This window comes from Thermoproteota archaeon, from assembly GCA_003352285.1.
Classification (GTDB): Archaea; Thermoproteota; Nitrososphaeria; order Nitrososphaerales; family Nitrosopumilaceae; genus PXYB01.
Genome location: QQVN01000003.1, coordinates 57,672 through 288,357, shown reverse-complemented (window position 1 = coordinate 288,357; position 230,686 = coordinate 57,672). Strand labels below are relative to the sequence as shown.

264 protein-coding genes, 4 tRNA genes, 1 other RNA gene and 1 pseudogene (1 of these 270 running past the window's edge) are annotated in these 230,686 nt (G+C 35.3%); 130 read left to right on the top strand and 140 right to left on the bottom strand.

The window, feature by feature from the left end:
• From DWQ18_03255 to DWQ18_03245, 3 genes are all read right to left on the bottom strand, one after another.
• Positions 1 to 680, bottom strand: the beginning of a protein-coding gene (locus DWQ18_03255; GenBank protein ID RDJ33940.1) for an NAD-dependent epimerase/dehydratase family protein. 697 nt of this gene lie to the left of the window's left edge; 680 of the gene's 1,377 nt are visible here — the first part of the coding sequence; the start codon lies at positions 678 to 680; the stop codon falls past the left edge of the window.
• Between the two features lie 2 nt (positions 681 to 682).
• Complete coding sequence (locus DWQ18_03250) at positions 683 to 883, bottom strand: hypothetical protein (protein ID RDJ33939.1); 201 nt, start codon at positions 881 to 883, stop codon at positions 683 to 685.
• Between the two features lie 117 nt (positions 884 to 1,000).
• Positions 1,001 to 1,351 carry a hypothetical protein gene (locus DWQ18_03245; GenBank protein RDJ33938.1) on the bottom strand — a complete coding sequence of 117 codons (351 nt, stop codon included), beginning with the start codon at positions 1,349 to 1,351 and terminating at the stop codon, positions 1,001 to 1,003.
• Between the two features lie 360 nt (positions 1,352 to 1,711).
• Here DWQ18_03245 and DWQ18_03240 point away from each other — a divergent pair, with 360 nt between their 5' ends.
• The 3 genes from DWQ18_03240 to DWQ18_03230 are packed head-to-tail and all read left to right on the top strand — an operon-like array spanning position 1,712 to position 3,665.
• A complete protein-coding gene (locus tag DWQ18_03240) occupies positions 1,712 to 2,608 on the top strand; it encodes a transcription factor TFIIB (GenBank protein ID RDJ33937.1) in 897 nt (298 codons plus the stop codon).
• Positions 2,605 to 2,889: a hypothetical protein gene (locus DWQ18_03235; protein RDJ33936.1), complete on the top strand. Its 285-nt coding sequence runs from the start codon at positions 2,605 to 2,607 to the stop codon at positions 2,887 to 2,889. The genes DWQ18_03240 and DWQ18_03235 overlap by 4 nt, the downstream gene beginning before the upstream one ends.
• Positions 2,890 to 2,915: 26 nt before the next feature.
• Positions 2,916 to 3,665, top strand: a complete 750-nt coding sequence (locus DWQ18_03230) for a 2OG-Fe(II) oxygenase (protein RDJ33935.1) — start codon at positions 2,916 to 2,918, stop codon at positions 3,663 to 3,665.
• Positions 3,666 to 3,672: 7 nt separating this feature from the next.
• Here the strand turns inward: DWQ18_03230 and DWQ18_03225 are convergent, their stop codons facing one another.
• Entirely contained in the window at positions 3,673 to 4,050 is a 378-nt protein-coding gene (locus tag DWQ18_03225; GenBank protein RDJ33934.1) for a hypothetical protein, read from the bottom strand.
• Entirely contained in the window at positions 4,051 to 4,236 is a 186-nt protein-coding gene (locus tag DWQ18_03220; protein ID RDJ33933.1) for a hypothetical protein, read from the bottom strand.
• A gap of 271 nt (positions 4,237 to 4,507) precedes the next feature.
• Here DWQ18_03220 and DWQ18_03215 point away from each other — a divergent pair, with 271 nt between their 5' ends.
• Positions 4,508 to 5,869: a deoxyribodipyrimidine photo-lyase gene (locus DWQ18_03215; GenBank protein RDJ33932.1), complete on the top strand. Its 1,362-nt coding sequence runs from the start codon at positions 4,508 to 4,510 to the stop codon at positions 5,867 to 5,869.
• 30 nt (positions 5,870 to 5,899) lie between these two features.
• Here DWQ18_03215 and DWQ18_03210 read toward each other — a convergent pair whose 3' ends face one another.
• Positions 5,900 to 6,565 carry a hypothetical protein gene (locus tag DWQ18_03210; GenBank protein RDJ34335.1) on the bottom strand — a complete coding sequence of 222 codons (666 nt, stop codon included), beginning with the start codon at positions 6,563 to 6,565 and terminating at the stop codon, positions 5,900 to 5,902.
• A 213-nt stretch (positions 6,566 to 6,778) separates the two neighbouring features.
• Between DWQ18_03210 and DWQ18_03205 the strand changes: the two genes are divergently transcribed.
• Positions 6,779 to 7,216, top strand: coding sequence for a hypothetical protein (locus DWQ18_03205; GenBank protein RDJ34334.1), 438 nt, complete (start codon positions 6,779 to 6,781; stop codon positions 7,214 to 7,216).
• 162 nt (positions 7,217 to 7,378) lie between these two features.
• Here DWQ18_03205 and DWQ18_03200 read toward each other — a convergent pair whose 3' ends face one another.
• The 4 genes from DWQ18_03200 to DWQ18_03185 all read right to left on the bottom strand — a co-directional run bounded on the left by DWQ18_03200 (position 7,379) and on the right by DWQ18_03185 (position 11,214).
• Positions 7,379 to 8,050 (bottom strand): hypothetical protein, encoded by a 672-nt coding sequence (locus DWQ18_03200; protein ID RDJ33931.1) that lies wholly within the window; start codon positions 8,048 to 8,050, stop codon positions 7,379 to 7,381.
• 675 nt (positions 8,051 to 8,725) lie between these two features.
• Positions 8,726 to 9,043 (bottom strand): hypothetical protein, encoded by a 318-nt coding sequence (locus DWQ18_03195; GenBank protein RDJ34333.1) that lies wholly within the window; start codon positions 9,041 to 9,043, stop codon positions 8,726 to 8,728.
• A gap of 142 nt (positions 9,044 to 9,185) precedes the next feature.
• Positions 9,186 to 10,034 (bottom strand): hypothetical protein, encoded by an 849-nt coding sequence (locus DWQ18_03190; GenBank protein ID RDJ33930.1) that lies wholly within the window; start codon positions 10,032 to 10,034, stop codon positions 9,186 to 9,188.
• A 145-nt stretch (positions 10,035 to 10,179) separates the two neighbouring features.
• A complete protein-coding gene (locus tag DWQ18_03185; protein RDJ33929.1) occupies positions 10,180 to 11,214 on the bottom strand; it encodes a hypothetical protein in 1,035 nt (344 codons plus the stop codon).
• Between the two features lie 224 nt (positions 11,215 to 11,438).
• On the opposite strand from DWQ18_03185, the gene DWQ18_03180 reads away from it, so the two are divergent.
• Entirely contained in the window at positions 11,439 to 12,389 is a 951-nt protein-coding gene (locus DWQ18_03180) for a hypothetical protein (GenBank protein ID RDJ33928.1), read from the top strand.
• A gap of 6 nt (positions 12,390 to 12,395) precedes the next feature.
• On the opposite strand, the gene DWQ18_03175 is transcribed toward DWQ18_03180, so the two are convergent.
• Both DWQ18_03175 and DWQ18_03170 read right to left on the bottom strand, forming a co-directional pair.
• Positions 12,396 to 14,030, bottom strand: coding sequence for a fibronectin type III domain-containing protein (locus tag DWQ18_03175; GenBank protein RDJ34332.1), 1,635 nt, complete (start codon positions 14,028 to 14,030; stop codon positions 12,396 to 12,398).
• A gap of 343 nt (positions 14,031 to 14,373) precedes the next feature.
• A complete protein-coding gene (locus DWQ18_03170; GenBank protein ID RDJ33927.1) occupies positions 14,374 to 16,011 on the bottom strand; it encodes a thermosome subunit in 1,638 nt (545 codons plus the stop codon).
• A gap of 135 nt (positions 16,012 to 16,146) precedes the next feature.
• On the opposite strand from DWQ18_03170, the gene DWQ18_03165 reads away from it, so the two are divergent.
• Both DWQ18_03165 and DWQ18_03160 read left to right on the top strand, forming a co-directional pair.
• Positions 16,147 to 16,641, top strand: a complete 495-nt coding sequence (locus DWQ18_03165) for an Hsp20/alpha crystallin family protein (GenBank protein RDJ33926.1) — start codon at positions 16,147 to 16,149, stop codon at positions 16,639 to 16,641.
• 167 nt (positions 16,642 to 16,808) lie between these two features.
• A complete protein-coding gene (locus DWQ18_03160) occupies positions 16,809 to 17,012 on the top strand; it encodes a hypothetical protein (GenBank protein RDJ33925.1) in 204 nt (67 codons plus the stop codon).
• Between the two features lie 60 nt (positions 17,013 to 17,072).
• Here DWQ18_03160 and DWQ18_03155 read toward each other — a convergent pair whose 3' ends face one another.
• Positions 17,073 to 18,050 carry a dienelactone hydrolase family protein gene (locus DWQ18_03155; GenBank protein RDJ33924.1) on the bottom strand — a complete coding sequence of 326 codons (978 nt, stop codon included), beginning with the start codon at positions 18,048 to 18,050 and terminating at the stop codon, positions 17,073 to 17,075.
• Positions 18,051 to 18,206: 156 nt separating this feature from the next.
• On the opposite strand from DWQ18_03155, the gene DWQ18_03150 reads away from it, so the two are divergent.
• Both DWQ18_03150 and DWQ18_03145 read left to right on the top strand, forming a co-directional pair.
• Positions 18,207 to 18,431: a hypothetical protein gene (locus DWQ18_03150; protein ID RDJ33923.1), complete on the top strand. Its 225-nt coding sequence runs from the start codon at positions 18,207 to 18,209 to the stop codon at positions 18,429 to 18,431.
• 102 nt (positions 18,432 to 18,533) lie between these two features.
• Positions 18,534 to 18,917 carry a hypothetical protein gene (locus DWQ18_03145; protein RDJ33922.1) on the top strand — a complete coding sequence of 128 codons (384 nt, stop codon included), beginning with the start codon at positions 18,534 to 18,536 and terminating at the stop codon, positions 18,915 to 18,917.
• Between the two features lie 18 nt (positions 18,918 to 18,935).
• Here DWQ18_03145 and DWQ18_03140 read toward each other — a convergent pair whose 3' ends face one another.
• Positions 18,936 to 19,217 carry a hypothetical protein gene (locus tag DWQ18_03140; GenBank protein ID RDJ33921.1) on the bottom strand — a complete coding sequence of 94 codons (282 nt, stop codon included), beginning with the start codon at positions 19,215 to 19,217 and terminating at the stop codon, positions 18,936 to 18,938.
• A gap of 242 nt (positions 19,218 to 19,459) precedes the next feature.
• A complete protein-coding gene (locus DWQ18_03135; protein ID RDJ34331.1) occupies positions 19,460 to 19,705 on the bottom strand; it encodes a hypothetical protein in 246 nt (81 codons plus the stop codon).
• Positions 19,706 to 20,166: 461 nt separating this feature from the next.
• Between DWQ18_03135 and DWQ18_03130 the strand changes: the two genes are divergently transcribed.
• The 4 genes from DWQ18_03130 to DWQ18_03115 all read left to right on the top strand — a co-directional run bounded on the left by DWQ18_03130 (position 20,167) and on the right by DWQ18_03115 (position 23,560).
• Positions 20,167 to 20,604 carry a hypothetical protein gene (locus DWQ18_03130; protein ID RDJ33920.1) on the top strand — a complete coding sequence of 146 codons (438 nt, stop codon included), beginning with the start codon at positions 20,167 to 20,169 and terminating at the stop codon, positions 20,602 to 20,604.
• Between the two features lie 14 nt (positions 20,605 to 20,618).
• Positions 20,619 to 22,019: an NAD-dependent succinate-semialdehyde dehydrogenase gene (locus DWQ18_03125; GenBank protein RDJ33919.1), complete on the top strand. Its 1,401-nt coding sequence runs from the start codon at positions 20,619 to 20,621 to the stop codon at positions 22,017 to 22,019.
• A 113-nt stretch (positions 22,020 to 22,132) separates the two neighbouring features.
• Positions 22,133 to 23,281 (top strand): glycosyltransferase family 2 protein, encoded by a 1,149-nt coding sequence (locus tag DWQ18_03120; GenBank protein RDJ33918.1) that lies wholly within the window; start codon positions 22,133 to 22,135, stop codon positions 23,279 to 23,281.
• 33 nt (positions 23,282 to 23,314) lie between these two features.
• Positions 23,315 to 23,560: a hypothetical protein gene (locus DWQ18_03115; protein ID RDJ33917.1), complete on the top strand. Its 246-nt coding sequence runs from the start codon at positions 23,315 to 23,317 to the stop codon at positions 23,558 to 23,560.
• On the opposite strand, the gene DWQ18_03110 is transcribed toward DWQ18_03115, so the two are convergent.
• The 3 genes from DWQ18_03110 to DWQ18_03100 form a co-directional block, all read right to left on the bottom strand.
• Positions 23,555 to 23,869: a hypothetical protein gene (locus DWQ18_03110; GenBank protein RDJ33916.1), complete on the bottom strand. Its 315-nt coding sequence runs from the start codon at positions 23,867 to 23,869 to the stop codon at positions 23,555 to 23,557. The genes DWQ18_03115 and DWQ18_03110 overlap by 6 nt on opposite strands.
• 78 nt (positions 23,870 to 23,947) lie before the next feature.
• On the bottom strand, positions 23,948 to 25,861 hold the full coding sequence (gene acs, locus DWQ18_03105) for an acetate--CoA ligase (protein ID RDJ33915.1): 1,914 nt from the start codon (positions 25,859 to 25,861) through the stop codon (positions 23,948 to 23,950).
• A 56-nt stretch (positions 25,862 to 25,917) separates the two neighbouring features.
• Positions 25,918 to 26,760 carry a hypothetical protein gene (locus DWQ18_03100; GenBank protein ID RDJ33914.1) on the bottom strand — a complete coding sequence of 281 codons (843 nt, stop codon included), beginning with the start codon at positions 26,758 to 26,760 and terminating at the stop codon, positions 25,918 to 25,920.
• Positions 26,761 to 26,885: 125 nt separating this feature from the next.
• Here DWQ18_03100 and DWQ18_03095 point away from each other — a divergent pair, with 125 nt between their 5' ends.
• From DWQ18_03095 to DWQ18_03075, 5 genes are read left to right on the top strand one after another with little or no spacing between them, the layout of a single operon-like run.
• Positions 26,886 to 27,167 (top strand): hypothetical protein, encoded by a 282-nt coding sequence (locus tag DWQ18_03095; GenBank protein ID RDJ33913.1) that lies wholly within the window; start codon positions 26,886 to 26,888, stop codon positions 27,165 to 27,167.
• A gap of 31 nt (positions 27,168 to 27,198) precedes the next feature.
• Positions 27,199 to 28,815: a thymidylate synthase gene (locus DWQ18_03090; protein RDJ33912.1), complete on the top strand. Its 1,617-nt coding sequence runs from the start codon at positions 27,199 to 27,201 to the stop codon at positions 28,813 to 28,815.
• A gap of 21 nt (positions 28,816 to 28,836) precedes the next feature.
• On the top strand, positions 28,837 to 29,229 hold the full coding sequence (msrB, locus tag DWQ18_03085; protein ID RDJ33911.1) for a peptide-methionine (R)-S-oxide reductase: 393 nt from the start codon (positions 28,837 to 28,839) through the stop codon (positions 29,227 to 29,229).
• 55 nt (positions 29,230 to 29,284) lie between these two features.
• Positions 29,285 to 30,295: a homoserine dehydrogenase gene (locus DWQ18_03080; GenBank protein RDJ33910.1), complete on the top strand. Its 1,011-nt coding sequence runs from the start codon at positions 29,285 to 29,287 to the stop codon at positions 30,293 to 30,295.
• On the top strand, positions 30,292 to 30,771 hold the full coding sequence (locus DWQ18_03075; protein RDJ33909.1) for an RNA-binding protein: 480 nt from the start codon (positions 30,292 to 30,294) through the stop codon (positions 30,769 to 30,771). The genes DWQ18_03080 and DWQ18_03075 overlap by 4 nt, the downstream gene beginning before the upstream one ends.
• Here DWQ18_03075 and DWQ18_03070 read toward each other — a convergent pair.
• The gene (locus tag DWQ18_03070) at positions 30,768 to 31,352 is read right to left on the bottom strand and encodes a proteasome subunit beta (GenBank protein ID RDJ34330.1); all 585 of its coding nucleotides are present in this window, start codon (positions 31,350 to 31,352) and stop codon (positions 30,768 to 30,770) included. The two genes, DWQ18_03075 and DWQ18_03070, sit on opposite strands and share 4 nt — an antisense overlap.
• Positions 31,353 to 31,472: 120 nt before the next feature.
• Here DWQ18_03070 and DWQ18_03065 point away from each other — a divergent pair, with 120 nt between their 5' ends.
• Positions 31,473 to 31,889 carry a DoxX family protein gene (locus tag DWQ18_03065; GenBank protein RDJ33908.1) on the top strand — a complete coding sequence of 139 codons (417 nt, stop codon included), beginning with the start codon at positions 31,473 to 31,475 and terminating at the stop codon, positions 31,887 to 31,889.
• Here the strand turns inward: DWQ18_03065 and DWQ18_03060 are convergent.
• From DWQ18_03060 to DWQ18_03025, 8 genes are all read right to left on the bottom strand, one after another.
• Positions 31,886 to 33,241: a M20/M25/M40 family metallo-hydrolase gene (locus DWQ18_03060; protein ID RDJ33907.1), complete on the bottom strand. Its 1,356-nt coding sequence runs from the start codon at positions 33,239 to 33,241 to the stop codon at positions 31,886 to 31,888. The genes DWQ18_03065 and DWQ18_03060 overlap by 4 nt on opposite strands.
• 5 nt (positions 33,242 to 33,246) lie before the next feature.
• On the bottom strand, positions 33,247 to 34,110 hold the full coding sequence (locus DWQ18_03055) for an NAD(P)H-hydrate dehydratase (GenBank protein RDJ33906.1): 864 nt from the start codon (positions 34,108 to 34,110) through the stop codon (positions 33,247 to 33,249).
• Between the two features lie 40 nt (positions 34,111 to 34,150).
• On the bottom strand, positions 34,151 to 34,690 hold the full coding sequence (locus DWQ18_03050) for a hypothetical protein (protein RDJ33905.1): 540 nt from the start codon (positions 34,688 to 34,690) through the stop codon (positions 34,151 to 34,153).
• Between the two features lie 84 nt (positions 34,691 to 34,774).
• Positions 34,775 to 35,578 carry a tRNA (adenine-N1)-methyltransferase gene (locus DWQ18_03045; protein ID RDJ33904.1) on the bottom strand — a complete coding sequence of 268 codons (804 nt, stop codon included), beginning with the start codon at positions 35,576 to 35,578 and terminating at the stop codon, positions 34,775 to 34,777.
• Between the two features lie 43 nt (positions 35,579 to 35,621).
• Positions 35,622 to 36,134, bottom strand: a complete 513-nt coding sequence (locus DWQ18_03040) for a response regulator (GenBank protein ID RDJ33903.1) — start codon at positions 36,132 to 36,134, stop codon at positions 35,622 to 35,624.
• A 43-nt stretch (positions 36,135 to 36,177) separates the two neighbouring features.
• Complete coding sequence (locus DWQ18_03035) at positions 36,178 to 36,561, bottom strand: response regulator (GenBank protein RDJ33902.1); 384 nt, start codon at positions 36,559 to 36,561, stop codon at positions 36,178 to 36,180.
• A gap of 231 nt (positions 36,562 to 36,792) precedes the next feature.
• Positions 36,793 to 38,679: an arginine--tRNA ligase gene (gene argS / locus DWQ18_03030; GenBank protein RDJ34329.1), complete on the bottom strand. Its 1,887-nt coding sequence runs from the start codon at positions 38,677 to 38,679 to the stop codon at positions 36,793 to 36,795.
• A 5-nt stretch (positions 38,680 to 38,684) separates the two neighbouring features.
• Complete coding sequence (locus tag DWQ18_03025; protein ID RDJ33901.1) at positions 38,685 to 39,377, bottom strand: phosphoglycolate phosphatase; 693 nt, start codon at positions 39,375 to 39,377, stop codon at positions 38,685 to 38,687.
• Positions 39,378 to 39,453: 76 nt separating this feature from the next.
• Between DWQ18_03025 and DWQ18_03020 the strand changes: the two genes are divergently transcribed.
• From DWQ18_03020 to DWQ18_03005, 4 genes are all read left to right on the top strand, one after another.
• Positions 39,454 to 39,675 (top strand): DUF504 domain-containing protein, encoded by a 222-nt coding sequence (locus tag DWQ18_03020; GenBank protein ID RDJ33900.1) that lies wholly within the window; start codon positions 39,454 to 39,456, stop codon positions 39,673 to 39,675.
• The gene (locus DWQ18_03015) at positions 39,675 to 40,775 is read left to right on the top strand and encodes a GTP-binding protein (GenBank protein RDJ33899.1); all 1,101 of its coding nucleotides are present in this window, start codon (positions 39,675 to 39,677) and stop codon (positions 40,773 to 40,775) included. The genes DWQ18_03020 and DWQ18_03015 overlap by 1 nt, the downstream gene beginning before the upstream one ends.
• Before the next feature lie 5 nt (positions 40,776 to 40,780).
• Entirely contained in the window at positions 40,781 to 40,996 is a 216-nt protein-coding gene (locus tag DWQ18_03010) for a hypothetical protein (protein ID RDJ33898.1), read from the top strand.
• 117 nt (positions 40,997 to 41,113) lie between these two features.
• Positions 41,114 to 41,350, top strand: a complete 237-nt coding sequence (locus tag DWQ18_03005; protein ID RDJ33897.1) for a hypothetical protein — start codon at positions 41,114 to 41,116, stop codon at positions 41,348 to 41,350.
• Positions 41,351 to 41,423: 73 nt separating this feature from the next.
• Here the strand turns inward: DWQ18_03005 and DWQ18_03000 are convergent, their stop codons facing one another.
• Both DWQ18_03000 and DWQ18_02995 read right to left on the bottom strand, forming a co-directional pair.
• A complete protein-coding gene (locus DWQ18_03000; protein RDJ33896.1) occupies positions 41,424 to 41,708 on the bottom strand; it encodes a hypothetical protein in 285 nt (94 codons plus the stop codon).
• Positions 41,709 to 41,745: 37 nt separating this feature from the next.
• The gene (locus DWQ18_02995) at positions 41,746 to 43,230 is read right to left on the bottom strand and encodes a collagen-like protein (protein RDJ33895.1); all 1,485 of its coding nucleotides are present in this window, start codon (positions 43,228 to 43,230) and stop codon (positions 41,746 to 41,748) included.
• A gap of 121 nt (positions 43,231 to 43,351) precedes the next feature.
• Here DWQ18_02995 and DWQ18_02990 point away from each other — a divergent pair, with 121 nt between their 5' ends.
• Positions 43,352 to 44,473: a tetratricopeptide repeat protein gene (locus DWQ18_02990; protein RDJ33894.1), complete on the top strand. Its 1,122-nt coding sequence runs from the start codon at positions 43,352 to 43,354 to the stop codon at positions 44,471 to 44,473.
• Here the strand turns inward: DWQ18_02990 and DWQ18_02985 are convergent, their stop codons facing one another.
• The gene (locus tag DWQ18_02985) at positions 44,474 to 45,286 is read right to left on the bottom strand and encodes a sulfurtransferase (protein ID RDJ33893.1); all 813 of its coding nucleotides are present in this window, start codon (positions 45,284 to 45,286) and stop codon (positions 44,474 to 44,476) included.
• Positions 45,274 to 47,082 (bottom strand): nitrite/sulfite reductase, encoded by a 1,809-nt coding sequence (locus DWQ18_02980; GenBank protein ID RDJ33892.1) that lies wholly within the window; start codon positions 47,080 to 47,082, stop codon positions 45,274 to 45,276. The genes DWQ18_02985 and DWQ18_02980 overlap by 13 nt, the downstream gene beginning before the upstream one ends.
• Before the next feature lie 186 nt (positions 47,083 to 47,268).
• Between DWQ18_02980 and DWQ18_02975 the strand changes: the two genes are divergently transcribed.
• From DWQ18_02975 to DWQ18_02955, 5 genes are all read left to right on the top strand, one after another.
• The gene (locus tag DWQ18_02975; protein ID RDJ33891.1) at positions 47,269 to 48,087 is read left to right on the top strand and encodes a thiazole biosynthesis protein; all 819 of its coding nucleotides are present in this window, start codon (positions 47,269 to 47,271) and stop codon (positions 48,085 to 48,087) included.
• Positions 48,088 to 48,102: 15 nt separating this feature from the next.
• Positions 48,103 to 48,870 carry a hypothetical protein gene (locus tag DWQ18_02970; protein RDJ33890.1) on the top strand — a complete coding sequence of 256 codons (768 nt, stop codon included), beginning with the start codon at positions 48,103 to 48,105 and terminating at the stop codon, positions 48,868 to 48,870.
• Positions 48,871 to 48,903: 33 nt separating this feature from the next.
• Entirely contained in the window at positions 48,904 to 49,893 is a 990-nt protein-coding gene (trxB, locus tag DWQ18_02965) for a thioredoxin-disulfide reductase (protein RDJ33889.1), read from the top strand.
• Between the two features lie 85 nt (positions 49,894 to 49,978).
• Positions 49,979 to 51,433 (top strand): sensor histidine kinase, encoded by a 1,455-nt coding sequence (locus tag DWQ18_02960; protein RDJ33888.1) that lies wholly within the window; start codon positions 49,979 to 49,981, stop codon positions 51,431 to 51,433.
• A 70-nt stretch (positions 51,434 to 51,503) separates the two neighbouring features.
• Positions 51,504 to 51,884 carry a response regulator gene (locus DWQ18_02955; protein RDJ33887.1) on the top strand — a complete coding sequence of 127 codons (381 nt, stop codon included), beginning with the start codon at positions 51,504 to 51,506 and terminating at the stop codon, positions 51,882 to 51,884.
• 1 nt (position 51,885) lies between these two features.
• On the opposite strand, the gene DWQ18_02950 is transcribed toward DWQ18_02955, so the two are convergent.
• The 5 genes from DWQ18_02950 to serB form a co-directional block, all read right to left on the bottom strand.
• On the bottom strand, positions 51,886 to 52,887 hold the full coding sequence (locus DWQ18_02950) for a cysteine synthase family protein (GenBank protein RDJ33886.1): 1,002 nt from the start codon (positions 52,885 to 52,887) through the stop codon (positions 51,886 to 51,888).
• 3 nt (positions 52,888 to 52,890) lie between these two features.
• Entirely contained in the window at positions 52,891 to 53,124 is a 234-nt protein-coding gene (locus tag DWQ18_02945) for a sulfurtransferase TusA family protein (GenBank protein ID RDJ33885.1), read from the bottom strand.
• Positions 53,125 to 53,193: 69 nt separating this feature from the next.
• A complete protein-coding gene (locus DWQ18_02940; protein ID RDJ33884.1) occupies positions 53,194 to 54,111 on the bottom strand; it encodes a PHP domain-containing protein in 918 nt (305 codons plus the stop codon).
• Positions 54,112 to 54,164: 53 nt separating this feature from the next.
• On the bottom strand, positions 54,165 to 54,893 hold the full coding sequence (cofE, locus tag DWQ18_02935; protein ID RDJ33883.1) for a coenzyme F420-0:L-glutamate ligase: 729 nt from the start codon (positions 54,891 to 54,893) through the stop codon (positions 54,165 to 54,167).
• 34 nt (positions 54,894 to 54,927) lie between these two features.
• A complete protein-coding gene (serB, locus tag DWQ18_02930; GenBank protein RDJ33882.1) occupies positions 54,928 to 55,578 on the bottom strand; it encodes a phosphoserine phosphatase SerB in 651 nt (216 codons plus the stop codon).
• 103 nt (positions 55,579 to 55,681) lie between these two features.
• On the opposite strand from serB, the gene DWQ18_02925 reads away from it, so the two are divergent.
• The 3 genes from DWQ18_02925 to DWQ18_02915 are packed head-to-tail and all read left to right on the top strand — an operon-like array spanning position 55,682 to position 58,815.
• Complete coding sequence (locus DWQ18_02925; protein ID RDJ34328.1) at positions 55,682 to 55,969, top strand: hypothetical protein; 288 nt, start codon at positions 55,682 to 55,684, stop codon at positions 55,967 to 55,969.
• A 58-nt stretch (positions 55,970 to 56,027) separates the two neighbouring features.
• A complete protein-coding gene (locus tag DWQ18_02920; protein RDJ33881.1) occupies positions 56,028 to 57,467 on the top strand; it encodes a proline--tRNA ligase in 1,440 nt (479 codons plus the stop codon).
• Between the two features lie 37 nt (positions 57,468 to 57,504).
• On the top strand, positions 57,505 to 58,815 hold the full coding sequence (locus DWQ18_02915) for an ergothioneine biosynthesis protein EgtB (protein RDJ33880.1): 1,311 nt from the start codon (positions 57,505 to 57,507) through the stop codon (positions 58,813 to 58,815).
• On the opposite strand, the gene egtD is transcribed toward DWQ18_02915, so the two are convergent.
• Positions 58,812 to 59,840, bottom strand: coding sequence for an L-histidine N(alpha)-methyltransferase (egtD, locus tag DWQ18_02910; protein RDJ33879.1), 1,029 nt, complete (start codon positions 59,838 to 59,840; stop codon positions 58,812 to 58,814). The two genes, DWQ18_02915 and egtD, sit on opposite strands and share 4 nt — an antisense overlap.
• Before the next feature lie 88 nt (positions 59,841 to 59,928).
• Between egtD and DWQ18_02905 the strand changes: the two genes are divergently transcribed.
• A complete protein-coding gene (locus tag DWQ18_02905) occupies positions 59,929 to 60,891 on the top strand; it encodes an ABC transporter ATP-binding protein (GenBank protein RDJ34327.1) in 963 nt (320 codons plus the stop codon).
• On the opposite strand, the gene DWQ18_02900 is transcribed toward DWQ18_02905, so the two are convergent.
• A complete protein-coding gene (locus DWQ18_02900) occupies positions 60,888 to 64,412 on the bottom strand; it encodes a chromosome segregation protein SMC (GenBank protein ID RDJ33878.1) in 3,525 nt (1,174 codons plus the stop codon). The two genes, DWQ18_02905 and DWQ18_02900, sit on opposite strands and share 4 nt — an antisense overlap.
• Before the next feature lie 133 nt (positions 64,413 to 64,545).
• Here DWQ18_02900 and DWQ18_02895 point away from each other — a divergent pair, with 133 nt between their 5' ends.
• Positions 64,546 to 65,286, top strand: coding sequence for a carbon-nitrogen hydrolase family protein (locus DWQ18_02895; protein RDJ33877.1), 741 nt, complete (start codon positions 64,546 to 64,548; stop codon positions 65,284 to 65,286).
• Here DWQ18_02895 and DWQ18_02890 read toward each other — a convergent pair.
• Positions 65,279 to 66,379, bottom strand: coding sequence for a myo-inositol-1-phosphate synthase (locus DWQ18_02890; protein ID RDJ33876.1), 1,101 nt, complete (start codon positions 66,377 to 66,379; stop codon positions 65,279 to 65,281). The two genes, DWQ18_02895 and DWQ18_02890, sit on opposite strands and share 8 nt — an antisense overlap.
• Before the next feature lie 112 nt (positions 66,380 to 66,491).
• On the opposite strand from DWQ18_02890, the gene DWQ18_02885 reads away from it, so the two are divergent.
• Positions 66,492 to 67,430: a deoxyhypusine synthase gene (locus DWQ18_02885; GenBank protein ID RDJ33875.1), complete on the top strand. Its 939-nt coding sequence runs from the start codon at positions 66,492 to 66,494 to the stop codon at positions 67,428 to 67,430.
• 4 nt (positions 67,431 to 67,434) lie between these two features.
• Here DWQ18_02885 and DWQ18_02880 read toward each other — a convergent pair whose 3' ends face one another.
• From DWQ18_02880 to DWQ18_02865, 4 genes are read right to left on the bottom strand one after another with little or no spacing between them, the layout of a single operon-like run.
• Positions 67,435 to 68,235, bottom strand: a complete 801-nt coding sequence (locus tag DWQ18_02880) for an amidohydrolase (GenBank protein RDJ33874.1) — start codon at positions 68,233 to 68,235, stop codon at positions 67,435 to 67,437.
• Complete coding sequence (locus DWQ18_02875; protein RDJ33873.1) at positions 68,232 to 68,885, bottom strand: GNAT family N-acetyltransferase; 654 nt, start codon at positions 68,883 to 68,885, stop codon at positions 68,232 to 68,234. The genes DWQ18_02880 and DWQ18_02875 overlap by 4 nt, the downstream gene beginning before the upstream one ends.
• 49 nt (positions 68,886 to 68,934) lie before the next feature.
• Positions 68,935 to 69,330 carry a hypothetical protein gene (locus DWQ18_02870; protein RDJ33872.1) on the bottom strand — a complete coding sequence of 132 codons (396 nt, stop codon included), beginning with the start codon at positions 69,328 to 69,330 and terminating at the stop codon, positions 68,935 to 68,937.
• Positions 69,331 to 69,375: 45 nt separating this feature from the next.
• Entirely contained in the window at positions 69,376 to 69,864 is a 489-nt protein-coding gene (locus DWQ18_02865) for a hypothetical protein (GenBank protein ID RDJ33871.1), read from the bottom strand.
• Between the two features lie 290 nt (positions 69,865 to 70,154).
• Between DWQ18_02865 and DWQ18_02860 the strand changes: the two genes are divergently transcribed.
• Entirely contained in the window at positions 70,155 to 70,871 is a 717-nt protein-coding gene (locus DWQ18_02860) for a proteasome assembly chaperone family protein (GenBank protein ID RDJ33870.1), read from the top strand.
• Positions 70,872 to 70,915: 44 nt separating this feature from the next.
• Positions 70,916 to 71,536, top strand: a complete 621-nt coding sequence (locus DWQ18_02855; protein ID RDJ33869.1) for a lysine transporter LysE — start codon at positions 70,916 to 70,918, stop codon at positions 71,534 to 71,536.
• Here DWQ18_02855 and DWQ18_02850 read toward each other — a convergent pair.
• Genes DWQ18_02850 through DWQ18_02840 form a run of 3 tightly spaced genes read right to left on the bottom strand, consistent with a single transcriptional unit; the run spans position 71,533 to position 72,563 of the window.
• Positions 71,533 to 71,775, bottom strand: coding sequence for a hypothetical protein (locus tag DWQ18_02850; GenBank protein ID RDJ33868.1), 243 nt, complete (start codon positions 71,773 to 71,775; stop codon positions 71,533 to 71,535). The two genes, DWQ18_02855 and DWQ18_02850, sit on opposite strands and share 4 nt — an antisense overlap.
• Complete coding sequence (locus DWQ18_02845) at positions 71,753 to 72,280, bottom strand: DNA-binding protein (GenBank protein RDJ33867.1); 528 nt, start codon at positions 72,278 to 72,280, stop codon at positions 71,753 to 71,755. The genes DWQ18_02850 and DWQ18_02845 overlap by 23 nt, the downstream gene beginning before the upstream one ends.
• Positions 72,281 to 72,314: 34 nt before the next feature.
• Complete coding sequence (locus tag DWQ18_02840) at positions 72,315 to 72,563, bottom strand: hypothetical protein (GenBank protein RDJ34326.1); 249 nt, start codon at positions 72,561 to 72,563, stop codon at positions 72,315 to 72,317.
• 76 nt (positions 72,564 to 72,639) lie between these two features.
• Here DWQ18_02840 and DWQ18_02835 point away from each other — a divergent pair, with 76 nt between their 5' ends.
• Entirely contained in the window at positions 72,640 to 73,734 is a 1,095-nt protein-coding gene (locus DWQ18_02835; protein ID RDJ33866.1) for a DNA polymerase IV, read from the top strand.
• On the opposite strand, the gene artG is transcribed toward DWQ18_02835, so the two are convergent.
• The 3 genes from artG to DWQ18_02820 form a co-directional block, all read right to left on the bottom strand.
• The gene (artG, locus tag DWQ18_02830) at positions 73,725 to 74,654 is read right to left on the bottom strand and encodes a thaumarchaeosortase (protein RDJ33865.1); all 930 of its coding nucleotides are present in this window, start codon (positions 74,652 to 74,654) and stop codon (positions 73,725 to 73,727) included. The two genes, DWQ18_02835 and artG, sit on opposite strands and share 10 nt — an antisense overlap.
• A 57-nt stretch (positions 74,655 to 74,711) precedes the next feature.
• Positions 74,712 to 75,497, bottom strand: coding sequence for a hypothetical protein (locus DWQ18_02825; protein ID RDJ34325.1), 786 nt, complete (start codon positions 75,495 to 75,497; stop codon positions 74,712 to 74,714).
• Between the two features lie 64 nt (positions 75,498 to 75,561).
• Complete coding sequence (locus DWQ18_02820) at positions 75,562 to 76,719, bottom strand: hypothetical protein (GenBank protein RDJ33864.1); 1,158 nt, start codon at positions 76,717 to 76,719, stop codon at positions 75,562 to 75,564.
• An 85-nt stretch (positions 76,720 to 76,804) separates the two neighbouring features.
• On the opposite strand from DWQ18_02820, the gene DWQ18_02815 reads away from it, so the two are divergent.
• Positions 76,805 to 77,743 (top strand): cobalamin-binding protein, encoded by a 939-nt coding sequence (locus DWQ18_02815; protein ID RDJ33863.1) that lies wholly within the window; start codon positions 76,805 to 76,807, stop codon positions 77,741 to 77,743.
• A gap of 300 nt (positions 77,744 to 78,043) precedes the next feature.
• On the opposite strand, the gene DWQ18_02810 is transcribed toward DWQ18_02815, so the two are convergent.
• The 3 genes from DWQ18_02810 to DWQ18_02800 are packed head-to-tail and all read right to left on the bottom strand — an operon-like array spanning position 78,044 to position 79,438.
• Complete coding sequence (locus DWQ18_02810; protein RDJ33862.1) at positions 78,044 to 78,526, bottom strand: hypothetical protein; 483 nt, start codon at positions 78,524 to 78,526, stop codon at positions 78,044 to 78,046.
• Position 78,527: 1 nt separating this feature from the next.
• A complete protein-coding gene (locus DWQ18_02805) occupies positions 78,528 to 79,199 on the bottom strand; it encodes a DsbA family protein (protein ID RDJ33861.1) in 672 nt (223 codons plus the stop codon).
• A 53-nt stretch (positions 79,200 to 79,252) separates the two neighbouring features.
• Positions 79,253 to 79,438 (bottom strand): hypothetical protein, encoded by a 186-nt coding sequence (locus tag DWQ18_02800; GenBank protein RDJ33860.1) that lies wholly within the window; start codon positions 79,436 to 79,438, stop codon positions 79,253 to 79,255.
• Positions 79,439 to 79,488: 50 nt separating this feature from the next.
• Between DWQ18_02800 and DWQ18_02795 the strand changes: the two genes are divergently transcribed.
• The gene (locus DWQ18_02795; GenBank protein ID RDJ33859.1) at positions 79,489 to 79,788 is read left to right on the top strand and encodes a hypothetical protein; all 300 of its coding nucleotides are present in this window, start codon (positions 79,489 to 79,491) and stop codon (positions 79,786 to 79,788) included.
• Here DWQ18_02795 and DWQ18_02790 read toward each other — a convergent pair.
• Complete coding sequence (locus DWQ18_02790; GenBank protein ID RDJ33858.1) at positions 79,783 to 80,148, bottom strand: C2H2-type zinc finger protein; 366 nt, start codon at positions 80,146 to 80,148, stop codon at positions 79,783 to 79,785. The two genes, DWQ18_02795 and DWQ18_02790, sit on opposite strands and share 6 nt — an antisense overlap.
• 339 nt (positions 80,149 to 80,487) lie before the next feature.
• On the opposite strand from DWQ18_02790, the gene DWQ18_02785 reads away from it, so the two are divergent.
• From DWQ18_02785 to DWQ18_02775, 3 genes are read left to right on the top strand one after another with little or no spacing between them, the layout of a single operon-like run.
• Complete coding sequence (locus tag DWQ18_02785) at positions 80,488 to 80,874, top strand: hypothetical protein (protein RDJ33857.1); 387 nt, start codon at positions 80,488 to 80,490, stop codon at positions 80,872 to 80,874.
• 48 nt (positions 80,875 to 80,922) lie between these two features.
• A complete protein-coding gene (locus tag DWQ18_02780) occupies positions 80,923 to 81,810 on the top strand; it encodes an NAD(P)-dependent oxidoreductase (protein ID RDJ33856.1) in 888 nt (295 codons plus the stop codon).
• A gap of 27 nt (positions 81,811 to 81,837) precedes the next feature.
• On the top strand, positions 81,838 to 82,599 hold the full coding sequence (locus DWQ18_02775) for an SDR family NAD(P)-dependent oxidoreductase (GenBank protein RDJ33855.1): 762 nt from the start codon (positions 81,838 to 81,840) through the stop codon (positions 82,597 to 82,599).
• On the opposite strand, the gene DWQ18_02770 is transcribed toward DWQ18_02775, so the two are convergent.
• Positions 82,596 to 83,162, bottom strand: a complete 567-nt coding sequence (locus DWQ18_02770) for a DUF99 family protein (GenBank protein RDJ33854.1) — start codon at positions 83,160 to 83,162, stop codon at positions 82,596 to 82,598. The two genes, DWQ18_02775 and DWQ18_02770, sit on opposite strands and share 4 nt — an antisense overlap.
• Positions 83,163 to 83,324: 162 nt before the next feature.
• Here DWQ18_02770 and DWQ18_02765 point away from each other — a divergent pair, with 162 nt between their 5' ends.
• Both DWQ18_02765 and DWQ18_02760 read left to right on the top strand, forming a co-directional pair.
• Complete coding sequence (locus DWQ18_02765) at positions 83,325 to 83,531, top strand: hypothetical protein (GenBank protein RDJ33853.1); 207 nt, start codon at positions 83,325 to 83,327, stop codon at positions 83,529 to 83,531.
• A gap of 25 nt (positions 83,532 to 83,556) precedes the next feature.
• The gene (locus DWQ18_02760; protein ID RDJ33852.1) at positions 83,557 to 84,048 is read left to right on the top strand and encodes a tetratricopeptide repeat protein; all 492 of its coding nucleotides are present in this window, start codon (positions 83,557 to 83,559) and stop codon (positions 84,046 to 84,048) included.
• On the opposite strand, the gene DWQ18_02755 is transcribed toward DWQ18_02760, so the two are convergent.
• Positions 84,043 to 84,444, bottom strand: a complete 402-nt coding sequence (locus DWQ18_02755; protein RDJ33851.1) for a hypothetical protein — start codon at positions 84,442 to 84,444, stop codon at positions 84,043 to 84,045. The two genes, DWQ18_02760 and DWQ18_02755, sit on opposite strands and share 6 nt — an antisense overlap.
• 17 nt (positions 84,445 to 84,461) lie before the next feature.
• Between DWQ18_02755 and DWQ18_02750 the strand changes: the two genes are divergently transcribed.
• The gene (locus DWQ18_02750) at positions 84,462 to 85,733 is read left to right on the top strand and encodes an NAD(P)/FAD-dependent oxidoreductase (GenBank protein RDJ34324.1); all 1,272 of its coding nucleotides are present in this window, start codon (positions 84,462 to 84,464) and stop codon (positions 85,731 to 85,733) included.
• A 142-nt stretch (positions 85,734 to 85,875) separates the two neighbouring features.
• The gene (locus DWQ18_02745; protein RDJ33850.1) at positions 85,876 to 86,250 is read left to right on the top strand and encodes a response regulator; all 375 of its coding nucleotides are present in this window, start codon (positions 85,876 to 85,878) and stop codon (positions 86,248 to 86,250) included.
• A 5-nt stretch (positions 86,251 to 86,255) separates the two neighbouring features.
• On the opposite strand, the gene DWQ18_02740 is transcribed toward DWQ18_02745, so the two are convergent.
• Positions 86,256 to 89,189, bottom strand: coding sequence for a hypothetical protein (locus tag DWQ18_02740; GenBank protein RDJ33849.1), 2,934 nt, complete (start codon positions 89,187 to 89,189; stop codon positions 86,256 to 86,258).
• Positions 89,190 to 89,340: 151 nt separating this feature from the next.
• The gene (locus DWQ18_02735) at positions 89,341 to 89,559 is read right to left on the bottom strand and encodes a hypothetical protein (GenBank protein RDJ33848.1); all 219 of its coding nucleotides are present in this window, start codon (positions 89,557 to 89,559) and stop codon (positions 89,341 to 89,343) included.
• Between the two features lie 111 nt (positions 89,560 to 89,670).
• Here DWQ18_02735 and DWQ18_02730 point away from each other — a divergent pair, with 111 nt between their 5' ends.
• Positions 89,671 to 90,291 (top strand): class I SAM-dependent methyltransferase, encoded by a 621-nt coding sequence (locus tag DWQ18_02730; protein RDJ34323.1) that lies wholly within the window; start codon positions 89,671 to 89,673, stop codon positions 90,289 to 90,291.
• Positions 90,292 to 90,293: 2 nt separating this feature from the next.
• Here the strand turns inward: DWQ18_02730 and DWQ18_02725 are convergent, their stop codons facing one another.
• On the bottom strand, positions 90,294 to 92,777 hold the full coding sequence (locus DWQ18_02725; protein RDJ33847.1) for an ABC transporter substrate-binding protein: 2,484 nt from the start codon (positions 92,775 to 92,777) through the stop codon (positions 90,294 to 90,296).
• A 101-nt stretch (positions 92,778 to 92,878) separates the two neighbouring features.
• Here DWQ18_02725 and DWQ18_02720 point away from each other — a divergent pair, with 101 nt between their 5' ends.
• Positions 92,879 to 93,511, top strand: a complete 633-nt coding sequence (locus tag DWQ18_02720) for a hypothetical protein (GenBank protein RDJ33846.1) — start codon at positions 92,879 to 92,881, stop codon at positions 93,509 to 93,511.
• Here DWQ18_02720 and DWQ18_02715 read toward each other — a convergent pair.
• The gene (locus tag DWQ18_02715; GenBank protein RDJ33845.1) at positions 93,501 to 95,243 is read right to left on the bottom strand and encodes a DUF2070 family protein; all 1,743 of its coding nucleotides are present in this window, start codon (positions 95,241 to 95,243) and stop codon (positions 93,501 to 93,503) included. The two genes, DWQ18_02720 and DWQ18_02715, sit on opposite strands and share 11 nt — an antisense overlap.
• Before the next feature lie 6 nt (positions 95,244 to 95,249).
• On the bottom strand, positions 95,250 to 95,417 hold the full coding sequence (locus DWQ18_02710) for a preprotein translocase subunit Sec61beta (protein ID RDJ33844.1): 168 nt from the start codon (positions 95,415 to 95,417) through the stop codon (positions 95,250 to 95,252).
• Between the two features lie 324 nt (positions 95,418 to 95,741).
• On the opposite strand from DWQ18_02710, the gene DWQ18_02705 reads away from it, so the two are divergent.
• From DWQ18_02705 to DWQ18_02685, 5 genes are all read left to right on the top strand, one after another.
• A complete protein-coding gene (locus DWQ18_02705) occupies positions 95,742 to 97,916 on the top strand; it encodes a M20/M25/M40 family metallo-hydrolase (GenBank protein RDJ34322.1) in 2,175 nt (724 codons plus the stop codon).
• A 92-nt stretch (positions 97,917 to 98,008) separates the two neighbouring features.
• Entirely contained in the window at positions 98,009 to 99,655 is a 1,647-nt protein-coding gene (gene corA, locus DWQ18_02700; protein ID RDJ33843.1) for a magnesium and cobalt transport protein CorA, read from the top strand.
• 3 nt (positions 99,656 to 99,658) lie between these two features.
• Positions 99,659 to 100,456: an ion transporter gene (locus tag DWQ18_02695; protein RDJ33842.1), complete on the top strand. Its 798-nt coding sequence runs from the start codon at positions 99,659 to 99,661 to the stop codon at positions 100,454 to 100,456.
• A 2-nt stretch (positions 100,457 to 100,458) separates the two neighbouring features.
• Entirely contained in the window at positions 100,459 to 102,090 is a 1,632-nt protein-coding gene (locus DWQ18_02690) for a gamma-glutamyltransferase family protein (protein ID RDJ33841.1), read from the top strand.
• Positions 102,087 to 102,860, top strand: coding sequence for an N-formylglutamate amidohydrolase (locus DWQ18_02685; protein RDJ33840.1), 774 nt, complete (start codon positions 102,087 to 102,089; stop codon positions 102,858 to 102,860). The genes DWQ18_02690 and DWQ18_02685 overlap by 4 nt, the downstream gene beginning before the upstream one ends.
• On the opposite strand, the gene DWQ18_02680 is transcribed toward DWQ18_02685, so the two are convergent.
• The gene (locus tag DWQ18_02680) at positions 102,857 to 103,177 is read right to left on the bottom strand and encodes a hypothetical protein (protein RDJ33839.1); all 321 of its coding nucleotides are present in this window, start codon (positions 103,175 to 103,177) and stop codon (positions 102,857 to 102,859) included. The two genes, DWQ18_02685 and DWQ18_02680, sit on opposite strands and share 4 nt — an antisense overlap.
• A 98-nt stretch (positions 103,178 to 103,275) precedes the next feature.
• Between DWQ18_02680 and DWQ18_02675 the strand changes: the two genes are divergently transcribed.
• Positions 103,276 to 103,584 carry a stress response translation initiation inhibitor YciH gene (locus tag DWQ18_02675; protein ID RDJ33838.1) on the top strand — a complete coding sequence of 103 codons (309 nt, stop codon included), beginning with the start codon at positions 103,276 to 103,278 and terminating at the stop codon, positions 103,582 to 103,584.
• A gap of 7 nt (positions 103,585 to 103,591) precedes the next feature.
• Positions 103,592 to 104,584 carry a CPBP family intramembrane metalloprotease gene (locus DWQ18_02670; protein ID RDJ33837.1) on the top strand — a complete coding sequence of 331 codons (993 nt, stop codon included), beginning with the start codon at positions 103,592 to 103,594 and terminating at the stop codon, positions 104,582 to 104,584.
• Here the strand turns inward: DWQ18_02670 and tfb are convergent.
• The 3 genes from tfb to DWQ18_02655 all read right to left on the bottom strand — a co-directional run bounded on the left by tfb (position 104,573) and on the right by DWQ18_02655 (position 107,112).
• Positions 104,573 to 105,484, bottom strand: a complete 912-nt coding sequence (gene tfb / locus DWQ18_02665; GenBank protein RDJ33836.1) for a transcription initiation factor IIB — start codon at positions 105,482 to 105,484, stop codon at positions 104,573 to 104,575. The two genes, DWQ18_02670 and tfb, sit on opposite strands and share 12 nt — an antisense overlap.
• A 76-nt stretch (positions 105,485 to 105,560) precedes the next feature.
• Complete coding sequence (cofC, locus tag DWQ18_02660; GenBank protein ID RDJ33835.1) at positions 105,561 to 106,190, bottom strand: 2-phospho-L-lactate guanylyltransferase; 630 nt, start codon at positions 106,188 to 106,190, stop codon at positions 105,561 to 105,563.
• A gap of 1 nt (position 106,191) precedes the next feature.
• On the bottom strand, positions 106,192 to 107,112 hold the full coding sequence (locus DWQ18_02655) for a 2-phospho-L-lactate transferase (GenBank protein ID RDJ33834.1): 921 nt from the start codon (positions 107,110 to 107,112) through the stop codon (positions 106,192 to 106,194).
• A 122-nt stretch (positions 107,113 to 107,234) separates the two neighbouring features.
• Here DWQ18_02655 and DWQ18_02650 point away from each other — a divergent pair, with 122 nt between their 5' ends.
• On the top strand, positions 107,235 to 108,500 hold the full coding sequence (locus tag DWQ18_02650) for a hypothetical protein (GenBank protein RDJ33833.1): 1,266 nt from the start codon (positions 107,235 to 107,237) through the stop codon (positions 108,498 to 108,500).
• Positions 108,501 to 108,713: 213 nt separating this feature from the next.
• On the opposite strand, the gene rnpB is transcribed toward DWQ18_02650, so the two are convergent.
• The 4 genes from rnpB to DWQ18_02630 all read right to left on the bottom strand — a co-directional run bounded on the left by rnpB (position 108,714) and on the right by DWQ18_02630 (position 113,499).
• An RNA gene (gene rnpB, locus DWQ18_02645) (RNase P RNA component) lies at positions 108,714 to 108,992 on the bottom strand.
• Positions 108,993 to 109,026: 34 nt separating this feature from the next.
• Positions 109,027 to 109,530, bottom strand: a complete 504-nt coding sequence (locus tag DWQ18_02640) for a DUF367 family protein (protein RDJ33832.1) — start codon at positions 109,528 to 109,530, stop codon at positions 109,027 to 109,029.
• 31 nt (positions 109,531 to 109,561) lie between these two features.
• Entirely contained in the window at positions 109,562 to 112,876 is a 3,315-nt protein-coding gene (locus tag DWQ18_02635) for a hypothetical protein (GenBank protein RDJ33831.1), read from the bottom strand.
• A gap of 546 nt (positions 112,877 to 113,422) precedes the next feature.
• Positions 113,423 to 113,499, bottom strand: a tRNA-Pro gene (locus tag DWQ18_02630).
• 79 nt (positions 113,500 to 113,578) lie between these two features.
• On the opposite strand from DWQ18_02630, the gene DWQ18_02625 reads away from it, so the two are divergent.
• Positions 113,579 to 114,475 (top strand): type II methionyl aminopeptidase, encoded by an 897-nt coding sequence (locus tag DWQ18_02625; protein RDJ33830.1) that lies wholly within the window; start codon positions 113,579 to 113,581, stop codon positions 114,473 to 114,475.
• Here DWQ18_02625 and DWQ18_02620 read toward each other — a convergent pair.
• Positions 114,462 to 114,644, bottom strand: a complete 183-nt coding sequence (locus DWQ18_02620; GenBank protein RDJ33829.1) for a hypothetical protein — start codon at positions 114,642 to 114,644, stop codon at positions 114,462 to 114,464. The genes DWQ18_02625 and DWQ18_02620 overlap by 14 nt on opposite strands.
• Entirely contained in the window at positions 114,641 to 115,690 is a 1,050-nt protein-coding gene (locus tag DWQ18_02615; GenBank protein RDJ34321.1) for a DUF1512 domain-containing protein, read from the bottom strand. The genes DWQ18_02620 and DWQ18_02615 overlap by 4 nt, the downstream gene beginning before the upstream one ends.
• A gap of 221 nt (positions 115,691 to 115,911) precedes the next feature.
• On the opposite strand from DWQ18_02615, the gene DWQ18_02610 reads away from it, so the two are divergent.
• Entirely contained in the window at positions 115,912 to 116,472 is a 561-nt protein-coding gene (locus DWQ18_02610; protein RDJ33828.1) for a TATA box-binding protein, read from the top strand.
• A 78-nt stretch (positions 116,473 to 116,550) separates the two neighbouring features.
• The gene (locus tag DWQ18_02605; protein ID RDJ33827.1) at positions 116,551 to 117,252 is read left to right on the top strand and encodes a hypothetical protein; all 702 of its coding nucleotides are present in this window, start codon (positions 116,551 to 116,553) and stop codon (positions 117,250 to 117,252) included.
• Here the strand turns inward: DWQ18_02605 and DWQ18_02600 are convergent, their stop codons facing one another.
• Both DWQ18_02600 and DWQ18_02595 read right to left on the bottom strand, forming a co-directional pair.
• Entirely contained in the window at positions 117,253 to 117,579 is a 327-nt protein-coding gene (locus tag DWQ18_02600) for a tRNA-binding protein (GenBank protein RDJ33826.1), read from the bottom strand.
• Positions 117,580 to 117,617: 38 nt separating this feature from the next.
• Positions 117,618 to 117,815 (bottom strand): hypothetical protein, encoded by a 198-nt coding sequence (locus DWQ18_02595; protein ID RDJ33825.1) that lies wholly within the window; start codon positions 117,813 to 117,815, stop codon positions 117,618 to 117,620.
• Positions 117,816 to 117,974: 159 nt separating this feature from the next.
• Here DWQ18_02595 and DWQ18_02590 point away from each other — a divergent pair, with 159 nt between their 5' ends.
• The 6 genes from DWQ18_02590 to DWQ18_02565 all read left to right on the top strand — a co-directional run bounded on the left by DWQ18_02590 (position 117,975) and on the right by DWQ18_02565 (position 124,623).
• Positions 117,975 to 118,388, top strand: a complete 414-nt coding sequence (locus DWQ18_02590) for an SRPBCC family protein (GenBank protein ID RDJ33824.1) — start codon at positions 117,975 to 117,977, stop codon at positions 118,386 to 118,388.
• Between the two features lie 2 nt (positions 118,389 to 118,390).
• Entirely contained in the window at positions 118,391 to 119,596 is a 1,206-nt protein-coding gene (locus tag DWQ18_02585) for a glycosyltransferase (GenBank protein ID RDJ33823.1), read from the top strand.
• 62 nt (positions 119,597 to 119,658) lie between these two features.
• Positions 119,659 to 120,807 carry a PDZ domain-containing protein gene (locus DWQ18_02580; GenBank protein ID RDJ33822.1) on the top strand — a complete coding sequence of 383 codons (1,149 nt, stop codon included), beginning with the start codon at positions 119,659 to 119,661 and terminating at the stop codon, positions 120,805 to 120,807.
• 37 nt (positions 120,808 to 120,844) lie between these two features.
• Entirely contained in the window at positions 120,845 to 122,011 is a 1,167-nt protein-coding gene (locus DWQ18_02575; protein ID RDJ34320.1) for a 7,8-didemethyl-8-hydroxy-5-deazariboflavin synthase subunit CofG, read from the top strand.
• Positions 122,008 to 123,261, top strand: coding sequence for a 7,8-didemethyl-8-hydroxy-5-deazariboflavin synthase subunit CofH (cofH, locus tag DWQ18_02570; protein RDJ33821.1), 1,254 nt, complete (start codon positions 122,008 to 122,010; stop codon positions 123,259 to 123,261). Before DWQ18_02575 ends, cofH begins: the two co-directional genes overlap by 4 nt.
• A complete protein-coding gene (locus tag DWQ18_02565) occupies positions 123,262 to 124,623 on the top strand; it encodes a TldD/PmbA family protein (protein RDJ33820.1) in 1,362 nt (453 codons plus the stop codon).
• Positions 124,624 to 124,627: 4 nt separating this feature from the next.
• Here DWQ18_02565 and DWQ18_02560 read toward each other — a convergent pair whose 3' ends face one another.
• Positions 124,628 to 125,575: a sodium:calcium antiporter gene (locus DWQ18_02560; GenBank protein RDJ33819.1), complete on the bottom strand. Its 948-nt coding sequence runs from the start codon at positions 125,573 to 125,575 to the stop codon at positions 124,628 to 124,630.
• A gap of 145 nt (positions 125,576 to 125,720) precedes the next feature.
• Here DWQ18_02560 and DWQ18_02555 point away from each other — a divergent pair, with 145 nt between their 5' ends.
• From DWQ18_02555 to DWQ18_02510, 10 genes are all read left to right on the top strand, one after another.
• A complete protein-coding gene (locus tag DWQ18_02555; protein RDJ33818.1) occupies positions 125,721 to 126,068 on the top strand; it encodes a hypothetical protein in 348 nt (115 codons plus the stop codon).
• A gap of 48 nt (positions 126,069 to 126,116) precedes the next feature.
• Entirely contained in the window at positions 126,117 to 126,866 is a 750-nt protein-coding gene (locus DWQ18_02550; GenBank protein ID RDJ33817.1) for a hypothetical protein, read from the top strand.
• Positions 126,867 to 126,945: 79 nt separating this feature from the next.
• The gene (locus DWQ18_02545) at positions 126,946 to 127,674 is read left to right on the top strand and encodes a proteasome assembly chaperone family protein (protein RDJ33816.1); all 729 of its coding nucleotides are present in this window, start codon (positions 126,946 to 126,948) and stop codon (positions 127,672 to 127,674) included.
• 52 nt (positions 127,675 to 127,726) lie between these two features.
• The gene (locus DWQ18_02540) at positions 127,727 to 128,749 is read left to right on the top strand and encodes a phosphoribosylformylglycinamidine cyclo-ligase (protein RDJ33815.1); all 1,023 of its coding nucleotides are present in this window, start codon (positions 127,727 to 127,729) and stop codon (positions 128,747 to 128,749) included.
• A gap of 77 nt (positions 128,750 to 128,826) precedes the next feature.
• Positions 128,827 to 130,086 (top strand): cation:proton antiporter, encoded by a 1,260-nt coding sequence (locus DWQ18_02535; GenBank protein ID RDJ33814.1) that lies wholly within the window; start codon positions 128,827 to 128,829, stop codon positions 130,084 to 130,086.
• A gap of 74 nt (positions 130,087 to 130,160) precedes the next feature.
• Positions 130,161 to 130,613, top strand: a complete 453-nt coding sequence (locus tag DWQ18_02530; GenBank protein RDJ33813.1) for a hypothetical protein — start codon at positions 130,161 to 130,163, stop codon at positions 130,611 to 130,613.
• 48 nt (positions 130,614 to 130,661) lie between these two features.
• Positions 130,662 to 132,245: a tRNA uridine(34) 5-carboxymethylaminomethyl modification radical SAM/GNAT enzyme Elp3 gene (locus DWQ18_02525; GenBank protein RDJ33812.1), complete on the top strand. Its 1,584-nt coding sequence runs from the start codon at positions 130,662 to 130,664 to the stop codon at positions 132,243 to 132,245.
• 6 nt (positions 132,246 to 132,251) lie between these two features.
• Positions 132,252 to 133,841: a lysine--tRNA ligase gene (gene lysS / locus DWQ18_02520; GenBank protein RDJ33811.1), complete on the top strand. Its 1,590-nt coding sequence runs from the start codon at positions 132,252 to 132,254 to the stop codon at positions 133,839 to 133,841.
• A 2-nt stretch (positions 133,842 to 133,843) separates the two neighbouring features.
• The gene (locus DWQ18_02515) at positions 133,844 to 134,044 is read left to right on the top strand and encodes a hypothetical protein (protein ID RDJ33810.1); all 201 of its coding nucleotides are present in this window, start codon (positions 133,844 to 133,846) and stop codon (positions 134,042 to 134,044) included.
• Positions 134,045 to 134,073: 29 nt separating this feature from the next.
• A complete protein-coding gene (locus DWQ18_02510) occupies positions 134,074 to 134,919 on the top strand; it encodes a DNA repair protein (GenBank protein ID RDJ33809.1) in 846 nt (281 codons plus the stop codon).
• Here the strand turns inward: DWQ18_02510 and DWQ18_02505 are convergent, their stop codons facing one another.
• The 5 genes from DWQ18_02505 to DWQ18_02485 all read right to left on the bottom strand — a co-directional run bounded on the left by DWQ18_02505 (position 134,920) and on the right by DWQ18_02485 (position 138,590).
• Positions 134,920 to 135,360: a pyridoxamine 5'-phosphate oxidase family protein gene (locus tag DWQ18_02505; protein ID RDJ33808.1), complete on the bottom strand. Its 441-nt coding sequence runs from the start codon at positions 135,358 to 135,360 to the stop codon at positions 134,920 to 134,922. It abuts the gene before it with no gap.
• Positions 135,361 to 135,399: 39 nt separating this feature from the next.
• Positions 135,400 to 135,951 carry a hypothetical protein gene (locus DWQ18_02500; GenBank protein ID RDJ33807.1) on the bottom strand — a complete coding sequence of 184 codons (552 nt, stop codon included), beginning with the start codon at positions 135,949 to 135,951 and terminating at the stop codon, positions 135,400 to 135,402.
• A gap of 398 nt (positions 135,952 to 136,349) precedes the next feature.
• The gene (locus DWQ18_02495; protein RDJ33806.1) at positions 136,350 to 136,658 is read right to left on the bottom strand and encodes a hypothetical protein; all 309 of its coding nucleotides are present in this window, start codon (positions 136,656 to 136,658) and stop codon (positions 136,350 to 136,352) included.
• Positions 136,659 to 136,869: 211 nt separating this feature from the next.
• The gene (locus tag DWQ18_02490) at positions 136,870 to 137,823 is read right to left on the bottom strand and encodes a DMT family transporter (GenBank protein RDJ33805.1); all 954 of its coding nucleotides are present in this window, start codon (positions 137,821 to 137,823) and stop codon (positions 136,870 to 136,872) included.
• A 158-nt stretch (positions 137,824 to 137,981) separates the two neighbouring features.
• Positions 137,982 to 138,590: a transcriptional regulator gene (locus DWQ18_02485; protein ID RDJ33804.1), complete on the bottom strand. Its 609-nt coding sequence runs from the start codon at positions 138,588 to 138,590 to the stop codon at positions 137,982 to 137,984.
• 92 nt (positions 138,591 to 138,682) lie between these two features.
• Between DWQ18_02485 and DWQ18_02480 the strand changes: the two genes are divergently transcribed.
• Both DWQ18_02480 and DWQ18_02475 read left to right on the top strand, forming a co-directional pair.
• Positions 138,683 to 139,084 carry a response regulator gene (locus DWQ18_02480; GenBank protein ID RDJ33803.1) on the top strand — a complete coding sequence of 134 codons (402 nt, stop codon included), beginning with the start codon at positions 138,683 to 138,685 and terminating at the stop codon, positions 139,082 to 139,084.
• Positions 139,081 to 139,584: a HEAT repeat domain-containing protein gene (locus tag DWQ18_02475; protein RDJ33802.1), complete on the top strand. Its 504-nt coding sequence runs from the start codon at positions 139,081 to 139,083 to the stop codon at positions 139,582 to 139,584. The genes DWQ18_02480 and DWQ18_02475 overlap by 4 nt, the downstream gene beginning before the upstream one ends.
• Here the strand turns inward: DWQ18_02475 and DWQ18_02470 are convergent.
• The 7 genes from DWQ18_02470 to DWQ18_02440 form a co-directional block, all read right to left on the bottom strand.
• Positions 139,581 to 140,357: a histidine kinase gene (locus DWQ18_02470; GenBank protein RDJ33801.1), complete on the bottom strand. Its 777-nt coding sequence runs from the start codon at positions 140,355 to 140,357 to the stop codon at positions 139,581 to 139,583. The genes DWQ18_02475 and DWQ18_02470 overlap by 4 nt on opposite strands.
• 201 nt (positions 140,358 to 140,558) lie before the next feature.
• Positions 140,559 to 140,762, bottom strand: a complete 204-nt coding sequence (locus tag DWQ18_02465; protein RDJ33800.1) for a hypothetical protein — start codon at positions 140,760 to 140,762, stop codon at positions 140,559 to 140,561.
• Between the two features lie 35 nt (positions 140,763 to 140,797).
• On the bottom strand, positions 140,798 to 141,748 hold the full coding sequence (locus tag DWQ18_02460; GenBank protein ID RDJ34319.1) for a 4Fe-4S cluster-binding domain-containing protein: 951 nt from the start codon (positions 141,746 to 141,748) through the stop codon (positions 140,798 to 140,800).
• A gap of 21 nt (positions 141,749 to 141,769) precedes the next feature.
• Positions 141,770 to 141,955, bottom strand: a complete 186-nt coding sequence (locus tag DWQ18_02455) for a DUF1059 domain-containing protein (GenBank protein ID RDJ33799.1) — start codon at positions 141,953 to 141,955, stop codon at positions 141,770 to 141,772.
• Between the two features lie 293 nt (positions 141,956 to 142,248).
• On the bottom strand, positions 142,249 to 143,016 hold the full coding sequence (locus tag DWQ18_02450; protein ID RDJ34318.1) for a class I SAM-dependent methyltransferase: 768 nt from the start codon (positions 143,014 to 143,016) through the stop codon (positions 142,249 to 142,251).
• A 153-nt stretch (positions 143,017 to 143,169) separates the two neighbouring features.
• Positions 143,170 to 143,793, bottom strand: coding sequence for a hypothetical protein (locus tag DWQ18_02445; GenBank protein RDJ33798.1), 624 nt, complete (start codon positions 143,791 to 143,793; stop codon positions 143,170 to 143,172).
• A 93-nt stretch (positions 143,794 to 143,886) separates the two neighbouring features.
• The gene (locus tag DWQ18_02440) at positions 143,887 to 144,321 is read right to left on the bottom strand and encodes a response regulator (protein RDJ33797.1); all 435 of its coding nucleotides are present in this window, start codon (positions 144,319 to 144,321) and stop codon (positions 143,887 to 143,889) included.
• A 139-nt stretch (positions 144,322 to 144,460) separates the two neighbouring features.
• Here DWQ18_02440 and DWQ18_02435 point away from each other — a divergent pair, with 139 nt between their 5' ends.
• The gene (locus DWQ18_02435) at positions 144,461 to 144,721 is read left to right on the top strand and encodes a hypothetical protein (protein RDJ33796.1); all 261 of its coding nucleotides are present in this window, start codon (positions 144,461 to 144,463) and stop codon (positions 144,719 to 144,721) included.
• Between the two features lie 5 nt (positions 144,722 to 144,726).
• On the opposite strand, the gene DWQ18_02430 is transcribed toward DWQ18_02435, so the two are convergent.
• Positions 144,727 to 145,113, bottom strand: a complete 387-nt coding sequence (locus tag DWQ18_02430; GenBank protein ID RDJ33795.1) for a response regulator — start codon at positions 145,111 to 145,113, stop codon at positions 144,727 to 144,729.
• Between the two features lie 548 nt (positions 145,114 to 145,661).
• Between DWQ18_02430 and DWQ18_02425 the strand changes: the two genes are divergently transcribed.
• Positions 145,662 to 146,612 carry a nitroreductase gene (locus DWQ18_02425; GenBank protein ID RDJ33794.1) on the top strand — a complete coding sequence of 317 codons (951 nt, stop codon included), beginning with the start codon at positions 145,662 to 145,664 and terminating at the stop codon, positions 146,610 to 146,612.
• A 43-nt stretch (positions 146,613 to 146,655) separates the two neighbouring features.
• Entirely contained in the window at positions 146,656 to 147,459 is an 804-nt protein-coding gene (locus tag DWQ18_02420) for a transcriptional regulator (protein RDJ33793.1), read from the top strand.
• Here DWQ18_02420 and DWQ18_02415 read toward each other — a convergent pair.
• A tRNA-Arg gene (locus DWQ18_02415) sits at positions 147,460 to 147,534 on the bottom strand.
• Positions 147,535 to 147,584: 50 nt separating this feature from the next.
• Positions 147,585 to 148,289: an aquaporin gene (locus DWQ18_02410; GenBank protein RDJ33792.1), complete on the bottom strand. Its 705-nt coding sequence runs from the start codon at positions 148,287 to 148,289 to the stop codon at positions 147,585 to 147,587.
• A 97-nt stretch (positions 148,290 to 148,386) separates the two neighbouring features.
• On the opposite strand from DWQ18_02410, the gene DWQ18_02405 reads away from it, so the two are divergent.
• On the top strand, positions 148,387 to 148,845 hold the full coding sequence (locus DWQ18_02405) for a thioredoxin-dependent thiol peroxidase (protein RDJ33791.1): 459 nt from the start codon (positions 148,387 to 148,389) through the stop codon (positions 148,843 to 148,845).
• 259 nt (positions 148,846 to 149,104) lie between these two features.
• Here DWQ18_02405 and DWQ18_02400 read toward each other — a convergent pair.
• The 3 genes and pseudogenes from DWQ18_02400 to DWQ18_02390 all read right to left on the bottom strand — a co-directional run bounded on the left by DWQ18_02400 (position 149,105) and on the right by DWQ18_02390 (position 150,776).
• Positions 149,105 to 149,752 (bottom strand): annotated as a pseudogene (locus DWQ18_02400) (trans-sialidase).
• Between the two features lie 143 nt (positions 149,753 to 149,895).
• Entirely contained in the window at positions 149,896 to 150,087 is a 192-nt protein-coding gene (locus DWQ18_02395; GenBank protein RDJ33790.1) for a hypothetical protein, read from the bottom strand.
• A gap of 71 nt (positions 150,088 to 150,158) precedes the next feature.
• Entirely contained in the window at positions 150,159 to 150,776 is a 618-nt protein-coding gene (locus DWQ18_02390) for a trans-sialidase (protein RDJ33789.1), read from the bottom strand.
• Between the two features lie 95 nt (positions 150,777 to 150,871).
• Here DWQ18_02390 and DWQ18_02385 point away from each other — a divergent pair, with 95 nt between their 5' ends.
• Positions 150,872 to 151,249, top strand: a complete 378-nt coding sequence (locus DWQ18_02385; GenBank protein RDJ34317.1) for a hypothetical protein — start codon at positions 150,872 to 150,874, stop codon at positions 151,247 to 151,249.
• Between the two features lie 2 nt (positions 151,250 to 151,251).
• Here the strand turns inward: DWQ18_02385 and DWQ18_02380 are convergent, their stop codons facing one another.
• Positions 151,252 to 151,482, bottom strand: coding sequence for a hypothetical protein (locus DWQ18_02380; protein ID RDJ33788.1), 231 nt, complete (start codon positions 151,480 to 151,482; stop codon positions 151,252 to 151,254).
• A 115-nt stretch (positions 151,483 to 151,597) separates the two neighbouring features.
• Here DWQ18_02380 and DWQ18_02375 point away from each other — a divergent pair, with 115 nt between their 5' ends.
• The gene (locus tag DWQ18_02375; protein RDJ33787.1) at positions 151,598 to 153,040 is read left to right on the top strand and encodes a menaquinone biosynthesis decarboxylase; all 1,443 of its coding nucleotides are present in this window, start codon (positions 151,598 to 151,600) and stop codon (positions 153,038 to 153,040) included.
• On the opposite strand, the gene mqnC is transcribed toward DWQ18_02375, so the two are convergent.
• Entirely contained in the window at positions 153,037 to 154,155 is a 1,119-nt protein-coding gene (gene mqnC, locus DWQ18_02370) for a dehypoxanthine futalosine cyclase (GenBank protein RDJ33786.1), read from the bottom strand. The genes DWQ18_02375 and mqnC overlap by 4 nt on opposite strands.
• Positions 154,156 to 154,313: 158 nt before the next feature.
• On the opposite strand from mqnC, the gene DWQ18_02365 reads away from it, so the two are divergent.
• The 6 genes from DWQ18_02365 to aroA all read left to right on the top strand — a co-directional run bounded on the left by DWQ18_02365 (position 154,314) and on the right by aroA (position 159,911).
• Positions 154,314 to 155,096, top strand: a complete 783-nt coding sequence (locus DWQ18_02365) for a fructose-bisphosphate aldolase (GenBank protein ID RDJ33785.1) — start codon at positions 154,314 to 154,316, stop codon at positions 155,094 to 155,096.
• On the top strand, positions 155,089 to 156,144 hold the full coding sequence (locus DWQ18_02360; protein ID RDJ33784.1) for a 3-dehydroquinate synthase: 1,056 nt from the start codon (positions 155,089 to 155,091) through the stop codon (positions 156,142 to 156,144). Before DWQ18_02365 ends, DWQ18_02360 begins: the two co-directional genes overlap by 8 nt.
• Before the next feature lie 3 nt (positions 156,145 to 156,147).
• Positions 156,148 to 156,813 (top strand): type I 3-dehydroquinate dehydratase, encoded by a 666-nt coding sequence (gene aroD / locus DWQ18_02355; protein RDJ33783.1) that lies wholly within the window; start codon positions 156,148 to 156,150, stop codon positions 156,811 to 156,813.
• A gap of 173 nt (positions 156,814 to 156,986) precedes the next feature.
• Positions 156,987 to 157,805: a shikimate dehydrogenase gene (gene aroE / locus DWQ18_02350; GenBank protein RDJ33782.1), complete on the top strand. Its 819-nt coding sequence runs from the start codon at positions 156,987 to 156,989 to the stop codon at positions 157,803 to 157,805.
• Positions 157,805 to 158,659, top strand: coding sequence for a shikimate kinase (locus tag DWQ18_02345; GenBank protein ID RDJ33781.1), 855 nt, complete (start codon positions 157,805 to 157,807; stop codon positions 158,657 to 158,659). Before aroE ends, DWQ18_02345 begins: the two co-directional genes overlap by 1 nt.
• On the top strand, positions 158,649 to 159,911 hold the full coding sequence (gene aroA, locus DWQ18_02340) for a 3-phosphoshikimate 1-carboxyvinyltransferase (GenBank protein RDJ33780.1): 1,263 nt from the start codon (positions 158,649 to 158,651) through the stop codon (positions 159,909 to 159,911). The genes DWQ18_02345 and aroA overlap by 11 nt, the downstream gene beginning before the upstream one ends.
• Before the next feature lie 7 nt (positions 159,912 to 159,918).
• On the opposite strand, the gene DWQ18_02335 is transcribed toward aroA, so the two are convergent.
• Positions 159,919 to 160,296, bottom strand: a complete 378-nt coding sequence (locus DWQ18_02335; GenBank protein ID RDJ33779.1) for a response regulator — start codon at positions 160,294 to 160,296, stop codon at positions 159,919 to 159,921.
• Between the two features lie 32 nt (positions 160,297 to 160,328).
• Between DWQ18_02335 and DWQ18_02330 the strand changes: the two genes are divergently transcribed.
• Positions 160,329 to 160,589: a hypothetical protein gene (locus DWQ18_02330; protein ID RDJ33778.1), complete on the top strand. Its 261-nt coding sequence runs from the start codon at positions 160,329 to 160,331 to the stop codon at positions 160,587 to 160,589.
• 5 nt (positions 160,590 to 160,594) lie between these two features.
• Here DWQ18_02330 and DWQ18_02325 read toward each other — a convergent pair whose 3' ends face one another.
• A complete protein-coding gene (locus DWQ18_02325; protein RDJ33777.1) occupies positions 160,595 to 162,220 on the bottom strand; it encodes a CBS domain-containing protein in 1,626 nt (541 codons plus the stop codon).
• Positions 162,221 to 162,324: 104 nt separating this feature from the next.
• Here DWQ18_02325 and DWQ18_02320 point away from each other — a divergent pair, with 104 nt between their 5' ends.
• The 4 genes from DWQ18_02320 to DWQ18_02305 are packed head-to-tail and all read left to right on the top strand — an operon-like array spanning position 162,325 to position 166,054.
• Positions 162,325 to 163,419 (top strand): chorismate synthase, encoded by a 1,095-nt coding sequence (locus DWQ18_02320; protein RDJ33776.1) that lies wholly within the window; start codon positions 162,325 to 162,327, stop codon positions 163,417 to 163,419.
• Between the two features lie 33 nt (positions 163,420 to 163,452).
• Entirely contained in the window at positions 163,453 to 164,793 is a 1,341-nt protein-coding gene (locus DWQ18_02315; GenBank protein RDJ33775.1) for an aminotransferase class I/II-fold pyridoxal phosphate-dependent enzyme, read from the top strand.
• Entirely contained in the window at positions 164,790 to 165,647 is an 858-nt protein-coding gene (locus tag DWQ18_02310) for a prephenate dehydrogenase/arogenate dehydrogenase family protein (GenBank protein RDJ33774.1), read from the top strand. The genes DWQ18_02315 and DWQ18_02310 overlap by 4 nt, the downstream gene beginning before the upstream one ends.
• 2 nt (positions 165,648 to 165,649) lie before the next feature.
• A complete protein-coding gene (locus tag DWQ18_02305; protein RDJ33773.1) occupies positions 165,650 to 166,054 on the top strand; it encodes an NUDIX domain-containing protein in 405 nt (134 codons plus the stop codon).
• Here DWQ18_02305 and DWQ18_02300 read toward each other — a convergent pair.
• Positions 166,037 to 167,365 carry a phosphomethylpyrimidine synthase ThiC gene (locus DWQ18_02300; protein RDJ33772.1) on the bottom strand — a complete coding sequence of 443 codons (1,329 nt, stop codon included), beginning with the start codon at positions 167,363 to 167,365 and terminating at the stop codon, positions 166,037 to 166,039. The two genes, DWQ18_02305 and DWQ18_02300, sit on opposite strands and share 18 nt — an antisense overlap.
• 193 nt (positions 167,366 to 167,558) lie before the next feature.
• Here DWQ18_02300 and DWQ18_02295 point away from each other — a divergent pair, with 193 nt between their 5' ends.
• The 4 genes from DWQ18_02295 (at position 167,559) to DWQ18_02280 (ending at position 170,287) form a co-directional block, all read left to right on the top strand.
• On the top strand, positions 167,559 to 167,747 hold the full coding sequence (locus DWQ18_02295) for a hypothetical protein (protein RDJ34316.1): 189 nt from the start codon (positions 167,559 to 167,561) through the stop codon (positions 167,745 to 167,747).
• A 34-nt stretch (positions 167,748 to 167,781) separates the two neighbouring features.
• Positions 167,782 to 169,080: a bifunctional hydroxymethylpyrimidine kinase/phosphomethylpyrimidine kinase gene (gene thiD / locus DWQ18_02290; protein ID RDJ33771.1), complete on the top strand. Its 1,299-nt coding sequence runs from the start codon at positions 167,782 to 167,784 to the stop codon at positions 169,078 to 169,080.
• Between the two features lie 63 nt (positions 169,081 to 169,143).
• The gene (locus tag DWQ18_02285; protein ID RDJ33770.1) at positions 169,144 to 169,845 is read left to right on the top strand and encodes a nucleotidyltransferase family protein; all 702 of its coding nucleotides are present in this window, start codon (positions 169,144 to 169,146) and stop codon (positions 169,843 to 169,845) included.
• A 4-nt stretch (positions 169,846 to 169,849) separates the two neighbouring features.
• Complete coding sequence (locus DWQ18_02280) at positions 169,850 to 170,287, top strand: GNAT family N-acetyltransferase (GenBank protein RDJ33769.1); 438 nt, start codon at positions 169,850 to 169,852, stop codon at positions 170,285 to 170,287.
• Here DWQ18_02280 and DWQ18_02275 read toward each other — a convergent pair.
• Both DWQ18_02275 and DWQ18_02270 read right to left on the bottom strand, forming a co-directional pair.
• Positions 170,284 to 170,721, bottom strand: a complete 438-nt coding sequence (locus DWQ18_02275) for a hypothetical protein (protein RDJ33768.1) — start codon at positions 170,719 to 170,721, stop codon at positions 170,284 to 170,286. The two genes, DWQ18_02280 and DWQ18_02275, sit on opposite strands and share 4 nt — an antisense overlap.
• 41 nt (positions 170,722 to 170,762) lie before the next feature.
• Positions 170,763 to 171,779, bottom strand: coding sequence for a DUF4921 family protein (locus DWQ18_02270; GenBank protein RDJ33767.1), 1,017 nt, complete (start codon positions 171,777 to 171,779; stop codon positions 170,763 to 170,765).
• A gap of 138 nt (positions 171,780 to 171,917) precedes the next feature.
• Between DWQ18_02270 and apgM the strand changes: the two genes are divergently transcribed.
• Positions 171,918 to 173,183, top strand: coding sequence for a 2,3-bisphosphoglycerate-independent phosphoglycerate mutase (gene apgM, locus DWQ18_02265; GenBank protein ID RDJ33766.1), 1,266 nt, complete (start codon positions 171,918 to 171,920; stop codon positions 173,181 to 173,183).
• On the opposite strand, the gene DWQ18_02260 is transcribed toward apgM, so the two are convergent.
• Entirely contained in the window at positions 173,167 to 173,727 is a 561-nt protein-coding gene (locus DWQ18_02260; protein RDJ33765.1) for a DUF309 domain-containing protein, read from the bottom strand. The genes apgM and DWQ18_02260 overlap by 17 nt on opposite strands.
• 80 nt (positions 173,728 to 173,807) lie before the next feature.
• Between DWQ18_02260 and DWQ18_02255 the strand changes: the two genes are divergently transcribed.
• A complete protein-coding gene (locus tag DWQ18_02255) occupies positions 173,808 to 174,200 on the top strand; it encodes a hypothetical protein (GenBank protein ID RDJ34315.1) in 393 nt (130 codons plus the stop codon).
• A complete protein-coding gene (locus DWQ18_02250) occupies positions 174,200 to 174,385 on the top strand; it encodes a 30S ribosomal protein S27ae (GenBank protein RDJ33764.1) in 186 nt (61 codons plus the stop codon). The genes DWQ18_02255 and DWQ18_02250 overlap by 1 nt, the downstream gene beginning before the upstream one ends.
• Here DWQ18_02250 and DWQ18_02245 read toward each other — a convergent pair.
• The 6 genes from DWQ18_02245 to DWQ18_02220 all read right to left on the bottom strand — a co-directional run bounded on the left by DWQ18_02245 (position 174,379) and on the right by DWQ18_02220 (position 179,786).
• Complete coding sequence (locus tag DWQ18_02245) at positions 174,379 to 175,086, bottom strand: hypothetical protein (GenBank protein ID RDJ33763.1); 708 nt, start codon at positions 175,084 to 175,086, stop codon at positions 174,379 to 174,381. The two genes, DWQ18_02250 and DWQ18_02245, sit on opposite strands and share 7 nt — an antisense overlap.
• A gap of 179 nt (positions 175,087 to 175,265) precedes the next feature.
• Positions 175,266 to 176,423, bottom strand: coding sequence for a pseudouridine synthase (locus DWQ18_02240; protein RDJ33762.1), 1,158 nt, complete (start codon positions 176,421 to 176,423; stop codon positions 175,266 to 175,268).
• A gap of 38 nt (positions 176,424 to 176,461) precedes the next feature.
• The gene (locus DWQ18_02235; GenBank protein RDJ33761.1) at positions 176,462 to 177,787 is read right to left on the bottom strand and encodes a signal recognition particle protein; all 1,326 of its coding nucleotides are present in this window, start codon (positions 177,785 to 177,787) and stop codon (positions 176,462 to 176,464) included.
• A gap of 123 nt (positions 177,788 to 177,910) precedes the next feature.
• A complete protein-coding gene (locus DWQ18_02230) occupies positions 177,911 to 178,609 on the bottom strand; it encodes a diphthine--ammonia ligase (GenBank protein ID RDJ33760.1) in 699 nt (232 codons plus the stop codon).
• Between the two features lie 120 nt (positions 178,610 to 178,729).
• Entirely contained in the window at positions 178,730 to 179,140 is a 411-nt protein-coding gene (locus DWQ18_02225) for a translation initiation factor IF-5A (protein RDJ33759.1), read from the bottom strand.
• A gap of 34 nt (positions 179,141 to 179,174) precedes the next feature.
• A complete protein-coding gene (locus DWQ18_02220) occupies positions 179,175 to 179,786 on the bottom strand; it encodes a hypothetical protein (protein RDJ33758.1) in 612 nt (203 codons plus the stop codon).
• 131 nt (positions 179,787 to 179,917) lie between these two features.
• Here DWQ18_02220 and DWQ18_02215 point away from each other — a divergent pair.
• Together DWQ18_02215 and DWQ18_02210 are read left to right on the top strand one after the other, a co-directional pair.
• A tRNA-Tyr gene (locus DWQ18_02215) sits at positions 179,918 to 180,041 on the top strand.
• Between the two features lie 50 nt (positions 180,042 to 180,091).
• Positions 180,092 to 180,592 (top strand): winged helix-turn-helix transcriptional regulator, encoded by a 501-nt coding sequence (locus DWQ18_02210; protein ID RDJ33757.1) that lies wholly within the window; start codon positions 180,092 to 180,094, stop codon positions 180,590 to 180,592.
• Here the strand turns inward: DWQ18_02210 and DWQ18_02205 are convergent, their stop codons facing one another.
• Both DWQ18_02205 and DWQ18_02200 read right to left on the bottom strand, forming a co-directional pair.
• On the bottom strand, positions 180,593 to 181,333 hold the full coding sequence (locus tag DWQ18_02205; GenBank protein ID RDJ33756.1) for a response regulator: 741 nt from the start codon (positions 181,331 to 181,333) through the stop codon (positions 180,593 to 180,595).
• Between the two features lie 58 nt (positions 181,334 to 181,391).
• Complete coding sequence (locus DWQ18_02200) at positions 181,392 to 182,468, bottom strand: zinc-binding alcohol dehydrogenase (GenBank protein ID RDJ33755.1); 1,077 nt, start codon at positions 182,466 to 182,468, stop codon at positions 181,392 to 181,394.
• A 95-nt stretch (positions 182,469 to 182,563) separates the two neighbouring features.
• Here DWQ18_02200 and DWQ18_02195 point away from each other — a divergent pair, with 95 nt between their 5' ends.
• The 11 genes from DWQ18_02195 (at position 182,564) to DWQ18_02145 (ending at position 189,444) form a co-directional block, all read left to right on the top strand.
• Complete coding sequence (locus DWQ18_02195; GenBank protein ID RDJ33754.1) at positions 182,564 to 183,241, top strand: chromosome segregation protein ScpA; 678 nt, start codon at positions 182,564 to 182,566, stop codon at positions 183,239 to 183,241.
• A gap of 53 nt (positions 183,242 to 183,294) precedes the next feature.
• A complete protein-coding gene (locus DWQ18_02190) occupies positions 183,295 to 183,864 on the top strand; it encodes an SMC-Scp complex subunit ScpB (GenBank protein ID RDJ33753.1) in 570 nt (189 codons plus the stop codon).
• A gap of 78 nt (positions 183,865 to 183,942) precedes the next feature.
• Positions 183,943 to 184,323 carry a 30S ribosomal protein S8e gene (locus DWQ18_02185; protein ID RDJ33752.1) on the top strand — a complete coding sequence of 127 codons (381 nt, stop codon included), beginning with the start codon at positions 183,943 to 183,945 and terminating at the stop codon, positions 184,321 to 184,323.
• A gap of 4 nt (positions 184,324 to 184,327) precedes the next feature.
• Positions 184,328 to 184,627, top strand: a complete 300-nt coding sequence (locus tag DWQ18_02180) for a hypothetical protein (protein RDJ33751.1) — start codon at positions 184,328 to 184,330, stop codon at positions 184,625 to 184,627.
• A 74-nt stretch (positions 184,628 to 184,701) separates the two neighbouring features.
• A complete protein-coding gene (locus tag DWQ18_02175) occupies positions 184,702 to 184,968 on the top strand; it encodes a hypothetical protein (protein ID RDJ33750.1) in 267 nt (88 codons plus the stop codon).
• A complete protein-coding gene (locus DWQ18_02170; GenBank protein RDJ33749.1) occupies positions 184,965 to 185,921 on the top strand; it encodes a transcription factor IIB in 957 nt (318 codons plus the stop codon). Before DWQ18_02175 ends, DWQ18_02170 begins: the two co-directional genes overlap by 4 nt.
• A 95-nt stretch (positions 185,922 to 186,016) precedes the next feature.
• Entirely contained in the window at positions 186,017 to 186,796 is a 780-nt protein-coding gene (sufC, locus tag DWQ18_02165) for a Fe-S cluster assembly ATPase SufC (GenBank protein RDJ33748.1), read from the top strand.
• Between the two features lie 82 nt (positions 186,797 to 186,878).
• Positions 186,879 to 187,556, top strand: a complete 678-nt coding sequence (locus tag DWQ18_02160) for a chlorite dismutase (protein RDJ33747.1) — start codon at positions 186,879 to 186,881, stop codon at positions 187,554 to 187,556.
• Entirely contained in the window at positions 187,557 to 188,102 is a 546-nt protein-coding gene (locus tag DWQ18_02155; protein RDJ33746.1) for a DUF1802 family protein, read from the top strand. It abuts the gene before it with no gap.
• Positions 188,099 to 189,097 (top strand): aldo/keto reductase, encoded by a 999-nt coding sequence (locus tag DWQ18_02150; protein RDJ33745.1) that lies wholly within the window; start codon positions 188,099 to 188,101, stop codon positions 189,095 to 189,097. Before DWQ18_02155 ends, DWQ18_02150 begins: the two co-directional genes overlap by 4 nt.
• Positions 189,098 to 189,105: 8 nt before the next feature.
• Positions 189,106 to 189,444, top strand: a complete 339-nt coding sequence (locus DWQ18_02145; GenBank protein RDJ34314.1) for a hypothetical protein — start codon at positions 189,106 to 189,108, stop codon at positions 189,442 to 189,444.
• 1 nt (position 189,445) lies between these two features.
• On the opposite strand, the gene DWQ18_02140 is transcribed toward DWQ18_02145, so the two are convergent.
• Positions 189,446 to 190,456, bottom strand: coding sequence for an Lrp/AsnC family transcriptional regulator (locus tag DWQ18_02140; protein ID RDJ33744.1), 1,011 nt, complete (start codon positions 190,454 to 190,456; stop codon positions 189,446 to 189,448).
• Positions 190,457 to 190,564: 108 nt separating this feature from the next.
• Here DWQ18_02140 and DWQ18_02135 point away from each other — a divergent pair, with 108 nt between their 5' ends.
• Genes DWQ18_02135 through DWQ18_02105 form a run of 7 tightly spaced genes read left to right on the top strand, consistent with a single transcriptional unit; the run spans position 190,565 to position 196,607 of the window.
• Positions 190,565 to 191,218, top strand: a complete 654-nt coding sequence (locus DWQ18_02135; GenBank protein RDJ33743.1) for a bifunctional precorrin-2 dehydrogenase/sirohydrochlorin ferrochelatase — start codon at positions 190,565 to 190,567, stop codon at positions 191,216 to 191,218.
• The gene (gene hemA, locus DWQ18_02130; protein ID RDJ33742.1) at positions 191,215 to 192,474 is read left to right on the top strand and encodes a glutamyl-tRNA reductase; all 1,260 of its coding nucleotides are present in this window, start codon (positions 191,215 to 191,217) and stop codon (positions 192,472 to 192,474) included. Before DWQ18_02135 ends, hemA begins: the two co-directional genes overlap by 4 nt.
• A gap of 35 nt (positions 192,475 to 192,509) precedes the next feature.
• Complete coding sequence (locus DWQ18_02125) at positions 192,510 to 193,289, top strand: DUF432 domain-containing protein (protein ID RDJ33741.1); 780 nt, start codon at positions 192,510 to 192,512, stop codon at positions 193,287 to 193,289.
• Between the two features lie 2 nt (positions 193,290 to 193,291).
• Complete coding sequence (locus DWQ18_02120; protein RDJ33740.1) at positions 193,292 to 194,104, top strand: mechanosensitive ion channel family protein; 813 nt, start codon at positions 193,292 to 193,294, stop codon at positions 194,102 to 194,104.
• Between the two features lie 47 nt (positions 194,105 to 194,151).
• The gene (locus DWQ18_02115) at positions 194,152 to 195,279 is read left to right on the top strand and encodes a hypothetical protein (GenBank protein RDJ33739.1); all 1,128 of its coding nucleotides are present in this window, start codon (positions 194,152 to 194,154) and stop codon (positions 195,277 to 195,279) included.
• Positions 195,280 to 195,315: 36 nt separating this feature from the next.
• Positions 195,316 to 196,299 carry a porphobilinogen synthase gene (locus tag DWQ18_02110; protein RDJ33738.1) on the top strand — a complete coding sequence of 328 codons (984 nt, stop codon included), beginning with the start codon at positions 195,316 to 195,318 and terminating at the stop codon, positions 196,297 to 196,299.
• A complete protein-coding gene (locus DWQ18_02105; GenBank protein RDJ33737.1) occupies positions 196,296 to 196,607 on the top strand; it encodes a hypothetical protein in 312 nt (103 codons plus the stop codon). Before DWQ18_02110 ends, DWQ18_02105 begins: the two co-directional genes overlap by 4 nt.
• 309 nt (positions 196,608 to 196,916) lie before the next feature.
• On the opposite strand, the gene DWQ18_02100 is transcribed toward DWQ18_02105, so the two are convergent.
• Together DWQ18_02100 and DWQ18_02095 are read right to left on the bottom strand one after the other, a co-directional pair.
• Complete coding sequence (locus tag DWQ18_02100; GenBank protein RDJ33736.1) at positions 196,917 to 197,537, bottom strand: HD domain-containing protein; 621 nt, start codon at positions 197,535 to 197,537, stop codon at positions 196,917 to 196,919.
• 1 nt (position 197,538) lies between these two features.
• Complete coding sequence (locus tag DWQ18_02095; GenBank protein ID RDJ33735.1) at positions 197,539 to 198,159, bottom strand: hypothetical protein; 621 nt, start codon at positions 198,157 to 198,159, stop codon at positions 197,539 to 197,541.
• 55 nt (positions 198,160 to 198,214) lie between these two features.
• Here DWQ18_02095 and DWQ18_02090 point away from each other — a divergent pair, with 55 nt between their 5' ends.
• Complete coding sequence (locus DWQ18_02090; GenBank protein ID RDJ33734.1) at positions 198,215 to 198,466, top strand: hypothetical protein; 252 nt, start codon at positions 198,215 to 198,217, stop codon at positions 198,464 to 198,466.
• Positions 198,467 to 198,509: 43 nt separating this feature from the next.
• On the opposite strand, the gene DWQ18_02085 is transcribed toward DWQ18_02090, so the two are convergent.
• Positions 198,510 to 198,613: transfer RNA gene (locus DWQ18_02085), tRNA-Leu, on the bottom strand.
• Between the two features lie 151 nt (positions 198,614 to 198,764).
• Between DWQ18_02085 and DWQ18_02080 the strand changes: the two genes are divergently transcribed.
• Positions 198,765 to 199,067, top strand: coding sequence for a DNA-binding protein (locus DWQ18_02080; GenBank protein RDJ33733.1), 303 nt, complete (start codon positions 198,765 to 198,767; stop codon positions 199,065 to 199,067).
• Here DWQ18_02080 and DWQ18_02075 read toward each other — a convergent pair.
• From DWQ18_02075 to DWQ18_02065, 3 genes are read right to left on the bottom strand one after another with little or no spacing between them, the layout of a single operon-like run.
• A complete protein-coding gene (locus tag DWQ18_02075; protein ID RDJ33732.1) occupies positions 199,064 to 199,672 on the bottom strand; it encodes a hypothetical protein in 609 nt (202 codons plus the stop codon). The two genes, DWQ18_02080 and DWQ18_02075, sit on opposite strands and share 4 nt — an antisense overlap.
• Before the next feature lie 2 nt (positions 199,673 to 199,674).
• Entirely contained in the window at positions 199,675 to 200,457 is a 783-nt protein-coding gene (locus tag DWQ18_02070) for a proteasome assembly chaperone family protein (protein ID RDJ33731.1), read from the bottom strand.
• Between the two features lie 53 nt (positions 200,458 to 200,510).
• Positions 200,511 to 201,479, bottom strand: a complete 969-nt coding sequence (locus tag DWQ18_02065; protein RDJ33730.1) for an ATPase V — start codon at positions 201,477 to 201,479, stop codon at positions 200,511 to 200,513.
• A 136-nt stretch (positions 201,480 to 201,615) separates the two neighbouring features.
• Between DWQ18_02065 and DWQ18_02060 the strand changes: the two genes are divergently transcribed.
• Positions 201,616 to 201,927, top strand: a complete 312-nt coding sequence (locus tag DWQ18_02060) for a hypothetical protein (GenBank protein RDJ34313.1) — start codon at positions 201,616 to 201,618, stop codon at positions 201,925 to 201,927.
• On the opposite strand, the gene DWQ18_02055 is transcribed toward DWQ18_02060, so the two are convergent.
• Positions 201,909 to 202,580, bottom strand: coding sequence for a PAP2 family protein (locus DWQ18_02055; GenBank protein ID RDJ33729.1), 672 nt, complete (start codon positions 202,578 to 202,580; stop codon positions 201,909 to 201,911). The genes DWQ18_02060 and DWQ18_02055 overlap by 19 nt on opposite strands.
• 122 nt (positions 202,581 to 202,702) lie before the next feature.
• Between DWQ18_02055 and pgk the strand changes: the two genes are divergently transcribed.
• Complete coding sequence (gene pgk / locus DWQ18_02050; protein RDJ33728.1) at positions 202,703 to 203,959, top strand: phosphoglycerate kinase; 1,257 nt, start codon at positions 202,703 to 202,705, stop codon at positions 203,957 to 203,959.
• Here pgk and DWQ18_02045 read toward each other — a convergent pair.
• The 21 genes from DWQ18_02045 to DWQ18_01945 all read right to left on the bottom strand — a co-directional run bounded on the left by DWQ18_02045 (position 203,952) and on the right by DWQ18_01945 (position 224,946).
• Positions 203,952 to 204,299 (bottom strand): hypothetical protein, encoded by a 348-nt coding sequence (locus DWQ18_02045; protein ID RDJ33727.1) that lies wholly within the window; start codon positions 204,297 to 204,299, stop codon positions 203,952 to 203,954. The two genes, pgk and DWQ18_02045, sit on opposite strands and share 8 nt — an antisense overlap.
• 1 nt (position 204,300) lies before the next feature.
• Positions 204,301 to 204,741: an iron-sulfur cluster assembly scaffold protein gene (locus DWQ18_02040; protein RDJ33726.1), complete on the bottom strand. Its 441-nt coding sequence runs from the start codon at positions 204,739 to 204,741 to the stop codon at positions 204,301 to 204,303.
• Positions 204,738 to 205,979 (bottom strand): cysteine desulfurase, encoded by a 1,242-nt coding sequence (locus tag DWQ18_02035; GenBank protein ID RDJ33725.1) that lies wholly within the window; start codon positions 205,977 to 205,979, stop codon positions 204,738 to 204,740. Before DWQ18_02035 ends, DWQ18_02040 begins: the two co-directional genes overlap by 4 nt.
• 2 nt (positions 205,980 to 205,981) lie before the next feature.
• The gene (locus tag DWQ18_02030; protein RDJ34312.1) at positions 205,982 to 206,290 is read right to left on the bottom strand and encodes a non-heme iron oxygenase ferredoxin subunit; all 309 of its coding nucleotides are present in this window, start codon (positions 206,288 to 206,290) and stop codon (positions 205,982 to 205,984) included.
• Between the two features lie 5 nt (positions 206,291 to 206,295).
• Positions 206,296 to 207,696, bottom strand: coding sequence for a Fe-S cluster assembly protein SufD (gene sufD / locus DWQ18_02025; GenBank protein RDJ33724.1), 1,401 nt, complete (start codon positions 207,694 to 207,696; stop codon positions 206,296 to 206,298).
• 24 nt (positions 207,697 to 207,720) lie between these two features.
• Positions 207,721 to 209,121: a Fe-S cluster assembly protein SufB gene (sufB, locus tag DWQ18_02020; protein RDJ33723.1), complete on the bottom strand. Its 1,401-nt coding sequence runs from the start codon at positions 209,119 to 209,121 to the stop codon at positions 207,721 to 207,723.
• A 109-nt stretch (positions 209,122 to 209,230) separates the two neighbouring features.
• Positions 209,231 to 210,031 (bottom strand): uroporphyrinogen-III synthase, encoded by an 801-nt coding sequence (locus DWQ18_02015; protein RDJ33722.1) that lies wholly within the window; start codon positions 210,029 to 210,031, stop codon positions 209,231 to 209,233.
• Positions 210,028 to 210,771 (bottom strand): uroporphyrinogen-III C-methyltransferase, encoded by a 744-nt coding sequence (cobA, locus tag DWQ18_02010; protein ID RDJ33721.1) that lies wholly within the window; start codon positions 210,769 to 210,771, stop codon positions 210,028 to 210,030. Before cobA ends, DWQ18_02015 begins: the two co-directional genes overlap by 4 nt.
• On the bottom strand, positions 210,768 to 211,703 hold the full coding sequence (locus DWQ18_02005) for a hydroxymethylbilane synthase (protein RDJ33720.1): 936 nt from the start codon (positions 211,701 to 211,703) through the stop codon (positions 210,768 to 210,770). The genes cobA and DWQ18_02005 overlap by 4 nt, the downstream gene beginning before the upstream one ends.
• Positions 211,700 to 212,977, bottom strand: a complete 1,278-nt coding sequence (gene hemL, locus DWQ18_02000) for a glutamate-1-semialdehyde-2,1-aminomutase (GenBank protein ID RDJ33719.1) — start codon at positions 212,975 to 212,977, stop codon at positions 211,700 to 211,702. The genes DWQ18_02005 and hemL overlap by 4 nt, the downstream gene beginning before the upstream one ends.
• 37 nt (positions 212,978 to 213,014) lie before the next feature.
• Positions 213,015 to 213,695, bottom strand: a complete 681-nt coding sequence (locus DWQ18_01995; GenBank protein RDJ33718.1) for a hypothetical protein — start codon at positions 213,693 to 213,695, stop codon at positions 213,015 to 213,017.
• Positions 213,696 to 213,697: 2 nt separating this feature from the next.
• A complete protein-coding gene (locus tag DWQ18_01990) occupies positions 213,698 to 214,126 on the bottom strand; it encodes an arsenate reductase ArsC (protein RDJ33717.1) in 429 nt (142 codons plus the stop codon).
• Complete coding sequence (locus DWQ18_01985; GenBank protein RDJ33716.1) at positions 214,092 to 214,397, bottom strand: hypothetical protein; 306 nt, start codon at positions 214,395 to 214,397, stop codon at positions 214,092 to 214,094. The genes DWQ18_01990 and DWQ18_01985 overlap by 35 nt, the downstream gene beginning before the upstream one ends.
• On the bottom strand, positions 214,394 to 215,491 hold the full coding sequence (locus DWQ18_01980) for a sodium-dependent bicarbonate transport family permease (GenBank protein ID RDJ33715.1): 1,098 nt from the start codon (positions 215,489 to 215,491) through the stop codon (positions 214,394 to 214,396). The genes DWQ18_01985 and DWQ18_01980 overlap by 4 nt, the downstream gene beginning before the upstream one ends.
• Before the next feature lie 45 nt (positions 215,492 to 215,536).
• Positions 215,537 to 216,529, bottom strand: a complete 993-nt coding sequence (locus DWQ18_01975; GenBank protein RDJ33714.1) for an anion permease — start codon at positions 216,527 to 216,529, stop codon at positions 215,537 to 215,539.
• A gap of 7 nt (positions 216,530 to 216,536) precedes the next feature.
• Complete coding sequence (locus DWQ18_01970; protein RDJ33713.1) at positions 216,537 to 217,169, bottom strand: DUF47 family protein; 633 nt, start codon at positions 217,167 to 217,169, stop codon at positions 216,537 to 216,539.
• A gap of 90 nt (positions 217,170 to 217,259) precedes the next feature.
• The gene (locus tag DWQ18_01965; GenBank protein ID RDJ33712.1) at positions 217,260 to 222,083 is read right to left on the bottom strand and encodes an HYR domain-containing protein; all 4,824 of its coding nucleotides are present in this window, start codon (positions 222,081 to 222,083) and stop codon (positions 217,260 to 217,262) included.
• Between the two features lie 76 nt (positions 222,084 to 222,159).
• A complete protein-coding gene (locus DWQ18_01960) occupies positions 222,160 to 222,936 on the bottom strand; it encodes an ABC transporter (protein RDJ33711.1) in 777 nt (258 codons plus the stop codon).
• Positions 222,933 to 223,928 (bottom strand): ATP-binding cassette domain-containing protein, encoded by a 996-nt coding sequence (locus tag DWQ18_01955; protein ID RDJ33710.1) that lies wholly within the window; start codon positions 223,926 to 223,928, stop codon positions 222,933 to 222,935. The genes DWQ18_01960 and DWQ18_01955 overlap by 4 nt, the downstream gene beginning before the upstream one ends.
• Before the next feature lie 228 nt (positions 223,929 to 224,156).
• The gene (locus DWQ18_01950; GenBank protein ID RDJ33709.1) at positions 224,157 to 224,450 is read right to left on the bottom strand and encodes a hypothetical protein; all 294 of its coding nucleotides are present in this window, start codon (positions 224,448 to 224,450) and stop codon (positions 224,157 to 224,159) included.
• A 43-nt stretch (positions 224,451 to 224,493) separates the two neighbouring features.
• A complete protein-coding gene (locus DWQ18_01945) occupies positions 224,494 to 224,946 on the bottom strand; it encodes a hypothetical protein (protein RDJ34311.1) in 453 nt (150 codons plus the stop codon).
• 87 nt (positions 224,947 to 225,033) lie between these two features.
• Between DWQ18_01945 and DWQ18_01940 the strand changes: the two genes are divergently transcribed.
• Positions 225,034 to 225,354 (top strand): hypothetical protein, encoded by a 321-nt coding sequence (locus tag DWQ18_01940; GenBank protein ID RDJ34310.1) that lies wholly within the window; start codon positions 225,034 to 225,036, stop codon positions 225,352 to 225,354.
• 155 nt (positions 225,355 to 225,509) lie between these two features.
• On the top strand, positions 225,510 to 226,136 hold the full coding sequence (locus DWQ18_01935; protein ID RDJ34309.1) for a flagellin: 627 nt from the start codon (positions 225,510 to 225,512) through the stop codon (positions 226,134 to 226,136).
• 10 nt (positions 226,137 to 226,146) lie between these two features.
• Here the strand turns inward: DWQ18_01935 and DWQ18_01930 are convergent, their stop codons facing one another.
• Positions 226,147 to 226,791, bottom strand: coding sequence for a hypothetical protein (locus tag DWQ18_01930; GenBank protein RDJ33708.1), 645 nt, complete (start codon positions 226,789 to 226,791; stop codon positions 226,147 to 226,149).
• A gap of 77 nt (positions 226,792 to 226,868) precedes the next feature.
• Here DWQ18_01930 and DWQ18_01925 point away from each other — a divergent pair, with 77 nt between their 5' ends.
• The gene (locus DWQ18_01925) at positions 226,869 to 227,342 is read left to right on the top strand and encodes a hypothetical protein (GenBank protein ID RDJ33707.1); all 474 of its coding nucleotides are present in this window, start codon (positions 226,869 to 226,871) and stop codon (positions 227,340 to 227,342) included.
• Here the strand turns inward: DWQ18_01925 and DWQ18_01920 are convergent.
• From DWQ18_01920 to DWQ18_01910, 3 genes are all read right to left on the bottom strand, one after another.
• Complete coding sequence (locus tag DWQ18_01920; GenBank protein ID RDJ33706.1) at positions 227,336 to 227,695, bottom strand: hypothetical protein; 360 nt, start codon at positions 227,693 to 227,695, stop codon at positions 227,336 to 227,338. The genes DWQ18_01925 and DWQ18_01920 overlap by 7 nt on opposite strands.
• Before the next feature lie 50 nt (positions 227,696 to 227,745).
• On the bottom strand, positions 227,746 to 229,179 hold the full coding sequence (locus DWQ18_01915; protein ID RDJ34308.1) for a peptidase: 1,434 nt from the start codon (positions 229,177 to 229,179) through the stop codon (positions 227,746 to 227,748).
• 515 nt (positions 229,180 to 229,694) lie between these two features.
• Positions 229,695 to 230,576 carry a hypothetical protein gene (locus DWQ18_01910; protein RDJ33705.1) on the bottom strand — a complete coding sequence of 294 codons (882 nt, stop codon included), beginning with the start codon at positions 230,574 to 230,576 and terminating at the stop codon, positions 229,695 to 229,697.
• Positions 230,577 to 230,686 lie beyond the last annotated feature (110 nt).

Here is a 230,686-nt window from a genome sequence, read left to right as displayed (position 1 = left end):
TATGTCATCAAGTCAGGTCCACCAATCTCGTAAATCTTTCCTGCAGTTTCAGGATGCTCCATACATCCAACTAAGTAGGATACCACATCATCTACTGCAATTGGCTGTGCAAGTGATTTTACCCATTTTGGGCAGACCATTATTCGAAGTCGTTCGACTAAATATCGCAGCATTGCATATGAGCCTCCACCGGCCCCAATAATCAAAGACGCCCTAAGCTCAGTTACAGGAATGCTTCCAGATGCTAAAATTTCCCCTACTTCTTTTCTACTTCGCATGTGAGGGGACAAATCAAGACTGTCATTTACAAGTCCACCAAGATAAATTATTCTTTTTACTCCTGCACGAGTTGCAGCTTTTAGAAAGTTTTGTGCTTGAGTTTTTTCACGTTTGATAAAATCCATCCAATCAGATTTGCTTCCCTCCATTGAATGAAGCAGATAAAATGCAACTTCAATTCCTTGCATAGCACTTGTTAGAGAATCAATATCAAAGACATCTGCCTGTACATACTTTACATTTTTTTCATCAGAAAGTTTTCTTCTAGACATTCCCTTGACGGTATAATTATTTTCAGAAAGAGATTTGATGAGTCGGGCACCAATAAATCCAGTTGCCCCAGTAACAAGAATGTTGTAAGGCTTTGTTTGCATGTGTTGCTGGGTAGACTGTAGCTCCATTTTTATCTCATCGCATCAAGTTTTGCAATCTTTGTTTTCCTAGCCTTTAGTCCTAGACCAGCAGTTATTCCACCGATTACTAACCAAAGTACTCCTCCGGTTTGGAATGCAGATATTAGATTGGGATCAAATGCTCCTGCAGCAAAAAAGCCTGCGCCAAGTCCCAAGAGTGCAGTTCCAGAGCCAATTAGCATCTTGTCCATCTAAATTTGCCCCCCATGTTTAGTCAGAGGATTTTTTTGGATGTGTTTTTGTTTCATGGATGAAATTTTGCGTTTATTTTATATAAACTAGTGCCAATAAATGTATCTAGTGCCTAACTAATTAGGAATAAAATCGGAGATATTTGTCTTTGAAACATTCAATCCAGGAATTGTTTTATCAATGAATGATGCAACAAGCCCCAATGAGGATTTTACTCCATCAGTCTTTTCAGGATCTGTCCTAGGGTACAAGCGTACAGTGGTCTTTTGCTCATTGGTTGAAATCTCAATTAGAAAATCCTGGTGCTTTTCATCAATAACAACAGTTGGAAGAAGCATCTTTCGCTTTTCATTATCAATATACATCTCTGTAATTTTTATCAAACATGGTTCTTTTTGCATTATGGGGTTAAATTTTTCAAATAGTTCTTCTAGGTTAATTTTTTTATCAAATACTACATGAGGCAATACTTTTCACAACCTTTCATAAAGAATCTGGGTACTTCATAGTTTTAAAATAATTTGTTAGGAATTCATGCTGCCAACAAAGTAATGAAACTAAAAAAATCAGGAAGAAAAAATCATCAAGAATTATTATTTTGGCACTAGTGAAAAAATTGATTCTGTTTTAAATAAATGAAAGAGCATTATGGAAGTATGAGCACGTCACATGTTTTCGCACAAAAATACGATGATGAGGATCATGTTGTTGTTAACAGATCTGTAAAAATCTGTATCAATTGTGGATATGACGAGGTGGACAAAACAGAATTTAGTTTGTCGTGTGAAAACTGTGGAACGACTATGTTTTTTGAGTGAGGCAAAAAAATGATTCACAAAGAAGACTGTGGCAGATTAGAATTAATTACAGATTACGGTACAGGCGAAGTCAACTGTAAAAACTGTGGCTCTGTCATTAATGAAAAGCCTATGGAAGTAATTTCTAGTTTTAAAACAAATGATGATGGAGTTGAAATAAATCAAACCGGTCCACCCACAAGTATTAAATTTGCAGATATGGGACTTTCTACATTAATTGGGAGTGTAAATAAAGACTCTACTGGAAAATTTCTTAATGGAGAGAATAAAAGAATATTTCACAGACTAAGAATTTGGGACAAACGCTCAGTCAGTAAATCACATAACGCATCATACTCTAAGGCATTTACTCTTTTAGATTCACTCAAGACAAAATTATCACTCCCAGAGTCTGTTGTCCAGAAATCTGCCCTCATGTATCGAAAGAGTGTTACAAAAAAGATACTTGTTGGAAGATCTACTGCAGAGATTCTTTGCTCGTTGGTATATTTGGCCTGCAGATTAAGCAATACTCCTCGCTCTATTCAGGATATTTCTGAAGCCGCAAATATCAAGAAGAAGTCATTGCAGAGAATATACAGAATGCTACTAAGGGAGCTTGACATCAAACCAGAGACTTTTAGTCCAACTGACTTTGTCAACAAAATATCCTATCAGGTAAACGCATCAGAGCAATCAAGAAGACTTGCAATAGACATCCTAGCAGAGTCAATGAAATTAGGAATGTGTGAAGGCAAAAACCCAGTTGGACTGGCCTCAGCTTCGGTGTACTTGGCTACTGCAAAATATGCAGAATCAGTATCCCAAACAGATATTTCAAATGCATCTGGAATAAGTGCAGTAACAATTAGAGAGAGAGCTAAATTACTAAAACAAGTCGCAGATAAAATGGAGGCAAGGAATTGACAGATATAATTTGGGGAAATGTTGTAAAAATTTTGTCAGACAATACTTTTGAGCTAAATGTGACCCATCAAAAAGACTCTAACAAAGAAGGTTACCCGGAAATTCAGATAGTAGAAATTGACAAGACAGATATTGTAAGTATTCCTGTTGAATCAGATCAGAGATCCGTTGCCACTTTAGAACAAAATCTGATGAACCAATTTGTAAAATGTGAAATAAAAGAAAAGAAAGACAATTTACTTGTTGCAGATGTGTCACATTCCGGACAAGGCGGATACTAGAATTGTGGAATCCCATAATTCAATCGATGGATGATGAAGACTCAGAAAGAGCATTATGCCTAGTGAAAGAAGGGAAAACTCCTGCATTGATTCTAAAAAATTTTTATTCAAAAGAATTGTGTGATATCGTTTCAACTAGAGTTTTAGATCATTTTTCAAAAAAGAAATTTTATAATAGTAAAATCGGGGTATCGTTGGTTTCTTTACGTAATGATAAAGAAGAATACTTTAGGAGAGCAGATTCTATTCGGAATTTAATTCAAAGTATTTTTGAAGGCATTGAAGATCCTAGAAAAAAAATCCATGAAGAAATAAAAAAAATTGGCAAAATCAACAGCATAGACATTGCAAAGGAAAATGATTCAAAATATGCATGTGGGATAATTAGGACTCATAACAATGAATCAAATTCATCCCTACATAGAGACAATGTAAGTTTTGAGGCACCGGGATTTGATGTATGCAGTCTTGAAAATCAAATATCATTTGTTTTACCGTTTCAGTCATCAGATAAAGGAGGAGAATTACAAGTATTTCATCAAAAGTGGGAAAAAACAGATGAAAGGTTCAGAAAAATAGATTTTGGATACTATGATAGAGTCATAAAACCAAATACGGGATCAGTCAAAATCAAACCAATCAAAGGAGATTTGATAATTATCAACCCAAATTTCTATCATAGAATACAGCCAGTATCAGGTAAAAAAACACGAATTACTTTGAACATGTTTGGTGGATTTTTACCGGGAAAAAATGAAATTTTAACTTGGTCATAAATTATTTTTAAAATGCTTTACCAAGTTCTTTGAGTTTTTTCAAATCTGTGATTTCAATGTCTTTGCTGAGTGTAACAATTCTTGCAAGCTTTGGATTTGCCTTTTCCCCTAATCTTAAGACCAAATCACCCTTGTATTTTATATCCAAAGTAACCTTTTCTTCACGTAGTTTTTTTGCAAGGCTTTTTGCTTCGCTTAATTGCTTTATTACACCGGGCTTTCCCGAGACCTTAATCGGGATATCAAGAATATCAATTGTTCTGATATTTTTTGAAGATGAAAAATTAATCGCAGGTTGATCATCACACTGAATTTTGAGATCACCCTTTGATAGAGATATCAAAAAATTGGCTTGGAGATTAGATTTTGTCATTTTCTCCTTCACCTACTTTGTTGTAATAGTTAGCTTCCCTTTGAGAGAAACTGTTCCTGTTGGGACATGTTTGCCTCCGCGCTCTACCTTACCTGACATCTCAAGATCATCAAATACGTAGGTGATAGCGGCATGTTTCTCAGTTAGTTTGTCAAAAACTTCTGCTAGCAAATTTGCCCACTCTTGTTCTTCTGCCATGGTTTCAAAAAGAATTTTTCAATATTTAAGAAAAGGAATGAACATAGACTAGTGCTAATTTGGCACTAGATGTAATATTGGTCACCAGTATATATGCAATGAAAAATGCACAGATGTATGCAAAAACAAAAAGAACCAATAAGTGGAAAGAAACTCTTTGGAGTAATTGCAGCAGTTATGATTGGAACTCTAATTGCTGGCCTAGTGTTATTTACAAATTTTTTGTAGGTACACGGTAATTTTTTTTATTTCAAAAACCCAGGAATATAAAATGAAAAATTTTAAAAAAACACTTTTTCTTTTTAGAAGGGATCTTAGACTGGATGATAATACAGCTCTTTTGGCAGCATGCAAAGAATCAGATTCCGTATTACCATGTTTTATCTTTGATACAAAAATTTTGAAGAACTTTAAAAAATCAAGGTTCAGATTAAGATTTTTGATAGAGTCGTTAATTGATTTAGATGCTCAGTTAAAGAAGAAAAGAACTCAACTGCATATTTTTGAGGGAACATATCCACAGATCATTCAAAAATTACTCAAAGAAAATGACATTGATGCAGTATTTGTGAATTCAGATTATACTAAATCAAGTAAAAAAAGAGACAGCATAGTCAATGGCATTTGCAAGAAAACAAATGTCAAGTTTAATTCCTTAGCTGATTTGACAATACAGAATTTTGAACATATTAGAACTGCACAAGGAACGCCCTACAAAGTTTTTACTCAGTTTTTTAGAAAAGCAAATTTACTCCAAGTAAGAAAGCCTCAAAAATTCACACATAAGAATTTCATTTCCAAAAAGTCAGAATTATCATTGGAAGAAATTTCACAAAAGCATCCTAAGACAGATTCTCCTATAAAGGGCGGAACATATGAAGGAAGAAAAATTCTAAAAAACATGTCAAAATTCAAAAATTATGGTAAAGATAGAAACTATCCGTATCTGGATGCCACAACACACCTATCTGCTCATAACAAATTTGGAACAATTTCCATAAGGGAGATTTATCATAAAATTGCAGATGAGTTAGGAAAGGATCATACATTAATCAGTGAGTTATTCTGGAGGGATTTTTTCATTAGTATAATGTATTATTATCCTTACACATTTGGCTCATCATTTAGGAAAAAGTATTCAAAAATTCCATGGAGTACCAATAAGAAGAGTTTTGAAAAATGGGCTAATGGTATGACTGGGTTTCCAATTGTTGATGCAGGAATGAGAGAGTTGAATGCAACTGGATACATGCACAATCGAGTTAGAATGATTGTTGCGTCATTTTTAACAAAGGATCTTCACATTAATTGGAAGTGGGGGGAAAGATACTTTGCAGAAAAGCTCATCGATTACGACCCATCAGTAAATGTTGGAAATTGGCAATGGGCAGCGTCAACCGGATGTGATTCCCAACCATGGTTTCGAATTTTCAATCCATGGATGCAACAAAAAAAATTCGATCCAGATTGCAAGTACATCAAAAAATGGATTCCAGAACTTGAGGATATTTCTGAAAAAGACATTCATAATTGGGACAAATCAGAGATAAAAAATTCATATCCATTACCGATGCTTGATCATAGAGAAGAATCAGAACATACAAAACAAGTATTCAAAAAACTTTCCAATTAATCAAAGTCTAAATTATAAAATTCTTTGAATTTAGCTAATTCTTTTTTTTACAAGATACAGTGCCGGAATAAACAAAATTATCGGAATAGGAATCAACAGGGACAGGTAATCTTCAAAGAAATATTTTGTCTCAAACCAACCCATTGGCAATACGGTAAAAAAATCAACGGCTGAAAAATCCTCTATAGTTCCAACAGCTAGTGCATATTTGCCCTTCATCCCCTGCGTATCATAGACTATTAGATAGTATTTTCCATCCTGTGGAATTGTAATGTTAATTTCTTGACGTTCCCAATATGTTGCTTGGCCAAATGGCTCATAGAATTCATTTGCAGGTATTGGTCCCTCGTACTTTGAAACCAATCCTGCATTTTGAATTATTTTAACAATGTCATCAGAGTCGGGAATTTCTGTGGCACTGATCAAAGCAAGATTTGGTTTGTAATTCTCATATTGTTTAAGATTTGGAATTACTATGCTTGAATAAAACGACTCGCCACTTTTTGCTTCAAACGTATAGAATTTTTTCTGATTAGCATTTAGAGTCTCAAAAATTACCCAGGATATCTTATGATCTGATATGAATAGTGCGTTTTCTAATGTAGTATTTTGATCAGTAGAAGGAATCGGTTTGTGAGAATATGCAGGTTGGAGGGCAAAACCAAACAAAACTATGAGTAAAACAAGAATCTTCATGTTCATACTGTAAAATTGTATTTTTAGTTAATATATGAAAAAGAAATGAATCAAAGTTGGCACTAGTTACTTGTTTTATCACTATTGATATACTAGAACGGAGTTGTTTATTCATGAGCCTGATAACAATTCAAAGATGCAAAGAATGTGGAAAAAGTTTTGAAGATTGGTCCTGTGATTACTGTTACTCTAGGAGAGTTTTGGAGGATTAGATTGCAAATTTTAGTTCAGAAAGATGTTGATTCTCTGATAAACAGTACAAAGATACCAGTACGACTATCCTGTATAATGCCAAATGGATTTCCTTGTGTACTTTCATTATGGTTTATTTGTGTAGACGGCAAGTTGTGTTGTGCTACACAAGAATCAGCAAAGATTGTCAAATATTTGAAAAATAATAGCTCATGTGCATTTGAGATTGCTGCTGATACTCCTCCATACAGAGGAATTAGAGGATACGGAGTAGCAAAAATTAGGAGTGATATTGGAGTCGAAATTTTGAATAAATTAATTGATAGATACTTGGAGAATAAAGAATCAAAGTTGGCAAAATTTTTGAGAAAAAACGCTGAGAATGAAGTAGCAATAGAGATTACCCCAAAGAGAATTTTCTCCTATGATTATTCAAAAAGAATGAGGGATTCTAAATGAGAGATGAGGGTTGTCCTACATGCGGATCAAGGGATTTTGGGATGCTAGATATGAAAAGACAGGATGATTCTAGCAAATGGAAGATGCAATGTTATAATTGTAAGAAATTTTGGTATGAAACAAAATCCATATCATAAAAAGTGAAAAGATGAGAGAGGTATCTCATACATTGATGACGTCTCTCATTTTCTGATATTGCTTGGTTGCCTCATACACTATTTTGTTGTATGTCTCTTTGGCAGTTTTGAGTGCTGATTCATATTCTAATTCAGCTTGTTTTTCAAGACCTTTGTCTCCCAATGCATCTCTAATTGCAGAATCATAAGCAGACTTGGCAGATTCTATTGCTTTTTGTAATTGCTCATGGGCAGTATCCACGGTTAATTTTAGTTGTTTTCGTGCATCTGCAAGGCTAATTTTAGGGACGGTAGAAATCTTTTCCAGAGTCAATTGAGCATTTTGAATTTTTTCGTCTCTAATCTGTTTTGCAATTGCTACGGATTTTTTGTATTCAATCATTGCTAGCTCTATGTCTTGCTCATTAGAGTTGGGATTGTTTTTAATTTCATTAAGGATTGATTTGGCTTTTTGTATTTCATTTGCAAATTCTGCTTCTGCTTCTAGTCGTATTTGGTCAATTGAACTTTGCTCTTCGGAGTAGGCATTCTCAGGCAGGATGGTCATGCCCCCTACCATCAGGGACATAATCATACCAAACAAAACAGGTATAGATTTTTTATGATTTGGTTTGGTAAGTTTTCTATATCCATCAAATTTTTTTAAAAAAGAATCTGATGAACCAGAGATGTTTTGATATACGGTCGTGTCGTACATTGTAATTCACCGATTGCGCATATGGATAAAAAATTATTAAAAAATTATTTTGATGTTGCGGTATGCTTAGATGTATTATGATTTCGTTATAATTAATTCATCGTGCCTGATTGAATTGTTATAAATCAATGTTGTGGAAATTTGTATGTCAGAAATAATTCTAGACTAGCACATGAATTGATTAGGTTACTAGTTCAGATGTTATTTTTGTTTAAAATATTTCAATTTCTATTTCAATTTCTATTTAAATCACGAATTATAAAATTTTCAACGTACTGAAGATGGTTTCTTGAAAAATCGAAACCAATTCTATTCAACACGTTTTGCTTTGTTTACACACAATTACTGTGGTTTTCTTCAGACCAAGATCCTTTACCACAACGTCCACATTGCAGTGTTATTGATTTGTTACATATACCACATGTCAACATGACATGTTTTAGGCCTGAACAAAGTACGCATTTATTGTAAAGTTTTTGCCCTTCTTTTACTGGTATGCTTTCAACCAGAGTTTCTTTATGCTGGGGTTGCCTTGATTTAAAGAGTAGTTGGCTCATGGTACTATTACGTGAAGAAAATATTAGTGCATACCGTGCAACTTGTGGTATGCCTTAATTGACTAAATGATGCCTAAAAAATACTAAAATTAGGCATGAAAAAAAGAAAATTCCAGAATTATACTAATTCTCTAACTAGTTCTATAATTTTTTGAGAATCTAATTCTGGCTCTACAGACAAAAGAATGAAGTTCTCATCATGAGGGATTGTTATAATGTTGACTCTGTCACGATATGATACTATAGCATGTATGCTGCCCAAGGTATTTGTGAATTCTTTTCGCATTGTTAGATCAAGTGCAATTTCCATAAACAAAACATTTCTCTTTTCTTCGTCTTTTTCGTATGGAATCACTTTCTCGCTTATCCCTCCACTGATTATTCTTCCTTTGTTGTTTATCAAGGCTGCAAAACGTACTCCAGGTATTTGTAGAATTTTTTCACAACCGTTTTGATATTTTGAGATTTGTTGTACCTTTATCAAATGTTATCAAGGTAACGTAATGAAAATATTATTTGATGATGTCGTAGTAAATGTGGCATGCCTTGAAAAAAAATAAAAATAAAAAAGAAAAGAACTAGTGTTTAATTGCTAGTGTCATTTGTTGAAGTTTTGTCTCACTAACTAGCTCATCAATTCCAGCTAATACTCCTCTGATGATATCATCATCAAAGTTAAAGATTGGGCTGCGCTTTTTGTCATGATCATCTCTAAAAGTGATCTGAATCATGCGATCATCAGTATTTTCTTTTGATCTTTTCATGATAATCTTTGCACTCTCAATTTTTGTTGCTGGAATTTTTAGTCCTTGTTCAATTGAAGTCTTGAGTATAATACAACTGTTACCAGAGTTATATTCAAGAAACAACTTGCAATCACGGATAGGAGACTTCCATTCAGAATATCCCTCTACATATTCACATGGGTATTCTTTAAGATTTGTTTGATCCTTTGTGTGAGTATTTTCTAGGTATTTTACTTGATCTTTTACAAAAGACCACAGATTGTCTTCAAACTTCTTTGCAGTGTATAGTTTTGTTACAGTAGTTGCAATCCCCACTAAAGGAATCACAAACAATGGTGCAGAAGTTACCAAGTTTTTACCCCACTCCCCTGTTCCAACTTTTATCTCAAAGTTATTTGGTTGGCCAGATATGGTGATATCTGTACTTCTTCTTGAACCTGAAACGGTTCGGATTAATCCAGATTTTCTGGCCTGGATGAGGTAGGTGTGGCTTTCGCCGGAGACATCACGGGAAAATGCCACTTCAAACTTGTTTTCTGTGAGGTAATTCTCTATTCGTGTTGCTATTCTTTCGATGTTTGCGTTTTTGCCGATGAATTTTTCTGTTTTAGGCATATTAGACAGTGTATAATCAGGAATTATTTGGAATTTGATAACAACTTGTGGCATGCCTTTAGGCACTCCACAATTGTTACGCTATCAATAAATAAAAATTTCACATAAAACAACCATCCGAGCATAACTGGTATAACATGCTGTATAGGTACCCTCGAACCAAAGCGGTATAACCAGTATTGCTCTAATTATATTTTAAAAAATAAAAAAATCACTCAGTTAAGACAACTGAGTAACTTACAGTGAATGGTGTTGTCTTTGTTGTATGAACAGCTAACGCATTACCTGAGAAAATCCAAGTTCCTGCTGATTTCTTTGGATCAACAAAGATCATACCATAAATTGTCTTTCCATCTGGAGACCAAGTTGTTGGAGGATGAATTTCGCCTTCCTTAATTGGTCCAATCAATGAGATCAATTGAATCGGCTCAGATGCATCATATGTTAATGTTCCACGATACGCCTTATCACTTGGTGGAAGTATCATTGCTAGTTGATGATTTTCATGTCCAAGTCCAGGATCTTTTTCAGAAGAAATGGTTCCTCTAAAGGCCTTTACATTGTCAACAACATTTTCTGTATATGTAACAGAATAGGTTACAGTGAAGGGCTCCTTTTTCATGGTATGTACTGCAAGTGCATTTCCAGCAAATTGCCATACACCAGATGCTCGTTGGTCATCAACAAACGTCATTCCATATTTTGTAGTTCCATCAGTAGACCAAATTGGCTGACCTCTATCCTTTCCAGTCTTTAATGGCCCATGTAGGGCAACTAGTTGAACGGGTTCAGATGCAGTGTATGTTAGATGCCCACGATATACTTTATCGCTTGGAGGGAGAATTATTGCTAACTGATGATTTTCATGTCCAAGTCCAGGATCTTTGGAAGATTTCATAGTACCAGTAACAGTTTTTGTAAGAGATACTGTCTTTTCTGACATTTTTGCTTCTTTCATTACTTCTGCCTTGTTATCTTTGGTAGGAGGTACTGTAGTAGCTTTAGACTCTTCTTTTGCTTTTTGCACTGTTTTGGTTTCTTCTTTCTTTTCAGATTTTTTTACAACTGGTGCTTTAGGATCAGAGCATAATCGGTCACCGCAAACTTTTTTTGAGTTTATTACGGTGGATTCATTTCCTTTGGATTTTACAGCATCAGCTGTTTGATACATTCCTAATGGAGTAGCCACTGTGCCGGTGAGTAAAATTACTGTAGCAAAAATTGCTAATAGAATGGTTCTAGTCATCTTTTATCAGAATATTTCGTTCCATGCACGTGTGAGACGATCAACAACAACATTGAATGTTTTGATTGATTCGTTTTGAATTCTTGTTATAGTCATTAGAAAGCCACTGTCAGATGAATATTAGTCTATGACGGGCAGTTTGTGGCGTGCTATTTTTTTTCAAGGTTTCTTTTCGTTAAAAAAGATAAAATAATATTCTCAGATAGTTGTCACGTCTCTGAGCATTGACAAGACCAACATTAAAGAAAAATGATTACTTTTTCGTAGGTTTGATTTTTTGTGTGATCTCTTTGTCACTATTTGTAAATGACTCTTTTGCCCAATCAGAAGATGATAATTCAGAAGATCCAAAAATCTACAAAGTTGGAACATACATACTAAATGTTGGAAAAATTGATCTGCAAACGGGCACATATGATTTGGATTTTTATCTATGGATTAGTTCAGATGATGAAAACTTTGTAGAGTCACCACCAAAGATCGAATTCATGAATGGTAAAGCAACTGTAGACCCAATTAAGATTGAACCAAATTATTATGAAGTAAGAATAAAAGGAAATTTTCAAAAAAATATGAATTTTAAAAATTATCCATTTGAGCAGTTGCAATTAACTATTGAAATTGAGGGAATCAAAGAAATCGACAAATTACAATTTGTCGTAGATGATGCTGAGACTGGAATAGATGGGCTAGTCAACATTCCAGGCTGGAATCTAAAAGGAAGTCAAGCCCATGTTACTGAGCATGAATATTCTGATAACACAACTTTTTCAAGATATGTCTTTGCATTAGACATTGAGAGATTTCCCCTATCATCATTTTTGAAGACCATATTTCCGGTTCTAATAATTACAACAATTGCCATGCTAGCATTTTGGATGAGTCCGACAAACTTTACTGCAAGAATTGGACTTGGGGCATCAACTCTCTTAGCTGCAGTTGCTGCACATCTAAATGCTGCAGGTCAACTTCCACCCATAGGATATCTCACACTGATGGATAAAATCATGATAATTGCATATTCGCTCTTTTTGAATAATTTACTATCAATGGTTATTCAGATGCGTTACATTGATCACAAAAAGGAAAAAGAAGCAGAGAGAATTAATTCAAAGATGAGAAAGATGATGCCAATAATAATTATAATTATTTTCTTTGCGTTGTTCTTTGCTTAATGTAGATTATTTTATCTTGATGATTTTATTGTTAATCAAGTATTCAATTGATTGAACGTATTCCTTGTCAGAAATCTTTCCTTCAGCCCACAGTAAAGCATTATTTTTTATCCAAGAAGGCAATTGCAGATTAGATTGAGGAGCAGATGGTACGACAGAAACTGCAGTTGATTCTAGTCCTTCACCGTTTGCATTAATTGCTGAAACTTTAAAGTTGTAACTTACACTGTTTACTAGTCCAGTTACAACGGCACTTGTCGAGACATCAGACTTTGGAATTGTTGTAAATGTGTTAGATCCAGTCTTGAATTGAATAATGTTGTAACCAGTTATTGGCGAACCATTATCAAAAGGCTTGTTCCAAGTTAAAGTAACTTGTTTATCTCCAGGGGTTGCCTTGAGATTTAAAACCTGACTTGGTGTCTTTGATACATCAGGTTTTGGCATTGGTGTTGCATAAACAGTACTAGAATCAGGTCCAATTCCTTCAGAGTTGACAGCTACAATTCTAAATCCATATGGGATTCCATTTGTAAGACCATCAATTGTTGCAGTAGTTGCTTTTCCCAATATCTCATGTGTGACAAAAGTGCTTACACCTGGCCTGTATTCACGTACACGATAGCTGCTAATAGAATCCAAAACAGAAGATGAGACTGACCAGTTTAGAGTTACCATTCCATCCCCAGGAGTAGCCTTGAGATTTGTTATTGCAATAGGAACACGGGTATTTGGGGATGCAGATACCTTATTGGAGTCTTTACTTTGGCCTATTGCATTTATTGCAACCACTTTGAATTCATAGGTTACATCGTTTCTTAATCCTGTAATGGTGACTTTGGTAGAATCACCTAGGTTTGGATAAGTTGTAAATGTGTTAGAGCCTTTTTCGTTGGCTATTACCTTATAGCTTGTAATTGGTGAGCCGTTATCAGAGGGCTCTATCCATGACAATAATACTTGACCATTACTTGGCACAGCAACAAGACCCCTTACTTGGTTTGGTGCAGAAGCAGTTACAGATTCAGACGGGGTTGCAGAGTCAACGTTTGAATCAGGACCAGTTCCAATATTGTTTAATGCATTTATTCTAAAAGCATATGGAACACCATTTGATAAACCAGTGATTTGTGTAGATGTTGCTACACCATCAATTTTTTTAGTTTTGAATGCATCGGTACCAACTTGCCAATATGTTACAGTGTATCCTATGATTGGCGAGCCATTACTGTTAGGAGTGGTCCATGACAAATTGACTTTACCATTTCCCCTTGTTGCCTGAAGATTTGTTACTGCATCGGGAACATCAGTTGCAGGTGCAGAAGCTGTAGGGGTGACAGATACAATATTTGAATCAAGACTTGTACCTGCAGAGTTGATTGCGTAAACTTTAAAGCTGTATGATACATTATTTTTTAAACCAGTTACAGTAACTGATGCAGTATTACTCAAATTTGGAAATGTCGTAAAGGTATCAGAACCCGTAACCCATTGAATTACTTTGTAGCTTGTAATTGGAGAGCCATTGTTATCTGGTGCCGACCATACAAGATGCACTGAGCCATTACCTGGAACTGCTGCAAGATTTGTAATTGGATCCGGTGCTGATGATTGAGCGTATACTGGATTATTTAGTATCATAAAGGACAGTGAAAATAATATGATAAGTGTAAAGAGAGTTTTTTGCATTGTTTATGAAACCTGTTTTTCTATTTAGTATTTTCTAATGATTGATATCATTAGTATTCAAACTCGTCATCTAATAATATCCATGATAATCCTGCAACATATGTCCAATTAGTCTTTGAACCAATAGTTGAAAGAGGGTTTTTGGCCTCACTTTCAACTAGGTTTTGTCCTATGGAGTCGTTATGTTTTAGCACTGTTAGTGGCATGATATCTATACACGTTTGAATTATTAGTATATGACGGGCAACTTGTGGTATGCTATTTGAGAAAAAATAAGAAAAAAAGGATATGAAAATTACATATCCATTCCTGGCATTCCACCCATTCCAGGAGGTCCTCCCGGTGGTGGAGAACTATGGGATTTTGATGCTGCAATAACATCATCTATTCGCAGAATCATGCAGGCTGCCTCTGTAGCCGCATTGATTACTTGTTCTTTTACGGCTAGGGGCTCAAAGATGTTTTCAGATTCAAGATCGGCAACTTTGGTGTTGATTACATCTATACCAAACGAAGCCTTTCCTTTGGAACTTCTTGCTCTCAGTTGAACCTGAGTGTCAAGTGGGTCCATTCCTGCATTTTCAGCCAAGACTAGAGGAATAGTCTCGATTCCTTCTGCAAATCTTTGTGCTGCCAATTGAGGTCGTCCATCAAGGGAGTTGGTCCATTCTCGAAGTTTGTTTGCAACATGTGCTTCTGCGGCACCACCTCCAACTAGAACATATGGGTATTCTACGACGTCTTTTACTGACATTAGAGCATCGTGAATTGAACGCTCAACTTCGTCGACTACTCTTTGTGAACCACCTCTTGCAAGGATGGTCACAGCTTTTGGATTTTTGCATCCTTCAATGAATACCCATTTGTCTGATTCAACTTGTCTTTCATCAACAAGATTTGCATGGCCAAGATCTTTTTCTGAAAGTTCATTGATGTTTGTAACAACTCTTGCACCGGTTGCTTTTGCAAGTTTTGTCATGTCACTTTCTTTGATTCTTCTAACGGCCATAATTCCTGCTTTTGCAAGATAGTATTGTGCCATATCATCAATTCCTTTTTGACACAAGACTATGTTTGCCCCAGAATTAGAAACCTTGTCAACTAAGTTTTTGAGCATTCTATTTTCTTCATCAATAAAGTTTTGAATTTGCTCTGGGGAGTTGATGTTAATCTTTGCATCAAACTCGGTTTTTTCTATCTCTAGTGGAGAGTTAATGAGTGCAATCTTTGCATTTTCAACTCTTTTTGGCATTCCACCATGAACTACTTCTTTGTCAAGAATTATCCCGTGAACAAGTTTAGTGTTTCTGATGGAGGAGCCACCTTTCTTTTCCACTTTGATGTTGTCAATGTCTACTTTGTATCCATCACTTTGTTTTTCAGCTACGGAAAGTACAGAATCAACTATAATGTCTGCAAGTGTATCTGCATCATTGGATACTAGCTTTGATGACAAAGTTGTTGTTGCTACTTTTTTCAAAAATTTCTTATCTTGTGGATCTACCTTTATGCCAATTTCTTTTAACATCTGAATTGCTTTCTCAGATGCTTTTTTGAACCCATCAACTACAATAGTTGGATGTACATTTTTTGCTATTAGTTCTTCTGCTTTTTCTAATAGTGCACCGGCCAACACAACAGTTGAAGTTGTACCGTCACCGACTTCGGTGTCAGTTGCTTTACTTGTCTCAACCATTATCTTTGCGGCAGGATGCTGTACATCAATCTCTTTGAGAATTGTTGCACCATCGTTTGTAATGGTAACATCTCCAAGTGAGTCTACTAGCATCTTGTCCATTCCTCTTGGACCAAGACTGGTTCTAACTATTTCAGAAATTAGCTTGGCAGCTTGGATGTTATTTTTTTGGGCATCATTACCTTTTGTTTGAGTTGTTCCTTCTTTTAGAAGGATAACTTGTGGTTGTGATGTCATTATTCCATCAAGTGCGCATTATGTGTAATCCAATATTTTAAGATTTGTAATATATGAGACATTATGTAATTAATCAATTGAAACACACAAATTCTTAAATAATGTCATAGATATTACATATCCGGTGAACAACATATGTGGTTTGATGACCAATTCGAAAAGACATTTCGAAGATTGTCGAATCGCTTTTTTACCGCCGATGACGTCTTCGAAGGACCAGCAGACCGTATTCAGACATTCGGTCCATATTACTATGGCTATCAGATGACCATTGGTCCTGATGGCAAACCCCGAATTAACGAATGGGGAAACGTTAGACCAACAACTGCAATTGCAGATTCTAGCGTAAGAGAGCCATTTGTTGATGAGATATTAAATGAAAAAGAACGCAAGCTGAAACTCACGACTGAGATGCCGGGAATTGAAAAGTCAGACATCAAGGTCAATGTAGTGGATAATGCGGTCTCAATTTCAGCAGAACACGGAGACAGAAGATACAGCACTACAGTTCCACTAAAGTACGAAGTGGATGAGAATTCTGCAAAAGCAGTTTACAAAAACGGAATTCTTGAAGTAGAACTGACCCTTGCCGAAGAGAAACCAAAAGGCAAGATGGTCTCAGTGGAGTAGGAGGTGAAGTCAAGTGAAGGATTTATCATCACTAACAGAACAACCTATCTCCCACATCAAGGAATCAATAAAGTCGGTCAAGACGTCGCTAGAAAAGTTTTCGCATACACCGACAAAAATTAGCAAGTGGAGAATCGGTAGAAGAAATTTCCCATAGGTGAAAAGAAATGCCAGACGAGCTATGTCGGAACTGTGGAAATGAGTTACAAGTTGAATCTTGGTGCTCAGAATGCAGACAGCCAATACAACAGCTTTGTGGAAACTGCAACTATGCAACACTAGAGAGGATTCACGCAGACTGTGCTCTAGGATTTGAGCAGTTTTCAAAAGACATTACACAGGGACATGTTACTAGTCTGAGCACAAGGTGATTCGAGAGAAAAATCCCGTGTGGAGTTGTCCTTTTCCTCCACACTTTTTTTATTAAAAAATTACAATTTGAGATTTGACTCTAAAAATTCCAAAGTCTTATCCCATGCATCGTCTGCTTCTTCAGGAGCATATCGCTCACCTGTAGGATTAGCAAATGCATGATCCACGTTTGGATAAATGTAGATGTCATTTGGCACTTCCAGTGAATCAAGTGCAGATTCAAACTCATTTACCACACTTGGTGGAATTCCTTGGTCTAATTCTCCAAAGATTCCAAGCACTGGTGCAGATAACACAGACAAAGAATCAGAATCAGTAACTAGTCTACCATAATAGATTACAGTGGCATCAACTTCTGGATTCTCCAATGCAAGGTTTAGTGACTGTGCACCACCAAAGCACCAACCAATAGAACCAATCATTTGAGCATCATTTGATGTCTTAAGATACTCTACTGCAGAATTCATGTTCATGATTGCCTTTTCTTGGTCAAACGCACTTACCTGAGCCATTGCAGTTTGAGCATTGGTAGCTACACTTCCATCAAAGAGGTCAACTGCTAAAACCACATATCCATATGATGCAAGTTTTTCTGCAGTATCTTTGATGTTTTCATTTAGGCCCCACCATTCATGAATTAGAATTACTCCAGGAAATGATTCAGATGAAGTTGGTTTTGCAAGGAATCCAGAGTATTCATCATAGTTTACCATACTGGTTGTAACTTTGTATTCTCCGTATTTTGTCTCATCAGAATTTTGAATTGCATCTGGGACTACATCAGGTAATGAATGAGCACCCCAACCACGCTCTAACAATATTACTACACTAGAAGGTTTTACACATGCAGGGCTACCATTAGATAGTTTGAAGATTAATTCTAATCCCTCAGTGCAAGTAATGCTTGATGGTAACACTCCATCTTGAATTTGTTTCATTGGCGGTGGAAAGTATGCAATTGATTGAGAATAGGATAGTGGGACGGCACTAAAAATTATTGAAAGTGCAATAACTAGAACAAGACTCTTCATAATGATAATTCTTTAACAGAGTATTTTATTTTATGTGCTAAAAAATGTCGATTTTGCCATGTCTCATAGGAAAATTATCAATTCAAGCCCTACAAGCAGTAGCAGATTTGTGCGAAATGATCAACATAGGATTAATCTCAAAATTTACCAATAGGAGACTTGATGGAGACATCAAAAAAGACCATGATTGGAGTAATACTAGGAGTAGCAGTTATTGTAGCTGTGGCATCATTGATGGCACTCCCATTTTCCGAAGAAGAGTCAGGAGTTCAAAAGATTGCCGAAGAGAATATCAAAAAGTATCAAGAATCAGAAGACATGATGCTCAAATTGATAGAAGAAGAAAAAGAGGAATTATCATACAAACTAGGCGGAAAATTACCATAGAGTTTCAGAGTAAAAACTTGAGAGAAATTTGAGAAAATAATAAACGAATTTTAATTATCTTTGAGTTGCATTTTATCTTTAACGTAAATGATACCTAAATTAATGTCCCAGAAACTTGATTATGAAACAAAATTAGGAAGAGTTTTGGCATTAGACGAGAATATCAGGTATGCGGCAGTGTGCGACATGGAAGGAAAGGTATTGACGTCAAAATCAAAAGGCAACTCTGAACTTTATTTGTCACCAGAAGAAACCCAAGAAACACTACTGCATGCAGCAAAGGCATGGAAATCAAGAATGCGTCACTATGACAAGATTGGAAAAGGATTGTACACATTAGCAGTTTATGAAAAGCTTCGAAGAGTAACAATTCCACTCTCAAGTGGAAACTTGCTGCTAGTCACAATTGACAACAAAGGAGGTCAAAAACAGATCATTGATAGAATTCTCAATGAAGTCAACTATGCAGATTACACAGTCGGGTAATCTGTTTTTATTTTTTGACTACTCACCAGAATCAAAGTATATTGAATAGTCACCGGTATTTTTGAAGATTCTAATGTCCCCACTCTTTAGAGTTTGATGCTCTCGTCTAAAGAAAATTTCACACATTTTTGCAAAAGGTAATTTCTGTACTTCCTCAACTGTTAGTTTCCCCTGTTTAATCAAATCTCTAAAGAATCCTTTTCTATCTAGATCACGAATATAATTTTCAACATCAGGAAGATCATCGGAATTTTTTGTTCGGATGATCAAGTGATAAGTGTCATCGACAGGTGCATCCATACAGTAACCGTTTTCTTCTTTTATTTAATGAGTTTCTTAATTCTCAAAGTAGACAATTTTTAAAAAGTTTCACATACTGATGAATCATTAGAAAGATCTATATCCTATCATCAAAAATTGGGCGATATGGACTTTACAAAGTATCTTAATTGCCCAAAATGCAAGGAGTCAGGACTATACTGCAAAGAGCACAAAGAAGAAGTAGAAAAGATGCTTGCAGGTTCAGTTACAAGTTAGATATTTTAGCTCTTTCCAATCTGATCTAAAATTTGAGACCACTTCATGTTTTCACCCTTTGCTTGAGCGATAGCATTTTTGTATAAAATATCAAAGGCCCATGTGAATATCTCCTTCCATATCTCTTTGAGGGTTTCCTCCTCAGTCCAGATGACGCTGGTCTTTACAGCATTCATTGCAAAAATATGTCTTGCATCCTTTGTTGGATCATTTTGCCATTTTGTGATTATTCGGTCACAAAACTCTAGAATTTCATCTTTTGATAATGCAAGTTTACCGTCATCATATTTTTCAGAATCATCCTCAGATGGAGCTTCTTTGGTGGGTTTTCTGGCAACCTCTTCATTCTCAATTTTTTCAAAGGTCTCTTTTTCTTCAACGCTAGAAGTAATTTCCTCAACTGGCTCCTCTAGTGGTTCAGGTTCGGAAAGAGGTTCTTGTATAGAGTCTGGATTTGGATTAGATTCTGCTGCAGGAATTTCAGAGCTGGATAATCCCCTTGTTAATTCTGCAAGTTTTTTTCGTTTTTCAGCTAATAGCCTAAACTCTTCATCAATATCTTCAATGTTGGAATCATTATTCATGCCCATTCCCCATTTTGTATAGTATTCTTTATCTTATCAATGAATCGGATGAGTAAAACAGATTTGTTCCAATTTCGTCTTGCAAGTTTGGACACCACCTTAAATATTATCTTGAGGTATTAGATATCTTGGTAACAGACAAACCAACATCAAAACCAAAAGAGGATAAAATCTCAATCTGTGATGTAATGAAAAGTAGCACTTCAGAGATTATTCAGAAGGCAGAGTCTCAAGTTCCATTATACATTCAGATGTATTCAGATTATTACAGAGAATATCTTCATTCACTTGATAATGTTTTTGGGACATGCTATATCTCTGAAAAAGAGTTCTTTGATAATCTAAATTTAGATAAAAATGTGTTAAAGATGTTTAGTGAGGCAAACAAAACTTTCACAAACTTGATGACAGCTCAGATCGATGTGTATGGTAACTTATTCAAGAACCATCTCCAGGTTAGATTAGACACAATACGAACTTGGGATAGCTTCATGAAAATGATGATGGAAAACTATGCCAAGATGTTAGCAGAGTTTAACAAGACTAATATGACTAAATCAAAGTAGTACAAATTCCCACAATGAGTCAAGCGCAAAACGTTACTACAATTAATCCAGCCACTGGAGAAGAACTAGCAACATATGAAACAATTTCAAAGGATCAAGTTACACATATCATTAAAAAATCAAAAGATGCTTTTCGAGAATGGAAGAAGGACTGGAAGAGAAGAACGGAAATCTTACAGATAGTCTCCCAGGAATTAAGAAAGCAATCTAACAAGCTAGCTGAAGTTGCTACAAAGGAAATGGGAAAGCCAATCAAAGAATCACGTTCTGAATTAATAAAATGTTCTTGGGCAATGGAGTTTTACGCAGATAATGGTCAGGTCTTTCTTAATGATGAAGTCCTAAACACAGATGCGCGAAAAAGTATCATTGCATTTGAGCCATTAGGAGTAATTGGCAGCATCATGCCATGGAACTTTCCTTATTGGCAAGCTCTTAGATTTGCAGCACCTTCACTTGCTGCAGGAAATACAATTGTCCTAAAGCCAGCTAGTGCAACATTACAGTGTGGTATAGAAATAGAAAACATTCTTGCTGAAGCTGGTGTACCATCAGGAGTATTTCAGACTGCAGTTGGAAATTCGTCAGTTGCAGGACACATATTGGATTCAGATGTTTCAGGTATTACATTTACCGGTAGTACTGAAGTTGGAATCAAAGTAGGTCAGAAAGCAGCTGGAGGATTAAAGAAATGTGTTCTTGAGCTTGGAGGAAGTGATCCTTTCATAGTTTGTAGTGATGCAGATGTGGACAAAGCAGCAGAAGGTGCAGTAAAGGGACGTTTCATTAACTGTGGCCAAAGCTGTGTTGCATCCAAAAGATTCTTTGTTGCAAAAAATGTTGCAGACAGTTTCATTGAAAAGTTTGTAAAAAATACTGAAAAGCTAAAGGTCGGGGACCCATTATCTGAAGACACAGATATCGGGCCACTGGTTAACAAAGGAGGTCTTGAAACAATAGATGAGCAAGTTGATGATGCAAGAAAACATAACGCACAAATTTTGACTGGTGGAGAAAGAATTGGAGATAAAGGATTCTTCTACAAGCCAACAATTGTTGGTGGAGTTACAAAAGAGATGAAGGTAGGATACGAGGAAACCTTTGGACCAGTTGCCGCAATCACAGTAGTGGAAGATGAAAGAAATGCAATCAAGTATGCTAATGATACATGCTTTGGATTAGGTGCAAGTCTTTGGACACAGGATCTTGTAAAGGCAGACAAGTATTCTAGATTAATTGAATCAGGAATGGTCTCAGTTAACAACGTTCTAGTCTCTGATCCACGAATTCCATTTGGAGGAGTAAAAAAGAGCGGTTTTGGACGAGAGCTGTCAAGATATGGAATGCTAGAGTTTGTCAACATGAAATCAATTAGATATTATGACCAGCTAGTTAGGACTCATTTTGTAGAGTAAATTACTCAGATCAGATAAAATCACGCATAAATTGTTTGAAAATTGCAACCTTTTGCATCATATCGATAAATTAACAGTTTAAATTCTATTCAAAATCTCATCAAAATAACAGGATGGCTCAGGAAACGCAAGTATCAATCATTATTCCAACTTATAATGAATCGCAAAACATTAAACAAATTCTAAAGTCCATTGGCGAGCATATCCCAAAAAATGTGCTAACTGAAGCAATCGTAGTTGATGATAATTCACCGGATGGTACTGGTAAAATTGTCGAGGACTATTGGAAGTCAATTAAGGGTTTTACAAATTATACAATAAATGTGATTCATAGAAAAGCAAAAGAAGGATTAAGCTCTGCAGTCTTAAACGGAATCCAGCAAGCGAGAGGAGAAACCATCGTAGTAATGGATAGTGATTTTTCTCACCCACCAAGCTTGATTCCAAAAATGATAGAATCAATAAAATCACAATATGATTTAGTTGTCGCATCACGATACACCAAAGGTGGCAGAATTCAAGGTTGGTCAATCAAAAGAAAGCTTATGAGCAAAATTGCAACAAAGATTGCAAAATCAGGACTTGGAGTTGATGCACAAGATCCAATGTCAGGATTCTTTGCATTTAGAAAAAACATCATTAACGGATTAAAATTTGATACAAAAGGTTACAAAATGCTCTTAGAAATTTTGGTTAAACGAAGAGGAGTAAAAATTCATGAAATTCCTTACACGTTTATTGATAGAGAATTTGGCTCAAGCAAGCTTGGTACATCTACAATTTTGAATTATCTTCGTGATGTTTGGAAGCTATACCGATTTGGAAAACCAGAAAGAGTCAATGAAAAGAGAGCATCAGTAAAATTCCTCTCAAAAGCTGCGAGGTTTTTCACTGTTGGAGCATCAGGACTTGCAGTAAACTTTATCGCATCACTCTTGTTTGCAAGTGGCCCATCAGAGCTTTGGTATCTTCATGCAAACATGATTGGAATTGCATTATCCATGACATCAAACTTTGTTCTTAACAAAGCATGGACATTTGGAGATAGGGACTTTGGAATAAAGAGAACATTAACGCAATATGGCAAGTTTGTTGCATTTAGCTCATTTGGTGCACTAGTTCAGCTTGGAATGGTGTTTTATCTTGTAGACAGTAATGGATTATCATATCCAATTGCACTGATATTAGCTGTAATTACTGCTGCATTTAGCAACTTTATTCTAAATAAGAGATGGACCTTTAGAGAAAAAGTCTGGGCTTAATTACTTAAATCAAATTATTCCAAATTACATCTAATGGATATTGGGGATTATTTTGTCAACCCAGATGCAGACGGTAAAGAGTGGATAAAGCACAAGATTATGGGATTAAAGTGGGAATTACGAAGAAGTATAGAAGAAGTAGAGTTTTTGGCAGAAAAGTACCAGATGAAGAAAAAATACGATGCCCCAGAAGAGGAATTATCAAAAATTCATTCAGAGTTAAGACAAGCGATTAAAAAATCTAGAGAGTTGGCATTTGAGATAAGAAATTTCTCATAGTCTTTGTTTTGTTGTCTCACAGTATGGGCATTTTAGGCCATTTGTCTTTCTTCCACATTCATCACAATTGAGGGTAAATACATCAAACTTGCCAGTTCTAGAAATTTTATAGAATATGCCAAGGCCTATTACTGAAAATACTCCCAATAAAATGAAATTCATAGGTGCAGCATGATCAATGCTTTGAATAGAAGTACTGCATTCTATCGAACAGTACTCTTTTTCATACGATAATGATTTCCACCCAAATGCTGTTCCAGGTATGAAAATCATTCCGGTAACCAATAAGAGGACCAAAATGACTTTCATATTTTCTAGTAACCCCTAAAAGTTTAACATGATGTTTGTGCAGAACGAACAGCTCTAAAAATTCTCAGAGATCAGAAATTAATTTTTGTTAATTGATTTTTGAAGCTCATCAAATGCTGATTGAACTTCATTTACTGCGGCCCCATCCTCAAGGGTACTTACATCGCCGATCTTCTCCTTACTAGCTATTGCCTTTAGTAATCTACGCATGATTTTCCCACTGCGAGTCTTTGGTAATTTTGAAACAAAGTAAATCTGCTCAGGAGTAGCAATAGGCCCTACTCCATTTCGAATCTCAGATACTATCTCTTTTCTCAATGTATCGTGTGATTTTGAAATTCCTTCTTTTAGGACAACAAATGCAATGATTACCTCACCCTTTATTGTATCTGGAATTCCACATACGGCAGATTCAGCTACATCATGGTGTGCAACTATGCTGCTCTCAAGCTCAGCAGTACCAATTCTATGTCCTGCAACTTTGAGGACGTCATCTGCTCGTCCAAGCAACCAAAAGTATCCATCCTCATCTTTTATCGCATAATCCCCAGGATAGTAACAGTTTTTGTATTTTGACCAATAGACTGTTTGATATTTTGTATCATCACCCCAAAGAGTCAGTAGCATTCCAGGCCAAGGTTTGCGAATTATCAAGTATCCTTTTGTGTTTGGTTTTACATCGTTGCCTTCTTCATTAACAACTGCAATGTCAACTCCTGGAATTGGTAAGGTTCCAGAACCAGGTTTTAGCGGAATAGTTTCTAGACCAGGCAACGGAGAGATAAGCATACCGCCAGTTTCAGTTTGCCACCATGTATCAATGATTGGACATTTTTGCTTTCCAATAGTTTTGTAGTACCACTTCCAAACTTCAGGATTAATTGGCTCACCTACAGTTCCAAGTAATCTCAAAGAAGAAAGATCAAAAGAATTTGGGATGTCATCTCCAAATTTCATAAACATTCTCAATGCAGTAGGAGTGGTGTAAAATATTGTAACTTTGTATTTTTGTAGAATCTCCCACATTCGTGATGGAGATGGATAATCAGGTGCACCCTCATAGATTACTTGAGTTGCCCCATGTAACAAGGGACCATATGCAACATAGCTGTGTCCTGTAACCCATCCAATATCAGCAGTACAGAAAAAGACATCAGAGTCTTTGATGTCAAATGCCCACCCAAATGTAGAGTGAATGTGAGTAAGATACCCCCCAGTTCCATGCAGAACTCCCTTGGGTTTTCCAGTAGTGCCAGAAGTGTATAGAATAAACAGAGGATGAGTGCTGTCTAGTTTTTCAGCAGGACAGTCGGCTGATGAGGACTCTAACAGATCACTCCATAGTAAATCTCTAGGATTTTTTTGGATGGGAGTTTTTGTTCTCTCTAAAACGATGACATTTTGAACAGAGTCATTATTTGTAATTGCCTCATCAACTACAGATTTTAGCTCAACAACAGAGCCTCTTCTAAAACCACCATCAGCAGTAATTACAATCTTTGATTTAGAGTCCTCAATTCTGTCTGCAAGAGACGTTGCAGAAAACCCAGAAAAGACTACAGTGTGAGTTGCCCCAATTCTTGCACATGCAAGCATGGATATTGGTAATTCAGGCACCATTGGCAAGTAAATTGTGACTCTATCACCTTTTTTGACGCCAAGTGATTTTAGGGCATTTGCAAATTTTTGAACCGTAATCCACATCTCCTCATAGGTGATATTTCTTGAAGTTCCATCTTCGCCCTCCCAAAAAATTGCAGTCTTTTTGGATTTGGTCTTTTGATGAACGTCTAACGCATTGTACGATGCATTAATTTTTCCTCCAACAAACCATTTTGCAAATGGAGGATTCCAGTCAAGTGTAACATCCCAGTCTTCAAACCAATCCAGTTTCTTTGCCTGTTCTGCCCAAAAAGAAGTAAAATCAAATTCGGCTCGTTTACGTGTTTGAGTGTCGTTATTTCCAAGACCAATGTTAAATGTCTCAGCCATGAAATCGATTATAGAATAAACTATCTAAATGTTAAAAAAAATAGTTTAAAAAAAAACTATTGTGCTTCCATTCTAGCAAGCCAGTCGTCTTGGGGTGCTTTTGGTTGAGATGTGATTGGTGTCACCTGTTGGGGTGGTTGTGGTATTTGTGGTGCACGCTCAGCTTCTTTTGGTGTATCTGAGGGTGCAGTTGTTGGTTCATGTGTTGGTGCTTCAGGAAGCTTTGACTCTATGTTGGAGCTATCATCAAGATATGAGACGGCTGAATCTTGCAAATGTTGCTTTGGAGATTCTAATGTTTGTTGAACCTCCATTTCAAGATCATTGATTCTTCTTTGAACATTTGAAATTTCTGCGTTCTCATGAGTTATGTGTTCGATTAGATCAGTAGTTTCGCGCTTTACTGATTCAAACACAGATTCAGAAATTTCGTTGCTCTTGTATTGCACTTTAGCATCGAAGACCAGCATCTTTACTGCCTTCATTTGCTCATCTAACTCTGCAAGTCTTGCTTCTAGTTTAGCTGTGATTTCGTGTTCTGTCTCACCCAATGTGAAAAGTTTTGCCTTGTACTTTTCATGAATGACTTCGGCATCATCCTTCATTTCATCGTTTTGTGAAACAATTTCCATCAGAGCTTTGAGGCGACGCAGTGTTAGACCTTTTTCGCGCAATAGTCTTTGTGAATCGAGTCTCCATTTTGGTATGAAAATAACAACATTGCCTTGTGCAACCAATTGTTCATAAGGAATTTGCTGGAGCCCTTGTGAACCACAGTCTACGCCAACTGTCTGAATGCTTCCATCAATGTCAGTTATTGTTCCGATTACCTTTCCCATGGAGGTACCGTACATGTCTTTGACTTGTTTACCGATTATCTCGATATCGTCATTGCTCATGCGCAAAACTCTAGTTGTACATATAACCAAGACTGTGTTAGTAAGGTTTCTAGTTTTAGTAAGAATAATTTAACTAAATCAAAATTTCTGCAAGATATTAAAATCCTTGATGTTTTAGATGAACCATGATAGATAGAAATGGACTAGTCCAGATTCTGGATTTTGTTGCAAATCGGTGGAAAGAGATTTCCAAAGATGCAGACAACAAAGCTATGCAGACATTACCAAGCAAGTTTTGGATGAACTCAGTTGGCGGAAAAGCTGGCGAGGGAAGATGGGTAACTATGCTAATGTATACTGAAAGCGAAGAAGATGCAAATGCATTCAAAGAAGTATTACTAAGATGGCAATCAAAAGGAATGCAAAGCACAAAAGCACCAGATCTGATCCAGATAGGAAAGAAATAGAAATTAATAATTAGATTACTCTCAAGTCGTATTGTCTGAGTTTTCTGATAAAGAAAAAAAGATCCTAGCTGATCATTTCTCAAACACGGACGATTCTGTTTTTGCAATAATTACCCCAAGACAAGTTGATCGCGGTGCACTAATGTCAAGGTATAGTAGAACGGACAAAAACATGCGACGTGTCTTTCTTGATGAGTTTTTAAAAAATGAAAACAGAGGAGAGGAATTTTACAATAGAGTACTAATTGAGTATGGAGACGATTCAGTTGCAGAGCTTGGTGAGGCACAGATTGCAATTGAAGGTCTATCAAATATTGCAGTTAAAAAAATTGAAGATAGAAGAATCGGTTTGTCATACTTGGAAAAATCTTCACGATATGTAACATGGAATAAAAAAGTAAATGGAGAATACAGATTTTATCGAGATCCAGATTTAATGAAAACAAAATTTGCTGATGATTACATTGATGCATGTAATTTTTCATTTGATGTGTATTCCAAAAGTATTGAGCCAATGATAAAATACGTTAGAGAAAAATTTCCAATTGAGAAATACACATTCAAAGATTCCAATGATGGAAAAGAAAAATTATTTTCAAAATTAAAAAACGAACAAGACATAAAATCTGCAAATATGATTTACAATGGCTCTACAAAAGCTAAAGCACTTGACATACTTAGAGGACTGCTGCCAGCATCAACACTAACAAATGTTGGAATTACTGGAAACGGACGAGCATTTGAATATCTATTGACAATTCTTTATAGCTCAAATCTCAAAGAAGAGCAAGATTTAGCCTCAAAAATCAAGGTAGAATTGGATACTACAATCAAATCTTTTGTCAGACGCTCAAATGACAAGTATGGTAAGGCACTGCAAGATTATCTAAATGACATAAAGAAATTAGCAAAGAAAAATGCAAATGAGTTAGCTAGAAAAAATATCTCAACAAAATCAATTACAAAACTTGTAGAGTATGAATCAGAGACTGGTGCAATGAATAAAATCATCTCTGCATCATTATACGAGCAATCACCAAGTTTGACATACAAAACAATACTTGATGCAGTAAAGAAGATGCCCATCACAAAAAAGAAAAAGATCATAGAATATTTAGCAAAATTAAGAAAAAATAGGCGTCATAGACCATCTAGAGCATTTGAGATGACAAACTATACGTTTGATCTGATAAACAATTTTGGAATGTTCAGAGATTTTCACAGGCATCGTGCATTAACTCTTGAAAGACAACTCTTGACTACAGATCACGGATTTGTCACACCAAAAGAGATTTCAATTCTAAACATGGAAAGAGAATACAAAGAATGCATGGATAAAACAAAAAATGTTTTTAATAAAATCAGAATAAAGCATCCAGAACAAGCTCAGTACGTGGTAAATTTTGCATATAACTATCCATACTTTATGAGATTAAATCTTAGAGAGGCAACTCATCTAATAGAACTAAGAACGGTTCCACAAGGACATGTAGATTATAGAAAGGTAGCTCAAGACATGTTCAAACAAATTAACAAAGCTCATCCAACACTTTCTAATATAATTAAATTTGCAGACATGAATGAATACGAATTAGAAAGATTTGAATCAGAAAAAAGAACAGAAGAAAAACGAAAAAACATTAAATAAAATTATTAACAAATTACAAACATGACCGTAAAGATCCCACCAAAAGATCTCAAAGAAAAACTCACACCAGAACAATATGATGTATGTGTAAACAAAGGAACAGAGCCACCATTTACTGGCAAATATTTTGATTGTAAAGATAAAGGAATGTACAGATGCATTTGTTGTGGGGAAAAACTATTTGATTCTGATACCAAATTTGATTCAGGAACTGGATGGCCAAGTTTTTGGAAACCAGTATCTGATGAGAATATCGAGTATATTTCAGATACATCTTATGGAATGGTACGTACTGAAGTAAATTGTAAGAAATGTGGGGCTCATTTAGGACATGTATTTGATGATGGTCCCAATCCAACAAATCTTCGATATTGTATCAACTCTGCATCCTTGGATTTAGAGAAAAAAGATTAATCAGAACAATGATGCGTTGTTAATCTTAATTAATGCGATATAATTTTGTGACATAATGCGAATAATTTTGTGTGGATTTGGAGTAGTGGGGCAGAGCTTAGCGAAATTATTTGAATCACGTGCAGATGATCTTTACGCAAAATATGGATTAAAACCAAGAATTGTTGGAGTATTTGATAGTAAAGGAAGTGCAGTGGATTCTGCAGGATTAAATTTGAGTAAGCTTGTCGAAACAAAAAAGAAATTTGGAACAGTAAAAAATTATGGTAAAACAAAAAACAATCTTTCTGGATTAGATCTGATTTCAAGCTTAGATGCAGATGTAATGATTGAGACTACTGCAAGTAATTACAAAGATGCAGAACCGGGTATGTCCCACATAATTTCTGCAATGAAGCATAAAATGCACGTAATATCTGTCAATAAAGGACCTTTAGCACTCGCATTTCCTTCACTCTTAGAGCTTGCAACATTTAATCAAGTATCACTAAAGTTTAGTGGAACCGTAGGTGGTGGCACACCAATTCTAGATTATGCAAAAAATAGTCTCAGGGGTGAAAGAATTACATCATTTGCAGGAATCTTAAACGGAACTACAAATTACATTTTGACAAACATGGCAAATGGAATGTCATTTGATACCGCATTAAAAGACGCAAAATCAAAGGGGTACGTAGAAGCAGATGAGTCCTTGGATTTGGATGGATTAGATGCAGCAGCAAAACTTGTGATACTGGCAAATTGGATAATGGGAATGAAGGTAACATTACCAGATGTAAATAGGACAGGAATTCGCAACGTGACAACGCAAGACATCAAAAATGCAGAGAAAAAGAACTGCGCTGTAAAATTGATTGCATCATGTGATAATGATTTGAAAGTAGCCCCAATTGAGATATCAACAGATGATCCTTTGTGCGTGAATGGAACTCTAAACGCAATAGCATTTACCTCTGAGCATTCTGGAACACAGACAATCATTGGAAAAGGAGCAGGAGGAATCGAGACTGCTAGTTCTATCTTAAGGGACCTGATAGACATTAGAAAAGAGATTGTAAAGGCTTGAAGTCAAACCTAGTATCCAAAAGTGAAACAAATGATATCCTGACAGATATCAGAGAGAAATGGAACATAGACATTCCAAAATCAAAAAACCTTCGAGTTTATGAAATTCAGGATGATGCACATCTAATTTCAGGTGAAGGATTTGTAGCACTAAAGATAGGTAATGAGTATCTACCATTCCTATCAGAGACGTCAATTTTAGAAAAATTCCCACATGTGATGGTCGATATGGGGGCAGTCAAGTTCATGTGTAATGGAGCAAACGTCATGCGACCAGGGATTAGAAGTTACAGTGAATTTCAAAAAGATAGAATTGTTTGCGTGATAGAAGAATCACAGCACAAGTTTCTTGCAGTAGGAAAAGCTCTAGTAGACAGCGCAGAAATGGAATCAATGAAGAAAGGAGAAGTTGTAAAAAACATTCATTACATCTCTGACAAGTACTGGGAAATTGGAAAAACTGCGATAAAAAACTAGTTTGCTTTATGTTGAATCTCTTTTGAGCCTTCTGCGTTAATTACCAAGACGTCAATTCCATCACCGCTAAATGAATCACGCATTGTTGCGGAACGAACTGCTTTAACAGCTAGATCAACTGCTTCTTGCTCTGACATGTTTTCTTTAAATTGTGGGTCCAAAACACCGAGTGCCATCTCTGCACCAGTACCAACTGCGGCATATTCATCTGGCAATACTGAACCTAATGGATCAAGAGTATAGATGATTGGTTTATCCACAACACCACCAACGATTACTTGTGTCAATAATGGAAAGAATCTTCTCTCATACATCATATTTGACATCATCTTTGCAATAGAGTTTGGAGGAACGTCTCGTTTCAGTTCCATCTTGCGAATCTTTGCTAATGCAGATATTTGTAATGATAAAATTTGCATGTCAGCAACCAATCCTGCACATGCTGCCCCAACTTTTGGAGTAATTTGGAATGTCTTCTTTGTAGTTTTGCTGACTAGAAAGTTACCATAAGCGATCCTTCTCTCGCTAGCAAAAACGACACCAGAATCATAAGTAATTCCAACGGCAGTAGCGCCTGGCATGTACATGTATGACATGACACAAGTGATTTTGGAGCATAATAAAGGGTTTTCTACATTTTTTTAGAATTTCCAAAATAATAGTAGTAATGGTTTATAGATTGTAAACTCGTTAGCAGATTAATGACAGATGCAGCATTTCGTGAAAACAAGCTTGCAGATATTGCCTTCATGGGCCTCAGATCTGCAATTGGAGTGATCTTCATCGCTCATGGAATGATGAAATTCAATCCGGGTTTTGCCGGATTCTTAGGAAACATGGGATTGCCAGCAGAGATGCAAATTCCAATTGCACTAGCTGAAGTGGTTCCAGGAATACTATTGATTATCGGAGTGCTATCTAGAATTTCTGCAGGCATGCTATCAATTATCATGATGGGTGCAATATTTCACGTCAAAGGAGCAAAGAGCTTAACTGGAGACGGAGGATTTGAATTGGATTTGATCCTATTAGCATCATGTCTTGTAATTATTGTAGCAGGACCTGGAAGAGTATCACTTGCAAACATTATCAAAAAAATTCCAAGACCAATCCATTAATTTTTTCCAAAATTTTCCATTATGTGGCAAATGCATTTGGTAGTCTTTTTTAACAAATCAATTCTTGTAAATTCATTTGGCGAATGAATTCTTGCAAACATGTAGGTACTACCTATGGATATACAAGGTGCCTTTAACACATTTACAAAAGAGTACATAGGTCCCGTTCCAGCATTTGACACATTTAGAATGGATTTACCATAAGATTTGTTTGCTGCATCAATCACTTGACTGACAAAAGGATCTGATGAGCTCGTACGTGCAGCTGCCTCTCCATGATATACCTTAACAGAAATGTCTGAGAATCCTTTTGCTTTCAAGTGAGATTTTAATCGTTGAGTTTGTTTCTTGGGATTCATCTTTGGAACAAGTCGAAAATCAATCTTTACCATTGCCTCACCTGGCAGTACAGTTTTTGCCCCATTCCCAGTATAACCGGATATGAATCCCGCCACATTACAGGTAGGATCACCAACAAGAGCCTTTTTTGCTTCAAGTCCGGATTTGTTTCCCAGAAATGACTTTATTCCAAATTCCTTCTTAAAGGAATTTTCATCAAATGGTTCAGAATTTATCAATTTGATGTCATTCTTTGAAAGTGGTTCAACCTCTTTGTACCAATCTTTGATGAGAATTTTTCCATTAGAATCACGCAAAGAGTGTACTGCTTCAATTAATCTCCAAGCTGGATTTTTTATTAAAACCGCCAAGCTAGAATGAGCATCTCTAATTGATTCCTTAACTGAAAGTTCTACATACAAGAGTCCTTTCATGCCTAGTCCGACAATTGGCCTATCTTTTGAGTCAACATAACCAAATTCCCAGATTACACCATCACAAGAAAACTTCTTTTTGAATTTTTTTAGATATGCATCAATGTTTGCGCTTCCAGTTTCTTCCTCCCCTTCAATTAGGAATTTAATATTACAAGGTACATCACCAGTTTTTTTTAAAAATGCATCAACTGCCTTAATTCGGGTGATTAATTCACCTTTATCGTCAGATGAGCCACGACCAAAAATTTTGTTGCCTATTTTTTTACCACTAAATGGAGGATGTTCCCACAAATCAAATGGCTCTGCAGGCTGGACATCATAATGATTGTAAAACAGTAGTGTTTTTTTTGGATTTTTTTTGGATTTAATTTCGCCAAACACAACTGGTGCTATTTCCTTTCCAAGACGTAATAACTCAGATTTTATGCCATGTTTTTCAAGTATTTTTTTGCATAATTTTGCACATTCTTCTATTCCTTCATTTTTTGCAGAAACACTTGGTTGGCGAATTAGTTTCTGTAAATCAGATATCAATGAATTCATTCCAGAATCAACTTGTTGTAAAATTGGTTTCATGTTCTTCACTTTATTCGATCAAATGGTTTCATTGCTTGAGGCAATACATCAATTAGGTCCATGGATGTCATGTGTAGTCCAACTTTTCGCTGAACAATCTTTCCTGCCTGCCCATTGATGTAGGTAGCAGCAACAGCAGACTCTAAAGAATTTCTGTTCTTTGATAGCATTCCTGCTACTAAACCAGATAATACATCACCGGTTCCGCCAACTGTCATTGCGGGAGTCTTTTTTGGATTTAGGTATGTGTTCTTGCCATCGGAAATTACATCAGTAGAGCCCTTTAGAAGGATGGTTACTGAAAATTCCTTTGCAAATTTTTCCACCATGTTTATTCTTTGTTTTAGATTAGATGGCGGAGAATCTCCAAAGAGTCGTTTGAATTCACCTACATGCGGAGTCACTACGGAATTTGTATTTGGAATTAATGGAAGAACATCACTAACTAAAGCACTGGCATCAAGAGACAATCTTACATCGGAGTCGATAAGTGACTTTACTAAAATTTTGAGTGCCTCATTGTCTTGAACAGATAAGCCCATTCCAATTGTAGCAGAATCCAAACTCTTTGGAATTTGACCTAGTAGTTTTCTTACAGCACCGCGAGTTAATTTTTGATCAACTAATGGTATTACAATGAGATTTGGAGATATTGCTCGGGTTGATTGAACATTAACTTTTGGAATTGCTGTGTAAACTAGATCAGTGCCACAACGTAATGCAGCAAGTGAAGACAGTATTGGAGCACCATGATAGATGTAACTTCCCCCAACGACTAGTACTGTTCCATTATCACCTTTCCTAGAGTTAGAATTTCTAGCAGGGATGAATTTTTTTACAGTAGCTGCCTGGATGTTTTTTGAGACCAATAGTATTTTGAATATACAGTATACGGATAAATCTTGTTTTTTACTTGTTTTCAGCCTTGATTAATTGATCAATGGTTGTCAATACTTCAAGGGATTTCTTTTCAACTTGGTCTGCTAACCAGTCTCTTTCAATTTTGAGCTCTTTTTCAGCATCATTGAGTTTTTTGATGGTTTCTTGTAATTCTAAGTTTAATTCATCTGAGCGTTTTTTTTGCTCCAAAACGAGTCTGTTGGAGATTTCAAGTTGGAAAACTTTTTCATTTAAAGCATTAGTTAGGTTTTCCAAGACCTTTTCTTTTTCTAATTCCGCTTTTTCTTTTTGTTCCAACTCCTTAATCTTGTCATTGAGAATTTGAGACATATCCTCTAAGAGTCGCTCTCTTTGAACTTCTTTTATTTTAGATAATTCATCAGAGAAATCAATTCTTTCCAGATCACGAGCTGTAATCAAGCTTGGTCTTGGAATTTGTTGGGATTTCTTGTCTAATTCTTCCTTTGTTTTTGCAAGTGATTTTATCTTACGATCAATCTGAGTCAATAAACCAGAAGAACCAATACGAGAATCTTTTTGTTCAGACAATTCGGATTGATATAGAATACCTATAAAATTCTATTAGGATTAGTTTGTCTGAATCGTACAGACATGATGTAACTCCAAGAAAGATTACTTTTTGCTAGTCTTTCGCACCTTTCTGCCAAAAAATGCCTTTCTTGCATAACATAGGTATGTTGTGTGACCAATTCCTTGAAATGAATGTCTTGTTTTTCCTTCGCGTGCATCAATGGTACGCAAAATATGTTCACTTGATTCAATATCTGTAAATTCGTTTTCTACTAATGACATTGTAAGCTTTTCAAGTTGATTCATGGTTGGACAGATGCAAAAGACAGCACCACTACCCTTTAGCATCTTTCTTACTTGTGGGATAACAGTCCAAGGATCTCCAAGGTCAACTAGTGCAAGGTCAGCATCAATAACAGGAACTTTTTTGGTTGCCTTCAAATCTAGTTTATTCATAGTAACATACTTTGACATGCCAGCCTTTACGATATTTTTCTCTGCAATTTTCATAAAGGATTCGTCTACATCATAGGTATAGACATGCCCACGGGGTTTTACTATACTTGCAGCATATGTAGTGAGAGCACCACTTCCAGTTCCAATTTCAATAACCTTTTGACCATCTTTTAGACCTGAACGAGCGGCAATGTATCCTAGGTCCTTGGGATACACGATTTGTGTGCCATGCTGAAATTTCATAATAAGATCATGCGTGGTAGGCTCAAGAAGGTAGACGTACTTGTCTTTGTTTGTGACTAGTCGTTCACCGTATTCTTTACCAATTGCATCTGCATGCTTTATGACTCCAATGTGAGTATGAAGTTGTTCATTTTTTGAAATTTTTGCCAGCCATTTTTTGGAGGGATTATAATAAAATAAAACCAAAGACTTTTGTTTAATCTTCATATTTTTTTGCCACTATTTTTTAGATAAGAACCTACTGATTGTGCTAAAACGTTCTACCTTTCTGGAGTTTTTGTAAGGCAGTCAAATAATCACGAATTTGAGCATGAGTTGGATTTAGGTCCTTTAGGTTTTTCACATCAACGTTAAGCTTTGCAAGTTCGTCGTAGATTTCTTTATCCTCAATAGTATCAACAAGAGCTTGTAATCCAAATGGTTTTTGCAGAAGCTCAACTATCTGTTTGAGATTCTTTATAGAATCAACCAAAGTTTCTTGAACATAAGCTGATGCAAATATTATTCGTTGATTTGGATGAGATGATAGTATGTATTGTGCCACTTCCAATCCGTTCTTCTCAGGCATTTGATAGTCCAAAATTACTACATCAAATGGGGTTTGGTCCTCATCATCAGAAGACAACTTGCTAGATTCTTTTTTGTAAAAATCAATTGCGATTTGACCGTCCTCTGCAATAATTACATTATGCCCATTATCTTCTAAAATTGTCTTATACTGTACCAGTAAGTCGGGTTCGTCTTCAGCGATGAGAATTTTCATTGTTACTTTACTAAATTAGTCAAGAATATTAGGATTTTTCTAATTATATTGTTTCTAGTAACATTTCGCCTTTGCTCACTCTATCGATAGTAGTAACTACACTATCAATTTCATAGGGCTTGTACAGAATCGCAGATGCATTTAGTTCTTTTAGTTTCTTTTCAGTATCAGATGTCAAATCTGCAGTTACCATGATCACTTTTGCTTGAGGATCAAATTCACGGATATTTCGTAATCCATAAAATCCATCATAATCTGGCATCATCACATCAAGCAAAACAACTTCAGGTTTTAGCTCTTTGTAAAGAGCGACAGCGTCTTTTCCACTGAATCCTTTTCCCAATACTTGAATGTCCTTTATGCTAAGATATTCACAAAAAACTTCCACTGTGTCCAGGTCATCATCGACAACAATTACTTTTGTCAAGTTGAATCACGCTCCGTCTCAAGTTTTGACCAACACAAATCATGGTACCATTTTCTATCAAAAAACGTTACACCTTCTTTTAGTTCTAAGGAATCATTACAAAATGAGCATCTCTTAACAGATGAATTTCTTTGCACCATCAGCTGGCCAATGTCCACCATTTTATAACAAAATAAATTTCCAATTTCAAATATTATCTACTAGTTTGTTCAATCTGGACAGATTGGACACTTACATTTTTTGGGTAACAGGCATTCCCAAAAGACCCAATGCGTTTGATATTGTGTTCCTAAATGATTCCACCAGACAAAGTCTTTGATTTACTATTCCTGAATCTGGAGAATCAAGGACTTTGATGTTTTCATAAAAGCCATTAAAGGTTACAGCCAAGTCGTAGCAATAACGAGCTATTACCTTAGGTGAAAAGTTTTTGGCAGCATCACGAACTTGAATATCATACATTCCAATTTTCTTTACAAGTTCAATCTCATATTGGCTAGAAAGATCATCAAAAGAGACATCAAAGTCTGGGGCCATACCGGACTTTTCTAAAATTCTTACAGCACGGGCATTTGCATACTGGATGTATGGTGCAGTGTCGCCTTCAAGACTAAGGGATTTTGTAAGATCAAAAGTTATGATTTTATCAAGATCCTGCTTAATCATCTCATACCGCAGTGTTCCTATGGCAATGCTTTTAGAGATTTCATCAAGTTTTTTCTCATCAAGATCAGGATTTCGCTTTTTTGTTTCTTCAAATGTTTTGCCCTGGAGTAATTCCAATACAGAATCAGCACTAACATACAGACCCTTTCGGCCTGACATCTGTGTTTGTTTTCCTTGGGTATCAATTCCCAAGATTTTTGCAGTATCAGAGCTTAATGTCACCGATTCATAACCCAGATGAACATATGCATCAGGATTTGATTTGAATTGTGACATTAGTGATGTAATTATGTTCTGTAATCTGGATTGTCGTGAATCAATTACTGTAATTACTTTATCTCCAGCAAAGCTCGGTTTTTGATTATTATTTTTAGAAAGAGTAGTTTGCCATAAGACTTTATCATTTGGCTGGGGTACAGGATATTTCTCATAGTAAAATGGATCATCAAGCAAGCCCAATTTCCATGCAGCATAGGGAATATCTTTTGCAATGTATGTGGCAGTACCATTACTTCTTACTATTACTTTGTCTTCTTCCTTACCATCACCACGGATAACCCAACAATCTTTGTTTTTTCCATCGTTTTCATATTCAATTAGTTTTAGTTCTTGTAATTTTTCAAATATTTTTTTCCATAAACCTGAACGAATTATTTGTGATTCAAAATTTAGACAATCATAGTACACATCCATATTCCAACATGTTTCAAGCTGACATGCGAGAACCTTTTTTGTCACAGAATCAGCAAAGCTAGCAGTATCAGATACACCCTCTTCAATCTCTTTTAGTATGTTTTTTCTTTCTTCCTCTAGTTTTGGATCATTTTGATATTTTTCTGTAGTTTTTACATATACTTCATCCCCACAATAATGATCAAATTTCTGCCCAGATGGAGGTTCAATTGGAAATCCTAATTTGGTAAACCCAAGAACAATATCTGCAACCTGTAGACCAGAGTCATCAACATAATTAAGAACACTTACGGAATAATTTGCTTTTTTGAGAATCCTAGAAACACAATCGCCTATGATTATATTTCTAACATGTCCAATGTGAAGTGCTTTGTTTGGATTAACGCTTGTATGTTCAACAACTATCCGTTGCTTCTTTCCGATGTCAATATACCCATAATCAGGAGTGGTTGAATTTTTTAAAACTAATTTACAAAGTTGCTCTGGTTTTATTAAAAAATTAACAAAACCAGATGGATGAGGCTCAACTTTTGATATATAATTTCCCGGAGAATTATTGTATTCTTGAGAGATAGCTTGAGATATTTCAAATGGTTTTCTTTTCAACTCCTTTGCTAGCAAGAAAGACACATTGGATGAAATGTCTCCAAAGCCGGGCTTTGCAGGCTCTACACTAAATGAAACATTTGGAAATCCAAGTTTTTTTAAAATCACTCCAAGATTGGATTCAATTTCTTCAAGGATTTTCCTCATAGACATCATTATCACTCCGTAAATGTTGGCGCTAGTTTATCCAATGCCTCAATAACACCATCACCTGCATTCCCAGACACCGTTATTGATGCTTTTGATTTAACATGTTCAGAAGAATTTCCCAATGCTATACTTGTGTGTGCAAGATCAAATAACGGTATATCGGTTTCGCTATCACCAATTGCAATTACATCATTACGTTTAATGCCCAAATCTTTCATAACCCTCTCAAATCCGGTAGCCTTGTTTATCCCATGTGAATTAATATGAAATGCATATTGGCTGTCGGATAATATTACATCACACTTATTTTCTGCAAGAATTTTTTTAGCAGATTCTATATCAAATGTTCTTTGAAGTACTACTTCAGTTAATCGTGGAAAAACTGGTTTTTCAACTACATTTTCAATTTTTGACTGAATTAATGACAATGCATCTTTGCATATTTTGATATCACCTAACAATATGTGCTTATTTGAGCCAGTTGTGATGCACCCGCCATTTTCTCCTACAGCAATGTTAGTCGTCCCACCAAATACTGATAAAAGATATGCTTCTACTGAGGAACGACCAGATACAAAGATCACATTATGACCTTGATTCTTTAGGTGCCTAAGTGCATTTAGTGCCTCCAAATGGATTATTCCACCTCCATTTTCAGTAATAGTTCCGTCAATGTCTACTGCAAAAGTTTTTCGAGTCATAGGATGACTAAAATTAAAGAAGATAATATTTGCTACGTAAAGAAATATTCAAAACTAAAAAAAAGATATGTTTAACATGACAAAAAAAGGAATTCTTGATGAAGTTTTTAGTAAAGCTAGGTTTTCAGATGAACCTTCCATTTACAAAGTGATTTACAGAGATTACAATCAGGATATAGAGATGAATTTAGATGATTTTGTTTTAGAATCAAATAATTTTCAATCAATTCCTGCATCAAGGATAAAAGCAGTGATTCGAAAATCCAAAATAGTATTTCAAAGGAGGTCAAACAACTAATGGGAATTCCAGAGAAGATCAAAGCCATACAAGATGAGATGGCAAAGACTCAGATCAACAAGGCTACTGAACATCACTTGGGATTATTACGTGCAAAAATTGCAAAGCTAAAACGAGAGCAAGAAGAAGGTAAATCAAAAAAAGGTTCAACCACTGATGGGTTTGATGTAAGAAGAGCTGGTGATGCGACAGTTGTGTTTATCGGATTACCAAGTGTTGGAAAATCAACCCTACTGAATCGAATTACTGGTGCAAAATCTGCGGTAGGTGCATTTCAATTCACAACATTAACAGTAGTTCCAGGAATGATGGAATACAAGGGTGCACGCATACAAGTACTTGATTTACCTGGAATTATTAAAGGAGCATCAAGTGGGAAGGGTTTAGGAAAAAGAATTTTGTCAGTAGCAAGAAATGCTGATTTGGTTCTTTTGGTTTTAGATGTATTTCAACCATATCATGAAGATGTGCTTGTAAACGAATTGGGCAATATAGGAATCAGACTTAATCAAGACCCCCCAAATATTGTTGTAGAAAAAACTCACACCGGAGGCATAGCAGTTGCACAACAGATTAAACTCACAAAAATGTCTGAGAAACTTCTAAAGGACATATTGAATGTCTATGGAATGACCAGTGCAAGAGTAGTCATTAGGGAAGATATTACATCAGAGCAGTTAATTGATTTTATTTCTGGCAGTAAAACATATTCCAAGGCCCTAACAATCATTAACAAAATTGACCTAGTAGATGAGACATTTCTTAAGGAATTAAGAACTAAAATTAAATCAGACTTTATTGAGGTTTCAGCAGATTCCAACGTTAACATTGATTTGTTAAAAGAAAGAATTTATGAAAAACTCCGTTTCATTAGAATTTACATGAGACCAAAAGGTGGAGAAACAGACTTTAAAGAACCTTTAATCACAAGAGACGGTTCCACGATTGGAGATATTTGTGATAAACTTCATCGTAACATGAGAAAAGACTTTCGTTATGCAATGGTATGGGGAAAAAGTGTAAAGTTTGGTGGTCAACGTGTTGGAATAACACATGTTTTACAAGATGAAGATGTTTTAACAATTATCAAATCACGGTAATTTTTTTGAAAAAAAGTAATCAAGATAAGAAAAATGAAGATAAGATGGATCAGAGTTTTGAACAACGTTGGTGTAAGTTTTGCATCGATACAACACGACAAGAACTGATTTTTCTACCTGAAATGGCAACTTACAAACGTAAAAGACGTTTCAAATGTACAATTTGCGGACATACAAGTTGGTTACCAGGTCGTCGTCCATCAGCTGAAAGTGTTTATTGATCATTTTACGATCAAAAAAATTTGTTTTTCAAAAAAATTTCGTTGATAAATTGTTATCATTTTGTGTAATTTTCTTCATTTTAACTATAGAAAAGTAATGAAAATGTCGAATTCTCAATGGCTACAAAAAGAAAAGCAGCTCCAAAAAGACGAGCAGCTCCAAAAAGAAAAGCAGCTAGTAAAAGAAAAACCGCAGCAAAGAAAGGCGGCGCTAAGAGACGAAAGTCAACTGGTGGCAAAAAGAAAGCTGCTCCAAAAAGGAGAACCGCAGCAAAGAAAGGCGGCGCTAAGAGACGAAAGTCAACTGGTGGCAAAAAGAAAGCTGCTCCAAAAAGAAAAGCAAGACGACGATAATTTCGTCAAAAAATTAACAATCGTCAATTAAGTTGACGATTTGTTTACCTTTTTCTAAATTCATAATTGTTTTTTAACTAAACATCTGACCAGGCGGATTCGATTGTTTTCCTTTGACAGAAGTTTTTTCTACAGAGAATTTTCTTTCAGATGGAATTATAGATAGTTTCACTGAGGTGTTAATCGCATAGTGTGGCGTTCCATCAGGATTTGTAAAATTAGTTGCTTTCCCAACTCTGTCAAGATCTACTTTGACTTTAACAATGGTTCCATCTTCAAGCTTAAATGATACAAATTCATTTTCGAGTCTTGAGTAATCAAGCATCTTAAATTCAATTTTTTCTTTGTTTTCACTCATGATTTGTAAAAAGCGTTTTGATATTTTAAGATGACCACTAGTACAGGTAGCTCATCAGTTTGATTTGTTCCTCAGTAGTAATAATATTCTTGTTTGTTAGAATTTCTAATAGTTCTTTGAATAATGCTTTTTGTTCAGAAGACATACCACCTGAGGGGCCTTTCTCTCCCGGTGGACCGGGTGGACCCCTAGGACCTGCCTGACCAACTGGACCTTGTTCACCACGTGGACCTTGTTCACCTGCAGGACCAATTGGACCTAATGGACCGCGTTCACCTTGTGGACCTTGAATTCCTTGTGGACCTTGTGGACCTTTCTCACCGGGTGCACCTTGTGGACCTCGTTCACCTTGTGGACCTTGTGGACCTTGTGGACCCTTGTCACCGGGTGGACCAGGTGGACCATGTGGACCTTTTTCTCCCTGTTGTCCTTGTGGACCTTTCTCTCCTTTCTCGCCTTGTGGACCAGGAACACCTGTTAGACCTTTCTCACCAGAGGGACCTTGTGGACCTTGTGGACCCTTGTCACCAGCTACACCCTGTGGACCTTCAGGACCGGGTTCACCTAATGGACCTGGTGGACCTTGTGGACCTTTTTCTCCAATTGGACCATCAGGACCTCTAGGTCCTTTCTCACCAGGTGGACCTTGAATTCCTTTTTCACCAGATGGACCTTGTGGACCTGTCTCTCCTTTACCACCTTGCGGTCCGCGTTCACCGGTTAGGCCTTTCTCACCAGAGGGACCTTGTGGACCCTTGTCACCTTTCTCTCCAATTGGACCACGTGGACCTGTTGGACCGCGTTCACCGGCAGGTCCTGTTGGACCTTTCTCACCTTGTGGACCAGGAGGGCCGGTTGGACCCTTGTCACCTCTATCTCCTTTATCACCAGTAATTCCTTTTGGACCGATTGGACCCTTGTCACCCTGTGGACCAGATGGACCTGTAGAGCCTCGTTCACCTGGAGGACCGGTTGGACCCTTGTCACCCTGTGGACCAGGTGGACCAGATGGACCCTTGTCACCCTGTGGACCAGGTGGACCAGATGGACCTTTTCCACCAGGTAAACCGCGTTGATTAGAAACAGTCTTGTCACTTGAAAAACTAAATGAATCAGAAAGTGTCTTTTCTGAAAAACTAGAACGTGTAGGTTTTGGAGATGGAGGGGATGGCTTTGGTTCGGGTTTTGGCTCATCAGTTGTTTTCTTTGAATCACTTTTGCCAACTTTAACCTCAAAGACTGTGTGCAGTGAGGAGAATTGGTCCATTATGACAACCCAAACGGATTCAGAATCAAGTACAGATTGCGGAATGGGTTTTGATGATGTTCCTAATGTTTCAGTAAATTGACCATCCTTTACTCGCAAATGGTAGTTATCTTTCCAGAGAGTAGGGAAATTTTTAGCACGAATACTTTCTTCAGAAGGTTTTGAATCAGTTAATGAGATAGTTACTTCAAATACTCCAGATTGCCTAAATGGTGCAGAACCATGAATTTCTAATTTATCGTTAGATCTAGACACTATCGATGATGTAAATATGAAGTATTTCTGTATTTTCAAACAGGATTTGAGTATTCTAAGGCTAAATTTTGTAAAAACCCATGTAATGGTATTTAACTAGAAAAATGGCTTCTAGTCTCGAATGAAAAAGCCTTTTTCAAAAAAATCCAAGCCAGAGCTGCCAGATAAGAACGAGATATCAAACAAGGAAGAGACCAGCCTCACAGATTCTGACTATCAACGACGCAAATTATTCAAAAAAGGCATCAATCTAATGGCAGATGAAAAGTTAGAGGAGGCATCACTAGCATTTGAGCAGGCTTTACGCTTTGATCCCAATCATGTTGAAACATTACTAAAATTAGGATATGCCAGATTCCATTTAGATGATCATGCCGAAGCATTAAGGGTCTATGATCGAATTTTAGATATCGATGTAACAAATGCAGAAGCATGGAATCTAAAAGCTTTGGTTCATTATGAACAAAAGAATTATTCAAAAGCTTTGAACAGTGTTGAAAAAGCTATTGAGTCAGATCCAACTTATGGTATGGCATGGTACAACAAAGCATGTTTTCTGTCATTGTTGTCACAAATACCGGAATCAATTGATGCACTAAAGCGTTCAATAGAAATTGATGTAAAGAATGCAAGAAAAGCAGTCAAAGATAAAGACTTTACAAATGTCAGAGTTGAGGAAGGATTTAGAAGAATAATTGAAGTTGTAGTTTTAGAATCAATTAGACAAGGATACCATACAATTGGTTCAATAGTTTGGACGACATTTCTTAACAAAGCAGACGCAGAAGAATCATTAAGAAAATTATTAGAAAAAGGATTAATTGTAAAAAATGAAAAACGAGAAGGATTACACAAAATACCAATGTATGATTTAGCGCCAGAAATTGCCAGTAAAGTTGGAACAGAAAAGAAAAGTTTGCTTGGAATTAAAAGAAAGAAGCTGCCAGGTGCTGTGCAAAATCTCAAAGAACTTAGTCAGGCAATTCAACAAGTAAAGGCATCAATTGAAGAAGAAGATGTAGACAAAACGCTAGAAATTTTTGATTCGTTTATTAACACAGATAAATGCGGACAGCAAATGATTGAACAATTCTTTGAAGAGCATAGAGAAATTCGTCTCTGGAAAATTAGACTAAAAGATCATGGAGTCGATTACATCAAAGATAACAAAACAAAAATGCTAACAATGTTTGATAATATTGAAGTATCAGTTACAAAGCAACTCAGAAATGAGATTGCCTAATTACTCGGCTGAAAGATCCCAGTAATTTGCATATTCTTGTTTTGAAATAGGTTTTTCCAAACTCTTCCATTCTTTAAAAGAGCGAACATACAATTTTACATTTGGCATATCTACTGATTTGAGAGCATAATACGCCAAACCAGATAAAGTGCCAACACTACCACAGTAAGTAATAATCTCAGAATTCGGAGTAACTCCTCGATTTTCAAGTAATCTTTTCATTTCATCTTTTGGACGGAGGATTTTTTCCTTTGTCGCAAGCGTTCTGTAAGGGAGATTAATTGCTCCTGGAATATGCTGTTCTAGATAATTTAGTCGCTCACGATTATCCAATAGTGTTACATCAGATTTTTCTTTGGATTTCTCCAAATAGTCAGCTGTTGCCATGATGTCTGGACGCAGTGATAATTTGTGTGATTTTGATGATATAGATGGAATTTGAGAGTCATTTTCAAGACCAAGGGATTTCCATTGGCCATATGTGACATCTAAAAGTGAAACCTCATTGTGTCCGATATACTCCAACGTCCAAGCAACACGAGATGCAAGTGCGCCAAATGTATCATCATACACCACAACTGGAGTCTCATCATCAATGCCCATGTTTTGAAATAGTTTTAAAACGCGTTCAGGAGAATCATCAGATAATAAATTCGCAAGAGGAAGATTTACCGATGATGGAATATGATTTTGTTTATAGTCTTCTTCTCGTCTTACGTCAATTACTCTTACACTTTTATCACGAATCTCAGATCGTAACGAATCAGAATCAATTGTAATTCGAGTGTTTTTTTGTTGACTCAAGCAGCACATTCACCTTTACCGGTTCTGGTGTGATAGCTCTCACCACTTCCGTAATCAGAGTAAAAGTCTGCATCCTCATTCTTTGGAGGAGGAGCAATAAGAGAAGATAATGCATTTTTGATATCATTTACAGATTTTATCTCAGATGATTCATTGCCTGATACCACACGGTGTATCCACGACTTTAAAGTTTCATTATCCTTTTTGTTTTTCTTGAAGATCTCAATAATCTTTAAGATTACAGGAATAACTCGTTTTGCAGGAACACGAAGACAGTTAACGCCAAGCATTGTTTCACCATCAGAACGACCACCAAGAGACATCTGATAATTTGGATACATATCTTTTCCAACTCGTCCTCCGCCACCAAAAAATCCGATAGTTGCAATCCCATGTTGCCCACATGAATTAGGGCATCCACTTATCTTAATCGTAGAGTCACGTAGATCATCATCTTCATCGAATTTTAGTTCCAAGAATTTACGTTGAATCTCTTTTGCAAGCCTATGGGAATTAGTCAATGCCAAATTACACGAGGTTGTACCTGAACATCCAATTGGGGCAGCCATGGTTAGACCACCGGAATTTGCCAATCCTACTTCAAGTAATTTCGAGTACAATCGAGGAAGATCATCTTCACGCACATAACGAAATGCAATGTTTTGATTAAATCCTGCACGTCCCATTCCTTCTGAGGAAAAGTTTCTACAGACATCAGCAATTGCATGAAGTTGATTTGCGGTAATATCACCAGCTTCGAGTGTGAGAAATACGGTTCGGAATCCATCTTGTTTCTGTTTGATGGTATTTGTTTTGTACCACCTAGCATATCCATCAGAGTTTGTAGCTCCAGATTCATCACTGACTCGTATAGGAGATTTGATTTCATTTGGAGTTGTATCCACATCAAGATCAACAATAACTGATTGAGTGGCACGAACAATAGCTCTTTCTTTTAGAACAAGATTTTGAAAGTTTTCCCAACCCATGTCATTAACAAGGTAACGCATTCTATTTCTTGCAAGATTTTTCCTATCTCCTAGTCTATCAAAAATTCGAATAACAGCAATCGAAGTGTAGAGTAAATCATCTTCAGGGGTAAAGTCTTCTAATTGATGACCAACAAAGGATCTATTACCAAGACCACCACCTAGGAAAATTTTAAAGCCACGCTGCTTTGTCCCATCAATTTCTCTAATTTGTGGAATTAATCCCACATCTACCATTCGTACCATTCCATGTTCTTCACAGCAAGTAAAATTGAATTTGAATTTACGAGGAAGATTTTGATTCATGGGATTTCGGAGTAAAAATTTTGCAGTTGCTAGTGCATATGGTGTTGCATCAAACTCTTCTGAAGAACAAACGCCAGAAAGTGGACTGCACATTACATTTCTTACAGAGTTACCACATGCTTCTCTAGATGTTAATCCGACTTCTGCTAACCCACGCATAATTTCAGATACATCCTCTAAAACAACCCAATGTAGCTGAATGTTTTCACGAGTGGAAAAATGTGCACTTCCAATAGAGAACGCCTCACTAAGTTCTGCAATTTTATCGAGTTGATTTGGATAAACTTCTCCTGCAGGAAGTTTTATTCGAACCATGGCATAATCGCTAGTCATTCTAGTACCATATGCACCATGTTGTAATCTGAAGCGTCTGAAACTATCTTCATCATATTTTCCCTGTCTGAATAATTTTACAGTTTTTGCAAAATTATCAGCTTCTTCCATTCTAGCCCAGTTAATTTTAGGTAAGTTTGACTCGGGTCTAGATTGCTTTAGATTAGATACCGTCAATACTATGACAACTTCTTTGAGTTTGGATATAAATTTTTGAAACGAGGAATTTTAGCCTAAATGAGTTCAAATATGTACTTTATTTGCCTACAACTAGTCGTCAGAAGGAGTTGCATCTTAGTAGGACCTAATTTTTTTCAAAAATCTTTGCGAAAGTATTAATGTGTTTGACTAAAGTAAATTTTCATGCAAGAAGCTGCTAGTGCTCAAAAAGATGAAAAGATCTTTACCGATGTTCGCGAAGTAGACATCACCAGAGCAATAGCAGCTGAGTTTAATTCAGTTTTTATGGACAGGGCAGAGTCTGATGTAATAATTATTGGTGCAGGACCTGCAGGATTAACAGCAAGTAGAGAATTATCAAACATGGGTTTCAAAGTTTTAGTGATTGAGCAAAATAACTATCTTGGAGGAGGTTACTGGTTAGGAGGATACATGATGAACCCAGTCACGGTCAGAGAACCTGCGCAAAAAGTTTGGGACGAATTAGGAGTGCCATACAAAAAAGTTGGAGAAGGATTGTATCTGACACCGGGTCCACATGCAGTATCTAAATTAATTGCAGGAGCATGTGATGCAGGTGTAAAGTTTTTGAATCTTACAAAATTTGATGATCTTGTTTTAAAAGATGGTCGAGTAGCTGGAATTGTTGTTAATTGGATGCCAGTATCTGCACTGCCAAGAAACATCACATGTGTTGATCCTGTAGCACTTGAAGCAAAAATGATAATTGATGCATCAGGTCATGACTCTGTGGCAGTAAAGCGTCTAGTTGACAGAGGGTTAGTAGAATGGAAAGGAATGAATCCCATGTATGTTGCAGAAGGAGAAGATGCAGTAGTAAGAAAGACTGGTGAAATATTTCCAGGGCTGGTTATTGCAGGAATGTCAGTTACTGAAACTCATGGACTAGCAAGAATGGGACCAACATTTGGTTCAATGTTGTTTTCAGGTAAAAGAGCAGCAGAGATAACTGCAGCAAAGATAAAAGAATTAGGAACATAATCAATAAAATTCAGATTGAAGATATCACAAGTTTTTCTTTATGATGAGCCTTCTGTTCCTGAGATTAACATAAAACACGTTTCAGATTTCATCAGGGAAATATTTGGTATTGATGTAAAAATTCAGAAAAACATTCTAAGTTTTGGGGATGACAGTATTGCAGAAAGGATTGCTTCGTGTAGGGTTTTTAATCCAAGAAGGCCTTTTGAAAGGCATTATCCAACTCAGGAAGAAATAGAGTTTGAGGTAAGAAACGAATCAGATTCGGCAACTACAGAAAACATAATCATGTATGATGGATTTGAGTTTCAGAATATTATTTCAGAATTAATTCCTAAAGAAGAGCAGACCTTTGAAAACCTACACATTGCGTTTACAAATAAGCTAATGTGTACTTATGATTACAATGACTATAGATATCATGGAAGAGCCTTGATTGGTTCGAATCCATCAATTATCTCAACAACGGGAATTATTGAAGCACCTGCAAAACCTAGAGAGTATTACATGGAATTAATTTCCAACATGACACAAGGATTAAACTTGGAATCAGTAAAGAGAAAATATTCTGGAAGATATCTAGAATATCACGATAAGCGTCTTGATAAAATTGTAGAAGGGTATGTTTTGCAAGCAATGTTTTACTATATCACAGGCGAGGCATTTTGTGATTCACTTGAATGTAGATTACACAACGCCCATTGGCAAAAAGACCTCCTATATTCACAATTAGAAGTAGGAAGACTTTGTGAGAAGCATCAAAGAGTCCTAGAAAATTTGTGAATGACTTAAATTAATGAAAAAGTTCGTTGAAACATGATGTCAGATTCTTCTGGTTCCACAGTTTTAGAACGAAAAGAGGATTCCCCAAAGATGCCTGACAAAAAAAAGACAAAGTTTGATGTAATAATTATCGGTGCAGGTCCTGCAGGATACACTGCAGGAATATATTGTTCTCGTGCAAGACACGACACTTTAATTCTCTCAGGAATTTTACCTGGAGGACAACTAGTCAACACTACGGATGTAGAGAATTATCCAGGATTTGAAAATGGAATCATGGGACCAGATTTAATGATCACAATGAGAAAACAGACTGAACGAATGGGAACTACAATCATAGATGATGAAGTGGTTAATGTTGATTTCAAACACAAACCATTCAAGGTTTTAACAGCAACTGAGGAGTATGAAGCTAAAGCAGTAATAATTGCCACAGGGGCAAGTCCAAGAAAATTAGGAGTAACAGGTGAGCAATCATTTTCTGGGAAGGGAGTATCATACTGTGCAACATGTGATGGCCCATTTTTTAGAAATCAAGAGATAGTAGTTGTAGGAGGAGGCGACTCTGCAATGGAAGAAGCGACATTTCTAACAAAATTTGCTACCAAAGTACACATCATTCACAGAAGAGAGGAATTGCGTGCAAGTAAAGTAATGCAAGAGAGAGCATTTGATAATGAAAAAATCAAATTTCATTTTAATTCAGAGATAGAAGAGATCAAGGGAGACCAGAAAGTTCAGCAAGTAACTCTAAAAAATTCCAAAAATAATGAAAATAAAACAATAACTGCAGGAGCAGTCTTTGTAGCAATAGGCCATGATCCTAACACAAAATTATTTACAAATCAAATCGATTTAGATAAACAGGGTTACATTATTTTAAAAAATAGAACAGAGACAAACATCCCAGGAGTCTTTGCTGCTGGAGATGTTCATGATCACAGATATCGACAAGCGATTACGGCTGCAGGTTATGGATGCATGGCAGCAATTGATGTCGATAGATATCTTGGTGAAGAGTAAGCAAAAATTCAGTAATTCAGCGCAGTGTGTTCAGAAAGAACAAACATCTACAGATACCATTTTTTGTTATTTTGTAATCTAAGGTTTGCTAGCAAATAACACAAAAACTAGTTTTAAAATTGGAGGGATGATAGGAATCATGATTTTACTACTAGGCATTGCAATTATGTTTGGAATTTATCAGATGTCAAAAATAAGTCAGGACATAGTTACTATTGCAGAAAGTTATTCACCATTGCAAGACACGTTATCAAACATCAGAAATCAAAAAGCAAATCAAGACTCTAACATAGAAAAAATTTTCATGTATACATTAAATGGTAATGAAGAATTAGCCAATGAAGCTAAAGAAGAGTTTTGGTTTAGTAGTGGAGTAATAGATTCAGAATTCTCCAAAGCAAAAAAAATTATTCAAGCAGGTCAGAAAACCGCAGATACGTTTGAATCAAATCTAAATTTTCAAGTTTTAGATGAACGAATTGGGGAGATAAAAAATGATCACATATTATATGATATTGAAGCTGGAAATACCTTATCAAAAATCACTAGCTTAAATTCTCAAGAGATAGAATCAGCAAGAGTAAATTTGATCAGTCAAGGTCAGAATATTCAAAAAAATTTAGAGGTCATGTCCGATGAAATTTCATTTTATGTAGATAATACAACTGTGCAGATTTCACAAAATGAATCTGATGCATTATTTGGTCAAGTAATCATAATTACAATAGTAGGAGCGATTGCTGGAACATTGGTCTTACTTCTAAGCAGAATCAATAGTGATTTGAAAAAGGAAGTTGAATTAAAAACACTGGAACTGAAAAATGCAAATGAAAAACTCCAAAAACTTGACAGAATGAAAGACGAGTTTATTGGAATTGCATCACATGAATTAAAGAGTCCTATTCAACCAATTTTTGGATTTGCAGAGCTTGCAAGATCCGGCGATATTGATCAAAATGAAGCATGGGATGGAGTTACTGAGCTTGCAAAAAAACTTCAGGATCTAGCTAACGATGTTTTAGATGTTAGCAGATTAGAAAGCAATCGATTAATCCTACATTTAGAAAAGCTTAGAATAAATGACATAATTTTAGGAGTCACAAAAGGATTCAAACTTAATCAAAATGAAATTGAAATTAAAGAAAAATTAGATGAGAATATCGAGATAAGCTTGGATAGAGTCAGAATTGAGCAGGTTCTTAGAAATTTGCTCAACAATGCTATGAAATTCACTTCAAAAGGCACCATTGAAATAACATCACATGTCAATCAGGAAAAAGATGAATTACAGGTTCTAGTTTCAGATTCAGGAAAAGGAATACCCCAAGATATTTTGCCTAACATTTTTGAAAAATTTGTGACAAAAAACCTAGATTCAGAAAATCAAAGTGGAACAGGATTAGGATTATTTTTGTGTAAAGGAATTATTGAAGCTCATGGTGGTAAAATTTCTGCAAGAAATAAAAAAGATCAAGGTGCAGAATTTGAAATCACCATACCCATAAAACAAGAAATCAAGCAGGAAATAATTCCAAACTAATGAATTCGATTGTCTGTCTGAACTAAACACACTCTAATTAATTTGCATTTTTCATACGAGACAAGTAGAATTGAACATATTAGTTGCTGAGGATAACATGTTTACTGCACAACAGTACAACAAAATACTTGAAAAAAATGGCCACAATGTTACCTTGGCAAGAGATGGGGAAGAATGTATTCAAAAATTCCAACAAAAATTAAGTGAATTTGATTCAATTGAAAATCCTCCATTTGATGCAATATTATTAGATAATAATATGCCAAAGAAAAATGGAGCAGAAGTTGCCAAAGAGATTTTAGAAAAAACACCCCAGCAAAGAATAATCTTTGCATCTGCATATGATATTGATGCTTTACTAAAAGTACCAGAGAACCTCAAACAATCACTAGAAGTGCTTCAAAAACCATTTTCACTTACTAGTATGCTAGATAAACTAGAAAAGAACTAAATCACATATAGACAATATCAGAAAGATGTTTTGCCTGAGTCAGGTTTTTATCAAATTCATCTTCTGACATTATATTCTGCTGAGCGTAGATGCTCTTGAATTTTCTGCCATCATCAGCAAATATACCAACGACGCATGCATTATCATCTATAGAGTATTTTTTCATCGAAGCATATACTGCTGCAGATGACGGGCTGATAAGGAGTTTATCTTTAAGGAAGACCTCTTTTACAACTGCAAAGGCTTCAGCATTTGTCACGGATATCCAGTCATCCACCACATTTTCACGTTTTAGAAACAAGTCAGGCTTTGCAGATTCTTCAAAATTTCGCCATCCTTGTATCAGGTGATTTTGTTGCGGCTGACAGCCAATTATCTTCACGTTAGGGTTTTTTTCTTTAAGAAAAGTCCCAATACCGGTTATCGTTCCACCGGTTCCAACACCAGTGAAAAAATGAGTTACCTTACCTGCAGTTTGTTTCCAAATTTCAGGACCGGTTCCTTTGTAATGTCCCATAAAATTTGCTTCATTAGCATACTGGTTTGGAGAATAATATGTGTCAGGTCTTGATGATGCAATAGATGTTGCTAATGCAATGCTTTGATCAGTTCCTGCTCCAACCTTTGGGCATAGATCATCACTTGTCTCATAGACTTTAGCACCCAAAGATCTTATGATGTCTTTAGTTTCATTGCTAGCTTTTTCAGGAATTACAATTTCGGTTTTGTATCCAAGTAAATTTGCTATTCCAGTCAAGGCAATGCCAGTATTTCCAGAAGTAGGTTCAATGATTATACTCTGACCTCGTTTTAGAATTCCTTTTTCTTCTCCATCTTTTATCATCCAATACGCAGCTCGGTCTTTTACAGAACCAAAGGGATTATGACCTTCAAGTTTTGCAAAATAATCTTTATTTTCAGATGAGAGAGATTCTAATTTCACAAGAGGAGTGTTGCCAACTCTACTGAGTACTTCTTCATCAGATACTGTTTTTGTGGCCAATTATTATTTCACTTTCTTAATGGAGAATTCAATTACATTATCGTTTTTTTTCATACTTAATAGTTGATGACCATTTCTTGTAACCCATCTGGAAATATCGTCTTCTGCTGCAGGATCGTCAGCCAAAACTGTAAGAGTCTGACCTACTTGCATTTTTTCAATTTCAATTTTTGTTCTAAACACAGGTTCTGGACAAAACAAACCAGTGGCATCTAATTTTTTTTCTGATTCTGACATGTTAATTATACAGCATTAATCACGTTTTGTCATATTAAAATCTATTCGAGTTTAGCTTGTCCTACTTCATTAAAATGCCATCTTCAACATTGAACCAATGTTTCTATCCTTCATGGGAAAAGGATCATAATCTTGGAAATTTATTTTACGAGATATTCTCTTCATTGCAAAAATTGCAAATTTGTAAAATAAAATCCACAGGTAGCTATTAGGATTACGCTCAAATAATTCTAGCAGCAATGAAAAAATTTTTTTTGATTTTGGATAAAACTGTGTCATATAGTCATGAATGAATTCAGTAGAGTTATCAATTTTGTACCGCAAGTGATCAATTGTTTCTTTAGCAGTAGCATAACCAGTTTGTTGAATAGATATTTTCTTATGTTTCATAGCAGATAAAATTGAATCTAGGTTATTCTCAGATTCAATCACATTTACACACCTACCCAAAGTTGAAAGGACGTGTGAATCACTCCCTGCAACTCCTGTAATGTTGTGCTCTTGTGCAAAAATAGTGGCCTTGGTATTTGCTAAAACATCAACATTATTACTATTGAATACTTCAATCAAATCACAATTTTGTGCTTTATCCCGAAGCGCATCTAAAAGACTAAACGGATGTGGAGCAGAAGATATAGCATCTTGTTTTTTTATTTCATCTAAAATTTCTTCAAAGGATAAACCAGCTTTAATTGGTTCAGATATTCCATATGCGATTATATGAGAACCATCGTTGGTAGAAATTTCTTCAGCAGGGTAAATTTGAATATTTTTGAATTTTTCATGATCGTTTTTGTAATTTAGTAATTCCCTGTATCCATCCAATGTATTATGATTAGTTACAAAGAGAGAGTCAAGACCTAGCTGATATGATTTTTCAATTTGTTCTTGTATGGTAATGTTACAATCATACGGTGCATCAAGTTTACCAACATGAAAATTTGAGAATTCATTATGGCAATGAAGTTCGGTCCTTAATTGCTCCAAGACAGTCTGTTTAAAAAAAATCAGTACATATATGTTATAATCTTTGTCTGAACTTAACGGAACAAATCCTCATTCTCTTTACGAATTAACCCAGAAGAGTTTCCATCGGTTTGTTCATACTTTAAATCCCGTATTATTGCAAAAGGGCAATTTTGGGTTTTACCTCTAACTAATTCTGCGGCACTGCATAATTCATCAGCAATTGCAATTGCAGTAACACGTAAAGTTTTTCCAAATGAATCTTTTTTTCCTGCATAATCAATTATTGGATCAAGGCCAGATACACCAATTGCACAATCAGTCTGTCCCATTCTAAAAGGCCTACCAAATGTATCAGATATTATTATTCCAATATTTTTTCCTGTGGCAGAGAGTACTTCACCACGTAGCTTTCTTGCAGACTCGTCAGGATTCTTTGGTAATAAAGCTGCAAATCCTTTCTCAATATTGCTCTCATCTACGCCAGCATTTGCACAGACATAACCCAAGTTTGTCTCTACAATCAAAATTCCATTTTCCATGCGTATAATGCGCTTTGATTCAGATAGTATGATTTGAACTAATTTAGGATCTTTATCATAAGAAGAGGCAATTCCTACAGCAAGAAGAGATGGAATTACAGAGTTAAGATGAATAAGACGTCCTTCCATTTTAGAAATAATTTTTTGTGACACAATCAAGATATCCCCATCCTCTATAGCAGGCTTGAAATTTTTTATTAAATTAACAAGATTTTCATTTTCTTCTATCTCATGTTTGATTTTTATCGGTATTACTTGCATGATCTGTAGAATAGTTCAGGGTATAAAATGTGATTTATGCTAATGTCGGGGTTTCTAATTTCATATTGTAGTGCTTGTTGATAATATCAAGAATCTTGGAAAGATCCTTTTCTTCAAGAGTGGTTGTTGCAAGGTCCTTAACTTTATCCTGAGCTCTAAATGCTATACCCAATCCACAGATATCAAACAGTTTGATATCATTGGCACCATCCACAACTACAACAATATCGTCTTTTTTTTCATTCCATTCACTAATTTTAATTCTAGCGGATTTGGCTTTATCAGAATCAACATGAATCTTGACACCATCAAGTTTTCCGTCTTTGAAAATCAATTCGTTTGAATAAACATGATCAAGGCCCAATTCTTCTTTTAATCTATCAGTCATTATTGTAAAACCGCCAGACACTGCCATAATCTTCCAACCAGCAGACTTGAGAATCCTACAAGCCTCTTTTGCACCAGTCATTATTGGTAAAGAATTTGCAACGGATTCACATGTCTCATAACTTAATCCACGTAATGCTTCAACTCTAGTCTTAAGACCTTCTTCCCAGTTAATAGCTCCTTGAATTCCTTTTTTGGTGATTTCCCAAATTTCGTCTTCTTTGTTTAATTTTTCTGCGAGAATCGGTAAGTATTCAGCATCAAAGAGTACGCCTTCAACATCGAAAATTGCCAACAATTGTTTTCTGATTTCATCTCAAAAAATTAATTATATTAAAGTTTAAATTCAATTTTGGATCGGGACCGCTAGTAATAAATCGAACATAATTATGGTATTTTTCATGGACGAACTTGAACACAAATACGAAGTTGAAGTAAAATCAACTGAGAAAAGACAAAAGATTCCAGATGACGTAAAAGCAGAATTGAAGGAATCTGGAATGATGGACGATAAAGGAAAACTAAAGTTAAAAGGAGTTAGTCCAAAAATGCTCAAACGAATGAAACAAGAATATGTCGACTGCCCAATTTTAGGTGACGGTACACATTTCATACAATGTTTTGTTTGTTCAAATTTCCAGAGCAGAGTTATGGGCAATGTTCTCTGTAAAGGGGACCCTCTGAAATAACCAAAGTCATAACTATCCACGAAAGGCTCATTAGTGAAAATTCTCAACAAAAACCAGCTTGAGTAAGGAAGTAGGCATAACTGCCAAAAAAAATGACGATTTCAGTGAATGGTATACACAAGTAGTACTGAAAGCACATCTTGCAGATTACGCACCAGTTAAAGGATTAATCGTACTTAGACCAGATGGTTATGCCATTTGGGAATCATTAAAAAAAACTTTTGATGAAAAATTCTCAAAGCGAGATATTCGTAATGGATTTCTACCAGTATTAATTCCGGAATCACTTTTAGGAAAAGAAAAAAAACATTTTTCCGGATTTAACCCAGAAGTTTTTTGGGTAACCCACTCGGGTGAAAATGAGATTGGAGACAGACTAGCATTACGTCCAACTTCAGAAACATTGGCCTACTCGTTGTACTCCAAATGGATAAAAAGTTGGAGAGATCTTCCTTTGAAGATAAACTTCTGGAATACTGCACTTCGTGCAGAGATTAAAGCTACCAAACCTTTTCTTAGAACATCAGAATTCTTATGGCAAGAAGGGCATACAGTTCACACAACACAGCAAGAAGCTGAAAAAGAAGTGCTTGCAATTCTTGAAATTTATAAAAAAACTGTAGAAGAAGAGTTAGCTATTCCAGTAATAACAGGTGTTAAGAGTGAAAAAGAAAAATTTGTTGGAGCAGTGTATACGACAACGATGGAATCAATGATGCCTGATGGCAAAGCACTCCAAATGGGAACATCGCATTTTCTAGGACAGAATTTTTCTATACCATTTGATGTCAAATTTGCCGATAAAGATAATGTGGAACATAACGCATGGCAGACATCATGGGGAGTATCATGGAGACTAATTGGAGCAATGATAATGACACATGGTGATGATAAAGGATTAGTTTTACCACCAAAGGTTGCTCCAATACAAATTGTAATTGTTCCAATTTATTATTCAGATGAGGATGAGAGCAAAGTTATGACCAAAGCCACAGAAATAAAAGAAAAGTTAGAAGTAAAAAATCTCAGAATTCACGTAGATAATAGAAAAGAGATCACACCAGGATACAAGTTTCATGATTGGGAATTAAAAGGCATACCACTCAGAATAGAAATAGGTCCAAAAGATATTGAAAAGAATAAAGTTGTTATTGCAAAACGTCACAATAAAGAAAAACTAGATGTTGAATTTTCTGCTATTGACTCAATTCCAGCAATTTTAGATAATATTCAAGATGCTATGCTCCAAGAAGGAAGAAAAATTCTAGAATCCATGATAAAGACAATTTCAGAATACGATGAGCTAAAAAACAATATTGAGAAAGGAGGTTTCTTCAAGGCACCTTGGTGTGGAAAAAAGTCATGTGAAGAGAAAATCAAAGATGAAACAGGGGCAGATATCAGAGTGATTCCTTTTGATTCTGAAGATTCTACAAAAAAATGTATTTTTTGTCACGAACAAAGCGTGATGATGCCATTATTTGCCAGAGGATATTAACCCAAAATATATAGTCTGAAATGGTTTTTTGAAAATCATGACGGCAGTATCAGAAGAGTCAGAACAGATTTCAATATTAGATGAGTTTATCGAAACAAGAAATAGGACATTAAATCTTGTAAAAAATTTAGAAAAAGATGACTATGTAGTGCAGACTGCGCCATACATGAGTCCTCCAAAGTGGCACTTGGGACACGTTAGTTGGTTGTATGAAGTGATCTTAAGCAAAATTACTGATAACTATGAGTTTTATTCAAAAAAATTTTCAGAGTATCTCAATTCGTATTACCAACAATTTGGAAAGCCACATGATAAAGACAAAAGAGGTATTATTTCCAGACCCACCGTAGATGAAATAATTCAGTATTATCATATTATTAACAAACGCGTTTCGGATTTTCTTGAAAAAAATCCGGCAGACGATAAAATCAAAAATTTGTTTATTATGGGTCTGAACCACGAATGTCAACATCAAGAATTATTGGTATATGATTTACAACATCTACTTGCAGATGCATATCAACCAATTCAAAAAAACATACCGAAAAGTTCTACTCATGTCACAAAAGAGTCCATCAAAATTGATGGGGGATTATACACTATGGGATATTCAGGTCATGAGTTCTGTTATGATATTGAATTACCCGAACATCAGGTGTACCTTAATGATTTTAAAATTGATTCAGTACCAGTATCCAATGGAGATTATCTCAAATTCATAGAAGATGGCGGGTATCAAAATTTCAAATTATGGTTATCTGATGGTTGGGAAAAAGTAAAAGAGAATAATTGGACAGCCCCAATGTACTGGCTACACGAGGATGGAGAGTGGAAGACTCATGATTTTTTGGGAAAACGAAAAATTAATCCAAACGAACCTGTATGTCATGTAAGTTTCTATGAAGCTGATGCCTATTGCAGATGGGCAGGAAAGAGACTCCCAACTGAAGCAGAATGGGAAAAAGCAGCTTGTTGGGATGAGAAAAAACAAAGAAAAACACTATTTCCATGGGGGAATGAAAAGCCAACAGAAGATCACGCAAATTTGCTAGAGTCATACATATGGAATACTACAGAAATTGGTTCATTTGCATTAGGGAAAAGTCACTATGGATGCTATCAGATGATAGGTGATGTTTGGGAATGGACATCATCAGAATTTATAGGATATCCAGGATTCAAATCAGGATTTGATGAATATAATGATAAGTGGTTTACAAATCAAAAAGTTCTCAGAGGAGGATCTTTTGGTACACCAAAGATGTCAATCAGATCTAGTTACAGGAATTTTTTCAGATTAGATGAAAGATGGTTGTTTTCAGGATTTAGATGCGCTCAAGATATTTAGAAAATCTTTGATGCAAGAATCATAGAATAATTTTGGTAAGGATCTTGCCATATTTTTTTAATTTCAAAATTTGTTTCATCCATCATGTTTTCAATTTGAGATACAGTGTATTTGTGAGAGTGTTCAGTGTGAATTAACTCATCTTTAACAAAATCTATACTCAAATTTGCTTTAGGAATATTTACAGATTGTACTTCTTTTGAGCGAAGATACATTTCAATTCGATTTTCTTTCTCATTGAACTCAGCCTTGTGATAAAACTTGTCAATATCAAAATTTGCATCAAGTTCATTGTTAATTCTTTGTAAAACATTGAGGTTGAATTGTGCAGTAACCCCACGTGAATCATTATACGCATCTTCAAGTATTTTTTTATCCTTGACAAGATCAATACCAGCTAAAAACAAATCGGATTGCTTCATTGTAGAATTTACGTCATGAAGAAATCTTATACTATCATCATATTCAAAATTTCCAAAACTAGAACCCAAGAATGCAACTAGATTTGGAGTATTATCAAATGATTTGATAAACTTTAGGCCACCCTCGTATGTGTCAATTACTCCAGTAATGTGTAAATTTTCATATGATTCCAATAAAGATTGAGAACCTTCTTTGAGAATATCAGATATGTCTATTGGAAAATATTCTACACGCTCTTGTAAATCATGCAAAATGTCCAACAATAGTTTTGTTTTGGTGGATGAGCCACTACCTAATTCAACTAACCTATAGGATTTATCTAAAAACTGAGGTAGTTCATTTTTAAGAAATTTTAAGATTGAAATCTCGGTTCGGGTTAAATAGTACTCCGGTAGGTGGCAAATTTGTTCAAAGAGGCGCGAGCCGGTTTGATCATAGAAGAATTTTGGATGAATAAATTTGGAATTTTGGGTTAAACTGTATGAAATCTCTTCAGCAAATGTTTTTTCTGTTTTTGATGTATTTGGCTTAAAATAATGTAATCTAGGATTGACCTCATGTAGGTTGTATCCTAATTCTTGTAATATTGTTTTTGAGTGCAAGTATTCAAAGTGAATTTTTTTGTAAATAAATGCCTTATCCTAAATTTTGTACAATTTCTTGATATACTGCAAAAATATACACATGGTATTGAGTTACATATTACAAGTTGAAAATTTAAAAAAATATTTTACCAAAAAGAGTATTTTTATTTCAAAGTCATCTACGGTACACGCAGTAGATAACGTTTCATTTGAAGTAAAAAAAGGAGAAGTCTTTGTGCTAGCAGGAGAATCAGGTTCCGGAAAAACAACAATTGCAAAATTAATTCTTAAATCAATTCAACCAGATGAAGGAAATGTCATCTTACAATCACAGAAAATCACTGATGAGCAAAAAAGTATCAATGAAATACGAATGCAATGTCAAATGATCCATCAGGACCCATATGACTCAATAAATCCGAGAATGAAAATTTTAGATATCATATCAGAACCATTAGAGATACATAATTTTGGAACCAAAAAAGAGATTGAAGCAAGGGTGCTACAAGTTTTAAAAGAAGTCAGATTGGAACCTGCTGAAAATATTGTCAATAAATATCCCCATATGTTATCAGGTGGGCAAAGACAAAGAATTGTTTTAGCAAGGGCTTTGGCATTAAAGCCCAAGATTTTGATTGCAGATGAACCTGTATCTATGTTGGATGTTTCCATCAGAGCAGAAATGTTAGAGCTAATGGAGGAACTCAAGAAAAAATATGAGATTACATTTATCTACATTACACATGATTTAGCAACGGCAAAATATTTTGGAGATACAATTGCAATTTTGTATTTGGGGCAAATTGTTGAGCAAGGTCCAATCAAAGAAGTTCTTTTGAATCCAAAACATCCGTACACTCAAGCATTAATTGATGCAATATCAGAACCAGATCCAGAAAACCTTCACAAAGAGAAAAAAATTCGCATCAATGAACCAGTTGCGAATGTTGAGCAATATCACGGATGCAGATTTCGTTCAAGATGCCCCTATGCAATCGAAAAATGCAAGGATGAACCAAAATTAGAATCAAAATTTGGTCGCAAAGTCGCCTGTTTTGTTGAAATCTAGGTTTTAGCCATTGATGGCAATCGTTTGTCTTTGTAAGTTACCACTTGAGAAACACCATTCTTTGGATAAACACCATAGATTAGTTGAGCCTTTTGTACAACAGAGTCTTTCAAAGACACCATAATGAATTGACTTTCTTTGGAACGCTCTTCTAAAATTTTAGAGAGTCTTTCTGAGTTTGGAGCATCAAGATGTGCATCAACTTCATCAAAGAGATAGAACGGAGAAGGCTTTAGTTTTTGTAATGCCAAAACAAATACAATTGCAGCAAGTGTTTTTTCACCACCACTGATTGATGTTGATTCACGTTTTGGCTTATTGGGGAATTGGATAAGGTAAGAAATTCCAGAATTAAATATGTCATCCTCATTTTGTAATTCTAACCAAGCATTTCCTCCAGTCATTTTTGTAAATATGTGACGTATTTCCTTATCCACCTTATCAAAGGCATCAAGGAAGGTTTGTCTTTTGTCTTTTTCAATTTCTTCAATGAATTTTACAATGGAGTTACGTTCTTGTTCTAAGGAATTCTTTCTAGTAGACATTGAACGGTATCCATCAGATACTTCAATGTATGTTTCAGGTGCTTTTGCATTTAATGCTGTTAATGATCTTTGTTCCGAAGACAATGCTATGAGTAGAGGTTCTACATCAAATGTTGAGATACTCTCATCAAAACCAAATGTCTCTAATAATTTATTGAGTTTGGTTTCACTTTCGGTTAGGTCACGTAGATCACGAGATAGAGAATCAGTTTGTCGTTCATATGAGTTGATGTCTTTTGTCAATGAACGGTCACGATCGTTTAGTTCTTTTAATTTATCATCATATTCTTTTAGTTGAGATACAGACGTTCCAGAAGTAGAAATTAATTCTTGTTCTTTTTCTCTTAGTTTGATTAAGGATTCATTTTTTGCAACTTTCTCTTGTTCAAGATTTGCAATTCGTGATGTTAAATCTTGTTTTTCAGATTCCAATGTTAAAATTTCATCGTTAAGGTTACGTATTGTGCTCTCTTCTTTTGATTCTTGAGCATTAAGGGATGCAAGCTTTGATGATTTTTCTCTAAATTCAGCCATTATGCTAGTCATTTTTGAATCAAGAGATGCTTTTCTCTCATTTAGTCTGGAAAGCTCATTTGCAATCCTTGTTTGCTCGCCTTCAGCATAGTTCTCCTGAACCATCTCAATGCGCTCCTCCAAAGAGGATACATAGGACTCTTTTTGGACGATCTCTGTTTTCAGGCTTGATTTTTTCTGTTCCAAATCAGCGTTTCTTGTGCCTAATTGCACACTCATTTGGGAGGTACCATTTAGTTTCCAGATTAAGTCATTCAAACTTTGTTTTGTTGTAGCCAAACCGGTTTCAGATGTGGAAAGTCGCTCCCTATGATTTTCTATAGTATCATCAAGTTTTTTCAATGAGGTCTTCTTTTTCTGGATGTATCGTTTGAGAAGACTGATTGAGCTAAGTAGGCCATCAACAGAAGTACTCATGGAAATAATTTTTGTGAGTTTGGAAATTTTTGAATTAATATCAACAATTACTGCACTTGATTTTGACTCAAAGAATTCACCTTCTACCGTAACAGCTTTGTAACCGGCCTTTGATATTCGGTATGCAGAGGATCTAGAGTCAGTCAAAATAACATTACCAAACAAAAATGTCTTTAATGCAGAATATTGAGAGTCACATTTCACATAATCAGATAATATTCCAATGATTCCTTTGTCTTGGGGTAAATCAAGTTTAAAGTTTGGAATTGCATCTAGTGGAATAATTTTTAACTTTGGTAGTTTTTTATCACGTGCTACTTCCGCAAGGCTAAGAAGAGTTGCAAAGTCTTTTACAACTATAGCTTTAATCCAATCAGTACCGGCAGCTAAGACTGCACGCTCATATTGTTTATCCCAAGTAATCATTTCGTATACAAGACCCTCAATGCCCAACTTGTCAGATTCTTCTTTTAATTTTGCAATTGAGTAATCTTCATGCATTACACTTTTGACAACTTTGATCTTTGCTTCATATTGTGCTGCAGCATTACTTGACTTGTCTAAGATTAATGATAAATCTTCAATATCTTTTTCAAATTTTTCTCGTTTTGATATTAATTGAGATATTCGAGATTTTAGTTCGGTAATTGATGCTTGATGATTTGCTTGTACTGATTCTAATTTGTTTTTTAGTCCAGAAAGTTTTTGTGATTCAACTTCATAAGTTGCTTTTTTGTTATTATTTGTTACAATTTTGTTATCAATATCCTGAATTTCAGATTCTACTTGGGATAGGGCAAGCTTTGCAGAGTTTAGTTTTTCCCTAAGATCTTTAATTTTTCTATCTACTTCAACTTTTTTTGCAGTAACATGAGATTGTTCTTGGAGAACTTTGTTTCGTTGCGCATCAAGCTGAAGTATGTCAGCCTCGAGTTTTTGCTTTTCAGTGTTAGTTTGGCTAATAGAATCAGATAGTTCATTGGTTTCGGTCTTAATAGAATCCTGTTTTTGGTGAATTTCTTGGATTTCCTGCTTTATCTCAGGAATATGAGAATCGATTTGCTGAATTCGTTTTTGGGCAGTAACTATTCCGCTATTTGTCTCCTCAAACTGCTGCATTGCGTCACTTAGTTCAGTATCAATTGTGGCTTTGGCCTGATTGTATGCATTAACTTCATCCATGAATTTTAGTTTCTTCTCATCAAGTTCTTGAATCTCTTTTCGAATAATTTCCCGCTCTTCAGATAGTTTAGTTACTTCGGCAGAAATCTCATTAAATGATTTTTCTTTGGTTAGTTTTTCAGATTTGACTGTTCTCATTTTGTTTGCAGCCGATATTGCGTTTAGTCGATTCAGCTCTCGCTCTAGAAAATCATAACGCATTTTGAGATTTCTTTCTTCTTCAAGCTCGTCAATTCGTTTTTTAATTTCATCCATTCTGGCAAGAGCAATTTCGAGACGTCTGTCTGCTTCTTCTAGTTGTTTTTGAGATTCTGCTTTCTTTTCATCAAAATATGACAAACCGATTAAGTTTTCAATGGCTTGTCTTTTTTCTTCTGGGGTAAATTCAGATATTCTTGTTACGGTTCCTTGTTGGACTGCGTTTAATTGGTTTAATCCAGCATTTGCGACATCTAAAAGATCTAAAATTTGAGTTCTGTTTGTTTTTTTCTTATTTAGATAATAATTATTTTCACCTTTATCATCCATCTCTCTTGTGATTTCGACATTATCAGAATCTACGGGTATTTTGCGATCAGTGTTATCAAAGTGAACACTTGCTCGTGCCATTTTTGGTCCACGTCGATTTCCTTCAATATCATGCATTAAAGATCTTAATTTGTCAACTCGCATTGTTTTAGGACGATTTTCACCCATTGCAAAAATTATTGCATCTAGGATGTTGCTCTTACCTGATCCGTTTGGTCCAGAGATCGATACTAGTCCAGGCTGAAAATCTACAATAGTGTTTTTAAAACCAAATGATTTGAATCCAAAGATCTCTACTTTTTTGATATGAACCAATGACTATTTTTTCCATTTTGGTTGGATAATCGATTGTTAACAAGTTTAGTTGACCATGATGAGAATTATTGTAGGGTTCGCAATTCCATCGTAATGAGCGTGCCTACTTATTACAGAATTAGACTAGAATATCATGGTAAAATTAGGAATAATTCAGACTGGTCAGATTTCTTCCAATTCAGCAGGAATTTGTAAAATAGTACAGATCCTTTTACGGTTGGGAAAGAAAGAGACTGATATTGTATGCCTTCCTGAACAGTGGTTAAAAAATAACAACATTAATGATTTTGAGAAGGAATTTTTAGAATTTCAAAGGATCGCAAAAGATTACTCTATGACTATTATTCCTGGAGCGTTTTATGAAAAAATTAAAAACAAACTCATCATCTCTGCACCAGTAATCGATCCTAAAGGGGAGATTATTGGAAAACAAGAAAAAATTCACCCTTTTGATTATGAAAGACGTCTGATAAGACCCGGAGATAGAGCAAAAATTTTCAAAACCAGTTGTAAGTTTGGCATTGTAATCTGCTACGACATGGTGTTTCCTAAGGTAGTAAACTCATTGGCAAGAAAGGGCGCAGAAGTTATCTTCTCACCAAGCAGGATTGTTAAAAGAGGAATAACTCCTTGGCATCTTTATGTTCAGACTAGGGCTTTGGAGAATCGAATTCCAATCGTTGCGGCTAATGTTTTGAACCAAAAATTTGGCGGAAAGAGTATAATTGTAGATCTTCATGAAAAGTCACAAGTATACTTACCAAAGAACAAAATTTTGAATAAACCAAATTCATCAGTTACTCAGGAGTTTACTCTCTCAAAACATAAGAAAAGCAGAGCATCAAGATTTTCTGATGAAAATAAGTTTAGTTAGATTTTCCTGAAACAAATTCTTCGCATGAAGCCTTTGCTTGTGGATCAGTCATTTGTTTTGGAGGATGTTTCATCAAATATGCGCTGGCAGGATAGATAGGACCGCCAATACCTCTGTCAAGTGCAATCTTTGCTAAACGGATGGCATCAATGACAATACCTGCAGAGTTTGCCTTGTCATCAACCTCAAGCCTAACTTCCATGTTATATGGAATATTTGCCCATTGCCTTCCTTCAATTCTCATAAACATGAGTTTGGTATTTCCTAAGAAGGGTATAAAATCAGAAGGTCCAACGTAAATTTGGTCATCGTCTAATCTTTCATCTAATTGACTTTGGACACTTTCAGTTTTAGAAATCTTTTTGCTGACAAGTCGGTCTTGTTCTTTCATATTCAAAAAGTCAGTATTTCCTCCAACATTGATTTGATATGTCTTCTCAATCTTAGTTCCACGATCATTACACAATCTAGCAAGAGTTCGATGAACTATTGTTGCACCTACTTGCCCTTTAATATCATCACCAATTACTGGAATTCCTTTTTCTGCAAATTTTTTACCCCAAGTTTCATCTGAACAAATGAAAGAGGGTATACAATTAACAAATGCAGTGCCAGTATCAAGGCACATCTGTGCCCAAAACTGTGTAACTTTATCTGATCCTACAGGAAGATATGAGACAAGAATTTCTGCCCCAGATTCTTTAATTTGTTTTTTTATCTCTTCTGCCAGTTGTTCATCTGTTTTGTTACTCTTAATTGGTTTAATTCTATTTTCAACCCATAATCCTACACCATCTAAGATTGGACTCTCAAAGACCTTGGCATTTGTTTTTGGCATATTCTCTTTTGGAATCCAGGTAACCATGTTTGGATATTCGTAAATTGCTTCATTGATTGTTTTTCCAATTTTATTTTCTCCAACATCAAATCCAACTACAAATTCAATATCATGAATTCCATAACCTGCTAATTTTTCATGAATAATTCCTATTACTTGCTGAGAGGGGTTTTGTCTATAGTATTCAATTCCTTGTATTAAACCCGAAAAACAATTTCCAATTCCCACAAGACCTACTTTGATCTTTTCAACCATTCGCAGTTTGTGTTATCAGACAAGGTTTAAAGTTTTCCTAAAAGGGTTCATGAATTAATCAAGTCATATTATTCCAAGACAGAATTTTATACTCGGGACAAAATTTTCTATTATGATTGAACCAGGTAATCCAGTCAAGGACATAGAAATTAAATCAGACTCGGACATTCTACAAATCTTTGATGAATTATCAAAGTCAGGAGGTTTTGAATCGACGAATCTTTCTATGGGTTTGGAAATTTTAACTTCAATGATTTCAGATAAAAAATGCCTAAAGTTTGTTTCATTTGTAGGGGCTATTGTATCTACAGGATTACGAGGCATAATCAAAGATATGCTCAAAAACAAATGGTTTGATGTTGCAATTACAACGTGTGGGGCACTTGATCATGATATTGCCAGGCATTATTCTAACTACAAAGAAGGATCATTTACTATGGACGATAATGAATTAGCAAATCAGAATATTCACAGATTAGGAAATGTGTTGGTTCCAATGGAGAGTTATGGTCCACTTATAGAAGAAAAAATGCAAAAATTTCTGGAAGAAGAATACAAGTCAGGAGTAAAGGAAATGTCCACTGCAGACATTACAAGAATGATTGGTAAACATTTGGGTGAGGATTCATTTTTGCATTGGGCATACAAGAATAACATCCCAGTTGTTGTTCCCGGAATTATGGATGGAGCAGTCGGCAGTCAAATTTGGTTATTTTCTCAAAAACATTCAGATTTTAAATTAAATCTTGTTGCAGATGCAGATTTACTATCAGGATTAATCTTCAAGGCAGAAAAATCTGGCTCACTCATGCTAGGAGGGGGGATTTCTAAACACCATACATTGTGGTGGAATCAGTATAGAGAAGGATTAGACTATGCACTATACATTACAACGGCACAAGAATTTGATGGTAGTTTAAGTGGAGCGCTAGTCAGAGAAGCGATTTCATGGGGAAAGGTTACGCAAAAAGCTATGCAATCTACATTACATGCAGAAGTAACAACCATTCTTCCGTTCTTATATGCGGCATTGCTTGCGAAATTAAAATAAATTTCTAAGATATTCTAAATAGATCCTTTGCATTTTGATACATCAAAAGATCTCTATACTCTCTTTTGATCTTTAATTTTGCGACAAAATTAAGATATGAATCCATTGTGCTAATTGGCCAGTCAGTTCCATACATCAAATATTTTGGTTCGCCAGCATAGTTGATTAGCTCTGCCACCTTTTCTTTCATCATCTTTTCAAAATAGTGATCAAAATCGCCCACTACAAGTCCAGATATGTCTGCATACACATTCTTGTTTTTGTAAATGACTTCTTGTGCATCTTGAATCCAAGGATTTCCAAGATGGCATAACACAATCTTAACGTCAGGATGTTCTACTGCAACATCATCTAAGTTGAGAGGTCTGGAATATCGAAGTTTACCTGTTGGAGAGTAAGTATCACCAGTATGAATCATTACTGGAATGTCGAATTCTTGACATGCGTCATAGACTCGGTTATATCGTTCATCGTAAGGATAATAGTGTTCATATCCTGCGTAAATCTTTAGTCCTTTTATCAAGCCATCCTTAATCCATTGTTTGTATAGTTGGAATTCTTCATCAGTGTGATTATCAACCGTAACTCCAGCTACCACTCCTAGATTATCATATTTTTTTATTGCATCAATAATTTGTTTAGTTGAAGGTCGTTCAGAATTAACCTTGTAAGATGATAGAATGAGTGCATAATCTACATTGTTACTTGCCATCTCAATTTGCAACATGTTTAGTCGTTCTTCTAATGAAGGAACATTTTGTAGAAGTTCATACTGATTTACGTGAACGTGGCAGTCTATAATCATGATTTTTCCTTAAAGTGTGGGTTTTTCCATTCAATAAAAGTTGCATAGTTTAATGATCTGGGATCTTTCATGTAATTTGGGAGAATTTTGATAAATTTAAAACCGTTTCGCAATTGAAAACACAAGACAGGTTCTTTGATTTCGTGTTTTTTGACCTTCTTTACATATTCTTCAGGAGAGAATTGTTTTGCATAGTCACAGTAATTGAAGAGTCTTCCACCAGCAATTATTCTTCGTAGATTTAGTTTTATTGCAAGATCTTTTCTTGCATTGTAAATCTTTGTAGCAATACCCAGTCGTCGGTAATCAGGATGTGTTGATACATCTGCACCATATAATGAATCTCCTTTGGGATCGTGATTTTCAAATATGCTTGTCCCGCAAGCTTCTTTCCAAGTATGTTCTTTGTATTCTGGCTCTAGTGTGATAATCAAACTACTGCAAGAGCCCACAATATTTCCTTTATACTCTGCACAGAACTGTCCTTCTGGAAAAACTTTGAGATGAGCAGCTAGCTGATCAGGTTTCCAATAAACACCTTCAGCTGCCATTGTAGGGAAAGAAGCCTTTTGAAGTTCTACAATTTTTGGAATGTCATCGTGAGTGACAGTTCGAACAATTACTTGGGCACGTGAATGAGAATCGGTCATTAACAGTTATTGCAAATATAGTAAATAACATAGATTTATTCTATTCGAATCATTTTACGGTTTTAATGTGAATATCGTCAAATAACTCCTCGGCCTTCTTTATGATGACCTTATCGTCAGCATCAGGCTCAGCAGATATCAAAACGATATCATCACGATCTGGCACGCTAATTATGAGTTGATTTGTGCGACGAGAAGCAATGTAATCAATAGGGCCTAGAATTTTGTCTAATTCTTTTCTCATCTCAAAATCCAAACGCATTTGCATGTATACCATTCGAAGTTGTTTTTCATTGACAAGAGGTTTTACACCTTTCTTAAAGCCACCAGCCACACGTTGACCTAGTTTGTTTATGACACCGACATGACGAACTTTATCTAATTTTAAAAGTTCAGTACAAGCTTTTTCGAGTTCTTTTACTTGTTTTTCTGTCAACAAAATTATTCACCATTAATGTGGTCAGGGGTCTTATAATCATATTTAGTGCAATCAAAATTCTTCATAGTTCTTTTTTGGCCTATGATTTATTATCACTACATCTTCAGCAAATTTTTGATTTGGGACTAAAATTCTCTCTCCTTTATCTGTGAGTGCAACAGTATGTGTCAGATGAATTTCTATTATCACACCCTTATCGTCCTTAATTCGTAAAACATCACCCACGTCAATTTCTTTATTAAAAAATAAGCTAAGACCGGCTGCGATGTTTTTTAGCTGATGTTGTAAGGCAATACCAAAGACAACCATTCCTACACCAATAGAAGTAATAATTTCAAGTGCGAATCCAAATATGCCATAGTTAATTCCAAGAAATACTAATTCAGATAAACCAATTCCCAAACCAGCAAGACCCAAAAGCTTACCAGAGCCTTTTAGTTTTTTAAATTTAATCTTGATAATTTGTTTTACAAGTATAAACACAGCGGCAGCGATAATAATTGAAATGATTCCATATGTCAATGCAATCTCTGTAGCCATATTTTTTAAAAAAATAAACCACTATTGAATCTTGAGAGAAAATATACTAGAGTAATTTGTCATGCTAAATAAGAAAAAGGCATACCACAGTATGATGTGTAATCATAATAATTTGCATCTCATCTTATCATCAGAGGTGTCAAAATGTCAAAAAAACAAAGAAAATCACAATCAAATCCACCACCAAATAATTAATAGAATTTAATTTTATTTTTCTTTTTTCTAAAATTATAATGCTAATGCACACAATAAGGAATAAACCTATTATTCTATGTTAAGTTAAACCAACTATGAATCAGCCTAGGTTTAAGATTAAGGAGTTAAGACCCATTAGTGTAAAGGATGGTTTTTTAGTAGATGGGTTCCCCTCGGCAGGATTTGCTAGTGCTATAGCTTCTGAATCATTAATCAATACTACAGGTTTTGAAGTTGCAGCTATAATAGATTCAGATACTTTTCCTCCAGTGAGTTTGATCAAAGATGGAGAGCCTAATTACCCAACACGTATTTTTGTACAAAACGAGCTAAATGTAGCAGTTTTTTCATCATATCTAACATTACATGAATCACTCCACAAGCAGATGGCCAGATTCATGCTTTCGTGGGCAAAGAAGCATGGAATAAAGTACATCATAACTAGCATTGGAGTACGTGCACCAAATCAATCAGAACAAATTATTGCTGCAGGCAGTACTAAGGAGGCAAGAAAAAAGATTCAGGAAGTAGGAATTCATGTTTTACAGCATGGAACAATACCAGGTATTCCAGGATCTTTGCTTAATCAAGGAATGATAAATGGACAAAATGTCATTGCAGTGCTCTTCAATTCAATGGAACAAGGACCAGATTTCAAGTCTAGTGCGCAGTTGTGTATGGCAATTTCAAAACTAGTCCCTGGAGCATCATGCGATATTTCAACTCTGAACAAAGAGGCAGAAAGAGCAGAGAAAATAATTAAAGAAACAGACACTGAGGCTAAAAATCTTAAAGAAGGAATTTATCAATAATTCTCGTTTTTATTGTTCTCCCCTAACAGTAGTTTGAATAAAAATTGAATGAGATAATTGCATTTGCTGTTACCGTTATAATCATTTCATCATCTGGAGTTATGTCACCAGGTCCATTGTTTGCTGCTAATGTTACCTATGGCATAAGACAGGGCGCAAAAGCAGGATTAAAGGTGGCATATGGCCATACAATAATAGAATTTCCACTGATTTTGTTATTGGGATTTGGAGTAATTTCGTTAGATAAGTTTCCAGAATTTAGGATAATTATATCAGTAGTTGGAGCACTAGCATTATTTGTATTTGCAGCATTACAAATTAAATCAATTTTCAAAGAAAAATTTCAATTAAAATCAGAATCAAGACACGGTCCTTTTCTTGCAGGCATGTTGTTTACCGGATTAAATCCATTTTTTATTATTTGGTGGTTCACCATTGGCCTAAAACTAATCACAGATTCCATTGAGATTTGGTCTTTTGCAGGATTAGCAATAATGTTTGGTCTACACATTTGGATGGATTATGTATGGTTGATGTCAGTAGCGCTAGTATCAAAAAAAGGTTCTGGGTTATTATCAAATAGAAATTATAAAATTTTCATGATAGGAATTAGTGGTCTGCTGATTTATTTTGGAATTACATTTTTGCAAGATGTTTTGTATTAACCGCAATCCATAATTTCAATCTCAGGCTCACATTTTTCATTAAAGTTTATGACCCTATCCAGAATGATTTCACAAGTTACGGGATCAAAGTTTTTTTCAAGGTCAGACAGATTACCGAGTATGGATGCATGTTGGTATACACACGAGTCTGAAATGTAAAATGCCAGTAAAATTCCCATTATAGGGAGCAATCCAAATAACAAATAGAATTTCTTCTTACTTTTTGATTGTGATATCAATTTCGATAGTAGACACATTACGCTGCTTGCCATCTTGTGATGTAAGAGAATCAGATGCAATCCTAACATCACTAACAACATATCCTACAGTATCCATTCGCTTGACAATCATTTGGGATACATCTACTGCCTGAGTAATTCGTTTCCCTCTTGCCTTAATCGTGACTGTTGGTTGTGCAGCTAATTGTGTGAGTGTTGCGGTAACATAAGTCATGATTGGTTTTACTCCAACAAAGATTACATTTCTTTCAAGATTAGAACCACCGCCAGGATTTTCCCCGTCATCTTCTTCTGCTTTAACTTCTCGAGGTTGAGTTTCGGGTTCTTTTGTGGGCTCAGGTTCACTTTGTGAAATTAATTCAGGCTCAGGTGCAGATTCCGGGGTTTCGATTGATTCAGAAATAGATTCTTTTGGAATTTCTTCAGATTCAGTTTTAGGGTTTTGCGATTTTTGAAACTCGGATAAAATTTCTTCTGCATCATTAGGTTTTTTTTGTTCGCTCATTATGTTGCCTAATCAAAGACTGATTCGCTTTTATTTAATTTTTGAGGTTTTGTTTTTCTATGTAGTCTTGAAATATTTTCTCAATTTCATCACTATTTGATATTGTTTTTACATTTTCTACTAATTCCTTTTCTTCAACTTCATAACAATTCAAAACATCTTGACTGTCTTTGTAGACAAGTAAGATTTTTTCATCAAATAAGCAATGATATAATTTCTCACGCTCCATTAATTCAGGTTTTATCTTAATACCATCAGGACCAACAGACAAGGGGGAATCCATACTTTGAATCATATTTCTTGCTATTTAGATGAATCTTCCCGATATCATAATATGTATTTTGTAACTATGTTAGGTGATGGATTACAGAGTGATTTTTCACATTGATTTTGATTATTTTTATGCTCAGTGTGAAGAAGTAAGATCACCTGAATTAAAAACAAAACCAGTTTGTGTCTGTGTATTTTCTGATAGAGGGGAAGATAGTGGTGCAATAGCTACTGCTAATTATACTGCAAGAAAGTACGGCGTAAAATCAGGATTACCAATTAAATTTGCTAAAAGAAAATTGGAAGAAAGAAAAGATGCGGTGTTTCTTCCAACAGATTTTGATTTCTATTCAGACATATCACAAAAAGCTATGAACATCATGGAAGAATTTGCAGATATTTTTGAGTATGTCGGCAGAGATGAAGCATACTTGGATGTAACAAAAAAAACAGAAGGAGATTACAATCGTGCAGGACATCTGGCCCAACAATTAAAAAATTCTATCAGAGACAATGTAAAACTCACATGCTCGGTTGGGATATCTCCAAACAAGCTTGTTTCAAAAATTGCATCCGATTACAAAAAACCAGACGGACTAACGATTGTTACTCCTGAAAAAGTAGACAGTTTTTTAGAGCCTTTAAAAATTAGGGACATTCCAGGGATTGGCAAAAAAACAGAAGAGCGATTTACTCAGATGAATTTCAAAACAATTGGAGATTTAAGAAGATTAGATGTATTTACTCTAAACAAAGAATTTGGAAGAAAGACAGGAACTTACATCTATAACGCAGTTAGAGGAATAGATTCGGAGCCAGTTTCAGAGAGAGAACCTAGTATTCAATACAGTAAGATTTCTACTCTCAAGGAGGATTCCAAGGATTTGAAATTTTTGAGTGAGAATTTAAAGCAAATTTGTTCTGAATTGCATCAAGTCGTTTTAAAGAAAAATAGAATGTTCAAATCAGTTGGAATTCAATTTGTAAATTCAGATTTATCAAATAAAACTAAATCACGCATGTTAAGAAATCCCACAACTAGTCTAGATGAATTAGAGAAAACTGCTGAACAATTACTAAAAGAAGCACTAGATGATCAAGTAAAAACAATACGTCGATTAGGAGTTAAAGTGTCAGAGCTTTCAGAATTAAAAGGACAAAGAAGCATAGATAATTATTTTTGATTTGAATTAGCTTCTAGCTTTTTTATTCTTCTTGTTTCTATTGTCATTACAATCATTAAAAAGATAAACAGCCAAGGAAGGAACATTATTTCTCCTGCAACAGAATGAAACTCTTCCCATCGTTCAGGATCAGCAGTAACTTTCAATGCATAATAAGATAATGCAAAGATTCTGATTACATTAACAGTAATTGTGCCAAGGATTCCCACTCCAAAGTATATAGCTTTACGATTTCTAGGAATGTTCATCTTTAGTAGGAATGCCATCATTACAAGTGAGTAAATGATGATGCTATGAACACCAGCAGATGGCCAAAAGACTTGAAGTGCAAATGGTCCATGATCACCCCTTAGAAACATCAGATTGTCTCTAGCGGTTGCCACACCGAGATCAAACAAGCTGATAAGCCAGACGTTAAGATTGACTAGATGAGGTACGAAATATTGCAGTGGTCCAAGTGTATCATATGGGAAGAATGCATCTAATGATAAAATTATAGCACTCCCACCAAGAAAGATTGGGCCTGCAGGACTTAATCGAATCCATCTAGTTCCAAAATAAATTGAAAGTGAGGCAATGACAAAGGCAGTCATTATTATGAAATCCCACATCCATGTCCATGAATAGATTAATTGAACAGAGTAGGTTTCAGCAGCATCTTCAATTGTTGTCCTAAAGCCATTTTCAAGCAATATCAGATATGCAATTACAAGAATTGCAAGTGGAATAGTTGCGATGAGTCGATTCTTGGAAATTCCCACTTTGAGTCCGAATAATTCAGCAACAACAAACGCTAGTGCAAAAAGAAATCCTCCTCGTCCTTGATTCCAGCTTAGACTAAAAGAGTCAGGATAAAATGCTAAGGCAAATAATATCGGGCTGGAAATAATTCCAATTCCAATAATTAGATTCCTTTGCATCAATTATGCACTTGAAATGGTACATAAATAATAACTGGTAAAATTTTGGAATTTTAGTTAGAATTTAAGAACACTGTGTCTTTTTGCAACAAGAATAATTACAGTTATCAATGAAAACACCATTATCATCGAAGCAAATGCTCCAAATTCAGGAACTACAGAAGTTCCAGTAACAGTTACTGTTTGTGAAGATGCTTTTAGGGAATTGATTGTTAAAGTAGAAACATCATTCTCAGTCACCTGAACAAAATCAGATGTTATTTGCCCATCAACAGATACAGAATAAGTACCACTGATCAGTTTGTGGGGTAAGATCAAGGTCAATGTATGATCATCACTTTGAGTTTGACCTCGCAATTCAAAAGTTATTGATTTAGTGTTTTCATCAATGATTGCCTTATCCACTAGTCTATTGAACTGGTATTTGACATCAGCCTTTGTCATGCCATCACCAACACTTGCACCAACGTTTGGTAATGTCTGGAATCCTAGCTCGACATGTACTATACCAGTCATCCAAGGATGCACAATGCAGAAGTATGGATAATCGCCGATTTCGGTAAATCTATGAGTGAATGCTTTTGAAGGAGGAAACAAGCCACTGTCAAAAATATCATCAGGGATGGAATCAGAGCCAGAGGTTACAGTGTGTGCAGCAGAATCACCATTCTTCCACTTGACAGAATCACCTACAACAATGGTAATTTCACCATTAGTACTTCCATCCTTTTCAGTTTGCCAAAAGAAAGGCGCTGATGGACTAGCAGCTCCAGTTGGGATGTTAATATCATAAGTAGTCTGAGCAAAGACAGCTACCGGAGTGACAAAAAGTAAAGTTACAATTGCGAGAAGATAATATTTCAATAAATATGGACATCAATTACAAGTAAATAACTTTTCGATGTCTCTAGAAAAAATCAGAAAGAGTTTTTTGTTTAAGCAGTTTAGTAATATGACCCCTAAGCAACCATTCATTTTTACTAATACTCATTTTTGTACAAGCCATAGAAACACTACTATCAAAAGTATCAGATACAGTAGGAGTCTGTTTCATAGCAGCACGTATGCCTTCGCGAACTTGCCAAACTCCTACAGGGATTGCATACTCGGGTCTAATTTCACGTAATACAAGCACTCCGCTCTGAATTTTATTTTTTGAGAGATATTCAGTAACTGCTAGTTTGGCTGCAAAGTAAGCACCTGCGATAGCTGGCGGATGGTCAATTCCTCTGGCATCCTCGTAATCAGAACCAAAACCTAACAAACCATTTGAGTACCAAGCCTCAATCATTTCAAACATCCACCGATGTGGGAAAAGAATAACAGAGAACAGGTTTCCAAGATGCTCAAAAGAAAATACTTTGTGTGAATCAATTACTGGACAGTCTAAAACTTCTTCCATCAATGACTTTGAAATAATATCATCAGTAGCAGTTATACTCCATCTTGTTGGAACGAGTTTTCGCTTTTGCCCCATCATTCCAATGCTAAAGCACTTTTGAATTTTGGAAATCTCTATGCCACTGTTGTATAGTTTTAGAACAGCATCTTGAGCTTTGAGATCCTTATCATAGTATACCCTCTCAATATTTTTTTCAGAGGATGATGAAGAAAATTTAGCAGATTTTATCTCACCGATTGGACCAAACGGGGCACTCTCACCATCAATGGAAGTAATAGGAGTAGTTGACTTGAAAAAATCAATATCTGAATCAATGGGTCTTGATGCCATTGCCACCTCTTGCAGGTTTTCTATATATCTCCCAGAGGGTTCTGAAACTGCAACTTTTTGAATCCCACGTACCAAATTTAGTCTAAAATTTACTATCTCTTCGAGGCTTTTTCCAAGCCATTTTTCTGGAGAATCTAAGAGTGACGTATCCCCGTGTGTTGGAGGAACCATTGGACCTACGTGAACTTTGGGATAGTTATATGAGCCAACAAATACAGATGGTGGACTAGACCCACTAACTGAATCAGATGAAAACAAATTTCCATATTTTGATAGATGTTCTCTCCATTTAGCCTCAATTGCCTTTCTAATATCTTGAGAATTTTGCAATATGTGTGAATCATCCTATTAGAGTATTAAGTTGTCTTGAAAAAACAGTTGACCGATAATCAACAAAGATGTTTAAAGTTGTGATTTTATCAAGAAAGTATTGACACAAAGAATTATTTCATTTCTTCCTAGTGCAACCGAATTATTATTTGAATTAGGAGCACAAGATATGCTTTATGGTGTAACGCATGAATGCCTATATCCAGAAGATGCAAAGAAAAAGCCTCGAATCATTACTTCTGTGATAGACCCAGAAAAATTAGATAGTAAGGAAATTGACGTCATGACATCAAAGTTACTCAAGGAAGGAAAAGATATTTTCAAACTAAACAAAGAGAATTTAAAAAATGCAGATCCAAATCTGATAGTCACACAAACTACATGCGAGGTTTGTGCTGCTCACACAAATCTTGTGCAACAAGCAGTTGAAAGTTTAGAAAAAAAGCCACAGATACATTCGATGGACCCACATAATTTATCAGAGATTTTACAAAGTGTTAAAGATCTTGCGGAAATTATTGGTGTGCAGAATAAGGGACAAGAAATTTGTAAATCTTTAGAACAAAGACTAGAAAAAATTCAAAATACACACCATGAAAAAAGGCACAAAGTTTTAGCGATTGAATGGATTGAACCATTTTTTACAGCTGGGCATTGGGTACCACAAATGATAGAATATGCAGGAGGGATAAACATGATAAGTAAAATCGGAGAGCATTCAAGACGAATGGATCTTGATGAGATCATAAATGCAGATCCTGATATGATTATTCTAATGCCATGTGGTTTTGATACAAAAAGAACTATTGAAGAATACAATAAATTTTTGAGTAAAAACCAAAGATGGAATAATCTTCGAGCAGTAAAGGATCAAAAAGTCTTTGCAGTGGATGCAAATTCATGTTTTAGTAAACCAAGCATAAGAACGATAACAGGGGTAGAAATTCTAGCAAAGATCATACATCCAGAGAAATTTGCAGGCATAGTACTACCTGAAAACTCTCACGCAAATATCAAAGAATTCTAGAAATATTATCGATCCTGAGAGTCATCTAATTCATCGGCCTCTGATGTTTTTTTGGTAGGTCTTGTAGGCACGTAAATCACAGTCAACATGAAGAGGTTTTTTCCGTGAGTGATACGTAATTAGGTTACAAAAGTTTGCCTTTTTGGTAATTTCTAATAGATTTGATCAATTGTATTCGTAGCTTGTGTGAATGCTACATGCATGTTCTGATATGCTCATTATGATTTGTATATTTATTCAACGGGATTGTCTCGTCAAAGCTTTCGTCCTATCTCGGTGTTTGTAAGGACGAGACAAATCCTAATTATCTGAATTTATTTTGCATTCAACTTTTAATGATCGTATAGTAGTAAAGTAGCTCAGAACCAATATGCCAATGGCTGCCATTCGGATTGGAATTTCATAAGTAATTAAAAATGAAGAGGCCACGCTTCCAATGCTACCAAATGTAGAGACTATTGCAAAACCTACGGGTCCACACCCACATGCACCAGCAGCAGCTCCCACTATCAATCCAAATACTCCACCACCAAGTTTTTTCTTAGAATGTCTTAGAAAATTAATTCTATAGACATTCATTGGTAACACTAATGCAGCAAGTCCAGACAGTATTACAATTAAGGAAAATCCCAATTCAGTATCCTTTGGGACATGTCCGACGACATATGGCTCTAAAAATAAATACTCTGAGAGGATCAACAACGGAATTAAGAGACCTACAAAAATTATTCCTCCAAGAAGAATGTATTTTGGATTCGAAAACACAAGAGAAAATGTATTCAACTTAGATCATGGAATCAAATACATTTTGGAACACAGAGTATGGCTGTGCGCCAACAATTTTTTGTTGTTGACCGTTAGGTGCTACAATAACAAAAGTGGGAGTTCCAGTTGCACCCTGTTTTTGAGATTCTGCAATGTTTGTTTGAACTCTTTTTTGGTATTTCCCTGAATCAAGGCAGCTGTTAAACAGTTCCATGTCTAATCCCAAGCTAAACGCAAATGCTCTCAATCTTTCTTTATTAGCCCAACCATCATCAATTTCTTGCTGTGACGTATAGAGTAAATCATGATACTCCCAATATGCCCCTTGATCATCTGCACAATAACTAGCCTGTGCTGCTACAGGGGAGTCTCTACCCAAAAATGCCAAATCGACAAAGATTAGTTTAGCTTTTCCAGTGTCGATATAGTTTTCAAATATTGCAGGTTTGGTATTGTGAAACCAATTCTTGCATTGATGGCACTGATAATCACCAAATTCGATTATTGTAATTGGAGCATCAAGGTTTCCTGCAATAGGAGATCCCATAGATGTTAAAACCGTACCATATGATCGTGACATGTCAAGATTTACGGTTTCAGGCGCAGAGCCAAGTGATGCAGAAGCTGCAATTATAACGATAATTACTGCTGCTGCAATACCACCCAAAATGGGAGCTTTCTTTTTCAACATTGATTGGGATTTAGATACGACTTAAAAAACTTCTTCCAAATTATTCTCAAAACTTAGTTATTTTTCTTGAAAAACCCAAGTAGTTTGTTTATGACTGTGTCAATAGGACAGGCATCACACGTAGTGGAACCTGAATGTCTTTGCAAATGTTTCTCAAATTCACTTCTTGAATCAAAGACAAGATCACATTTAGAACAATAAACTTTGTTTACGTTTGTTCTTTTTTTGAAATCAGTCATGATAGGGATTTCACGTTTGTCCTTATAAAGATCCTGTTGAATATTACGATATGCAATATCGTTTTTTAGATAAAATCATCACCGGGATTTTTGTTTGCATGTTTACTGCCGTGTGGTTTTTTACTGCAAAATATTATCAACGACCAAAGCAGTACTCAATTATAGTTAAAGACAAGAGAGGCAACCAAATAAATCTAAAAGAGATTAGAAGTAGCTTTCAAACTCAAGAGGTTGCATATAGTTTTCTAAGAGAGTATGAGAAATCATTTCCAAATTACAACTTTGCCATAGAATATTTCATGCCAAAAATGAAGAGTAAAGCAATGATACAAATTTTAAAAAAATTATAGATAATGGATTTTTTTGTGATTGTTATACTCTACTTCATACTGTGATAGGAATCCGCAATGAGGGCAAGAAAACATTTGGGCAGGAGGAGGAGGATTTCTTTCTATGATTTTACCCGAGACAGACTTGACTGAGATAATGTCACCAGTTGAAATTACAGCAAAATTTCTTCCTTCCCCAATAGAGTCTAAGAATTCTTTAATTGATGAGATTACCAGATTTTTATCAATTATCTCATCATCAATTGGAGATAACACAAATTCATGTATTTTTAATGCAGGTATAGCGGCAACTTGATCTGAGACATATACTAAAAGTTCATGCTTTATTGATTCAATATCTTTGCAGTCTATTGTAAGCATGAAGAGATGAGAAAATATCGTTATTTTAGTCTAGTCAAAAAATTAGAATGTGAGTCAAACAACATCTCTACCGCAACTTGGACACTTCAAATGTAATGTCTTCATTGCATAGTCATGTTCTTCTTTGACATCAACACATTTCTTGACTGCCTCTCGGCAAGAATGACAATAAGTGATTGCCATAACAAGATAGTCCAGATCAGAGATAAAGAATCATGTATGTATCAAAAATACAACATAGTTTCAAATTTTTGCTATATTACAAGGGCATTTAGTTTAACAAAAGGCAAAACGGATTATGACATGATTATTCATCTAGTGTAAAATCAACCATGAATTATGAGAGATTCAGAGACATTTGGCGTAGAGAAAGGATTTGGTCAGAAAGTAGTCGACTGGTTAAATGAGCAATCACAAGAAAATGATCTTAAATTTGAAGCAAGATTATATGGATATGATTTAGATACTGACAATTTTGGTTCTTTTGAAATGTTTTCATGGATTGGAAATGTTCAATCGGCAAGAAAATTGATTATCAAAGCTAGTAAAAGATTCAAAGTTAAAGTTATCGAGGGGGGATACAAGACAAAGGAAAAAATCTTTCATATGAAAAAATCAGATTACGGAATGGTAAGAAGGGGAGACAAAGTGATAGGACATATTGAATTTGAGTCTTCTAGATTTGGAAAAGATAATTGGAAGATTAAAGCAGAAGAGAGAAGATAATTTCCAATCAAATAACTAAAATACGTTTTATGCAGCTGAAACTCATTAATGAAAATAGGCCTCATAGGAACTGGTATGCTAGGAAATGCTGTAGGACTGCACCTCTTAGATTCAGATTTCAAACTAGTCGCATACAATAGAACGAAAAATAGAACAGATGAATTAGCTAGTCATGGGGCAGAAGTAGTTGACTCACCAAAGGAGGTTGCAGAAAAATCAGATTTTGTTATCACCTGTGTCAAAGATGCAGATGCAGTAAAAGAAGTATCATTTGGGGAGAATGGAATCATTCATGGAATACATTCAAACCTGACTATTGCAGATATGAGTACAATCAACCCCATATCCTCAAGAGAGATATCCTCAGAGTATAAAAAAAATGGAATCGAGATGCTAGACATTCCAGTAATGGGAGGACCAAATGTGGCAATTAATGGAAAGTTGGTTTTAATGGCATCCGGAGATTCAAAAACATTTGAAAAACATAAGAAGATTTTAGAAACTATTGCACACAAAGTTTTCTATCTTGGAGAAAATGGTACTGCCCATACAGTAAAGCTGACAATGAATTTACAAATTGCCATGCTTGCATTATCAATCTCTGAAGGCATAACTTTAGCAAGGGGAGCATCCATAGATCCAAAAATTTTTTTGGACATACTCAATGAGACCTACTTTAAAACCGGAATGAGTGAAAACAAAGGTTACAAAATGATCCAAGATGAGTTTACCCCTACATTCACACTTGAAAATCTAAAGAAAGACCTCAAGACGATAAATGAGACTGCAAGATCTTATGGAATTTCCCTGCCGATGACAACCAGTGCCGAACAGGTGTATCAGCAAGCGCTTAACAAGGGATTTGGAGATCTGGATTATACCGGAATTCTTGCATACCTAAAATCCAGTACGAATTCCGAGAATATACAAAATTAATTTAAGACAAGACACATTACCAATATCATGAGATTACAAGATAAAATTGCAATTATCACCGGTGCCTCAAGTGATATTGGTGCTAGTATTGCCAAAAGATTTGTTGATGAAGGAGCTCAAGTTGTTCTTTTAGGAAGAAACCTGGATTCCTTGGAAAAAGTTAGACAGTCAACTGGGAAACCAGATTCAGCAGTGCCAATGACTTGTGATATTACTGATGAGGCTCAAGTAAACCAAACAGTAAATCAGGTTATGGACAAATATGGAAAAATCGACATTTTAGTTAATGGTGCCGGGGCAATCAACGATCCTGTTCATTTTCATGACATGCAATCAGGAGACATTAGGAACCTCATTCATGTTAATATGCTTGGAGTATTCTTTCCATCCAAAGCTGTTTTGGGTAAAATGTACGAAGTAAAGAAAGGGGCAATAATCAACATAGGTTCAGTCTCTGCAGAAAGGGCAGTCCCAAGAGTGCACCTTGCAGCATATTCATCTACAAAGGCAGCAATCAACATGTTCACAAAATCAATTGCCATAGAATATGCTAGAAGAAACATTCGTTGTAACTGTATCAATCCTGGAATCATTAACTCTGGAATGATAAAGCCATACCTTGATGATCCAGGGGCAAGAAAAGTCTTAGAAGAAAGATTACCGTTAAACAGAATTGGTGAACCAATTGATGTTGCTAACACAGCGTTATTCTTGGCATCTGATGAAGCAAATTGGATTACAGGTTCAATAATTGATGTAGACGGTGGAAAGTCAGCATCAGAAGGTTAATCAAGCAAAATAGTTCTTGCAAGAAGTTGAGCCACTCTTATTGGTTCAGGTATTGAACCTTGAGGAGTCAATTCATTTAATAATTTTTGTACATCAGAAAGAGTGCAACCCTCATTTCTAATGTATACATCAAAATTTGTATCTAATTTAATTCTGGTTCTTTCTTCAAGTTTTTTGTATTCATCAATCTTTGATTGTGCATCATTGAAATGATACTTTAACGCATCTTCAATCCCAGAAGAATCATTATAGGTTATTGCAATGATAGGAATTTGTAATTTTTTGTATAATTTTTGTATGTCAATTATATTGTATAGAGAGATTATAACTCCAGAAATCAAAACATAACTGACATCAGGTCTGTTTAGTTTTTCATACATGCGTAAAATTTCATCTGTTGCATCATCCCCAGAAAGGGTTGTTTTTCCAATAACAAATCCGTCAATGATGAGATCACGTCTCATCACGACGCCAGCCAGAATGGATTTTTTTGAATGTTGAGTAAAACTTTCTGCAATGGCTAGTCCGCGTATACCTTTTTTCTCAAGATGCAGATGTCTCATTTTTTTTCTTCCTCAAAAATGATCTATAGCTTAATGCTGAAATCGATATTATTAGTCCAGCAATAGCAGCCCAAGTGGCAAAAGGGATAAGATCAGACTCGTTCATCCTAATAATATCCAAGAAATTAAACATCTAAATACATTTGAAAATCTACAAAAAACATGCCTGAGATAATCTGTAAAGACTGTGGAAAACGCCTATTTCATGAAAATGAGACCACTTTAAAGATAGAAGAAGCAATCCATAAGAAATTCTGTAGGAAAAAAGAGGGAGAGACTCAAAGCTACATGCATAGGGATTATCAACACATGGATACCTTTGACCCAGAAAGAACCAATGATGCAAAAGGTAAACCAATTTTAAAATAACTTTCATTCGAAATTATTTTCGTTAATGAACCAAATAGAAGAATTACATAATTTAGGACAGAGAAGCTTCAATTTAGGAAATACAAAAGAAGCACTTGTACATTATAATAGAATTTTAGATATCGACCCAAATGATGTCAAGGCCCAATTAAAAATTGGTAACATATTAGGCAAGCATGGAAAATATACTGAAGCAATTGAACATTACGATAAGGTATTAGAAATAAACGGTTATGATGCACTTGCTCTAATCAATAAAGGACTTGCGTTACATTATCTAGAAAGATATGATGATGCAATAAAATGCTATAAAATAATTTTAGACAAAAATCCAGATAGTGCAATTGCATCATACAATTTAGCATCAAGCCTCGTAAAACAAAACAAAATTAATGAAGGATTAGAACATTTAAAGAAAGCAATAAAGATAGATTTTTCATACAAAGTAAAAGCAAGTAGAGATATTGATTTTCAAGAAATCAAAACAAGAAATGAATTTAAAAAAATAGTTCTATGAGAACTTAGCATGTTTCCATATATATTCAAATTTATTTCGACATTCATCACACGACATGATATGATCATAGAATTTTTTTGAGATAGATGCATAATCGAAAGTAGCCTTTTCATCAACAGGGGAATCAGAATTTTTTTCTTGAATTTTTTTGGAGTGAGGAAATTCATCTTGAATTTGTTTAATGATTTTTTGATGTTCGGTTTCAGAGTTTTGATGCATCATAGTAATGACATTGTTCCCATAACTCCCAATAACCTTACCAGAGTTTGTAGTTATTTCAAATGATTCATCCACACCTGGAGAATCACCAGGTTGAAAGATCAGGCTAAAATTCGAGATGAGGAAAATTTTCAGACGATCATAGTTTTCCTGTGAAAAATTCTCAAAGGTACTCATGAAATAGGATGGAATTCATGCCTAAAAAACCCTCAAAATTATTATTTTGGTTTAAAATCAACTTCAAAGTGACAAAAGAGTTTCATTATGATGTTGTAGTCGTCGGTGCAGGTCCAGCGGGTTCATCATCTGCATACATGGCTTCAAAGAATTCATGTAAAGTTGCACTATTAGAAAAAGAAGATGTGGTTTCCCAATCGGTGAGAACTAGTGGAGTCACATGGATTAAAGATATGGACTCTTTTGGAGTTCCAGAAGATTGCTATAATCCAATAAAGAATTTTTCATTCTGTTCTCCAAACAATGTTGTTACTATTTCAGATGATACTCCAAGGGCTGCAGTCTTAGACGTTAGAAAGACATATCGCTGGTTAGTAGAACAGGCCCAAAGTGAAGGAACTGAATTATTTACAAAAACAAATGTGATTGATGCAATAAAGGATTCAGATGGAAGAATTATCGGGGTGAGAGCATCGTCTCCAGATGGAGATGTTGTGTTTTATGGAAAGGTGTTCATTGATGCAAGCGGGTTTGGAACAGTTGTTGCGAAGTCCCTAGGATACACAACAAAATGGAAGCGATTTGGGGTAGGGGCAGAATACGAAGTAAATGCAGAGAAGGTAGTCCAAGACACATGGTGGTTGATGGTAGGTCAGGAATATTCTCCTGCAGGTTATGCATGGATTTTTCCTGTTGGTGGAAAAAAAGTCAGGATAGGAGTAGGCATTGGAAAACCAGAATCTGCGGTGGACCCGACAGAAAGATTGAATGAAATAATTGAAAAAAAATTAGGTCCAATCAAAGAACTAGGCAAGATAGACAAGATAGAATTCCATTACGGCTTAATTCCTAATGATGGATTAACCCGTAAGACTGTTTATGATAATTTGATTTTAGTTGGAGATTCTGCAGGTCAAGCAAATCCACTGGTACTTGAAGGAATTAGATATGCGATTAGATTTGGTCGAGTAGCTGGACAAGTAGCAGCAAAAGCAATAGGATCAAACGATACATCGGAAAAAAATTTGCGAGAATATGAAGAGGTTTGGAAAGAAGCCATCCAGTCAAAGATTACATCAGCTGGAAAGGTCCAAGCAAGGTGGATTGGATTATCAGATAAAGAGTGGGATAAAGAATTAGACATCATCAAGGAATTGTCTGCCGAAGAATTTTTGGACTTTATTAAAGCAGATTTTGGCCTCTCAAATGTTGTAAGGCTTGCCACACACCATCCAAAGATTGCCGTAAGACAGCTTTTCAACATGGTAAAAGATGTGGTCAAAAGATGAAAAATTCAAGGATTTATCCTTGAATTTCATGAAAACATGGACCGGATAAGCCCAGTATTGCTAAAACAATATGACATATACCAATTCGTTTGTTTGAGATAAACATCCAAGCATAATATTGTAATACTATGTTACTGGTATTATGCTTATTTTAATAGCAGATGATAATTCGTTTACTAGAAAAATTTATGCAGATGCTTTTTCAAAAAGGGGTCATACGGTTACCACAACAAATGACGGTAATGAATGCATAACAAAATTCAAGACCAATTGGATTCAAAATAGAAAGTTTGATGCAGTGATTCTAGATTATAGTATGCCGCAAAAAAATGGAGACGAAGTCGTAAAACAAATTCTTTCAACAGAACCGAATCAAAGTATTCTAATTATTTCAGCATATGAAGCAGAGAAGTTAAAGTCTGTGTTTCACAATTTCAAGGATAAAATTGAAATTGTACAAAAAGGATTTCCTATTGAAGCATTAGTTGAAAAAATTGAAACAAAAAGTGGACCATGAATCAATTATGGTATGACAAAAAAGTCATTAACAATCAGATCATGATATTCTAGTTGTGCAACATATGTTCCAGAGGAGAATGGTTTTGATAACACTTCATTAAAGTGACCAGAGGAAGTATCCTTCAATCCAACTTCATAAACACGCTCTCCTTTCTGATTGAAGATATCAACAAAGAGATCTTCACTAAAAGACAGTGTCTTTTGAACAGCTCCAGAGAGCAATAGTTTGTTGTCTTCATACTGTACCTCAATTACAGCTGAGCGGGATCGTGATGGTAAGTATCTCTCAATTAATCGATTTAGTTCTGAGAGTTTATCACTTGTCTTTTCAGGATTCTTTTCCTTGAGGGCAAGCTCAATGTCATTAATTACAGATGCAAATCTTTGGTTATTGGCAGCATAGTTATCACCACCAAATCTTTCAACAAAGGATTGTAGTTCTTCAAATTCTCTAGCTAATTCTACCATATCAAGGTCTTGAGAGGAATACTTGCGGTCAACTTTCTCTTCTACATTAACAATTTGAGATGCCTTTTGATTTTGATACTGAAGCATGACAACGTATAATCCAGGTTCTACTGGAGCCTCCCATTGTGTGAAAAATACGCCTTCCTTTGTATCAGTGAACTTTAGATTGCTATGGGTTGTCCCATCCATCTCGTAAACTGTGAGATATAGATTCTCCCTTCTATCAAAGATTGGTTTGTCTACAAATCCAGACATCACCCAAATGTCTTGTTCAGGATCATAGGATATGTCATAAATTATCTTGTCATTGTTTAGTGCCAAGTACTCACTCAGGTAATTGCCTATCTCGTTAATCTTGGTCTCTGCATCAACAAAGTTTCCATGCTCTAATAGATCGTATGCATCATCAGTCATCCTATTGTACTCAGATGAACGCTTATCAAAATCAGCATTGTAAAAATTGGCAACGACTTGGGAATAGGAATCTAACTTCTCCCTGAACTCTATACGCCGTAATTCATCTTTGCTGTATCCAACATCAGAACCAAAAGGATCATCAGCATATGCCTCAGATACCTGTCGCCACTCTTCAAACAATTCTCGAACCATGTTATCAGCTGCATCTAAATCATTTTTTACTACAAGATTTCTTGCCACATCAATTCGTTCATTCATTGAATCAGTGAAATCAGTGTAACCAGGAAGGAATCTGTTTTTTCTCAAGCTTAGGTCAACAAGATTTTCAATTGATTTTGCTCTCTGTAAAATGTCAGAGGCCCTAACTTTGTATGCATCTTTAGAGTATGAATCAAGTTCATTTTTAATTTCTGGTGCCTTTGCACTTACCCAAGCAAGTAACACCTCAATTCTATCAATTTTGCTTACTGTTGGATTTCCATCTTCAAGCTTCTGAGCTGTATCTAGTATTTTTAATGCATTATCAATCAAATAGAGATTCTTTGTATCGGCCTGTAGTTCTGCCTTAGTTCTCATTGTCTCATATTGAAATTTCAAAATGTTTAGTGGGTTTCTTTTTTCTCTTAACTCGTTAATTGAGGAATCAAATTCAGATACGATATCTAAAATCTCATCAACAGAGCTTGCATTTTGTACCTCTTCTAGAAGAGATTTCCAACCTGCTGTCATTGCAGAGTCAATTTGGCTCTCATTTGAGATTTCCACGGCCTTGGAAATTCTGGAGGAGATGTCAATTACGTTCTTCATATCCTCAATATCTGTTCTTGAATCAAGAATATCATCAACTGAAGATGCAAGCTCCAGTCGTGATTGGAGATCATCCCAAGAAGGCATAATCAAATTTGCCAGCTCTGAGTTATTATCAACGTCAGATGTGATAAATCGATCAACATTTTCCAAGTCTCGCAAAAGGAGGGATGCAGAATATAGTTTTCCTACCCGCTCTTTTGATTCTAGAAGTTCCTCAATTGTTTCTTTATCTAGTAGGGATTCTCGAGTATTTTCCCAGTTTGAATTTACTAATCTGTAAAGAGAGTTATCCTTTCTTGAGATAACATCTAGATATCTTGATTCAGATAACAAGTCAAGCAAGTCATTTAATTCAGTAGCATAAACAGGGGCAGTACCTCTTGCAAAGATGAATGCAATCTCTTCTTTGACATTACGATTCATAATAGAACCAGTCTTCTTCATGAGATTCAGAAGAGTCTCTTCTAACTCCTCAAAGGTTCGAATTTTTGTAGGAGTTATCTTTACGGGATCAACGTTTTGTATTGAGACAAATACGTCTTTAATTTTTTCAATTGCAGTCTTTGCATCACCGATTTCATAATAGAATAGTGCAGAAAAAGTATCCTTGTCTATATTTTTTGCAAGATCAAAGGATAGTTTACTAGATTCAATCAAGGAAGAAGTAGCATCAAGAGATGAAGTAATTACCGGCCTAAACTTTGGATCAATTTCAAATAATTCATCTTCAATGAAAAAATCAACCCATAAATCTGCATACAGTGCCTCTAATTCTTGCAGCGAGGATGTACCAAAGGAAACTGCGTTCAACCTTTCGCTATAAACCAAAGTGTTTACAGTAGTTTTCTCGTTTAGGGATACAATTTTTTCAGAGATTAGATTTTTTGCGTTTTCAAAATATTCTTGAGAGGAGGATTCTTTGTATACGGTAGTCAGAACCCTAAAAGATGCAGTGGAGATCTCTTCACCATAAAACAGTTTGACAGTGTAATCTCCAGAAAGTCCACATATGCTTCCCTTTAATGGAATACTATCAGTTACAAAAGCACCACTAGGCAATGGAGATATTTGTTGAATTTGGCAAATGTCTCCGTTTGGGTTGATTATTTGTAAAATTAGAAAAGATTCTGGATCAATTAATGCTATATTTCCAAAAATAAAGAGAGACTCACCTTTCTGGAAATCCCCGAAATTATCAAGTAAGCTGATTTTTGAGGTTTGCGCGTTAGCATAGACTGGCATTAAGAGTAGAATAGAGAATACTATGACCGAAGTGTGCCGATACACTGCGATTTCAGACACAGCAAATCATACTTAAAACATACTATAAAATTATACTAATTGTGGATAATCCTCGCTTATTGCTTTACATTTCAGACAATTTTCATGTAAATTATGTGATGGCAACCACAGCAAGGTAGTTGCCATCACCGGTATTTGGCACGCGGTCGGTCTGGATGCTTTCAATATGGTACATACAAGAATTATGAAATTGCTCAGGTGTTCTTGTACCACAATTACGACAAATCATACTAATGACTTCCTTACATTGAGCGCACTGAGTACAATCATTGAGTACTCCCCCGCACAATCTGCATGATTCATCTGGCAATTTCTTTTCAAAATGAATTTTGAAAAATTGAATATAAGATAAACGTAGAACTCGTTCATATCAAAGCTACTAATGACTACATTGAAATTACATGAATCTAAAAATTACATATTGGACAAAATTCAAAAAACATTTGATGATTGGGCAAAAAATGGTCGCTCTGAATTAATGGAAAAGGAACATGCAAAAACAGTTCTAAAATTTATCAATACAATAAAATTCAAAAAAAAGTTTAGTTTTGTAGATGTTGGATGTGGAAACGGTTGGGTAATTAGAAAGATATCAAGTAATGAATTATGCCAAAAAGCAGTTGGAATAGATAAGAGCAAAAAAATGATTGAGAATGCAAAACTAAAATCAATATCGAATAAAGAAAAATTCATTCAAGCAGATATTGAGTCATGGAATACAAAAGAAAAATATGATTACGTTTTTTCGATGGAATCTCTATATTATTCAGAATCAGTAGAAAATGCTTTAAAGAAAATTTACAAGATAATTAAAGACGGAGGACAATTTTTTTGTGGAACGGATTTTTACAAAGAAAATAAAGCAACTACAAATTGGTCAAAAAAAATGGGTGTAACTATGCATCTTTATTCAGAATCAGAATGGAAAAGATTATTTTCAGATGCAGGTTTTAAAGTAAAAACAAAACATGTTAAAAATGTAAAAGGAAATAGGAAATGGAAAAGAGAGTTAGGAACGTTGTTCATTACGGGAACAAAATAAATTTAATGTTTTAAAGTTTTAATTTTTTCTCTAAAGAAAAATAAAATTAAGATAATGACAATAGTTGGAATAATCAAAATGACATAGATGTATGAATCACCTATTGTAGAATCAGACAAACTATTATCGACAATGGTTTCAGGAATTACTTGCTCAGGATCATCTACAGCCAAAAAGCTGGTTGTTAAAATATCTGGTCTCAGTACAGAATCAGATATAACAAATAATTTGATATTATTAGCACCAACTCCAAGCAAAGAGGTATCCTCTGGAGATAACTCAAGATTTACTAAATTATCAGGGATTTCAAGTGTACCAGCAGAGACTACAAGGCCTTGAGGATTAGATATGAAGAATTGGATCTGAGAGGCAGAATCTGTTTGAATTGAAAATGTGGATTTTTCACCCCTTATAACAAAATCAGGCACATCAACGCCTATAATCTTTGGAAATTGAACATTCTCAAATTCCTTCCAGTAACCGACTCCAAAGGGATATGATTCATCAGCAAATGCATTAACCTGAATTGTTCTAGATTCAGGCGAATAGCCCTCTAGGTAATATGGGCCATTGCTAATTACAGCATGATCATACTTTTCAATCCAGTTTATCGAGGACACATATCTAGATTCAAAGTAATTTCCATCAGATACAAAAGATTCAAGTGATTTTGGAATAAAGTCAGAGTCTCGGAATTTTTCCAAGTATTCCTTAATGATATTGGAATCCTTTGGAATAATCAAAGAGAGCCAGTTTACATTTTTACTGACAGCCCCGGAGCGCGAAAAGGATACTTTACCATCCATTACAGCCTGTTCCATAGAAGCAAAAATTTCCCATGGCATACTGCTCCACATGGAGGCCCAGTCAGCAATCTCGGCATCATCAAAGTGCCAGTAATCCACATACACGTCAATAGTATCATCATCAACAGGTACAATTCCCACAAGAGTATTCACCACCTGTGCGGCTCTTGGGGTAAATTCTGTATCAAAAGTTTTATCATCATCTTGTTTTTGTGAGCCCCACTCCAACGTAAAATAAATTGAATGTAAGATGTCATTCATATCCATTGGCCTACCATGATGCCAGTTACCAAGAGTCAAATCGAATCTAACTTTACTTGTGGCTTTTGTGCCGTCTTTGACTTCAACCCAAGATTTTGTATTAGGATTCCAAATAATTGCCTCTGATGGAACACTTAGTTTTCCGTTTGGTCCTGCAGTTTCAACATTCCAATTTGATCTAATGGGGAATGTTTCTCCGGTGTAGGGATGTTTAAACAGTGCAGGATCAAAAATAGTGTACCAGATTTGAGTACTGTAACTATCACCCAGTCCCATCACAGGGTTCCATGCTCCTTGATAAATCTGCTTTACACCAATGTTAAGAGTATCAGATGAAGATCTTGAGTTTATTGCAGTAAAACGACTTGGCACTCCTGCTCCAAAATCATTTACAACTCCCAAGACATTTTCATTTACAACATATTGATCAATTTTACTTGCTAGAAAAATTCTTACCGATTCATTTATTGCTTCAGTGGTCGCCTCTTGAATTAAGCTAGTTCGTTCATCAGATGAAGAAAAATTTCCAGTGTAGATTCTTTGAGTTATTCCATCAAGATAATCATTTTTGTAGTTCCAGTATGATGGGTCGTTAAATCCAGGCATGTTTGAGAACCATGGGGAGTACATTTGTGCCAAACCAAGGGAGTCATATCTGACAAAGGCAGAGCGCCCAGCCCACCCTTCAGTATACAAATTCCATTTTAGATCAGATGGATTAGAACCATAAACGACAACAAATGCTTTATTCAAATCACCAAAATCTTTTGTGACTGTAAAACCAATCTTTTCAAGATTGGAAGCTAAGATTTCACCTATGGATTTTCTCACAGGATCATCACTTCGAATGAAAATTGTGACAGTTATTGGATCTTCCCCGTAAAACCATTTACCGTTAATTTTAGTTGCGCCGTTTTTTTCTAAAGCGTCAGATATCATTTTGTCAGCAAGTGAAGGGTTATAACGGAATTGAAACTCTTCTAATTGATTCAGAATCAATAGGTAATCAGTATCAAAAGGTCCGTAATTTGAAATCATAGTAGTTCCAAAACCACCCATTAATTCATTGACGATAAGTTTTCTATCAATGAGATAATTCAAAGCAAACCTTACATCACGAATAGAAAAGGGGTTGAATTTTTCAGATTCTGCAGGATTTACCAATATACTGTAAGAACCACCAGTAGAATCATAGACGTTTATTCCTTCTCGTGATTTGGTATTTTCAATTCTGTCAGAAGATATTCGGTAGTAGTAAAAATCAAGATTGCCATTTTTTACTTCCTCAAGTGCAGTATTTTCATCAAGATATTGAATGAATTTTATTTTATTTACGTAAGTTCCTTGTTCTGCATAAATTGAATTTGCACTTAAAGGGATTACAATTATTGCTAGTAAACAGACTAGCAAAAATCTCATAGGTTGTAATTACATTAGTCATAATTAAAGGTCTTTCATATTGACACGAGATCATTTCTAAAGAAATTGAAGATTTAAAAAACAAAAATGAATTTTGGAACATATTGCAGTTGAAAACATTACTCAATGGGATTAGTGGAATCATACAAGATGGAATTTCAGTAAAGGATTTTTCCATGGTGGCAAAAACAGATACCAATACTGCAGAAAGAATTCTAGAGGATTTAGCTAAAAATCAGATCGGTGCAAAAAAAGACGGTATGTATTTTTTTGCTAAAGGTGACAAACTAAAATTTGCGTTAATGACTCTTGAGAAAGGGGCAACAATAGAAGAAGTATCTGAGAAGATAGATTGGAAGGATTTTGAGGGTCTTGTTGGAGAAATTTTACGCATTAATGACTTTGCAGTAGTACAAAATTTAGTTTTGACAAAGCCACGAATGGAGATAGACATCATAGGTATCAAGATGGGCCTTGCGATGTTAATTGATTGTAAACATTGGAAGAAAACCAGCTTTTCTGCAATGCAGACAGTAGTCCAAAAGCAAATTGATAGGACAAAGCACTACATTGCAAAAACTCCTGGAGCTATTGCAGTACCAGTCATTGTGACATTGTATCAAGACAGAGTAGACTTTATCAAAAAAGTTCCAATAGTGCCAATTCATCAGTTTGCATCTTTTGTCGATGAATTTTACGGAAATTTGGATCAGATGAAGGAGATTAAAGCATAGATACCAAAAAGAGGCCGATACATCCCAAAAGGACAGCCTTTGTAATTTTCATTGAACGATCAATTGCTCTTGAATAATCACGATAAATGGTTGGACCCATTACTTTTACATCGGTTTCATGTTCAATGATTTCAAATGAAGCCGGCTGGATGTTTTTTTCTGCTTTTTTTGCAATGTCTAAGAACCAATTTGCAACGTCAGTAGACTTTGAGATAAATCCAAATTGGTAGTAGCCATTTCTATTTCGAACACCCATTGTGGTGTAATGAGTATCAGAAGTACACAACTCCAAAAGTTCATAGCCATTATTTGAAAAATGCTTGACTACATCTTCTCTGACTCCATTTTCCATGTTATTTGCATCTGCCCACCCAAGAAAATATTTTTTATTGTTAATTTTTAAACAGAGTATTCCGATTCCTCCCATTGCCAAGTCTTTAGCTTCAAGATTCATATCACTTGAATTTGCATAACCAAATTCCAATGGATATGTCTCTTTAGCTTTTAGAGTATCAAGTACTGATTTTGATGCAGTAAGTAAATCCTCACCATCAACTTGAGAGATTTCTTTTCCCATAGCATTATGACAATCGACAATCAAAGTTTTTTCAAAATTTCGATTCTTTGAGAATCGCTCGATTTCATTTTTGATATGCAGTGGGATGTCTTCCATACCGTGAGGAGACAGCGACAAAAACAAAATTGCCGTCTTTCCAAATAAAATACCAACCGCCCTTGCTTTGTTAATCTGTATAGTGACGGGTTCTGTACTAGTTATTCCTTCATTTATTACTGAACCAGCAGAGAGACTTTGTAGATAATTATTCACTTCTGTTCTTGATGGTAAGTTCAAGGAATGATCTGAGATACTATGCATCACCATAGCAGAAGAATCAAGATTTTTGTAAATCAAATAGGGGATGTTGCTACCACCTACAGGATGAAATGGTCCTGGATGGATATCAGGCAATACAATTCTAAAATCTACACCTTTGTCTTTAGTGTGAAATTTAATTTGAGTTGTGCTAACTTTGGATGGTTTTGATTGTTCTTCTATAATTGATTCTACTTCGGAGGGGTCATTCTTAGATAGTGAGAATAGATATGCTTGTACTAGCTGGTGTGTACTTTTTACATTTGGTAGTCCAGCCCTATCAGTCCACCTTGACCAAATTGAAGAAATTGCAAGAAAAGCTCCACCGATAATCAATACCCATGGCTCACTCAAGGTTTGAAGCCAAAGATCAGAAGGAACCATTGCAAAAAATAATGCCAAAGGCTGAAGTAGACATACTAACCAAGCTTTTTTCAGACTTGCACCCAGTGTAGTAGTGAAAATGCCGATTCTAAAGCTAGCAAAAAGAAACATACCTTCAGTAATGTAGAAGAGATGTAATTCTGGTTTTGAGAGAACAAAGACTGAAAGAATGCCTGCAAATGCAGTTAGCAACCAAAGTGCATTTCCAAACAAAGACATGTGTAAGGCTTTAGAATATTCTTTGTTTCTAATGAAAAACGCATCAATACGTTGTGTGACAAGTAAAATTGGAATTACAAGTGCTAAACGAAAAAGAATATCATCGCTTTGACGATAAGCAAAAACAGATACTGCTACCAAAACAGACACTACAGCAACAGAGAATACTAAAGATGTGTAATACGAAGACGGGTTAAGGAGGGTCAGAGAATAACGTTTTTGGATCTGCGAAACGTCATCATGAGATTCAGTCATTTACATTCACGGAACTAGAAGAATTTCCATTGCCCATGAAATAGCAATTAAACCAATTGGAATTGATACAACAATCTTTGGATCAACTTTGAATCCTTTTGTTTCATCCTCAAAGAAACGTAGTAAACCAGCACTGGATGCGGGTAATGGTGCGCCTTTCTTTTTACTACTCATGATAAATCACCATTTTGAACTTTGGAATAAAAACTTTATTGAGTAAATTAGGTACAATTTAGGATCTTACTTTCAGATAGATAGTCAAGGCAACCAGCCCAATGGCACCACCGATAAATCCTATCCCAATTAGCCATTCTTCAGAAAATGGATTGACAAAAGTCAATGTCAGGATTCCGATAATGAACAGTACTGCACATGTAATTGCAGTAATCGCTAATTTCCCCACCATATTGTTCAGTGTGAAATATCCGTAAATAAACTAACACGAATTAAAATGGCTTTCCTTAAATGCAAAGAAACCCCAGTTCTTTTGGGATTCAATTGAAAGTGGCTCTAATCTATAATGAAAATAAAATCGATCCAAATGATGTGATCAATGTTTTTGGAATGCCTACTAAAGAGCACTATAGTAAAAAGGCAGTTGAAAGAGTTGCCAGAGCACTAGAGAAAGGAGGACATAATGTCAAAGTGATTGAAGGGGACATTCATGTCATTGACGAATTAAAAGAATTCATGCCAAAAGTAGTTGCAGGTGAAAAACCTGGAATGGTCTTTAACATGGCATATGGAGTTCAGGGTCAAAACAGGTACACGCATGTTCCTGCAATGATGGAGATGATGGGAATCCCTTACATCGGTTCAGGCCCAGAAGGACATGCAATTGTCCAAGACAAAGTCATGACAAAAATCGTACTACAAAAAAATAAAATCCCAACTCCAGGTTTTTGGGTATTTCGAACACCGGATGATAAATTCGATGATATGATTTTTCCAGTAATTGTAAAACCAAAATTAGAATCAACTTCTATGGGGATGGAAGTTGTTGATAATTGGCCAGACCTTCGAGAAGCAGTACGAAAACAAATTGAAAAATTCACTCAAGATATACTTGTAGAACAATTCATTCCCGGTAGAGAGTTTGCAGTAGGACTACTTGGAAATGGCCCTACAATAGAAACATTACCTATTGTTGAAATTAATTTAGAAGGAGATCCAAACAAAATTCAAACAAAAGATGACAAGGTAAAGAAAGGAGGAATCGATAAAATTTGTCCAGCTCCATTGTCCGATGAAAAAGCTGAAGAGCTACGAAAATTGTGCAAAGATGCATTTTACACTTTGGGATTAAATGATTACACTCGTGTAGATATTAGAATGGATAAAGATGAGAATTTTTACATTTTAGAATTAAACTCAATGGCAAGCTTAGGTATGGGGGGTTCATTTTTTCATGCAGCAAAGACTGCAGGATATACATATGAATCACTAGTCAATAGAATTTTAGATGTAGCTGTAATCAGATACTTTGGTCATCCAATAACACAATCAGAACAAGCACCAGATACTTCAAAACCACTCAGGGTTCTTACTAGAACATATCTTAGAGGACATTTACAAGGACTTAAAGAAAGCTTGGAAGATTTTGTTAACCTCAATACTCATGTGTACAACATCGATAACGTAAATGAACTAGGATTAATGATTGCTCGCAGATTAAGACATATGGGATTTGAAGAGAACATCCACAAGCAATATGATATTGGCGATTTTCATTACTTTACCAACCATACAGAAAAAGAAAATGATGTTCTGATTGTTTCACATCTAGATACCCATTATGGCCCTCATGACTTGGTGCATTATAGAGAAGATGATGATAGAATTTATGGTTCAGGTATTGCAGAAAGTAAAGGAGGCCTAGTAGTCATGTTGGGAGCATTACAAGCCCTAAGATTTGCAAAGAGACTCAAGAAAATAAAATGTGGGATTTTACTAACTACAGATGATAGTTTAGGTGGAAGGCATAGTAAGACAATTGTCGAGGAATATTCAAAGTCATCCCGATATGTAGTTGGATTAAAATCAGCTAGTATCGATGGTGGAATCATCACTACATGCCATGGTAGAAGCGACTATCAAGTTAGATTTGCTTCATCACCTGGAAAAAACAGTATTGACCTTCACGGGATTATTCCTGTTCTAAGTAAGAAAGTGCTTGCAATTGAAAAGATATCAAAGAGTGAAAAAGATTTTCGAATTAGAACAACAGCAGTAGATTCAAAGGGGTCACATGGACACACACCAGACTTTGCGACATTATCGCTAGTATCCAGTTACAAAACAAAAAAACTGGGAGACGAACTTGATAAAAAAATCAGAAATGTTATGAAAAAACGTGAAGCTGGAATGGCAAAGATTGATGTGGAGATCAATAAAATACACAGCAGGGCTCCTGTCGAGGAGGAGGAAGCTGACACAAAATTTTATGAACTTGTAAAAGAGATTGCAGATCTTTTAGAAATCAAAATAAAACCTCATGCGCAGATAGTTTCTTCTGATATTAGCAATGTTCCATCAGAGCTTGCAGCATTAGATGGTTTTGGTCCAATCGGTCACAAGTATCGTTCACCAAATGAGTTTATTGTTCATGATAGCATTGTTGAAAGATCAGCGCTTCTAGCATCTGTTATCTATAGATGTTCTAAGACAGAATAAAAATTGGTCTATCAAGGCAAATATTTTCAAATTTTGGAAGAAAAGACAACCTACAAGAAACTTAAAGACCATGAAATGAGAGAAGAAATCAATTGAAAAATAACATCGGCATAATCGTCAACAGACTAGCTGTTGGATTCACTTTTGCTTTTGTTTACCAAATAATTGTCGGTATTGCAACATCAATTTTTTCTCTACCTTTAACAGGAAATATTCAAGATTTAGTTTCAGGAATAGAGCAGTACGAAAGCGAACAGGGGGCGGTATTCATCATATGGTGGATTATCTCAACAATAGTAATTACAGCAATTGCACTACTAATTGTACGATACAAGAAATTCATTTCGCCATACAAAGGTGAGAAAGACATTGATATTCCACCAAGGATCACAGTCATTACAGCAATAATAGTAGGAGCATCAATTTCATTTTTGTTCTTCCTACTGGATTTGGCTATAGGAGTTTTTGTTCCTCCAGGATCAACAACAGATGTCCTTGCAATATACGAAGCTGCAAGTATTGGAGACTTTACGCCATTAACCCTTAGTATAATTTTTTCAATTGTGGCAGGATTTATTGTGGTAGGAGTAGCTGGTAAGGCTGGAAAAGTTAAAGAGTTGACCAAGGATGTAGGGATAACAAATATTGCAGATATTGCAAAGATTGTAAAAAACATTCAGAAAGAAACCAAGACATCATCAGACCTTGTTGGTCTGCATCCAGGGGCACTGGTGCATGTTGGGAAACAACATGTTGAGAAAGTCACATTTGAGCAAATTGAATTTGATGAAAAGACTTTCATTAAAAGAGAGCCCGCTACTGTAGAAGAATGTCTAAACTCAAAAGATAAGAGCACAATCACATGGACAAATGTTGTTGGTCTGCATGAACCAGATGTGATTGAAAAGATAGGAGAATATTACAACCTACACATTTTAACACGAGCTGACATTATGAATACTGAGTTACGACCGAAGATTGAAAACTATGATGATCATTTGTTTGTAATTTTAAAATTACCTCATATTTTGAAAGATTCAGGAAGATTATTTTTAGAAGACATTAGTTTAGTGATAGGAAAAAATTATGTGCTTTCATTTCAAGAAACAGAAGATGATGCTTTTGATTCCATTAGAGACAGGTTAGAAAAATCAATCGGAGTTATTAGAGCAAGGCAGACGGATTATCTTGCTTATGCATTAGCGGATGCCATAATAGATCATTTTTACGTAGTCTTAGAAAGCATTGGCATTGCAACTGAGAAATTAGAAGAAGAGTTGATGGACAACCCAACACCCAGAACATTACAATCCATCCATGTTCTAAAAAGAGAGATGGTGGCATTAAGAAAATCCATTTGGCCAATGAGAGAAGTCGTAGATAGCTTTGAACGAATGGATTCACAACTCATTGATGAGTCTACAAGAAAGTACCTCAGAGATGTCTACAACCATACCGTTCAAGTGATGGACAACATAGAAGGCCTAAGAGACATGATTGGCGGAATGCTGGACACCTACCTCTCAAGTGTGAGCAACAAAATGAATGAGGTCATGAAGACATTAACGGTAATAGCGAGCATTTTCATTCCAATTACATTCATTGCTGGCATCTATGGTACTAATTTCACATACATTCCTGAGCTACAGTGGGAAGGAAGTTACTTTGTCATGCTGGGAGTAATGGTGATAATAGTTGTAGTAATGATGATATGGTTTAAGAGTAGAAAGTGGGTCTAAAAGATGACAAATAAAGCTATTACAAGATCCTATGAAATTGTAGAAGGTACTACTAACGACATCGTTTCACGAGGATTTCAAATTTTCATGGTGGTTTTAATTTCATTAAATGTGTTAATGGTAATTGTTGAGACAGAAGAAGTAGTAGCTTCTCAATTTTCAACACTATTTTATACATTTGAATTATTTTCAATTGTTATTTTTACAATTGAGTATATTGGAAGGATTGTACTATGCCCACTTAATCCAAAGTATGAAGGTAAAAAATTTGCAAGAATAAGATTTGCTTTAACTCCCATGATGTTAATCGATTTGGCAGCAATCCTACCATTCTTTTTGCCATTTATCGTTACAGATTTGAGATTTATCAGAATTATTCGACTATTGAGATTATTCAGACTATTCAAATTGGCAAGATACTCAGAACCCATGCAAACATTAGGAGAAGTTTTAAAATCAAAGATGGGAGATTTGGCAGTAGCATTCTTTATTTTATTTATTGTGTTAATTTTTGCATCTAGTCTAATGTATCATGTAGAACATGAAGCCCAACCTGAAGCTTTTTCAAGTATTCCAACTTCAATGTGGTGGGGAGTAGTAACGTTAACAACAATTGGTTATGGAGATACATACCCAGTAACCCCTGCAGGTAAGCTAGTTGCAGCTGGAGTAGCAATTCTAGGAATAGCTGTGTATGCAATACCTACTGGAATAATGGCATCAGCATTTACTGAAGAAATGAGAAAAAAGAAAAATGCATCAAAAAACTGTCCCCATTGTGGTAAGGAGATAATTGATTAATTATGGATCTTGAAAAAATCGAAGGAGATTTCAAGTCAAATTCTGAAAAGAAATTCTCTGAATCAAAAAAAGGCATGGTAGCATCTGCATTTCCAGATGCTACAAAGGCCGGAGTAAGCATACTTCGAAAAGGAGGAAATGCAGTAGATGCAGCATGTGCTACTGCCCTAGCATTGGGCGTATGTGAACCTCAGGCATCAGGTTTAGGAGGTCAGTCTATGGCAATTTTACATATTGGCGGAAGATCCATAGCCATTGATGGTTCTAGTAGATCACCATCTTTAGCAAATTCTCTAAAATATCAAAAAAAGAGTAAAAGTCTCATCGGGTATCGAGCAACCACAGTTCCAAGCACTGTTGCAGTTTTAGGATTTCTTCATGAGAGATATGGAAGATTAGAATGGCCAAAAATCGTTAGACCTGCAATACGAATTGCAGAAAAGGGTTACAAGATTACAAAACTCCAACATGATTTGCAAGTTAGAGAAATGAAGAATTTTAAAAAAGTTAAATCAAAATCAGGTGCAAAGTATTTTCTCAAAGATGGACTAGTACCATATGAAATCGGAGAAAAATTCATTCAAGAAGATTTGGCAGACACGTTACGATACATAGCAGCTCATGGGTATAGAACATTTTACCATGGTCAGATTGCAAAAAAAATTGATCAAGACATGAGAAAAAATAAAGGATTGATTCGTGCTGAAGATCTTGCATGGATTCCTGAACCAATAGAAAGGACGCCGATAAGTAGAGCATACAGACATGTATCAGTAGTTACGCTTCCACCTCCTGCGGCGGGTAGAACTTTGTTGTTGGTTTTAATGATGTTAAATCATCTTCCTTCTAGTTTTCTTCGAAGCTCAAAACCAATTTCATATCATTTTATAGCAGAAACATTTAGGAAAGCATTTCTACATAGAGTTCAACGACCTTTCAACCCTCATACGTATCACCAGATCAAAGACAAGTTACATCTTGAACGAGGATTTGCAAAGCAGATGGCAGATTCTATTCACAACAAAATGGATGCTACTCTTCCCATGGAAGAACCATTTTTTGGAGGAGATGATACAACTCATTTGTCAGTTATGGATGATGAAGGAAACGCAGTAGGGATTACGCAATCAATTGAGCTTGCATATGGTTCAAAAGCTGCAGCTGATGGACTAGGATTTCTCTACAACAATTACATGTCTGCATTTGAATTTACAAATCCAAATCACCCATACTTTATCAGACCCAATGCAATTCCTTGGACTTCGGTTTCTCCTGCCTTGGTTTTTCATAGAGGAAAATTATGGATGGTTGTAGGTAGTCCAGGCAGTCAAAGAATATTTTCAGCCATTAGTCATTTTCTTTCCAGAGTAATTGACGGAAATTTACCCATGAATGAAGCCATTGATAGACCAAGATTTCATTGTACGATTGGAGGAGTAGTAAGCATTGAGGACGGAGGATTTGAGGACGAATTATTGGATTATCTTGCTGACATTGGTTACACAATTACAAAAAAAGAGAGATATTCATTTTATCATGGAGCAATTCACGCAGTAATTAAAAAACAAACAAGTTCAGGATATCAAGGAGTTGCTGAAGTACGAAGAGACGGTACAGCTGAAGGAGTAGATTGAAAAAATATCCAGTACTATTATCAATCCCCCATGGTGGTACAGAGAAACCTAAAGAATTACAAGAACATCTAAGCATTACAAAACACGATTTGTTTGATGATTCAGATCCATATGTTTTTGAAATCTACAACTTGGGAGAAAGAGTTCAGAGAGTAATCACTGCAAAAATTGCAAGAGCGTTTGTGGATCTTAATAGATCATTACAGGATCTTCCTCCAAAAAATCCAGATGGACTTGTAAAGAGCATGACATGTTATCAAAAACAAATCTACATTCCAGGAAAGGAACCAGATAACGAGATGATAAGGGAATTAATTGAAAAATATTACAAACCATATCATCGTCAAATTCAGAGATCATTATCAGAGCTAGAGTTGCAAGTGTGTTTTGATTGTCATTCGATGGCAGAGGTTGCACCAAATATTTCTCCAGATGGTAATTCAAAAAAGCGTCCTTTGTTTTGCATATCTAATCAAGACGGTAAAACTAGTTCAAGTGAAATGCTAGAAATATTGGCAGATAGTCTTGCAAGATCATATTCAATAGATAGAAATGATGTCTCCTTAAATGAGCCATTCAAAGGAGGACACATAACAAAAACATATGGAAACAATCCAGTTCCCTGGATTCAGATTGAAATGAATCGCAGTATGTATTTGGATAAAAGATGGTTTGATCACGAGTCATTAAAGATGAACGAATCAAGACTGAAGGAATTGAATTCATCGTTTGGAAAATGTGTTGATTTATTTTTTAGCAAAATAGGCTAGGATTTTTTTATTTTTTCAATTGTTTCTAGTATGGAGTTTATGGTTTTTAGTATCTCTTGCTGCTTTGTAGGATCATTTTCTTTTTCTAATTGAGATGACAATGCATTGAGTTTATTTTCAAGCATTTCAGTCATGCTAGGCGTGGTTTTTGGAGTTTCAGTGTTTTTTTCTTCTTTTGGTTCTTTTCCGCAATTGACACATAATGCATGTCCATCCTTCATTACACGTACTCCTTTACAATATGGACATGGTTCACCAAGTAATGTCGCACCTTTTAGCAGCATTTCAACTGCTTTTTTGGTCAATTCTCCAGACATATGACTAGTTACAATTGTATGGTAAAAAGTAATTCTAAGAATTTTTTACTAAACAGACAAGGCTTAATAGTGTGTGTAAAGGAATGTTTTTCGAACGAATGGCAGTAATCTGTAATACTTGTGGCCTACCCGAAGATCTTTGTGCATGTGGAGATCTAGCAAAAGACAGTACAAAAATTATAGTTCGACTTGAAACTCGCAGATTTAGAAAGAAAGGAACTATGATTGAAGGTCTAGATCCAAAGTTAAACAATCTTGAGAGCGTAGCAAAGGAATTAAAAAACAAGTATGCCTGTGGAGGAACTGCAAAAGATGGATATATTTTCTTACAGGGAGATCATCGTGATACAATCAAAGAATCTCTAATAAAATTAGGATTTGCAGAATCTTCAATTGAACTTCATTAGATAAAGATTGGAAAAATCAAATAATATCTTACAAGGTTTTGGGATCCCATATTCAGCATTAATTTCAATAATTTTTGGAATGATGTTATTGTCATTTCCAATTGGAGCCTTTGTAGTTTTCAATACAGATATCGGAAATGAGATAAATTTTGAGTATCCTGTTAGTGGCGTAGATTTTTTCCTGACAGGAACACAAAATCAGATTCCAATCCAGTTTGAATTGGGTGATGCATTTGTCATCATATGGAGTATTTTTGCAGTTTTATTTGCAGTATCGATGGTTGGCCCAAAAAAGAATTTTATCAGTACAATCACGCCGGCGTTACTACGTGGTAAGGAACAATCTGAGGACAACTACTTGGTATCTGCAATAAAGTGGTTCACAGTTTTGATATTGATTTCAGCAGGCATAACAATCATTCAAGAGCAATTTGGAATTTTGACCACCCCTCCAGTGCCACAAAATAATTTGATTCAGTTTTTTGACGTAATGAAGGCACCATTAATTGAAGAGTTTGGATTCAGGGTTTTGTTAATAGGCATTCCACTTTTTGCAATGTATTCACACAGAACCTCAGTGAGGCATTTTTTCAAGTCTTTATGGAATCCAAATTCTAACCTAAATCTCTCTGAAAAAAAGAAAGCTATTGCACTTGTTGTAATAGTTGCAGCATTCTTTGGTATTGCACATATTATTTCAGGGGAATCATGGAGTGATGGAAAATTTGCTCAGGCTACGGCAAGTGGAATTATCATTGGTTGGGCATATATCAGACATGGATTAGTTTCTGCAATTTTAATTCACTGGGCAACAAATTATTTTGTTTTTTCATATGTATATTTGGTAGCAGAACTGAATTCAGTATCTATTAGTAATGCATTTTCACATTCAATGATTAATACGATTGAAATAATGTTCATAATTGCAGGAGTGTTATCTTCTGCAATTATGATAATCAAATATAAGCAATCAAAAACAAAAAGTACGTTAGAGATCTAGTGCTGTCTTTAATCCTTTGTAACGATTTCTAATTGTTACTTCAGTAACGCCTGCAGCTTCAGCAACATCACGTTGTGTTTTATTTTCTCCATTAGTTACACACGCAACATAAAGTGCAGCAGCAGCTAATCCCATCGGATCCTTTCCAGCGGAAATCTTTACCTCTTCAGCAGTCTGTAAAATTTTAGTTGCTTCTCTCTTTGTTTTTTCATTAAGACCAGCTTTGCTTGCAATTCTTGCAACACACTTTATCGGATCAACGACTGGCATCTTCAAGCTTAACTCACGCAACAGTAAACGATAACATCTAGCGATATCTTTTCTTTTGATATTGCTTGCATGTCCAATGTCTTTTAATGTTCTAGGAGTTTCGGTATCACGACAAGCTGCGTAAAGCGCAGATGCAATCAAAGCAGATATTGAACGTCCACGAACAAGCCCTTTTTCCAAGGCTTTACGATAAATGTAAGCGGCTTTTTCAATTACTGCATCACCAACAGCTAGTTTGTCTTTTAATCTATCAAGCTCAGAAAATGCTTGTCGAAAGTTTCTATCAACTGGTTCATGCACCTGACTTCGACTATCCCAAGTTCTTAATCGTTCAATGGTACTTCTCATTGAGGCAGAGAGTGGTTTGCCAGTAGCATCTCTATCAGCTGTTCCAATTATTGTAGCTAAACCCATATCATGCATGGCCAAAGATGTTGGAACACCAGTACGACTACGATTATCACCCTCTTCTTTTGAGAATGAACGCCATTCTGGGCCAGATTCTTCTACTTTATCTGTGATTACAAAACCACATTTGTCACAAAAATTTTCTCCTGTGTTGCCGTCTGTCAACAATGTACCTTTGGCACATCTAGGACACTTGCTTTTTTGATTTCCAGTTTTTACCAATCGCCCAACCTCTAGATCTTATATTTAAAAATTTCTTACACATTTCTTATAAGTATGATCTTAAGAATCAGGAAAATTATAGTAATTTAGAAATTTTTTCACAAACATTTGGCTTTTCATTTTGTGACATGCAATATTCTAGATCATCATTTGCATCAATATCCATCATTATTCTTCTGACAAAAACTAGTGACCAATTAGGAGTTTTTGACTTTGCAGTTTCTAGATGAATTTTATAGCTATCTTCATCATAATGTGTCTCCATAAGATCAATTGGCATTCTCAATAGTGCATTGGTTCCATCAAATTTTCTAGATGGGACTACAAGGGAGCAGGTTGGATAGGAAAGGAATTTCAATAGAAAATCAATATCTTGAGATTTCATAAATGGAATATCCTGAGGGAAGACAATTGATGCAGTAAAATTATTTTCTACCAGATACTTGTCTGCTTGGGCTACTGCATTATTTACACCAGATTCGTTTTGATCAATGATTGATACTGCATTATATTTTTTAGAAATTGATAATGCGTCTTCATCTTTTGTAACTACAACAATTTTATTTATTTTGGGAGATGTAGATAGGGTGCTAAGGACTTCATCAAACATTAATTTACATAATTCAGTCTTAACATCAGATTGTAGATCTAATCTTGATTTTGCTTTAGAAAATGTCTTTACAGGGATTATTGCTGAGATGTTCAAGCTAGACGCGGACTTGTTTTAAGAGAAAAGAACCTAATGCGTCTTCAGCCATTTTATTTTTCATTGCGATTTTTGTTTCATAGACATGCATATCGAGATTCTGGATCTTTTTGGTAAGAAGTTTATCTTTTGAATCAATTACAATATTAGAGCATACATCTGAATACATTTTTGCCAAACCATACGCATTAACTTCAATTCCAGCAGCTTCCATGTATTGTGCTGCAGGTCCACTAAATGCTTTATTTCCAATCAATGGGCTTACTGCAACAACTCGTTTTTTCATCTTTGAGAGTTCTTTTCTAACTCCTTTAATTTGTAACATAGGTCCAATACTTGTCAATGGATTTCCAGGAGCTAGAATAACCATATCTGCATCATGTATAGCATTGATTGCTTCTGGATTTGGTCTAGCTTTATCAGCGCCGATGTATTGAATTCCTTCCACCTTGTCTTTTCCCCTATACTTTACCCAGTATTCTTGAAGATGTAATTCGCCTTTATCAGTAATAATTCTAGTTTCAACGCTATTATCGGTTACAGGTATGACTTTAGCGCCAACTGCAAATTTTTCACACATCCATTTTGTTATATCGCTAAGGTTTTTTCCATTTTTTAGCATATTTGTACGAATTAAATGAGTGGCGGCATCTCTGTCCCCAATTCTAAACCAAGTCTCTTCTCCAAAAACCTCCATCTGTCTTAGAAAATTAAAAGTGTCTTTTTTAATTCCCCATCCACGTTCATAATCTAATAAGTCTGCTAATCCGTATACAATTGTGTCAATGTCTGGGCAAACATACATCCCATAAAGCCAGTAATTATCACCAACATTACTAATTACATTCACATCGTGTTCTTGGGAGACTAGACCCCGGACAAGTTTCACAGATCCTGTTCCCCCAGCAAGTATTGTTATCATATTTTTCAGCTCTTAAAACTCAAGTTTGATTTACGGTCACTCCATATTACTTTTTCAAAATCATGTACGAAACTTGAAGTTTGTAGGTAGATTTATTACTCAGTTGGAGGCGATCAAACTCCGTGAATGTCAAGGCAGTTCTTGTAACAGTTCTGTTTTCCAGTCTATTATTAGTTGGCGGAAATACCTCGGCCTTTGGAGCACAATTAGAAACTTTCCTAAATCCTAATTCTCAAACCTCACCTTTTGAAATAAAATATCAGAAAACTATTTTCATCGAGTATGAAGATGGTGGGGAATTAGCAGATGCATTAAGAGGTACTGAAGATACAATTGCATTCAAGGTAGGTCCTGAAAACGAAGGCGTTCAAGGTTTAATGAATAAGATTAACCAAAAATTATCACTTGATGGTAGTAGTGCTAAAGTTACAGATGTAAATGTAGATTTTTCGGCACATATGACAGGCAGACCATTAAACACATCTATTGATTTTAAGATTGTTCTAAGAGGAACACTAACAGACTATATCATTGTTGAAAGACAAGGCTCACAACAACAAGCACTTGTTGACTTGGGATGGAGAGGATTAACAGTTACAGGCCCTGTGAATATTCAAGGTGTTGATATCAACCATCCAATTTCTGCAGTAGAATCACTTGCGCCAGCAGTATACTCTGCAGTGTCAGGATCTGAAGCAGAGAAACTATTGTCAGAGAATTTAATTGACGCTCAAGCAATCAAAGACCAACCACTATCAAATTGGCACTTTTTGTTTGACCCAACAGGAATCAATGTAGATGCAGGAACATTTGGATTAGATGAATCAATTTCTGGTTTTGTTGTATCGGCTTTTACAATGGGTGAAAGTAGTTTAAGAGAAGGTCGTCAAGTAGAGAGAGTAAAGGAAGCATCATTTTCAGCAGATAGAACGTATGTAATTAGAACAGTACAATCAGCAGATAATGCAAATCTTAGAGTAGTAGGTTTTGCAGCAATTGATAGTCTTGACGGCGTAGAAATTCTTGGTGTTACACCAAAGCCACCAGAAGGATATGCAACAACTTCTACTGGTGAATTTCCAATCTTCATCATTTATGGAATGGCAGGTTTAGCTGCAGTTGGAGGAGGAGCATTCTTTGTATTCAGTAATAGACAATTAAAGAAAGAAGGAAACCAAGGTCAGACAGGTATTGACCCATCAAGACTTAGAGGTTATCAAACCAGTGCAAGCTCTGGCGGTTACCAAACTAACAGAGGAGAAGCACAGTTAGCAGACGGTGGTGATTATGCACAACATAGAAGTGTATATGACGAACAACCACAACAGGATACCAAACCTGCAGAATCATCAAGAGGTTCCATGCCAAAAGGCTGGAAGCCAGAGTAATTCTATTTAGAATTCTCTGAACATTTTTGACACAAAATTGGTTTGTCTTTAGAATAAACTAGTTTGGTGTCAGTCTCCTTAGCACCACATTCAAAGCATTCATCAACTCTAACCATACAGTAAATATCTCATTTTAACATAAAAACAGTTTCAACCATACATTGAATGATTCAAAATAGACAACAAACTTTCATGATGAGATAAAATTAAAGTGCGTGTCAGGAGTAACCCTCCTTTTGTTTTCACAATATTTCGCTTTGCAGCCTACCTGAACCAAGTACAGGATCTTTAGGTTCTGTTTGGCTTTGCTCCATGTGGGACAGATCTTTCATTTCACTTCCTGGAAATCTCAGGCTGAACCATCATAGTACGCCAGGTGGAATTTTTTCTGCTCTGTTGCCGACCATCTCTGATCATCTATCTCCAGATCACATTTCCTGTATGGAGGGAGGAGTTTCCTCTGCCGTAGCAGCGTGTTGTGCTCTGACTCGCAATTATCAAATGGAATAATTAGATTTGAGTTTTGCTAAGGAGATTCAAGAGGGATGTTGTATTCTTTCAATAAAAATGAAATTTCACTTTCAGATTCTATCTTTTTAAAATCGTTAAGCAAGTTTTCATTTAATTCAAAAAATGTATGACCCCATTTGAATTTGTCAAGCATCTCCAATGCTTGTGAATCATATCCTAGGATGAATAGTGCACCACATAATGCCTCAACTGTTGTCAATTTGTTGAGTTTGGAATAATTCACTGGATTTCCTGCAAAAAGAGGAGGTAGTTTTCGTGAAATTCCTTGAAATTTTTGTACGAATGTCTGGTCTGCTAAATTCCATGAGCAATCAATTGCAGTGATGGAATTAATCAGAGAACGATCCTTCTTTAACAAAGTTTTTTCAGCAAAGGGGTCTAGAACGAGGGACTTTCTGGTAGTCTTTTTGATGTCTTTAGCTAATCCGAATTTTACAAGTTTAGCTGCTGTGCATTTTTTTGGATCATCCTGTTTTAGCATTAAAACTTGTATGTTCAATAAGACAAAAAGAAGATAATTCTATTTGAGTTTATTCTGATACGTCACGAATTATTTTGTAATAGAATTGTGATGGTTGTGACTCCTTTAGTATCTCAACAATCCAAGTTATTTCTGGAAGTAATTCATCACTTGACTCTGGGAGAATATCAAACTTTTCCAGTCTAACATCAGAACCACTATACCTAATTTTATAATTGAATCCTTCAACCTCTACTACTTTGTAGATTTCACCAGGGGCTCTTGTAGATTCTTCAACAAGGCATCCAGGGCCAATAACACAAACTCCACTTTCAGTGGAAATTTTCATGTTAACGCTAGCCTCCTCTCCTCTTGCGGGAGTGAAAAGAGAGCCTTGGATTATCTTTGGATATATTGTTACATTGTCGTTTGTAGTAGCGACAAGTGGAATGGAAATTAACTCATCAGTAATTCTGTTGAATTTTTCAATGGACTTTGTTGAAGATTTAGTTACTGGTTCTACAATTTGAGGTGCTTTCTTTGCAGTCACATTGAATGGAATAGTGAATTTACCAAATTCAGTGTCTGCAATAATTTCATACTTGCCCATATCAGAATTTGCTGTAGGAATTTTGTATTCATAGGTAAATGATCCAGATGATGAAGGTCGAACAGTTGTGGTTTTACCAGGGGTTCCACATACAAAGGAGCCACAAGTTATTTGTGATTGAGTTTCATGTACTACTGTGACATCTACTTTTTCAAGATAAACTAGTTTGTTTGGTCTTCCAGTAAAGATTACCGTGTCCCCAAGAGAATATTCCTGTTTATCAGTGGATATTATCAAGCCCAATTTGTCATCTGTTCCACCAACTAGGTAATCATTATCAACAGAAAATACGGTTTCTGCTTTGTATTTTTGATAGTGTGAAACAACCTTGTATGTTCCCTCAGTAAATACAGTCACTGGAAGGACGAATGAGCTTTTGAAATTTCCACCTGCATCAAGATAAACAAATGCATCAAAGATTGTCTTGTATGGGAATGTAGATGACAAGACTTCAATTTTTGCTCTATCTTGTACTACGAGACCTTCAGAACCCTGAGTTCTTTTTTGAGCAGTTCCTAAAACAGTAAGGGTTTCACCTGCAGCATAGACAGGTTTGTCAGTAAATATCTCTAAAGGCAATAACGAAATGGAGTCATTTGCAGGATCTGGTGAAACTTTGAAGTATACACTACTAGATTGTGAAGATGTGGATATCAATACCTGATATGTTCCAAATACGCTAGATGTTGTTGCTCTAGTATTTCCTAATCCAGTTGCTTTAGTGTCTGCTACTGGAATACTCCAACTCCAAGTGAATTTTCCACCATTTGCAGTAGCACCATATTCGTTTCTATCACCACTGGGCTTGAACAGTTGAATCTTTATTGCATCACCTTGAATGGTAGTTCCAAGCTGACCAGTTAAAGAGACAGTTTCACCTAGGCCGTAAATTTGTTTATCAAGTTTAGCAGAAATCGAAGTGCTGCCAACTGTAAATGAATCGGTAATAGAGATTAATGCAGTGTTGGTTAATCTATCATCATATGTAGCTTTTAGTTGGTATGTTTCCCCACCAACAAAGACTGAGCGTGAAACAGGAATTTGTATCATGAAATTTCCTGAAGTATCAGGAATGCCGGTGTACACATTTGCAACTGTTAGTGATTTTGTAGTGGATTCTTTACTTGTTCCAGCAGCAAATGTTACAGGTTTTCCTTTAGAGTTTAGTAATTCGACTTTGACGGTTGGAGTCTCAAAGCTGGAACGCTCTTTCTTGTCGTTAACTTTGCCTGTGATCTTTATTGTATCACCAACTTCGTATGATTTTTTATCAGTGTTTATTGAAAGCGGCAAAGAAGATGCTTCGTAATCGTTAGGATTCTCTACAACTGCAAACGACAAAAGCACTGTTCCAATATCTTTTGAAACTTTGACTTTGTATGAACCCAATCTGCTGGAATCTGATGAAAGTTTGAATTTGTATTCAAATGTACCATCTCCTGCAGGCCTCAACACATCAAGAATTTTGAAAGTGTTACCACCGCTTGTTTGACCCTTGATATTGACAGCCAAGTTAGTGCTTTGAACTACCTCAAGGTCCAATGCAGGAACAAATACTTTGTTTAATCTGCCTGAAATGGTTACGGTTTCACCTAATCCGTAAAATTCTTTATCAGTGGTTACTGTAATTAATTCATCATTTTTTTGGTCTTCACTTAATTGAAATGATGTTCCAATCTTTTGTAATCCATATTCTGCAGATATTTTGTATTCACCATAAACGGGATTAACTGTAGTCATGAAAATAGAAGTAGAAAACTTTGAATTTGTTGGATATAGTGAACCATCAAAAACTTGTTTACCATTAGGATCATAAACTTTGAATTTCATTCCCACATATTGTAAAACTTTGGATGTAGAACCAGTAATCTGCACTCTTTCTCCTGGAATGTATGATAGTTTGTCAGTAGTAATAGATAATTCATCACTCTGAACTTCTTTTTCTTGGGTTACAGAATCACCTACAGAGAATGTTCCAGTAGCTGTTGCATCAGAATATGTAACTGTAACTTGATATTCACCTGCGTTGATACCAACCACTTTTTGCAAACTTAGTGTAGTTTTGTAATTTAAAAAGTAATCAGGAAACAAAGTAAATTCTTTATTGTATGATGGTCCCTTTACTGTAATTTTTATTTCTGCAGGTTTGAAAGAAGGCTTCTCAACAAACACTTTTTCAGATACTGAGCCGCTAATTGTTACAGTTTCCCCAAATAGATATTGAGACTTGTCAATTGATAGAGTTAAACCGACAGAGCTTGATTCTGTTTTGGTTTCAAGTTTTCCGTTTGATGAGCCAGCATTGGATGTAGAAAATTTCCAATCAGAGATAGAATTACCACCAAAGCCATCGTAGTTTCTTTGCCAAGATCTAAAATCATTACTAAGATCAGTAATTACAGGAGTCTCATCAATCACAGCACCTGCAACGTTTCGAAGTTGAACTTTTTCTGATGTATCAGTAAACCATCCTGTGGTATACGAAAATGTTCTAAATTGTCCAGGGTTAAGCTTTGTTCCATCGGGAATTGTTAAAGTCTTTTTCAAAACGGTGGTAGATGCAATTTCCCAACCACTAAGATCAACGACTGAATCAGTTGGATTGTATAGTTCAACCCATTCACTTGGGCTCAAAGCATCATTTCCAGGTGGATTAATATCAATCTCATTAATTACCACATTTTTTGCAATACCGCTAGTTTGTGCCATGGCAGGATAGATGCTACCTCCAAGTAACAAAAATGCAAACATTACAAAGTATACATGATTTTTCATCTTATCACTATGCCTAGACTATTTTTACAGGACATTTTAGAATGAAATTGAGTAAAAGTTGAGCTTGTTGTGAAAGTTGACCTTAGATGCCTGGCTTCAAAGGGCGTTTCCATGCGTAAAAATTGATTTTTTTGGTATTTAGAGAACGCGTAGGAATGATACTAATCGCAGTTGGGGCATTTTTTTCCAACTGTTTTTTCCCCACATTCCATACAAATGCCATCTCCTGTCTCTTTTTGGATAGTTTTTTTCCTATGAACCACAAAGGATTTGATTCCGATGAACAGTCCACCTCCAATTGCTATTGCATATGCTGGAGGCATAAACGGTATCAATCCAATAACAAACAAAACACTTCCTGCTAAAAGAATAAAGTCACGGCGCTCAAAATACAATGAAAAACCAAATATCTGTAATTGATAAAAAGATATGCCGAAGCTCAGAGCCATAAAGTTCACTTCATATCAAAGTCATCACTCTAACTCTTCTTCATCGCTCGGCAGGTATAATGTAAAAACATCGCATAATAATTCTCTGGAAAATTAATGGTGGGATTGGCAGGATTTGAACCTACGACCTCTGGTACCCAAAACCAGAATCATACCAAGCTAGACCACAATCCCTTAAAATGTGCACAACAAAGTCCCCAATTTAAGCCTGCCATATGATGATTTTAAATAAGAAACGTTAAGAGGAAAATTATTGCAAGTCGAAGATTACATCAAAGCAGGAAAAATTGCATCAGAAGTTCGAGAAATGGTGCGAAGGAAAAATTGGGTTGGAAAAACTGTCTTTGAGATATGTGAGGAAGTGGAAAGTCAAATTATTCAAAGAGGAGCAAAATGCGCATTTCCGGTAAATACTAGCATAAATGAATTAGCTGCTCACTATACAGCAGAGCCCAATGATCAGTTAACAATCAAGGATGATGATCTTGTAAAGATAGATCTTGGAGCTCAGATTAACGGATACATTGCAGATACTGCAGTAACGGTCTGTTACGATCCACAGTATGATGGTCTTGTTCAAGCTGCAGAAGAGGCATTAGCAAATGCAATGGCAATGATCAAAGTCGGTGTCAAAGCAAGCGATATCGGAAGAACGATTGAAAAAACCATCAAGCAGCTAGGATACAAACCAATAGCTAATCTAAGTGGACATTCATTGGATCAGTATACAATACATGCTGGAAAATCAATTCCAAATATTTGGTCTATAGGAACTTTCTCATTAACAGACTCTAGTGCTTATGCATGTGAGCCTTTTGTGACAACAGATGAAGGATTAGGATTTGTCAGAGAAGGAAAGATAAAAAACATCTATGCATTGGTATCTAGGAAGAAAACAAAAAATGAAGAAGCAGATAAACTTCTAGATCATATTTGGGAAAATTACAACATGCTTCCATTTGCACTACGATGGATTACCAAAACATATGAGGAAAAACAAGCAAGAGAATTACTTGAGATACTCATCAAGAAAAAGGCAGTTCATGCATATCCAGTGCTAGTAGAGGCAAACGGGCAAAGAGTGGCTCAGGCAGAACATACATTCATTCCTGATCAAAATGGTGCTACAGTTACAACTATAGCTCAATAGTTTCGCCAAAGATTTTTTCTATAAACATCGTACCGTTACATGCAGAACATTTTGTAACTTCGGAAAATAAGCAATCGCCATCTTTGAACTTTCGTTTAATTTCTTTATTACATGAATTGCATTGCTCAATCGTATAGGCATTTGTTATTTTCTTTTTCTTAAAGATCATTGAGGAACACCCATTGTATTTCCAACTCCAATTACTAACACAGATTTACCAGAGTCTACATTTTCATCAATCATTTTGTAAACTTGAGAACGAACATCATCAGCTTTTTCGGCAATCTCTTTTGTCATTAATGTAATAGCCTCTTTTACAGATTGTTTAATCACTATTGCAAATATTGGAATATTATTTTTTGTAGCAATTTCCTCTATCTGAAATCTTTCAGTACCGATTCCGCCTATAGCTGCTCCAAAACCTTGTGATGTTTGAGCAGAATCTTCACCCTCAAACTTTAATGAAGCATCAATCATAATTATAAAATCAATTTTATTTTTAGAAGTAAGCGATTCAACTCCATCCCCAAGACGTCCTACCGATGATTGGGGTCCTTCAGCTTTCATTAAAAATAATTTTTTTCCTTTATATTCAGTTTCACTATATACAGTTTGAAATGCAATAGGTTGTTTTTTTGTATTAAGCATTAATTTGCCAACAACCATAGGTCCGATTCCGTCGCCCACAGGTTGACCAGCTTTAAAAGCAGTTAATGCTTCTTTTAAAGCCTCAGCTTCTTCCATTATAAAAGGAAGCATCATTTGTAATGGTAAAATCAGCGGATAGTTATTTTGTTTTTTTGCTGTAAGATACAAGTGATTGATAATTTTGTATAGTAATTTCAAAGTTGAAGTAATTTCCAGTAATGTTTGTACTCGACTTAGTTCATAATCGTCAATTTCAGGATACAGTGATTTAATTTGTAATCTAGTATGATCTTCACGAGAACGAATTATGTGGCGAACTTTGGATACAATTCCATTAGGATCCATATCCACCGGCATGATTGTAAAGTAATCAACAAAAGTATCAAGACGTGATGTATGATCTGTTTTTGAAAAATTTTTCACGTGATTGATTAATTCAGTTCTGGATTCATCTTTGTAGAGATTGAGTTTATTGATTTGTTTTTTAATGTCGTTTGATGTAATTTGTAATTGGATTCTCTGACCATAAAAAACAAAGATTATCACAGGAAGAATCCAAACCAACATCATCAATGGATTTGTATCATCACCCATTCCAAAAAATTCATCAAAATTAAAATCTCCAAGTTCCAATAAAGACGCGATCAAGCGCTCTAAATTTAATCATTCGGCAAGTCCTCAAATCTCTAAAAATGCAAAAAAAGAGGTTTTGAGGTTAAAAAAATGGACCACAAAGCAAAAAATTGGCGAGTGCTTTTATTATAGTTAATCTAGGAGATTTTTGTAATATGCCACAAACTAAGCCAATAGTAAGTGTTGAAAATGTAGTAGCATCTGCGTCAGTAGACCAAAAAATGGATCTTAACGAGATTACCAGGACATTTCCAGACGTTGAGTATCATCCGGATCAATTTCCAGGATTAGTATTTCGATTAAAAAGTCCTAAAACAGCTACACTAATTTTCACATCAGGAAAAATGGTATGCACCGGTTCAAAATCTGAAGAGATGGCAAGAAAAGCTGTAAAGACAGTTGTACAAAAACTTCGCAAGGGCGGGATCAAAGTAAAAAAAGATGCAGTTGTTGAAATTCAAAATATCGTTGCATCAATTAATCTGGGTGGAAAGATACACCTAGAGCAAGCTGCGAGAACTTTGCCAAGAAGTATGTATGAGCCAGAGCAATTTCCAGGATTGATTCATAGAATGCTAGATCCAAAGACAGTGATTCTATTATTCTCCTCTGGAAAATTAGTATGTACAGGTGCAAAAAAAGAGCCAGATGTGTATAGGTCAGTAAATAATCTTCATGCATTATTAGAAGAGAAAGACCTAATGATCTATGATTAATTTCATAGACTTCAAAATTTTCTGTTTTTGTTATAAATTAAAAGTAAAGCCGATATATAACTAGAATTTGAATTATTTATGAATATAAAAACAATTGAGAATTTTGTATTAAAAGATGTGATTTTGATTAGTTCATTGCCAGACATGGGTAAAGTTGGAGGACTTGTTACAGAGCATCTGCAAAAAGCATTAGATGCTAAAATCTCATCAAAAGTTGTATTATCAGACAAACCATGGGTGAATCAAAAAGATGGTATGATATCAACGCCATCAGATGAGTACACAATACATGTCGATGAAAAAAATGCAATCGTAATATTCACTGGAAATAATCAACCGCAAGAACCAAATGTTGTAATTTCCATGACTGAAAAAATTTTAGACACGGTAAAAAAAATTGGAAACATAAAACTAGTAATTTCTGCAGGAGGTTATCTGCCAGCAGAAAAGAATGGAGGAAAAAGCGTTTACGGGGTTGCAACAGATGATGAATCGATGCAAATTCTCAAAGACAATAGCATACCAGTGCTTGGCAATGAAGTAAGCAGTATCACATGGTTTAATGGATTAGTTTTAGGTAAAGCAAAACAAAATGGCATTAATGGAATTGGTTTATTTGGAGAAATTCATGACCCTGACAGTCCACAGTATCTTGCAGCAAGCAACATCATTAAACTGATTAGCAAAATTTTGAAAATCACAATTGACACAACAGAGATAGATAAGAAAATTATCCCAATTCAAACCGAAGTCAAGAAGGACAGACCTGGTATAGGTTAGTTATTTTATTGGAGAGCCCAAAGGCACTTCATCAGATACAGTTAACCAAAAAGGCTTATCGTCAACATCAGCCGCAAGAAGCATGGCATTTGATTCTACACCAGCCATTTTTTTTGGCTCTAGATTTGCAATCACAATTACAGTTTTACCGATCATCTCATCTGCCTCATAATATTGAGCACCACCAATGATTACATCTCTATGATCATCACCTAGATCAATCACTCCCTTGATGATTTTTGATTTGCCGGGAATTTTTTCGGTAGATATTACTTTGGCAACTCTAATATCCAATTTAGCAAAGTCTTCATAAGTTACATTTGTCATGAACGTCATTTTTTGATCTCGTTAAAATTGATTTCGAATTACATGAAATCCTTTTTTTTAAAACCACTTGTCTCAATAGAATATTTCAGAGGAGCAGGTAATTCTTGATATTTTTTATTAACTAATTCTTTGATTTGGTCATCAGGTACACTAACGGCTTTTAGTAACTTTCCTCGTTGATGGGCATATGCATTTTTCCAAAAACCCAATCCGTCAAAGGTTCCAATTTTTGGCATGTATCGTGAAGCTTTCATTGTAAATCAATTAGACTGTAAGGGAAGAATGGTAAAATGCCAAGAACTGGAGTTAATGTTCTCATTAGCAGTTTACCCCTCACAGTCTGATATAACCAATTTAGAATCTAATATATTTAATGCGGAAAAAACTACTCATAATTGGCAAGGATAGAGGCTTCTGTTGATATAAAATCAACCATAGACAAAGTTTGGGACATAGTATCAGACTTAGATAATGAACCAAAATATTGGAAGGGCACAAAGGAAGTAAAAAACATCTCAAAAGAGGGGAATAAAATCAAACGAGAGATTACAATTGCATTTAAAGATAAAAAGTGTAATCAAGAAGTCACCTTATATCCCAAAGAAAAGATTGAATCAATTTTTACAAAAGGAATAATCGAAGGTACAAAAACCATCAACATATCTCAAAAAGAAGATTTTGTAAAATTAGAGGCAATTTGGGACATTAAATTATCTGGTATGATGGGGATGTTTACTGGAATGATATCAAAACACATCAAGAGTGGAACTGAGCAAGCATTACAATCCATTAAAGATGAGATAGAATAGAAATGGAACTTGTAATTGATGCTATTAATTATTTCCTAGTTGCAACTATGATTGGAGTATCAATTGCGTGGGTAACCCTACTAAGAACAATGTATCAATCATTTTCATTAACACCCTACTTGGATAAATTTCAAAAAATAGAACATAAGACATTGAAAGTGTCAGTGATTCTACCTGCAAGGAATGAAGAAGGATACATCGAGAAGTGTTTAGACTCATTGTTAATGCAAGACTACAGCAATTTTGAAATTATAGCAATTGATGATTCTTCAGAAGACGACACTGGGAAAATCATTCAGGAATATGCAAAAAAAGACTCTAGGGTGATTTACGTTCAAGCCAGACCTAAACCAGAAGGATGGATGGGGAAAAATTGGGCTTGCTGTGAAGGATACAAAAAATCGTCAGGAGACTTGTTGTTATTTACAGATTCAGACACCATACATTCTAAGGGAGTCATATCAACAGCTACATCACATCTACAATCTTTGAATTTGGATGCACTAACTGCTATTCCAAGAATGCTGTGTCTTGATTTCTGGACAAAAATAACTCTTCCAATGATATCCACATTTTTACATACAAGATTTTCGGCTTTGAGAGTAAATGATCCAACAAAAAAAACAGGGTATTTTTTTGGAAGTTTCTTTGTAATTAAAAAAAAGACATATGAAGAAGTTGGAACGCATGAGGGAGTCAAACAAGAAATTATAGAAGACGGAGCATTGGGTAAAAAAGTCAAAGAATTAGGCTACAAAATGAAAATGGTTCGAGGAGAACATATGATTCAAGCAATCTGGGCCAGAGATTTTTTCACATTATGGAATGCTCTAAAAAGATTAATGATTCCGTTATACCTCCAAAATGGATTTATTGCTGTTGGAATTTTCGTTGCTGTAGTATTTCTTTTATTTTTACCATATACTCTATTGGTTTATTCTGCGTTATTTTTGTCGTATTCAAATTCATTTTTTGTATTGTTTGTTACATCGTTAATTGCATCCATACTAATCTATGTAGGAGGGATTTCTGATGCAAGAGAGTTAAAAATTGGAGCCATTCATTCTTCCTTAGGTCCAGTCGGAAGCCTAATTGTGATACTAGGTTTTGCAAGTGGTTTGATAAATGCAAAAAGCAATTCAGCAGTGTCGTGGAGAGGTAGAAGTTATTCCATGAAGGATCATGTACAAAGCTCGATTAGCATTTAGGCTTATCATACCGTAAGTTAATGGTAAAGCTTTTTAGAGAAAGTCAAACATGTTGAAATCACTTGGATAAATCAGGAGTAATTGTTAGTGGCGCTCTTGGAGTGACATTAGTTTTAGTAATTTTTGTTGTTTTACTTAATCCACCTCCATCAATGCAACCTCCCAAGGATCTAGTCGTATCAAATGGTCATAGTGTGACCACAGTTGGCGAAACAACTCCTATTACAGCAGCAAAGCCATTATCGTTGATTCAAATTTTTGAACAATCAGAAGCAGGAGTGGTCAGAGTCAATGTCCAACGTACCACGCAAACTACTGGAAGTGGTGTGGGTTCAGGTTTTGTATATGATGTTAGGGGACATATCATTACAAATGCACATGTGGTAGAAGATGCAAAAAAAATTGAGGTTACTTTTCTAGATGGTACATCATACAAAGCAGAATTAGTTGGTTCAGATATTTTTACAGATGTTGCAGTGATTAGAGTTGAAGTTGATAAATCACTTTTACACCCACTATCAATTGGAGATTCATCAAAATTAAAAGTCGGAGAACAGATTGCAGCTATCGGAAATCCCTTTGGACTGTCAGGCTCAATGACAGCAGGTATTATCAGTCAATTAGGTCGCTTACTTCCATCACAAGATAGTGGATTTTCTATTCCAGATGTCATACAAACGGATGCAGCAATTAACCCAGGAAATTCCGGAGGACCGTTAATTAACATGAGAGGCCAAGTGATTGGAATCAATACTGCCATCCAATCCACTACAGGTGAATTTACAGGCGTTGGCTTTGCAGTTCCATCAAATACTATCTCAAAGATTGTTCCCACACTGATTGAAGATGGTAGTTATCATCATCCATGGTTAGGCATCACAGGAAGAGATATCGATCCTGATTTGGCAAGTGTGTTAAATCTTAATGAAGCAAGAGGATTTCTTATCGTATCAGTTATCGAAGGAAGTCCAGCAGAGAAAGCAGGACTACATGGTTCAACAGATACAAAACAGATTGACGGAGTGAATTATCCTATTGGAGGAGATGTCATACTAGAAGTTGATGGAAAGAAAGTAAGAAAGATTGACGACATTTTAATCCATTTGCAACGTGAAAAATCGGTTGGAGATGAAATTAATTTAGAAGTGTTAAGAGATGGCAGAACTAGTAATTTTGTACTGGTTTTAGAAGAAAGACCAAATTTCAATTAATACAAGATTAAATACTTCAATCCAAGCATTGGACATGTTGAGTAATCTTGTTTTAGAATCAGAATCATTAAACAAAATTCTAGAAGGGAAAAACGTTCCTATTGAAGACTATTTTCAAATCTTTGATTCATCACAGAAAGACGGAACAGAGTTATTCAAGGTAGCTGAAAAATTAAGACTAAAAAACAAAGGAAATGTAGTTACATTTTCAAAAAAAGCATTCTTCAATATCATAAATTTATGTAAAGATACTTGCTCTTATTGTACATACAAAGCTGAGCCAGGCGAAGATAAAGTATCGCTAATGTCAAAACAAAACATTTCAGAATTATTGAAACTTTCTAGAAAATACAAATGTGTTGAAGCATTATTTGTTACTGGAGAAAAACCCGAACAAAAATACCCAGAAGCGAGAAAGTGGTTAAAAGAAAATGGATTCTCAAGTACTGTAGAATTTCTTATTGACTCATCAGAAAAAGCATTGAAAGAAGGATTGTTTCCTCATACTAATGCAGGTAACCTTACAAAAGACGAGATGAGGGAACTGAAAAAGACAAATGTTAGCATGGGAGTAATGTTGGAAAATATCAGTGAAAGGCTGTCAAAAAAAGGAATGCCACATTATTTAGCTTCAAGTAAGAATCCAAAAGCAAGGCTAGAGGTTTTAAAAAACTCTGGGCAGTTAACCATACCAATGACAACAGGAATTCTTGTAGGCATAGGGGAAACACCTCACGAAATTATTGATTCGTTACTTGCAATAAAACAATTGAATGAGAAATTTGGCAATATACAAGAGGTTATCATACAGAACTTCCAACCAAAGCCAGATACCATTATGAAGGATTTTCCATCTACAGATGAGAACTACTTCAAAACAGTTGTTGCAATGACTAGGTTGATGATGCCAAATATGAATATCCAGATACCTCCAAATCTATCGCCAAAATCATATCAAAGTTTTCTATCAATTGGAATTAATGATTGGGGAGGAATATCACCATTAACTCCTGATTTTGTCAATCCAGAGTTTACTTGGCCAGAAATAAACAAAGTTGAAAAGAATTCTAACGATGCCGGATATGATTTAAAATGCAGATTTCCAGTATATCCAGAATTTATGTCGATGATTAACACAGAATTAAAAGAGAGGATGGACTCAATTAGTGACGAGGGTTTAGTTATGGAGAGTTACTGGAGATGACAATATCAAATATTGATTCTCTGTTAAAAAATGCAGATCCTGTTTTAGCTAATGTGCTAAATGATGCTCTATCAGAAAAAGAGATTTCTGCAAAAGAGGCTTTAGAGTTGTATAAAGCTCATGGTCTAGATTTTCATCTTGTTGGAATGGTAGCAGATGAGCTGAGAAGGAGAAGAGTAGGCGATGTTGTAACATATGTTGTTAATCGAAATATCAATTTCACAAATGTCTGCATAAAACAATGTGGTTTTTGTGCATTTAGTAGAGACTTTAGAGAAGAAGAAGGATATTTTCTCCCAACAGAAGAGATAGTACGCAGAGCAAAAGAGGCTTATGATTTAGGTGCCACAGAAGTATGCATTCAGGCAGGATTACCTCCAGACATGGATAGTAATTTGTATGAAAATGTGTGTAAAGCAATCAAATCTGAAATTCCAAAGATTCACATTCATGGATTTTCTCCTGAAGAAGTTTTGTATGGAGCCATCAGATCAGATGTTTCAATAAAAGAGTATCTTAGTAGATTAAAGGATGCTGGAGTTGACACTTTGCCAGGAACGGCTGCAGAGATTCTAGACCAGAAAATGAGAGATCGAATTTCTCCAGGCAGAATAACAGTAAGAGATTGGGAAGAAGTCATCAAGACTGCGCATTCTCTTGGAATCAATACTACTTCCACTATGATGTATGGGCATATCGAATCAATAGAAGACAGAGTTAATCACATTGCCAAACTCAGAGAAATTCAAAAAGAAACAAGAGGTTTTACAGAATTTGTTCCACTAAATTTCATTGCAGAGGAAGCACCAATGTACAAACATAACATGCATGAAGGAATAAGACATGGTGCAAGTGCAAATGACGTGATGCTAACACATGCAATTTCTAGAATTATGCTAAACAATTACATCAACAACATTCAGATGTCATGGGTTAAAGAAGGACAGAAAATGTCGCAACTATTGCTTTCTTGGGGAGCTAATGATTTTGGCGGAACTCTAATGAATGAAAGTATTTCAACTTCAGCAGGTGCACAGCACGGTCAGCTCTTAAGGCCGCACGAAATTAGACAGCTTGTTTTAGAAGTTGGAAAGACACCTGCCGAAAGGAGCACAAAATATAAGATTTTGCGCACATTTGATTCAGATACGAAGGATGCATTAGATGAAGTAGATAATAATCAATTTGGTTCATATTTTGAATTGATAAAAATTAATGAATTCAAATACAAAAATCCTCGGCGGGGTTAGTTGTCTGCCTGTGAAAGGGCCATTGCATATGCTCAAAATTTAGGAATTGATGAATGCGAATCTGTTTTTGCAAAAAGAAACATCATTACTGTTCGAGTTACAGATTCCAGGATTATCGAGGTTAAGCAAAATCAAGAAGAAAAAATTGGGATCAGAGTAATTCGTGATAAGAAAATTGCATCTGCAGAAACCAGAGATGTTGAAAATTATAAAAAAATCATTGATTATGCAATTGATTCATTTAGATTTCTTAGTCCAAAACCATTTTGGAAATCACTTCCCTCTGAAGATAGAACTAACTTTGAAATTAATTCCACATATGATAAAAAATTAAAAAACATCACAAGCAAGGACGCTTCTGATATTGCACAAGAGATGATAAACTCGTCTCTTGACAAAAAAATTTCATCCATCACAGGCTCCCTAAACATAGTAGATGAGGAATTTCATATACAAAATACCAATGGAGTAGAAGAATCAGACTTTGCAACATATATTTCAGGAATTATTAATGCAGACTCCACTTTGGGCAATACTCCAGTATCAGGAATTGGTCAGATGAGCGGTAGAACTAGAGATATGTTTTCTCCAGAAAAGATAGGGCATGAGGCCAAGAGTATGTGTATAGGATCAATCAATCCAATAGATTGTGAATCAGGAGAATATTCAATAATATTTGAGCCATATTCGGTAGGCGAGATGTTGGCATTTGTTTTTGCATCAAATTTTAATCTGAAAGTATTTGCAGAGAAAAAAAGTTGTTTTTCAGAAAGACTTGGGAATTCAATTGCAGTTGATGAATTTAATTTGATTGATGATCCTCATGCGCCAAACGGCATAGGAAGTAAAAAAATTGATGATGAGGGAATTCCTACATCACCGAATTCATTAATTGAAAATGGCATATTCAAAAATACTTTTTCAGATTCGTATAATGCATTCAAAGAATCAACCAAATCTACAGGCAACGCTAACAGACCAGGATTACCCATGGGCAGGGATGCAGATTCATTTCCTATTTCATCTCCACATAATTTGAGAATCAAGAAAGGAGATACCCCTCAAGAGGAGATGATTGAAGAAACAAAATCAGGCATTCTGGTAGGTCGTTTATGGTACACCTATGCAGTCAATCCGATAAAAGGAGACTTTTCATGTACTGCAAGAAGTGGTATTAGAATCATAAAGAATGGTCAGATAGTATCCCCTGCAAAACCAGTTAGAATTATCCATAACTTACCAACGATGCTTCGCAATATTTCTGCAATTGGAAATGATGACAGAAATGTACTGCAGTGGGCATCATTACCATCAATTACACCCAGCATCAAGGCAGAAAAAATCAGGGTTGTTCCAATTTGATTTTTTATGGCATAAAGAATGCAAACGCCAAATATGCAACGTATCCCATAGTAAGTAAGATTCCCATAGTTCTGTTTATCACTCCAGATTTTATTGCGATTAGTAATGTCAAACTGAAACCAACCATTATTGCATAATCAAGCATCACTTGTGTTGAGACAGCCACGCTTGCAATTGTTGCAGCAACACCCATTATCATTAAAATATTGTAAATGTTACTTCCAATAATATTTCCAACACCGATATCTGTATGTCCTTTTTTTATTGCAATCACACTTGTTATTAGCTCAGGTAATGAAGTACCAATAGCAATTACAGTTAATCCAATTATTCTTTCAGATATTCCAAGAGATTCTGCCAATATCACTGCATTATCTACGGTCAGTATCGCCCCCACATAAAGAAGAGAAATCCCTAAACCAATTAGCCCAAATGATTTTAGGTAAACATTTTTTTTGTTAGTATTTTTCTCATCAGTGCCATTTTGATTTGTATCACGATGTTTTTGTGCATCTTTATATGTAAAAATTGAGAAAGCGATCATTGCTCCAAGAAAAATTATCCCATCATACTGGGATAATTCACCATCAATTGATAAGGCAATTAAAAGTAAAGAAATACCAAGCATTATTGGGATTTCCTTTCGAAGTGTGGTTTTGCTAACAGCCAATGGAATCAATATAGATGCAATTCCAATCACCATGCCAACATTAGCAATATTGCTTCCAACAATATTTCCTAAAATTATGTCCCCATGTTCTCCTGCTGCAGCGATACTTGCTGCAAGTTCTGGAGTTGAAGTGCCATATGCAACTACAGTCATTCCAATTACTAATTGACTTATTCCAATTTTCTTTGCTATTGTTACTCCCCCAGTAACTAACCAATTGCCCCCAAAACAAAGTAAGGCAAGACCCGCTATGACAAGTAATCCATTGACGATTAATTCCACAATTCACAGTCAGTTATTACTTGTTTAAATTTAGATGCGCTTGATTTTAGATTGGAGTAAGTCCAGAATAGTTTAAAAAAATCAGCTAGATGGGCCAACAAAGCTTCAGTTAAGATTAATATGGTAATATACCGTACTATACGGTATGATGAAAGCAAGATTAACTTACATACCTTTAGAGGTAGCCGATCAATTAGAGGATTTCATAATAAAGAGGGATGAACAAGTTTTGGATGCTGTAAAGGCACGTACAAGGGATTACAGTACTCTTTCACTCCTAAAACTACTCTATCAATTAAAGCGAAATCCAATGACATTCTCTGATCTATACGTAAAGTCAAAGATACGAATGAAGAGATCATTTCTCAATTACCTACACTTGTGTATTGACTATAGTTTTATCAGAAAAGAGTCAGTTGGGTCTAATGTAATCTACACTATTACAGACAAGGGCATAACTATGCTCAACTTATTCATGAAAGAAACAAGATAGAACATCACGAATGCTTTATGAACCCCTAAATTATGAATTCCAATAGTAATGAAGTTTGAGTCTGGACTAATCGCAGTAATGATTTTTCTTATCATGGCAGTAATTGCAATGATAATGATATCAGGAGATGAGCCAGGACAAATGATGTGTACTAAAGAGTACAACCCAGTTTGCGGAGCAGATTCCAAGACATACTCAAACAGTTGTATGCTAAATGCAGCGAATGTAGAGATGAGACATGAAGGAGTTTGTAAGAAAGATGTAGAGTCAAAATCAGAAAAGAAAGTAAAATTAGTAGAGACACCAGAAATTATGGAATCCGAAACACAGATTGAGCCAGAACCAGAGATGGTTGTAGAGCCAGAACCAGAGATGGTTGTAGAGCCAGAACCAGAGATGGTTGTAGAGCCAGAACCAGAGATGGTTGTAGAGCCAGAACCAGAGATGGTTGTAGAGCCAGAACCAGAGATGGAATTACCGTTATTAGTAGAAGTTGAACTAGGAATTGGATCAGGAGTTCCAGGATGTGAGGAAACAAATGAGTGTTACATTCCTTATGAAGTTACCATCGCCGTAGGCGGAGAGGTGTTATGGGTTAATGATGATGCAGGACATACTGTCACTGCAGGAGACATTGAAGGAGATAAAGATCTTGTAGGAGTAGATTATCCAAATGGATTTGACAGTGGTTTTTACACTGCAGGAAATACATACTCACACAAGTTTGATGTTGCAGGAGAATATCCATACTTTTGTCAAGTGCACCCATGGATGAAAGGAATAGTTATTGTAAAATAATGAAATACCTGAAAACTAACAATTTTGTTGCATAACATTAGGTTGAAGAGTAATTAATTAGAAAAATTTGAATTAAAAAATGACTCAAAATAAATTTCCAGAAGCTGAAGTATATGAAATTAAAAAAATAGAATTAAAGAATCCTATAATTTTTGCAGGCTTTGTAGGAGCAGGTCTTGTAGGAACATTATCAGTTGGGCACATTATTGAAAAACTAAAAATGAAAGAAATAGCATATATGAGATCAAAATATCTTCCACCATCTACAGTTTTTTTAAGAGGTAGGTTAAGACATCCATTTAGATTCTATACTAACGAAGAAGGAACTATTTGTGCAATAATTTGTGAGATTACACTTAGGATGGAAGGACTATACACCATAGTATCATCAATACTAGATTGGGCCAAAGAAAAAGGATCAAAGGAAATAATCATTCTAGACGGTGTTGCAAGTGATGAACATGACAATAAAGCATATTGTGCCGCAGAGGAGGATCTTTGTAGAGTTATGGCAGATAAAGAAATCAACATGATCCCACAGGGATTCATCACAGGAATCCCAGGCGGAATATTAAACGAGTGTCTTTTGAGAGATATTCAAGGAGTCACTCTATTGGTAAAAGCAAACAGGATTAAGGCAGATCCTATTGCAGCACTAACCTTATTGGAGGCAGTAAATAGAATGTACGAGACAGATATTGACACAAGTGATCTACGAAATGAAAAAGATCAGATTGGGCAAGACTTTGAAGAATTATCACTAAAATATGCTCAGAGTAGAGAAGAAACATCAGGCATGTACATGTAAAAAATCCAATGTTAAGCAAATTCTTTTATTAAAATCAAATCTGCATCTGAATATGGGCCTAAGTTATAAAAAATCAGGAGTCGACATTACAAAAATTAAACAAAGCCAAAAGGCCATAGGGAAAATAATATCATCCACACATAATGCCCAGAAAAAATCAAAGATAAAACACGGTTTTGGTCATTATGCGGGAGTAGTTGAAATTTCTGAAAAGATGCTACTTGCAACACACACAGACGGTGTAGGGACCAAAGTGTTACTTGCAAATATGATGAAAAAATATGACACAGTTGGAATCGACTGCGTAGCAATGAATGTTAATGATATTATATGTATTGGAGCTACTCCAGTATCTTTTGTAGATTATATTGCGGCAAACAAAAATGATAAACAGATATTTCAAAAAATTGTCACAGGGCTAGCAACAGGTGCAAAAAAAGCTTCTGTCCCCATCGTAGGAGGAGAGACTGCAATAATGCCAGATTTATTTTCAGATAAAAAATTTGCATTTGATCTTGCAGGAATGGTAACAGGAATTGTTCCAAAAAATAAGATGATACTTGGAGATAAGATAAAGGAAGGAGATACCATTATTGGAGCAAGTAGTTCAGGATTACACTCAAATGGTTATTCATTAGCACGAAAAGCATTACTAAAGAAATATTCCCTCAAAGACAACATTAAAGGAGTTGGAAATGTCGGAAAGGCACTTCTGGCGCCAACTGAAATCTATGTAAATCCAGTTTTAGAGATCATAGACAAATGCCAAGTTCATGGATTAGCGCACATCACAGGAGGTGCATTTACTAAACTACTAAGATTAAAACAGACAGGATATTCGTTGGATGAAATGCCAAAGACTCCTCCATTAATGAGACTCATTCAGGAACAAGGAGTAGATGAACTAGAGATGTACAAAACATTCAACATGGGAGTAGGATTTTGTGTTGTGGCACCTTCAAGAGAATCAAAAAAGATAATTCAGATTTTTAAAAAATACAAGATCAATGCGAAAGAGATTGGTAAGATAATTTCTAAGAAAGGAGTTTTTATCAATGAAAGAAAAATTGCATAATCAATTAGACAAAATTGGTATTATTTTCGACCAATAATTGCCTTATATTGGCGAACGTATGGGGGTAATGAGGGAAATTGGCAGCAGAAGCGGGCTTTATTCAAGTAATAATTGGTGTAGGAATACTTCTTTTTGCGGCAAAGTTAATGGCAGAATTATTTCTGAGATTAAAGCTTCCAATTGTTTTAGGAGAGCTTTTGGCAGGAATGATTATAGGCCCATTCGCACTTGGTTCATTTTTAATTGTTGATGGACAACCATTACTTTCAATCGGCAGTGAGATCAAAGTTCTTGGAGAGATAGGGGCAATTGTAATTTTGTTTATGGCAGGATTAGAGATGACGCCAAAGGAATTTCTTAAAGGAGGAAAGGCATCGTTTACTGTTGGAACACTTGGAGTTGTGATTCCGTTCTTTGCAGGATTAATGGCTTTTCAGGCATTTGGTTTTGATGCATTACAATCAATGTTAATTGCAACAGCATTAACTGCAACTAGTATTGCGATATCAATACAGGTTCTTAGTGAATTTGGAAAGATAAAGACAAAAGAAGCACGATTGATCATAGGAGCTGCAGTAGTAGACGATATCCTTGCAATTGCAGTTCTTTCAGTTGTATCATCATTGGCTACAGGTGAAGGAGGAGTAAATGATATTGATATAATGACAGTGACAATTACAATTTTACAGGTACTTGGATTCTTTGCTGCAATGCTAATTGCTGCCGTAGTTGTGATTCCAAGAATAGTTACACCAAAATTATGGAAAGCGAAGGGAAGCGTAGAAGGAATTGTAACTGCAGCATTCTTTGGAGCTGCTGCTTTAGCAGGTTCAATTGGCTTATCCCCTATTGTAGGTGCATTTGCAGTTGGAATGGCATTATCTACAACCAAAGTATTTGAAAAAGTTGAGAATTTTATAGGCAAGATTGGATTGATTTTTGCTCCATTATTCTTTGCCATAATAGGTGCTCAAGTAGACTTTAGGCAAGTCGATACTGAGATTTTAATGCTAAGTGGAATAGTAATAGGAATTGCAGTTGCCACAAAATACTTTGGTTGTGGTCTTCCGGCATGGTTATTCCTTAAAGACAAAGCTGCTGGAATGCGCGTAGGAATTGGAATGATTTCAAGAGGAGAAGTAGGATTGATTGTAGCAGGAGTCGGAGTGTCCTCAGGAATTTTAACAGGTAGCGTATACTCCACCATAGTCATAATGGTTGCTGTAACTACAATAATCACACCTATTTGGTTGAAGATGGAATACAAAAAAGAAATCAAGGTAGGAAGGGTTGATGATTCTAATGAAATTGAGGAATCAAAGAAAGGTAAAGAGTAATTCCATCACTTCATAGACCAAAATTACAAAATACAGAAAAGTCTTTAACGAGCTTAAAAAAACAATCTCATTAGATGGCAGAAGAATACATTGGAATTTGTGCTGCATGCACAAAAGGCGTAACTCGCGACAATATGAAATACGTCAATGGTAGACTTTTCCATCCAGAATGCTATCAGAAACATGGAAAAGATTTTTTGGCAGTGGATCAAGAGCTTGCAGCAAAAACTGCTAAATTGAAAATTGATTTAATACAACTAAAAAATCTCAAATCAAGAAGATCAAGTTCTAAAAAAGCATCATCGACTACAACAAAAAGAAAGTCTGCACGAAAGTCAACTAAGAAAACAAAGCGAAAGACAGCTAAGACTAGAAGAAGCAAGCCAAAATCTAGAACAAAGCGAAAGACAGCTAAGACTAGAAGAAGCAAGCCAAAATCTAGAACAAAGCGAAAGACAGCTAAGACTAGAAGAAGCAAGCCAAAATCTAGAACAAAGCGAAAGACAGCTGGAAAACGTCGAAGATAGTAACATTTCTTTTTAAAGAATTTATGACAGAGTATCGTCAAAACAACAATGTCTCAAACAGATGTTAATTTCACTAAAGCGTGTAATGAGATTTCACAAAACCTACTCACAGTAATAGAGCCTACCAAGCAAAAAGTCAAAAACGAAATAAAAAAAATTTGTGCAAAATATTCGTTAGAGAGAATTCCACGAAATCATGAAATTTTATCAATGGTTTCAGGAGACGATTTTGAAAAATTACAAAATGTGTTAATCAAAAAACCTGTAAAAACAGCTTCAGGGGTTGCAGTAATTGCGTTAATGCCAAAGCCATTTGCATGTCCACATGGCAGATGTACATATTGTCCAGGAGGAATTGAATTCAACACTCCCAATAGCTATACTGGAAAAGAACCATCCACAATTAATGCAATAGAGAGTAATTACGAAGTAAAAAATCAAATTACAAGTAAATTAAAAAAATTACTAACATACGGTCATGATGCATCTAAAATAGAATTAGTGATTGTTGGAGGAACATTTCTTTTCATGCCAAAAGATTACCAGACTAATTTCATAAAATCGTGCTATGACACACTTAATGGTTTTGTATCATCAAACTTGGAAGAATCAAAAGCAAATAATGAACATGCAGAATTTCGAAATGTTGGTTTTACGATTGAAACAAAACCAGATTATTGTAAAAAAGAACACATTGATGCAATGCTAGGGTATGGAGTTACTAGAATCGAGATAGGAGTTCAAAGCTTACAAGAAAGAGTCTACAACATCGTAAACAGAGGACATAACCTAGAGGATGTGATTGAATCATTTCAATTAGCAAAAGATGCAGGGTACAAAATAGTTGCACATATGATGCCTGGTCTTCCCACTGTAACACCACAGGAAGATATTGATGATTTCAAGAAGCTTTTTGATGATCCTAGATTCAAACCAGATATGTTAAAGATCTATCCATCATTAGTATTAGAAAATACGCCAATGTATGATGATTACAAGTCAGGAAGTTACAAACCATATTCAGATGAGCAAATGTTACATGTACTAAAGCAAGTTAAGAGAAACATCCCCAGATGGGCAAGAATTATGAGAGTTCAAAGAGAAATATCATCTCAAGATATTGTTGCAGGCCCTAAACTTGGAAATCTTCGCCAAATTGTTCTAGATAGTATGAAAAAAGAAGGGTTAAGGTGTAATTGCATTCGTTGTAGGGAGGCAGGTTTGGCAAATAAGGAATCAAAGATAGAAGATTTAAAATTGAATAGAGAAGATTATGATTCTTCAAATGGTAACGAAGTCTTTTTCTCATATGATGATCCAGATGATTTCATCTATGGGTTTTTGAGATTAAGAAATCCTAGCCAATATGCCCATAGAAAAGAAGTTGAAGAAAACACATGTATTGTAAGGGAGCTGCATGTTTTTGGAAAATCCCTCAAATTAGGCCATAGAGAGAAGGAGAGAATACAGCATTCAGGGTTAGGAAAGAACCTAATGAGTGAAGCTGAAAAAATTGCCAGAGAAGAATTTGATGCAAAAAAACTATTGGTAATCAGTGCAGTAGGGACCAGAGAGTACTATCAAAAGATAGGTTATTCGTTGCATGGTCCATATATGGCAAAAATTTTGTGATAATAGATGTCAGAACAAGAAATTATTGGTAAAGGTACTTGGATTGATAAGCTTGCACATGAACTAATTCAAAGAGAAGAAAGTCTAGGAAGAAGTACAAATTTGATTCGTGTAGAAAGCGGATTAGGAGCATCTGGAGTTCCACATATTGGAAGTTTGGGGGATGCCGTAAGAGCATACGGAGTAAAGTTAGCATTAGAAAATTTTGGATACAATTCAGAATTAATTGCATATTCAGATGATTTAGACGGTTTACGAAAAATTCCTGAGGGATTTCCAGATTCTTTATCAGAGCATTTAGCAAAACCAGTTTCTTTAATTCCGGATCCGTTTGGATGTCATGATTCCTATGGAATGCACATGAGCAGTCTTCTTTTAGAAGGATTAGATGCATTAGAGATCAAGTTCAAGTTTCAAAGAGCCAAAGACACATATCAACAAGGTCTTCTAAAAGATCAAATTCACACTATTTTGGAAAATAGTGAGAAGATAGGAAATAAGATTGCAGAATTAGTTGGGCAAGAAAAGTATCAAAAATATCTACCATATTTTCCTGTTTGTGCACAATGCAGTAAATTATACACTGCAGAATCATATGAATATATTCCAAATGAGAAAAAAGTAAGATATCGTTGTCATGATGTTGAAGTAGGTTCAAAGATTATCAAAGGATGCAGTCACGAAGGAGAGGCAGATATTACAAAAGATCTAGGAAAACTTGCCTGGAAAGTCGAATTTGCTGCACGATGGCAGGCATTTGATATTAGATTTGAAGCATATGGAAAAGACATCATGGATTCCGTTAAAGTAAATGATTGGGTTGCAGATGAAGTTCTAAAATATCCTCATCCACACCATGTAAAGTATGAAATGTTTCTGGACAAAGGAGGTAAGAAGATCTCAAAATCTTTGGGCAACGTTGTAACATCCCAAAAATGGCTAAAGTATGGAGATCCAAAATCAATTCTTCTATTATTATACAAACGAATTACAGGAGCTAGAGAGCTAGGATTTGAAGATATTCCAAATCTAATGGATGAATACAAAGAAATCGAAGATGTTTATTTTGGAAAAATAAAACTGGATAACGAAGCTAAAGTAACAAAACTGCGAGGGCTTTATGAGTATGTTAACCTACTTAATCCTCCAAAACAGCCAGCTCCATATGTCAGCTATAGATTACTGACTGAGTTATCAAAGATTTTCAAAGAAGATAGAGCCTCCAGAATAACAAAAAAATTAGTTGATTATGGAGTTATAAAAGAAGGAAACCCCAGAATAGAGGAACTTATTAGATTAGCAGGCAATTATGCTGATGAATTTGATGAGCATGAAAAGATCAAAATAGAAATTGATTCAGAGAAAGAATTAGCATTAAAAGAATTAGTGAAAATTCTCAGAGAAGAAAAAGAACCAGAAGATTTACAAAATTCAATTTATCAAATTGCAAAATCAAACAATGTGCCACCAAGAGATTTTTTTAAGATTCTCTATCAAATTTTGCTAAATACCACAAAAGGTCCAAAGATTGGTCCGTTCATTTCGGATATTGGAAGAAAAAAAGTTGCAGAAACCATTGAAAAACAAATTGGTTAACAATGGCCCATAGTGAACACAACAAGAATAGGAGAAGTGGGGGATTTTTCTTGATTATTTTAGGTGCATTAATTTTTGTAACCGCTCCAACATATCTTGGCGAATCACCAGAGTTAGGAATGCTTGCCATACTCTTTGGTTTTGTAGTAGGCGGGATAGGATTTTATTTTCAATTCATTAAGGGGAAAAGGACTATCAAATAACCCGTATATGAATAAAGTAAAGAGTGAAAATGTTGGATTGGTTTAAACGAAAAAAGACAGATATTGAAGAGGAGTCACCGTCACAAGAAGTTCCAGAACCAGTAAAAATCAAAAGTCAGGAGGAGATTCTAAAAGAGAGATACGAAAATGAATTAGAATCATTACAAAATGAGATCAAAACAAAAACAAACGAATTTGAATCAATTTCAAATAAACTTGCAAGCGTTAAAGAAGAGTACGATGTAGCAGTCGGAAATTTAATGAATGTAAAAAAGGAATTAAATCAAAAGAAAAAAGAAATAGAACAAGTAAAATTTGAACACGAACAGAATCTACAAAAAATAGGCTCTATAAAATCCCAAATTGAAAATGCATCCAATCAATATGAAGAAAAAAAGAAAAAACTCGCAGAATTAGAAGATGCAGACCAAGTTCTAGCTGAAGTAAGAAAAGACATTGATAAGAATAAAGAAACTTATGAAGAAATTAAGAGAAAAGTAACAGAATCTCAATCAGTCCTTGATCAAGTAAATGCAAAGCAGCAAGAAGCTGAGAATGAATTAAGCAATACAAATGCTAGACTTGCAAACGCTAGAGCAGAAATACAAAAGATCCAGAGTCAAAAAGATCTCAAAACAGGCGAGATTGGAATGGCAAAAAAAGAGATGGCGTTTATTCAAAACGAGCTATCAAGTACAGGTCATACTTCAAAAAATATTGTTGAAGCAGCCAGTGCAGTTGTTGCATCAATGAATCACAAGCTGCAAAGAACAGTAAATGAGCTGGAAATAGTCCAAAAATTATTAGAAAAAGAAAGAAAAGAGCATGAGGAGACAAAAAGACAATTAGAAGAATTAAAAAATTCAGGAAATTAACTATCTATCTAGAAAGATTTTTTTCCATTTCTGTTTAATCTCTTCTTCAGAAAATCCAAGATCATAGAGAGGAGAGGTTACTTCTTCAACGTCAGAAACTTTAATCTTTACAATTGCGTTAATTTTGCTTTTAATTCCTGATTTTTTATATTCACTAGTAATTTTTTCAAACTCATCTCCATATGTAATAATTTTTGCATCACCCTTGAATCGATATCCTTTACGAATTAAAGGATCTACAACATTGATTTCCAATTTAGGATTAATTTTCAAATTAGCAATTGTTTTTGGAGAACGAATTTCTGCAAAGATAAGATGTTTCTCATCCAATGCAACAATGGTTCCCTTTGGAGATAAATTTGGCATATTATCACTTGAAACAGTAGCAACATATCCCAGTTTTTGCTCTTTTAGAAAACTCTGTATTTCTTTTGTTATCATGGTAAGAATTTACAATTTCAATATTAAAGATAATAGTTTTTACTTTAATCTCTTAATTAGTTCTTTTTTAATAAAATTAAACTCTTCATCTGATATCATTCCTTTTTCCTTAAAGGTTGAAAGTCGAAGAATTTGTTCAACGACAGAATCATTTGATGACATATCAGTTGGAGAAGATACAGATTTTGCTTTGATAGATTCTGATTCGGTGGTGGATTTTATTCTAATTTTTTCTGCATCGTTTAATTCAGGATTGATTTCTTCAAGATAGATGTTTTGAGAGCAGCCAATCATCTGAGTATGTTGAATCAATTCCTCTCCGGCATATTCAATTGGAGTAGGCTTTTTTGATACAAAACCACAAACGTTGCAAACTACACGAAATTTTCCATTAATTACATTTGGAGGATTATCAGTTTTTTTAATATATTCGCTGTATCTTGTTTTGATGCATTGATGACTTTCACTGGAAAGATGTTCATCACAGAATTTGAAACCACAATATCTACACATCGTAGGTGGATTTAGAACTTGATTGCAAAACAGGCACACATTGGCCAAGGTTCTATTTGTTTGAGTCTGATTCAAGATATAGAAAAAAGAAAAATTTTCTTAAAAAGTAGTAGCTTTTCACAAAAAAAATACTAGGCGTTAACGCATTAATTCACCAAGGGTATCCATCATCAGGAAGAAGCCAATACCCCCACCCAGTATTCCAATCCAAATTGCGATATTTTTTACTGACGGCATGAAAATCCTAAATTATTTTTATTAATTAATGTAATTAGCCGTAAACGATACAGTACTCACAATCGCAATTATCTTGTTTTTTGTTTTTTGCGAGACAGTTTTTATGTTGACCAGCCTGGCATTGAACGCAAATTTGTTCAAGGTTTTCTACGTTGGAGTATTTTTTAGATTGATCAAATCCAAAGCCACCGTCTTGTGGACCTACCATGTATTTTGATATGTTTTGTAGTATTTCTAGTTCACTGATTTTCAGTGAGGGTATTTTTGATCAAAGTGAGCAATTCAGACCTATGGGATTCAATCATTCCTCTTATTTCAAATGAATCGATAAATCCTCCTGCAGAAGCCCTTGTTGCTTTGAGTAGGTAATGAAGTGTAGACTCTTCGATTTTTCCAACATAATAGCCATATAGAAAATCCACTTCGTTTTCACATTTCCAGACTTGTTTAGTTTTAAAAAAAGTCTCTTTTACCTCCAGAGGAATTTCCTTGATTCTTCGCTTGATGTATTCATCAATGGATTTTCTAATCGATGAATCTTGAAGCAATAAGATACTGTTGTAATACTCATAATTGACCTTGTCTATTTTTCATCATCATTAGATTTTTTTCTATCCCAAAGATGCATGTTGCCTCTTATCATAAAAGAACCTACAATTATAGCCACTAATCCTGCAACAAGAAAAACAAAGAATTTACCGATATCTCGAATAGAAGCCATGTAAGGACATATTCTTAGATAATATTCAAGTTTTCTAGTTATTCTGAACCCAATTTTTGACGTAATGCAAAAATTCCTATCATCACTATTCCAACAGATGTTATGTTTATGATAGTAATTGCTTCTGATAAATACACTGTAGAATAAATGACGCTAAAAATGGTAGATGTCGAATATAACAAAACTGTCCTCACTGCACCTATTAGACGTAATGCAATTACAAAGAACATCATAGTCACTCCTATTCCCAGAAATCCCACCATAGAAATTATCGAAAACTGTTCAACTGCAATATCAAATGGTATTTCAAAATAAAGCATCAATGCTAGTGTAAAGACAGCACCAGAGCAAGACATTATTTGAACTACTCTTCTGGTGTTAATCGAATCACTGATTTTTTTAGCTATGAATGTATCAAGACAGTAAAAAAAGCCAGATAATAGGATCAACATATCGCCATAAACAAATTCAGAAAGTTCCCAGTTTTGATGATACAAGTCACTTCCCAATGGAAGAAAAACAGTTCCAGAAACAATTAGCATGAAGGGTAATACTTCTCGCTTTCCTAGTTTTTCTTTGAAAAGTGTAATTCCAATTAGAATAGCAAAAACTGTTTCACCATTCACAAGAACAGATGCATTTAATGCGCTAGTATCTTGTAATCCTACTGTATAAGCAAGTGTCCCAGATGTTTCAAGTACTCCCAATAAAATTAAAAGAAAAATTGTGTATTTGCTTAGTTTGTTGATAGGACTTTTCTTTCCTGCAAGTGGCGTAAAGAACAATCCATTGATCACATAAATTACAAAAACTAGCATCAGTGGATTTGGAGTAATACCATCAGAGTTTCCTTCCATCAAAGGTTTGGGAATCACATTTGGTAGTGCAGAAAAAGCAGCAGCTAAAACAGCAAGAGTTATTCCAAGAGTAGTAGTTGATTTTAAATTAACTTTAGAGATTTTTTTGAAAAAAGATTTTTTTTCTATATTCACTAATAGTGACAGCTACACACCACCCATTCCCATAAATGGAAACACTTACTCACTAATAATATGATCCGTTTCCAAGATTGAAAACAAAAGATGTTATAATATTATCATTTGGAAACTGATGTAGGGATGTTCCACATCCAAATTTAAGAAGTAAAGTGTTATCCGTAAATTACTTGCAATACAGAGCTATCATTAAAGTCAGGTCTTGATAGTTGAACATCAACTGTAATTTTATTTTTCACAATGTTTATTCTAATATTATCAAAGAGTGATCTATATTTTGTGACTCTTCTTCCATCAGAAGTAATTGTGTAACCATCATCAACCAATAATCCATCTTTGATTAATTGATTTATTTTGCGATAGCCAGATGTTTGAGGGATTTTACAATCAACAAGAATATCAGAAATAATTTTTGCATCTTCAATAACTACATTAAGAATTGCAGATTTGTCGTCATCTCCAAAACTTTCCATAATAGTTTGACTAGTATGATTATCTGTTATACTAAACCAGTTGTTTGTTTTATTCTTTGATTTTGCACTGCAAAGACTCTGCATGAACTTTGATTCCAAACCATCAGCTCCTGCTCCAAAAAATTCTCGCAAGACTGCATCAATTTTGTGAAATTCTTCAATGGACTGTGTAAGAGATAAACCATATTTTTGAAATAGTCTTTCTTCTACTTTTTGAGTTGTTTTTTCACCTAGATTATTTCTAATAGTGTTATTCAGAGATTTAGCCAATAATCTATCCAATCCGCCCATGCATAGTATTACGGTATGATGTTTATAACATTTCCTAGAATGAAAAAGAATACTTATTTATTAAAAACCCATTACCAAAAGTGGTAATTATATTGGGATTTGATAAAGTTTCTTCAATAGTCATCGATGATGATGTAGATACCGTATCTGTATTTGCAGATTATCTAAAATTAAAGCAGATTAATGTCCTGGGCTGCGGATATAATGGAAAGGAAGCTGTCCAGTTATTTCAAAAACACAAACCAGATGTAGTATTCTTAGATCATAGAATGCCAGAATACGATGGATTGTATGCATTATACAACATTAGGCAAATTGATCCAGATGCAAAAATCATTATGATTACTGCAGACAATACAGTAGACCTTAATCCGAAAATTTTAGAATTACAACCATCAGCAATAATTCACAAACCATTCAACATAGACAAAATTCTGCAAACAGTAGAAAGAGTTCTAGATGAAAAAACCATATCAAAGGAGAATGGAAATTGACTCAGTTAGCACTGGATGATCATAGAATTCGAGAGTTTCCACTAGAGAAAAGAGTAGATGTGCTAGAACAGATTTTTAAAAATTCAGATGACGAATCATTACGATGGGATGCAGTATGGCTTGCTGGCGAAATCCCAGAAAAAGTTGGCCTTAAGGGTCCGCTCTTTGACAAAATAGCTGACATTTATGCATGGGTTTTAAAAAATGATGATAATGCAGTAGTTCGTCATGAAGTGTGCTATCAAATTGCAGGAAGAAATATGCGAAAAAAAATTCCCGATCTAGTTCAAGCTGGACTGTATGATAAAAGTGCACTTGTCAGACACGAAGCAATTGAATGTCTTGGAATCATTAGAGCGTTTGATCAGATGGATGCAATGAAAAAAGCATTAGAAGATCCTAGTCCCTATGTTGTAGAGACTGCAAGAATGGTGCTAAAAAGAATGGAAAGATATCAGGGAAAAGAATTCGTTGCAGAAGATGAATACGTATCCTACTAGATTACTTTTTGATGTTTGTAAAGTGCATAAATCATCATCAAATTAGACACATACCAGACAACCGTAACAGGATGTGCGTTGAAATATTCTCCAAAAATTTCAAGAACATAATACCATACATCGGCAATTGCATTTAACAGGATTCCTACTACCAGTAATAACCAGGCAACTCCAAGTAAACCCTGTTTGAAAATAGTTGCACCAACTACAGCAAATGATAAAATCAGTGATGCACCAATTATGAATATTATTCCATAGTAAAAGTCAAAATTTGCCTCTTCCAATTCCTGAAAAGAGATTACACCATATGAAATGACGAAAACAATTGGAATTATTCCAAGAATGAGCAGTTGTTTTGATGAGAATTTATGAACGAAAAACTTGACATTAAGAATCAAGTGAATCAAAGCTAGAGGATACAACATGAAAAAGAAGATATCCGCAACAGAGGGATATGCTTCAACTTCTAAAATAATGTCCAAAGTATAGTAGATGACCTCAGCTATTGCGTATGAGGCATAACCTAATCCTAAAGCAAGATAAGAACGCCCAAAAACCTGAGTGCTCCAATATCTTTTAGAGACAGTAAGTGAAGCTGCAGAAACAGCTGCTGCCAGTGCTACAGATAATACAAATATCAGATTAGAGGAATTTTCTTCGCCTAATGTATTGATTACAAAATAAATTCCAATACCAAATGCAAAAATTAGTAAAAGTATCTTATAGCTAATGGGGCTCTTTAGTTTTTCAGGAACTACATCTGGATCATTCATTACGAAAAAAAAAGAATGAATCTAGATAAGGATTAGCGTTATTATCTTGAACGATAATATGTCAAAATTAGCTTAGTAATCTTGATGAATTGTCACAATAAGAAAGATGGATGTTATCATAATCTTGCTGCACATTTTGAGGGCAATGGTAGGTGTCTTGTCAAGGGTTGTGATTGTAAAAAATTTACTAATGAAAAGGATTCAATTTTGTGACAAATACCACAAAATTATTGATAACCCAATCAGACCATACCATTTGATATTCCTCTTATCAAGAAAAATTTTCGGAGATCCAAGTTCGCCATCAATAGTAGTACTTTTTCTAATCCGACCCATTTCAAATGCCTGCCCGATAATCCCAACAGTAAACAGTACTAATGCGCCAATTCCCAATGACCATTCCATGACATAATTACAGATGCTACTCTAATAAGACTTGGTCATCCCTTCATGCCATATCCAACTAAGACAGAATAGCAACCCAAACCACATTCCTCACATCGTGGTTTCATTGATTTCTTTTCTGCACTTCCTATACAGCAAGGAAGTTTTTCTCTACCCATATGATCTACCGAAATTATAGCCCACGTTGGACAATCAACAGGAGTGGTTCCTTTCCCACCCCAACTGGATTTCATTAATTCAAGCTGACTAGTTGGGTTTATGATGTAATCTTTGAATGTGCTTTCTTTCATATCAATAATTTCATTAATGGCTTTGGTTCGTTCATCACCAAATGGCACCCAGAGTGGATCTCCAGGCATAAATGGAGTATGAAATTGGAATCCTATTTTATTTGAATAGTCTTTCCAGTCGTTAATCACAGTTTTAATTGTATGAAGGTTCTTTGAATTAATTGTCATTGTAATCCAAATGTCTTTCCAGGCTTTGTTGCCATTAGTATTAACATAATCTAAAACATTTTTTCGTGTTTTTCCCCAAGCATTCTCTCCTCTGATTTCATCATGTGTTTTTTGGTCACCGTCAATAGAAATCCAATAAAAGTAAATGTCCTTTAGAAAAGGAATTGGGTACGTTCCGTTTGTTACAACACAAGCTCGTTTTGGAAATTCTTTGACAAATAATTTTACTACATCTTGTCTCATCATCGGCTCTCCCCCAACAAGCGTAACTATGAACACATGATTTTTTTTGAATTTTTTATCAATGACTTTTTTCCATTGATCTAAGGTAAGATCTTCGTTTTCTTTTCTATTAAGCCACCAGTAACAATGCTCACAGTGAAGATTACAAACATTGATGATATCTGCAGAACCATATAGTGGACTTTTTTTATTAAATAATTTGTATCCCAGATACTTTGAGAATATATGAAAATACAATGGGCTTTCCCGAAGTATCTGCTGGAAACCCCTACCCATTATCTCCATGGGCATAATATGGACACGCTCTTACTTAAAGTGAAATGCATAAATTCTTTTTCTTAATATTATTTGCATCAAGGCTTCCTTAGAATATTCTATACCATGTTCATTATTTGAATGGGTTCCAAACTCTTCTACTATTACCTGAGAGTTTTGGCCTTCAACTGTATAATCACATTCGAATCCATAATCACGGCAGCTTAATCTTACCATGGAAAAATTACTATTTTTTTGCACTTAAGCCTGTGATTGTCGTAAATGAATTAACACTAGGAGTTTGTTGAAAACCCCTGCGTGTGACCCTTGTCTTGTTCTACAGCCTCTTTTAGTTGATTTTTTAGGTGGATAATTCTGTCATCCTTACATTTTTGGGAGCAAAAAATCCCAACGCCACTCTCAAACTCTTTTTGACAATGTTTACAGAATTTTTTTGTCATTTGCATACAATTTTAATTATTTAGGAAATAAGGAATTCCTTCCAAATTTGGTAATGACAGTAATAGTAACTAGATTTTTTTGCAGGAAAGTAAAAGATAGTCAATGATATTTTTTTCTGATGTTTCTCGCATCTTCTTAATTGATCTCCAAAGGATTTTTTCCACAGAGGGAGAATAGTTTTTCAGGATCTTTTTTTGGATTGATTCCCTATTTTTTGAATAATAGTCTGCCAATGGAGGATATACATTTGAGCCGATGAGTTTCTCTTCAAGAATTTCAAAATTGTTTTTGGATACTGTAGACAGGATATGGTTTTTGCTATAATGTTCAGAAGACCAAGTCATCGATAAGATTCCAAGTTTTAAAAGCGGTTGTGAAAAATCTTTTCCAAGTATTGGGATTGCAAAGGATAAGATTCCATCACTCTTTAGAATTCTTTTGCATTCTGAGATAAAAAAATCCAGGGGTTTGAAATGTTGGGCAGATTCAAAAGCTAATATTCTATCCATGGAGTCATCTGCAAATGGCAATGAAGTAGCAGTGGAATTTATGAATCGTACATCAAATCGAGAATTCAGTGATAGTTTGTTTTTTGCAGATACTAGTTGAGAATTATTAATATTCACACTGGTGATACTAAGATGAGGGTATTTTTCTGCCCAAAAAAATGCTGGAGCTGACAAGCCACTTCCAACATCCAAGATATTTTCAGCTGATTTTAGGTGTGAGAATTCTGCAAATTTAGTACAAAGTTTTTCTTGTGCATCTATTGGAGAAACAGTAGATTCGTCCCAAAATCCAAAATTTAGCATATCTCCACCTGTGGATAATTGCATGACTTCGGATAGTGAATCGTAAAGTTTTACAACATCATTTTCATTTCGTCGAAATGACCATAAAAAGACATCAAGAGGATTGATTTTTTTCAAGATTACTAGTCAAAGAGGTACCCCCATAGATAAAGAATGTAAAAAGAAAAAGAAGAAGAACTATTCAGTTCTTGGAAGTTTACCGTATCTATCAAATGATTGTTGTATTTTATCATCTGCAAGACCATTTTCTATGTTCAAGTTTTTAGTCATTTCAATTAATTGAACGCGTTTAGTTGACGCAATATCATTGAACGCCTGTCGTGCTTCGGCATAACTGCCTCCATTGTCAAGTATTCTATTCATTGCATCGTTTGCTGCTTGAACTTTAGATGACTGATACTCAAACATTCCCCAGTATACGGAATGAACTTTTTCAGGCATTTTTGATACAAAATTTGTAAATGCTGCTTTTGGAGTATAGTCTTCATAGTCTTTATTCATACGATCTAACTGTTGTGATAGTTTTTGCTTTGCTACTTCTCGTTGTTCTTCGATGAACTTTTGTTGTTCATTAAGCTGGATTTGCTTTTGTTTTAGTTCAGCAATTCGTTGTTTAGCAATCTCAATTCTTTCGAGAATTTGTTTTGCCATGGGATTTTTTGAAATATCATCACCAGACAGGTTTGATGATTTAAAATCAGTTGCAGCAAACGCTAATTGTTCTGAACCCAAGCCCGGAATTGCAAATAGGACAAAAATTGCAAATACAGTAGGCAAAGCAATTGTAGTTGTTACTTTCATTATTCGTGATTTTTGATTATTTTATTTAGCCATTAGACAGAATACTGTAGAAAGCTTAAAGAGCAAGAAATTTTTGTTTGGCTAGCGAATTTTTTACTTGATTGTGCTGTTTAATGATGTGATGTATTCTTTCATTTGATCATTACGTGCTTTTTCACGTAGTGCTTTAATGATTTTAAAGGCAATTTCGTTTCTATCAAAAGGTTTGACGATATAATCACAGGCTCCGTATTTCATTGCATCCTGAGTATCTATTTTTGCCGTTGATGAAGAGATAACTATCACATACGATGAAGGATTTAGTTCTTGCATTTTCTTTAAAACATCTAATCCATCAATATCAGGCATTCGCAAATCCAATATTACTAGATCAGGCTTGAATTGGATGAATTTCTCAATTCCAATTATTCCGTTTGGAGCATCTTCAACATACGGTGTAATGTCATTACGATCTATGATTTGTCTTAACAGATACCGCATAGCATTGCTATCATCAATTATCAGTATTCTAAAGAAATGTTTTTTCAATAATAAATTTCTTGTAATTTATCATATAGAATGATGTTTGTGTTAATGTCACAAACAATTTGTGTCAAAACAGATTAGATAGATGGATTTGATTAATTAACTTAAATAATCATATTGAATGCGAATGTAAAAATTCTACATGAGTGAGCCTGAAAAAGAACCAACTGTAAGGGAGCAAATTCTAGATAAAATGTCTGCCTTGATAACGGCAGCGTTTGGACTAGTCGCGGCACTTGCATGGAATGATGCAATAAAGGCAATCTTCAAAGAGATCTTTGGGACCTCAGACACATTAATTCCCATGATTATCTATGCTACCATTGTGACGATAATTGCAGTGATTTTGACAATTATTGTTGCTAGAGCAGTCAGTAAAGCTAAATCGTTAAGATTGGGATAAAATTCCTAATGACCTATTTTATTTTCAATTACTTGTAAAAGAGATTCATTTGAGAATGGTTTTTTCAAGCAGATGATTTCTCCTTGATTAATTGCATCACGTAATCTTACATCATCAGGAAATGAGGTCATAAAGATGACTTTTGCATTTGGGTTTGCCTTTTTTATTTCTAAATAAGAGTCATAACCGTTTAGCCCAGGCATTCTAAAATCAGTCAAAACAAGATCAGGTCCATATTCTCTAAAAAGAAGTGGGGCCCTTTTTCCATCAACTTCAGTAACTGTCCTATATCCTGCTGAGGATATCACTTCATTTACACCGTCTAACAAATCTATATCATCATCAACTATCATTACTATTTTTGACACAAATAAAATAGTGAAAAAATGCATAAAAACTGGTGTTTTTCATAATGAAAAAACACGACATGTAGCAAATCGGTTAGTGGAGTAGATAGTTAGTTTTTTCAATCTCTAGAAGTTTATCTCTGCTTAACACATCTAAGATATGAGCATGGAATTGAATCTCACTATAAGAGTTGCATTTTTGACAAAATAACTTGGTAGGTTCTTTACATACAACACATTTGTGACTAGGGTTTTTGCTGGCAGTTTGCTCCGTGCCACATTTTTTGCAAGATTCAATTCTCATGCATATAGATAGGTTACAACATACATTACTCCTAGTAAGCTAATCAGCTTACCAGTCGTAAATTCGTCTTACCATAATCTAAGTGGCAGTATGCCTATCTACTATCATGGAAACACAACAAGTTTCAACTTGGAAAAAAATGGTGCACGCTCCATTCAAAAAAGTTGTTGCCTTTGATCTTCTCTGTATGGGAATAGGCATAGTAATGGGAATGGGAATAGGTGCATACTTGGTTGCAGGAGCATAACTGCAACTCTAACTTTTTTTATGGATTATACTGAATCATATCATGGCAGAATTTACTAAAGTAGAAGAACCATACACTTCAAAAGATGGTGTAAGACTTGTTTGGCAGGGAATAGATGAGGATGATTCGGATGTAGTTATTTTAGGAAAAGATGAGCTTGATTCATTATTAGAAATTTTATCTAAAGAAAAAACAGGAAAGGTAGAGCTAGAAGATGAATTTAGTTCAATTTTAGTGAATTCAGATGTTTCACAATTCAGATTAAAAGATGAAAGATACTTGGAAGCTGATACAAAACTACTCAGAGAGAAGCTCTTGGAATATATGAAAATTCCACATGAAGTACAAAGTATTGATGTAAAATCAAACGAGTTCTATCCTACATCTGAAAAATCATCTGAATCAAAAAAGGTAGAATCAAAAAAACAATCTCTGCTTAGCGCGATATTGGGGTCACAAGAGAAAAAAATTTCAGAGTCAGAGTATTTCAGAATTATTTCAACAAGACGCTCTACTAGAAAATTTGACAAGTCACATCTGGTAGAAGATTGGAAAGTAGACAAAATACTTGCCGCAGCAGATACTGCCCCAAGTGCAGGAAATTTTCAGGGATTTGAAGTATTTTATATAAAAAATAAAAAAATCAAGCAAGCTCTAGTTGAAGCAGCAAACAGACAACCATATGTCGATGCACCGATTGTACTGGTCTTTTGTATGAATCCATCCAGAGTTAAAATGGACTTTCCTCCAGAGACATTATCAAAGTTTTCGTTACAAGATGCTACATTAGCTGCTGCATATGCACAGCTAGCAGCATCTGCATTAGAATTAAGCTCAATTTGGATTGGGATGTTGGATGAAGAAAAAGTCAAAAAGATACTTGGAACAGATTTACAGCCTTCTTCCATTTTATGTATAGGATATCCTGACAAACGTCGTCCACCAAAATCAAGAAGAAAATTAAGAGATCTAATACATGTTTTAGAGTCTTAATCTTTGGACATTGTTTTTATGATGCAAGTGATTCGAGACTAGTATGGTAGATCTCTTCGAAGAAGCAGCAAACAATTTTTTGCAGCTTGCTAGTCCCCAAAGACTTGAAATTCTCTTCAAACTATTACAAAAGAAGACTACTCCTACTGCTTTAGCAAAGGAGATAGGTGCCACAAAACAAGAAGTCCATAGAAATTTTATTCGATTAGAAGATCATGGATTAATTGAAAAGGGAAAGGACGGAAAGTTTTCCCTAACAATGTTTGGTCAGACAATGTGTACACAGGTTCCATCGTTGGTCTTTTTTTCTCAAAACAGAAAATATTTTGAAGACCATACGTTTAGTAATTTACCATCAAAGTTTATCATGAGAACAGGGCAGCTTGCTTCTGGTAATCATATCAAAGGTTTTGCAAATACACTTGAGATATGGAAGTCAATTTACAAAAACGCAAATGAATACATCTATGAGGTGTTATCAGAAGTTCCACTTGATCTAATAGAGCCTCTAGTAAAACGTGTGAAAAAAGGAGTAAAGTTTTCATATATTTTTTCAGAGTCAGCAGTGGTTCCAAAAGGGCGAAAAGAGTTACTAAAGAAATTAGGTTTTCATAAACTAATTGAAAAAGGATTGGTAGAAAGAAAGATGGAAAAGAATGTCAGTACCGTTTTAGTATTAAATGAAAAAGAAGCTTGTGTGATGTTTCCCACAATAAATGGCGAATCAGATCTATCGGAGATGTTTTACTCAAATGATCCTATGTTTCATGAATGGTGTCTTGATTACTTTAGATATTGCTGGTATGGTTCTGATACCTTTGAAGAAAGTAAATTAAAAGAGAAATAGCGGGCTCGGCCGGATTCGAACCGGCGACCTAACGCTCCGCAAGCGTTCGCACTATCCATGCTATGCAACGAGTCCAAACAATTTTGTTATGAGTGGTTTAATGTGGTTTACGATTTAGAAATTAACTAAGATTCTTGCTCTGCTTTTTTGACAAAGATATAGTTCATTATCAGGCCAGCAATAATTCCACCTACGATTGGAGCTGCCCAATATAACCATTGGAACTCCCATGCGCCAGAAATCAATGCAGGACCAAATGTTCGTGCTGGGTTCATTGATGCTCCAGTTAATGGTACGCCTACGATGTGTAACAAAAACACCATTCCACCAATTGAGAATCCATGCCATCCGGGGGATGCTTTTTTGTGTACTGCAGTCATAAAGATTACAGTTACCAAGAAGAAAGTGAAGATTGCTTCAAGTGCAAATGCGGAATTTATACTTCCATTAATCAGGTCGCTTGGTCCACCTTGTGTTCCAAAGTTAACAACTGCACCTAATTCAGGAAGAATTGCCTTTAGCGTAGCTGCTGCAGCTACTGCACCAATTATTTGAAGAACGATGTATCCAATACCGTCTGCAATGCCAATTTTTTTAGTAATTATCATCGGAATTGTAACTGCAGGATTAATGTGAGCACCAGATACATGTCCAAATGCATAAACCATTAATGCGATTGCTCCACCGTGTCCAAGTGAAATGAAAAAGACAGTTTCAGTTGAAAGTTCTTGTCCAAAGGCAGCTACTGCTAAAATTACAGATAACGGACCAAAGAAGACTAGACCGTACGTTGCTACGCCTTCTGCTAGCCATGCCCGTGGATTAACCATCAGTCATCAGCCACTTGAATATCCATATAAAAGATTCGCAATGATTTGCTCAAGCAAAGTAAAAAGCCATTAATTGAGGACAAGTAATCTTGGAATTATGATCTCAGAAGGAGACACAGTACCAAGTTTTGAATTACTGAATGAAGAAGGTAAGAAAGTAAAGTCAAGTGATTTTAAAGGTAAAAAACATGTCATCTATTTTTATCCAAAGGATTTCACTCCGGGTTGCACAACAGAAGCTGATGAGTTTTCTAAAGAACATAGTAAATTCAAAAAAGAAGGAATAGAAATTATTGGCGTTAGTCCCGATGATACAGATTCTCACAAGAAATTCTGTGAAAAGATGAAGATAACATACACCTTACTTGCAGATACTGAAAAAGAACTTTCAAAGAAATTTGGGGTTTGGGGGAAAAAGCAATTCATGGGAAGAGAATACATGGGCGTTAATCGCAGTACGTTTCTAGTTGATGAAAAGGGAAAGATCTTCAAAGTTTTTCCCAAAGTAAAACCAGCAGGTCACGCAAAAGAAGTTTTAGAGTGTTTTAAAAATTAAAAAGAAAGTAAAGAGGATTTTAGAATCCTTTTGGCAATGTGCCTCTTGATTTACCAGGACTGCTGCTTGATTGGCCTTCGGCTCTTCTCTTAGCTGCTAGTTCTGCTGCTGCACGTTGTAGTTCTTCGGCTTCTTTTCGCTCTCGCTCCATTCTTGCCAAATATTCTGCTTCATAATCAGCTAACTGTTCCTGTTTTGTCTTACCACTGCCACTAGATGATGATGTTTGTTGTTGTACCTGTGCTTGTGGTTGTCCCATTCCTTTTGGAAGGCTTCCACGAGTTGTACTTGGTTTTGGTGGAGGTGGAGGTGCTGTTTGTGTTTGTGTTTTTGCTTCAGGAACTCCTTCAACTTTCATTCCATAACCAGTGAATGTTTTTTCTGGAGGATGATAAGCCAATCTTGCTCTTGTTGCAAAGTATTGGTTTGATGGTTGTGTGTAACCAGGAACTTTGGATTTTTGCAGATTCCAGCTCTGAGTAGGTACTGTTCCGCGAGGTGCTGTTTTTCTAACAAAGTATCTGTTTGGTGCTGGAGTAAATCCAGGAACTTTTGTTTTGTAGTCGTGAGTATTAGTCATTCTAGCATTTTGATAAGCGTGTTCTAATGCTTGAGCAACATTACCTGGTGCACCTGCTTTCTCAGCTGGCTTTGGTGCCTCTGCTGGTTTTTGTCCCATTCCTTTTGGTAATGAACCTTTAGGAGATGATGCTGCAGGTTGTGGTTTTGGTGGTGGTGTTTGTGTCTGTGATGGTTTTGTTTCAGCTGGTTTTGGAGGTGGTGAAGTTTGTGCTGGTTTTGGAGTTGGAGGCGTTTGAAGTTGTGATGATAATTTAGTTAGTTTTGCTTCTAATTCAGCAATCTTTGATTCGAGGTCTTTTTTTGTCGTTGCCTTTTTTGCTGCCATGTGATGTTCTACATATAGCACTGTTTATTTACATTTTGATCAAAGTGAGATCGAAGAAGAATTTTTTCGATATTGTTTCTGAAATGTTAGAAAATATTTGCAAAAAAAATCACAATTTTACTAAATTTTATCTTCTAAAAGAGCTAATCAGGCTCCCAAAAATGCATCAGGTACATGCAGTTATTGCAACGCCATATTTTCACGTGAATTCCATTTGTGGTATCTGCAACATATTTTCCCTCATCAAGGGCCTCAACCCTTGGCAAATAATGCAATTCAGGATTCTCTAGCCACTCATTTAGTCCACAGTTGGGACAGGCAATCTTTGGAGGCACACAAAAAATTTGTCATTATGATTCATGAAGTTTTCTGTCTTGGATAAAAATAGAAAATAAAGTGGTTTTGATTAGAAACCTTTTGGTAAGCTGCCGCGTGCTGCACTCTTTTTTGGAGGTGCTGCTTGCACTTTGGCCTCAGCTGCTACACCATCTACCCTCATACCAAATCCCTCAAATTTCTTTGTAGGTGGATGATATGCCAATCTTGCTCTTGTTGCAAAGTATTGGTTTGATGGTTGTGTGTAACCAGGAACTTTGGATTTTTGCATATTCCAGCTCTGAGTTTGTACAGTTCCTCTTGGAGCATGTAATCTGCCAAAGTATCTGTTTGGTGCTGGAGCATAACCAGGAACCTTTGTTTTGTAGTCGTGGGTGTTAGTCATAGGATAGTTTTGATAAACAGTTTCCAAAACGGCAGCTACATTGGATGAACTTGCTTTCTCAGCTGGCTTTGGGGCCTCTGCTGGTTTTTGTCCCATTCCTTTTGGTAATGAACCTCTAGGAGATGATGCTGCAGGTTGTGGTTTTGGTGGTGCTTGTGTCTGTGCTGGTTTTGTTTCAGCTGGTTTTGGTTGTGTTTGAGTTGTCTGTGTTTGGACTTGACTAGAAAGTTTTGCTAATTTTGCTTCTAATTCAGCAATCTTTGATTCTAGATCTTTCTTTGTCGTTGCCTTTTTTGCTACCATATTGTGGCAAGTTTGAGCGGGGTTTATTTAGATTTGGTTTAATATCAAGTGAGAATCTGCCAAATTTTATAAACACAGACAGACTAAGGATGGTCATGGATGATTTTGAAAAAGAGTATCCGGGATTTGATTGGAAGAATACTCCAGCATACAAACATCCAGGTGGCAAAGATTGTCCTTGTCCAAAACATGAATACATCAGAGAGCAGATCAACTTTACAAAACAAGTAAACGAAAAAACCAAAGATCCTGCAAAAGTCACTCTAAAGTTCTGTCCAGATCATTATATCGTTTACATGAAAGAAGTAATTCCTGCAATGCCACTCAAGTACAAGCTATTAACAAAAATTGCATTAAAGATTGGTGCAATCCAAGTAGAGCAGCTTACTCACATGCAATCCGACCTGTGCTTTTATTGTAAATTTGGTTCTGGCGGGCATGACAAAAAGAGTGAGTTACCACCAATCCAATAATTCTAAAAAGGTTCAATCAAAATTTTTGGCTTATTTGGAGTATCATGGTGACATCGCTTTCCACATAAGGGGCACTTTTTTCTGTCTAGAAAAATGCATTGACAGATATGAGAATCAAGATAGGCTTCGGCTGTCTTTGTGAATTCACCAGTACCATTACAAAAGGGACATTCAGAGCCAAGCAATTCAATAATCCCATTACCTTTACAAACTGCACATTTTTTTTCTGCCATTAACCAAAATCTCCTAACATTTTATGAAGAGACGTGTGTAAAAATATTTGCAAAGTAAGTTTTTGTCTGAATTTTTCCAGTTAAGCTTATACTCCATTCCTAAATCATTACAAGTGTGCCAATCGAGGACGTTTCAGAATTTATTGAAAAGTTAGAAAAAGCTGGAGAGCTAAAAAGAGTAAAGACAGAAGTTGATGCAGATTTAGAGATTGCTGAAATTCTTCGTAGAGTTATGTATTCAGAGGGCCCTGCAGTGTTATTTGAGAATGTAAAAAATTATGATATGCCAGTTTTAGGAAATGCATTTGGTTCAATGAAGAGATTAGAGATTGGATTAGAGACAAACGACTTTACAGAAATAGGACAAAGAATTGTAGATCTTACAAAGATGGATATTCCATCAGGTCTTTTCAATAAAATAAAAAAACTTCCAGAGTTATCCAAGATGAGTGACTCGTTCCCACAATTAGAAAAAAGTGGTCCTGTAACTGAAGTAATTGATGAATCACCTTCATTTGATAAGATTCCAATTTTAAAAACATGGATTAAAGATGCAGGAAAATTCATCACGCTTGGATTAATTGCAACAAAACATCCTGAAACGGGTATTAGAAATCTTGGAGTATACAGAATGCAAATTGTAGATAGCACTCATGCACTAATGCACTGGCAAAAACACAAACGCGGTGCACAACACCATGAGATTTCTAAAGAGAAGGGAAGTAAAATCGAAGCTGCAATAATTATTGGTGGTGAGCCTGCAACAGTTTTTTCAGCAGTAGCACCAGTACCAGAAGGATTAGACAAGTATCTCTTTGCAGGAATTGCACGAAAGAAAGGAATCAAGATGGTAAAATGCAAAACAATTGATTTGGAAGTTCCTGCTAATGCAGAGATGGTTCTGGAAGGATATGTTGATTCAGCAGACATAAGAGATGAAGGGCCATTTGGGGATCATACAGGATACTATACTCCTCAGGAGCCATATCCAACATTTACATTAACAGGAATTATGAGAAGGAAAAAACCAATTTACCTTACCACAATTGTAGGAAAACCCATTCTTGAAGACGCATATATTGGAAAAGTGATTGAGCGTTCATTTTTGCCATTGATTCGAATGTTTCAACCAGAAGTAGTTGATTTTGCAATGCCAGCTGCAGGATGGTTTCAAGGATTTGCAATTGTTTCAATAAAAAAGAGATATCCAGGTCAAGCAAAGAAAGTGATGATGGGACTATGGGGACTTGGCCAATTGGCATTGACAAAAATTTTTGTTGTTGTGGATGATGATGTAAATGTTCATGACATTAATGATGTCATATGGGCCATCACAACAAGAGCTGATGCAGCTAGGGATACCGTAATTATCAATAACACTCCAACGGATACATTAGATCCTGCATCACCATTAGTCAATCTAGGTTCAAAACTAGGAATTGATGCAACCCAAAAGACCAAAGAAGAAGGATATCAAAGAGAAATTCAAGAGCAAGTTAAGGTAGACGAGAAAACAAAAGACCTAGTTGATGCAAAATGGTCTCAGTATGGACTCTAGTGCATACGCACAGGATTGTAAAAGTTATCCCGTTCCTCTACACTATATCCAATTTGTCTGATAGAATCAATTATTCGTTTGTCAGTTAGCTCAGTTGAGCGAGCTCCAGTACAAGAGACAACTTCCTCACCAATCAGAGTGCCTCCAAAGTCATCAGCACCATACTGTAAAGCAAGCTGAGCCATACCAATTCCATTTGTTAACCAAGATGATTGAATATGTGGAATCAATCCATCAAGCATTAATCGAGAGATGGCAATCATCTTCAATAGTTGAGTTCCACCTGCACCAAAGTTAACAAGACTTTCTTTTTGCATCAATGTGTTATTTGGCTCAAAGCTCCATGGAATAAATGCCATAAAGCCCTTGGTTTTTTCTTGTAGAGAAACAATTTTTGAGAAATGTTCTGCAATATCTCTATTGGATTCTACATGACCATACATCATGGTAGCAGAACCGGGAATGCCTAATGAATGAGCTTCATGCATAATTCTTATCCATTCATCACTCGAAATCTTTTTTGGGCTAATTACATCTTTTACGGTATCAACAAGAATTTCAGCGCCAGCACCAGGAATGGATTGTAGTCCAGATTCTTTTAATCGAGATAAAATTTCTTTTGTGGATGACTTTTCTACTCTAGATATCATATCGATTTCAGAAGTAGATAATCCATGCACGCCAACTTGTGGAAATTTTTTTCGAATCATTTGAAATGCTTCTTCATAATATTCTAATGAAAGATTTGGGTTATGTCCGCCTTGAATCAAGACTTGACGAATCTTAAACATCTCCCATGAAGTCTTTACTCGGGCTTCGATCTCTTCTAAAGAAAGAGTGTATGAATCCTTTGCGCCCGGAGAGCGATAGAATGCACAAAATTTACAATCAGTAACACATACGTTGGTATAATTTAGAATAATATTATTTACAAATGAAGCCTTTTTCCCAAACTGTTTTTGTGTAAGATATCCTGCAACTAAGCCCATTAGCTGAACGTCTTCGGACTCTAGCAAACGAAGGCATTCTTCTTTGCTTGGACGTTGACCACTAAGAGAATGATCAAGTATATCTCCAATATCACTTGAATGAATTTGTTCAGTAAGCTGGCTCAATTACCTTGAAACAATCCTCTTTGCTTGGTATTTAATCCTTGAGAGAAAATTTCAATTCAAAGTCTATGTTCAAAATACATGAAAGTGACACATCAGAGGCATATGAATAAAAATCATTCACGTTATTTTTAAGTAGGGCACAAAGAGGAGATCATCGCATGGTATCAGGTCATCAAATTAGACTAAATAGAATTTTAAGAAAAGGAAAGATGCTTTGCATTCCAATGGATCATGGTATTTCAAATGGACCTATTGAAGGTCTAGAAGATCCTCACTCAGTCATTTATGACTGCGAAGGTCATGGACTTACAAGCGTAATTATCAACAAAGGAATTCTCAAAACATTACCCAAACCAACCAAGATTGGTCTTTTGGTTCACTTTTCAAGTAGTACTTCTCTTTCATTATCACCAAATAGAAAAATGCTTACAGGAACAGTGGAAGAAGCAATACGACTTGGTGCAGATGGAGTTTCACTTCACATTAACGTTGGTGGAGCTGAAGAACCAGAGATGTTAGAGCAGCTTGGAATGACTGCTGAAGAATGCCACAAATGGAATATGCCATTATTAGCTATGATGTATCCTAGAGGAGAAAATGTAAAGAATCCACATGATCCAGAAATTGTTGCTCATGTAGCACGAATTGGTGCAGAATGTGGAGCAGACATTGTAAAAACAGTTTACACTGGAGACGTTGATTCGTTTGCAAAGATTGTAAAGAGTACTCCAGTTCCAATTGTTATAGCAGGAGGTCCAAAAGCAAAAACTGATTTAGATATTTTACAAATGACAGAGGATGCAATGAAGGCAGGTGCAAAAGGCGTAACTTATGGTAGAAATATTTTTGCACACAAGCATCCACAAAAAATGGTTGGAGCATTATCAGAGATAATATTTAAAAAATCATCAGCAAAGGAAGCAGCGAAACGACTTGAGTAAATCTAGAGAGCTTATCATTTCTCCAAAAGTTTCAAAAGCGCAACTGGGAAAATTCTTAAAACAATTATCCGATGAAGGAATCAAAACAGTGTATGCAGATCCAAAAAGTGTTGGAAAAACAAAGTTATCTACAGTACACACTAGTAACGCTGCAAATTATGTTGTCCTAGAAAAAGAAAATTCATCTAAACCAAAAGGTAAAAAAATTGGAAGACGATTCAAAGTATTATCCAATCAAGACATTGAAAAAATTTTAGAGTCAGCAAAAAAAGGCCTAGATTTTGTAATTGTTGAAGTCAAAGATTGGAAAATAATTCCCTTGGAGAACATTATTGCCAAACTACACAAAATACACACAAAAATTTTTGCTATCGCCAGAACTCCAGAAGAGGTTAGAAAGATGTTTTCTATTTTAGAAGTAGGTGTCGACGGAGTAATATTCAATACATCATCAATTAATGAGGTCCGAGAGGCATCTGTGTATCTTGGTTCTAGAAGTTTTGAATTAAAGCCAGCAAAAATTATTGAGATTAAAGAAGTCGGGGATGGTGAACGAGTATGCGTAGATACTGCTTCAATTCTTCACAAAGGTGAAGGAATGTTAATTGGAAGTAGGTCTAATTTCCTATTTTTGGTTCATAATGAATCGGTTGGTTCTTCTTTTACATCTCCAAGGCCATTTAGAGTAAATGCGGGTGCAGTTCATTGTTATACATTATCACCTGATGGAACTACAAGGTATCTCTCAGAAGTAGAAACTGGTTCTGAGGTGTTAGTACTTGATTCAAAAGGAAGAGCAAGAAGAGCAACTGTTGGGCGTTCAAAAATTGAACGAAGGCCAATGTTAATGATAAAAGCGCAGGTAAACGGAGAAATTGGCGGCATAATAGCACAGGATGCTGAAACAATTCGTTTTGTAAAACCAAATGGACATCTTGTGTCTGTAACACATCTAAAGAAAGGAGATATGGTCCTCACACATTCAAAGCAAGCTACTGGAAGACATTTCGGGATGGAAGTATCAGACGAATACATTCTTGAAAAATAGATTATGAAACACAAAACCTGTGTATCGATTGCAGAAAAAACTCCCAAACGTATGAATCAGCTTATCAAAAAAGCACTTAAAAGATCGGATTATGTTGAAATCCGTTTTGATTTTTTAAAACCTGAACATGTTCCACAAGCATTAGAGCTATCAAAAAAATATCTCAAATTTTCAGTGTGTACATTACGACCAAAGGTAGAGGGAGGAAAATTTTCAGGAAAAGAATCAGAAAGAATATCGATTATAAAATTAATTTCAGAGTACAAACCGTTTCTTTTAGACATAGAATACAACACTTTAAGAAAAAATAGATCACTTCTAAATTATGTTAGAAAAACAAAAACCCCAATTTTAGTTTCTTGGCATGATTTTAAAAAAACCCCCAACATGAATGATTTACAGAAAAAAATGAATCAAATGAAAAAAATATCAAATAACGTAAAGATTGTAACAACCGCAAAGACAGTCAAGGATGCATCAAAAGTTTTATCGCTTTACAGTATTTCATCAAAAATTAACTTAATTGCATTCTCTATGGGAGATTTGGGGAGAATTTCCAGAGTTTTGTGTTTATACTTGGGAAGTCCATATACGTATGTCTCACTTGGAAAAGCAGTAGCGCCAGGACAATTCAGTCTGGATGAGATTAAGTCAATTATAGATACCTAGAAATCTTAAATATCAATTTTGCAATATTTGGCATGCATAAGAAGCATCCATCAATTAATTCAGTTATTTCTAAGGTCCTATATGAAATAGTAAAGGGGACAGGATTGGATCCTAATGTATACAAATAATCCTCAGACTTGACAGTTTAAATCAATCAATTATTGAAAAAATTCATGGTAAAAACTTATGCAGTGATTGGAGATCCGATAGACCACTCCCTTTCGCCAAATATTCACAATGCAGCATTCAAAGAACTGAATATGGATTGCACATACATTGCATACAGAATTCCTAAAGGCGAACTATTAGAAGGGCTTGAATCCTTAAAAAAAATAAATATTTCTGGATTCAATGTCACGATTCCACATAAAGTTGAAGTCATGAAGTATATTGACAAGGTGGATGAAGACTGTAGTTTGATTGGTGCTGCAAATACAATTTCAAATGAGAATAATGTCTTGAAAGGTTACAATACAGACATGGAGGGATTTTTAGATCCATTACATCGAAGAGACCTCAAAATGAACGATTTTCAAGTTCTCCTTTTGGGGGCAGGAGGGGCAGCAAGAGCTATCACTGCAGGATTAGTAAAAGAGGATGTGAAATCAATTATGATTGCAAATAGAACAAGAGATAATGCAAATTCCTTGGCACAATTTGCAAATAAAATTGGAATGAGTACAGAAGTGTCACTTCTAAATGAGATTGGAGATGTTACAAATTATGACTTGATTATTAATGCAACATCTATCGGATTAAAAAATGAACCCAGTCCGATACCTACAAAAAGTATCAGAAAAAATTCCATAGTTTATGACATAGTATACAATCCAATGAATACAGATTTGATAAAAGGAGCAAAAGAGAAAGGAGCTACCATAATTTACGGATACGAGATGCTACTTGGTCAAGCAATTCGTGCATTTGAGATTTGGCATAAAACAAAAGCACCTTATGAGGTAATGAAAAAAGCTGTTCTAGGAGTTTTCTGATGAGTAAATCAAAGGCCACAATACATGGGGCAGTTTCACTAGTAAACGCAATTGCCACAGGTAAAGGAGCAACGTTAGGAATTTCATTAAAGGTAGAAGCAATTGTAGAAGAGTCATCAGGTACAGGAATTACAATTGAATCGGATAATCAAAGTCTCAGTTCTAGATTGATAAATAGAACAATAGAGAAAGTAGTACCAAAGAAAAAGCTAGAAAAAACAAAGTTAAGCCTCATGCTAGATTCTGAAATTCCAACAGGGTATGGCCTTAAGAGCTCAAGTGCAATATCATCAGCAGTTGCTTTGGCATGCGCAAAGCTCTTCCAACCAAAAATTGTTGATTCTGAAATACTTCTTGCGGGAATTGATGCATCTATAGAAACCAAAGTGAGTATCACAGGCGCATATGATGATGCAACAGCGTGTTATTTTGGAGGTTTTCAAGTGACTGATAACTACAAAAGGAAAACAATACTTTCAGAAAAAGCACCAACAAATCTTATTGCAGTAATTTTCATCCCAAAATCACGAAAAAGAGGAAATGTGAAGAAACTAAAAACACTCGATGCAGTATTTGATAAAGCTTGGAATCTTGCAAAAAATAAGGATTATTGGAATGCAATGATACTAAACGGGTTAGCTACATCAGCAATTCTAGATTCAGATCCAAAAATTATCACCGATCTAGTTGAAGAAGGAGCTCTTGGTGCATCAGTATCAGGAAACGGTCCATCCATTGCAGCAATAGTAAAAATAGACAGTCTAACAAAAATTAAGAAGGTTTTTTCATCAATGGAAGGAAGAATTATCACATCTGAGGTAAACAACAAAAAGGCAGAAGTTCATGAACTGTAAAGTAGAAAAATCTAAAATTTCAGGAATTATTTCCTGCCCTACAAACAAGAGTTATTCTCATAGAGCAATTTTCCTAGCAACACTATCACAGGGAAAGAGCACATTACACAATGTATTAGATTCAGCAGATGTAAAATCTACAATTCATGCATGTAAGGGATTTGGGGCAGACATATCCATTAGTAACGAATCAATCACAATAAATTCTAAAGGAAAGATAAATCCAACAGAAATTGATGCTGCCAATTCTGGAACCACAATTAGAATTGCAGCTGCAATTTCATCATTATCTGAGGGCAAAACAACTCTTACAGGGGACAGTAGCCTCAAAAAAAGACCTATGCAGCCACTACTAGATGCGTTAGAATCATTGGGTGCAAAATGTACATCAACAGAAGGTAAACCTCCTGTTTCAGTGCATGGAAAAATTTCTGGAGGAGAAGTCACTATTGCAGGAAATATTTCAAGTCAGTTTATTTCTGCATTAATGATTACAGGACCACTTACGAAAGAGGGCATTGAGTTAAAGATTGAAGGAGAATTAGTTTCAAAACCATACCTTGATGCTACAATTGCAATAATGAAAAAATTTGGGGTAAGAGTACACACATTAATTCCTTACAAAAATTATCAAATCACACCACAAATTTATCATCCAACTGAAATTACAGTTCCATCAGATTTTTCCAGTCTAGCATTATTGTTGTCTTCAGCAGTTTTAGTTGGTGAGGATGTAAAGATCAAAGTGGAGATGGGGGATCTCCCACAAGGAGATGAAGCATTTATCGATATTTTAGAAGCACTAGGAGTCAGAGTGATAATTGATGAAGAAACAATCTCAATAAGTAATGTAGAGAAACTCTCAGGTGGGAAATTTGATCTTAGTAATACACCAGACCTTCTTCCACCATTATCCATTTTAGCATTAAAATCACAAAAACCAATAGAGATAGTAAATGTTGGTCATGCAAGGTTCAAAGAAACAGACAGAATAGCAATAATCTCTAGAGAATTAAAAAAAATTGGAATAAAAGTAATTGAAAAAAGTGATGGAATGATTTTAGAACCCTCAGACCAACTAAAAGGTGCTGCATTAAATGCTGAAAATGATCATAGATTGTTTATGGCATTTTGTATTGTTGGAATGTATGTTGGAAATTGCACAATAACAGACCCAGAATCTATAGATGTCTCATTTCCAAGTTTCATAAAAGAAATGAAAAATTGTGGCGCAGTTATAACTGTTGGATAAAATTCAATCACACTGAAGCTGTAGGAAGAACATTCTTTTCTGACAAATAATCAAGTAGTTGCTTTCCGGTAAATGGTTTTTCAATAAAACCAAACAAACCTCTTTTTTCTGCTTCATAGAATCTTTCCTTTTTTTGAAAACCAGTCATAAGAATAACTTTGGCTTCAGGATCTGCATCTTTTATTTGGAAAAATGTATCATATCCGTCCATTCCTTCCATAACTATATCCATAATTACAAGGTCAGGTCTGGCATTTTGATATTCAATACAAGCTTGAGAACCGTTTTGAGCAGTTCTCACATTAAAACCTCCAATTTTTAAAAAGCTGCCAATGCATTCTAGAAGATCTTCGTTATCATCTACTAATAATACGCTAGGACTCATACAATATTATTTTGATTTTGCTTAAAAAGAACATGTTTGTTTTAAGAAACAAAACAGATGCACATTATCCACAATGTGAAGAAATCATGTTGAAAAAAATTCAGGTTACCTTTACCCTTAGTCCTAAGGTTTTAGATGACATGAAAGATCTTCAAACATTCTTGATGATGAAATCGGGAAAAACATGGAGTTTTTCACAAATCTCTGAATTAGTTTTAGAGGAAGGCATTAAAAATTATCGAAAGCAAGACGAATCAAAAGCAAAATTAGAAGAAAAAATCCTCAAGGCCTAGATTGTTCAAGATTTAGCAGATGAATTTTGGGGTTTTGTTTCTGCCAGTAAATTCAATAATGTTTTTGATGAGACAATGCCAACTATTTTTCCAGAAAAACCAGGTTCTATTACAGGAATCATTTCAAAGTGATGAGAATTCATTTTCTGAATTACTGAGTAAATATAGTCTTGTGGAATAACTGTGTGAAATTTCTTTTCCATGATATCTGAAATTAAAGCAACATCTCTACTTTTTTTATGGACATTGTTTAGTTCCTTTTTTGAAACGATGCCAATTAATCTACCATCATCATCAATGACCATAGTTTCTTCTTTGGGATCAATATCAGAATTAAGAAAGTTCTTTACGATAACATTGGGTTTGGTTTTTTGGAAATCTATTGACATTGCATCCTGAGCTCGTTTATCAGAAACTGTTCTTCTAAAGAAGATTGGAAGCATTCCAATTTCTACACTACCAACTTTGACTTGAACAATTTTCTTTAATTTTCTTTGTAATTCAACGCTTGAGATTATCATTGTAATCAACGTACCAAGAACTAGTAAAGAGAATAAACTGTCATCTAGCATATTGACTTGGAGTAAGGACAACATAAGAGCCAAGTCAACTGCACCCTTAGACATTACACCGTAAGCAACTGTTGTTGCAGGACGCATCTTGGCGATTTTGACTGCAATGTACGATCCAATGAATTTTACACCCACGATTATACCAATAAAGGCAGCAATTATCCAAAGATCTATTTCAACAAATTTTGTAGTAAAATGTAATCCTATACCAGCAAAAAACATGGGAATAAAAATTCCATAACCTACTGCATTTACATTTTTTGATATTTCAAGATATTCTTCTCTGTTCATTCTAGATACTGCAATTCCTAACAATAGTGCACCAATGGCTCCATGTATTCCACTTATTTCGGCAAAGTATGCAACCAGTAAGATTACTCCAATTACCAAACCAAAGTAAACTTGTTGTGCACGTAAATGACTATGGATGACTCGAAATACTTTTGGTAATGCAAACACAGCTAGCAATCCAGCTACAGCAAAGAAAATTCCCATCTTTGCAAACAACCACAAAAATTCAGATATGTTTGGGGTATCACTGGTGTTGATCTGAATCAAAACACTGGTAAGAATAATTGCAATAAACTCAATGATTGCAGTTACTGTAAAGATTTCCAAGCCGATTGTTGAACGCAGTTTCCCAAGATCAGTTAGTACTTTGGCAGTAACACCCAGACTAGAAGCACCAATTACACTACCTATAGCAAAAGCCTGAATGAAGCTCATATCAAGACTAAGTCCAAAAAACGAGGCTACAAAAAATGGAATGAAAAATCCAGCAAGAGAACCTGCAAAGATTCTACCTCTCATTACCCGAACTAATCCGGGAAGATCAATTTCTTCAAGACCAATAAGGAAGAACAAAAAGAAAACACCAATTGAGATGAATAACTCAATAGCATCTATCGGTTGAACCAAAAAGAATAACGCAGGCCCAACTATGATACCAGCCAGAACATTTCCTATAATTCTGGGTTGATTTATTCTGTACAATAATTCTCCTAATAATTTTGCGGAGATTAGCAAGACTGCAATGTATAGAACTGCCTCAAACACCATTGAAATTTCAAAGTTTAATCCAGTTATGTACCTTCTATTATTCCCTACACATAACGGGTATTTTCAAGTAGGAATTATAAGCATCAAAAATTATCAAATAATTATTGTCTGGTAGCTCAATTGGAAAGAGGTTAGTTCTAACAAGTTTTGGTGAAAGTCATGGTAAATGTATTGGTGCAGTTTTAGACGGATGTCCAGCAGGTTTGGAGCTAGAAGAAAAGGACATTCAGAAAATGTTAGATTACAGACGGCCAGGACAATCAATAATCACTACACAAAGAAAAGAAGGAGATCAAGTGGAAATTATTTCAGGAGTTTTCAGAGGATACACTACAGGTGCACCAATTACAATGATAATTTGGAATAAAGATCAGAATTCAAAAGATTATGAAAATCTAGTTACAAAATTACGTCCAGGTCATTCGGATTATCCAGCTATGATCAAATACAAAAAGTTCAATGATCATCGAGGAGGAGGAAGATTTTCTGGAAGATTGACTGCAACGCATGTGATGGGCGGAGCAATTGCACGAAAGCTTCTAAAAGTTTCACTCGGAGTTGAAACAAATTCTTTTACAGTGCAAATTGGGAAGATAAAAACCGATAAAGAAATCACATCAAAGATGTTACGTTCGATTTATTCAAATGATGTCAGATGTCCTGATGAAAAGATTGCTAAAAAAATGAAGAATTCAATTTTGGAAGCAAGAAAGAAAGGAGATTCATTAGGAGGAATAATAGAATCAATTACCACTAACCTTCCAGTTGGAATCGGAGAACCAATCTTTAGCTCATTAGAATCAGAAATCAGCAAGGCAGTGTTTTCAATTCCATCAGTAAAGGGTGTTGAATTTGGTTCAGGATTTGAAGGAGCAACCAGTTTTGGTTCAAAAAATAATGATCTTTACACTATCAAAAGAGGTAAAATAGTTACAAAAACTAACAACTCTGGAGGAATTTTAGGAGGATTGTCAAATGGAATGCCAATTGTTCTAAGAATTGCTTTCAAACCAGCATCATCAATTTCCATGAAACAATCTACAGTAGATATCAAATCAAAGAAACCTGCTACATTGCAAGTTAAGGGAAGACATGATCCATGTGTTGTACCACGGGCGCCACCAGTTGTGGATTCTTTAGTTGCATTAACCATTGCAGATCATGCGTTACAAGGCGGTTTCATCAAACCAATTCTATAGAGCATGGCAGACATCGACAACCTTCGTAATCAAATGGAAGAGATTACTCTAGAAATGATTAGACTTCTAAAGAAGAGAACCGAAATTGCAAAAGAAATTGGCCAAGTCAAGAAAAGCTTAGGAATTAGCGTCACAGACGAGAGTAGAGAAGGAGATCTAAGGAAAAAAGTACTTTCACTATCTAAAGAATTACAATTAGATGAAAAATTAGCATCAAAGTATCTGAATTTCTTATTAAATGAATCAGTAAGAGTGCAGTCAACTGACAAACAAACGCATCTATCGATATTTCTAAAAGCAAAAGAGATGGAAGAAAAAGGAGAAAAAATTATCCATATGGAAGTTGGTGAACCAGATTTTATGCCACCAAAAATTGTTAAAAATGCATTAGACGAAGTGTACGACAAGGGATTTGTAAAATATGGACAGGCACAAGGAATGCCAGAGTTTAGAAAAGAGATTGCTCAGAAAAATTCCAGAGAATTCAACCAATCTATAACTTTAGATAATGTTTTAGTCAGTCCAGGTGCACGATTTTCTATTTTTCTTGCAATCAGTACATTACTGAATCCAGGAGATGAGTTAATTGTGTTGGAACCTGCATGGCCAGCATACAAAGATTGTGCCCTAAATGCTGGGGTAAAGGTTAGAACTATCAAAACAACGTTAGAAAACAATTGGGAGCCATCAATCAAACAGATTGAAGACGCAATAAATTCAAACACAAAAATGATTGTGCTAAATTATCCAAACAACCCAACTGGAAAAATTCTTCCAACCAAGATTCAGGATCAAATTATTCAAATTGCAAAGAAAAATAATTTGTATGTTCTTAGCGATGAAATTTACTCAGAATATTCATTCAAAGAATGGAAAAGTGTTTTAGAGTATAACTATGAAAAAAGTATCGTAACCCAATCATTCTCAAAATCTCATGCTATGACAGGTTTTCGAATAGGATATACAATTGCTAGTAAAGGAATCATTGAGCAAATGTCACGACTTCAGGCTTTATCCCTTACAAATGTCTCAGAGCCCATGCAGTATGTAGCCTTACGCTCACTCAACGAGGATACCAGTGAGAACTCAAGAATTATCAAATCGCGTATTATGGCTTTGAGTAAAAAATCCAAAGAATTAGGGTTAGAGTTTGTAGAGCCAGATGGTGCGATGTATGTATTTGCCAGGGTAAAAAAAGATGGTTTTGATGGAATTAAATTTGCCAATGAATTACTAGAATTAGGTCTAGCAGTAGCTCCAGGACAAGGTTTTGGAGATTATAAGGACTTCATTAGACTTTCTGCTTGTAGAGACGAAAAGACACTAATGGAAGGCATGGATATACTCGATCATAGACTAAGAGGAAAAATATGAAAAAAAAGATTACAATAATTGGTGCGGGAGGTCAAATGGGGCAATGGTTCTCAAAATATTTTCTCTCACAAGACTTTGAAGTAACAGGTCATGATTCTGAAAATAAGATTCCTGGCAAGGCCATAATAAAATCAGATTCACTTGTTGGAGCAGTTTTAAGTGCAGACTATGTAATGCTATGTACACCCACAAGAAGAACACCAGAAATCATTCGCCTCATAGCCAAAGAGATGAAAAGAGGAACATATCTAATTGAAATATCATCACAAAAAGCAAAGACTATTTCTGCTTTGTTAAAGATACCAGCTAAAATTAACCCAATTTGCATACATCCAATGTTTGGACCAGGAGCAAAAAAAATTACTAATCAAAACATCATTTCAGTTCCTGTTAAAGATGCAAAGAAAGAGCTCGAAGTTGCTAAATCACTGTTCAAAGGAGCAAATTTCGTAACAATTGATGCAAACGAACATGATAAAAAAATTGCAGTCATTTTAGGATTAACACACCTTGTGAATTTAGTTTTTGCAAATATCATATCAAAAGATGATAAGATAAATTTGACAGAAAAGATGTCAGGAACTACATTTAAGGCCCAGAAAATTCTTGCAGAAAGTATTCTTACAGAATCACCGGAACTAATTGAGACAATCATTTCTAATCCAGAGATAAGGAAATTTGCAGAGGAGTTTTGGAAGGACATCGGCAGATTACTTACTGCAGTTCAAGAAGCAAAATCCGAAGAAGTAATCAATTATGTTAAAGCGTGTCAAGAGCGTTTATCTGAAAACGTTAATCTAGAAAATTCCTACAAGAAATTGACTTCCATGGTTAATGTAATTGATAAAAAATAGTCATGCGCTCAACGAAAATTGTAACATCTTTTTTAAAAAATTCAGACAAAATTCTCATCCTTCGAAGAAGTGAAAAAGTAAAAACAATGAAGGGGTTGTGGGCAGGAATAAGTGGAATCATAGAAAAAGATGAAGTTCCTTTAGAGAGAGCAAAGATTGAGATCTTTGAGGAGCTTGGAATTAAAGAAGATCAAATCAAATTATTAAAATCAATTGATGAAATAAGAATTGAATCTCCACAATATGAGAATCATGAATGGGAAATTTTTCCATTTCTTTTTGAAGTAAATGATCCTGAAATAAAACTAAACTGGGAAAATTCAGAATACAAGTGGATTAACCCCAATGAAATTTCCAATTACAAAACAGTTCCAAGTCTAGAACAGGTTCTATTCAACTTGTTGTAACTTTTCATTTGGTTTTTCATATTTTCTTTGTTGTGGTAACATAACATACACACATGCACCACCACACATTGTACATGGAACATTATTTCCTGGATGCTGTCCGGTACGACTATGAATCTTGGCAGCTTCTTCAGGGTCTATAGACAGAGCAAGCTGTGTTTCCCAATCAAGAGTACGACGAGCTTCAGTCATTTTCATATCCCATTTGATAGCTTTTTCTCTAATCTTTACTAAATCGGCTGCGTGTGCAGCAATTCTATATGCAATCAGTCCAGCCTTTACATCATCACTGTTTGGTAAAGCAAGATGCTCTGATGGAGTCAGATAACATAAAAGATCAACTCCTTCAGCAGCAGAGATTGCAGCTCCTATGGCGCTAGCAATGTGATCATGGCCTGATGCAACATCAGTAACAAGAGGTCCCAAAACATAGTAAGGGACATCACCAATAAGCGATTTTGCTAACCTCACATTTGCAGCAACTTCATTTAGTGGAACATGTCCTGGACCCTCCACCATCACTTGAACATCTTTTTCATGCGCCTGTTTTGTTAAACGAGCAACGTTAATCATTTCTTGAACTTGTAATTCATCGTGGGAGTCTAAAATTGAGCCGGGTCGTAAAGCGTCTCCGAGGCTAAATGTAACATCATATTTTCTTGCAATTTCAATCAAATAATCATAATGAGCAAAATATGGATTTTCTTTATCATATTTTAGCATCCATGCTGCAGTAATAGTTCCACCTTTGCTGACTACACCACCATGTCTTTGTACTTTTAGAATTCGTTTAGCAATATCTTTGGTTATTCCAGCATGAATTGTGGTATAATCAACACCATCTTTTGCATTGTTTTCAAATGCATTTAGAAAATCATCTTCAGTGAGATTTAATGGGTTCTTGTGAACTTCAACTCCGTGATTGTATGCCTCATAGATTGGAACAGTTCCAAAAGTAATTGGGGACACTTCCATGATTGCACGCCTTATAGAGCCTACATCGCCTCCATCACTAAGATCCATCATAGTGTCAGCATGATACTTTACAGCAACTTTTGCCTTTTCAATCTCCTCATCGAGATTTACATTAAGTGTAGAAGTTCCAATGTTGACATTGACTTTAGTCTTTAGACCTTTTCCAATTCCTACATTATGGATCTTTTGAGGCCTTACATTGTTACTAGGAATTATTATCGAACCCTTTGCAATTTGTTTGACTAGCCAATCAAGGGAGACATCTTCATCTTTTGCAACCAGCTTCATTTCATCAGTTGCAACACCTCGCCTTGCAGAGCTCATTTGGGTACCCATAATCAAATACTACACTATTGCCGAATTTAAACAGTAGTTAATTTCCTTAAAGGAGGTTAGGAAATTAGGAATAATTGTGATAGTGGATCGCTGTATAGGAATCTGATATTCAAAATTGAATCAATATTGAAAAATTTTTCTGCTAAACAATAGAAAATTGTTAATTCAAATGGTAGCATTAAGTATCATAGTCATGGACTCTCCCAAGATTATTGATTCGATTGTTTGGAATGACTCAGAAAAGAAATGGATTACTGAGAAGATAACAATTCAAGAATATCATGGATTTACAGAATGCAGGAGGTGTCAAAAACCACTATCCCATAATGTCAAGACTCAAGGCAAATTCAAAGTAGTATACGTAAGATGTGGCTGCGGATGATTCAAGATAAATAGAAAATCAACGAAAAGGCAGTATGAATATTCTAACAATTGGAGGCTCAGACCCATCTTCAGGAGCAGGAATACAGAGTGATATCAAAACATTTTCAGATTTGGGCTGTCATGGATTCACAGTTATTACTGCAATAACCAGCCAAAATTCTTCTAAATATAAAAAAACTGAGCCAGTTTCAGCAAAAATGGTCTCATCACAAATCGATGCAATAGTTTCTGATTTTAAGGTCGACGCCATCAAAATTGGAATGGTATTCAATTCAGAAATCATTAAAATTTTGAATAAAAAACTAAAAGATTTTGATGTCCCAAAAATTCTTGATCCTGTAATAAAATCAACTACAGGAGGAGTATTGTTGGAAAAAAACGCATTAAATGATTTGAAAAAATTTCTGTTACCAATTTGTGATGTAATAACACCCAACAAAAACGAAGCAGAGATCCTCACAAAAATTAAAATCAATTCTAGAAAGGATCTACTAGATTGCTCAAAAGAATTTCAAAAACTTGGGATTAGCAAAGTGATTATCACTGGAATGGAATTTGAAAAAGAAAGAATAAGCGATATAGTCTTTGAGGATTCTAAGTCATATCAGGTTAAGAGTAAAAAAATCAACAGTATAAATCACGGAAGTGGATGCACTTATTCTTCTGCATTAACTGTGGCATTATCAAAAGGAAATAATTTAAAAAATTCAGTAAAATTTGCAAAGAAATATTCGTTAAATTCAATCAAAAATGCCACAAACATTGGAAAGGGTATTACACTAACAAAAAGCAAAGAGGATCCACTCAAGAAAAAATTGCAAAATGAAATAACTAATTTTATTTCAATGAAAGATTCATACAAATTGATTCCAGAATGTCAAACAAATTTTGTTTTTTCAAAACGAAAACCAAAAAATACCAAGGATGTTTTAGGAGTTCAAGGAAGATTGGTAAAAGCAGGAAATACTGTTTTGATTGCAGGTAATCTAGAGTACAATGGTTCAAAACATGTGGCAACTGCACTTGTAACCATTTCAAAGAAATTTCCAGATATTTGCTCTGCAATAAATCTAAAATTTGACCAAGATTCACTAAGAAAGCTTACAAAGAAAGGACTGGAGATAGTAAGTTACGAAAGAAAAAAAGAGCCTTCCAAAAGCAAAAAGAAAGAAGGCTCCTCAATTTCTTGGGGAGTTGAAAATGCCATAAAAAAATCAAAAATCATGCCTGATGTCATATATCATAAAGGAGATTTTGGAAAAGAGGCCATGATTTTGATTTTCGGAACAAATCCAAATGATGTCATGAAAAAAGTACGTAAAATATTCTAAAGATAATAAATTATTCTTAAAAATATACTTCAACATAAATACTCATTATTTCAAATCAAATCCGTGAAGACAGTAATTTTAGCCGGTGGATTAGGCACAAGACTTCAACCGTATACAACTTTTCTTCCAAAACCAATGCTTCCTTTAGGAGAAAAACCATTGCTTGAACACCTCATTGATTGGAATAGAAAAAACGGAATAAAATCAATTGTTCTTTGTGTTAGTTACTTAAGAAAAACTATTGAAGATTATTTTGAAGATGGGAAGAGATTTGGAGTAGACATAGAATACGCTATAGCAAATAGACCTCTTGCAACTGCAGGTCAACTGAAAACTGCCCAGAAGTTTATTGACGATACTTTTGTTTGTATGTATGGGGATTCAATTTACGATTTTCCATTAAGGAGCATGGTATCACAGCACAAACGAAAAAAATCATTCATCACCATGAGTTTGTTTGAATACAAAACAAAGCTTCCTTATGGAGTTATTGAAACTACGTCTAATGGAAAAGTTACTGCATGGAATGAAAAACCAGAGATAAGTGCCAACATAAACATAGGATGTTACGTAATGGAACCTCAAACTTTTGACTTTATCCCAGAGAACAAGCCGTATGGAATGGATGATGTAGTTAAAAAGGCCATGTCAAAGAAGAAATTAGTTAGCAGTTACATTACCAAAAAAGGATTTATGGATATTGGAGACAAGGCATCATATAGAAAAGCATACCAACAATTTCTAGAAAAACTCGGTAAGATCTAGACAAATGTCAGAATTAACGATAAGACAAATTCAAAGGGATGACCTATTCAATGGTTTTTTAGAATCATTAGACTCACTCCGAAAAACTAGTGATATAGATAAGAAAAAAGCAGACGAGGTTTTTGAAAAAATTACCTCAAACCCTAATCATCACATCTTTGTGGCAGTACTGAATAACAGAATAGTAGGCTCTACCACCTTGTTAATTGAACCTAAATTCATTCACAATGGAGGCCTAGTGGGACATATTGAGGATGTAGTAGTATCAAAAAAGAACCAAGGTGAGGGAATTGGAGAAAAATTAATCAAATATTCTCTCAACTTTGCAAAAAATGCAGGGTGCTATAAGACAATTCTTGATTGCAAAGATGACGTAAAAGGCTTTTATGAAAAATTAGGTTTTTTTAAAAATTCAAATGAAATGAGAGTAAACCACATCTAGACGTATTGTTTTTTTGGTTTTCTTTCACGTGTTTTGAATAGTAAAGCACCTACTACCATTACAGGTACTGATACTACCATAAAGAGAATTGGAGTTATAGTTACAGCATCGACAAGATACTTGGAATCAATATCAGACAATTGTGTGAATGCAAATGCCATACCGACTAGTAATACTGCACCACCTGCTACAATCATCATTCCAATGCTTTTAGAGCCATATCGTTTTGACATTATGAAAGAAACGCCTGCCATAATCATTGCCGGTGCAACCCCAATAGAAATAAACTGAAGCATTTTTGGTTCAGGTTCAAGAGATTCTGCAATATCGAGTGTAGGATATGAGATCATAAAATTATAGAAAATTATTACTTCGCCAACAAACATTATGAATAATCCGAGACTAGCACCTGCAATGTATTTTTCAACAGACATGAGATAATTTGTGATTAGATTCTAAATAAACTATGCATATTCTAGACTATGCCAACAAGACCGGCAAGTTCTTTTCTACACGCTGCACCCAATTTTTCTGCTGCATCTTCTGGCGAGATACTATTTAGAAAAACACCATATCCTCTTTCCAAGCCAGACCAGGAATTTGTAATTGGGTAAATTTCTATATGCCAATGAATTTGTCTACTGTTTTTCTTTTCAGGTGAAAGATGAAACACCAAGTTGTAAGCAAGATCTTTAATGCTTTTAGATAATCCGCCCAAAGTGGCACGAAGTATTAGAGATAAATCATTAATCTCCTTTTGAGTAATTTTGGAAAAACTCGTAGTATGTTTTTTAGGACATATCCAAAATTCATATGGATATGAAGGTGCCCAAGGGCAAAATGCGATGAATCCTTCTGTCTGTAGTATCTGTCGTGGTCCACCAGTTTCTGCATTAACTGTTTGGCACATAGGACATACTCCTTTTTCATTTAGTATTTTATGAGAAGCTTCGGCTTCAGCTTCGATGACTGGTGGAATAGTAGAAAATGTTACAATGTTTAGGTGAGGATGCGGATTACTACTACCAGCTGCTTCACCATGATTTGCATAAATTGATACATATGTAACTCCTTTTTGGGTGTAAAGCCAACGTAATCTATCCTGAATTACAACTAAAATGTTGGACCATTGTTCAACGCCTATAGTTGAGAATGAGTCTTTCTCTTTGGGTGATGCCACTACGACAAAATGATAACCATATGCAGGTTCACTGTAATGAGGCCTATCGCTGTATGTGTTCTCAGATTCTATAGATACTGCAGGATTTTTGCTTTCAAAAACTCTGATAGACCAATCAGTGACATACTCATCTTCACTATCTTGTAATCTTTGCAACATTCCATCTTTTGCAACAAGGGACAACACTGATGGATTGGTCATGGATTCGTTTCCAGGTGCATATGGGGATTTTTTTGCATTAGAAACTTTGTCTTCTTTTTTTGTAACAATCATAAATTTTTCTGAGACATAGTCCTTACGCATACTACCCATATGAGAACTGGCAATGATCGTATGTTAAAACTTTTTCAGATCATCAGTAGATCGGAAAAAATTATGTAAAGTTTAAAGTGGACAGGTAAAGTTCTCAAAAGTGAGGTCCTAACCATAGCCAAAAATTCGGATGTTCACATGATATATGTCCTATTAGATGGAGTTGGAGATCTAGCTCATCCAGATTTACATGGAAAGACTCCACTTGAGGCAGCTGTAACTCCAAACATGGACAAGCTTGCAAGAAATGGAGTGATGGGAGAAGTAATTTCAGTCGGAGAAGGAATTGCACCAGAATCTGATATTGCAGTATTCAATATGTTAGGATACAAATTTCAACATGCAGATTATGTAGGTAGGGGAGTCATAGAAGCAATCGGAGTTGGAATAGATTTCAAAGACGGAGATTTGGCTCTTAGAGGAAATTTTGCCACACTGAATGATGATGGAGTAATTACAGATAGAAGAGCTGGGAGAAACATCGAACGGGAGGATGCAGAGGCAGTATCAAAAGAAATTGAAAACAAAATTAAATTTTCATATCCTAATACTTCAGTAGTTGTGGCCCCAACAGTAGGTCACAGAGTAACTGTGAGAATTAGAATGGAAGGAAAATCACTTTCTTCCAACATTACAAATACAGATCCTGCTTATGCCCGCGTAGATGGAATGGGAATTGCAAAAGCAGTTGGAGATTTTCTAAAAATTGACAAATGTCTTCCGTTAGATGAGTCAGAAAATGCAAAGATTACTGCTGACTTGGTAAATCAATTTACTCAACAATCATTAGAAATTATGAAGAATAGTGATACCAACAAGAAAAGAAAACAACAGAACAAAAAACTGCTTAACAGTATTTTATTGCGAGATGCAGGTAACAAGTATCCCGCAGTTATGCCAATTAATGATCTATACTCTATGAATTTTTCATGTATTGTAGACATGCCTGTTGAATTAGGTATTTCAGAAGTCCTAAAGATGAAAGCGTTTGAAGCAGGAGGCCTGACAGATTATGAAGAAAAGGCAAAAGTAGCTGCAAAGGCAATGGAAACTCAAAATGCAATCTATGTACATTTGAAGGGACCAGACGAATTTGGTCATGATGGGGATGCAATCGGAAAGATGAAGAATATTGAGGAGATAGATAAGAGATTTTTTGGAACATTACTTGATAACATTGACACAAGTAAGGTAGCAGTAGTAATATCAGCTGATCATTCAACACCGTGTATCAACAAGGGCCACAGTGATGATCCAGTTCCAGTAATGATCTCAAAAGATTCTATTCAAAATGATGGGTCACAAAGAGTTACAGAAAAGGATGCTAAGAGAGGCAACATCAAATTAATTATGGGCGCAGACGTGGTCACAAAGGCTTTGGAATTGATCAAATCTCAAATGTAGATATTTCACCAGAGTTTTTCATTGCGGATATTTTTTTTCTGATCAAGTCAACATCAATGTCATAGTATTTTCCGCTTGCTTTGCTCAATTTATCAAGAGCCCGTCCAAAAATAGAAAGACAAATCTCATCTTCATTTTTTTGATAATGTACTAATCCTGCAGCAATAAGAATTACTCCTTGAACTAGATCCTTTTCTCCTTCAAAACAATTTTTCCAAACTCCCTCCAATACTTCATGGCATTCCCAAAATCTTTCATTATTAAAGTAAAAAATTCCCTGTTTTACAGCATCTTCCTTCTTTATTGATTCCTCGGTGACATGTTTTGCATGATCAATCTTACCCAGCGAAGATAGTTTCTCAACAAGTGTATCCAGATTCTCTTTTTTTATTGAAACGTCGTATTCAAGATATTTACTTGAAACTCTTGTGTCGCGAACGGTCACATCCATTCCATGGCTTAACTCCCTTGCTTTTCTCAAAAGAGTGGTTGCATCTTTTGGAGTATAATCGGAATTTTGAAGATGTAGCATATATCGTTCCATGGTATACCCTTAGAAGATTTTCATAAATCCTTATTGATTTTCAATCAAGATTTATATGAACTATGGAAAGGATTTGGGACATGTCGATTGAGACCATTAGTGATGTCAATAATTCATTCCTTTCAAGAAGAGAGCTTACTTGCAATTTTGCAGGATTAGGTGGAAAATTAAAAAAATTGGAAGCAATCGATATGATCTCAAAAGAATTCAAATTGGATGGAAAAGTAATCATCCCAATTAATCTCAAGAATCATGTTGGGAAACCAATGGTGACAGGAACTTTCTATGTTTATGAAGATGAAAAATTAGCAAAAGAACACGTAAACCCCACAATATTCAAAAGATTAGACAAAGTTAACGCTGCTCAAAAGGAAGCACAGCAAAAAGAAGAAGAGGCTGCAGCACAAAAAGCTGCAGAAGCAGCTCCAGCTGAAAAACCTGCTGAAGAGAAGAAAGAGGAAAAGACTGAGTAATGGCAGATAAAAAAGCAGGAAAAAAAGGCTCTAGTCCAAATGTGTACAAATACTACAAAGTAGACAAAGACAAACTAACTAAATTAAGAAAAATCTGTTCACGATGTGGTAAAGGAGTTTTCATGTCCGTACACAAGAATAGACATACTTGTGGAAAATGTGGTTTAACAGAATTTAATCAATAGTACTTTTTCTTTCTTATTTTCTTGCTCTTTTCTTCTAGGTTTTCTATCAATTTTACAAATTGAGGATTAATCTTAATTTTTGCAAGTGAGTTTGCAGATATTTTCATTATATTGGAATCCAATGTAATGTTAGATGTGGGAAGTTTTTTTTCAATCCAGTTTTTGATTACTTTATCTTCTAATTTGTAGTCCCTAAAGCCAGACGGGAATTTTTTTGTGATATGGAGAAGCAATGTACGATCTTTGAAAACTGCTTTTGGCTCAAACAATCTAGTTTCATCAGCATACACGTTTTCAAATAAATTACTGGAAATCTCATCAGAAAGCATCTCCATTTTTGATACTTTGCGAATTAACTCCAAATAATGTAAAAATTCATGTGCCAAAATCGCATGAATTGTTCCTTTAAGACCATATGCTACTAACGGCCCAGAAATTTGTATGACAACTTGAAGTTTGTCTTCTAGTACCAAAGGAATTGTGCGTGCAAATAAAATTCCATACTGGAAGGAGTTTGGATCATTGGAAGTTACAATAATTGATGGGTCCACATATGCAATAGGATAGTTTATTCCAGATGCTTTTTCGACTCGGTTAATACCCTCTACAGTAATTGGGAATCGTTCTTCGATTAATGAGTAAACTTTCTCAGGTAGGACTCCTGCCTTGAATGCCTCTTTAACCTTGAATAAAGGATCCATGAAATCCACTCGTTTAGTAAACAGGTAAAAATGTTGATTTGGTTATCTGGAACGGGGTTTTCCAGCTTTTGATTTCTTTTTCTTACGTCTATCAGCTCTTTGATCCGCCCATCTTGCATGTTTTCCTTTTTTTCGTAGAGGCATGAAAAGCAGTGTTATGGATGGTTAGTTATTTGTTGTCATTCCATCTCAACGTCACGGAAATCAATTTGTGTACACCTACACCTATTCTCTAAAAGATCAGAAAGATTAGGGAAGACATCCTCACCTACTACAAATTTCCTCAAAGGAAATCCACTCTCCACATTAAGAATAGTCATAAACGAGGAATCGCCAGTCTTTTTGTATTTGAAAGAATGTATTGCTTTTTCAATGCGCTTGCCAAATTTGTCATATATTGCAACCACCGACTTGGATAACTGAGAGAATTTTTTTAGAGAGTTTTTTGGAATAGGGTTTTCAGTGGATATTGATAATTCAACCAGAGAGTTAAACCGAATTGGTACTTTTGGAAATGCAGGTATAATTTTTAGAGATAGTAAACTCATTTCTCTCAAAGCGATCTTTTTGTGAAATTTTACTTTACGTTTTTTTGGATCAAGGATTTTTACAAAAAACGGTCTCCCAGGATTATAAACAAGACTTGATTTGTCTTCTCCACCAATCCAAGATATTTTTACCTGTTTTGCATCAAATTTATTGTAAAGATATTTTGATATTTGTCCCTCTATACTCTCAAAACTTGAAATTCCATGATAACAACAGACCGAACAGCCTTTTCCATTACAGTTTTCACAAGATTTTTGTTTTTGTGATAGAGATCTAGATGTCTTAGTGTATCTACCAAAAACAAATACCGGTTTAGAACGAGTTTCAATTGAACCGTTTTTAAAATTAATTGTTAATGTCAAATCAGGAGAGTCATGATCAGATATTGATTTAGTTTTTTTAGAAAATTGTTTTGAAAGTTCCTTTGTAACAGCGGTTTTGATGCTGTCAATCCCACGTAAGCTAAATTTGGAGCGAATTGTATCATCCCTATCAATGAAAGATGGTTTTAGTATGGCACCAATCAGAAAAGTAAAAAACTGGTAATCATTAGATGTCTCTAGTAATTTTTTAAGAATAACAGGAAAAGTATCGAATTGATTTTTACAAATAAAACATTTAGAATTCTTGTGTTTAATTTTTTTTCTGATTTTTTTTCCAAGTAATTTGTTTGAGGTAACATTTAGTCTTTTGACAAATAATCTACCAAGGCAATCATCACATAAATCGTATTCTTTGAGTATTTTTTTTGAATCTAATATTATTTGGTTAAATTTTTCATTTGACACGCAAATACATCATAATTACACGTTATTAGCTATACGAATTATCCCAAACCCATTCGTCTAAGAGCGCCTTGCATCTGTCGTCCCTTTGATGCTTTCATCATACTCTTAGAATTTTTGTAGTTTTTTAGTAGCTCTTTGACGTCATGTTCAGACCAGCCAGAGCCTCTAGCAATTCTTTTGATCCTAGACGAATTAAGCAAGTCAGGATCTGCCTTTTCATCTTTGGTCATACTTTGAATGATGTAACGCCATCGTTCCACTCTACCTTCCATCTGATCAAGCTGATCATCTTTTACCATTCCAGATAATCCAGGCATATTATCTAGAAAACCCCTCAGTGAACCAACTTTAGTGACTTCTTCAAGTTGATAGTAAAAATCATCCATATTCATTTTACCACTTGAAATTCTCTTTAGTCTAACATCATCTGCTTCACTTTCTAACCTCTTTGCAAGATCTAGTACTGCTTGAATGTCACCCATTCCCAATAGCCGACCAACAAATCGAGTAGGGGAGAATTGTTCAAGGTCATCAATTCTTTCACCAGTACCGATGTACATGATTTGAGCGCCTGTGGCAGCTGAGGCAGCTATTGCCCCACCACCCTTAGCAGAGCTATCTAATTTTGTAATTACAATTCCACCTACAGGGACTGTTTTGTGAAAAGCTTCAGCCTGATTAAAGCACTGTTGGCCTATAGTCCCATCAATCACTAATAATGCAAGGTCAGGATTTGAAACCTTACTAATTCGTTTCATTTCATCGAGTAGTTCCTGTTCTTCTTTATGGCGTCCTGCAGTATCAATCAAAATTATATCAAGATTGGAATTTTCGAAATGTTTTAGACCCTTTTCTACAATTTGTGGAGAATCTTTGTTGTTCTCTTCACCATAAACTTCGACATTTGCCTTTTCACACATTGTTTTTAATTGGACCAATGCGCCAGGACGATAAGTATCTGCACCAATTACTCCTACTTTGTATCCTTGTTTTGTCAAAAATTTTGCTAGTTTTGAAGACATGGTGGTTTTTCCACTTCCCTGAATTCCCAACATCAAAACTTTGTTAATTTTACCAGCCTTGAATGAGAATTCTGTCTCATTTCCTAATAGTTTTGCAAGTTCATCATATAGAATTTTTACAATGTGATCCTTTCGAGATAGTCCCGGAGGTGGAGATTCGTTTAATGAACGATCTTTTAGCTTTTTTGTAATTTCAAGTACTAACCTAACATTTACGTCTGATTGTAATAATGCTCTTTGAACGTCCTTGCATAATTCATCAATTAATTCCTCATCAATGCCTGAGGAGCTTACAATCTTTTTAATGGCTGCTCGCAGATTTGTTTTTAGATTATCTAACAATGGAAATCATTGATTTTTAGATTATATGACGTTTTTTGTTCTTCAGATATCGTTCACGAAGAACAGCCTTAAGATAGGCACATGCATGAAATCACTATTGTGCCATCTCGAGTCGTTAAAAAATTACACATTTTTTTTGCTATAATCTAATTTTGACTCTATAATCTCAAGTTTTCCACGGTAACCATCCCATATTTTTTTAAAATTTGTTATCTCCAATGGATATGAATACAAAGGGCAATCTACAACTAGTGTTTCAGCCTCGCCTCCCTCAAAATTAAGATTGAATCCATGTTTTTTTGATAACTCGGATAAGTTTTCAATATCTGCAGGGTCGATAATCTTGCCTAACCATGAATCGTCTAATCCCTCAGAAGTAACACTAGTAATCATAAAACAAAATCCTTTCTCTAAAAGTTGTTTCATATATGAATGAGGATTAAGATTCCAAACTGGAGAAAAGAGTTTGAGATCTAGTTTTTTACATAAATTTTCAAAGTTTTTCTTTTGAAATACACTAGAAATTCCACCATGTACTAGTCCCTCTATTTGAAAATCAATTTTTGCTTTTTTTAGAATTTGAAAAATAGAATTAACTTCATTAGCTGTATCATTGGAATCTGAAGTCACATACACTTGAGGGATTCTCATTGAGGTAGAAAGTAATTTTGTCACTTCGATATTTGGATGATGTAAAAGCATACTTTCTTCTGATTTTGGAAATACTGTAACAAGACAAACCACTTCATGACCTTCGGAGGTAGCTTGGTAGATAGAATATGTGCTATCCTTACCTCCAGAAAAAAGTGCTGCAAGTCTCATGACATAGTTTGGTATATTGTTTCATTTGAAGTATTAGAAATGATGATTGTTGGATGCTTCATTACTCATAATCCTCATCAAACCTCAGACGGCTTTTCCGCTCATCATCAGCATCCGAGTTTAACTCTTTACACGCATTATTTTGGTTTTATCCATAACCTTCCAGTATTCTACGTTTTGTCCATTCTCTAGCTTACCCTTGACTTCATCATCAATCAGGGTGACGTCTATTGTCTCGAAGGTTTCAGAATCCATTATTTGGATAATGTCTCCAGTAATGGAGATAATTTGTCCAGTTCTTTTGTCAATCAAAGGAACGTGAACTTGCATGCTAACAGGTCCTACATGGGGCCTTTTTTGGTCATCAAAAATTCCAACACCTACAATTCTTGCTTTTGCTGCTCCATGTTTTCCAGGTTTACTGGTATCATACTCTACGATTCTACATGGTTCACCTGATGGTTGATCAGATACAGGTAGTAAAATGTAAGAACCGATCTTTAATGAACCCAAATCTGCTGGCTTGCTCATGAAGGAACCAGTTATACGTCGATATTTAACTTTTTTATTTTAGCTTTTCAAGAATGGAAAGACTAACAAGATTTGTCAGTGTGATCCCTTTTCTTCCAACATCACGTCGTGTTTTTTCACAATATTTGTTCACACTTTGATGGCTTTTATCACTAGAAACTTCTAACACAACAATATTGCCACTGTATGGAAAAGTAAACTTTTGTGGTATGGTACAGCATAGATCCATATGACCTACACCTGCTTTACCCACTTTTTCTCGCTTGGCAACAAGATTTGCAACTTCGCTGACATCTTCCTCTGAATCACCATATTCCAAATAGTACACTGAAACAAAATTCATTGTTCCTTGGGATTCACGTTCAAACAATCCTTCATCCATTGTGAAAATAAAAGACGGTTTATCCTGATTGTATTTTTCAATTTCTTTAATTATTTTTTTTGAATCTTTGAATTTGGCAAGTATGTAGTGATTAGCCGATGATGAAAAGTATGGCTTACTCTCCTCAGAGAATGTTGCAGTGACAAAATACATGTCTTCGATATTCTTTGAATGATCCCATGTATCTTTTAGTTCAATAGTATTATGACTATGCAAATATGGAATACAGACATATCCACTTGTTTGAAGTATGGTTTCTGACACTGGATCCAGTGATCAATAGCTTGATTATTTAATATTTTACAGATCGTGTGCTAAATTTACTCAAAATTATGCGTATTTGATTCGTTCTTGTTCGATAGTTATTTAATACTAAAGTGCTCCGACAAATTTGTCCCAAGCTAGCTCAGCCTGGTAGAGCTTCCGGCTGTAGTAGTTGGCTTTTGGCTGACATAATAGCAGCATATCAGGCATACAGAAACCGGGTTGTCGAAGGTTCAATTCCTTCGCTTGGGACCATAATTTTTTCACAACCAAAAATTCAAAAACTCATGAATTTACACTATGGTATGAGTAATGATCCTTGGTCAAATCTAGACAAAGTTGACCAGAAGATTATAGAGATTTTAAACAAGAATGCAAGAACACCTTCAAAAGAAATAGCAACTGAGCTAAGAAAATCAGGTCATGATGTTTCAGATAGAACCATACGGAAAAGAATCGAGAGGCTAGAGAAAAGTGGAATCATCAAAGGTTACAAAGCTGTTCTAACCGATGTATCGGAATCAAATGAATATGAAGCATTGTTTATGAAATTAAAACCATCAAAATCTCTAGATTCAGTAAAAGATTCTATCAAGGATTTTGTAGTAAAATTACCAAACTATTTGTTTATTGCAAATCTAGAAGGCGATTGGAATATTCTTATTGTAATGAAAGTTGAAGCTGAAGATTCAGATCCAACACAAAAAATTATTGAAAAGTTTTCTGAACAGGTAATTGATTATAGAGTAAGTGACTTTGATGTTGCAAATGTCAATTTGCTCAATATGTCATTGTTACTATTGTAATTAATATTCAGACTCTGCAATATCAATTGCTTTTTTTACTTCTTCAATTGTAAATGGTTTTTGTATAAATGATGCAACACCAGAACTGATTGTTTTATTAACTCGCTTTGAGGTTTTTTCATCAGCAGTGATAACAATAATTTGAAGATCCAGCTGTTCTTCTAAAAGAGTAGATGCAACAACATCACCGCCAATATCAGGCAGCCCCATGTCAAGAAGTATAATTGGATTTTGTGATTCAGAGATTAATTCTTTACATTTTTTGATTCCATCTTTTCCCTTTTCAAATGAATAAAACGTAGAGTAACCTAGTTTCTCAAGATATTTTTCTAGTTTCATTGTGATGGCTTTACTATCTTCAATAATTATTACTGGGCGCATAAAGCTTATCTGAGCAGATGAAATTTCTTTAGATTTGTTGAATGCTTTTTTTGCCTCAGAATATTTTCCAGTTTTAAGAAAGCATTTTGATGCGCAAAGATATGCACTTTTTGAGCTATATGACTTGTCTTTTTTTGCAAAATTTTGATAAAGATTTGCAGCCATCAAAATTTCTTCATTGTTATCTTTGTTCTGTCGAGATTTACATTCTGCTGCAAGAAGGTACAACAGGGCAGATTTTGGTTCATCAGATTTTTTGTAAGACTCTGCCAGATTTGTAAATAGGTTATAGGCTGAAATATTTTGATTATTTCTAAGATGAGTAAAAGCTAAATCGTATTCCTGATTTTTTTCTTCCAACAGGCTCTGAAAATATTTTATTTTATATTACTATATTGGGTCAAAGGAAATTAGACAGTCAGGGGTTAATTACCGCACGTCCATTAATTTTCCGTGCTTTAAGATTTTCAAGGGCGGTATTTGCATCGTCTAAAGCATAACGTTCAGTTATTTTTGGATTGATAACACCTTTTTTTGCAAGTTCAATTAGTTCTACCATGCTAGCGTAATTTCCAGTATATGCACCTTGAATTGTTATTGCTTTAAGCGGAATGGTAACAAGTGATAATTCCATAGATCCACCAAAAAGTCCAACTAGTATCAAATTACCTCGTTTTCGAAGTACTGCTAAGCCAGTCTTTGCAGTTTGAGGAGCGTTAACAAAATCAATAACACTGTCTGCCCCTTTGTTATTACATAATGAAATGATTTTTTGTGCAGCATTACCAGAACCAGTTGTAACAGAACCAATTACATTAGAGTTTACAACAAAATCAGCACCCATTTCTTTTGCAGTTTGTAATTTTTTATCATCCAAGTCAACACAGATCACTTTTGCTTTTGTTACTGCTTTAGCAATTTGAATTCCCATTAATCCTAATCCACCGGCTCCGATTATTACAATAAACTCTGGAGAGTTTGAATTTGCTTTTTTTACTGCAGTAAAAGCTGTAAGTCCTGCACATGCAAGAGATGTAGCACCATCTGGATCTAGGCCAGTGATATCAGCCAAATATTTGTAATGTGGAACTTTGACAATTTCTGCATAGCCGCCATCTTGGAATAGGCCTATAGATTTTGGTGTGTCGCAGAGATTTTCATTGCCTGCTTTACACGCAACGCATTGACCACATCCCAGCCAAGGATAAACAAGTACGTTATCTCCCACCTTGACGCCTTTTACATCAGGACCAATTTCTAATACACTACCAACAACTTCGTGACCTGGAGTAACAGGGTATTTTACTCCCCTATCAGTAACTTTGAGAAAAACTCCATCGCCTAAATCATAGCCACCTTCCCAAAGATGCAAGTCACTATGACAAACGCCTGCAGCTTTTACTTTTACAATGACTTCACTGCCTTGAGGTTTAGGTGCTTCTAATTCAGATATTTGTAAAGGCTTTTCAGGTTCAACGATACGAGCGGCTTTCAATAATCATTCCTTTCTTCCTTATAATATAAGAGTTGACTGGAAGGGAGAAAAAAATAGAGCGTGAAGATATTATCTCATAGAAAGCGAGTTTTTTTGTGAGCGAAGAAGAATCAAGAGCAGGTATTTCGCAAGCTCCTGTAAATATTCTGTTTAATCCAGCTACCATATCCAAAAAGGATGTTTGGGAGATTGATTTAATTCAGATATTAGATATTTTAATTCGAATTTTACAAAAGAGTGGTAAAAAAGATCTTAGGATTGCTGGCATGGCAGCATTGTCATCCTCTTTAATCTATAGAATGAAAGTTGAAAGTATTTTTGCTCTGCAACGAGCTGCAATGGAAAAGAAACCTATGACTCAACGAACTGATGTAGATATTCAATTAATTGACATTCCCTATAGACATGAATCAACATATCCTGTAACACTTGACGAGTTGTTAGATCTTCTTGAAAACTTGATTGGGTCAATCGCAAACCCAAGATCTAAGAAAGGAAGTCAGATGAATTTTGAGCCTCTAGAAGCTCCAGACTTTAAGGATTATTTTATTTCGCTTGAAAACATCATAGGAAAATATGAAGATTTGATAGTAAGAAAAATTAGAAACACAGGTCATGGAATGTTACAAGCAATAGTAGCAGATTTGGAGTCAATAGATGCCATTAGATGCTTTTTTGCAATACTATTTTTGGCAAGAGATAAGAAGATAGATCTTGAGCAAGTTGAAGACGATATCAAAATAATACTCATTGAGGAGAACTTAACAACGTGATCAAATATGCGCAAAGGATTGTTTTAAGTAGATTTTAGGAGGTTTTGAGGCTAATGGACAAGGTTGAAAACGAAGATGAGGCAACTGCAAGAATTGAGGCAGCCCTATATTCAGCAGGAAGACCTCTCAGGATTGAAGAAATTATCAGAGCTTCAGGTACAGAATCAAGAACAAAAACCCTAGATATTCTGGAAAAAATTATGAAAAAGACCAAATCAGCTTTCAAAGCAATAGAGGTAGTCACTCTTCCAGATGGATCATATGTTTTTCAACTAAAACCAGAGTTTAGTAATGTTGTTAGAAGATATGCATCAAAACCAATTTTGCCAAAAGCCACTCTAAAGACATTATCATATATTGCATACATGCAACCAATTTCATCAAAGCAATTAGTAGAGACAAGAGGTTCGGGGGTGTATTCACATCTGAAAGAATTAAGACAGTTAGATTTTATTGCACACCAAAATGTCGGAAGATTAAAAATTTTTACAACCACTGAAAAATTCCAAAAATATTTTGGAATTCATGGAGATGCAGATACTCTAAAAGAAAAACTATTCAAAAAAGTAAGAAGAACATCCCAAATGACAATAAAACCCCAAGAAATTACATCCCAAGTGTAATAATTCAAAAATTCCTAAGTCGCCTTTCACGCGTAAATCTTGCGTTTTGTATAAATTAGAGTGATTTAAAGAACTAATGTGAGAAAATCAATAGAAAATTTAGCAACCAGTAAGCTAACAGGTGGAAGAAGACATCCTCTCAGAATTAGAAGAAAATATGAGATTGACAGATATCCTAACGAAGCTCTTACAGGTGCACAAGTTACGGTTACAAGACACGTTCGCGGAAAAAATAGGAAAACAGCATTAAAGACAATTGATTTTGTAAATTTATCAACAGGAGATGCCAAAGTAAAAAAATCAAAAATTCTAAAAGTATTAGAAAATTCAACAAACAATGATTATCAAAGACGTGGTGTCATCACGAAAGGTGCAATACTTGAAACAGAAGCAGGTAAATGTAGAGTTGTTTCAAGACCCGGACAAGATGGCGTAGTAAATGCAATTCTCATAAAGTGATGAGATGAAAGATTACGAACATGTCGTAATCTGGTTAGATTATTTTAATAAAACACTTCCAAGAGCTAAAGGACGAAGATTAGATAAAGAGAAATGTGTTTTTGATCCTTCATTAAATGAATTAATCGAAGCTGCAAAATCAGCAGGTTATGAAATAAAAGAGCAAGAAGATAAAGTGAGATTTCCCAGAAGATCTTATGTAAGATCCGGATACATTGTTTTGCCAAAAGAATCCTCCAAGACGAAAATTCTTAACAAAATTTCAGAAAAGCTAGTAGCCAAAAGAGCAAAGCAGTCAAAATAAAACCGATTCTAGCTTTTAGCTAAAGTAAAGTTGACAGAAGTATATGATAACAATCAGATGATCTTGATTTCTAATTGCAGGAGGTAGGGGAAATTATGCACTTGGCCAGTAGTGGCAGGGTAGTTATTCAACTGACAAAAGTTGTTAGTGAAGGACAAATACTCTGTGACGAAAAGAGTACCAAAGTTGCAAAAGTTATGGAGTTGATTGGTCCTGTTGCAAAACCATATGCATCAGCTACTCCATTGACAAATAGCATAAAAAAATACACTGGCAAGAAAGTTTTTGCTCTCGACATAGCTCCTGCAAAAAAACAAAAATACAGGAGAAAAAGAAAATGAATACATTAGAAACACAATGCTGTCCTGAATGTGAATCATCATTAGTTGATGACAGTCAGAACGGTGAATTGATTTGTTCTGGTTGCGGAATTGTCGTAGCAGATCAAATCGCAGATTATGGCCCAGAAGCAATAGGTTCAAGTCTTGAAGACAAAATGAAGTTAGCAAGAGCTACAGGACAGACAACATATTCCCAACATGATTTGGGAATTACAACAGAAATTTCCATTAGTTCAAAAGACTTTAGTGGAAAATCTATCAATTCCGAAGTTGCTAACCAAATGCACAATCTACGCAAATGGCAACAAAGAGTACGAGTATCATCTCCAAGAGAAAGACGACTTGCAAATGTTTTAACAAAAATTGGTGAAGCATGTCAAGGTCTGTCTTTGTCTAAAAATGTTCAAGAGACGGCATCTATGATTTACAGAAATCTAGATGGTCAAATAGAAGTCAAAGGAAAGTCAGTAGCAAGCATTTCAGTTGCTACTATTTACATGGCATGTAAACAATGCGATGTAGTTAGATCTCTTGAAGAGATATGCAGAGGTATTTGTCAGCCAAAAGACGTAAAAGCTAAAACAAAACTTGCAGCAAGATATTACAGAACCATGGTAATGGAGATGGGTTCCAAAACAGCTCCAGTAGTTACTATGGACAAGTACATCTCAAAAATTGCTAACCTAACAAAAACAGAAGTTCGTGTAGAAAGATTAGCACTTGAGATTGCTGAAAAAACCAAGAATAACAACCTAGCAGATGGAAAAGCACCAAATGGAATTGCAGCAGCGTATCTGTATGTTGCATCAATATTACTTGGACAAAATGTACTACAGCGTGATGTATCAAGCATTGCTGGAGTAACCGAAGTAACCATTCGAAATAGGTGCAAAGAGATTCTAACTAGCTATAAGCTAAAAATCGCTCTAAGACCATCACTGGCCAAAAAATAATCATCCCCCTCTTTTCTATTTTATTTAGGCATGATATTGGTTAGGATTAGCTAAAATTCGTGGGTATTATATAGAGAAATAACTCATTTAGCAACATGGCAGTACTTGAAATCAAGGATCTTCATGTGACTAGAGAAGGAAAGGAGATTCTCAAGGGAGTGAATCTGAAAACAGGTCCAGGTGAGGTTCATGCCATTATGGGGCCAAATGGTTCTGGTAAGAGTACTTTGGCATATACATTACTTGCACATCCAAAATATGAAATCACATCTGGAGACATATTACTTGATGGAGAAAGCATTAAAGATCTTAGTGCTGATGAGCGAGCAAAAAAAGGATTATTCTTAGGATTCCAATATCCAACTGAAGTATCAGGAGTAGGTTTTTCGCATTTTCTTAGAACATCTTACAATTCTCTAAGTAAAGCCCTTCAAGGGGAAAATAGAGAAGTATTCATCACAGTGAGAGAATTTCAAAAGTATCTCAAGGACAATCTTAAACAAGTAGGATTGAAGGATGAATTTTTATCAAGATATCTTAACGAAGGATTTTCAGGTGGAGAGAAAAAACGCTCAGAGGTTTTACAGATGGCTGTTTTAAAACCAAAGATTTCAATTCTTGATGAACCAGATTCAGGATTAGATATCGATGCAGTTCAAGCAGTTGCAAAAGCAATTAGTGAAGTATCTGGAAAGGATTCAACCATCATAGTAATTACCCATTATGCACGCATTTTGAAATTTTTGAAAAAATTAGATCATGTTCATGTTTTTGCTAGAGGTAAAGTTCTAAAAAGTGGGGATGCATCCCTTGCAGATGAATTAGAAACAAGGGGTTATGATTGGGTTTTAGAAGAAAATAAAGAAACAGCATAATTCTAAAGATACTAAAAACTTGAGCTAGGAATTAGAAATCATTGTTTACTTATTTAAATAAGGTTGAATAATACGGAGAATCATGGAAGAGGGTCAAGATAAGCAATACTTTTTTGACTTTTGTTTCTTCAAAGTTGATCCAAAATGGAGATGGATGGCAGACCTTGCAAAAGAAGAATCCGCCAGAGAAGTAGAAAACGTAATTAGAAACTCTGGAATAAAATTTAGAACCTATTCAACTCTAGGATTACGTGACGATGCTGAATTTCTAATTTGGTTTGCAGCAGAATCAGTTGAGGAAATTCAGAATGTAATTTCTAAATTGTATCTAACAGTGTTTGGAAAGTATATTGTTTCTTCAAGAACTTATTTGTCATGTACTAGGCCGTCGTTATATGCAAAAAAGGGGTTAACATTATCATTTGTTGCAGGCAATCAACCAAAAAAATATGCTGTAGTTTATCCATTTACAAAGACCAGAGAATGGTACCTACTTACTGAGCAACAAAGGCAAAAGATGATGGATGAGCATATTTCAGTAGGTCAAAAATATCCCCAAGTAGTTCTGAATACTACATATTCATTCGGTATACATGATGAGGATTTCATGTTAGCATTTGAATGTGATGATTTACGAGACTTTCAGAATTTAATTATGGATTTACGACAAACACAAGTTTCAAAATATGTGCAGGTCGATACTCCCATGATTGTTTGTGTTAAAAAAGATATTATTTCCCTGATATCCAGCTTAGGATAGTTGGAATCACTAAAAGAATGGGCAACGGTTGTTACTGCACTAGAGTCAGGAAAGCAGACAGTTTTGTTGCGTAAAGGTGGAATTTTAGAAACAGCATCAGGATTCAATGTTGAGGCAAAGAAATTTCTTTTATTTCCAACATTTGAACATCAAGAGACACATCATATCAAACCTGAATTTCATAAATTACTAAACCAGATAAAAGAGAATAAACCAAGAGAAGGACATAACAGAATTACATCATATGCAGAGGTATTAGGAGAAGCAGATGTATCAGATAATGAAAAAGTGAAAGCATTATCTGAATTTCACATCTGGAGTGATTCGTATATTCAGGAAAGAAGAAACTGGAAACCAGAAAAACCACTAAAAGCAGTATTTCTCAAAGTTTATCGAATTCCCCAAAGAGAGATTCCATTAAAATCAGAATATCAGGGTTGCAAATCTTGGATAAACATAAATGAAGAAATTCAAAATGGTCAACCAGTGCTTCCAGAATCAGAGATTAACTCAAAATTAGAAAAGTTCACGGAGATTACAAAATGAAATACAAAAAGCTAGGCAAGAGTGGAATCGAGGTATCTGAGATAGGATTTGGGGCATGGACAATAGCCCTGAATTGGTGGGGAAAAGAAATTCACGAAGACGAAGCAGCAAAGATGCTAAAGCGAGCATATGATTTAGGAATTAACTTTTTTGAAACAGCAGATATGTACGGAAAAGGAAAAAGTGAAACTTTAATCGGCAAATATCTCAAAGATGTAAGAAAGGAAATCATCATATCGACAAAGTATGGATATGACTTTGAAGGAGTAGAGCAAATTGGACATAGTGAGCTTCCACAGAGCTTTGCCCCAGATTTTACCAACAAAGCATTAAGAAATAGTTTAGAGAGACTTCAAACGAACTATGTAGATGTGTATGGTCTACACAATCCAAAACTAAACCACATCAGAGACGATACAATATTTCAAACTCTTGATAAATTAATTGAAGAGCAAAAGATCAACACATATCAGATTGCATTAGGACCTGCCATTGGCTGGACACAAGAAGGAATTGAGGCAATGGATAGAACAAATGTTAGCGCAGTGCAAACAGTATACAACATACTGGAACAAACACCAGGAAATGAGCTGTTTGATATGGCAACACAAAAGGATGTAGGAATACTGGTAAGAGTTCCTGATGCATCTGGAATTCTTACAGGAAAAGTTAATGCAGAAACTAAGATTGATGAAAAAGATCATCGCTCTGTAAGAAAAGGAGAATGGATAAAGTCAGCACTACAAAAAGTGGAGCAGTTACGCCCAATAGCACAACGAAACGACCTAACCATCACAGAGCTTGCAATTAAATTCATTTTATCAAAGAAAGGATTTGCATCAGTGTTTCCAACAGTAATTAGTGTTGAAGAGATTGAAAGTTTTGCAGCCATGTCAGATGGCAACTATATCAACCAAACAGACATGAAAGAGATTGAGGAATTGTTTAACTCATGGCCTGCATATGAGCTTAAAGCAACCACGCAGGCTGCATGATACCATTCATGACAGAACAGTTTGACTCTAAAAAAACCCTAGAGATTATTGAAAGGCTAAAGCTTGCAAGAATTGGCGAGTATGGAAAATGGAAAACCATAATCAAAAAAATTGAATCAGGTCAACAATTAGATGAAATAGAAAGATCCTATTTTAGTAATTTTACTCGCATATACAAAGAAGGAAAGGTCAAAGTCAGAAGTAAAATCTATCATATGAAATTATCAGAAAATGATAAAAAACCATCATGTAAAGAATGTGGAGAAGAATCACTATTCTATTGCAATGTCAATGATGCATACTTTTGTTCTAGTCATGTAGTTGGACATGATGAAAATGAAGTATAGTTTATGCTGTAATTTCTTCTATGGAAAATTCGTGCTCAACAAAATACTCTACACGCGTTTTTTTGAATTCACGTGAACTAAATAATATCCTATATTCATGAACATCAATCTGATTTTCTATCGTTTTTGCCATTTCATTTGCCTCATCTTCTGATTTACAGTGAATCATTGAAAAAACATTGTAAGGCCAATCAGGGTATACAGGTCTTTGATAGCAATGACTCACTTGTGGGAATGCGCCTAGTAATTCACCAACATTTTTTATTCTTTCATCTGGAACTTTCCACACTATCATACCATTTGCAGTAAACCCAACATCACGATGTCGTAAAATTGCAGCATAGCGACGCATTACCCCAATGTCTTCATAATAACGTAATTTTTCAAACACCTGATCTTCTGTTAATCCTAATGATGTTGCAGGTTTTAGAAATGGACGATCTACTATCTCAAGATCTTTTTGTAGTTGTCGTATGAATTCTTTGTCTTCTTCGGTCGGATCAAATTTGACATCACGAATCTTCTTTTTTTCCTCAGACGGTTTTATGTCGTGTTTTTTTTCTTCAACCATGTCAAGTTTAACACCAATCTTAAAGAGCTGAATTGTTGGAAGCATTCTTACTTTTAGAATGCCGGGAATTTTTTTGAATTTATCAACTTCGGTTTTAAGATCAGAACCAGGAGGAACAGCTAATGTAAACCAGAGATTGAACTGATGGTTTCTTTCATAATTATGACTCACACCAGGATGGCGGTTAATTTGATTGGCCACATACTCTAATTTGTCAGGCTCAATCTCCATCGCAACAAGGGAGCTTTTGTATCCTAATCTACGAGTGTCAAAAATTGCACTTAGTTGTCGCAAGACACCAATTTTTTTTAGATTTTTCAGTCGTTCTTTTATCACATCAGGTGAGACATTGAATTTTTTGGCAATTTCATGATAAGGTTGAGAAACTAATGGAAATGTCCATTGAATTTCATTTAAAATTTCTTTATCTAAATCATCCATAATCGATTAACTAATTTTTCCATTATTCAATTAAAAATGTAGCGAGAAATTAGTTGTATTCCTAAATGAGTTTATAGTTATAAATAGAAAATCAAGGTTTTCAGATCATTGATTGTTGATTTACATCTAAAGGGGAATTTAGTGATAGTTGTTGGAGGAGGAGCAGAAGGCCTTAAAAAAATAAACTCATTACTCACACAAGATTGTAAAATACTTCTGGTAAGTGATTCGATTAATCCACAAATCAAAAAATATGTAGATTCTAAGAAAATTGAATTTCAAAAAGTCAAACTGGATGAACCCAGTTTTCTTTCAAAACATAAACCCTACTTAGTTATGGCAACAACAGATAACAAAAATCTTAATAGAAAAATTGTTGAAGCTGCTAGAAAATTAAATTGTCTAGCATATGCATCAGATGACCCTGAGATTAGTGATTTTGCACATCCATCAGTAATTAACATTGAAGATACAATTCAGATTGCAATCTCAACAAAAGGAAAAAGCCCCGCAATGGCAAGAAGAGTCAAGATGCAAGCTGAGAAGGTCTTCAAAGAACTCATTACAAGAGAAGACATTGAATTAATCAAAATTCAAGAGATCGCTCGTCAAAATGCCAAAAAAGAAATCAGCACACAGATAGAACGAAAAAAGTACCTATACGCAGTAATTAATGATAATCAGATTAAACAGTTAATAAAAGACAACAAATTGGAAATTGCACAGAAACGAGCAAATCAAATGTTGAGGGACTGGAAATGAATCAAAATGTGATAAATGCACGGGTAACATTTCGTAATTCACCAATACATGTTCTTGAGCGATTTACTTTCAAAGATATAAAAAATGCGCTCTTGGAATTTAGAAAGTTTTCAGAATCAGAAGAGTGTGTGATTTTGCAGACTTGTAATAGAATAGAAATTTTTGCCACTGGTAAAAATTGCGACATAAAAAAAATCCAGAAAACTTGGGCATCACTTTCAGGATTAGAAGAAAGTGCATTCAAAGAAAATTTAGAGATAGAGATAGATGATGAGGCCTATCTTCATTTGTTAAAACTTACTTCAGGTTTAGATTCAATGGTTGTTGGCGAAGAACAAATTCTAGGTCAAATAAAAAATTCCATTACAACTGCAAGGATCAATAAAGCATCAGGTGAACGACTCAATACATTATTTGACAAGGCAATCAGAATTGGAACACGTATTAGAAATACCACAGGCATCAGCAAAGGTGGAATTTCAGTAGGCTCTATGGCAGTAAAGCTTGCAGAAGAAAACATTGATGAGCTAAAATCAAAACAAATCCTAGTAATTGGTACAGGCGAAGTATCCACACTTGTTGCCAAATCACTAAACCGACGAGGTTATGGGTTTTCTGTAACTAGTAGAACACTCCAACGTTCTCAAGCGTTTTGTGAAACTATGGGAGGTCAAGCAGTAAAATTTGAAGAAGTGCTCGGAGGTTTTGAAAAATATGATGTCATCTTTGTTGCCACAACAGCTCCATACTTTCTTGTAACGTATGAAAGAATTGCAAAGGCATTAAAAGATAAGAAAAAAGGTATGATGATTTTGGATTTGTCAAATCCAAGAACAGTTGATGAAAAAGTAGCAACACTTGGTAACATTAAACTGATGAACCTGGATCAAATTGCAGAAATGGTCGATAAAAACATGCGAAAAAGACAAGATAAAGTCAAAATAGTTGAAAATATAATTAATGAAGAATTACAAGTAATTGAGGCCTCTATGAAAAGACTAGATGCAGAACCAATTGTGAAAGACGTCTTCAAAAATATAGATGTCCTAAGGGAAAAAGAATTACAGAAAGCTCTTCAGATGCTAGGCGAAAATGATTCAGAAAAGATCAAAATTATCGAAGATTTAACAAAAGCTGTAGTTGAGAGTATCGTTTCAGCTCCTATGAATAATTTAAGAAAAGCATCTGAACAAGGAAATCCTGAAATTTTAGATGCAGCAAGTAAACTATTCAATTACAAGAAAAAAGAAACATAGGCAGAGCTAAGATCATATTTCATTAAATATGGTGAATGCTTAGTTCAGCCATGTCATCAAATGTTGAGAAAGAGGCTTACTCATTTTATGACACATATACTGTTGATAGTGACATTGACATTAAACTTCCAAGAACAAAGATTCAATTTAAAAAACTGGATAATGGTTTTGCATATTTTCGAGAAGATTCTGAGCATAATACCATCGAGAAATCAATTCCATCAATGAAATCAATTCAGGTAACAATTGCACCTGTATTGCCAATTAATCTACCAGCGAAAAAAACCAACGGATTGATTTTTTTGAGACTAGACAAACAGATTCTGGTTACTCCAGAATCAAATGTAGAGATATCCATCAAAGTTCCAATAGAAATTGGAGTTTTTATCAAATCAGAATTGTCTTCAGATATGCTAGATGTAATTACGTGTGAACCGATGCATTCAAGATTTGGACTGTATGGAGTTCCTGATGGCGGAAATTTATGCATGTACTCGAAGGTTTCACAAATTTATGATAAATCTCCTGAACCATATGTTTGGGCAAAGATGAAGATTACTATAAAAAATGAATTAAAACAGGGCGTAAAAATAGGCAAGTTTGTTTTTCCCATAACAGCACATAAGGTATACTATAAACAAAAATCAACAGAAGTCCACATCGATGATCTAACTGCCAGAGTATATTCAGACATCAGTGGAGAAAATATGGAATTGGTAAAAACGGTTTTTGCGACAGCTGGAGGAGATTGGCAAATATCAGATGCAGGAACGGACTCATCAACAAGCTTTGTTATGGATAAGGGGTTTGATTAACAATGTTTGAATTTTTAAGCACAGATATCATGGATTCTGGAATCACAGTCTGGCAAATTTTAATTTCTGCAATAGCAGTAGCAGTCGGTGTCATAGTTGCTAGAATAGTTCGAATGATCTTTCAGAAGAAATTCGCCCCCACAATGCCAGTTCATACAGCTAAAAACATGACCAAATTCTTGTATTATGGAATTATTGTAATTACTCTTTTAGGAGTTACGACAAGTCAAGGTATAGATCTTTCAGGTCTAGTTGTTGCCGGTGGAATTTTTGGTGTAGTAATTGGTTTTGCAACTCAATCAGTAGTATCAAACCTAGTATCTGGAATTTTTCTTCTCGTGGAAAAGCCCATCAAAATAAAAGAAAATGTTGAAGTTCAAGGCTCAAACATTCTTGGAAAAGTCATAGATATTGGAATTTTTTCTACAAAGATCCAGTTATTTGACGGTACGCTAGTAAGAGTTCCTAATCAGACCATATTTACTTCAGAACTTAGGACTTTTGCACTTTCGGAAATTAGAAGAACAGATGTGACTGTGGGAATTTCATATAATGATGATATTGAAAAAGCAATCAAAGTTATGAAAGACGCTATTTCTACAAAAGTTCAGTATGCATTAATTGAGCCAGGTCCACAATTTTTTGTAACAGAACTAGGAGACAATAGTGTAAATATCAAAGTACAACTTTGGTTCCCAAGAGATGACTTGCTTGAAGTTGTCCCAGGGCTACTAAAGGTCTTAAAGAATGCATTAGATGAGGCAGGAATTGAAATTCCTTTCCCACAAAGGGTTATTCATAATGCTAAAGAGTAGTACCACGGATATTCTTTAAATCCTAAAATGGTTGTAGGGAATTCATTGTGTTAAAAATAATTCTTGTTCTTTTCATTTTTTTTATAGGTATTACTAACGCATATGGACAAGAAGTACAAGAAAAAAAGAACTGGGAAGATTTTTTCAATAATGGAATCTCCATAAGTTTTGACACTCCTGAAAAATATATCGATGAGATAACTACTAACTTAGCATCTGGCTCCACGGTAGTTGATCTTGGTCTGTATGTAATTGGAATGGTAGTTTATGCAATTTTTGTTTGGAATTTTTATAGATTTATTGCAAGAAGAGAAATAATTAAAATTAATTTTGAAAAATATAACAGAGATGACAGAGTTTCACCTCTTAAAGTAGCAGCTTATGTGGGATCATATGTATTTCTCTTCCCAATAATCATCTACGTTTGGTTTTTGGTATATTCAATGTTCATGTTTATCTTAGCTAAAGATATGCCAATGGGAGTAGTTCTGTTAATTGCAATATCAGTAATAGCATCTACCAGAATTACGTCATACTATAAAGAAGATCTTGCAAAAGACGTAGGAAAACTTTTGCCTTTTGCATTACTAGGTGTATTTTTAACTAGCTCTGCCTTCTTTTCAGATACTACAAATTTCTTTTCTGTTGAAGATATAGAGAAGAGATTCCAAGAGTTTCCATTTTTTGTAGGAAGAGTAATTGAATTCATAATTTTGGTTGTAGTATTGGAATGGTCATTAAGAGTGGTTTTTCTAATAAAACGAAGAATATTTCCAGCAGTAGAAGAAAAAGTAGAAGAGAAGATTGAGGAACAAATTGATAAAAAAATAAAAGTTCATGTTGAAAAAATTCAAGAAAAACAAAAAGACATTGAAGAGAAGATTGAGGAAGGGGATGCAGAAATTGAAGAAAAATTAGAAATTGTTGAAGAGAAGATTGAGGAAGGGGATGCAGAAAAACAAGAGAACAATTTGAAAATAAATGAGTCGATTATTTCAAAATCAACAGAAGCATCTAAAGGCGATACCTTAGAAATTGTCGAACAGCTCATTAAATCAGGAATAGGAGATTTGGGAAGATTAGAACATATACGAAATACCATTCAAAACGGAAAGGTCCTTTTTCAATCAGATAAAAAATACTTAGAGGACATTACGAAGATGAAAAAGGATTAAGTAAAGTATAAGAAACAAATGGTTTGGGTTTCTAGTATGTCTTTTCCAACCAAACGTCTCAGAAGATTACGAAATTCTGAGAAAATGCGAGAATTAATGCAGGAAACAGTTCTAACCCCACATGATTTCATTTGTCCAGTATTTGTTCAGGAGAATCTAAAAAGTAGAATCAAAGTGGATTCTATGCCAGATATTGAAAGATTGCCATTAGATGATGTTATTGACGAAGTTGGAACAATTACTGATTTGAACATACCCGCAATTATGCTATTTGGAATTCCATCAAAGAAAGATGATGCAGGCACTGGAGCATTAGGGGAAAATGCAATTGTACAAAAAGCAATTACACAGATACGAAAAAATTATGGTGAAAAAATTGTCATCATGGCAGATGTTTGCTTATGCCAGTACACCACATCCGGACATTGTGGACATGTTAAAGAAAATTCAATTGATAATGACTCGAGCATTGCAACGTTGGCAAATATTGCAGTTAGTCAAGCAAAGGCAGGAGTAGATATTGTTTCCCCATCAGCGATGATGGACGGTCAGGTACTTGCAATAAGGACTGCGTTAGATGATGCAGGTTTTACAAATGTAGGAATCATGTCTCATTCTGCAAAACATAGATCATCATTTTATTCTCCATTCAGGGATGCAGCAGAGTGTGCACCTAAATTTGGTGACAGAAGATCATACCAAGTTCCATATACAAATTCTAGAGAAGCTTTACGAGAAGTTGAAACAGACATCAATGAAGGAGTGGACATAGTAATGATAAAACCTGCTTTGGCATATCTTGATTTGATTGCAGAAACTAAAAAAAGATTCAATGTTCCCGTATCAGCCTATAGTGTATCAGGAGAGTATGCATTAGTCAAGGGTGCAGCCATACAGGGTTGGATTCCTGAAAAAGAGATAATTCATGAGATTCTTTACTCTATAAAGCGAGCAGGTGCTGATATGATGGTAACATATTTTGCAAAACAAGCTGCAAAATTTTTGCAAGAGTCCAAATGAGGGACGAACATCGCTTTGAGATTGAACGTGCGTTTGATTTACTGCCACATGTAGTTGGTTCAAGTTGGGCAGTAATCTTTTTTCGTCTAAATGGAATAAAAAACCCTACTAGGGAAGAATATCACAAAAAAGTGGTAGAATATTTCAGAGAATTAGAACCACTTTTCCTGAAGTTTCCAAATGATGAAAAGTTTGAAGATATGAAAAAATATATTCAGAATAGAACAAAAATTGAGATCGATAAAATTATGAAAGGTGAAAATAAAGAAGTAGAAAAAAGATACGACAGATATGTCGATTATGGATAACCTACTTGTAAGATTCTAGTAGATCAGAATTGTATTGAAGATAGCCTTCTTTTTTTAATGTTCGAGAAATATTACTAAAGAAATTCTTAATCAAAAGAAACATCCTCCATTATCCATCCAAGACCAATCATGTCATATGCACAAAATTTTGGGTAATTTTGTCCAGATTTATTGAATTCGTGTGTGTTGTTTGAATCCGATTTTGGTGTTCTGTAAACTTGAATTGTTGACATGAATTATCATACATTATGGAATATATTGCAATACCCAGTAACTTGTGGCATGCCTAGTCACAGTAGTTGATGATGACTAAATCTCTTTTTTTAGTTCATTAAGATAATTCTTGAGAATTTTTGTTCGTCGTTTAGCCTCAATTTTTGCAGATTTTGTGTTCATCATTCCTTCGAGTTTTAGTAGTTTTTTGTAAAAATGATCCAGTGTCCACTCTTGGTCATTTGGAGTTCTTTGGGAGCAGAATGGATCGTCGTTGTTATAGATGGGTCGCTTTTCTGAACCACCCACTGCGAACACTCTAGCAATACCAATGGCGCCAACGGCATCCAATCTATCTGCATCTTGTAAAACTTTTCCTTCCATGGTCTCGGGTACTTTGTTGCGTGAAAAACTGTGATCCCTTATTGCATCGGAGATAATTTTAATCTCTTCTGAATTAAAATGATATTTTTTGAGAATTTGTTCTGCTTTCTGTGCACTTTTTATTGAGGAAGTTTTAGAGCGTTTATCAGATTTTGGGTACGACACTACATCATGTAACAGTACAGCACATAGTACCAGTTTAGTATTGGCTGTTTCTTTTTTGCATAGTTTCTCTGCATTTTTGTAAACCCGCATTATGTGATCAAAGTCATGTGCAGAATCATTAGTTGTTATTTTTTTTACTTCTTTTTTTAAACTATCAAGTTGGTTCAAATTAAAATCTCCAAAGTTTTGGTCGGACAAATTTTAGTTTTCTTTGAGTTATTAATATCTGCCAGTTAATTGATGCAAATAAAATCACCACACCAACACCAACCGCATCTGCTAAAAGAATTCCAATGTATCTTTCTTCAAACATTTGTAAAAATGGTGTTAGTGCAATATTACTGAACAGTATCATGATATAGTACGATATTGCACGGCCACACCAAAACCCAATGTACAATCCAATACTTTTTGCTCGCATCAATCCATATGCAACAAATAACATGTTGCTAGGAAGAGGAGTTGCTGCAAACAGAAAAGATGCTATGGTGTAGCCGTATCTTTTTTTGTTGAGATAGTCCCCTATGGCATCAAGATTGGACTTTTGATCTTTTCCTACAAATCTTCTAAACATGCCAGTAATCTGTTTTAGGATGAATCTTCCGATAGTTGCACCAGTTGCCCCAATCAAAGCTAGAATTATTGGATCAAGGTTAGGGTCCAGCAGATAAAATGATGATAAGACAATCCAAGTTGGCGGCATAAGTAATGGGGCAGTATTTAATGCAATTAATAAAAACAGGATTCCAAGGTAGGAAAACTCACCAATTGTTTCAAAAAAGTCATCCATTTTCTACTGTGTGGACAATCTTTGCATCTAAACCCTTGGAATAGCACATTTAGGCATGAAAAAATTTCAAAAAAATAATAATTTTTCAAATAAATTCAATTTTTTAGATCTTCTGATCACGAAATTGAAAAAAATGGATGAATCATGCAATATCTTTATAAGTAAAATTGTACATTATATACCCATGACTGAGTCAGCTTGGAAGTGTTTTAGATGCAATCTAACTTTCAAAGACGAGGTTCATGCAAAGATGCATTCTGAGATCTCAAGACATTCTACTTCTAAGGTCAAGATTCTAGTCGCATAAGACGAATTTTCACATATTCGGTATTTTTTATTAATGAAAATTATGGTGCAGGAGGTGGGATTTGAACCCACGAACCCCTAAAGGAAAGGATTTCCTATTGTCATGATCTTGAGTCCTTCTCGGTTGACCGGGCTTCGATACCCCTGCAATGAGGATCTCATAAAGCCTGTATTTTTCAATTACGTTTTTGTAAAAAACTCAGATTTTACAAATTTTAATGAGTTTTAGAATTGATATGTAACACATCAATAATGATTCCAAAAAAAACTTTATAATTGCCTCGCAGAGACTGGATTTTATGAGTACTGTAACTGCTGAACAAGCAAAGAACATGAGAAGCGGTGTAAACATCGAAGGAACCGTAGAACGAAAAGGCGAACCAAGAACAGTAAACAAGAAAGCAGGCGGAACAATTGATGTTTGTGATGCTTATCTAGTTGATGCTGAAGGCGGAGAGATCAAACTCACATTGTGGGGAGATGACATTGCCAAAGTAAACGATGGTAATAAGCTAAAGATTACTAATGGTTACACAAATTCCTTCAAAGGCGAAGTTTCTCTAACCAAAGGCAAATTTGGTCAGATGGAAGTTATCTCTTAGAGATATCTAGATTCATCCTGTCCTTTTTTCCAATCAAATGCTGCGATTATAGCGCCAGCTATTACCACAATTATTCCAATTATCAGAATTATTCCAGCAATTGCTAATGGTACCAGTGTGGTCATCAATGGAGAATTAGGATTAGAAAATGCTTCAGAATTATCAGGGTCTTCTGCAAACATCATTACAGCAAGAACAGTCCTAGAGCCTTGATTTGTTATCTCAAAATTATACACCTCGCTGTTAGGAGCTAAAAAGATCTCAAAGAATACAGGTCCCTGCTGCTCAAAGACTCCAAGTGAATCTCCAAATATGTTTGATATCTCAATAGATAGATTGTCATCTTCTTTGTAATCAATTATTTGCACACCCCAAAGAAGAGGCACATTAGAATTAGAAGTTGAAAATGAAAAGACAGAAGACTGTCCTGCCATGATTTCAGTCTCTACAGAGACATCATCAAACATGTCTTCTAAAAGTTCTGGCAGAATAAAGTTACCATCAAGACCCATCTGAGATTGTGGGAAAAATGAGAAAACCATAGAAAATGAAGCTGCTGAAATTACAATCCCAATTATTCCGATTACAATTCCGCGTTTTTTCATTTTTAGCTTATGTAGCCTAGGCTCTTGTCATCAGAAGGTCGAAACTGTGGAATCTGTTCTTGACTTCCCTTTGAAGCGGCTTGGGCCTGTAGGGTTTTGATTATTTCTTCTGTATCTTTTGCACGTTGTTCAAGCTCAGACATATCAATTGTAATATTCAAAATTTTACTAAGTGATTCTAAAACTGCTTTAGATGCATTGGCATCAATTACGTATCCAGATGTCTCCCCTAAAAGACAAATTCCAGGAATAGAGGATCTTTTTGCAATTCCAATTATTACACCATTCATTCCAGTGATGTTTCCTCTATTCATTGTAGAGACATCATATTCGGAGAATTGTTTTATTATATCACTAGAAGTGCTAGTGCCATACACCTTGGGAGATTTGGAAAACTTTCCTGTAATGTATGCTGCAAGTGTAAAAATTTTTTTTACATTAAGCTTTTTGCATAGGTTAATTATTTCATCAGTTAATGCATATTCACCTTGTGCAGATACTGGTTGTGCATCACCTGTAAGAAAGATTAACTCTTGGGAATTAATTTTTGCAGAATAAAGCGTATTCTTTACAAGATCAAGAGTTCCATCTTCTCTAATGGAAACTTGAGGTGGAAAGGATGAAGAATAGATATTTGCAAATTGTTTTGCCTGTAGCTTGTCAATCAAATAATCAACGGCAAGTTTACCTACATAACCGCTTCCAGGTAATCCACAAATTAATTGAGGATTAGAAAGATTTGGTAATTCAGAAATTTCTACAGATATTTTTTCATCAGACAATATTTAGCTTAAACCTACAATGCATATTAATCATAACATGCAAAGAAGCGATTTGTTTATCTTCTAGATTTTTTAACCGATTTGCGTTTTGGTTTGGATGCTTTCTTTGAGCGTTTCTTTGGTTTTGCTTTTCTTGTTGCTGTCTTTTTAGCCGATTTGCGTTTTGGTTTGGATGCTTTCTTTGAGCGTTTCTTTGGTTTTGCTTTTCTTGTTGCTGTCTTTTTAGCCGATTTGCGTTTTGGTTTGGATGCTTTCTTTGAGCGTTTCTTTGGTTTTGCTTTTCTTGTTGCTGTCTTTTTAGCCGATTTGCGTTTTGGTTTGGATGCTTTCTTTGAGCGTTTCTTTGGTTTTGCTTTTCTTGAACGCTTTTTGGCAGCTAATTTTCGCTTTTGGGCTTTTACTTTTTCTAATTTTTCTTTTACCTTGATGAGAGTATTTTTAGCAGATTCCTCTTGTTTTGCTTTTACTACAACCTGTTTTGAGAAGCGTTCTGCGTCCTTTTTGCTCTCTTTTAACATCTTTTGAAGAGTAGGTTTTACCTTAGTCTGTTTTTGAATTTTTCCGGAAATTTTGGATTTATTTGATTGAATATCATCTATTGCATCCGTGATTTTTCGAAGTGTTTTGTCTCTTTCTTTTATTTCATCCTCTAAATCGGCAATATGCTGATTAAGTGAGTTAATTCTAGATTGTGCACTCTGTTTTTCCTCATCAGAGCTGGCAAAGTCTAATTCTTGTAGGGCTTGTTCTAGGGCTTCTTTTTCTTTGGATACTCGGTCTTTTGCTGTTGTAACCAGTCTTTCGATGCTCTCTTTTTGTGCTAACTTTTGAGTTAAAACGCCTGCTACATCAGATAATTCTTCTCTTGCATTTTCTACTTTACGTGCTACGGTTGCCAATCCAGAAGTAGATCGTCTAAGTAATGAACGAGCTTTCTTTAGTTCTCTTTCCCCTTTTCTTCGAAGTTTTGAAGCTTCCTTTTTTCTTTCTTCTAGCTTGGAAGCAACCCTTTCGAGTGATGCCAACAATCAATCTAGATGGATGGAATCGATTAAGTTGATAACATAATCAGGATTTGACTTACCAGTTAAGAAATTTAACATGAATTGGATCTGCGATCATCAAAAAATTATTAATCGAAACGATCTTACAGAAAATGAAATGGAATTCCATCCATCAATAATTCCCATTGCAAGAACATTTGATGTAACTGATGAAAAAGCAGCTTCTGAAGCTGCAGAGGAGATTGTAAAGATGGGTTTTGCCAATAGAAAAGATGGATTCAAGGTTTTGATGCCAAAAGAGAAAAAGCTTGCAAAACGGATTGGATACACAGTTACAACATCAATCACGTATGGCTTACGACAAACAAAGCAAGATAGGGATGTAAAATATTGGACTTATCATCATGATGAGGATCATTATGCAATTGTTCTAGTCAATCCTAAAGTAGTTCAAGAACTGGGTTTTTGATTAAGAAATTTAGAGAGTTTTGTCTTATGACCAATGTATCCAGCCAAAAACAATCCCAAGACAGTTCCACCGATTACATCCATCGGATAATGCTGTAATACATAGACCCTGCTAATTGACATCAGTAATGGGTATAACAATAGGAGATAACATCCACGAGGAAATCGCTCAGATAGCACAAATCCTAGAATCACTCCAAAGACAGCAGCCCTAGCTGCATGACCTGATGGATAAGAGGCGTTGGCGCTACCATCACAGAATAGCGAAAATGTGTCATTACTCAGTTCAATTAGGAATGGATTTCCAGTATAATCTAGGGTGGGCCTATCTCTATCAACACCACACTTGATGTAGCCAGTCAGCAATGTAGTAAGAACCAATAGTATCATCAGGGCGATTCCAATTCGCCTTGTTCTCTTTATTATAAGGAGAATAATAGAAAATATCAGCATATAATACACGTCACCGATTTCTGTGATTGATTGCATTATCAAATCGAGTAACGTATTTCCAGAAATTGACTGGAATGTTTCGATGGTTTGTTGATCAAAATCTTCAGTAACTTGTAATTTTACCAAAAGCGAGATTATGATAAATCCTATAACAAGCAGTACAAATGATCTAGAGCGTATCTCAAAAATCCATTTTTGCAATTAGCTAACTTCCAAACAAGTCATTTTTAATATTTCTCAATTTTTTAGGTGTCAATTATCCAAAATATAGATTTCTTTAAGTTTGTTCATGAAAAGATCTAATAGAATATAGAATTTCTGTAATGTCTGATCGGCTCAAAGATTTTAACTTGGGAATAATTAGGAAATTTGTGAAGATACTCACTCTAGATGATTTTGATCTTAAAGGTAAAACAGTATTTGTTAGAGTAGACATGAACTGTCCCATCGATCCAGAAACAATGGAGATTTCAGGAACAAAAAGAATCGAGGAGGCAATTGAAACAATTGAATCATTAAAAGAAGCAAAAGTGGTAATCGCATCACACCAAGGTAGAGTTGGAAACAAAGACTATACCGGAATGGAAAAGCATGCTGATGTGCTAGCAAAATTTTTGAATAGAGACATAAAATATGTTGAGGATGTTATTGGAAGTGCTGCACAAAATGAAATCAAAAATTTAGAGGCAGGAGAAATTTTACTTTTAGATAATCTCAGATTATGTGCAGAAGAAAATTATGAGTTCTCGCCTACAGATGCTTCAAAAACAATTATGGTTTCTAGATTAGCAAAATTATTTGATTTGTGTGTTTTAGATTCATTTCCAAGCGCACATAGATCACACCCATCAATTGTTGGTTTTCCTCATGTATTACCAGCTGCTGCCGGAAGAATTGTAGAAAGAGAAGTAAGGAAACTAGATGAAATAATCACAGTTGCTAAAGCACCACATGTTATTGTTCTAGGAGGTTCCAAAGTTGAGGACAGATTAGAAGCAATAAAGATGTTGATCCAAAAAGGAAGAGCAGATCATGTCCTTCTAACAGGGTTAATAGGAAATGTCTTCATGAGGGCTCAAGCACGAATAAAGTATCCTTTAGGCATAAAAAGAGAGGACGAAGCAGTAGCAAAGGCCCACAAATTAATCGGTGAATATCCAGATGTTTTTTCAACTCCAGTAGACGTAGCTGTTGACAAAGACGGTTCTAGGGTAGAGATGGACGTTAGGGAGTTAAACAAAGGAGATCAAATTTTAGATCTAGGCCCAAAAACAGTGGAGCACTACAATAAATTAATCTCAGGAGCAGGCACTGTCTTTATCAGTGGTCCTCCAGGATTCTTTGAAAGAAAAGAATTCAGTTATGGAACTAGATCACTTTTGGAAAGTGTGGCAAACTCCATGGCAACTACCATCGTTAGTGGAGGCCATCTAACTTCAGCGTTAAAAAAATACGAATTAGCAGACAAGATTGATCATATCAGTACTGCAGGCGGAGCACTAGTATTGTATTTGACCGGCGAAAAATTACCTATGATTATAGCTTTAGAAGATGCTGCAAGAAGGGAACGAGCTAAATAGAAGATTTACAGTTAGGATTAGGACATATTTTCTCTTCTGAGCTGCCCAAGTAGATATCTAAATCGCATGCATTACAATGAGATTTTTCCACAGGATCAAATAGTTTTAGCCATATCGTAGTAAAATTCTGTGCAATATTACGTGCCAATCCTTTATCACATATTTCATTAAAGTATGTTTCAACATCATCTATAGTCCAAGAACTATCAATGTCATTATTTTTTTTCAAAATTTCAAATATTTCATCATTTGTAAAACGATTTTCAGTGTTATTGAATTTTTCAAAGATGATTTTTCTTATCTGAATTGGAATTGGAATTTTAGGTGTATAGTCTCCCATGTCAATACAGGTTTGCTGCCTCTTCTTTTAATTTATCGACATCGCCGGTTTCAGACATGTGTTTTGCCAAATACGAATACAAAGCATATTTTAGAACTTTAAGAGACAATAATGCACATTTGATTCTGACAGCTTGAAGATTTTCTAATCCAAGTTCACTTAACACATCATTTTTTGTGATCTTTTTTACTTCATCAATATCTTTGCCCTTGGTAATTTCTGTCAAAACTGAAGAGCATGCCATACATATTGCACATCCACGGCCATGAAATTTGATATCAGATATTTTGTTCTCCTTGATGTTCATATCAATATCTATGCTGTCACCACATAAGGGATTAGAGTCATGAAAAGTTACATCAGGGTTTTCGATTTGCCCAAAATTTAATGGATTTCTAGAATAATCTATAATCATTTCATGATAAATGTCTGCATTACTCATAGCTTAAACAACCTCGCAACTTTTTCAAGTGAATTTACTAATGCATCAACATCTTCTTTTGTGTTGTAAATGTAAAAACTTGCACGCGAAGTTGCTGCAACATCCAGTTTTTCCATCAATACTTGAGCACAGTGATGTCCAGAACGAACTGCAATTCCTTCTTCATCAATAATTTGAGCAACATCATGTGGGTGAACATCAGAAAAATTAAAGGATATCACACCACCGCGTTTTGAGAGATCCTTTGTACCATAGATTTTCATCCCCTTTACATGAGACATTTTTTCTAAAGCATATTTTGTTAATTCAACTTCATGTTCTCTGATTTTGTCTAATCCTAAATTTGTCAAGTAATCAATTGCTGCACCTAATCCAATTACATCTGCGATGTTTGGAGTACCTGCTTCAAACTTGTAAGGCAAGTCATTCCAAGTTGTTTCATATTTGTGAACTTCTCTAATCATATCACCTCCTCCATGAAACGGACTCATTGTTTCAAGAACTTGTTTTTTAACCCACAAAACTCCAATTCCAGTAGGTCCCAACATTTTATGTCCAGAAAATGCAAAAAAGTCACATCCTAATGTACCAAGGTTTACCTTCATGTGAGGTACTGCTTGGGCACCATCAATTAGTGTCAAGACACCTGCATTCTTACATTTTGAGATAATAGTATCAGCATCAGAGATAGTTCCTAATACATTAGACATCAAACTAAATGTAACAAGCTTGACTTTACCTGTTGCAAGATATTTATCAAGTTGATCAAGTTTTAGCTCTCCGTTTTCATCAATCTCAATATACTCTAGTTTTGCACGCTTTTCCTGAACAAGTAGTTGCCATGGAACAATGTTACTGTGATGTTCATATTCGGTAGTAACAATTATGTCGCCTTCTTTAACATGAGACCTTCCCCAAGCATAGGCTACTAGATTAATTGCTTCAGTAGTTCCACGTACAAAGATTATTTCTTCTCTGTTTGGAATATTGAGAAAATTTGCAATTTTATCACGAGTTTCTTCATATGCGGTAGTTGCCTCTTCAGCAAGTGCATATACTGCACGATGAATGTTTGCATTAAAAGTTTGATAATAATTTGTGATTGCATCAATTACTTGATTTGGTTTTTGGGTTGTAGATGCATTATCAAGATATACTAGAGGTTTGTTATCACGCACAGTTCGTTTTAGTATAGGAAAATCTTTTCGAATGTTTTCTATAGAAAGTTGAGCTTGCATGATTAAATCTCCACGTAAATTTCGTTTTGTTGTATTTTAACATTGTATGTTTTTAGTGGTTCATCAGCTGGAGGATTCTGAGGTTTTCCATTCTCCAAATTAAAAACAGAAAGATGTAATGGACATCTAACACCTTCATCTGTCAGAAATCCTGTAGAAAGATCAGCTTCTGCATGAGTGCAAATCAAATCAGTTGCAAAAAATTTTCCTTTAAGATTTGCCAAGAGAATCCTCTTATCTTTATGATCAAAACTGAATAATTGTCCGTCTCCTACTTCATCTACTGAACAAGCCTTTATCCAATCAGACAATAGTATCACCTATACTTGTAATGTTGTTCAATCTCGGCATTTTCGTTGTAACGAGTTTCTTCAATTTCAACGAATTTTCTAAGTTCTTCATCATTGTTAATCATCAATTCTTTACCATCCCATTTTGACTCTATAAGATATGCAATCCATGCTCTCACTTGGTATGACATTTTTCGAGATAGGGGTTCCAAAAAGCCCTCAACAATTGTTCTCTCTGCTTCTGGTCGGCTGAGACATCTTGTTCCTAAATAAAATATTTGTTCTTCATCTATTTGTGCAACAGATGCAGAGTGAGTAGCTTTAACATCATTGGTAAAGATCTCAAGTCCTGGAATAGCGTCTGATTTTGCATCTTTATCTAATAAAATTGAACGCCCTGAAAGATATGAGTTTGATTTAGCAGCTTTTTCTTTAATGCGAATCATTCCTTTAAAGAGAGATTTTGATTTATCCTTTAGAATTGATTTTTCAATAATTCTACCCTCTGTTGCAGGACTCTCATGAATTATGTTTGATTGTAAATCAAAAGATTGTTCTTTGTTTCCAAAAACAACTTCAGAATCATTTGCATTTGCTCCAGTTCCATTTAGGTAGTAATCTATTCTATATCTAGACAAAATAGTTCCAAACAATCCAAGATACCAATTAATCTGACCATCTTGTCCAATATCAGAGCGCCTAGTTGAAAAGTTGACTGAGCCTTGATCCATCATTTGCAAAGTTGTAAGATCAAGTTGTGCGTTTGCTGCTACATTGGTATTGAGTAATTCAAGATATGCCTGTTGTTTTTCCGCTTTTGGAGAGTATAACTCTTGAACAATAGTAGCTTTACTACTTTCATCTGCAAAGATTATGTTTCGTGAGATGGTGGAAATACCATCTAGTGAAAGAGAAGAAACAAAGTGAATTGGTTTTTCTAAAATAAAATTACGTGGAATATGGATAAAAATTCCAGAATTAAATGCTGCATTGTTAAGCGCCGTGAATTTATCTTCAGTAGAGTTTGATGCTTCAAGTGCTTTTTTTACTAGATCAGCATTATTTTTTAGAGCATCATCAATAGATGAAACCACTAAGCCCTTTGAGCTAAACTCATCAGGCAAATTGATTTTGTGAATGTTGGTTCCAATCTGAATTATAGATATTTCATCTTTTAATTCTGAAAGTCTTTTTTCTAGAAAGGATGGAACTGTAGAATCTGAAGTTACTGAGAGTGAGACTTGTTCAGGATCCATTTTCTTTGCATCAGTGTACTTGTTGTATAATGGAGATGTCTCAATTGGTAGCCCTTCATAGATAGATAGAGAGTTTTTTCTATACTGTTTTAGCCAATCGGGTTCATTCTTTGATGAAGATATTTCTTCTATGTGACTTGAACCAATTGATGAGAGAGCTTGTTGTGACATGGTTTAAGCGAAATGAGTAAGTGACTATCCTACAGAGCCATCCATCTCTAGTTTTATGAGACGGTTTAGTTCTACTGCATATTCCATTGGTAATTCTTTGGTAAATGGCTCCATGAACCCATTAACGATTAAAGTTAATGCTTCTTCTTCGGAGAATCCTCTTGTCATGAGATAGAAGATTTGTTCATCACCAATTTTGCCAACAGTAGCTTCGTGAGTAATGGTTGCATCTTCTTGGTTAATCTCCATGTAAGGATAGGTATCTGTCTTTGAAGTATCATCTAATAGTAATGCATCACATCGTACAGTAGATTTTACATTTGTTGCACCTTTTGCGACGTTTAACAAACCTCTGTATGTTGACCGGCCATTTAGACGGCTAACAGATTTTGATGTGATTTTAGATGTAGTGTTAGGAGCTAGGTGAACCATCTTTGCACCTGTGTCTTGATGTTGGTTCTTTCCTGCAAATGCAATTGATAATGTTTCACCATATGCACGCTCACCCATCAAATAGATTCCAGGATACTTCATTGTAAGCTTGCTTCCAATATTTCCATCAATCCATTCTACTTTGGCGCCTTCATATGCATATGCACGTTTAGTAACAAGGTTGTATACATCACTACTCCAATTTTGTATAGTGGTGTAACGCAAGTGAGCATCTTTGTGTGCAACTAGCTCTACAACTGCAGAATGTAAGGATTCAGATGAGTAGACAGGTGCAGTACATCCCTCGATGTAATGAACTTCGGAGCCTTCATCTGCAATGATTAATGTTCTCTCAAACTGACCAATATTTTCTGCATTAATTCTAAAGTATGCTTGCAATGGCATATCAACTTTAACGCCAGGTGGAATGTAGATAAATGAACCACCACTCCATACTGCACTGTTTAATGCTGCAAATTTGTTATCCTCAGGTGGAATGATTTTACCAAAGTATTTTTTGAATATTTCTGGTTGTTCTTTTAATGCTGTATCAGTATCTAAGAATAGTACTCCTTGTTTTGCCAAGTCTTCTCTAAGATTGTGGTATACAACTTCTGATTCATATTGTGCTCCAACACCAGCAAGGAATTTTTTTTCTGCTTCGGGAATACCTAGTTTATCAAATGTTTTCTTGACATCTTCTGGAACATCATCCCAGCTTTTTTCTGTCTTTTCAGATGCTTTTGCATAATAGTAAATATTTTGAAAATCAATAACACTAAGATCGCCACCCCATTGTGGCATTGGTTTTTTCATAAATGTCTCAAATGCACGTAATCTGAAATCAAGCATCCATTGTGGCTCATCTTTCATTTTACTGATTCCAATTACGGTTTCTTTTGACAATCCTTTCTTGCTAAGGTGAACATAGAGTTCTGTGGAATCTTTAAAATCATACTTTGAATAATCCATGTCTAGATTTTCAGTTGCCATACTCGTGATAACCCCGTTATATTATAAATACATGAGGAAAAATAGGCAGAGCTAAATAGCTTTAGCTAATATTTTTGCTAAAATCAATAGAGAAAAAATTATAGAAATTTTACGCAACTGAAAAAATATTTTTTATCGTATCAAATGCGCCAGGAATAGTATGTACTTCAGCGATGATGTTTTGTACATTGAATTTTTTTAGCTCATCGGCGGTAAATGGGCCAATTGCAACAACATGGGTTTTTTCTAAACTTTTTAGTAATTTCTCTTTTGGGACATCATTTGTCATTATCTCAAAGAATGCCCTAACAGAAGATGCACTTGTAAAAACAATTCCATCTACATTATTTTTTGAAAAAAGTTCTCTAAATTCATTCCATTGAGTAGTGTCTTGAAATGCACATACATCATAAAGATAAAGCTCTTTTACGTCAAGACCAATCTTCTCTAAAAGATCCTTGAGAAATGGAGTAGATGCACCACTTCGTGGAACAATTACTTTTTTCCCAACTGCGTTGAGTCTAGTAAAGACTTCACCAACACCAACAGAAGAGAATCGTTTTGGCGTGTGATTTACTTTGATTCCTTCTGATTCCAATACCTGCTTAGTCTTTGGTCCAACAGCTATTACTATAGTATTTGCAACTGCCAGTTGTAGTTTTTCAAGCTTTGATATCTTCTTTGCAGTGTCAAAGAGTAGTGTCACTGCTTTTGAGCTCATAAACACAGAGTAATCAGGATCATATTCTTTTATGGCATTCAAAAACTCATCAACAATTTTCTCACCCTTACTAACTAACTGAATTGTTGGAAGTGTGATTGGTGTTGCTTTGTTCTCTTGCATCAATGAGATAAATTCACTAGAATCTTCCTTTGAACGAGTAATTGCTATAGTCTTTCCTTCAATCATTTCTTCCACCCAATAATCTTAGATAAATCAACGACTTTACCTATAATAATTATGGAAGGAGCTTTGAAGTTTTTCTCCTTAACCATTTTTTCAATGTTTGTTATATTTCCTGTAATCATCCTATGTTTTGATGTGGTGCCATTTTGAATTACAGCAACGGGTGTATCTTTTTTCATTCCGCCTTGAGCCAATTGCTTACAGATGATTCCTATTCGTCCTAATCCCATCATAATTACTATAGTATCAACTGATTTTGCCAAGTTCTTCCACTTTACAACTTCAACCTTTTTCTCAGGATCCTCATGTCCGGTAACAAAGGCTACTGAGGAGGCATATTTTCTGTGAGTTAATGGTATGCCAGAGTATGTTGCAGAGCCAATTCCAGAAGTGATTCCTGGAATTATCTCATATTTTATTTTGTTTTCTTTGAGGTATTCTGCCTCTTCTCCACCCCGTCCAAATATTATTGGATCACCGCCTTTGAGTCTAACAATATTTTTTTTCTTTTTAGCAAATTTTACCATTAATTCATTAGTACTGTCTTGATGTTTTGTATCATCCCCTACTGCACGTCCAACGTAAATCTTTTCTGTCTTTTTTGGAATCATTGCAAGAATTTTCTTACTAACTAATCTATCATACAGAACAACATCTGCCTTTTGTAGTAATTCTACTGCACGTAACGTAATTAATTTAGAATCTCCCGGACCAGCACCAACCAAGTATACCTTACCACTCATTGTTTATTCCACTCCTCAACCTTCTCTCTCCAATTTAATGCAAGGTCTGCAATTCCTTTCTCTTGTAATTCTTTGCCAACAGTTCTTCCTAGTGATTCTGGCTCATCTCGAGGGCCAGATTTTTGCACCACGATTGATTTTTGTCCATCGACTGAGAAGGCGCTAACTTTGAGTGTCATTGACTCACCGTATGATTTTGCATATGCCCCAATAGGAAAGCGGCAACCAGAATCGACATATTTTGATAATGCACGTTCTGCCTCTATCTCCCATCTAGATGTGTTATCTTCAATTTTTTTTAGCATTGAAATTGTCTGAGAATCATCTTTTCTGCAAACAATAGCTAATGCCCCCTGTCCAGGAGAAGGAGAAAGATCATCGGTAGTTAACATTGAATACTTTGTGTCTAGTCCTAGACGAGTGATTCCAGCTATAGCTAAAATCACGCCATCAAACTCACCTTCAGTAACTTTTCTAACTCGAGTCTCAATGTTTCCACGAATTGGTTTTACCTTAATGTCTGGACGCTTTCGAGATATCTGTACTGCCCTACGTAAACTGCTAGTACCAATCAACGCACCAGTAGGAAGAGATTCCAAAGTATCACCGTTTTTTGAAATCAAAATGTCATTTACCTTTTCACGTTTTGGAATACATGCTATAGTTAGGTCTGCAGAGATCTCAGTTGGTACGTCCTTAAGACTATGTACTGCAAAATGAACTCGTTTTTCAGAAACTGCTCTGTCAACTTCTTTTTCAAAGATTCCCTTTTGATCAATTGTAAATAATGGGCGTGCATCAGTATCTCCTTTGGTTGTAATGGTAATAATCTCAAATGAGTCCTCTGGGTTTTGCTTTTGGAGTTCTGAGATAATCCATTTTGTTTGTGCGATTGAAAGTTGGCTACCGCGCGTACCTATGAGATATTTCAATGCTTCACCGCTTGTAAACCAGTTGAATATGCGTCAACTGCCTTGTTAAGATCAGAATTTGTGTGAGCTTCAGATAAAAACACTACTTCAAATTGAGATGGAGCGATAAAGATTCCTTTCTTTAGAAGATGCTGAAAAAGTTTATTGAATTTTTTTGCATCAGCATTTTTTGAACTACGATAATCAACTACAGGTTTGTCTGTAAAAAATATTTGAAACATTGATGCTGAAAAATTAATCTGATGTGGAATTTTCATATCAGTTGCAATATCATCGATGGCTCTAGTAAGTGCAGCACAGTATCGTTCAAGTTTTGAATACATCTTGTTGCCAAGTTTGTTCATGGTCTTAATTGAGCTAATACCAGCAGCTACGGATACAGGATTTCCTGCAAAAGTGCTTGCTTGGTATACTTTTCCTCCAGGAGTAAGTTGATTCATTATTTCTTTTTTTCCGCCAACTGCAGCAATTGTAAATCCATTCCCAAGTGCCTTTCCAAGGGTAGTGACATCAGGTTTGATTCCAAAGTATTTTTGTGCTCCACCTGAAGATATACGAAAACCTGTGACTATTTCATCAAAGATTAGGGGGACATCATTTTGTGAAGTAATTTTTCTGATCTCTTTTAGAAAGTTTTTCTCAGGAAGAACTAATCCCATGTTTGCAAGAATCGGTTCTACAATAACTCCTGCAACATCCTTGTTTTTTCTAATAACATCCTCTAGCTGTTGAGAATTATTGTACTGTACTACCAAAGTATTTCTTGATACTTCGTCTAGACCTCCTTCTGAAACTGATATTCCATTATGTGCAGAGCCAGAACCTGCTTTGACTAAAACAGAATCATGAGCACCATGATAACATCCTTCAAATTTTATTATCTTCTTCTTTTTTGTAAAACCACGTGCAAGTCGAATTGCAGTCATTGTGGCTTCAGAACCAGTGTTTACAAGACGAACTTTGTTAATCGAGGGATAATTTTTTACAATGAGTTTTGATAATTCAACTTCCAAATCAGAAGGAGTACAAAATAGTGTTCCTCTTTTGAGTTGAGCCGAGACTGCTGCGATTATCTCTTTTCGCCTATGTCCTAACAGTAGTGCACCATAGCCATTGCAAAAATCAATGTATTTTTTTCCATCAACATCCCAAATGCTGCTCTTATCTGACTTTGTCACAAAGAACGGATAAGGTGTAAAGTAACGAACTGGGCTATTCACTCCGGAAGGAATGACTTTTTTTGCATTTGAAAACATTTTTTGGGATTTTGACATGATTATTGTTTCAAGGTATTTGCTATTGGTAATATTTTTACTGATTCCTTGACTCTCTTTGTCTCTTAAATTTCTCTTTAAACAACAAACCTACAATTGATGTTCCAACAAAGGTAGCTGTTAGATATAACCACAGGTTTTCTATCACTCCAGATAGTACCGCAGGAGCTAATGCGCGTGCAGGATTCATAGAAGCGCCAGAAATGAAGGAGAAGAACAAGATGTCAAGACCTACAATTCCACCTATTGCAATTCCACTAAAACCTTTGAGTCCTTTTGTGTATACCACGGTAAAGATCACTGCCATGAGTAACGCGGAAGCGAAAACCTCAACGCCAAAGATTAGAAATATTGAAAAGTCATAGTTAGGAGCATTTGCTCCAAGGTCTGCATCAGAGCCAATCACACTAAGAACTAGTAGCGAACCAAGAAAGGCACCAATTAGTTCTGCAGTAAAATAATTCAAGGCCTGACGTTTTGTAATGTGTTTGGTGATATAGTATCCAAGGGTCACCGCAGGATTAAAGTGGGCAAGAGAGATTTTTCCAAAGGAATACACTCCAATGATTAATGCAATGAATGGTGCGACAGCAGCAAATGGAGTCCCCAGACCTAAATTATAATGAACATCAAGCACGATAGAACCTGTGGCAAAGACTACCAGAATGAATGTTCCAATTAGTTCAACTGTAAAGATATGAAGATTAGAGTATGCCATGGTTATTTTTCTAGTCTTTCAACAAGTTCTTTGACTTTATTTTCTATCTCATCACGAATCTTTCTAACATCATCAATTGTTTTTCCTTTAGGATCATCAATACCCCAATCAAGAGTATCATCAACAAACAATGCAGGACACGATCTTTTATCCATACATCCCATGTTGACAGTTTGAATTGATTCATTGATTAGGGAATCAGAGATTCTCGTAGGAGTTTTCCCTGAAAGATTAATTCCAACCTCATTCATTACCTGAACGACAATAGGATTTACCTTATCTGCAGGGTGGGTTCCTGCACTGATTGCCAGAAATTTACCGGTAGAATATTTTTTAAAAAATGCTTCTGCCATCTGACTTCTTCCGGAATTTTCAACACATACGAATAAAATTTTCTTAGACAAATTTTTCAGTTCTAACAACACCAACATCACTTGTATAAAGAATAATTGCAAAGTTTGAAAATAAAGTTCTGGTAATTTCTTCAACTATATCTTGCAGTTTACTCTCAGATAATACAACTTCAACTTTGACATTTTTTTCATTCTGTAATCCCTGTCCACGTATTCCTTTAGAACCATCCCCTTCTACCTCGTATGTTGTGTATCCTGAGACTTTGTGTTTTTGTAGGATCTCTATTACATTTTTTTGTGCAAGAATCTCACAGGTAATTGTAAGTAATTTGGTTGAGTATAATTTCATATTAGATCATTTCTCAAATAATTCAATAAGTCTATCGATCCATCAGCGTTGTGTAGTATAGACGATACAACAAACATGATTGGAAGAAGCACGATAATGTTGTAAGGAAAAGTAATTCCAAGGGCGGAAGTAATGTAAAGGCTCGGTTTTGCTTGCGGTATTGCGTGACGCAGTACGGCAGGTGCGGCAATAAATGACGCACTTGCTAATAGTAGACCATACATTACAGCTCCGCCAATACTTAATCCCAAAAATGTAGCCACAAAAACTCCAATTAAGCCATTAATTGTAGGAATAATTATTGAAAATGCGACTAGAAATACTCCTACTTTTTTGATATCATCTAGTCTTTGACCTGCAATAATTCCCATTTCGATTAAAAATATCACAATTGCGCCAGTAAAGAGATCATCAAAGACTATCTTAATGGAGCTAAATCCTTCTTCTCCAATTACATATCCTATCACGATACTTCCAAGCAAAATTACAATTGCCTTGCCAGTGATTGATTCGTGTAGAACTTTGGTAAGTTTAGTCTTTCCAGATTCATCATCCATGATTCCAATCTCATCTTCTTGACTTGAATCATTTTGTGTAATTGACTTCTTTTTTTCGCGGAGTTGTTTTGATACTGCCATGTTTGTAAGAAATATTGCAAGGATGAATGCAACTGGTTCAAGCACTGCAAGAATTGCTGCAAGGTATCCTTCAGATTCGACACCTTGATTTTTCAAAAACGACAAACCAACTGAGAAGGTCACAGCGCCAACCGCACCGTATGTTGATGCAAGAGCATATGAATCAAATATGTTGAATTTACCCAAATGTCTGAGTATTTGATAACCATACAAGGTGATGAGTAGTGATAATGCAATTGCAACAAGCATTGGAACAAACATTACTTCAAAGCCAGTATTGCGCATCTCTATACCACCGTGTAATCCTATTGCAGCTAGAAGGTATATCGGCAGAAACTGTGATATTGCATCAGGAATTCTAAGATCTGATTTTATTCTTGCTGCAATTATTCCAAAGAGAAAAAACAGAACAATTGGTGTTAAAATATTTGCTTGGATTAATTCTAAAATGCCCATCAGAATATCAAAAAAAATTAGACGGTCATAAAAATCAAAGTATTATCAAATGGTTACAAACTGATGTATCACATAAGTAAATCCAATTGCAAGTCCTGCAGCCCCAGGTATTGTAATTAGCCACGCAAAGACAATCTGTTTTCCAACCTTCCATCTTACTGCAAACTTTCTTTTGGCAGCCCCAGAACCCATGATGGTTCCAGTAATTGCATGTGTAGTACTTGCAGGTATTCCAAAGAATGCAAAGATTGCAAGCATTAGACCACCGCCAGTTTCAGCACAAAATCCTTGATATGGACGTAGTCGTGTAACTTTTTGACCCAAAGTCTTGATTACCTTATATCCGCCAAAGAAGGTTCCAAGTCCCATAGCTGCAGCTGCTGCAACTATTACCCATATTGGCATTTCAATCTCAGTCATAAAGCCAGTTGAAAATAGTATAAGAACAATAATTCCCATTGTTTTCTGGCCATCATTTGCGCCGTGAGTTAATGCGAACCAGGCTGATGAGATAATCTGCAGCCTACCAAATGTCCTGTTGACTGGTGCAGGTTTTTTCTTTGCAAAAATAGTAATAATCAAACCTGTCAAGAGCAATCCAAAAATTATTCCCCCAATTGGAGCAACTACTATTCCAGTAAAGACTTTTGTCAACCCATCAAAGAGTAGTTTTTCAAAACCAAGACCAGCTATTCCAGCACCCATTATTCCTCCAACTAGTGAATGACTGTTAGATATTGGGAGTCCAAAGACAGTACATACGGTACTCCAAGTAATTGCTCCTGCCAATCCACCAATAACCATGTAAATAGTAACGTCTTCAGGAGCAAGAATGCCTTTGGCAATGGTAGTTGCCACTGCCACACCAAACAAGAAGGGCCCTGCAAAATTTGCAGCAGCAGATAAGGTTACTGCTTGCAGAGGCGTCATGACACGAGTACCAATTACGGTTGCAACTGAATTTGCAGAATCATTAAAGCCATTAACAAAATCAAAGATTAAAGCGACTATAATTGCACCAATCGCTATCTCTAACATAATATCACTAGGCGTATTTTAGAACAATGTCTTCTACAACATCAGCAACATCAACGCATCTATCAGATGCAGTCTCTATTGCTTCATAGATATCCTTGAGTTTAATTATTGTAATTGCATCATTTGTTTCAAATAATTTACCTACGGCATCTCTATAAAGATCATCAATGGTATGTTCAATGTCACTTGCGTTTCTACAGTGATTAATCAAATCTTTATTTTTCTTTAGGTTTCCTAATTTAGATATCATATATTCTACTTCAACAGTAGCTTTTGCAAGTTCTTTTGCAATCTCTAGCATAAAAGGAGGAGCTTTTGTAATTTTGTAGCTAACAACTCTACCGGATATTCCCTCTACAAAATCAATAACATCATCCGTCTTTGATGCAATTCTTTGGATGTCTTCTCTGTCCAGTGGAGTGATAAAGGTCTTGTTTAGTTCAGCAAAGACCGCGCGTGTATATCCATCTGCATCGCGTTCAATTTGTTTAATTTTGGTATGGTGTTCATCAAGATGTTCCATATCGGCAAATAACTCCACAAGTTCATTTGATACCTCAACTGATTTTTTTGCAAGATTATCAAGAATGTTGAGGATCTCTTTTTCATTTGATTTTACCCAAGAGAGCCATTGTCCCATGATAAACTCTGTAATTTACGTAATTATATCCCTGTACTCCATACACTATATTCTTCTATATAGAATAAAAAATTAATTTTTGATCGTTGTTTATTCACATTTGATGACCATATCGCCATCAGCTTGAGAGACAGTACAAGAATCTACATCATCTCCGCCGTCAATGATATCTATTCCAGTCAATCCATTGAGGATATCATTTCCTGATTGACCCTTGAGTATATCGTTTCCTTGATCGCCAATGAGTGTATCATGTCCTTCATTTCCAAATATGATATCATCACCATCGCCACCAAATATGCAATCATTACCTTTGTTACCCATGATGATATCATCACCATCTAGTGCAAAGATTAGATCTGCTTGAGGTGTTCCATTAATTACATCGTCATCAGGTGTTCCAATAATCATGTTATAGCTTGAAGAATCCTTGCCACATGCTTGAACAGTAACTATCTGAGTTGCATTGTTTACATTTCCAAATGAATCTGAGCTTGTCCAGGTCACTATGGTTTCACCTAATGGGAATACAGATGGTGCGTCATTTGTTACGGTAGGTTCTAAATCAATAATATCACTTACAGATGCCAATCCAACGGTTATCGGAGTCTCCAATGCAGTAGCGTCTACTATGATATTTGCTGGAGGAGTTATGGTTGGAGCAGTAGTATCGACTACACTAATCTTTTGGGTTGCGGTTGCAGAGTTACCATCTTGATCAATGGCAGTCCAAGTGATTATAGTGTCACCCAATTGGAAAACATTAGGAGCGTCATTACTTAATGATTCAACCTGAATAATATCGACTGCATTTGCAGAACCTATGTTAACGATGTTTTCCGAAATGCTAGTTGCCTCAACTATTACATTCTTTGGAACAGTTAATTTTGGTGGACTAGTATCAACAACATTAATCATCTGAATATCTGTGATTGAATTACCTGAAGTATCTGTTGCAGTCCAAGTGACTTCGGTGTTTCCAAATGAAAATACAGAGGGTGCGTTATTTGTTATGGATGCAATCTCAACAAGATCAGTTGCAGTTGCTAATCCAATGTCGATTATGTTTTCAGTTGGTGAGACTGCCTCAATTGTAATATCATCAGGAATTATAATTTGAGGTACAGTGGTATCAATAATTGAAACTTTTTGAGTTCCAGATGCAGAGTTTCCATTTTCATCAGTTGCTGTCCAAGTGACTATGGTATCACCAACTGGGAAGGATGATGGTGCGTCATTTGTAATTATAACATCACTTACTGAATCACTAGCAACAGGCATTCCTAGTTCAGCAATATTTCCATTAAGGGATGTTGCCTCTAGTATAACATCATTTGGAGGAGTGATTTTTGGAGGTTGTGTATCAATTAATGTTACTAGTTGAGTTGCATTGACAATATTTCCAGAAGAGTCAGTTGCAGTCCAAGTTACTATTGTTTCTCCAAGTGAAAATGATGCTGGTGCGTCATTTGTTACAAAGTCAAGTTTTACTTGATCAGATACAATTGGTTGACCCAAATCAACCTTGTTGTTTTGTAAAGATTCTGCCTCAATGGTAATACTCTCTGGTGGAGTAATTCCAGGAGCTGTGGTATCAACGACATGAATTTGTTGCACTGCAGAGTATTGATTTCCAGAAGTATCTGTTGCAGTCCAAGTAATTGATGTTAAACCTAGCGGGAAGACATCAGGAGCATCATTTGTTATGGATGCAACTCCTACAGCATCGGTAGCAGTTGCTGTGCCAAATTCTACAATATTTGAGAGTAAGCTTGTTGCCTCAACTACTTTATCTTTTGGAACATAAAGAGTTGGAGATGTTGTATCAATGACAGAAACAGTTTGTTGAGCATTTACAGAGTTTCCAGAAGTATCTGTTGCAGTCCAAGTAATTATGGTATCACCGACTGGGAAGGATACTGGTGCGTCATTTGTTATGGATGCTACACCCACAGCATCGGTTGCATTAACTGTTGGTAATTCAATTTGATTATCAAGCTCTGAAGTTGCCTCAATTTTGATTAATTTTGGTTGAGATATTGTAGGAGGAATGGTATCAACGACAGAAACAGTTTGTTGAGCATTTACAGAGTTTCCAGAAGTATCTGTTGCAGTCCAAGTAATTATGGTATCACCGACTGGGAAGGATACTGGTGCGTCATTTGTTATGGATGCTACACCCACAGCATCGGTTGCTTTAGGGGAGCCAAGTAGTACAGAATTTTGAGTTGTGCTTGTTGCCTCAACGGTGATATTTTCTGGAGGATTCAATTCAGGAGCAGTAGTATCTATTATAGAAACAATTTGTACATCAGATGCAGAGTTCCCATATAGGTCAGTAGCAGTCCAGGTTACTAGCGTATCTCCAAATGGGAACATGTTAGGAGCGTCATTTGTGATTGATGCGATTCCAATTGTATCGTTGGTTACTGTCTCTCCAAGAGATACAGTCACAGGGTTTGGACCAACTGCTTCGATCTTTAAATCTTCTGGTGCAGTAATTTCAGGAGAAATTGTATCAGAGATTGTGATTGTTTGAATGTCTACAGATTCATTACCGGATGTATCAACTGCTGTCCAAGTGACTGTTGTCATTCCAATAGGAAATGATTTGGGAGCGTCATTTGTTATGGATGCAATGTCAACTAGATCATTAACGATTGGTTGTCCCAAAGCTACAGAGTTATCGGATTTGCTTGATGCTTCAAGCTCTATATCAGCAGGTGCAGTAATTTCTGGCGGTTGTGTATCAATTACGTTGATTATTTGTTCAGAGTTTGAGATATTTCCATGTATATCAGATACAGTCCAAGTTACTATTGTTTTTCCAAGAGAAAATGATTCTGGTGCATCATTTGTTATGGATGCAATACTACCTACATCTTCCACAATTACATCACCCAAATTTACAATGTTACCTTCAAATCCAGATGCCTCTACTATTAGGTCATCAGGAACAGTAATTGATGGAGCAGTAGTATCAACTACAGAGACAATCTGTTCTACATTTGATGAATTTCCTGATTCATCGATTGCAGTCCATGTTACAATAGTGTCTCCAATTGGAAAAACATTTGGAGCATCATTTGTGATTTTAACACCTTGAATGTCACTAACAGATATTTTATCAAGAGTTACAACGTTGGAATTAACAGATGTTGCCTCTACAATAATTGTTTCAGGGAAAACTATCTCTGGAGGTTGTGTATCAATAATAGAAACTAGTTGTACATCAGTAGCAATGTTTCCAGATGTATCAGAGGCCATCCAAGTTACTGTATAGTTTCCAATTTTGAAAAACTCTGGTGCATCATTTGTGATTGATAGTACTTGGCCATTGTCAATTACTGTTGCTTCACCAAGATACACTTGATTCTTGTCAAGAGAATCTGCTTCCACTATAACATTCTCTGGTACGTATAATGAAGGATTTGTCGTATCAACTACATTTATAGTTTGAACTGTACTTGCCGTATTTCCCATAATGTCTGAGGCAATCCATGTTACTTCTGTCGTTCCAAGAGTAAAGAATTCGGGAGCGTCATTTGTGATTGATAGTACTCCTACCGTATCAGATACAGCAGGCTCTGCCAATTCAACCGTATTTTGATTTGGATTCTCTGCCTCTACTGTAATGCTAGGCATTGGTGAAATCGTTGGTGGAATGGTGTCCGATACGGTTACCTTTTGTGTAGCTATTGCCATATTTCCAGAACCATCTATTGCAGTCCATATGACAGTGTTTATGCCAAGTGTAAATTTGTCAGGTGCGTTATTCTCTAATGATTTAATTCCACTTGCATCAGTTGCTACTGCCTGACCAACATTGACAGGAGTAAGAGCTCCAGTTGCCTCTATTATTAGATCATTTGGTGGAACTATTATCGGTTTTGTCAAATCACCTGGGATTGGATTAACAGTTGGTAATGGCGTAGTAACAGTCTGAGTTTTTGGTGTCACGGGTGTTGAAGTCTGTTGTTGTATTACAATTGGTGTTCCAAATTTTTGAATTCTATGTCCGTTAGTATCTACAATGTAAAGATTTCCTTTGCTATCTAGTGTGACATCTTTTGGCATTTTAAACTGACCTGGTTGAATGCCCATGCTTCCCCATACTGAGATTGCAATTCCATTTGTGTTGAATCGTAAGACTCGATCACTTCCAGTATCAACTGCATATAGATTTCCTTCAGGATCAATTGTGATTCCCTGTACCTTTATTGCAGTTCCACCTACACTGGAATCAATTATGCTAACAAAATTTCCATTAGAATCAAATTTTTTAATGCTGTTATCTCCTGTGTCAGAGACATAGATATTTCCTGCAGGGTCAATTGCAATTCCTAATGGGGAGACAAATTTGTCATCAGATATTCCACTTTTTCCAAATGACGAGATAAAATTTCCATCAGAATCAAATTTTTGGATTCTATGATTTCCAGTATCAACTACAAAAATCATTCCAGATTTATCAGAAGCTATTCCATTAGGGAGTAAAAATTCACCGGGATTACTACCTTGAATTCCCCATTGAAGAATGAAATTTCCCTCAAGATCAAATTTTTGGACTTTGTGTAATTGGCTATCGACAACAAAGACGGCATCTTTTGTAGTGGTAATGCCAGATGGGGATGAAAATTTGCCAGGATCACTTCCGCTACTTCCCCAAGCTTTTAGAAAACCTCCAGAACTGGAGAATTTTTGGACTCTTTTATTACCCAAGTCTGTTACGTAGACATTATCGCTAGAATCAATTGCTATGTTTTGAGGATTGGAGAATTTTCCAGGTGAATTTAATCCTGATTCACCCCATTTCAAAATGAATGGATGACTGGAGCTTGTGCTTGCAAACACAGGCGCAGATCCTACAAGTATTACTGAAAATAATATGACTAGTAATGCTGCTGACTTCAACAGGCGTGAGTCTCTATATCTGAAAAAGATCTCACTAGTTAGGAATTGTTGTAGTTTTTGTCAATTTTAGGTGAATTTAGAATGGTTTGTTTACTTCACGCGTAAATGTATAGCTGGCAATTCCAACCATCAATAGAACAAATGCCGAAATGATTCCAATACTCATAATTGCAGAAACACCCTCACCAACTCCAGTCATTAGTTCCCTGACCAACAATACTGTATAGGTCACAGGATTCAGTTGAGCAGCAGTTGCCAACCAATCAGGTAAGAGCTCAAGTGGAAATAAGGCAGGACTCAGCATGAATAATGGCATTCCAAGAAAATTGATAATTCCCCAAAAGGTTTCTTGCGATTTTGCAGTAGCTGCCACAGTTACTGAGATTCCAGAAAAGCCCAAGGAGAATAATATCACTATAGCCATAATTGGTACAATTACAAAGAAATTCGGAAAGCTAACACCAATAGCTAACGCAATTCCTATAATGAGACTTGCTTGTAATGCAGCGATTAGAGATATTGCAAGCATCTTTCCAAGTGCAATTGAAGAACGTGAAATCGGCGAAGTGAGTGCTTTGTTCATAAATCCATATCGTCTATCCCAAAGTGTATTGACGCCACCAAAAATACTAGTAAAGATTGCAGTTAACACAATCACTCCAGGGGCCATGAATTCAATGTATTCTCCATCAAAACCAACTGCTTCAATGAGAGGTTGAGTACCAGCAAATGTATTTCCGATTACGATAATCCAAATTGCAGGCTGAATTAATCTAATTAAGACACCGCTGCGAGATTTTCTATATCTCTTTAGCTCCCTCCAAAATATTGTATAGGTATCAGAAGTGATCAAGAGTTAAACCTCATCATTCTTTTGTATCCTTTTTTACGAATTGAAGTTCCATTTTCATCACGAAGTTGATGTCCAGTATAATTTATGAAAACATCATCCAATGAAGGTTGTGTTAATGAAATTGTTTTAATTTTTATTCCAAGCTCAGATGAGATTTGAAAAATTTTTGGAATTACTTCGGTACCATTTGAAGTAAAGACAGTGATTTTTTCTTCTTTGAGTTTGACATCTTTAACAAAAGATATTTCTTTTAATTTTGGAATTAGTTTTTGGTTTTCAGTATCAAATAAACTAAATGTAATGACTTCATTTCCAAGGGAATTTTTCATTGATGTTGGTGAATCAATAATTTGGATTTTGCCATAATCTATTATGCCAACTCTGTCACACAGGCTATCAGCTTCTTCCATATAATGCGTCGAAAGAAAAATTGACATTCCGTATTCTATGTGAATTTGTTTAATGTATTGCCAAATCTTTCGACGAGTTTGAATATCAAGACCTACAGTAGGTTCATCTAGAAACAAAACTTTAGGCATGTGTAAGAGGCCACCAGCAATATCCAATCGCTTTCGCATTCCTCCAGAATAAGTCACCACTGCATCATCCTGTTTTTCTGTCAATTCGATTAATGCTAGGATATCATCAATTCTTTTTTCTGAGATATTTTTTGGAATACGGTTTAGCCGTGCTTGAAGAATTAGATTTTCTCTTCCAGTTAGAAATTCATCAACAGTCGAATCTTGTTGGACATATCCTATATTCTCCCTAACTTTTTTTGCGTGTGTCATTACGTCATATCCAGCAACTAATGCCTTCCCGGAAGTTGGTTTTAGTAATGTTGTAAGAATCATCATTGTGGTGCTCTTTCCAGCACCATTTGGTCCAAGAAATCCAAATATTTCACCTTCATCTACAGAGAATGAAACATCATTAACAGCAGTTACATCCCCAAATGATTTTGATAATGAGATAGTCTCAATTGAGTTCATGCCTATTAGCGCTAATTGAATTATAAATTCTATCAGAATCTAGATCAGATTTTCATGAGTAAGTCATTCTGAGAACCGATCCGCAAAAAAAATTTATTTTCATTAAAAATGAAGTTTTGCATGAAAGGGCTTTGTCACAAGTGTCATACCTCAAATGTGGATGTAAAAATTTCAGACGGGATGACCATCTGCGTTAATTGCTTAGAGAAAAAATCATAGAAAAGAAACTTAAATTATTTGTTTAATCTTTTTTCTGATCTCTTTTCCATGCAGCTCTATAATCTCTTTAATTTCCATAATTTCGTCGCCTTCTGGCCATCTTCCAACATTATCAAAAAACGTGTGTTGTGTATGACACTCTAACCTGCCAATATACCAACCATAAGCAAAATTATAGTCATTATCAAATTTCCAGATTCTTTTCATTTGTGGTAATATTTCATTTAGCATTGTAGGAATTCCCGCTATATGCTCTTGAATGTTTTTTTGTATTATTTCATAAACTTCAGAATCAACTGACATGTCTAATCAAGAAAAATAATGAAAATAAATTTTGGGATACGATTTATTCAAGGTTTTTGAATTGCTCTTTTTTAAGAGTTAAGATGACCTTTTCACCAACACCCCAAATTTCAGATTTTGCAAGAATCTTTGTATTAAAGAGTCCATTGGATACTTCGATTGATTCAAGCTCATTTGTTTCGGTGTTTCTATGAAGTCTTTTGATTTTGCCTAACTTTTGTCCATCAATATCTACTACTGGAGATCCAACTGTTACTGGAGGGGTACTAAGCAGCAACATGTTGTCTGTAAATTTATCAATGTATGTTTCAGACAAAAAGTAATCTTTGTTGAATCCTTGATGTATGGTTACCCCAGATACTCTTAGCGTATCTTGATTTATGTGAATGTGTTTGACTTTACCATATTGGATTCCTTCCCTATCAATTACTTTTTTCCCTGTGAAATCATCGGCGGTAGTAAGATTCGAAGGCATTCCTTCTAGTTTTGTTGACATCAAGATGCATTCTGAAATTTCCTTATCATCCCAGATATCAGAATTTTCTATCAATGAGGTTAAATTACTTGACAAATGATTCGTTTCATGGCTAAGAATAACGGAGATGCCTTTAAAGCAAAATTAGTCACCAAGGGACGAATTTCTGGAAAGAATCATGCAGTTTGGCTAAGGGGGGTTATGTATGAAGATAGGATCTATTTTTCAAGACACAGGCCAGATAGTGATTGGTTCAAAAATGCACTCGTAAACAACGAAGTGCTCATACAATATGATGGACTGGAAATTTCCGGAAAAGCATCTTTAGTTACTGATGAAAATCTTGCAAAAAAAATTTCTGAATTAAAATACCCTGGAGAGGAAAGAGCAAAAGAACATAGAGTTAATCTTCAAGTACAGTCAGATTAGGAGTACCAAAATCAATTTAGATATGATAACTCAAATGTTGTTTGGCGTTATCAAACACACGCAGATTATAGTGCTAGATTCTATTTGGATAGTTATTGAATTTAATTAAGAGAGGCCAACATAGAGGAGTTATTGGTGTAGAGTCTGCAATAGTTATGATTGCATTTGTAATTGTAGCAGCAGCTTTGGCCTTTGTAGTTCTCAACATGGGTTTCTCAACTACTCAAAGAGCAAAGACTGCAATCATTTCAAGTTTAAGTGAAGCAAGCAGTTCAATTGAGATTGCAGGTAAAGTTACAGGAATTGGTGACGTAACAGGAGGATTTGTAAATGTAACAAACGTTCCAATAAAGGTAGCATCAGGCGGAGATTCTGTAAACATGAATCCAACTCTTACAGCGGTAAAATATCTAAGTAATTCAGTATCATATGATGATATCTTTGTTGGTGCTTTAGGAACTGGGTCTTATGTAAACATCACTCTAGCAATGGATGCAGCAATGAATACTGGTGGTTTCATCAATGCCAATACGGCAAGAGATACAGCAGGTAGTGGAAACGCAAATTCAACAGCAGCATTTCTTTACTATGCCGTTAACAGAAATGATAATGTAATCATAGATCAGGGAGAGCATGCAAATATTGCAATTGTCTTCAAATCAGATGAAAGACCATCAGCACTTGATAATCTCAGAATTGAAGTTTTAGTTCCAACAGGAGCTCCACTGACAATAGAGAGACAAGTTCCAAACGTAACTAATTTAGTTGTTGATTTAGGTTAAATCCTAAATCTTAAACTATGTGAATTATTGTACTAACGCCACGTCTGTCTGATTCTTGATTGTTATTCATTTCAGAGACAGTAACAGTAAATGAAATTACATCACGTTGTTTGCATTCTTCTGCATGTAATTTTAGATGTAAATCCATAACATCAAATTCATCCTGTGGGAGATTGATTTCGTCAATGAATGCCTTACAAGAAGATTCAATCCTAAATCTATCATCTTTAAAATGAAACCCAAGTTTTGTCTTTCTTCCTTCACGTCCAGTTGCTTTTACATTGACATCAATTATTCCAGGTTTGGATAACGTATAGCTAGATGTTTTATTTACAAACACACCAATAGGGAATGGTTTTCCTGCAGTGGATTCAGCCATCTTTTGAACGCCATCATTCATTACAACATCAACACTTTTGATAGATTGTGCAATTTTTGCTATCCATTCATTGGTTCTCTCAATAGTAGAAAATATTCCAGCTCTTCGTTTTTTGTCCTCTTCATCTGGCAATTTGTAGTAATCAACCCAAGCAAGATAATCTTTTGAAATATCCTTGATAAACTGCATACATGTAATTTTATAATCTTCAAGACTGTTTGCGCGCTCGGAACTCTCATCTGAACGTAATGAATCATAATCCATAGGTAATGCCATGAATTTACTTGGATTACATCTAAAAAAACCAATCCCAATAAATTCAATTATTAACTAGTCGTTGTAAAATTTCAGTCATGAGTTTTTCATCAATCGTAAAAGAATTACAGGTACAATTAAAATCAAATTTACCGCAAATTAGATTTTTGCTAAAGAAAAATCCTGCAATAGCATACACAAAGATTACGGAGATTGGCTTTGCAGTAGGCAAGAAAAACAACATCAAATTAATCGTGAACTTTCCACAGGAAGGGAAAATCGAAAACTTTGAGATGTATGGCAAACAAGATCTAAGTATAATCATTGATCAAACCAAAACAAACTTTCCCATTAGTCGTGAGATAATAAAAGAAAAAGCCAAAGAGTTGTTCAAGGATTCAAAAACAGAGGATGCATACATGTATGAAGGAAAAGAGGGAGTAAAGGTATTTTTTGAGAAAGGTAGAATTGATATCTTACCGCATTCACTTCACATTTGGTGTGAGTTTACGGAAAGTGTTACTGAATTTTGTGATTGGCTTTTTGTAAATGTCTATAAATTAGATCATTGATTGTGAGATATTTTTTCTAAAAGTAGTTTTGCCTCTTGGTGTTCTGGATCTAATTCTAGTATTTTGTTCAAGCATTGAGTTGCCAGTTCTTTGTTTTGTAAGAATATCTGAATATTTGATTTTAAGAGTAATGTTTCAATGTCGTTTGGATTTATTGAGAGTACACGCTCAAAGTATGACAAAGAAGTTTTTGCATCTTCTAATATGTAGAAAATACTACCCATAATAAATAAGAAGTCAGTGTCTTGGGCAAATTTTTTCTCGATGCTTTTTCCAAATTCAATTGCCTCTTTGTAATCACCATTTTTAGCAAGTTTTCGTAATTTTCTTTTAGGATAGTTAAACAGACCCATTTGATTTCATTCTAAATTGATTCCGTGTTTAAGTCTTGATTAGTACATGTTTAGGAAATACGCATGATTCCATTTTGTATCAAGAATTGAATTCCTTGCACAAAATCATTATCGGTAATAGCCCCATCTGCCCACCATCCAGCATTATTTCTAATCCAGGATGGAATTTCATTAGAACCTGAACCAGTTCCTTGGGTAGTGGACGGAATCTTCATTATTCCTTCTTTAATTAGAAATTGTATTCCTTGCACAAATGAGTTATCGTCTATTTGACCATCTGCCCACCATTTTGCATTGTTCTTAATCCAATCTGGAATCTGTACTGTAGTCTTTGGAGTCAAGATAGTTTGTTCACCAGAAATCGTGATATCTATAGGAAGATAATCAAGCTCATCTAATGGGGGAACTATGTAGTCTGGGCTTGTACCATATATCCAAATAACATAGCGAGCTGTTCCAGGGGATTCATCGACTATAGTAAAAGTTCTGACCTGACCAGATGCAGAATACAAAAAGTTCTTTCCTTCCTCTTGTGCGATGGAACGTTTGGGTTTAAGATTATCATCTACTACTAGAATATCATATTGAACTTGGTTTAAGAATTCCTCTTGGTTGAACTTATTTTTAAAACTGATAAACCATTCTATGCTACATCCGGTTGCAGGGTTTTTTGGTCCATATTTTATCTCAACTAAATATTTGAAATCTTTTGAAGGTTTTTTGATTGAAGTTAATTCATAGTTTTTAGAGCAACCTTCTTTTGCTTTCTTTGGTAAAACCTCTTTTACATTTGCGAAAGGATCTGACGTAATGTTCTCCTTGTAAGATAATAACTCAAAGACATATTCAGATGGAGGAATGCCCTCAGCTACATGTGTAAATGTTGATGCCTTTACAGGAAAAGGAAATTCATCTACAATCCAAACTTTGTTTACTGCACCACCTGTTTTCCAAGTTAATTTAACGGTTTCAAATGTACCACCTTTTACTTTGATTGTTTCAATGCTAGTTGGAAGAATTTGTTCACCACCAATGTTTGCTATCTTTCCCCAAGAAACTGCCTTGAATTCTCTAGGTCCCTTTCCAGATATTCCAATATCGGCAGTTGCATATGCAGATAACCAAGCTATGGAAGATTTGAATGCGGCACGATATGGAGTTAGATTTTCAGAACCGCCACTTGGCTCAGGTGCAACTTTGCCCATCTCCATATCTCCTTTCAATACAAATGCACCATCATATACTACAGCTTCTGCAAGCCATTTTTCTTCAGAACCAACTGTTCTATCACCTTTAATCCAAAAATCAATTCGTAATGGACTGCATTCCTCATAATCTACATGGCAAAAACTATACGAAAAATAATCACCTTTTTTTAGACCTTCACCAACATACCAACTTCCTTCCTTGTTTACGCCGCCCTGTTGAAATTGTGCAAATGCTGTAGGTAATGGAATACTTCCAGTAAATAATACGGCAACCAATAATATTACAGCAAATTTACTATTCAAGCAATCAGAATTGCGAATTTACCTAGTTAAAGGTTATTCAAATAAGCAAATATAGAGGCATATTCGAATATTTTGTAAATGTGTGATTGTTCAAAAGTCCACTTGTATGAAGTGGAATTCAAACTAGACGGAATGATCGTAGTTCCAACACATAAGAATTGTGGATTCTCCCTCAATGAAAAACAAGCAGATCAGTTTCAAAAAGATCTTGTTAAATCATGGGGATTTGAGCAAGATGACGATTAGTAAAAAAATTGAAAAATAAAAGAAAAGATTGAAAATCTAAACTTCTAAAATTGTTTAGTTGCTTCTTTGCAGACGTCAGTACCGCATTTGCAATCTTCACTACAAATACAATGTCCTTGCATAGCACAATCACATGCATAATCAGGATCGCCGCTGTCTGCTTCGCAGCCACATGCTTGATCTGTCATGAGTTCAAGATCTCATACATGATTTTAAAGGTTTAGAATATAGATACGTACAGACTATTGATTCAACCCTGATAAGATTTCCTTTGATGCATTCTGAAGTGAATCAATTTGTTGGCTTATGATGGTTTTGTCATTTTCTATATCAAAGGCAGTTTTTAAAACATGAATGTATTCGGGGTGTCTGTGAAGGGTGTTTTTTATTGAGACAAAATTATTCCTGTTAAGATATCCAAAGTAAAAGTAACAATCAGATAAAAGAGAGTTTTTCAAAAGAAACTCATATTTGGATTTTATAATTTCAGAATCATTTGTTTTTCCAATCATTTCAGAAAAACCAATAGTTGATTTTAACATTCTCAATAAAAGCGAAGGAGTAGCCCTTTCTACACCAATACATTGTGTAACTGTCAAAAGATGACTGTTAATTTTATTTTTTTTAAAACTTCTAGACAAACTAAGAAGATGTGTAGGGCAGGGTCTAGTCATATTAAGTAAAGAAATTGCATCAGCTAAATAATATGCAGATGACTTTATCCAACAGGAGGCAAAACCATCATTGTTTTTTATTCCTTCTTTTGCTTTAGACGTACAAAAAAGTGATTCAATTAGGCATGATTTAGCATAGTCATCAAAAAATTTATTTTTGTTCTCATGAATTTTGCTTAAAAGCATCTTTAATTCCCATTTTTCATCAAGGATAATCTTCATTGAATCAAATTGAACTAAAATATTGGAATTAGATTCTAAAAGTGTGCCATGTTGAATTTTAATAAGATCATCATCCAATTGAATGACACTAGAATCTTGATTTAAATCATCAAAGATAGTAACATTGTATTCACAGCAATCATATGAAAAATCATGATATTTACAACCACCAATCCCTACGGGAAAATTATTGTGGGTGATCATTTCTAACAATTTTTTTTCATCCATAAAAAAGATAGAAAATTATTTTCTATAAAGTATCAAACAGACTAATTTTTACAAACAAATGCAAAGTCAAAACATTGCTTTAAATTGCGATTTAAGATGATTTTTTAACA

Coding starts and splice junctions, on each gene's coding strand:
- DWQ18_03250 (RDJ33939.1), bottom strand. CDS start 883: ATGGACAAGATGCTAATTGGCTCTGGAACTGCACTCTTGGGACTTGGC.
- DWQ18_02390 (RDJ33789.1), bottom strand. CDS start 150,776: ATGGTAGCAAAAAAGGCAACGACAAAGAAAGATCTAGAATCAAAGATT.
- DWQ18_02330 (RDJ33778.1), top strand. CDS start 160,329: ATGTTTGTTTTAAGAAACAAAACAGATGCACATTATCCACAATGTGAA.
- DWQ18_02410 (RDJ33792.1), bottom strand. CDS start 148,289: ATGGTTAATCCACGGGCATGGCTAGCAGAAGGCGTAGCAACGTACGGT.
- DWQ18_02710 (RDJ33844.1), bottom strand. CDS start 95,417: ATGAGTAGTAAAAAGAAAGGCGCACCATTACCCGCATCCAGTGCTGGT.
- DWQ18_02250 (RDJ33764.1), top strand. CDS start 174,200: ATGGCAGATAAAAAAGCAGGAAAAAAAGGCTCTAGTCCAAATGTGTAC.
- cofE (RDJ33883.1), bottom strand. CDS start 54,893: ATGCAAGTAATACCGATAAAAATCAAACATGAGATAGAAGAAAATGAA.
- aroD (RDJ33783.1), top strand. CDS start 156,148: ATGAAACACAAAACCTGTGTATCGATTGCAGAAAAAACTCCCAAACGT.
- cobA (RDJ33721.1), bottom strand. CDS start 210,771: ATGAGTGGTAAGGTATACTTGGTTGGTGCTGGTCCGGGAGATTCTAAA.
- DWQ18_02280 (RDJ33769.1), top strand. CDS start 169,850: ATGTCAGAATTAACGATAAGACAAATTCAAAGGGATGACCTATTCAAT.
- DWQ18_02765 (RDJ33853.1), top strand. CDS start 83,325: ATGCCTGAGATAATCTGTAAAGACTGTGGAAAACGCCTATTTCATGAA.
- DWQ18_02595 (RDJ33825.1), bottom strand. CDS start 117,815: ATGCCAAAAATTGGAACCTTTGACGGATTGGGTTTTTGGAAAAATGCA.
- DWQ18_02975 (RDJ33891.1), top strand. CDS start 47,269: ATGCAAGAAGCTGCTAGTGCTCAAAAAGATGAAAAGATCTTTACCGAT.
- DWQ18_02325 (RDJ33777.1), bottom strand. CDS start 162,220: ATGGTGTTTGAGGCAGTTCTATACATTGCAGTCTTGCTAATCTCCGCA.
- DWQ18_03200 (RDJ33931.1), bottom strand. CDS start 8,050: ATGTACGACACGACCGTATATCAAAACATCTCTGGTTCATCAGATTCT.
- DWQ18_02245 (RDJ33763.1), bottom strand. CDS start 175,086: ATGGATCCTTTATTCAAGGTTAAAGAGGCATTCAAGGCAGGAGTCCTA.
- DWQ18_03005 (RDJ33897.1), top strand. CDS start 41,114: ATGGCTACAAAAAGAAAAGCAGCTCCAAAAAGACGAGCAGCTCCAAAA.
- DWQ18_02760 (RDJ33852.1), top strand. CDS start 83,557: ATGAACCAAATAGAAGAATTACATAATTTAGGACAGAGAAGCTTCAAT.
- DWQ18_02515 (RDJ33810.1), top strand. CDS start 133,844: ATGGCCCATAGTGAACACAACAAGAATAGGAGAAGTGGGGGATTTTTC.
- DWQ18_02505 (RDJ33808.1), bottom strand. CDS start 135,360: ATGATAACAAAAGAAATACAGAGTTTTCTAAAAGAGCAAAAACTGGGA.
- DWQ18_03045 (RDJ33904.1), bottom strand. CDS start 35,578: ATGAAGATTAAACAAAAGTCTTTGGTTTTATTTTATTATAATCCCTCC.
- DWQ18_03025 (RDJ33901.1), bottom strand. CDS start 39,377: ATGACTCGAAAAACTTTTGCAGTAGACATTGACGGAACTATTACTGAA.
- DWQ18_02090 (RDJ33734.1), top strand. CDS start 198,215: ATGAAAAAATTTCAAAAAAATAATAATTTTTCAAATAAATTCAATTTT.
- DWQ18_03175 (RDJ34332.1), bottom strand. CDS start 14,030: ATGATACTAAATAATCCAGTATACGCTCAATCATCAGCACCGGATCCA.
- DWQ18_01935 (RDJ34309.1), top strand. CDS start 225,510: ATGATTGCATTTGTAATTGTAGCAGCAGCTTTGGCCTTTGTAGTTCTC.
- argS (RDJ34329.1), bottom strand. CDS start 38,679: ATGTCTATGAGGAAAATCCTTGAAGAAATTGAATCCAATCTTGGAGTG.
- DWQ18_02885 (RDJ33875.1), top strand. CDS start 66,492: ATGATTGAACCAGGTAATCCAGTCAAGGACATAGAAATTAAATCAGAC.
- msrB (RDJ33911.1), top strand. CDS start 28,837: ATGACCGTAAAGATCCCACCAAAAGATCTCAAAGAAAAACTCACACCA.
- DWQ18_02150 (RDJ33745.1), top strand. CDS start 188,099: ATGAAATACAAAAAGCTAGGCAAGAGTGGAATCGAGGTATCTGAGATA.
- DWQ18_02435 (RDJ33796.1), top strand. CDS start 144,461: ATGAGTGAGCCTGAAAAAGAACCAACTGTAAGGGAGCAAATTCTAGAT.
- DWQ18_02465 (RDJ33800.1), bottom strand. CDS start 140,762: ATGGAATGGTCATTGGGAATTGGCGCATTAGTACTGTTTACTGTTGGG.
- DWQ18_02785 (RDJ33857.1), top strand. CDS start 80,488: ATGAGAGATTCAGAGACATTTGGCGTAGAGAAAGGATTTGGTCAGAAA.
- DWQ18_02425 (RDJ33794.1), top strand. CDS start 145,662: ATGGCAGAATTTACTAAAGTAGAAGAACCATACACTTCAAAAGATGGT.
- DWQ18_02610 (RDJ33828.1), top strand. CDS start 115,912: ATGCCACAAACTAAGCCAATAGTAAGTGTTGAAAATGTAGTAGCATCT.
- DWQ18_02835 (RDJ33866.1), top strand. CDS start 72,640: ATGGATTACAGAGTGATTTTTCACATTGATTTTGATTATTTTTATGCT.
- DWQ18_02795 (RDJ33859.1), top strand. CDS start 79,489: ATGCAATATCGTTTTTTAGATAAAATCATCACCGGGATTTTTGTTTGC.
- DWQ18_03040 (RDJ33903.1), bottom strand. CDS start 36,134: ATGAAAATTCTCATCGCTGAAGACGAACCCGACTTACTGGTACAGTAT.
- DWQ18_01945 (RDJ34311.1), bottom strand. CDS start 224,946: ATGTCAACAAAACTAGAAGGAATGCCTTCGAATCTTACTACCGCCGAT.
- DWQ18_01925 (RDJ33707.1), top strand. CDS start 226,869: ATGAGTTTTTCATCAATCGTAAAAGAATTACAGGTACAATTAAAATCA.
- DWQ18_02300 (RDJ33772.1), bottom strand. CDS start 167,365: ATGGGTACCCAAATGAGCTCTGCAAGGCGAGGTGTTGCAACTGATGAA.
- DWQ18_03070 (RDJ34330.1), bottom strand. CDS start 31,352: ATGCCAGGCGCTACTGCCGTTGGAATTACTTATGATTCTGGTGTCGTT.
- DWQ18_03160 (RDJ33925.1), top strand. CDS start 16,809: ATGCCAGACGAGCTATGTCGGAACTGTGGAAATGAGTTACAAGTTGAA.
- DWQ18_02990 (RDJ33894.1), top strand. CDS start 43,352: ATGAAAAAGCCTTTTTCAAAAAAATCCAAGCCAGAGCTGCCAGATAAG.
- DWQ18_03110 (RDJ33916.1), bottom strand. CDS start 23,869: ATGAAAGTCATTTTGGTCCTCTTATTGGTTACCGGAATGATTTTCATA.
- DWQ18_01920 (RDJ33706.1), bottom strand. CDS start 227,695: ATGGGTCTGTTTAACTATCCTAAAAGAAAATTACGAAAACTTGCTAAA.
- DWQ18_02715 (RDJ33845.1), bottom strand. CDS start 95,243: ATGACTGAATCTCATGATGACGTTTCGCAGATCCAAAAACGTTATTCT.
- DWQ18_03065 (RDJ33908.1), top strand. CDS start 31,473: ATGACAGATGCAGCATTTCGTGAAAACAAGCTTGCAGATATTGCCTTC.
- aroA (RDJ33780.1), top strand. CDS start 158,649: ATGAACTGTAAAGTAGAAAAATCTAAAATTTCAGGAATTATTTCCTGC.
- DWQ18_02035 (RDJ33725.1), bottom strand. CDS start 205,979: ATGCAAGCTCAACTTTCTATAGAAAACATTCGAAAAGATTTTCCTATA.
- DWQ18_02690 (RDJ33841.1), top strand. CDS start 100,459: ATGGATCTTGAAAAAATCGAAGGAGATTTCAAGTCAAATTCTGAAAAG.
- DWQ18_02460 (RDJ34319.1), bottom strand. CDS start 141,748: ATGGAGATAATGGGTAGGGGTTTCCAGCAGATACTTCGGGAAAGCCCA.
- DWQ18_02170 (RDJ33749.1), top strand. CDS start 184,965: ATGAATACATTAGAAACACAATGCTGTCCTGAATGTGAATCATCATTA.
- DWQ18_03210 (RDJ34335.1), bottom strand. CDS start 6,565: ATGAAGATTCTTGTTTTACTCATAGTTTTGTTTGGTTTTGCCCTCCAA.
- DWQ18_02080 (RDJ33733.1), top strand. CDS start 198,765: ATGAGTACTGTAACTGCTGAACAAGCAAAGAACATGAGAAGCGGTGTA.
- DWQ18_03215 (RDJ33932.1), top strand. CDS start 4,508: ATGAAAAATTTTAAAAAAACACTTTTTCTTTTTAGAAGGGATCTTAGA.
- hemL (RDJ33719.1), bottom strand. CDS start 212,977: ATGTCAAAATCCCAAAAAATGTTTTCAAATGCAAAAAAAGTCATTCCT.
- DWQ18_02890 (RDJ33876.1), bottom strand. CDS start 66,379: ATGGTTGAAAAGATCAAAGTAGGTCTTGTGGGAATTGGAAATTGTTTT.
- DWQ18_02530 (RDJ33813.1), top strand. CDS start 130,161: ATGGCAGAAGAATACATTGGAATTTGTGCTGCATGCACAAAAGGCGTA.
- DWQ18_02305 (RDJ33773.1), top strand. CDS start 165,650: ATGCGCTCAACGAAAATTGTAACATCTTTTTTAAAAAATTCAGACAAA.
- DWQ18_02695 (RDJ33842.1), top strand. CDS start 99,659: ATGACAAATAAAGCTATTACAAGATCCTATGAAATTGTAGAAGGTACT.
- DWQ18_02485 (RDJ33804.1), bottom strand. CDS start 138,590: ATGGGCGGATTGGATAGATTATTGGCTAAATCTCTGAATAACACTATT.
- DWQ18_03115 (RDJ33917.1), top strand. CDS start 23,315: ATGGATATTGGGGATTATTTTGTCAACCCAGATGCAGACGGTAAAGAG.
- DWQ18_02635 (RDJ33831.1), bottom strand. CDS start 112,876: ATGAAAAATCATGTATACTTTGTAATGTTTGCATTTTTGTTACTTGGA.
- DWQ18_02945 (RDJ33885.1), bottom strand. CDS start 53,124: ATGTCAGAATCAGAAAAAAAATTAGATGCCACTGGTTTGTTTTGTCCA.
- sufB (RDJ33723.1), bottom strand. CDS start 209,121: ATGGCAACTGAAAATCTAGACATGGATTATTCAAAGTATGATTTTAAA.
- DWQ18_01940 (RDJ34310.1), top strand. CDS start 225,034: ATGGCTAAGAATAACGGAGATGCCTTTAAAGCAAAATTAGTCACCAAG.
- DWQ18_02445 (RDJ33798.1), bottom strand. CDS start 143,793: ATGAAAGTAACAACTACAATTGCTTTGCCTACTGTATTTGCAATTTTT.
- DWQ18_02455 (RDJ33799.1), bottom strand. CDS start 141,955: ATGGTAAGATTAAGCTGCCGTGATTATGGATTCGAATGTGATTATACA.
- DWQ18_02345 (RDJ33781.1), top strand. CDS start 157,805: ATGAGTAAATCAAAGGCCACAATACATGGGGCAGTTTCACTAGTAAAC.
- DWQ18_02430 (RDJ33795.1), bottom strand. CDS start 145,113: ATGCATTTTTTCACTATTTTATTTGTGTCAAAAATAGTAATGATAGTT.
- DWQ18_03060 (RDJ33907.1), bottom strand. CDS start 33,241: ATGAAACCAATTTTACAACAAGTTGATTCTGGAATGAATTCATTGATA.
- DWQ18_02745 (RDJ33850.1), top strand. CDS start 85,876: ATGCTTATTTTAATAGCAGATGATAATTCGTTTACTAGAAAAATTTAT.
- DWQ18_02790 (RDJ33858.1), bottom strand. CDS start 80,148: ATGCTTACAATAGACTGCAAAGATATTGAATCAATAAAGCATGAACTT.
- DWQ18_03125 (RDJ33919.1), top strand. CDS start 20,619: ATGAGTCAAGCGCAAAACGTTACTACAATTAATCCAGCCACTGGAGAA.
- acs (RDJ33915.1), bottom strand. CDS start 25,861: ATGGCTGAGACATTTAACATTGGTCTTGGAAATAACGACACTCAAACA.
- DWQ18_02540 (RDJ33815.1), top strand. CDS start 127,727: ATGGGCCTAAGTTATAAAAAATCAGGAGTCGACATTACAAAAATTAAA.
- DWQ18_03080 (RDJ33910.1), top strand. CDS start 29,285: ATGCGAATAATTTTGTGTGGATTTGGAGTAGTGGGGCAGAGCTTAGCG.
- pgk (RDJ33728.1), top strand. CDS start 202,703: ATGTCTGATCGGCTCAAAGATTTTAACTTGGGAATAATTAGGAAATTT.
- DWQ18_02780 (RDJ33856.1), top strand. CDS start 80,923: ATGAAAATAGGCCTCATAGGAACTGGTATGCTAGGAAATGCTGTAGGA.
- DWQ18_02210 (RDJ33757.1), top strand. CDS start 180,092: ATGAGTAATGATCCTTGGTCAAATCTAGACAAAGTTGACCAGAAGATT.
- DWQ18_02230 (RDJ33760.1), bottom strand. CDS start 178,609: ATGAGACTTGCAGCACTTTTTTCTGGAGGTAAGGATAGCACATATTCT.
- DWQ18_03015 (RDJ33899.1), top strand. CDS start 39,675: ATGGGAATTCCAGAGAAGATCAAAGCCATACAAGATGAGATGGCAAAG.
- DWQ18_02865 (RDJ33871.1), bottom strand. CDS start 69,864: ATGGCTACAGAGATTGCATTGACATATGGAATCATTTCAATTATTATC.
- DWQ18_02880 (RDJ33874.1), bottom strand. CDS start 68,235: ATGATTATAGACTGCCACGTTCACGTAAATCAGTATGAACTTCTACAA.
- sufC (RDJ33748.1), top strand. CDS start 186,017: ATGGCAGTACTTGAAATCAAGGATCTTCATGTGACTAGAGAAGGAAAG.
- DWQ18_03095 (RDJ33913.1), top strand. CDS start 26,886: ATGATAGATAGAAATGGACTAGTCCAGATTCTGGATTTTGTTGCAAAT.
- apgM (RDJ33766.1), top strand. CDS start 171,918: ATGATATATGTCCTATTAGATGGAGTTGGAGATCTAGCTCATCCAGAT.
- DWQ18_02740 (RDJ33849.1), bottom strand. CDS start 89,189: ATGCCAGTCTATGCTAACGCGCAAACCTCAAAAATCAGCTTACTTGAT.
- DWQ18_02385 (RDJ34317.1), top strand. CDS start 150,872: ATGGATGATTTTGAAAAAGAGTATCCGGGATTTGATTGGAAGAATACT.
- DWQ18_03000 (RDJ33896.1), bottom strand. CDS start 41,708: ATGAGTGAAAACAAAGAAAAAATTGAATTTAAGATGCTTGATTACTCA.
- DWQ18_02140 (RDJ33744.1), bottom strand. CDS start 190,456: ATGGATGATTTAGATAAAGAAATTTTAAATGAAATTCAATGGACATTT.
- DWQ18_03120 (RDJ33918.1), top strand. CDS start 22,133: ATGGCTCAGGAAACGCAAGTATCAATCATTATTCCAACTTATAATGAA.
- DWQ18_03165 (RDJ33926.1), top strand. CDS start 16,147: ATGTGGTTTGATGACCAATTCGAAAAGACATTTCGAAGATTGTCGAAT.
- artG (RDJ33865.1), bottom strand. CDS start 74,654: ATGCAAAGGAATCTAATTATTGGAATTGGAATTATTTCCAGCCCGATA.
- DWQ18_02620 (RDJ33829.1), bottom strand. CDS start 114,644: ATGATCTTTAAGAAAAAGAAAATAACAAATGCCTATACGATTGAGCAA.
- DWQ18_02125 (RDJ33741.1), top strand. CDS start 192,510: ATGCTTAGTTCAGCCATGTCATCAAATGTTGAGAAAGAGGCTTACTCA.
- DWQ18_02275 (RDJ33768.1), bottom strand. CDS start 170,721: ATGTCTGTTGAAAAATACATTGCAGGTGCTAGTCTCGGATTATTCATA.
- DWQ18_01990 (RDJ33717.1), bottom strand. CDS start 214,126: ATGTTGGTGTTGTTAGAACTGAAAAATTTGTCTAAGAAAATTTTATTC.
- DWQ18_02335 (RDJ33779.1), bottom strand. CDS start 160,296: ATGAGTCCTAGCGTATTATTAGTAGATGATAACGAAGATCTTCTAGAA.
- DWQ18_01955 (RDJ33710.1), bottom strand. CDS start 223,928: ATGAACTCAATTGAGACTATCTCATTATCAAAATCATTTGGGGATGTA.
- DWQ18_01980 (RDJ33715.1), bottom strand. CDS start 215,491: ATGGGCATTTTAGAATTAATCCAAGCAAATATTTTAACACCAATTGTT.
- DWQ18_02555 (RDJ33818.1), top strand. CDS start 125,721: ATGATGAAAGCAAGATTAACTTACATACCTTTAGAGGTAGCCGATCAA.
- DWQ18_02615 (RDJ34321.1), bottom strand. CDS start 115,690: ATGTTGGTTTGGATTCTTCCTGTGATAATCTTTGTTTTTTATGGTCAG.
- DWQ18_03220 (RDJ33933.1), bottom strand. CDS start 4,236: ATGGCAGAAGAACAAGAGTGGGCAAATTTGCTAGCAGAAGTTTTTGAC.
- DWQ18_02895 (RDJ33877.1), top strand. CDS start 64,546: ATGGTAAAATTAGGAATAATTCAGACTGGTCAGATTTCTTCCAATTCA.
- DWQ18_01995 (RDJ33718.1), bottom strand. CDS start 213,695: ATGGCATACTCTAATCTTCATATCTTTACAGTTGAACTAATTGGAACA.
- cofH (RDJ33821.1), top strand. CDS start 122,008: ATGACAATATCAAATATTGATTCTCTGTTAAAAAATGCAGATCCTGTT.
- DWQ18_03145 (RDJ33922.1), top strand. CDS start 18,534: ATGTCCCAGAAACTTGATTATGAAACAAAATTAGGAAGAGTTTTGGCA.
- hemA (RDJ33742.1), top strand. CDS start 191,215: ATGAATCAAAATGTGATAAATGCACGGGTAACATTTCGTAATTCACCA.
- DWQ18_02800 (RDJ33860.1), bottom strand. CDS start 79,438: ATGACTGATTTCAAAAAAAGAACAAACGTAAACAAAGTTTATTGTTCT.
- DWQ18_01930 (RDJ33708.1), bottom strand. CDS start 226,791: ATGGCATTACCTATGGATTATGATTCATTACGTTCAGATGAGAGTTCC.
- DWQ18_02310 (RDJ33774.1), top strand. CDS start 164,790: ATGAAAAAAAAGATTACAATAATTGGTGCGGGAGGTCAAATGGGGCAA.
- DWQ18_02255 (RDJ34315.1), top strand. CDS start 173,808: ATGTCGATTGAGACCATTAGTGATGTCAATAATTCATTCCTTTCAAGA.
- DWQ18_03140 (RDJ33921.1), bottom strand. CDS start 19,217: ATGGATGCACCTGTCGATGACACTTATCACTTGATCATCCGAACAAAA.
- DWQ18_02680 (RDJ33839.1), bottom strand. CDS start 103,177: ATGTCTGGAGAATTGACCAAAAAAGCAGTTGAAATGCTGCTAAAAGGT.
- DWQ18_02755 (RDJ33851.1), bottom strand. CDS start 84,444: ATGAGTACCTTTGAGAATTTTTCACAGGAAAACTATGATCGTCTGAAA.
- DWQ18_02045 (RDJ33727.1), bottom strand. CDS start 204,299: ATGGGAGACTATACACCTAAAATTCCAATTCCAATTCAGATAAGAAAA.
- DWQ18_02840 (RDJ34326.1), bottom strand. CDS start 72,563: ATGGATTCCCCCTTGTCTGTTGGTCCTGATGGTATTAAGATAAAACCT.
- DWQ18_02600 (RDJ33826.1), bottom strand. CDS start 117,579: ATGACAAATGTAACTTATGAAGACTTTGCTAAATTGGATATTAGAGTT.
- DWQ18_02725 (RDJ33847.1), bottom strand. CDS start 92,777: ATGAGATTTTTGCTAGTCTGTTTACTAGCAATAATTGTAATCCCTTTA.
- sufD (RDJ33724.1), bottom strand. CDS start 207,696: ATGTCACAACAAGCTCTCTCATCAATTGGTTCAAGTCACATAGAAGAA.
- DWQ18_02075 (RDJ33732.1), bottom strand. CDS start 199,672: ATGAAAAAACGCGGAATTGTAATCGGAATAATTGGGATTGTAATTTCA.
- thiD (RDJ33771.1), top strand. CDS start 167,782: ATGAATATTCTAACAATTGGAGGCTCAGACCCATCTTCAGGAGCAGGA.
- DWQ18_02770 (RDJ33854.1), bottom strand. CDS start 83,162: ATGAGACATCTGCATCTTGAGAAAAAAGGTATACGCGGACTAGCCATT.
- DWQ18_02380 (RDJ33788.1), bottom strand. CDS start 151,482: ATGGCAGAAAAAAAATGTGCAGTTTGTAAAGGTAATGGGATTATTGAA.
- DWQ18_02915 (RDJ33880.1), top strand. CDS start 57,505: ATGACGGCAGTATCAGAAGAGTCAGAACAGATTTCAATATTAGATGAG.
- DWQ18_02040 (RDJ33726.1), bottom strand. CDS start 204,741: ATGAGTAATGCAGACATTTATCATGAAATGATTATAGATTATTCTAGA.
- DWQ18_02105 (RDJ33737.1), top strand. CDS start 196,296: ATGAGGGACGAACATCGCTTTGAGATTGAACGTGCGTTTGATTTACTG.
- DWQ18_02655 (RDJ33834.1), bottom strand. CDS start 107,112: ATGATAACAATACTTGCTGGGGGAACAGGATCTGTGAAACTTGTCCGG.
- trxB (RDJ33889.1), top strand. CDS start 48,904: ATGATGTCAGATTCTTCTGGTTCCACAGTTTTAGAACGAAAAGAGGAT.
- DWQ18_02260 (RDJ33765.1), bottom strand. CDS start 173,727: ATGGAACGATATATGCTACATCTTCAAAATTCCGATTATACTCCAAAA.
- DWQ18_01975 (RDJ33714.1), bottom strand. CDS start 216,529: ATGTTAGAGATAGCGATTGGTGCAATTATAGTCGCTTTAATCTTTGAT.
- DWQ18_02585 (RDJ33823.1), top strand. CDS start 118,391: ATGGAACTTGTAATTGATGCTATTAATTATTTCCTAGTTGCAACTATG.
- DWQ18_02805 (RDJ33861.1), bottom strand. CDS start 79,199: ATGTTGAAAAAGAAAGCTCCCATTTTGGGTGGTATTGCAGCAGCAGTA.
- DWQ18_02605 (RDJ33827.1), top strand. CDS start 116,551: ATGAATATAAAAACAATTGAGAATTTTGTATTAAAAGATGTGATTTTG.
- DWQ18_02510 (RDJ33809.1), top strand. CDS start 134,074: ATGTTGGATTGGTTTAAACGAAAAAAGACAGATATTGAAGAGGAGTCA.
- DWQ18_02550 (RDJ33817.1), top strand. CDS start 126,117: ATGAAGTTTGAGTCTGGACTAATCGCAGTAATGATTTTTCTTATCATG.
- DWQ18_02270 (RDJ33767.1), bottom strand. CDS start 171,779: ATGGGTAGTATGCGTAAGGACTATGTCTCAGAAAAATTTATGATTGTT.
- DWQ18_02295 (RDJ34316.1), top strand. CDS start 167,559: ATGGACTCTCCCAAGATTATTGATTCGATTGTTTGGAATGACTCAGAA.
- DWQ18_02060 (RDJ34313.1), top strand. CDS start 201,616: ATGGAATTCCATCCATCAATAATTCCCATTGCAAGAACATTTGATGTA.
- DWQ18_03185 (RDJ33929.1), bottom strand. CDS start 11,214: ATGACTAGAACCATTCTATTAGCAATTTTTGCTACAGTAATTTTACTC.
- lysS (RDJ33811.1), top strand. CDS start 132,252: ATGTCAGAACAAGAAATTATTGGTAAAGGTACTTGGATTGATAAGCTT.
- DWQ18_02985 (RDJ33893.1), bottom strand. CDS start 45,286: ATGTGCTGCTTGAGTCAACAAAAAAACACTCGAATTACAATTGATTCT.
- DWQ18_02180 (RDJ33751.1), top strand. CDS start 184,328: ATGAAAGATTACGAACATGTCGTAATCTGGTTAGATTATTTTAATAAA.
- DWQ18_03170 (RDJ33927.1), bottom strand. CDS start 16,011: ATGACATCACAACCACAAGTTATCCTTCTAAAAGAAGGAACAACTCAA.
- DWQ18_02450 (RDJ34318.1), bottom strand. CDS start 143,016: ATGCAATTATCCACAGGTGGAGATATGCTAAATTTTGGATTTTGGGAC.
- DWQ18_02545 (RDJ33816.1), top strand. CDS start 126,946: ATGACTCAAAATAAATTTCCAGAAGCTGAAGTATATGAAATTAAAAAA.
- DWQ18_02675 (RDJ33838.1), top strand. CDS start 103,276: ATGGCAGTAATCTGTAATACTTGTGGCCTACCCGAAGATCTTTGTGCA.
- DWQ18_01950 (RDJ33709.1), bottom strand. CDS start 224,450: ATGTCAGTTGATTCTGAAGTTTATGAAATAATACAAAAAAACATTCAA.
- DWQ18_02365 (RDJ33785.1), top strand. CDS start 154,314: ATGGTATCAGGTCATCAAATTAGACTAAATAGAATTTTAAGAAAAGGA.
- DWQ18_03020 (RDJ33900.1), top strand. CDS start 39,454: ATGACAAAAAAAGGAATTCTTGATGAAGTTTTTAGTAAAGCTAGGTTT.
- DWQ18_02860 (RDJ33870.1), top strand. CDS start 70,155: ATGAATCAGCCTAGGTTTAAGATTAAGGAGTTAAGACCCATTAGTGTA.
- DWQ18_01970 (RDJ33713.1), bottom strand. CDS start 217,169: ATGGGACAATGGCTCTCTTGGGTAAAATCAAATGAAAAAGAGATCCTC.
- DWQ18_02420 (RDJ33793.1), top strand. CDS start 146,656: ATGGTAGATCTCTTCGAAGAAGCAGCAAACAATTTTTTGCAGCTTGCT.
- DWQ18_02015 (RDJ33722.1), bottom strand. CDS start 210,031: ATGATTGAAGGAAAGACTATAGCAATTACTCGTTCAAAGGAAGATTCT.
- DWQ18_02110 (RDJ33738.1), top strand. CDS start 195,316: ATGTCTTTTCCAACCAAACGTCTCAGAAGATTACGAAATTCTGAGAAA.
- DWQ18_02225 (RDJ33759.1), bottom strand. CDS start 179,140: ATGAGCAAGCCAGCAGATTTGGGTTCATTAAAGATCGGTTCTTACATT.
- DWQ18_03100 (RDJ33914.1), bottom strand. CDS start 26,760: ATGAGCAATGACGATATCGAGATAATCGGTAAACAAGTCAAAGACATG.
- DWQ18_02120 (RDJ33740.1), top strand. CDS start 193,292: ATGTTTGAATTTTTAAGCACAGATATCATGGATTCTGGAATCACAGTC.
- DWQ18_02315 (RDJ33775.1), top strand. CDS start 163,453: ATGGAAGAGATTACTCTAGAAATGATTAGACTTCTAAAGAAGAGAACC.
- DWQ18_02750 (RDJ34324.1), top strand. CDS start 84,462: ATGCCTAAAAAACCCTCAAAATTATTATTTTGGTTTAAAATCAACTTC.
- DWQ18_03240 (RDJ33937.1), top strand. CDS start 1,712: ATGATTCACAAAGAAGACTGTGGCAGATTAGAATTAATTACAGATTAC.
- DWQ18_03230 (RDJ33935.1), top strand. CDS start 2,916: ATGGATGATGAAGACTCAGAAAGAGCATTATGCCTAGTGAAAGAAGGG.
- DWQ18_02145 (RDJ34314.1), top strand. CDS start 189,106: ATGACAGAACAGTTTGACTCTAAAAAAACCCTAGAGATTATTGAAAGG.
- DWQ18_02470 (RDJ33801.1), bottom strand. CDS start 140,357: ATGAATGATCCAGATGTAGTTCCTGAAAAACTAAAGAGCCCCATTAGC.
- DWQ18_02525 (RDJ33812.1), top strand. CDS start 130,662: ATGTCTCAAACAGATGTTAATTTCACTAAAGCGTGTAATGAGATTTCA.
- DWQ18_02875 (RDJ33873.1), bottom strand. CDS start 68,885: ATGACCGATTCTCATTCACGTGCCCAAGTAATTGTTCGAACTGTCACT.
- DWQ18_02925 (RDJ34328.1), top strand. CDS start 55,682: ATGGACGAACTTGAACACAAATACGAAGTTGAAGTAAAATCAACTGAG.
- DWQ18_02775 (RDJ33855.1), top strand. CDS start 81,838: ATGAGATTACAAGATAAAATTGCAATTATCACCGGTGCCTCAAGTGAT.
- DWQ18_02160 (RDJ33747.1), top strand. CDS start 186,879: ATGGAAGAGGGTCAAGATAAGCAATACTTTTTTGACTTTTGTTTCTTC.
- DWQ18_01985 (RDJ33716.1), bottom strand. CDS start 214,397: ATGAAATTATACTCAACCAAATTACTTACAATTACCTGTGAGATTCTT.
- DWQ18_02190 (RDJ33753.1), top strand. CDS start 183,295: ATGGACAAGGTTGAAAACGAAGATGAGGCAACTGCAAGAATTGAGGCA.
- DWQ18_02095 (RDJ33735.1), bottom strand. CDS start 198,159: ATGGATGACTTTTTTGAAACAATTGGTGAGTTTTCCTACCTTGGAATC.
- aroE (RDJ33782.1), top strand. CDS start 156,987: ATGGTAAAAACTTATGCAGTGATTGGAGATCCGATAGACCACTCCCTT.
- DWQ18_01910 (RDJ33705.1), bottom strand. CDS start 230,576: ATGGATGAAAAAAAATTGTTAGAAATGATCACCCACAATAATTTTCCC.
- DWQ18_02845 (RDJ33867.1), bottom strand. CDS start 72,280: ATGAGCGAACAAAAAAAACCTAATGATGCAGAAGAAATTTTATCCGAG.
- DWQ18_02405 (RDJ33791.1), top strand. CDS start 148,387: ATGATCTCAGAAGGAGACACAGTACCAAGTTTTGAATTACTGAATGAA.
- DWQ18_03150 (RDJ33923.1), top strand. CDS start 18,207: ATGGAGACATCAAAAAAGACCATGATTGGAGTAATACTAGGAGTAGCA.